General features: G+C 64.1%; 223 protein-coding genes and 2 tRNA genes (1 of these 225 running past the window's edge). 129 read left to right on the top strand and 96 right to left on the bottom strand.

From position 1 onward, the window contains the following. Positions 1–177 precede the first annotated feature (177 nt). Both AC2FLM_RS11160 and AC2FLM_RS11155 read left to right on the top strand, forming a co-directional pair. Complete coding sequence (locus AC2FLM_RS11160; RefSeq protein ID WP_496857913.1) at positions 178–1,353, top strand: type III PLP-dependent enzyme; 1,176 nt, start codon at positions 178–180, stop codon at positions 1,351–1,353. An 80-nt stretch (positions 1,354–1,433) separates the two neighbouring features. After that, positions 1,434–2,279: an urea carboxylase-associated family protein gene (locus AC2FLM_RS11155; protein ID WP_496857911.1), complete on the top strand. Its 846-nt coding sequence runs from the start codon at positions 1,434–1,436 to the stop codon at positions 2,277–2,279. 48 nt (positions 2,280–2,327) lie between these two features. On the opposite strand, the gene deoD is transcribed toward AC2FLM_RS11155, so the two are convergent. The 3 genes from deoD to AC2FLM_RS11140 form a co-directional block, all read right to left on the bottom strand. Then, positions 2,328–3,038 carry a purine-nucleoside phosphorylase gene (deoD, locus tag AC2FLM_RS11150; RefSeq protein WP_234137260.1) on the bottom strand — a complete coding sequence of 237 codons (711 nt, stop codon included), beginning with the start codon at positions 3,036–3,038 and terminating at the stop codon, positions 2,328–2,330. A gap of 15 nt (positions 3,039–3,053) precedes the next feature. Next, entirely contained in the window at positions 3,054–3,371 is a 318-nt protein-coding gene (locus AC2FLM_RS11145) for an H-NS histone family protein (RefSeq protein ID WP_234137261.1), read from the bottom strand. A 109-nt stretch (positions 3,372–3,480) separates the two neighbouring features. Then, positions 3,481–5,481 carry a protein meaA gene (locus AC2FLM_RS11140; RefSeq protein WP_234142577.1) on the bottom strand — a complete coding sequence of 667 codons (2,001 nt, stop codon included), beginning with the start codon at positions 5,479–5,481 and terminating at the stop codon, positions 3,481–3,483. 149 nt (positions 5,482–5,630) lie between these two features. Here AC2FLM_RS11140 and AC2FLM_RS11135 point away from each other — a divergent pair, with 149 nt between their 5' ends. From AC2FLM_RS11135 to AC2FLM_RS11105, 7 genes are all read left to right on the top strand, one after another. Continuing rightward, positions 5,631–7,031, top strand: coding sequence for a 1-acyl-sn-glycerol-3-phosphate acyltransferase (locus AC2FLM_RS11135; protein ID WP_234137263.1), 1,401 nt, complete (start codon positions 5,631–5,633; stop codon positions 7,029–7,031). 110 nt (positions 7,032–7,141) lie between these two features. Beyond that, positions 7,142–8,428, top strand: coding sequence for a crotonyl-CoA carboxylase/reductase (ccrA, locus tag AC2FLM_RS11130; RefSeq protein ID WP_234219678.1), 1,287 nt, complete (start codon positions 7,142–7,144; stop codon positions 8,426–8,428). A gap of 213 nt (positions 8,429–8,641) precedes the next feature. Beyond that, positions 8,642–8,860 carry a hypothetical protein gene (locus tag AC2FLM_RS11125; RefSeq protein ID WP_496857907.1) on the top strand — a complete coding sequence of 73 codons (219 nt, stop codon included), beginning with the start codon at positions 8,642–8,644 and terminating at the stop codon, positions 8,858–8,860. Beyond that, positions 8,799–9,518, top strand: a complete 720-nt coding sequence (locus tag AC2FLM_RS11120; RefSeq protein ID WP_234219676.1) for a helix-turn-helix transcriptional regulator — start codon at positions 8,799–8,801, stop codon at positions 9,516–9,518. The genes AC2FLM_RS11125 and AC2FLM_RS11120 overlap by 62 nt, the downstream gene beginning before the upstream one ends. 82 nt (positions 9,519–9,600) lie before the next feature. Continuing rightward, on the top strand, positions 9,601–10,239 hold the full coding sequence (locus tag AC2FLM_RS11115; RefSeq protein WP_496857905.1) for an acyl-homoserine-lactone synthase: 639 nt from the start codon (positions 9,601–9,603) through the stop codon (positions 10,237–10,239). 59 nt (positions 10,240–10,298) lie between these two features. Continuing rightward, positions 10,299–11,834, top strand: coding sequence for an ATP-dependent DNA helicase (locus tag AC2FLM_RS11110; RefSeq protein WP_496857903.1), 1,536 nt, complete (start codon positions 10,299–10,301; stop codon positions 11,832–11,834). After that, positions 11,831–12,559 carry an SDR family oxidoreductase gene (locus tag AC2FLM_RS11105; protein ID WP_496857901.1) on the top strand — a complete coding sequence of 243 codons (729 nt, stop codon included), beginning with the start codon at positions 11,831–11,833 and terminating at the stop codon, positions 12,557–12,559. Before AC2FLM_RS11110 ends, AC2FLM_RS11105 begins: the two co-directional genes overlap by 4 nt. 3 nt (positions 12,560–12,562) lie before the next feature. Here the strand turns inward: AC2FLM_RS11105 and AC2FLM_RS11100 are convergent, their stop codons facing one another. The 10 genes from AC2FLM_RS11100 to AC2FLM_RS11055 form a co-directional block, all read right to left on the bottom strand. Beyond that, on the bottom strand, positions 12,563–13,336 hold the full coding sequence (locus AC2FLM_RS11100; RefSeq protein ID WP_496857899.1) for a TIGR02186 family protein: 774 nt from the start codon (positions 13,334–13,336) through the stop codon (positions 12,563–12,565). A gap of 1 nt (position 13,337) precedes the next feature. After that, positions 13,338–14,258, bottom strand: a complete 921-nt coding sequence (locus AC2FLM_RS11095) for a sulfite exporter TauE/SafE family protein (RefSeq protein WP_234137270.1) — start codon at positions 14,256–14,258, stop codon at positions 13,338–13,340. A 91-nt stretch (positions 14,259–14,349) separates the two neighbouring features. Further along, the gene (locus tag AC2FLM_RS11090) at positions 14,350–15,315 is read right to left on the bottom strand and encodes an ABC transporter permease (RefSeq protein ID WP_234219673.1); all 966 of its coding nucleotides are present in this window, start codon (positions 15,313–15,315) and stop codon (positions 14,350–14,352) included. Further along, complete coding sequence (locus AC2FLM_RS11085) at positions 15,315–16,409, bottom strand: ABC transporter permease (RefSeq protein ID WP_234137272.1); 1,095 nt, start codon at positions 16,407–16,409, stop codon at positions 15,315–15,317. Before AC2FLM_RS11085 ends, AC2FLM_RS11090 begins: the two co-directional genes overlap by 1 nt. Next, positions 16,409–17,938 (bottom strand): ABC transporter ATP-binding protein, encoded by a 1,530-nt coding sequence (locus AC2FLM_RS11080; RefSeq protein ID WP_496857896.1) that lies wholly within the window; start codon positions 17,936–17,938, stop codon positions 16,409–16,411. Before AC2FLM_RS11080 ends, AC2FLM_RS11085 begins: the two co-directional genes overlap by 1 nt. A gap of 123 nt (positions 17,939–18,061) precedes the next feature. Beyond that, positions 18,062–19,060 (bottom strand): BMP family lipoprotein, encoded by a 999-nt coding sequence (locus AC2FLM_RS11075; RefSeq protein ID WP_234137274.1) that lies wholly within the window; start codon positions 19,058–19,060, stop codon positions 18,062–18,064. A gap of 159 nt (positions 19,061–19,219) precedes the next feature. Next, positions 19,220–19,633: a GNAT family N-acetyltransferase gene (locus AC2FLM_RS11070; RefSeq protein ID WP_496857893.1), complete on the bottom strand. Its 414-nt coding sequence runs from the start codon at positions 19,631–19,633 to the stop codon at positions 19,220–19,222. Next, the gene (gene tsaB / locus AC2FLM_RS11065; protein ID WP_496857891.1) at positions 19,630–20,220 is read right to left on the bottom strand and encodes a tRNA (adenosine(37)-N6)-threonylcarbamoyltransferase complex dimerization subunit type 1 TsaB; all 591 of its coding nucleotides are present in this window, start codon (positions 20,218–20,220) and stop codon (positions 19,630–19,632) included. Before tsaB ends, AC2FLM_RS11070 begins: the two co-directional genes overlap by 4 nt. Beyond that, a complete protein-coding gene (locus tag AC2FLM_RS11060) occupies positions 20,210–20,773 on the bottom strand; it encodes a NifU family protein (protein ID WP_234219669.1) in 564 nt (187 codons plus the stop codon). Before AC2FLM_RS11060 ends, tsaB begins: the two co-directional genes overlap by 11 nt. A gap of 121 nt (positions 20,774–20,894) precedes the next feature. Beyond that, positions 20,895–21,509, bottom strand: a complete 615-nt coding sequence (locus tag AC2FLM_RS11055; protein ID WP_496857889.1) for an FMN-dependent NADH-azoreductase — start codon at positions 21,507–21,509, stop codon at positions 20,895–20,897. Positions 21,510–21,637: 128 nt separating this feature from the next. On the opposite strand from AC2FLM_RS11055, the gene AC2FLM_RS11050 reads away from it, so the two are divergent. After that, a complete protein-coding gene (locus tag AC2FLM_RS11050; RefSeq protein WP_496857887.1) occupies positions 21,638–22,228 on the top strand; it encodes a CGNR zinc finger domain-containing protein in 591 nt (196 codons plus the stop codon). Positions 22,229–22,281: 53 nt separating this feature from the next. Here the strand turns inward: AC2FLM_RS11050 and AC2FLM_RS11045 are convergent, their stop codons facing one another. Genes AC2FLM_RS11045 through AC2FLM_RS11025 form a run of 5 tightly spaced genes read right to left on the bottom strand, consistent with a single transcriptional unit; the run spans position 22,282 to position 25,824 of the window. Next, the gene (locus AC2FLM_RS11045; protein ID WP_234216085.1) at positions 22,282–22,875 is read right to left on the bottom strand and encodes a 2-hydroxychromene-2-carboxylate isomerase; all 594 of its coding nucleotides are present in this window, start codon (positions 22,873–22,875) and stop codon (positions 22,282–22,284) included. A 7-nt stretch (positions 22,876–22,882) separates the two neighbouring features. Further along, complete coding sequence (locus tag AC2FLM_RS11040) at positions 22,883–23,338, bottom strand: universal stress protein (protein WP_234137281.1); 456 nt, start codon at positions 23,336–23,338, stop codon at positions 22,883–22,885. A gap of 39 nt (positions 23,339–23,377) precedes the next feature. After that, complete coding sequence (locus tag AC2FLM_RS11035) at positions 23,378–24,442, bottom strand: AbrB family transcriptional regulator (protein ID WP_496857884.1); 1,065 nt, start codon at positions 24,440–24,442, stop codon at positions 23,378–23,380. Beyond that, complete coding sequence (locus AC2FLM_RS11030; protein ID WP_496857882.1) at positions 24,439–25,302, bottom strand: branched-chain amino acid aminotransferase; 864 nt, start codon at positions 25,300–25,302, stop codon at positions 24,439–24,441. Before AC2FLM_RS11030 ends, AC2FLM_RS11035 begins: the two co-directional genes overlap by 4 nt. Before the next feature lie 60 nt (positions 25,303–25,362). Next, positions 25,363–25,824, bottom strand: coding sequence for an Lrp/AsnC family transcriptional regulator (locus AC2FLM_RS11025; protein ID WP_011046150.1), 462 nt, complete (start codon positions 25,822–25,824; stop codon positions 25,363–25,365). Positions 25,825–25,953: 129 nt separating this feature from the next. On the opposite strand from AC2FLM_RS11025, the gene AC2FLM_RS11020 reads away from it, so the two are divergent. Then, entirely contained in the window at positions 25,954–27,003 is a 1,050-nt protein-coding gene (locus AC2FLM_RS11020) for a Leu/Phe/Val dehydrogenase (RefSeq protein ID WP_496857880.1), read from the top strand. Between the two features lie 24 nt (positions 27,004–27,027). Here AC2FLM_RS11020 and AC2FLM_RS11015 read toward each other — a convergent pair whose 3' ends face one another. Next, entirely contained in the window at positions 27,028–27,513 is a 486-nt protein-coding gene (locus AC2FLM_RS11015) for a VOC family protein (protein WP_234137286.1), read from the bottom strand. A 105-nt stretch (positions 27,514–27,618) separates the two neighbouring features. Further along, a complete protein-coding gene (trpS, locus tag AC2FLM_RS11010) occupies positions 27,619–28,635 on the bottom strand; it encodes a tryptophan--tRNA ligase (protein WP_234142602.1) in 1,017 nt (338 codons plus the stop codon). Positions 28,636–28,720: 85 nt separating this feature from the next. Here trpS and AC2FLM_RS11005 point away from each other — a divergent pair, with 85 nt between their 5' ends. Further along, positions 28,721–29,407 (top strand): rhomboid family intramembrane serine protease, encoded by a 687-nt coding sequence (locus tag AC2FLM_RS11005; protein WP_496857877.1) that lies wholly within the window; start codon positions 28,721–28,723, stop codon positions 29,405–29,407. 20 nt (positions 29,408–29,427) lie between these two features. On the opposite strand, the gene AC2FLM_RS11000 is transcribed toward AC2FLM_RS11005, so the two are convergent. The 5 genes from AC2FLM_RS11000 to AC2FLM_RS10980 form a co-directional block, all read right to left on the bottom strand. Further along, entirely contained in the window at positions 29,428–29,619 is a 192-nt protein-coding gene (locus AC2FLM_RS11000) for a YgaP family membrane protein (RefSeq protein ID WP_234137289.1), read from the bottom strand. Positions 29,620–29,689: 70 nt separating this feature from the next. Further along, a complete protein-coding gene (locus AC2FLM_RS10995) occupies positions 29,690–30,274 on the bottom strand; it encodes a Crp/Fnr family transcriptional regulator (RefSeq protein WP_234165640.1) in 585 nt (194 codons plus the stop codon). Then, positions 30,271–31,812, bottom strand: a complete 1,542-nt coding sequence (murJ, locus tag AC2FLM_RS10990; protein ID WP_496857874.1) for a murein biosynthesis integral membrane protein MurJ — start codon at positions 31,810–31,812, stop codon at positions 30,271–30,273. The genes AC2FLM_RS10995 and murJ overlap by 4 nt, the downstream gene beginning before the upstream one ends. Beyond that, the gene (locus AC2FLM_RS10985) at positions 31,809–34,643 is read right to left on the bottom strand and encodes a [protein-PII] uridylyltransferase (RefSeq protein WP_496857872.1); all 2,835 of its coding nucleotides are present in this window, start codon (positions 34,641–34,643) and stop codon (positions 31,809–31,811) included. Before AC2FLM_RS10985 ends, murJ begins: the two co-directional genes overlap by 4 nt. Continuing rightward, entirely contained in the window at positions 34,603–35,778 is a 1,176-nt protein-coding gene (locus tag AC2FLM_RS10980; RefSeq protein ID WP_234219653.1) for a penicillin-binding protein activator, read from the bottom strand. Before AC2FLM_RS10980 ends, AC2FLM_RS10985 begins: the two co-directional genes overlap by 41 nt. A gap of 84 nt (positions 35,779–35,862) precedes the next feature. On the opposite strand from AC2FLM_RS10980, the gene rsmI reads away from it, so the two are divergent. The 3 genes from rsmI (at position 35,863) to gshB (ending at position 38,088) form a co-directional block, all read left to right on the top strand. Further along, a complete protein-coding gene (gene rsmI / locus AC2FLM_RS10975; protein WP_496857870.1) occupies positions 35,863–36,720 on the top strand; it encodes a 16S rRNA (cytidine(1402)-2'-O)-methyltransferase in 858 nt (285 codons plus the stop codon). Between the two features lies 1 nt (position 36,721). Beyond that, on the top strand, positions 36,722–37,093 hold the full coding sequence (locus tag AC2FLM_RS10970) for a YraN family protein (protein ID WP_496857868.1): 372 nt from the start codon (positions 36,722–36,724) through the stop codon (positions 37,091–37,093). Between the two features lie 62 nt (positions 37,094–37,155). Beyond that, a complete protein-coding gene (gene gshB / locus AC2FLM_RS10965; protein ID WP_496857866.1) occupies positions 37,156–38,088 on the top strand; it encodes a glutathione synthase in 933 nt (310 codons plus the stop codon). 67 nt (positions 38,089–38,155) lie between these two features. On the opposite strand, the gene AC2FLM_RS10960 is transcribed toward gshB, so the two are convergent. The 4 genes from AC2FLM_RS10960 to cobU are packed head-to-tail and all read right to left on the bottom strand — an operon-like array spanning position 38,156 to position 41,763. Further along, positions 38,156–39,670, bottom strand: coding sequence for a YifB family Mg chelatase-like AAA ATPase (locus AC2FLM_RS10960; protein ID WP_496857864.1), 1,515 nt, complete (start codon positions 39,668–39,670; stop codon positions 38,156–38,158). 58 nt (positions 39,671–39,728) lie between these two features. Beyond that, positions 39,729–40,604, bottom strand: a complete 876-nt coding sequence (locus AC2FLM_RS10955) for a glutathione S-transferase (protein ID WP_496857862.1) — start codon at positions 40,602–40,604, stop codon at positions 39,729–39,731. 59 nt (positions 40,605–40,663) lie between these two features. Continuing rightward, a complete protein-coding gene (locus AC2FLM_RS10950; protein WP_234142614.1) occupies positions 40,664–41,242 on the bottom strand; it encodes a histidine phosphatase family protein in 579 nt (192 codons plus the stop codon). Next, complete coding sequence (gene cobU / locus AC2FLM_RS10945; RefSeq protein WP_234172361.1) at positions 41,239–41,763, bottom strand: bifunctional adenosylcobinamide kinase/adenosylcobinamide-phosphate guanylyltransferase; 525 nt, start codon at positions 41,761–41,763, stop codon at positions 41,239–41,241. Before cobU ends, AC2FLM_RS10950 begins: the two co-directional genes overlap by 4 nt. A 98-nt stretch (positions 41,764–41,861) precedes the next feature. Between cobU and AC2FLM_RS10940 the strand changes: the two genes are divergently transcribed. The 6 genes from AC2FLM_RS10940 (at position 41,862) to AC2FLM_RS10915 (ending at position 47,298) form a co-directional block, all read left to right on the top strand. Continuing rightward, positions 41,862–42,740, top strand: coding sequence for an RNA polymerase factor sigma-32 (locus AC2FLM_RS10940; protein WP_234137300.1), 879 nt, complete (start codon positions 41,862–41,864; stop codon positions 42,738–42,740). Then, positions 42,737–43,561: a ChaN family lipoprotein gene (locus tag AC2FLM_RS10935; RefSeq protein WP_496857859.1), complete on the top strand. Its 825-nt coding sequence runs from the start codon at positions 42,737–42,739 to the stop codon at positions 43,559–43,561. The genes AC2FLM_RS10940 and AC2FLM_RS10935 overlap by 4 nt, the downstream gene beginning before the upstream one ends. Before the next feature lie 78 nt (positions 43,562–43,639). Beyond that, positions 43,640–44,836: a bifunctional phosphopantothenoylcysteine decarboxylase/phosphopantothenate--cysteine ligase CoaBC gene (gene coaBC, locus AC2FLM_RS10930; protein ID WP_496857857.1), complete on the top strand. Its 1,197-nt coding sequence runs from the start codon at positions 43,640–43,642 to the stop codon at positions 44,834–44,836. A gap of 64 nt (positions 44,837–44,900) precedes the next feature. Beyond that, a complete protein-coding gene (gene dut / locus AC2FLM_RS10925; RefSeq protein ID WP_496857855.1) occupies positions 44,901–45,356 on the top strand; it encodes a dUTP diphosphatase in 456 nt (151 codons plus the stop codon). Next, a complete protein-coding gene (locus tag AC2FLM_RS10920) occupies positions 45,356–46,396 on the top strand; it encodes a HesA/MoeB/ThiF family protein (RefSeq protein ID WP_496857853.1) in 1,041 nt (346 codons plus the stop codon). The genes dut and AC2FLM_RS10920 overlap by 1 nt, the downstream gene beginning before the upstream one ends. 26 nt (positions 46,397–46,422) lie before the next feature. Beyond that, positions 46,423–47,298, top strand: a complete 876-nt coding sequence (locus tag AC2FLM_RS10915) for a hypothetical protein (protein WP_496857851.1) — start codon at positions 46,423–46,425, stop codon at positions 47,296–47,298. A 116-nt stretch (positions 47,299–47,414) separates the two neighbouring features. Here AC2FLM_RS10915 and AC2FLM_RS10910 read toward each other — a convergent pair whose 3' ends face one another. Both AC2FLM_RS10910 and AC2FLM_RS10905 read right to left on the bottom strand, forming a co-directional pair. Further along, on the bottom strand, positions 47,415–47,864 hold the full coding sequence (locus tag AC2FLM_RS10910) for a phasin family protein (protein WP_234142626.1): 450 nt from the start codon (positions 47,862–47,864) through the stop codon (positions 47,415–47,417). Between the two features lie 109 nt (positions 47,865–47,973). Beyond that, a complete protein-coding gene (locus AC2FLM_RS10905) occupies positions 47,974–49,185 on the bottom strand; it encodes a trans-sulfuration enzyme family protein (protein ID WP_496857849.1) in 1,212 nt (403 codons plus the stop codon). 121 nt (positions 49,186–49,306) lie between these two features. On the opposite strand from AC2FLM_RS10905, the gene AC2FLM_RS10900 reads away from it, so the two are divergent. Further along, the gene (locus AC2FLM_RS10900) at positions 49,307–51,322 is read left to right on the top strand and encodes a M3 family metallopeptidase (RefSeq protein ID WP_496857847.1); all 2,016 of its coding nucleotides are present in this window, start codon (positions 49,307–49,309) and stop codon (positions 51,320–51,322) included. A gap of 64 nt (positions 51,323–51,386) precedes the next feature. On the opposite strand, the gene AC2FLM_RS10895 is transcribed toward AC2FLM_RS10900, so the two are convergent. The 6 genes from AC2FLM_RS10895 to AC2FLM_RS10870 form a co-directional block, all read right to left on the bottom strand. Continuing rightward, a complete protein-coding gene (locus AC2FLM_RS10895) occupies positions 51,387–52,319 on the bottom strand; it encodes a 2-hydroxyacid dehydrogenase (RefSeq protein WP_496857845.1) in 933 nt (310 codons plus the stop codon). A gap of 19 nt (positions 52,320–52,338) precedes the next feature. Then, positions 52,339–53,478 carry a rod shape-determining protein RodA gene (gene rodA / locus AC2FLM_RS10890; RefSeq protein WP_234142630.1) on the bottom strand — a complete coding sequence of 380 codons (1,140 nt, stop codon included), beginning with the start codon at positions 53,476–53,478 and terminating at the stop codon, positions 52,339–52,341. Further along, complete coding sequence (gene mrdA / locus AC2FLM_RS10885) at positions 53,475–55,400, bottom strand: penicillin-binding protein 2 (RefSeq protein ID WP_496857843.1); 1,926 nt, start codon at positions 55,398–55,400, stop codon at positions 53,475–53,477. The genes rodA and mrdA overlap by 4 nt, the downstream gene beginning before the upstream one ends. A 22-nt stretch (positions 55,401–55,422) precedes the next feature. Further along, on the bottom strand, positions 55,423–55,959 hold the full coding sequence (locus AC2FLM_RS10880) for a rod shape-determining protein MreD (protein WP_496857841.1): 537 nt from the start codon (positions 55,957–55,959) through the stop codon (positions 55,423–55,425). Continuing rightward, positions 55,952–56,869: a rod shape-determining protein MreC gene (mreC, locus tag AC2FLM_RS10875; RefSeq protein WP_234184448.1), complete on the bottom strand. Its 918-nt coding sequence runs from the start codon at positions 56,867–56,869 to the stop codon at positions 55,952–55,954. The genes AC2FLM_RS10880 and mreC overlap by 8 nt, the downstream gene beginning before the upstream one ends. A 79-nt stretch (positions 56,870–56,948) precedes the next feature. Further along, positions 56,949–57,995: a rod shape-determining protein gene (locus AC2FLM_RS10870; protein WP_234142635.1), complete on the bottom strand. Its 1,047-nt coding sequence runs from the start codon at positions 57,993–57,995 to the stop codon at positions 56,949–56,951. Between the two features lie 163 nt (positions 57,996–58,158). Between AC2FLM_RS10870 and AC2FLM_RS10865 the strand changes: the two genes are divergently transcribed. Next, positions 58,159–58,944 (top strand): 23S rRNA (adenine(2030)-N(6))-methyltransferase RlmJ, encoded by a 786-nt coding sequence (locus AC2FLM_RS10865; RefSeq protein WP_496857838.1) that lies wholly within the window; start codon positions 58,159–58,161, stop codon positions 58,942–58,944. 89 nt (positions 58,945–59,033) lie between these two features. Here AC2FLM_RS10865 and AC2FLM_RS10860 read toward each other — a convergent pair whose 3' ends face one another. Then, positions 59,034–60,608, bottom strand: a complete 1,575-nt coding sequence (locus AC2FLM_RS10860; RefSeq protein ID WP_234219624.1) for a 2-isopropylmalate synthase — start codon at positions 60,606–60,608, stop codon at positions 59,034–59,036. A gap of 271 nt (positions 60,609–60,879) precedes the next feature. On the opposite strand from AC2FLM_RS10860, the gene AC2FLM_RS10855 reads away from it, so the two are divergent. Together AC2FLM_RS10855 and AC2FLM_RS10850 are read left to right on the top strand one after the other, a co-directional pair. Then, positions 60,880–61,545 (top strand): SDR family NAD(P)-dependent oxidoreductase, encoded by a 666-nt coding sequence (locus tag AC2FLM_RS10855; RefSeq protein WP_234165657.1) that lies wholly within the window; start codon positions 60,880–60,882, stop codon positions 61,543–61,545. After that, complete coding sequence (locus AC2FLM_RS10850; protein ID WP_496857835.1) at positions 61,542–63,068, top strand: cryptochrome/photolyase family protein; 1,527 nt, start codon at positions 61,542–61,544, stop codon at positions 63,066–63,068. The genes AC2FLM_RS10855 and AC2FLM_RS10850 overlap by 4 nt, the downstream gene beginning before the upstream one ends. On the opposite strand, the gene AC2FLM_RS10845 is transcribed toward AC2FLM_RS10850, so the two are convergent. After that, complete coding sequence (locus AC2FLM_RS10845) at positions 63,065–64,486, bottom strand: MORN repeat-containing protein (protein ID WP_430539564.1); 1,422 nt, start codon at positions 64,484–64,486, stop codon at positions 63,065–63,067. The genes AC2FLM_RS10850 and AC2FLM_RS10845 overlap by 4 nt on opposite strands. 153 nt (positions 64,487–64,639) lie before the next feature. On the opposite strand from AC2FLM_RS10845, the gene AC2FLM_RS10840 reads away from it, so the two are divergent. The 3 genes from AC2FLM_RS10840 to AC2FLM_RS10830 all read left to right on the top strand — a co-directional run bounded on the left by AC2FLM_RS10840 (position 64,640) and on the right by AC2FLM_RS10830 (position 68,538). Further along, positions 64,640–66,298, top strand: coding sequence for an NAD+ synthase (locus tag AC2FLM_RS10840; protein WP_496857833.1), 1,659 nt, complete (start codon positions 64,640–64,642; stop codon positions 66,296–66,298). A gap of 196 nt (positions 66,299–66,494) precedes the next feature. Further along, on the top strand, positions 66,495–67,091 hold the full coding sequence (locus AC2FLM_RS10835) for a hypothetical protein (protein ID WP_496857831.1): 597 nt from the start codon (positions 66,495–66,497) through the stop codon (positions 67,089–67,091). 115 nt (positions 67,092–67,206) lie between these two features. After that, complete coding sequence (locus AC2FLM_RS10830; RefSeq protein WP_234219615.1) at positions 67,207–68,538, top strand: NAD(P)/FAD-dependent oxidoreductase; 1,332 nt, start codon at positions 67,207–67,209, stop codon at positions 68,536–68,538. Positions 68,539–68,548: 10 nt separating this feature from the next. Here the strand turns inward: AC2FLM_RS10830 and AC2FLM_RS10825 are convergent, their stop codons facing one another. Further along, positions 68,549–69,481 carry an MBL fold metallo-hydrolase gene (locus AC2FLM_RS10825; protein ID WP_496857828.1) on the bottom strand — a complete coding sequence of 311 codons (933 nt, stop codon included), beginning with the start codon at positions 69,479–69,481 and terminating at the stop codon, positions 68,549–68,551. A 229-nt stretch (positions 69,482–69,710) separates the two neighbouring features. Here AC2FLM_RS10825 and gltX point away from each other — a divergent pair, with 229 nt between their 5' ends. Further along, positions 69,711–71,036, top strand: coding sequence for a glutamate--tRNA ligase (gene gltX, locus AC2FLM_RS10820; protein WP_234142651.1), 1,326 nt, complete (start codon positions 69,711–69,713; stop codon positions 71,034–71,036). 79 nt (positions 71,037–71,115) lie between these two features. Here gltX and AC2FLM_RS10815 read toward each other — a convergent pair whose 3' ends face one another. Further along, positions 71,116–71,685, bottom strand: coding sequence for a gamma-glutamylcyclotransferase family protein (locus AC2FLM_RS10815; protein WP_496857826.1), 570 nt, complete (start codon positions 71,683–71,685; stop codon positions 71,116–71,118). Between the two features lie 105 nt (positions 71,686–71,790). Between AC2FLM_RS10815 and AC2FLM_RS10810 the strand changes: the two genes are divergently transcribed. After that, the gene (locus tag AC2FLM_RS10810) at positions 71,791–72,258 is read left to right on the top strand and encodes an RrF2 family transcriptional regulator (protein ID WP_234142653.1); all 468 of its coding nucleotides are present in this window, start codon (positions 71,791–71,793) and stop codon (positions 72,256–72,258) included. A 1-nt stretch (position 72,259) separates the two neighbouring features. On the opposite strand, the gene AC2FLM_RS10805 is transcribed toward AC2FLM_RS10810, so the two are convergent. Together AC2FLM_RS10805 and AC2FLM_RS10800 are read right to left on the bottom strand one after the other, a co-directional pair. Next, positions 72,260–74,776 (bottom strand): ABC transporter permease, encoded by a 2,517-nt coding sequence (locus AC2FLM_RS10805; RefSeq protein ID WP_496857823.1) that lies wholly within the window; start codon positions 74,774–74,776, stop codon positions 72,260–72,262. After that, a complete protein-coding gene (locus tag AC2FLM_RS10800) occupies positions 74,773–75,468 on the bottom strand; it encodes an ATP-binding cassette domain-containing protein (RefSeq protein ID WP_234142656.1) in 696 nt (231 codons plus the stop codon). Before AC2FLM_RS10800 ends, AC2FLM_RS10805 begins: the two co-directional genes overlap by 4 nt. A 48-nt stretch (positions 75,469–75,516) precedes the next feature. Between AC2FLM_RS10800 and AC2FLM_RS10795 the strand changes: the two genes are divergently transcribed. Beyond that, positions 75,517–76,152, top strand: a complete 636-nt coding sequence (locus AC2FLM_RS10795; RefSeq protein WP_496857821.1) for an arylesterase — start codon at positions 75,517–75,519, stop codon at positions 76,150–76,152. Between the two features lie 240 nt (positions 76,153–76,392). On the opposite strand, the gene AC2FLM_RS10790 is transcribed toward AC2FLM_RS10795, so the two are convergent. The 3 genes from AC2FLM_RS10790 to AC2FLM_RS10780 form a co-directional block, all read right to left on the bottom strand. Next, entirely contained in the window at positions 76,393–76,599 is a 207-nt protein-coding gene (locus AC2FLM_RS10790) for a cold-shock protein (RefSeq protein ID WP_011046198.1), read from the bottom strand. A 202-nt stretch (positions 76,600–76,801) separates the two neighbouring features. Then, on the bottom strand, positions 76,802–77,359 hold the full coding sequence (locus AC2FLM_RS10785) for a L,D-transpeptidase (RefSeq protein WP_234137330.1): 558 nt from the start codon (positions 77,357–77,359) through the stop codon (positions 76,802–76,804). Positions 77,360–77,419: 60 nt separating this feature from the next. Continuing rightward, positions 77,420–77,803: a hypothetical protein gene (locus tag AC2FLM_RS10780; RefSeq protein WP_234184439.1), complete on the bottom strand. Its 384-nt coding sequence runs from the start codon at positions 77,801–77,803 to the stop codon at positions 77,420–77,422. Between the two features lie 129 nt (positions 77,804–77,932). On the opposite strand from AC2FLM_RS10780, the gene AC2FLM_RS10775 reads away from it, so the two are divergent. The 4 genes from AC2FLM_RS10775 (at position 77,933) to AC2FLM_RS10760 (ending at position 79,590) form a co-directional block, all read left to right on the top strand. After that, positions 77,933–78,325, top strand: a complete 393-nt coding sequence (locus AC2FLM_RS10775) for an acyl-CoA thioesterase (protein ID WP_234137332.1) — start codon at positions 77,933–77,935, stop codon at positions 78,323–78,325. Between the two features lie 146 nt (positions 78,326–78,471). Further along, positions 78,472–78,801 carry a hypothetical protein gene (locus AC2FLM_RS10770; protein WP_234137333.1) on the top strand — a complete coding sequence of 110 codons (330 nt, stop codon included), beginning with the start codon at positions 78,472–78,474 and terminating at the stop codon, positions 78,799–78,801. Positions 78,802–78,872: 71 nt separating this feature from the next. Further along, positions 78,873–79,298, top strand: a complete 426-nt coding sequence (locus AC2FLM_RS10765) for a thioredoxin domain-containing protein (protein WP_234137334.1) — start codon at positions 78,873–78,875, stop codon at positions 79,296–79,298. A 91-nt stretch (positions 79,299–79,389) separates the two neighbouring features. Then, positions 79,390–79,590, top strand: a complete 201-nt coding sequence (locus AC2FLM_RS10760) for a YgaP family membrane protein (RefSeq protein WP_234165669.1) — start codon at positions 79,390–79,392, stop codon at positions 79,588–79,590. A 12-nt stretch (positions 79,591–79,602) separates the two neighbouring features. On the opposite strand, the gene AC2FLM_RS10755 is transcribed toward AC2FLM_RS10760, so the two are convergent. Together AC2FLM_RS10755 and ettA are read right to left on the bottom strand one after the other, a co-directional pair. Next, positions 79,603–79,818 carry a hypothetical protein gene (locus AC2FLM_RS10755; protein WP_234137336.1) on the bottom strand — a complete coding sequence of 72 codons (216 nt, stop codon included), beginning with the start codon at positions 79,816–79,818 and terminating at the stop codon, positions 79,603–79,605. A 456-nt stretch (positions 79,819–80,274) separates the two neighbouring features. After that, positions 80,275–81,930: an energy-dependent translational throttle protein EttA gene (gene ettA, locus AC2FLM_RS10750; RefSeq protein ID WP_496857817.1), complete on the bottom strand. Its 1,656-nt coding sequence runs from the start codon at positions 81,928–81,930 to the stop codon at positions 80,275–80,277. A 156-nt stretch (positions 81,931–82,086) separates the two neighbouring features. Between ettA and AC2FLM_RS10745 the strand changes: the two genes are divergently transcribed. Both AC2FLM_RS10745 and AC2FLM_RS10740 read left to right on the top strand, forming a co-directional pair. Then, positions 82,087–82,557, top strand: a complete 471-nt coding sequence (locus tag AC2FLM_RS10745; RefSeq protein ID WP_496857815.1) for an MOSC domain-containing protein — start codon at positions 82,087–82,089, stop codon at positions 82,555–82,557. A 33-nt stretch (positions 82,558–82,590) separates the two neighbouring features. Further along, complete coding sequence (locus AC2FLM_RS10740; protein WP_496857813.1) at positions 82,591–83,232, top strand: nicotinate-nucleotide adenylyltransferase; 642 nt, start codon at positions 82,591–82,593, stop codon at positions 83,230–83,232. On the opposite strand, the gene AC2FLM_RS10735 is transcribed toward AC2FLM_RS10740, so the two are convergent. Continuing rightward, a complete protein-coding gene (locus AC2FLM_RS10735; protein ID WP_496857811.1) occupies positions 83,185–84,012 on the bottom strand; it encodes a DMT family transporter in 828 nt (275 codons plus the stop codon). The genes AC2FLM_RS10740 and AC2FLM_RS10735 overlap by 48 nt on opposite strands. 84 nt (positions 84,013–84,096) lie before the next feature. Between AC2FLM_RS10735 and dacB the strand changes: the two genes are divergently transcribed. After that, on the top strand, positions 84,097–85,587 hold the full coding sequence (gene dacB / locus AC2FLM_RS10730; protein WP_496857809.1) for a D-alanyl-D-alanine carboxypeptidase/D-alanyl-D-alanine endopeptidase: 1,491 nt from the start codon (positions 84,097–84,099) through the stop codon (positions 85,585–85,587). 48 nt (positions 85,588–85,635) lie between these two features. Here dacB and AC2FLM_RS10725 read toward each other — a convergent pair whose 3' ends face one another. Together AC2FLM_RS10725 and AC2FLM_RS10720 are read right to left on the bottom strand one after the other, a co-directional pair. After that, positions 85,636–86,058 carry a tellurite resistance TerB family protein gene (locus AC2FLM_RS10725; protein ID WP_234137342.1) on the bottom strand — a complete coding sequence of 141 codons (423 nt, stop codon included), beginning with the start codon at positions 86,056–86,058 and terminating at the stop codon, positions 85,636–85,638. A gap of 92 nt (positions 86,059–86,150) precedes the next feature. Beyond that, the gene (locus tag AC2FLM_RS10720; RefSeq protein WP_234137343.1) at positions 86,151–86,609 is read right to left on the bottom strand and encodes a cupin domain-containing protein; all 459 of its coding nucleotides are present in this window, start codon (positions 86,607–86,609) and stop codon (positions 86,151–86,153) included. 93 nt (positions 86,610–86,702) lie between these two features. Here AC2FLM_RS10720 and AC2FLM_RS10715 point away from each other — a divergent pair, with 93 nt between their 5' ends. The 5 genes from AC2FLM_RS10715 (at position 86,703) to AC2FLM_RS10695 (ending at position 92,550) form a co-directional block, all read left to right on the top strand. Then, on the top strand, positions 86,703–87,584 hold the full coding sequence (locus tag AC2FLM_RS10715; protein WP_496857807.1) for a LysR family transcriptional regulator: 882 nt from the start codon (positions 86,703–86,705) through the stop codon (positions 87,582–87,584). Between the two features lie 101 nt (positions 87,585–87,685). After that, the gene (locus AC2FLM_RS10710; RefSeq protein WP_496857805.1) at positions 87,686–89,260 is read left to right on the top strand and encodes a lysine--tRNA ligase; all 1,575 of its coding nucleotides are present in this window, start codon (positions 87,686–87,688) and stop codon (positions 89,258–89,260) included. 101 nt (positions 89,261–89,361) lie between these two features. Then, complete coding sequence (locus AC2FLM_RS10705; protein WP_234184434.1) at positions 89,362–89,670, top strand: DUF4389 domain-containing protein; 309 nt, start codon at positions 89,362–89,364, stop codon at positions 89,668–89,670. Between the two features lie 52 nt (positions 89,671–89,722). Further along, a complete protein-coding gene (locus tag AC2FLM_RS10700) occupies positions 89,723–90,124 on the top strand; it encodes a DUF4864 domain-containing protein (RefSeq protein WP_234219589.1) in 402 nt (133 codons plus the stop codon). 140 nt (positions 90,125–90,264) lie between these two features. Continuing rightward, entirely contained in the window at positions 90,265–92,550 is a 2,286-nt protein-coding gene (locus AC2FLM_RS10695; RefSeq protein ID WP_496857802.1) for a glycosyl hydrolase family 28-related protein, read from the top strand. Positions 92,551–92,599: 49 nt separating this feature from the next. Here AC2FLM_RS10695 and AC2FLM_RS10690 read toward each other — a convergent pair whose 3' ends face one another. Beyond that, on the bottom strand, positions 92,600–93,265 hold the full coding sequence (locus AC2FLM_RS10690; RefSeq protein WP_496857800.1) for a hypothetical protein: 666 nt from the start codon (positions 93,263–93,265) through the stop codon (positions 92,600–92,602). A gap of 138 nt (positions 93,266–93,403) precedes the next feature. Here AC2FLM_RS10690 and parA point away from each other — a divergent pair, with 138 nt between their 5' ends. From parA to AC2FLM_RS10670, 4 genes are all read left to right on the top strand, one after another. After that, positions 93,404–94,033 (top strand): ParA family partition ATPase, encoded by a 630-nt coding sequence (gene parA / locus AC2FLM_RS10685; protein WP_496857798.1) that lies wholly within the window; start codon positions 93,404–93,406, stop codon positions 94,031–94,033. A 49-nt stretch (positions 94,034–94,082) separates the two neighbouring features. Then, positions 94,083–94,409 carry an antibiotic biosynthesis monooxygenase family protein gene (locus AC2FLM_RS10680; protein ID WP_234142683.1) on the top strand — a complete coding sequence of 109 codons (327 nt, stop codon included), beginning with the start codon at positions 94,083–94,085 and terminating at the stop codon, positions 94,407–94,409. A 79-nt stretch (positions 94,410–94,488) separates the two neighbouring features. Next, on the top strand, positions 94,489–94,896 hold the full coding sequence (locus AC2FLM_RS10675) for a universal stress protein (protein WP_234142685.1): 408 nt from the start codon (positions 94,489–94,491) through the stop codon (positions 94,894–94,896). Between the two features lie 64 nt (positions 94,897–94,960). Next, positions 94,961–95,539 carry an NYN domain-containing protein gene (locus AC2FLM_RS10670; RefSeq protein WP_496857796.1) on the top strand — a complete coding sequence of 193 codons (579 nt, stop codon included), beginning with the start codon at positions 94,961–94,963 and terminating at the stop codon, positions 95,537–95,539. Here the strand turns inward: AC2FLM_RS10670 and AC2FLM_RS10665 are convergent. Genes AC2FLM_RS10665 through phnF form a run of 3 tightly spaced genes read right to left on the bottom strand, consistent with a single transcriptional unit; the run spans position 95,536 to position 97,575 of the window. Continuing rightward, positions 95,536–96,018 (bottom strand): HugZ family pyridoxamine 5'-phosphate oxidase, encoded by a 483-nt coding sequence (locus AC2FLM_RS10665; RefSeq protein ID WP_496857794.1) that lies wholly within the window; start codon positions 96,016–96,018, stop codon positions 95,536–95,538. The genes AC2FLM_RS10670 and AC2FLM_RS10665 overlap by 4 nt on opposite strands. A gap of 9 nt (positions 96,019–96,027) precedes the next feature. Further along, positions 96,028–96,807 carry a formate/nitrite transporter family protein gene (locus AC2FLM_RS10660; protein WP_234142690.1) on the bottom strand — a complete coding sequence of 260 codons (780 nt, stop codon included), beginning with the start codon at positions 96,805–96,807 and terminating at the stop codon, positions 96,028–96,030. A gap of 57 nt (positions 96,808–96,864) precedes the next feature. After that, positions 96,865–97,575, bottom strand: coding sequence for a phosphonate metabolism transcriptional regulator PhnF (gene phnF, locus AC2FLM_RS10655; protein ID WP_234219580.1), 711 nt, complete (start codon positions 97,573–97,575; stop codon positions 96,865–96,867). A 103-nt stretch (positions 97,576–97,678) separates the two neighbouring features. Between phnF and phnG the strand changes: the two genes are divergently transcribed. The 7 genes from phnG (at position 97,679) to AC2FLM_RS10620 (ending at position 102,789) form a co-directional block, all read left to right on the top strand. Further along, positions 97,679–98,134, top strand: a complete 456-nt coding sequence (gene phnG, locus AC2FLM_RS10650; protein ID WP_496857791.1) for a phosphonate C-P lyase system protein PhnG — start codon at positions 97,679–97,681, stop codon at positions 98,132–98,134. Beyond that, positions 98,134–98,709: a phosphonate C-P lyase system protein PhnH gene (gene phnH / locus AC2FLM_RS10645; RefSeq protein WP_496857789.1), complete on the top strand. Its 576-nt coding sequence runs from the start codon at positions 98,134–98,136 to the stop codon at positions 98,707–98,709. The genes phnG and phnH overlap by 1 nt, the downstream gene beginning before the upstream one ends. A gap of 3 nt (positions 98,710–98,712) precedes the next feature. After that, positions 98,713–99,804: a carbon-phosphorus lyase complex subunit gene (locus tag AC2FLM_RS10640; protein WP_496857787.1), complete on the top strand. Its 1,092-nt coding sequence runs from the start codon at positions 98,713–98,715 to the stop codon at positions 99,802–99,804. Then, positions 99,801–100,637, top strand: a complete 837-nt coding sequence (locus AC2FLM_RS10635) for an alpha-D-ribose 1-methylphosphonate 5-phosphate C-P-lyase PhnJ (protein ID WP_496857785.1) — start codon at positions 99,801–99,803, stop codon at positions 100,635–100,637. Before AC2FLM_RS10640 ends, AC2FLM_RS10635 begins: the two co-directional genes overlap by 4 nt. A gap of 85 nt (positions 100,638–100,722) precedes the next feature. Beyond that, entirely contained in the window at positions 100,723–101,493 is a 771-nt protein-coding gene (gene phnK / locus AC2FLM_RS10630) for a phosphonate C-P lyase system protein PhnK (protein WP_496857783.1), read from the top strand. Positions 101,494–101,560: 67 nt separating this feature from the next. Then, positions 101,561–102,244 (top strand): phosphonate C-P lyase system protein PhnL, encoded by a 684-nt coding sequence (phnL, locus tag AC2FLM_RS10625; protein WP_496857781.1) that lies wholly within the window; start codon positions 101,561–101,563, stop codon positions 102,242–102,244. 56 nt (positions 102,245–102,300) lie between these two features. After that, positions 102,301–102,789, top strand: coding sequence for a ribose 1,5-bisphosphate phosphokinase PhnN (locus AC2FLM_RS10620; RefSeq protein WP_496857779.1), 489 nt, complete (start codon positions 102,301–102,303; stop codon positions 102,787–102,789). Here AC2FLM_RS10620 and AC2FLM_RS10615 read toward each other — a convergent pair. After that, positions 102,771–103,454, bottom strand: coding sequence for a DUF1045 domain-containing protein (locus tag AC2FLM_RS10615; protein WP_496857777.1), 684 nt, complete (start codon positions 103,452–103,454; stop codon positions 102,771–102,773). The two genes, AC2FLM_RS10620 and AC2FLM_RS10615, sit on opposite strands and share 19 nt — an antisense overlap. A 53-nt stretch (positions 103,455–103,507) precedes the next feature. Between AC2FLM_RS10615 and AC2FLM_RS10610 the strand changes: the two genes are divergently transcribed. Continuing rightward, positions 103,508–104,650 carry an alpha-D-ribose 1-methylphosphonate 5-triphosphate diphosphatase gene (locus tag AC2FLM_RS10610; protein ID WP_496857775.1) on the top strand — a complete coding sequence of 381 codons (1,143 nt, stop codon included), beginning with the start codon at positions 103,508–103,510 and terminating at the stop codon, positions 104,648–104,650. A 4-nt stretch (positions 104,651–104,654) separates the two neighbouring features. Here AC2FLM_RS10610 and AC2FLM_RS10605 read toward each other — a convergent pair whose 3' ends face one another. Beyond that, complete coding sequence (locus AC2FLM_RS10605; RefSeq protein ID WP_496857773.1) at positions 104,655–105,068, bottom strand: excalibur calcium-binding domain-containing protein; 414 nt, start codon at positions 105,066–105,068, stop codon at positions 104,655–104,657. A 175-nt stretch (positions 105,069–105,243) separates the two neighbouring features. Here AC2FLM_RS10605 and AC2FLM_RS10600 point away from each other — a divergent pair, with 175 nt between their 5' ends. After that, positions 105,244–105,495: a hypothetical protein gene (locus AC2FLM_RS10600; protein ID WP_234162759.1), complete on the top strand. Its 252-nt coding sequence runs from the start codon at positions 105,244–105,246 to the stop codon at positions 105,493–105,495. Positions 105,496–105,554: 59 nt separating this feature from the next. Here AC2FLM_RS10600 and AC2FLM_RS10595 read toward each other — a convergent pair. The 3 genes from AC2FLM_RS10595 to AC2FLM_RS10585 all read right to left on the bottom strand — a co-directional run bounded on the left by AC2FLM_RS10595 (position 105,555) and on the right by AC2FLM_RS10585 (position 106,462). Continuing rightward, positions 105,555–105,631: transfer RNA gene (locus AC2FLM_RS10595), tRNA-Arg, on the bottom strand. 35 nt (positions 105,632–105,666) lie between these two features. Next, entirely contained in the window at positions 105,667–106,143 is a 477-nt protein-coding gene (locus AC2FLM_RS10590) for a GNAT family N-acetyltransferase (protein ID WP_234219561.1), read from the bottom strand. A gap of 7 nt (positions 106,144–106,150) precedes the next feature. After that, positions 106,151–106,462, bottom strand: coding sequence for an ETC complex I subunit (locus tag AC2FLM_RS10585; RefSeq protein WP_234137369.1), 312 nt, complete (start codon positions 106,460–106,462; stop codon positions 106,151–106,153). A gap of 219 nt (positions 106,463–106,681) precedes the next feature. On the opposite strand from AC2FLM_RS10585, the gene AC2FLM_RS10580 reads away from it, so the two are divergent. After that, positions 106,682–108,448: an adenylate/guanylate cyclase domain-containing protein gene (locus tag AC2FLM_RS10580; RefSeq protein ID WP_496857770.1), complete on the top strand. Its 1,767-nt coding sequence runs from the start codon at positions 106,682–106,684 to the stop codon at positions 108,446–108,448. 100 nt (positions 108,449–108,548) lie between these two features. On the opposite strand, the gene AC2FLM_RS10575 is transcribed toward AC2FLM_RS10580, so the two are convergent. The 3 genes from AC2FLM_RS10575 to AC2FLM_RS10565 all read right to left on the bottom strand — a co-directional run bounded on the left by AC2FLM_RS10575 (position 108,549) and on the right by AC2FLM_RS10565 (position 111,387). Next, positions 108,549–108,755 (bottom strand): cold-shock protein, encoded by a 207-nt coding sequence (locus AC2FLM_RS10575; protein WP_234137371.1) that lies wholly within the window; start codon positions 108,753–108,755, stop codon positions 108,549–108,551. A gap of 226 nt (positions 108,756–108,981) precedes the next feature. Beyond that, on the bottom strand, positions 108,982–110,664 hold the full coding sequence (locus AC2FLM_RS10570) for an adenylate/guanylate cyclase domain-containing protein (RefSeq protein WP_496857767.1): 1,683 nt from the start codon (positions 110,662–110,664) through the stop codon (positions 108,982–108,984). A 27-nt stretch (positions 110,665–110,691) separates the two neighbouring features. Further along, complete coding sequence (locus AC2FLM_RS10565) at positions 110,692–111,387, bottom strand: glutathione S-transferase family protein (protein ID WP_496857765.1); 696 nt, start codon at positions 111,385–111,387, stop codon at positions 110,692–110,694. 85 nt (positions 111,388–111,472) lie between these two features. Between AC2FLM_RS10565 and AC2FLM_RS10560 the strand changes: the two genes are divergently transcribed. The 4 genes from AC2FLM_RS10560 to AC2FLM_RS10545 all read left to right on the top strand — a co-directional run bounded on the left by AC2FLM_RS10560 (position 111,473) and on the right by AC2FLM_RS10545 (position 116,264). Beyond that, positions 111,473–111,964 (top strand): MarR family winged helix-turn-helix transcriptional regulator, encoded by a 492-nt coding sequence (locus tag AC2FLM_RS10560; protein ID WP_496857763.1) that lies wholly within the window; start codon positions 111,473–111,475, stop codon positions 111,962–111,964. Between the two features lie 43 nt (positions 111,965–112,007). After that, positions 112,008–113,393 carry an alpha/beta fold hydrolase gene (locus AC2FLM_RS10555; protein WP_496857761.1) on the top strand — a complete coding sequence of 462 codons (1,386 nt, stop codon included), beginning with the start codon at positions 112,008–112,010 and terminating at the stop codon, positions 113,391–113,393. Positions 113,394–113,477: 84 nt separating this feature from the next. After that, positions 113,478–115,676 carry an excinuclease ABC subunit UvrB gene (gene uvrB / locus AC2FLM_RS10550; RefSeq protein WP_496857759.1) on the top strand — a complete coding sequence of 733 codons (2,199 nt, stop codon included), beginning with the start codon at positions 113,478–113,480 and terminating at the stop codon, positions 115,674–115,676. Between the two features lie 6 nt (positions 115,677–115,682). Next, a complete protein-coding gene (locus tag AC2FLM_RS10545; RefSeq protein WP_496857757.1) occupies positions 115,683–116,264 on the top strand; it encodes an AbiU2 domain-containing protein in 582 nt (193 codons plus the stop codon). Positions 116,265–116,493: 229 nt separating this feature from the next. On the opposite strand, the gene AC2FLM_RS10540 is transcribed toward AC2FLM_RS10545, so the two are convergent. Beyond that, complete coding sequence (locus AC2FLM_RS10540; RefSeq protein WP_234219548.1) at positions 116,494–117,141, bottom strand: phage tail protein; 648 nt, start codon at positions 117,139–117,141, stop codon at positions 116,494–116,496. Between the two features lie 436 nt (positions 117,142–117,577). On the opposite strand from AC2FLM_RS10540, the gene rplB reads away from it, so the two are divergent. Genes rplB through rplP form a run of 5 tightly spaced genes read left to right on the top strand, consistent with a single transcriptional unit; the run spans position 117,578 to position 120,219 of the window. Next, positions 117,578–118,420 (top strand): 50S ribosomal protein L2, encoded by an 843-nt coding sequence (gene rplB, locus AC2FLM_RS10535; protein ID WP_011046244.1) that lies wholly within the window; start codon positions 117,578–117,580, stop codon positions 118,418–118,420. A 3-nt stretch (positions 118,421–118,423) separates the two neighbouring features. Further along, positions 118,424–118,702, top strand: a complete 279-nt coding sequence (gene rpsS, locus AC2FLM_RS10530; protein WP_093029006.1) for a 30S ribosomal protein S19 — start codon at positions 118,424–118,426, stop codon at positions 118,700–118,702. 3 nt (positions 118,703–118,705) lie between these two features. Next, positions 118,706–119,086, top strand: coding sequence for a 50S ribosomal protein L22 (gene rplV / locus AC2FLM_RS10525; RefSeq protein WP_496857756.1), 381 nt, complete (start codon positions 118,706–118,708; stop codon positions 119,084–119,086). Continuing rightward, positions 119,086–119,793, top strand: coding sequence for a 30S ribosomal protein S3 (rpsC, locus tag AC2FLM_RS10520; protein WP_496857755.1), 708 nt, complete (start codon positions 119,086–119,088; stop codon positions 119,791–119,793). The genes rplV and rpsC overlap by 1 nt, the downstream gene beginning before the upstream one ends. Positions 119,794–119,805: 12 nt before the next feature. Next, positions 119,806–120,219, top strand: a complete 414-nt coding sequence (gene rplP / locus AC2FLM_RS10515; RefSeq protein WP_011046248.1) for a 50S ribosomal protein L16 — start codon at positions 119,806–119,808, stop codon at positions 120,217–120,219. 72 nt (positions 120,220–120,291) lie between these two features. On the opposite strand, the gene AC2FLM_RS10510 is transcribed toward rplP, so the two are convergent. Then, positions 120,292–120,540 carry a YjiS-like domain-containing protein gene (locus AC2FLM_RS10510; protein WP_496857753.1) on the bottom strand — a complete coding sequence of 83 codons (249 nt, stop codon included), beginning with the start codon at positions 120,538–120,540 and terminating at the stop codon, positions 120,292–120,294. Between the two features lie 169 nt (positions 120,541–120,709). Between AC2FLM_RS10510 and AC2FLM_RS10505 the strand changes: the two genes are divergently transcribed. The 34 genes from AC2FLM_RS10505 (at position 120,710) to AC2FLM_RS10340 (ending at position 145,207) form a co-directional block, all read left to right on the top strand. Further along, positions 120,710–121,411, top strand: coding sequence for a winged helix-turn-helix transcriptional regulator (locus AC2FLM_RS10505; RefSeq protein WP_496825491.1), 702 nt, complete (start codon positions 120,710–120,712; stop codon positions 121,409–121,411). Between the two features lie 66 nt (positions 121,412–121,477). After that, positions 121,478–122,098 carry a 2OG-Fe(II) oxygenase family protein gene (locus AC2FLM_RS10500; RefSeq protein ID WP_496857751.1) on the top strand — a complete coding sequence of 207 codons (621 nt, stop codon included), beginning with the start codon at positions 121,478–121,480 and terminating at the stop codon, positions 122,096–122,098. 126 nt (positions 122,099–122,224) lie between these two features. Continuing rightward, on the top strand, positions 122,225–122,722 hold the full coding sequence (locus AC2FLM_RS10495) for a hypothetical protein (protein ID WP_496857749.1): 498 nt from the start codon (positions 122,225–122,227) through the stop codon (positions 122,720–122,722). A gap of 92 nt (positions 122,723–122,814) precedes the next feature. Next, positions 122,815–123,513, top strand: a complete 699-nt coding sequence (locus AC2FLM_RS10490) for a Crp/Fnr family transcriptional regulator (protein ID WP_234219541.1) — start codon at positions 122,815–122,817, stop codon at positions 123,511–123,513. A 183-nt stretch (positions 123,514–123,696) separates the two neighbouring features. Then, on the top strand, positions 123,697–123,897 hold the full coding sequence (gene rpmC / locus AC2FLM_RS10485) for a 50S ribosomal protein L29 (protein WP_234140496.1): 201 nt from the start codon (positions 123,697–123,699) through the stop codon (positions 123,895–123,897). A 12-nt stretch (positions 123,898–123,909) separates the two neighbouring features. After that, positions 123,910–124,140, top strand: a complete 231-nt coding sequence (gene rpsQ, locus AC2FLM_RS10480; RefSeq protein WP_011046254.1) for a 30S ribosomal protein S17 — start codon at positions 123,910–123,912, stop codon at positions 124,138–124,140. A 101-nt stretch (positions 124,141–124,241) separates the two neighbouring features. Beyond that, on the top strand, positions 124,242–124,610 hold the full coding sequence (gene rplN, locus AC2FLM_RS10475) for a 50S ribosomal protein L14 (protein ID WP_005621870.1): 369 nt from the start codon (positions 124,242–124,244) through the stop codon (positions 124,608–124,610). Between the two features lie 2 nt (positions 124,611–124,612). Next, complete coding sequence (gene rplX / locus AC2FLM_RS10470; protein WP_496857747.1) at positions 124,613–124,924, top strand: 50S ribosomal protein L24; 312 nt, start codon at positions 124,613–124,615, stop codon at positions 124,922–124,924. Beyond that, positions 124,917–125,477: a 50S ribosomal protein L5 gene (gene rplE / locus AC2FLM_RS10465; RefSeq protein ID WP_234140498.1), complete on the top strand. Its 561-nt coding sequence runs from the start codon at positions 124,917–124,919 to the stop codon at positions 125,475–125,477. Before rplX ends, rplE begins: the two co-directional genes overlap by 8 nt. A 17-nt stretch (positions 125,478–125,494) precedes the next feature. Beyond that, complete coding sequence (gene rpsN / locus AC2FLM_RS10460) at positions 125,495–125,800, top strand: 30S ribosomal protein S14 (RefSeq protein ID WP_234140500.1); 306 nt, start codon at positions 125,495–125,497, stop codon at positions 125,798–125,800. Between the two features lie 12 nt (positions 125,801–125,812). After that, positions 125,813–126,205, top strand: a complete 393-nt coding sequence (gene rpsH, locus AC2FLM_RS10455; protein ID WP_234140501.1) for a 30S ribosomal protein S8 — start codon at positions 125,813–125,815, stop codon at positions 126,203–126,205. Between the two features lie 12 nt (positions 126,206–126,217). Then, positions 126,218–126,751, top strand: a complete 534-nt coding sequence (rplF, locus tag AC2FLM_RS10450; RefSeq protein WP_234142733.1) for a 50S ribosomal protein L6 — start codon at positions 126,218–126,220, stop codon at positions 126,749–126,751. 11 nt (positions 126,752–126,762) lie between these two features. Further along, positions 126,763–127,122, top strand: coding sequence for a 50S ribosomal protein L18 (gene rplR, locus AC2FLM_RS10445; protein ID WP_234140503.1), 360 nt, complete (start codon positions 126,763–126,765; stop codon positions 127,120–127,122). Positions 127,123–127,234: 112 nt separating this feature from the next. Further along, entirely contained in the window at positions 127,235–127,816 is a 582-nt protein-coding gene (gene rpsE / locus AC2FLM_RS10440; RefSeq protein ID WP_496857744.1) for a 30S ribosomal protein S5, read from the top strand. 12 nt (positions 127,817–127,828) lie between these two features. Beyond that, the gene (gene rpmD, locus AC2FLM_RS10435; protein WP_234140505.1) at positions 127,829–128,017 is read left to right on the top strand and encodes a 50S ribosomal protein L30; all 189 of its coding nucleotides are present in this window, start codon (positions 127,829–127,831) and stop codon (positions 128,015–128,017) included. Positions 128,018–128,113: 96 nt separating this feature from the next. Next, a complete protein-coding gene (locus AC2FLM_RS10430; protein WP_496857742.1) occupies positions 128,114–128,791 on the top strand; it encodes a 2-hydroxychromene-2-carboxylate isomerase in 678 nt (225 codons plus the stop codon). A 148-nt stretch (positions 128,792–128,939) separates the two neighbouring features. Then, positions 128,940–129,155 (top strand): DUF1127 domain-containing protein, encoded by a 216-nt coding sequence (locus tag AC2FLM_RS10425; RefSeq protein WP_234140513.1) that lies wholly within the window; start codon positions 128,940–128,942, stop codon positions 129,153–129,155. A gap of 192 nt (positions 129,156–129,347) precedes the next feature. After that, positions 129,348–129,821 (top strand): 50S ribosomal protein L15, encoded by a 474-nt coding sequence (gene rplO, locus AC2FLM_RS10420; RefSeq protein WP_496857740.1) that lies wholly within the window; start codon positions 129,348–129,350, stop codon positions 129,819–129,821. 112 nt (positions 129,822–129,933) lie between these two features. Beyond that, positions 129,934–131,301 (top strand): preprotein translocase subunit SecY, encoded by a 1,368-nt coding sequence (gene secY, locus AC2FLM_RS10415; protein ID WP_011046265.1) that lies wholly within the window; start codon positions 129,934–129,936, stop codon positions 131,299–131,301. After that, positions 131,298–131,939, top strand: a complete 642-nt coding sequence (locus tag AC2FLM_RS10410) for an adenylate kinase (RefSeq protein WP_496857738.1) — start codon at positions 131,298–131,300, stop codon at positions 131,937–131,939. Before secY ends, AC2FLM_RS10410 begins: the two co-directional genes overlap by 4 nt. Positions 131,940–132,141: 202 nt before the next feature. Next, a complete protein-coding gene (gene rpsM, locus AC2FLM_RS10405; RefSeq protein WP_234140526.1) occupies positions 132,142–132,510 on the top strand; it encodes a 30S ribosomal protein S13 in 369 nt (122 codons plus the stop codon). Positions 132,511–132,524: 14 nt separating this feature from the next. Further along, positions 132,525–132,917 (top strand): 30S ribosomal protein S11, encoded by a 393-nt coding sequence (gene rpsK / locus AC2FLM_RS10400; RefSeq protein ID WP_011046269.1) that lies wholly within the window; start codon positions 132,525–132,527, stop codon positions 132,915–132,917. A 116-nt stretch (positions 132,918–133,033) separates the two neighbouring features. After that, the gene (locus AC2FLM_RS10395) at positions 133,034–134,050 is read left to right on the top strand and encodes a DNA-directed RNA polymerase subunit alpha (RefSeq protein WP_234140529.1); all 1,017 of its coding nucleotides are present in this window, start codon (positions 133,034–133,036) and stop codon (positions 134,048–134,050) included. Positions 134,051–134,185: 135 nt separating this feature from the next. Further along, positions 134,186–134,608 carry a 50S ribosomal protein L17 gene (rplQ, locus tag AC2FLM_RS10390; RefSeq protein WP_496857736.1) on the top strand — a complete coding sequence of 141 codons (423 nt, stop codon included), beginning with the start codon at positions 134,186–134,188 and terminating at the stop codon, positions 134,606–134,608. Positions 134,609–134,713: 105 nt separating this feature from the next. Continuing rightward, on the top strand, positions 134,714–135,121 hold the full coding sequence (locus AC2FLM_RS10385) for a hypothetical protein (protein WP_496857734.1): 408 nt from the start codon (positions 134,714–134,716) through the stop codon (positions 135,119–135,121). A gap of 63 nt (positions 135,122–135,184) precedes the next feature. Next, a complete protein-coding gene (locus tag AC2FLM_RS10380) occupies positions 135,185–136,567 on the top strand; it encodes a trypsin-like peptidase domain-containing protein (protein ID WP_496857732.1) in 1,383 nt (460 codons plus the stop codon). Positions 136,568–136,570: 3 nt separating this feature from the next. After that, positions 136,571–137,887, top strand: a complete 1,317-nt coding sequence (locus AC2FLM_RS10375) for a replication-associated recombination protein A (RefSeq protein WP_496857730.1) — start codon at positions 136,571–136,573, stop codon at positions 137,885–137,887. A gap of 162 nt (positions 137,888–138,049) precedes the next feature. Beyond that, the gene (locus AC2FLM_RS10370) at positions 138,050–139,093 is read left to right on the top strand and encodes an RluA family pseudouridine synthase (protein ID WP_234171935.1); all 1,044 of its coding nucleotides are present in this window, start codon (positions 138,050–138,052) and stop codon (positions 139,091–139,093) included. After that, complete coding sequence (locus AC2FLM_RS10365) at positions 139,090–139,761, top strand: HAD-IA family hydrolase (RefSeq protein WP_496857728.1); 672 nt, start codon at positions 139,090–139,092, stop codon at positions 139,759–139,761. Before AC2FLM_RS10370 ends, AC2FLM_RS10365 begins: the two co-directional genes overlap by 4 nt. 5 nt (positions 139,762–139,766) lie before the next feature. Continuing rightward, positions 139,767–140,474, top strand: a complete 708-nt coding sequence (locus AC2FLM_RS10360) for an ATP12 family chaperone protein (protein ID WP_496857726.1) — start codon at positions 139,767–139,769, stop codon at positions 140,472–140,474. 195 nt (positions 140,475–140,669) lie between these two features. Then, positions 140,670–141,686, top strand: a complete 1,017-nt coding sequence (locus AC2FLM_RS10355; protein ID WP_234140545.1) for an amino acid ABC transporter substrate-binding protein — start codon at positions 140,670–140,672, stop codon at positions 141,684–141,686. A gap of 135 nt (positions 141,687–141,821) precedes the next feature. Then, entirely contained in the window at positions 141,822–143,090 is a 1,269-nt protein-coding gene (locus AC2FLM_RS10350; protein ID WP_234219528.1) for an amino acid ABC transporter permease, read from the top strand. Between the two features lies 1 nt (position 143,091). Further along, the gene (locus AC2FLM_RS10345; RefSeq protein WP_496825519.1) at positions 143,092–144,405 is read left to right on the top strand and encodes an amino acid ABC transporter permease; all 1,314 of its coding nucleotides are present in this window, start codon (positions 143,092–143,094) and stop codon (positions 144,403–144,405) included. A gap of 10 nt (positions 144,406–144,415) precedes the next feature. Continuing rightward, positions 144,416–145,207: an amino acid ABC transporter ATP-binding protein gene (locus tag AC2FLM_RS10340; protein WP_275671098.1), complete on the top strand. Its 792-nt coding sequence runs from the start codon at positions 144,416–144,418 to the stop codon at positions 145,205–145,207. A 48-nt stretch (positions 145,208–145,255) separates the two neighbouring features. Here the strand turns inward: AC2FLM_RS10340 and AC2FLM_RS10335 are convergent, their stop codons facing one another. From AC2FLM_RS10335 to argB, 4 genes are read right to left on the bottom strand one after another with little or no spacing between them, the layout of a single operon-like run. Then, positions 145,256–145,753, bottom strand: a complete 498-nt coding sequence (locus AC2FLM_RS10335) for a SixA phosphatase family protein (protein ID WP_496857724.1) — start codon at positions 145,751–145,753, stop codon at positions 145,256–145,258. Next, positions 145,750–146,415 carry a 4Fe-4S dicluster domain-containing protein gene (locus AC2FLM_RS10330; protein ID WP_234219523.1) on the bottom strand — a complete coding sequence of 222 codons (666 nt, stop codon included), beginning with the start codon at positions 146,413–146,415 and terminating at the stop codon, positions 145,750–145,752. Before AC2FLM_RS10330 ends, AC2FLM_RS10335 begins: the two co-directional genes overlap by 4 nt. Further along, the gene (locus tag AC2FLM_RS10325; RefSeq protein WP_234167379.1) at positions 146,382–147,176 is read right to left on the bottom strand and encodes a sterol desaturase family protein; all 795 of its coding nucleotides are present in this window, start codon (positions 147,174–147,176) and stop codon (positions 146,382–146,384) included. Before AC2FLM_RS10325 ends, AC2FLM_RS10330 begins: the two co-directional genes overlap by 34 nt. Before the next feature lie 57 nt (positions 147,177–147,233). Continuing rightward, positions 147,234–148,097, bottom strand: a complete 864-nt coding sequence (gene argB, locus AC2FLM_RS10320; RefSeq protein ID WP_496857721.1) for an acetylglutamate kinase — start codon at positions 148,095–148,097, stop codon at positions 147,234–147,236. Positions 148,098–148,212: 115 nt separating this feature from the next. Between argB and AC2FLM_RS10315 the strand changes: the two genes are divergently transcribed. Further along, positions 148,213–148,941: an SDR family NAD(P)-dependent oxidoreductase gene (locus AC2FLM_RS10315; RefSeq protein ID WP_234140558.1), complete on the top strand. Its 729-nt coding sequence runs from the start codon at positions 148,213–148,215 to the stop codon at positions 148,939–148,941. Between the two features lie 12 nt (positions 148,942–148,953). Here the strand turns inward: AC2FLM_RS10315 and yihA are convergent, their stop codons facing one another. The 9 genes from yihA to rpmH all read right to left on the bottom strand — a co-directional run bounded on the left by yihA (position 148,954) and on the right by rpmH (position 156,791). Further along, entirely contained in the window at positions 148,954–149,607 is a 654-nt protein-coding gene (gene yihA, locus AC2FLM_RS10310; RefSeq protein WP_234184396.1) for a ribosome biogenesis GTP-binding protein YihA/YsxC, read from the bottom strand. Continuing rightward, complete coding sequence (locus tag AC2FLM_RS10305) at positions 149,604–150,341, bottom strand: MOSC domain-containing protein (RefSeq protein WP_496857718.1); 738 nt, start codon at positions 150,339–150,341, stop codon at positions 149,604–149,606. The genes yihA and AC2FLM_RS10305 overlap by 4 nt, the downstream gene beginning before the upstream one ends. After that, positions 150,338–152,167 (bottom strand): membrane protein insertase YidC, encoded by a 1,830-nt coding sequence (gene yidC / locus AC2FLM_RS10300; RefSeq protein WP_496857716.1) that lies wholly within the window; start codon positions 152,165–152,167, stop codon positions 150,338–150,340. Before yidC ends, AC2FLM_RS10305 begins: the two co-directional genes overlap by 4 nt. Before the next feature lie 124 nt (positions 152,168–152,291). Then, the gene (locus AC2FLM_RS10295) at positions 152,292–153,833 is read right to left on the bottom strand and encodes a putative bifunctional diguanylate cyclase/phosphodiesterase (protein WP_496857714.1); all 1,542 of its coding nucleotides are present in this window, start codon (positions 153,831–153,833) and stop codon (positions 152,292–152,294) included. A 72-nt stretch (positions 153,834–153,905) separates the two neighbouring features. Next, positions 153,906–154,790, bottom strand: coding sequence for a tRNA 2-thiocytidine(32) synthetase TtcA (ttcA, locus tag AC2FLM_RS10290; RefSeq protein ID WP_234140569.1), 885 nt, complete (start codon positions 154,788–154,790; stop codon positions 153,906–153,908). Between the two features lie 44 nt (positions 154,791–154,834). Continuing rightward, positions 154,835–155,764 carry a calcium/sodium antiporter gene (locus AC2FLM_RS10285; RefSeq protein WP_496857712.1) on the bottom strand — a complete coding sequence of 310 codons (930 nt, stop codon included), beginning with the start codon at positions 155,762–155,764 and terminating at the stop codon, positions 154,835–154,837. Between the two features lie 118 nt (positions 155,765–155,882). Beyond that, the gene (gene yidD, locus AC2FLM_RS10280; RefSeq protein WP_234178061.1) at positions 155,883–156,146 is read right to left on the bottom strand and encodes a membrane protein insertion efficiency factor YidD; all 264 of its coding nucleotides are present in this window, start codon (positions 156,144–156,146) and stop codon (positions 155,883–155,885) included. Positions 156,147–156,206: 60 nt separating this feature from the next. After that, positions 156,207–156,632 carry a ribonuclease P protein component gene (gene rnpA, locus AC2FLM_RS10275; protein WP_496857709.1) on the bottom strand — a complete coding sequence of 142 codons (426 nt, stop codon included), beginning with the start codon at positions 156,630–156,632 and terminating at the stop codon, positions 156,207–156,209. Between the two features lie 24 nt (positions 156,633–156,656). After that, positions 156,657–156,791, bottom strand: coding sequence for a 50S ribosomal protein L34 (gene rpmH / locus AC2FLM_RS10270; RefSeq protein WP_008554144.1), 135 nt, complete (start codon positions 156,789–156,791; stop codon positions 156,657–156,659). A gap of 306 nt (positions 156,792–157,097) precedes the next feature. Between rpmH and AC2FLM_RS10265 the strand changes: the two genes are divergently transcribed. The 5 genes from AC2FLM_RS10265 (at position 157,098) to AC2FLM_RS10245 (ending at position 161,316) form a co-directional block, all read left to right on the top strand. Continuing rightward, on the top strand, positions 157,098–157,832 hold the full coding sequence (locus AC2FLM_RS10265) for a TVP38/TMEM64 family protein (protein WP_234219794.1): 735 nt from the start codon (positions 157,098–157,100) through the stop codon (positions 157,830–157,832). Next, positions 157,832–159,250 carry a dihydrolipoyl dehydrogenase family protein gene (locus AC2FLM_RS10260; protein WP_496857707.1) on the top strand — a complete coding sequence of 473 codons (1,419 nt, stop codon included), beginning with the start codon at positions 157,832–157,834 and terminating at the stop codon, positions 159,248–159,250. Before AC2FLM_RS10265 ends, AC2FLM_RS10260 begins: the two co-directional genes overlap by 1 nt. Before the next feature lie 14 nt (positions 159,251–159,264). Continuing rightward, entirely contained in the window at positions 159,265–160,650 is a 1,386-nt protein-coding gene (locus tag AC2FLM_RS10255) for a sensor histidine kinase (RefSeq protein ID WP_496857705.1), read from the top strand. A gap of 63 nt (positions 160,651–160,713) precedes the next feature. Next, positions 160,714–160,790, top strand: a tRNA-Arg gene (locus AC2FLM_RS10250). Positions 160,791–161,052: 262 nt separating this feature from the next. Further along, positions 161,053–161,316, top strand: a complete 264-nt coding sequence (locus tag AC2FLM_RS10245; protein WP_234221714.1) for a hypothetical protein — start codon at positions 161,053–161,055, stop codon at positions 161,314–161,316. A gap of 7 nt (positions 161,317–161,323) precedes the next feature. Here the strand turns inward: AC2FLM_RS10245 and AC2FLM_RS10240 are convergent, their stop codons facing one another. From AC2FLM_RS10240 to AC2FLM_RS10205, 8 genes are read right to left on the bottom strand one after another with little or no spacing between them, the layout of a single operon-like run. Continuing rightward, positions 161,324–161,800 (bottom strand): class I SAM-dependent methyltransferase, encoded by a 477-nt coding sequence (locus AC2FLM_RS10240; RefSeq protein ID WP_496857703.1) that lies wholly within the window; start codon positions 161,798–161,800, stop codon positions 161,324–161,326. After that, the gene (locus AC2FLM_RS10235; RefSeq protein ID WP_496857701.1) at positions 161,797–162,561 is read right to left on the bottom strand and encodes a polysaccharide deacetylase family protein; all 765 of its coding nucleotides are present in this window, start codon (positions 162,559–162,561) and stop codon (positions 161,797–161,799) included. The genes AC2FLM_RS10240 and AC2FLM_RS10235 overlap by 4 nt, the downstream gene beginning before the upstream one ends. Next, positions 162,558–163,697, bottom strand: coding sequence for a glycosyltransferase family protein (locus AC2FLM_RS10230; RefSeq protein ID WP_496857699.1), 1,140 nt, complete (start codon positions 163,695–163,697; stop codon positions 162,558–162,560). The genes AC2FLM_RS10235 and AC2FLM_RS10230 overlap by 4 nt, the downstream gene beginning before the upstream one ends. Beyond that, positions 163,694–164,278: a histidine phosphatase family protein gene (locus tag AC2FLM_RS10225; RefSeq protein ID WP_496857697.1), complete on the bottom strand. Its 585-nt coding sequence runs from the start codon at positions 164,276–164,278 to the stop codon at positions 163,694–163,696. The genes AC2FLM_RS10230 and AC2FLM_RS10225 overlap by 4 nt, the downstream gene beginning before the upstream one ends. Further along, positions 164,275–165,354: a glycosyltransferase family 4 protein gene (locus AC2FLM_RS10220; RefSeq protein ID WP_496857695.1), complete on the bottom strand. Its 1,080-nt coding sequence runs from the start codon at positions 165,352–165,354 to the stop codon at positions 164,275–164,277. Before AC2FLM_RS10220 ends, AC2FLM_RS10225 begins: the two co-directional genes overlap by 4 nt. A gap of 2 nt (positions 165,355–165,356) precedes the next feature. Then, positions 165,357–166,601 carry a glycosyltransferase family 4 protein gene (locus tag AC2FLM_RS10215; protein ID WP_496857693.1) on the bottom strand — a complete coding sequence of 415 codons (1,245 nt, stop codon included), beginning with the start codon at positions 166,599–166,601 and terminating at the stop codon, positions 165,357–165,359. After that, positions 166,598–167,812 (bottom strand): glycosyltransferase family protein, encoded by a 1,215-nt coding sequence (locus AC2FLM_RS10210; protein WP_496857691.1) that lies wholly within the window; start codon positions 167,810–167,812, stop codon positions 166,598–166,600. Before AC2FLM_RS10210 ends, AC2FLM_RS10215 begins: the two co-directional genes overlap by 4 nt. Before the next feature lie 9 nt (positions 167,813–167,821). Continuing rightward, the gene (locus tag AC2FLM_RS10205) at positions 167,822–169,102 is read right to left on the bottom strand and encodes a nucleotide sugar dehydrogenase (protein WP_234142790.1); all 1,281 of its coding nucleotides are present in this window, start codon (positions 169,100–169,102) and stop codon (positions 167,822–167,824) included. Between the two features lie 238 nt (positions 169,103–169,340). Here AC2FLM_RS10205 and AC2FLM_RS10200 point away from each other — a divergent pair, with 238 nt between their 5' ends. Beyond that, positions 169,341–171,683 carry a mechanosensitive ion channel domain-containing protein gene (locus AC2FLM_RS10200; RefSeq protein WP_496857688.1) on the top strand — a complete coding sequence of 781 codons (2,343 nt, stop codon included), beginning with the start codon at positions 169,341–169,343 and terminating at the stop codon, positions 171,681–171,683. 88 nt (positions 171,684–171,771) lie between these two features. Here the strand turns inward: AC2FLM_RS10200 and AC2FLM_RS10195 are convergent, their stop codons facing one another. From AC2FLM_RS10195 to AC2FLM_RS10180, 4 genes are read right to left on the bottom strand one after another with little or no spacing between them, the layout of a single operon-like run. Further along, positions 171,772–172,923, bottom strand: coding sequence for an ABC transporter permease (locus AC2FLM_RS10195; protein ID WP_496857686.1), 1,152 nt, complete (start codon positions 172,921–172,923; stop codon positions 171,772–171,774). Continuing rightward, on the bottom strand, positions 172,920–173,948 hold the full coding sequence (locus AC2FLM_RS10190; protein ID WP_234221694.1) for an ABC transporter permease: 1,029 nt from the start codon (positions 173,946–173,948) through the stop codon (positions 172,920–172,922). Before AC2FLM_RS10190 ends, AC2FLM_RS10195 begins: the two co-directional genes overlap by 4 nt. A 12-nt stretch (positions 173,949–173,960) precedes the next feature. Beyond that, positions 173,961–175,877 (bottom strand): ABC transporter substrate-binding protein, encoded by a 1,917-nt coding sequence (locus AC2FLM_RS10185; RefSeq protein ID WP_496857684.1) that lies wholly within the window; start codon positions 175,875–175,877, stop codon positions 173,961–173,963. Further along, positions 175,870–177,642 carry an ABC transporter ATP-binding protein gene (locus AC2FLM_RS10180; protein WP_496857682.1) on the bottom strand — a complete coding sequence of 591 codons (1,773 nt, stop codon included), beginning with the start codon at positions 177,640–177,642 and terminating at the stop codon, positions 175,870–175,872. Before AC2FLM_RS10180 ends, AC2FLM_RS10185 begins: the two co-directional genes overlap by 8 nt. Positions 177,643–177,883: 241 nt before the next feature. On the opposite strand from AC2FLM_RS10180, the gene AC2FLM_RS10175 reads away from it, so the two are divergent. From AC2FLM_RS10175 to AC2FLM_RS10150, 6 genes are all read left to right on the top strand, one after another. Further along, on the top strand, positions 177,884–178,387 hold the full coding sequence (locus AC2FLM_RS10175) for a class I SAM-dependent methyltransferase (RefSeq protein WP_496857680.1): 504 nt from the start codon (positions 177,884–177,886) through the stop codon (positions 178,385–178,387). A 99-nt stretch (positions 178,388–178,486) separates the two neighbouring features. Continuing rightward, a complete protein-coding gene (locus AC2FLM_RS10170; protein ID WP_234184381.1) occupies positions 178,487–179,116 on the top strand; it encodes a glutathione S-transferase in 630 nt (209 codons plus the stop codon). Positions 179,117–179,297: 181 nt separating this feature from the next. Continuing rightward, positions 179,298–181,700 carry a GcvT family protein gene (locus tag AC2FLM_RS10165; RefSeq protein ID WP_496857678.1) on the top strand — a complete coding sequence of 801 codons (2,403 nt, stop codon included), beginning with the start codon at positions 179,298–179,300 and terminating at the stop codon, positions 181,698–181,700. After that, positions 181,697–183,220, top strand: coding sequence for a trimethylamine methyltransferase family protein (locus tag AC2FLM_RS10160; RefSeq protein ID WP_496857676.1), 1,524 nt, complete (start codon positions 181,697–181,699; stop codon positions 183,218–183,220). The genes AC2FLM_RS10165 and AC2FLM_RS10160 overlap by 4 nt, the downstream gene beginning before the upstream one ends. An 11-nt stretch (positions 183,221–183,231) precedes the next feature. Continuing rightward, positions 183,232–183,906 (top strand): TetR/AcrR family transcriptional regulator, encoded by a 675-nt coding sequence (locus tag AC2FLM_RS10155; RefSeq protein ID WP_496857674.1) that lies wholly within the window; start codon positions 183,232–183,234, stop codon positions 183,904–183,906. Continuing rightward, positions 183,903–185,207, top strand: a complete 1,305-nt coding sequence (locus AC2FLM_RS10150; protein ID WP_496857672.1) for an NAD(P)/FAD-dependent oxidoreductase — start codon at positions 183,903–183,905, stop codon at positions 185,205–185,207. Before AC2FLM_RS10155 ends, AC2FLM_RS10150 begins: the two co-directional genes overlap by 4 nt. Positions 185,208–185,428: 221 nt before the next feature. Here AC2FLM_RS10150 and AC2FLM_RS10145 read toward each other — a convergent pair whose 3' ends face one another. Continuing rightward, on the bottom strand, positions 185,429–188,842 hold the full coding sequence (locus AC2FLM_RS10145) for an indolepyruvate ferredoxin oxidoreductase family protein (protein WP_496857670.1): 3,414 nt from the start codon (positions 188,840–188,842) through the stop codon (positions 185,429–185,431). Positions 188,843–188,991: 149 nt separating this feature from the next. Between AC2FLM_RS10145 and AC2FLM_RS10140 the strand changes: the two genes are divergently transcribed. From AC2FLM_RS10140 to AC2FLM_RS10125, 4 genes are all read left to right on the top strand, one after another. Then, entirely contained in the window at positions 188,992–189,450 is a 459-nt protein-coding gene (locus AC2FLM_RS10140; protein ID WP_234142802.1) for an Lrp/AsnC family transcriptional regulator, read from the top strand. Between the two features lie 238 nt (positions 189,451–189,688). Beyond that, complete coding sequence (locus AC2FLM_RS10135; protein ID WP_496857668.1) at positions 189,689–191,968, top strand: FecR domain-containing protein; 2,280 nt, start codon at positions 189,689–189,691, stop codon at positions 191,966–191,968. 48 nt (positions 191,969–192,016) lie between these two features. Beyond that, positions 192,017–196,873 carry a PKD domain-containing protein gene (locus tag AC2FLM_RS10130; RefSeq protein WP_496857666.1) on the top strand — a complete coding sequence of 1,619 codons (4,857 nt, stop codon included), beginning with the start codon at positions 192,017–192,019 and terminating at the stop codon, positions 196,871–196,873. An 83-nt stretch (positions 196,874–196,956) separates the two neighbouring features. Next, complete coding sequence (locus AC2FLM_RS10125; RefSeq protein WP_496857664.1) at positions 196,957–198,672, top strand: adenylate/guanylate cyclase domain-containing protein; 1,716 nt, start codon at positions 196,957–196,959, stop codon at positions 198,670–198,672. Between the two features lie 89 nt (positions 198,673–198,761). On the opposite strand, the gene AC2FLM_RS10120 is transcribed toward AC2FLM_RS10125, so the two are convergent. Beyond that, positions 198,762–199,151 (bottom strand): DUF3307 domain-containing protein, encoded by a 390-nt coding sequence (locus AC2FLM_RS10120; protein WP_496857662.1) that lies wholly within the window; start codon positions 199,149–199,151, stop codon positions 198,762–198,764. Between the two features lie 262 nt (positions 199,152–199,413). Here AC2FLM_RS10120 and AC2FLM_RS10115 point away from each other — a divergent pair, with 262 nt between their 5' ends. Beyond that, the gene (locus tag AC2FLM_RS10115) at positions 199,414–202,362 is read left to right on the top strand and encodes a cyclic nucleotide-binding domain-containing protein (RefSeq protein WP_496858058.1); all 2,949 of its coding nucleotides are present in this window, start codon (positions 199,414–199,416) and stop codon (positions 202,360–202,362) included. A 95-nt stretch (positions 202,363–202,457) separates the two neighbouring features. On the opposite strand, the gene AC2FLM_RS10110 is transcribed toward AC2FLM_RS10115, so the two are convergent. Both AC2FLM_RS10110 and AC2FLM_RS10105 read right to left on the bottom strand, forming a co-directional pair. Further along, complete coding sequence (locus AC2FLM_RS10110) at positions 202,458–203,615, bottom strand: acyl-CoA dehydrogenase family protein (protein ID WP_496857660.1); 1,158 nt, start codon at positions 203,613–203,615, stop codon at positions 202,458–202,460. Beyond that, positions 203,612–204,241 carry a TetR/AcrR family transcriptional regulator gene (locus AC2FLM_RS10105; protein ID WP_496857658.1) on the bottom strand — a complete coding sequence of 210 codons (630 nt, stop codon included), beginning with the start codon at positions 204,239–204,241 and terminating at the stop codon, positions 203,612–203,614. Before AC2FLM_RS10105 ends, AC2FLM_RS10110 begins: the two co-directional genes overlap by 4 nt. Positions 204,242–204,354: 113 nt before the next feature. Here AC2FLM_RS10105 and AC2FLM_RS10100 point away from each other — a divergent pair, with 113 nt between their 5' ends. The 6 genes from AC2FLM_RS10100 to AC2FLM_RS10075 all read left to right on the top strand — a co-directional run bounded on the left by AC2FLM_RS10100 (position 204,355) and on the right by AC2FLM_RS10075 (position 212,915). Beyond that, positions 204,355–206,118: an acyclic terpene utilization AtuA family protein gene (locus AC2FLM_RS10100; RefSeq protein WP_496857656.1), complete on the top strand. Its 1,764-nt coding sequence runs from the start codon at positions 204,355–204,357 to the stop codon at positions 206,116–206,118. Between the two features lie 12 nt (positions 206,119–206,130). Next, positions 206,131–207,750, top strand: coding sequence for an acyl-CoA carboxylase subunit beta (locus AC2FLM_RS10095; protein ID WP_496857654.1), 1,620 nt, complete (start codon positions 206,131–206,133; stop codon positions 207,748–207,750). Positions 207,751–207,752: 2 nt separating this feature from the next. Beyond that, entirely contained in the window at positions 207,753–209,732 is a 1,980-nt protein-coding gene (locus tag AC2FLM_RS10090; protein ID WP_496857652.1) for an acetyl/propionyl/methylcrotonyl-CoA carboxylase subunit alpha, read from the top strand. Continuing rightward, the gene (locus tag AC2FLM_RS10085) at positions 209,729–210,859 is read left to right on the top strand and encodes an NAD(P)H-dependent flavin oxidoreductase (RefSeq protein WP_496857650.1); all 1,131 of its coding nucleotides are present in this window, start codon (positions 209,729–209,731) and stop codon (positions 210,857–210,859) included. The genes AC2FLM_RS10090 and AC2FLM_RS10085 overlap by 4 nt, the downstream gene beginning before the upstream one ends. A gap of 2 nt (positions 210,860–210,861) precedes the next feature. Next, on the top strand, positions 210,862–211,653 hold the full coding sequence (locus tag AC2FLM_RS10080) for a TIGR03084 family metal-binding protein (RefSeq protein ID WP_496857648.1): 792 nt from the start codon (positions 210,862–210,864) through the stop codon (positions 211,651–211,653). A 104-nt stretch (positions 211,654–211,757) separates the two neighbouring features. Next, the gene (locus tag AC2FLM_RS10075; RefSeq protein ID WP_234137423.1) at positions 211,758–212,915 is read left to right on the top strand and encodes an acyl-CoA dehydrogenase family protein; all 1,158 of its coding nucleotides are present in this window, start codon (positions 211,758–211,760) and stop codon (positions 212,913–212,915) included. Positions 212,916–213,097: 182 nt separating this feature from the next. Here AC2FLM_RS10075 and AC2FLM_RS10070 read toward each other — a convergent pair whose 3' ends face one another. Further along, complete coding sequence (locus AC2FLM_RS10070; protein WP_496857646.1) at positions 213,098–213,979, bottom strand: LysR substrate-binding domain-containing protein; 882 nt, start codon at positions 213,977–213,979, stop codon at positions 213,098–213,100. Positions 213,980–214,075: 96 nt separating this feature from the next. Between AC2FLM_RS10070 and AC2FLM_RS10065 the strand changes: the two genes are divergently transcribed. Genes AC2FLM_RS10065 through AC2FLM_RS10050 form a run of 4 tightly spaced genes read left to right on the top strand, consistent with a single transcriptional unit; the run spans position 214,076 to position 219,826 of the window. Next, positions 214,076–215,239, top strand: coding sequence for a pyridoxal phosphate-dependent aminotransferase (locus AC2FLM_RS10065; protein WP_496857644.1), 1,164 nt, complete (start codon positions 214,076–214,078; stop codon positions 215,237–215,239). Positions 215,240–215,278: 39 nt separating this feature from the next. Continuing rightward, positions 215,279–217,471: a dehydrogenase E1 component subunit alpha/beta gene (locus AC2FLM_RS10060; protein WP_496857642.1), complete on the top strand. Its 2,193-nt coding sequence runs from the start codon at positions 215,279–215,281 to the stop codon at positions 217,469–217,471. Next, positions 217,468–218,505, top strand: coding sequence for an ACP S-malonyltransferase (locus AC2FLM_RS10055; protein ID WP_496857640.1), 1,038 nt, complete (start codon positions 217,468–217,470; stop codon positions 218,503–218,505). Before AC2FLM_RS10060 ends, AC2FLM_RS10055 begins: the two co-directional genes overlap by 4 nt. Before the next feature lie 43 nt (positions 218,506–218,548). Beyond that, the gene (locus tag AC2FLM_RS10050; RefSeq protein ID WP_496857638.1) at positions 218,549–219,826 is read left to right on the top strand and encodes an NAD(P)/FAD-dependent oxidoreductase; all 1,278 of its coding nucleotides are present in this window, start codon (positions 218,549–218,551) and stop codon (positions 219,824–219,826) included. On the opposite strand, the gene AC2FLM_RS10045 is transcribed toward AC2FLM_RS10050, so the two are convergent. Next, positions 219,820–220,731, bottom strand: a complete 912-nt coding sequence (locus AC2FLM_RS10045; RefSeq protein ID WP_496857636.1) for a LysR family transcriptional regulator — start codon at positions 220,729–220,731, stop codon at positions 219,820–219,822. The two genes, AC2FLM_RS10050 and AC2FLM_RS10045, sit on opposite strands and share 7 nt — an antisense overlap. A gap of 75 nt (positions 220,732–220,806) precedes the next feature. Here AC2FLM_RS10045 and AC2FLM_RS10040 point away from each other — a divergent pair, with 75 nt between their 5' ends. Further along, positions 220,807–223,354 carry the 5' portion of a reductive dehalogenase gene (locus AC2FLM_RS10040; protein ID WP_496857634.1) on the top strand. Its footprint extends 671 nt past the window's final position, so the window shows 2,548 of its 3,219 coding nt (coding positions 1–2,548); it begins with the start codon at positions 220,807–220,809; its stop codon lies off the right edge, out of view.

The raw sequence follows: 223,354 nt of genomic DNA, 5'->3' as shown, positions 1-223,354 counted from the left end.
GGCTAGAAAGAAATATCGGCGCTGCGAAATTTCTGCTTGAAACGACTCATCATTAGACCGATATCGCGATTCAAGACGCCAACGCACGCGCCTCTGTCGTAAGGGACGCACCCTATGGTTACGCAGCGACGGTAACGTCTCCACTTTTGCCGCACGGCTTTGCCGCGTCTGTTGGAGATGACCTTGAACGCAGTTGTAACCGGGCCCCTGGCCTGTGAAAGCGCGACTCTGTCCCGCGCCGAAACCTTTATCCTGTCCAACCGTTTCGATCGCCCGACGCTGGTGATCGACACCCAGGCCGTTGCCCGCCAGTTCGCCGCGCTGGCCCAAGGGCTTGGCCGCGCGCGTATCCATTACGCGGTCAAGGCGAACCCGCTGCCGGAAATCCTGTCGACGCTGGCCCGCCTGGGCAGCAATTTCGACGCCGCCTCGCGCGCCGAGATCGAGCTGTGCTTGGCCGCCGGGGCCTCGGCTGACCGCATTTCCTTTGGCAATACCGTCAAGAAACCGGCCGATATAGTCTGGGCGCATGCGGCGGGGATCACTCTGTTTGCCGCGGATGCGGAAGACGAGTTGAACAAGATCGCAACCCATGCACCGGGCGCGCAGGTCTATGTCCGCATGATCGTCGAGGCCTGTGAGGCCGACTGGCCGCTCAGCCGGAAATTCGGCTGTGCGCCGGACAAGGCCATCGCTGTCCTCGACTACGCGCGCTCTGTCGGCCTCGACCCGGTTGGCCTGTCCTTCCACGTCGGCTCGCAAACCCGGCGGGCCGAGATGTGGGTGCCGGTGCTGGATCAGGTGGCCGCTGTCTGGCATGCCGCCCGCGCCGCAGGGCATGAACTGAGCCTGCTCAATATCGGCGGAGGTTTCCCGGCCTTCTATGGTCAGGAGGTAGATGCGCCCGAACTCTACGCCGCCGAGGTGATCCGACTGATCAGCGAACGGTTCGGCGACGTTCCCCAGATCATGGCCGAGCCGGGCCGCGGCATGGTGGCCGAAGCCGGTGCGATTGCTGCCGAGGTGCTGCTGGTCTCGCGCAAATCCACCAATGACCTGCACCGCTGGGTTTACCTGGATATCGGCAAGTTCTCGGGTCTGGCCGAAACCATGGACGAGGCGATCCGCTATCAGTTCCTGACCGAACGCGAGCATGAGCCGACCGGTCCCTGCATTCTTGCCGGTCCCTCCTGCGACAGTGCAGATGTACTCTATGAAAAGAAGATGGTGCATCTGCCGCTGGGCCTGCGCGATGGCGACCGCATCGTGATCCGCAACTGCGGAGCCTATACCTCGACCTATGCCAGCGTCGGCTTCAACGGCTTTCCGCCGCTTGACGTTGTCGCGATCTGAGACACTGCTGTCGGAGACGGTCTTGCGCCGTCTCCGTTCCGACGGCTTTATGGGGTGGCAAACAGACAGGTGACCGCCCGATGACCGATGCCCCCGCCGATGCCGATGCTCGCCGCGCCGTAAAGCCGGTGATCTGTTATCCCAACGACAGTCTTCCTCACCCCGACCTGGATCTCTATCGCGCCGCGCGCGCGTCTGCCCGCAAGACGGACGAGGTGCTGGTCCCGCCGCGCGAGGGGCGGTGCTTCGAGGTCAAGGCGGGTCAGGTCTTTCGCATCAGCTCCGTCGAGGGGCCGCAGGTGGGGGACTTGAACCTGCACAACCTGCATGACCTGAGCGAGCGGTTCTTCTCGGGCAAGACACGCGCCCTGCATGGCACTCATGTCACCACGGGCGAGCGGTTGTGGTCGAATCTGCCCTACCTGCGACCGATGGCGACGATCATCGAAGATACCCTTGGCTGGTACGGGATCGACCAATATGGCGGTTCCGTCCATGATGTGATAGGCACCCGCTGCGACCCGTACACCGGCAATTTGCTGGCGGGCGACCACTACCATCATTGTTGCCATTCCAACCTGACGCGTGCGCTGTCTGATCACACCGGCCTGCCGCTGCACGAGGCCGAGATGCTGGTGCATGACGTGCTCAACGTCTTCATGTGCACCGGTTTCACCCGCGATACCGGACAATACTTCATGAAGGCCTCGCCGGTGCGTCCGGGCGACTATCTAGAGTTCTTTGCCGAGATTGACCTGTTGGGCAATCTCAGTGCCTGCCCTGGCGGTGATTGCTCGTCCGAGCATTCCTCGGATACCGCCGCTTGTCACCCGCTGTTGGTGGAGATTTTCGAGCCAAATGCCGACGCCTTGGGCTCGTGGTCCGGCCCGCCGGTCAATGGTTATGATCGGAGCCACGGGCGATGAGTGCGTAATAAAAACGCGGCCCCTGAGAGCCGCGTTTTTCTTTTGGGTTCAGGCGTCGGGAAAGGCCGCGTGCAACGCGATCTCGACCATGTCGCCAAAACTGGTCTCGCGCTCTGCGCTGGGCAGGGCGGCGCCGGTCAGCAGGTGGTCCGAAACCGTCAACACCGCCAGCGCCCGGCATTTATGCCGTGCGGCCAGAATGTACAGCTCTGCCGCCTCCATCTCGACCCCCAGCACGCCGTGGCGCACCATCTGTTCGTTCAGATCGGGCCGCTCGTCATAGAACACGTCCGACGAATAGATGCCGCCCACATGGGTCCGCACGCCTTTTGTTTCGGCGGCACGCGCCGCTGCGTGCAGCAGGGACCAATCGGCGCAGGGGGCAAAGTTCAACTCGCGAAAGATGCCGCGTGACGGCGTGCCAAGCGTCGAGGCTGTCATCGCCAGGATCACGTCCCGCACCTCGACACTGTCCTGCATCCCCCCGCAGGAGCCAATCCGGATCAGCGTTTTTGCCCCATAATCGCGGATCAGCTCGTTGGCATAGATCGACAGCGATGGCATGCCCATCCCGGACCCATGAATGGTTACCCGATTTCCGCGCCACATGCCGGTAAACCCCAACATGCCCCGAACCTCATTTATCAGAACCGGATTATCCAGGAACGTTTCGGCCGCCCATTTCGCGCGATAGGGATCGCCGGGTAAAAGAACGGTTTCCGCAATTTCGCCAGCCTTGGCGCCAATATGGATCGTCATTTCCCCAGAATCCGCTCAGATTTCCAGATCGGAGATATCTGCGCCGCTCTGAATGGCATCATGCACCCATTGCGGTTTGCGTCCGCGTCCCGACCAGGTCTGTTCCGGATTGGCGGGATTACGGTATTTGGGCTGGGCCTTGGTCCCCTTGGTCGATTTGCGTGTTTCACCGGACAATTCGGCCAATGAAAAGCCGAACTCGGCTGCCGCCTTTTCCGCCGCTTTCAGGGCTTCCTGACGTTCGCGTTGTTCGGCGGTTTTGATGGCTGCATCAACCTTGTCCCTTAGGTTGATCAGTTCCTTACGCGTCATGCCGCTAAGATCGTGTCCCATCCTGTGTTCCTTTTGAGTTCTATTGAGCGCAAAAAAAAGTGGCGCTAATCGCGCCACGTTAAGCACAGACAAAGACGCGTTTCAGCATCATTTTATTAGAGCGGCGAATTTATTCCGCTGCTATTTCGGTGTCTCTCACCAGCGTCACGATATCACCCATAATTCCGTTCAATTCGAAATCCTTGGGTGTATAGACCTTGGAGACCCCCATTGCGCGCAATTTTTGGGCGTCCTCGTCAGGGATAATGCCGCCAACGATTACCGGGATATGTGCCAGACCGGCGAGGCGCATGCGATCCATCACCTCTTCGACCAGTGGCAGATGGCTGCCCGACAGGATCGACAGGCCGACTACATGGGCCTGTTGCTCGAGCGCCGAGGTGACCAGTTCCTCGGGCGTAAGGCGGATACCGTCATAGCTGATATCCATGCCACAGTCGCGGGCGCGAAAGGCAATCTGCTCGGCGCCGTTGGAATGACCGTCCAGCCCCGGCTTGCCCACAAGGAATTTCAGGCGACGGCCCAACCGGTCGCTGACCGCGTCCACCGCCGCGCGCAGGTCTTCCAAGCCTTCGGTCTTGTTCGAGACCGATCCGGATACACCGGTGGGGCCGCGATAGGTGCCATAGGCCTTGCGCATTTCTTCGGCCCATTCGCCGGTGGTGACCCCGGCGCGCGCCGCCGCGATCGAGGGTTCCATCACGTTCGCTCCGGTCCGGGCCGCGGCGCGCAGCGCCTCCAGTGCCGCAGCAACCGCCGCATCGTCCCGTTCGGCGCGCCAGCTATCCAGCCGCGCGATCTGTTCCTGTTCGACCGCCGGATCGACGACCATGATACCGCCATCCTCGGTCTGCAGGGGCGAGGGTTCGCCTTCGGTCCAGCGGTTGACGCCGACCACTACGGTTTCGTTGCGCTCAATCCGGTTCAGGCGTTCGGCATTGGAATCGACCAGACGCGATTTCATGTATTCGATCGAGGCAACCGCACCGCCCATCGAGTCGAGATTGGCCAATTCGGCGCGCGCGCCCGCTTTCAATTCTTCGACCTTGGCATCCACGACCGGGTTGCCGTCAAAGAGGTCGCCATATTCCAGAAGGTCGGTTTCGTAGGCCAGAATTTGCTGCATCCGCATCGACCATTGCTGGTCCCAGGGGCGGGGCAGGCCCAGTGCCTCGTTCCAGGCGGGCAACTGCACCGCGCGCGCGCGGGCCTTCTTCGACAGGGTCACGGCCAGCATTTCGATCAGGATGCGGTAGACGTTGTTTTCCGGCTGCTGCTCGGTCAGGCCCAGCGAGTTCACCTGCACCCCATAGCGAAAACGGCGGAACTTCGGGTCGTTGACGCCATAGCGGCTTTCCAGAATCTCGTCCCACAGATCGACAAAGGCGCGCATCTTGCACATTTCGGTGACAAAGCGGATGCCTGCATTCACAAAGAATGAGATGCGGCCGCACAACGCCGGGAAGTCTTCGGCGGGGACACGCGGTTTCAACTCGTCGAGTACGGCGATGGCGGTGGCCAGCGCATAGGCCAGTTCCTGTTCCGGTGTCGCGCCCGCCTCTTGCAGGTGATAGGAACACACGTTCATCGGGTTCCATTTCGGCACGTTGGTGTAGCAATATTCGGCCACATCCGCGATCATCTTGAGCGACGGTTTCGGCGGGCACACATAGGTGCCGCGCGAGAGATACTCTTTGATCAGGTCGTTCTGAACCGTGCCTTGCAGTTTCGAGACATCCGCGCCCTGTTCTTCGGCCACCGCGATATAGAGCGCCAGCAGCCAAGGCGCCGTGGCGTTGATCGTCATCGAGGTATTCATCTGTTCCAATGGGATCTGGTCAAACAGCACCCGCATGTCGCCCAGGTGGCAGATCGGCACACCGACCTTGCCCACCTCGCCACGCGCCAACACGTGGTCGCTGTCATAGCCGGTCTGCGTCGGCAGGTCGAAGGCCACCGATAGGCCGGTCTGCCCCTTGGACAGGTTGTTGCGATAGAGCGTGTTCGAGGCCTTGGCGGTCGAATGGCCGGCATAGGTGCGGATCAGCCAGGGACGGTCCGCCTTGCGGTCGGAGTTTGCAGTCTGACGGTCTTTTTGCATCTGCGACATGGACGGCCTCTCGATTCTGCTTCGGTAACAAAGTTTCGCTAGAGGGTTCTAAATCGCAATTTTCGGGACATGTCAATTCGCTGCATTGCGGCGAAGCCATCTCGCATCATTCGATTGTTAGGGGCCGCGATTGGTGGCAGTGTGCCGGAATGACGCAGACCGTGGAACTCCCGCTTTGGCTATTCGTGCTGATCGTGCTGTTTGCCGCGGTCACCTTCGCCTCGCACTTTCTTTTCCCATCAGTCCGCTGGTTTTTCCGCCGCAGGCTGGAACGCGCGGTTGCCCGGTTGAACACGCGGTTGGCCCGACCGATCCAACCCTTCAAGCTGGCCCGCCGTCACGACATGATCCAGCGGCTGATCTACGATCCAGAGGTGGCGCGTGCCGTGCGTGACCAGGCTCGCGACGAAGGTATCCCCGAGGCGGTCGCCTTCGAGCAGGCGCGACGCTATGCGCGCGAGATCGTTCCGGGCTTTTCGGCCTTTACCTATTTCAGTTTTGCAATCCGGTTGGCACGCTTTCTCTCGAACGCGCTTTACCGCGTCCGGCTGGGCCATGTGGACGCCGAGGCGCTGCGCGGCATCGACCCCGAGGCGACTGTTGTTTTTGTGATGAATCATCGCAGCAACATGGATTACGTTCTGGTCACCTATCTTGCCGCCGAGCAATCCGCGCTCAGCTATGCGGTGGGCGAATGGGCGCGGGTCTGGCCGCTCAGCCGGCTGATCCGGGCGATGGGCGCCTATTTCATCCGCCGTAGATCGCGCAGCGACCTCTACCGCAAGGTGCTGGCCGCCTATGTCCGCCATGCGACCGAGGCGGGCGTGACACAGGCAATGTTTCCCGAAGGCGGGCTCAGCCTGTCGGGCGGGTTGGGGCGGCCCAAGCTGGGTCTGCTGAAATACATCGTAGACGGCGCCGACCCGGCTGGGCGCGATGTGGTCTTTGTTCCCGTGTCGATCAACTATGACCGCGTGCTCGAGGACACGATCCTGACAGCGGCCGCCAGCCGCGGAGAGCGCCGTTTTCGCGCGCGGATTGGCGTGATCACGATCTGGTTTCTCAAGCAGTTCTGGTGGCGGATCACCGGACGGTTTCACCGCTTTGGCTATGCGGCTGTCAGTTTCGGCAGGCCCCTGTCTTTGTCCGGGTTTCGAACCAAGGCCAAGGGAGACCCGACAGTACCGCTGGCACGCGAACTGATGGCGCGTATCGGGGCTGTTGTACCGGTGCTTCCGGTGCCGCTGGTGGCCTGGCTGATCCAGCAAAACGGGCCGATGACCCGCAGTGCTTTGGCCGCAGGGTTCGATCATGCCCTTGCTGCGTTGCCGCATGCACATATCCATATGCCGCGCGACGACCGCCACTATGCGATCGAAGTGGGGCTGCGGCAGTTGATCGAGCGGCGCATCCTGGTCGAGAGTGATGGCCGCTTCGGTCCGGGTACCGAGCGGCAGGACCTGTTGGCCTATTACGCGGCCTCGATTGCACATCTGATGGATGGCGGCGCTGCATATGCAGCAGAACTTTCTGCAATTGCGGGGTCATAAAATTTCAAAACATTGGTCAATAGCTATTGCAATGTTGCGCGACCGTTTGTAGGTCATGCTGAGGGCCGCGATTCTGCGTTGCGGCAAAAAGATCGAAAAAGGAGGCCACCATGGCTTTGGACACCGACAGCGGTATCGCGTCCTACGCGGCGCCCGAGAAAGACCTCTATGAGATGGGTGAAATCCCCCCGATGGGATTCGTGCCGAAGAAGATGTACGCATGGGCGATCCGCAAAGAGCGCCACGGTGATCCCGATACCGCGATGCAGGTCGAAGTGGTTGATGTGCCGACGCTCGACAGTCACGAGGTGCTGGTTCTGGTGATGGCCGCCGGCGTCAACTATAATGGAGTCTGGGCCTCCAAAGGTGTTCCGATTTCCCCCTTCGATGGCCATGGACAGCCCTACCACATCGCCGGTTCCGATGCTTCGGGAATCGTCTGGGCCGTCGGGGACAAAGTCAAGCGCTGGAAGGTCGGCGATGAGGTCGTGATCCACTGCAATCAGGATGATGGTGACGACGAGCATTGCAATGGCGGTGACCCGATGTATTCGCCAAGCCAGCGGATTTGGGGTTATGAGACGCCGGATGGCTCCTTTGCCCAGTTCACCAATGTACAAGCGCAGCAGCTTATGCCGCGGCCCAAGCACCTGACTTGGGAAGAAGCGGCATGTTACACGCTGACGCTGGCAACCGCTTACCGTATGCTGTTCGGCCATGAGCCGCATGATCTCAAGCCCGGCCAGAACGTTCTGGTCTGGGGGGCGTCCGGTGGACTGGGGTCCTATGCGATCCAGCTAATCAATACAGCGGGTGCGAACGCGATTGGCGTCATCTCGGATGAAAGCAAGCGCCAGTTTGTCATGGACCTTGGCGCAAAGGGTGTCATCAACCGCAAGGATTTCAACTGCTGGGGTCAACTGCCCACGGTGAACACCCCCGAGTATGCCGAGTGGTTCAAGGAAGCCCGCAAGTTCGGCAAGGCGATCTGGGACATTACCGGCAAGGGCGTGAACGTGGACATGGTCTTCGAGCACCCCGGCGAGAGCACGTTCCCGGTCTCGACCTTCGTGGTAAAGAAGGGCGGTATGGTTGTGATCTGCGCGGGCACCAGTGGCTACAACCTGACCTTTGACGTGCGCTATATGTGGATGCACCAGAAGCGCCTTCAGGGCAGCCACTTTGCCCATCTCAAGCAGGCAATGGCCGCGAACCAGCTGATGGTCGAGCGTCGTCTCGACCCGTGCATGTCCGAGGTGTTCACCTGGGTCGATCTGCCCGAGGCGCATATGAAGATGATGCGCAACGAGCACAAGCCGGGCAACATGTCGGTGCTGGTGCAATCGCCCCGCACCGGTCTGCGCACGCTTGAAGAGGTTCTGGACGCCCGCGGTTAACCCAACCGCCAGACCTGGCTGACATGATGGCCTGCGAATCACCACCATGGTTCGCGGGCCATTTTCATTTGTCGGGCACGCTCTCGGGGTTTCAGGAGGTTAGAAATTTCGACCTCGCTACTTTTGGGGAGTGGAAAGCAGTGAATTTTCGCCCGCAAGTCGCACATGCTATAGTTGTGTTAACCTTTCGTTAACCGTTTCGGAGAGACTCTGATGCCGCAAACTGAGTGGATACTGGACGTCCTGTCGGACCTCAAAACCTTCGCCAGCGCGAACGGGCTGAGTGCTCTGGCCGAGCAGCTCGACGACACCAAGATCGTTGCCGCGGCAGAAATCGCGTCCAAGAGAGAAGAGGCGCTGTCACCGACCCATGGGCAGAAAGGTCAACCTGAACCCGATTTTGGAGGACTTGGACGCCACCAGAGCGCTTGAAGACCTCGAAAGGGTTACCGTCAAACTGCGCGATACGCTCGAAATTGATCACATCGTCTATCACTGGGTTGACAGCGCTGGCGATCAATATGGATGTGCAACCTATCCTCAGGCCTGGCAGGAACGGTATCTGGAAAAGAACTATCACCGGATAGATCCGGTGATTCTGGGGTGTTTTCAAAGGTTTCACCCGGTAGACTGGAAGCGGCTCGACTGGTCAGGCAAGGTCGCCAAAGCGTTCTTGCAGGATGCGCTGGAACACGGGGTCGGAAATCAGGGTTATTCTATTCCGATCCGTGGCCCCAATGGTCAGTTCGCCCTCTTTACCGTGAACCATGTCTGCGATGACGCGGTCTGGTCCGAGTTTACCGAAACCTATGGGCGCGATCTAATTCTGATCGCACATTACTTCAACCGAAAGGCGCTGGAGTTCGAGAGCTCACGCCAACCAGAGCAGCCGCGCAATCTGTCGCCGCGCGAAGTGGATGCGATGACCTTGCTTGCGCTTGGCTATAGCCGCGCACAAGTGGCGCATTCGCTCTCGATCTCGGAGCACACCCTGCGGGTCTATATCGAAAGTGCCCGTTTCAAGCTGGGCGCGCTCAACACAACTCACGCGATAGCGACTGCCATGAGCCGTGGGCTTATCGTGGTTTAAGCAGCGTTCGCCTTGCTGACCAGATGTTAACCATTCGTATGTACCCCTTTTGTTCCATAACGGACGGCAAGGGAACGAGCGAATGCTGCGCTATTTGTATGCGGATGAATTGCACCAGTATCCGAAACTCGCAAAATCCATGTTTGTGGACCGAGCGGACCAGTTCAAGACACGTCTTGGATGGGATGTGCACGTCAACGAGCACGGAGAAGAGCGCGATCAATATGAAGATCTGAACCCGCTTTATGTCATCTGGGAAGAGCCCGATGGCAGCCATGGCGGCTCGATGCGCTTTCTGCCCACGACCGGGCCGGTCATGATCAACGATGTGTTTGGTCACCTGACCGGCGGCAGCCCGATTTGCAGCCCGCTGATCTGGGAGGTGACGCGGTTCTGCCTCTCGCGGCGGGCAAGTTCGCGGGTGGCTGGGGCGATCATGCTCAGCGGCGGCGAAGTTATGGAGGGTTTTGGCCTGACCCATATCGCCGGGGTCTTTGACGAGCGGATGATCCGGATCTATCGGCTCATCGGTTCCTCGCCCGAGGTCTTGGGTAGCGAGGGTAAAGGCCGCGACAAGATCTATGTTGGACTCTGGCCCTTCTCACCCGCCGACTGCACCCGCGTCGCGGAACGGGCGGGTATCCCGCGAGAGCTGTCACGGCTCTGGTTCAACCGCGCCTTTGGCAGGACGGGCCGCCATCGGATCGTGCGTACGGGATAATTTCCGAACCGGTTCGGTCCTCTCTGGCACGGCGCGGCCCCCGACTGTAGGGTCGCGCCATGACCACAAATGCTGTTACCTACTCCGATGATCAGGCCAATGCCTTTGACGCCATAGCCGAGCTGCTGCGCGCGGCTGGGGTCGATCTGGGCGATGATGCGCTGCTGCGCCCGCCCGGCGGGGGCAAGACCGGGGTGATGGCGGTGATCGGCAAGGCGGGTTCGGGCAAGACCTTGTTGCTGGCCGAACTCTGCAAGGCGCTGACCGAAGCCGGGGTACAGGTCGTTTCGGGCGACTACGAGGGACGCAAAAGCAAGGACCGGCGCACGCTCGCGATACTGGCCCCTACCAACAAGGCCGCCAGTGTTCTACGCCTGCGCGGGGTGCCTGCGACCACGATCCATCGTATTCTCTATACTCCGGTTTATGATCCCGACTACGAGCGTATCGCCGAATGGCTGGCTGGCAATGGCGACCGGCCCGAGATCGAGGGGTTGAGCGACGCAGCGCTGGACCGGGCGGCGGCGTTTTACGCACGCAACACATCGATTCCCGGCGCGTTAGCAGCGGCGGGGCTGCGCGGGTCTGATTTCATCACCGGCTGGAAGCGCCGCGAAGAGCCGCTGGATATCGGTTTCATCGACGAGGCGTCGATGCTGGACGACCGCCAGTTCGAGGATCTGAAAGAGATCTTTCCCACCCTGATCCTGTTCGGTGACCCGGCACAGCTGGCACCGGTCAACCAGTCCGGCTCGATGGTGTTCGATGCATTGCCCGAACCGCGCAAGCTGACGCTCAGCCGTATTCACCGGCAAGAGGCCGACAGCCCGATCCTGGATCTGGCCCATGCCCTGGCGGACCCAACGCTCGATTTCGAAGCGTTCGAGCGCATGGTCGAAGACAAGGCCCGTCAGGACGACCGCGTCGTCTGGGGCGGCAGGGTCGAGGTCGACCTGATGGCCCGCAGTCCGGTCCTGGTCTGGCGCAACGCCACCCGGATTCGCCTGATCAACGCCTTTCGCTCGGTCCACGGGGCGCCCGAGACCGAACTTCTGGAGGGTGAACCGCTGATCTGCGACGGGATCGAGTTGCCGCTCAAACACCGCAAGAAACGGCTCGACCTCGAAGCGCGCGGCCTGATCAAGGGCGCGCAGGTGATATACCTCGGACCCGGCCGCAAACCGGGATTCTCGCGCCTGCATGTGATGGGCGCCGAGGATCCGCAAGTCAGCGCCGCCTCGATCGTCAAGATCGAGAAGCCTGATGAAGAGGAGCCGTTCATCCCTTTCGCGGCCCGCATGGGCGCGACGTTCCTGCACGGGGCGGCGGTGACCATTCACAAGGCGCAGGGGTCGCAATGGGAGACGGTGCAGGTCTTTGCCCCTGACATCTATGCTGCCGCCCGCGCCGGACGCGTCGAGGCGGGGCAACCCCTTTGGAAACGACTGGCCTATGTGGCAATCACCCGTGCGCAGGAACGGCTGATCTGGGTGGTGCGCAATCGCCTGTCGAGACCGACCTATCCGCTGCGGGTCGATGATCTGCGGCAGGCCGCCGCGCCAGTGCTGACGCTGGAAGAGGAGGAAGAGGCATGAGAACCATCCTGATCACCGGTGCCAGTTCCGGCATCGGGCGCGCCACCGCCGAGCTGTTCCTTGGCGAAGGGTGGACCGTGGGATTGCTGGCTCGGCGTGGCGAGATGCTGGAGGAAATCGCGGCGGGTAACGACCGCGCGGTTCCACTGGTGGCAGATGTGACCGATCCGCAGTTGGTCGAGCGGGCCTTTGACCGGTTTCAGGGCAGGGTCGGGCGGCTCGACGTGCTGTTCAACAATGCGGGCATTTTTGCGCCGGGCGGCACCATTGACGAAATCGCTCTCGATGACTGGTTCACAACCGTCAATGTGAACCTGAACGGCATGTTCCTTTGCGCCCGAGCCGCTTTTGCCTGGATGCGAGGGCAGGCGCCACAGGGTGGTCGGATCATCAATAACGGGTCGATTGCCGCCCATGCACCCCGGCCGAACTCGATCCACTACACCACGACAAAGCATGCGATCACCGGTCTGACCCGCAGCTTGTCACTGGATGGCCGCGCCTTTGGCATTGCGGCGGGACAGATCGACATCGGCAATGCCCAGACCGATATGGTGCGGGGCCTGAACGAAAGGGCGCTGGCCGAAGGCCGCACGCCTGATCCGTCGATGGCGGTTGAGGACGCGGCCCGATCGGTTCTGCACATGGCGACCCTGCCGCCCGAGGCGAATGTCCTGTTCATGACGGTGATGGCGACCACGATGCCCTATGTCGGGCGCGGCTGAGTTCTAGTTTCCGCGCAGCGCCCGGAATGCGGCAGAGGCGCCCCAACCGGCGGCGATCGCAATGGCCAGCGACATCAGCCCGTACACAACCGGTTGCTGATGCGCCAGATTGAACAGGAACCGTTCCAGCCCCACCTTTCGCACGTCGATCGTGGTTTGGAAGTTCGAGACCACCTTGCCGCCGCGAGTCAGGAAGATACGCGCGACATATTCGCCCTCGGTCAGGTTGGCGGGCATGTCGATCTCGGTCCGGAACAGTGTCTGTTCATCCACGGCAACGGTGTTCTCGCGGATGGAATACAGCCCTTCGTTCTGGCGAATACGAACAACGGCTCGGGTAAACTCTTGCGCGTCGGCGATGTTCATGTCGGCGCCGACCGAGCGGATTGCCCGCTTGATGGACACCTTGTGGCGCAGATCCTCGGTATCGCTCAGGGCCTGGCTGAACGGCGCACTGGTCGCGGCGGCATAGAAACTGGGGGCTGAATCCACCAGAACGCTGTCGGTGTTGACCCAGATGCCCAGCTTCTTTTCCTTGCGGCGAACCAGCACCGGGGTCGAAGGACCCGACACCGCCACGATCACCTGAAGCGGATCGCCCTGCGGGATCGGTGTTTCGCGCTTGACCGCGCCAAAGATCAGGATGTCTGAACCGTCAAAGTCGGCGGTGATCGCAACGCGATCACGGCTCAGGCCAAGTACCACTTGTTCTTCGGTGGCCGTGGCCATCAGCGGCATCACCAGCGCCAGCAGAGTGGCAAGAACGATGCGGCGCATCTCAGTGCCCCCCCGAGGCGCCAAGCGAGAAAAGCTCGCTGGGCATCAGCAACAGGTCAAGGGCCAGTTTCGCACAGACCGCCAGAACCAGCCCAGCCAGCAGGATGCGCAGCTGTTCGGCCTTCATCCGGGCGCCGATCACCGTTCCGATCTGAGCTCCGATCACGCCCCCGATCAGCAGCAGCACCGCCAGCACCACGTCAACCGTGTAGTTGGTGGTGGCATGCAGCATGGTGGTGAATGCGGTGACAAAGATGATCTGGAACAGCGAGGTGCCCACCACCACCTTGGTCGGCATGCCCAGCAGATAGATCATCGCGGGCACCATGATAAAGCCGCCGCCAACCCCCATGATTGCAGACAGCACGCCCACCAGCAGACCGACCACCACAGGCGGGATAACCGAGATATAGAGGCCCGAGGTGCGGAACCGCATCTTGAACGGCATGGCGTGGATCCAGCCGCGCTGGCGCCGTTTCGGCACTGTGCCACCTGACTTGCGGGATTTGCGGATGGCATTCAGGCTTTCGATGAACATCAGCCCGCCGATGATGCCCAGAAAGACGACATAACAGAGCTTCACCAGCAGATCGACTTGGCCCAGACTCTTGAGATAGTTGAACAGGACCACGCCCAGGGCCGCGCCAGTCAGACCGCCGATCAGCAGGATCGTTCCCATCCTGAAATCGACCGTACGCCTTCGGAAATGCGCCAGAACCCCCGAAAAGGACGAGGCGACGATCTGGTTCGCTTCGGTTGCCACCGCCACCGCGGGCGGGATGCCGATGAAGAACAGCAAGGGCGTCATCAAAAAGCCGCCACCAACCCCGAACATGCCCGACAGGATGCCGACCATGCCGCCGAGACCCAGCAGCAGGAACGCGTTGACCGAAACCTCGGCAATGGGAAGGTATATCTGCATGTTTTTTGTTAAACCGGCATGCCCCGTCAAATCAACGGGGAATGCCGCTTTGCAGCGAACAGGACCGAAATTCCCCGGGGAACTGGCCCTATCACCGTTCTTTCACATAGGGCTCACCGCCCGCGCGCGGGGGAATCGCCTTGCCGACGAATCCTGCCAGGATCACCACCGTCAGGATATAGGGCAGGGCGTCCATCACCTGCACCGGAATCACCACGCCGCCCAGGTCGATGTTCTGGAACCTGAGCGCAATGGCTTGCAACAGCCCGAACAGCAGGCAGGCCCACATCGCATGCAGCGGGCGCCATTTGGCAAAGATCAGCGCCGCCAGCGCGATAAAGCCGCGCCCGGCGGTCATGTCCTTGACGAACCCGGCCTGAAGCGCAGTGGCCAGGTAGGCGCCGGCAATGCCGCACAGCACGCCGCAGATCATCACCGCCGCATAGCGCAGCCCCACGACCGAAACACCGGCGGTATCGACTGCGGCCGGGTTCTCGCCCACCGCGCGCAGGCGCAGGCCGAAACGGGTGCGATAAAGCAGCCACCAGGTGCCCGGCACCGCCAGAAAGGCCAGATAGACCAGAACCGAATGGCCCGACAGCAACTCGGCATAGATCGGCCCCAGAATAGGGATGCCGCTCAGCGTCTCGGCCAGTGGCCAGTCGATCGGTTCGAACCGGGCGCCACCGAACAGCGACGGCGTGCGACCGCCCTGCTTGAACCAGTCCTGCGCCACCAGAACGGTCATGCCTGCGGCAAGGAAGTTGATCGCAACCCCGGAAATCAGTTGGTTGCCGCGAAAGGTGATCGAGGCCAGCCCATGCAACCCCGCCAGCACCAGAGACGAGGCGATCCCGGCAAGAAGGCCCAGCCAGACCGAACCGCTGACCGCGGCGACGGCGGCGGAAAAGAAAGCGGCCATCAGCATCTTGCCCTCAAGCCCGATGTCGAAAATGCCCGCCCGCTCGGAATAGAGCCCGGCCAGACAGGCGAGCAACAGCGGCGTCGACAGGCGGATCGTCGAGTCGAGCACCTGGATGATCGTCAGGAAATCCATCACGCTTTGCCTTTCCGCAGGGCCAGGAAGATCTTCTCCAGCGGCATCCGCACCATGTTGTCCAGCGCCCCGGTGAACAGGATCACCAGCGCCTGGATCACCACGATCAACTCGCGCGGGATATTGGTCCACAGAGCCAGTTCAGCGCCGCCCTGATAGAGAAAGCCGAACAGGATCGCGGCAAGGAACACCCCGAACGGATGGCTGCGCCCCATCAGCGCCACGGCGATCCCGATGAAACCGGCGCCCTCGGTCGAGTTCAGGACCAGCCGCTCGGCCTCGCCCATCACGTTGTTGGTGGCCATCAGCCCGGCCAGCGCGCCCGAGATCAGCATGGCGACCATGGTGATCTTGAAGGGCGAGATCCCGGCATAAAGCGCGCCGCTCTCGGAATGGCCATAGGCGCGGATTTCATATCCCAGCCGGGTGCGCCAGATCAGCGCCCAGACCACAACACAGGCCAGCACCGCCACCAGCAGCGACACATTCGCCGGTGCCGCCTTGGAAAAGCTGATGCCGATCGGGGCCAGCAGCTCATGCAGTGTGGGCAGATGCACGGCGGCCGGAAAGCGTTCGCTGGCCGGGTCCATCGACCCATCGGGCCGCATCACGTTGACCAGCATATAGTTCAGCAAGGCCGCGGCGATGAAGTTGAACATGATCGTGGTGATCACGATATGGCTGCCCCGGCGCGCTTGCAGATAGGCCGGGATCGCGGCCCAGACGGCCCCGAACAGCATCGAGGCCGCGCAGGCGGCCAACAGCGCCATGGTCCAATGCGGCCAGGGGATGTAGAGGCAGATCATCGCCACGCCAAGCCCGCCCAGCATCGCCTGCCCTTCGCCGCCGATATTGAACAGGCGCGCATGAAAGGCGACGGCCACGGCCAGGCCGGTGAACATGAAGTTGGTGGCGTAATAGAGCGTGTAGCCCCAGCCATAGGTCGACCCCAGCGCCCCCGATACCATCATGTTGACGGCGGCCACCGGATCTTCGCCGATGCCAAGGATCACCAGCGCCGACAGGATCGCGGCCAGGATCAGGCTGATCAGCGGAATCAGCACCACATCGGCCCATTTGGGCATCTTGTCCATCAGGCGGCCTCCCCGTTGACACCGGCCATGAGCAGGCCGAGTTCCTTTTCATCCGTCTCGTCGGGCAGGCGTTCACCCATGATATGGCCGTCGAACATCACCGCGATGCGATCGGCGAGGCCAAAGATTTCCTCCAGCTCGACCGAGACGAGCAGCACTGCCTTGCCCTGATCGCGCAGGGCGACGATTTGCTTGTGAATGAACTCGATGGCGCCGATATCGACGCCACGCGTCGGTTGGCCGACCAGCAACAGGTCGGGATTGCGCTCGATCTCACGCGCCACGACGATCTTTTGCTGGTTGCCGCCCGAGAAATTCTTGGCCGCCAGCCAGCCGTCGGCGGGGCGGACATCGAATTTCTCGATCTTGCGCTCGGTATCGGCGCGCAGGGCGGCGTTGTTCATGAAGATGCCGGATTGATAGGCCGGATCGTGGTGATAGCCAAAGGCCACGTTTTCCCAGGCATGGAATTCCATGATCAGCCCTTCGCGCTGGCGGTCCTCGGGCACATGGGCCACATGCGCGGCGCGGCGTGCGCGGGCGTCGGATCCCGGGCCGCTCAGCGGCAGCGGGGCGCCGTTCAGCCGGATCGCGCCGCTGCCCGGGCGCATGCCGCCCAGCACCTCGAGCAGTTCGGACTGGCCATTCCCCGCGACGCCGGCGATGCCCAGGATCTCGCCCGCGCGCACGGTCAGGTCGATGCCCTTGACCCGTTCGACGCCCTTTTCGTCGGTTACGCGCAGGTTTTCGATTTCCAGGATCGGCTTGCCGGGTTTGGCGGGCACCTTGTCGACGCGCAGCAGCACCTTGCGGCCCACCATCAACTCGGCCAGATGTTCGGGGCTGGTTTCCGCCGTCTTGACGGTGGCGGTCATCTCGCCCCGCCGCATCACGCTGACGGTATCGGTCGCCTCCATGATCTCGCGCAGCTTGTGGGTGATCAGGATGATCGTCTTGCCCTCATCCTTGAGCCGGTGAAGGATGCGGAACAGCTGATCGGCTTCGGCCGGGGTCAGCACGCCGGTCGGCTCGTCCAGAATCAGGATTTCGGCCTGACGATACAGCGCCTTGAGGATCTCGACCCGCTGCTGCATACCGACGCCGATCTCTTCGATCACCGCATCGGGGTCGACGTTCAGCTCGTATTCAGCGGCCAGCTCGGCCAGGGTGCGGCGGGCCTTGGCCAGCGAGGGTTTCAGCAACCCGCCATCCTCGGCGCCCAGAATGATGTTTTCCAGCACGGTAAAATTCTCGACCAGCTTGAAATGCTGGAACACCATGCCGATCCCGGCGGCAATGGCCGCCTGGCTGTCAGGGATCTCGGTCTTCTTGCCGTTGATCCATATCTCGCCCTTGTCGGCCTTGTAGAAGCCGTAAAGGATGCTCATCAGGGTGGACTTGCCCGCACCGTTTTCGCCGATGATACCGTGAATGGTGCCGGGGGCGACGCTGATCGAGATGTCCTTGTTTGCTTGCACAGGCCCAAAGGATTTGGAAATCCCTTTGAGCTCGATGGCGGGGACGGTCATGTCTTGTCCTCGATGGCCGAAAGGGCGCTCATCCGCCCGGGCGGGCGTTTTCGCAAGGATGGCCCGAAGGGCCGGAGGAGCGCCGTGTGAATGCGGGCCGGAAGGTCCGGCCCGCCATCTGGATCAGAACTTCAGCGCGGGGCAGCTGTCGTTCTCGTAATAGCTCACCACGCTCAGCTTGCCGTCGATGATGTCCTGGCGGGCCTGATCAACTGCGGCCTTCATCTCGTCCGAGATCAGCGCGGCGTTGTTGTCATCCAGCGCATAGCCCACGCCCTCTTCGGCCAGACCCATGTTGAAGACGCCGGTTTCGAGGTTTTCGCCCGCCTTCATCGCGTCATAGACGGCCACGTCGACGCGTTTCAGCATCGAGGTCAGCACCTTGCCGGGATGCAGGTGGTTCTGGTTGCTGTCGACGCCGATCGACAGGATGCCCTCGTCGGCTGCGGTTTGCAGCACGCCGACACCGGTGCCGCCAGCAGCGGCATAGACCACATCAGCGCCCTGGCTGATTTGCGCCTTGGTCAGTTCCGAGCCCTTCACCGGGTCGTTCCATGCGGCCGGGGTAGTGCCGGTCATGTTGGCCACGATCTTGACATCGGGGTTCACCGCCTTGGCGCCCTGGGCATAGCCGCAGCCAAAGTGGCGGATCAGCGGAATGTCCATGCCGCCGACAAAGCCCACGGTGCCGGATTTCGAGGCCATCGCCGCCATCATGCCGACCAGATACGAGCCTTCGTGTTCGGCAAAGCCGATCTGGCGGATGTTCGGCGCGTCAAGCCAGGTCACGTCGACCGCGACGAACTTGGTGTCGGGATAGTCCGCAGCAACGGCGCTCAGCGGGTCGGCCATGGCAAAGCCCATGGTGATGACCGGGTTGGCGCCTGCCTCGGCAAAGCGGCGCAGCGCCTGCTCGCGCTGGGCCTCCGATTGCAGTTCGATCTCGCGGAAGCTGCCGCCGGTTTCCTCGGCCCAGCGTTGGGCGCCGTTGAATGCGGCCTCGTTGAACGACTTGTCGAACTTGCCGCCCAGATCAAAGATCAGGGCCGGTTCGGCCAGGGCGGCGCCCGCGGTCAGCGCCATCGCTGCGGCGGCTCCCATCAGGGATTTCATCAGGGTCATTTTATACTCCCGTTGGTTTTTTGTTCCCGGGGTGGTGGGCGGACCAGTCACCCCGCTCAGAGCGAGCAGAACTGCTGTGATGCTGGTAATTAAGGACGGTTGCAACCCTGCCGGTCAACCGCTTTTTGACCGCTTGGTCCGAGAATGCGGCGCTTGCCGTCAGGGCAAGCGGCGCTCCATCACGATGGCATCGGCTGTCTCTCCACTCGGACGCCGGTAATAGGCCCGGCGCAGACCGCAGGGCGCATAGCCGCAGGCGGTGTAGAGTGCAATGGCCGGGTCGTTATCGGCCGCGACGTCAAGCAGGGCGCGTGTTGCGCCGGCATGCGCCGCCTGTATCTGCCACTCATTCATGCAGGCGCGGGCCAGCCCCTGACGGCGGTAGGCAGGGTCAGTGGCAATGGTCAGCAGCTCGGCCTCACCCGCGATGAGCTGAAACAGGGCGAAGCAGCGGTTATCGCCGACCAGATGGTTGTACGGGTTGCCAAGCAGCGTCGCGAATTCCGCCTCGCTCCAGGGGCGCGACTGGATGAAGGCGCGGCCATGCAGCCGGGCCAGGTCCGCCGGTGTCATGGGTCGAGCAACACCGGAGGCCGGTCGCGCGAGGGCGCCGCATCCGCCGGGCGGACATATAGCGGGGCGGGTGGAGTCGTGGTATCGCGCCAGCGGGTGGCGGTGGTCCGGGCGATGGCCTCTGCCAGCTGCTTGGGAGCGTATTCGGTCTGAAGCAGCCCAAACGCCTCGGCCTCTTGCCGGGGCATGAGTTGTGCCGTGCCACCTTCGGGCATCAAATAGACCTGATCGCGCGGCGCCGGAATCGCGGGCAAGACCCCCGACAGCGTCAGCGGCGCACGGGCTTCGAACCCGTCGACCCCGACTGCGGGAATGCCGAGCCCCAGTGCCAGGCCACGCGCGGCGGAAACGGAAATGCGGATACCGGTGAAGTTGCCCGGCCCGATGCCGACGCCGATGGCGTCAACGTCGCGCCAGCCCAATCCCGCTTCTCCCAGCATCTCTTCGAGCAGGGGCATTAGCCGCTCTGCCTGACCGCGCGTCATCTCTTCGACGGTAGCGGCGACGATCCGATCGCCCACCAGCAAAGCGGCCGCGCAATGCGCGGCCGATGTGTCGAATGCCAGAATGACCGGGTCAAACGGCAACGGGGCGCACCTCGGTCACTTCGGGGATGTAGTGGCGCAGCAGGTTCTCGATCCCCATTTTCAGGGTCAGCGTCGAAGAGGGGCAACCCGCACAGGCGCCCTGCATGTGCAGATAGACCACGCCCCGGTCAAAGCCGTGGAACGTGATATCGCCTCCATCCTGAGCCACCGCCGGGCGCACCCGGCTGTCCAGAAGCGCCTTGATCTGGGTCACCACCTCGGCATCCTCGCCGCTATGCTCGGCATGCCCCGAGGCGGCCTGTGCATCGGCGCCCATCACCGGCTGGCCGGACTGGTAATGCTCCATCACCGCGCCCAGGATCGCGGGTTTGATATGGTCCCACTCGATCCCTTCGGCCTTGGTCACGGTCACGAAATCATTGCCGAAGAAAACACCGGTCACCCCGGAGACAGCAAAGATGCGCGCGGCCAATGGAGATTTCTCGGCGGCGTCGGCCGAGGGAAAATCGGCGGTGCCTGCCTCCAGAACGGTCTGTCCGGGCAGGAATTTCAGCGTTGCCGGGTTCGGGGTCGATTCGGTCTGGATGAACATGGTCGGAATTCCTTATCGCTCCCCTCAGATATGAGGCGGCACCCGCCCCTTGTCAACTTTTGAACCATTCTAAATCTCGGGTTGGCCATGATCTGGCCAACCCGTTGACGGGCACCGGTGATCACATCGTGGTCAGGGTGGCTTGGGCGTGGTCATACCCCGCCTGCGGATCCTTCGTCAGCAGCGAAGGCTGGTATCTGACGATGGTCACATCCGTGATCCCGATCGTCTCGAACCACCACTTCAGATAGGTCGAGTGAAAATCGCTGCCATATTTTGCGTCCGCCCCCTCGGACCAGACGCCGCTGGTGGTCACCACCGTTGCCTTCTTGTTCCGCAGAAGGCCCGAATACCCCGCTTCAGGGTCGAAGCCGAACAGCATTCCGGGCTGGGTAATGATGTCGATATAGTGCTTCAGCCGATAGGGGATGCCGCCGTTCCACATCGGGACACCGATCACGATGTGATCGGCCGCCATGAAGCGGTCCGTGATCCGTGCAACCTCGGACCAGGCTTGTTCCTTGGCGGGGTCCATCTCGCCCACTCCGAAAAAGGTCATCTTGGCAGCGGCTGGATCGCCGTCAAAGGCGGGCAGGTCCTCGTCCCAAAGGTCAAGGCGATCCACCTGGAGAGTGGGGTCCTTGGCGCGTTGTGCGGTGACGAAGGTCTCGGCAAGCGCGTTCGATTTCGATGCACTGCCGCGGGGCGAGGCGACGATATGAAGAAGGGTTGGCATAGGTGGGTTCCTTGGTAACCAATAAAAGTAATATGATCGGTTACATGAGGGTGGAAACTTGTAAAGGGTGTTTTAGCCGGTTACATAATGGGTCACGCCAACGTGACCTGACTCGGGGCATTCGATCCATGCGCACCACGCTTCCACCGCCTTATCTGATTGCCGACAACACAGGGGTCGAGTTGCTGAACTCGATGGGGGCGCCCTATGGCGAGGAGCTGGACTGGTTACGGGATGGGACCGAGATGCTGGCCTGGATGCAGTCCGTCGGATTGCTCACCACCCAAGAGGCTGAGGCGGTACGCAACACACTCGACGCAGGGGAACTTGAAGCCGCCGCTTCTGACCTGCGGGACCTGCGGGCCGCGTTTCGCGACAATGTCCCCGTGGCCTCGGCCGAATTCGTTGAGCGTCTGAATGCCTGTCTTGCCGAAACCAGTCGGCATGACCGTATCGTCGTGACGCAGGAGGGCGTACCGGAATTGCAGCAGGTGCCAAGACTTCGAAATGGCCGCGATCTGGTCGGCCTGTGCGCCGCCGCCATCGCCGAGTTGTTGTGTCAGGGAGAACCCGGCCGGACCCGTCAATGCGACGGGCCCACCTGCACCTACTGGTTCCGCGATACCAGCAAGAACAATCGGCGCCGATGGTGCAGCATGGCCGTCTGCGGAAACCGGGCCAAGGTGGCGTCACATCGCGCCCGCGCAAGATCGGATTGACCTCGGCTGCGCGTGCGAACGGGCTTGAAAGCGAAGCCTAGGACGTGGGGCAATCAGGATTGGGCAGCCAGCGCCAATGCCTGGTCCAGCCGATCATCACCCCAGAACAGCTCCTCCCCCACCACGAAACTGGGGGCGCCGAACAGGTCGAGCGCGGCGGCGCGCTCGCCCTGGGCAAACAGCGCGGCCTTGATCTCGGGCGCCTTGGCCCGCTCCATTGCCTCGGGCGGCAATCCTGCTTCGGCCCAGCACGAGGCCAGCACGTGCGGATCCGAAATCACCAGCCCACGCCCGAATTGCGCGCCATAGACGGCGCGGACAAAGGGCGCGATGTGGCCCATCTCGCGGGCCACCAGTGCCAGTCGTGCCGCGGGAAGCCCGTTTTGAGGGAACGGGTCGGGTCGCGTCAGCGGCAGGCCCTGCCGGGCACAAAGCCGCTCCATGTCGCGCCACATGTACCGCCCCTTGGCCGGATAGAGGTTGAAGGGCGAACTGGTCCAGCCCTGCGCGGCAAAGATCGGCCCCAGCAGGAATGGCTCCCAGTCGACCGAGACCCCCAACGCCTCGGCGGCCCGTTCGATCCGCATCGCCGAAAGATAGGAATAGGTCGAGGCAAATTCGAACCAGAATGAAATGCGCTTGCCCATGCCCGCCTCAGGTGATCGCTTCGAGCTTTTCCTTGCTCAGGTCGCCCGGCACGATGGTTATGGGAATGGGCAGGCTGCCCGACGAACGGCTCATCTGCGACACCAGCGGGCCGGGTCCCTTCTTGTCGGTGCCAGCACCCAGAACAAGAACCCCGATTTCGGGGTCTTCCTGAATCTGTGCGATGATCTCGGGTACGGCCTCGCCCTCGCGGATCACCAGTTCGGGCTCGACCCCCTGCTTGTCACGCATCCATTTGGCAAAGACCTCGAAATGCGCGTGGATACGCTCGCGTGCCTCTTCGCGCATCACTTCGCCGACGCCGATCCAGTGGTTGAATTCGTCCGGCGGTATGATCGACAGGATCGCTACACCGCCACCTGTGTGCGCGGCGCGCATGGCGGCAAACCGCATCGCGTTCAGGCACTCGCGGCTGTCATCCAGTACAACAAGGAACTTGCGCATCTCGGTCCTCCACAATCCCGGTCAATCTGCCTGAGGGGCCTAACGCTGTCCATCGCTTTTCCCTGCCGCCCGCCGCGCCACGTTGGTGGCATAGAGGGTCAGGACGACGGCCAGTACCGACAGGCGGAACAGATGCGCCGCCGCGACAAAGCTGGGATCGGCGCCCAGGGCGGCGCTGAGAATGATCATGGTTTCAAGACCGCCGGGCGAAAAACCCATTAGCACGTCCAGCAGCGGCAGACCGGAAAGGTAAGAGGCCGGGAGCGCCACCAGCGCCGCCAGACCCGTGGTCAGGGCGACAATGGCCAGACCGGCTGTCAGGCTTTGACGCAACTCGCGCCACCCCATGCCGCCAAATCGGGTTCCGATCAGCGTACCCATCAGGACCAATGCCGCCTGCGCGGCCCAGCCCGGCAGGCCACCTGCCGTCCAGCCCGCAAGATGCGTCGTGGCGGCCACCAGGATGCCGGCAATCAGCACATGGGCCGGCAGCCTGGCCGCTTTCAGCAAGGGGGCAAGCAGCAGGGCCGCGACGAGTTGGCCAAGAATCCAGGCCCATGGGGTCACGACCGAGGCCTGCGGCAGGCCCGGACCAATCTCGATCCCCGCCATGGTTGCGGCCAATGGCACCAGCAGTGTCAGCGCCATAAGGCGGATCGAGGCCAGCACAACCGGCCGGGTCAGCGACAGGTGCAGACTGTCGGCCAGAGCGATGACAAGGCTCAGGTGACCGGGGGCTGCGGCGAGAAATGCTTCGTCCCGGTCGATTGGCAAGAGACGTGGAATCAGCCAGCGTCCGGCCCAGGGCGTGACCAGCGTCAGCCCGGCCAGCAGGCCGAAAGCCACCGGCCAGCGCATCATCGCCTCGATGCTTTCAGGGCTCACCATAGAGCCGATGCTGAGGCCGACGATGAGAAAGCCCGCGTCGCGTAAACGTGGCGAGATATGTAGCGACAGCCCCGAAAGTCCCGCCAGCGATACCAGAACGGCGGGCCCGGCCAATAGGGCCATGGGAAAGTGAAGCAGCGCCGCAACCAACGCGCCACATGTGCCAACCGCTAGCGTCAGCAGGTCCCGACGCAGCTCTGCAAAGCGCAGGATCACGCGTTGGTTTTCGCCCAGTCCCAATAGAGAGCGCGCGCGCGACGGGCGATCGGGCCGATCTGGTACTGGGTGTCGTCCAACGCGGTCACCGGGGTCACCTTGCTCATGTTGCCGGACATGAACACCTCGTCGGCTGCGTGGAAATCGGCAAAGCTCAGCACCGTTTCATGCACGGCGATACCATCGGCGCGCAGGTTCTTGATGTGGCGCGCGCGGGTGATACCAGCCAGGAAGGTGCCGTTTGCGATGGGTGTGAACACCTCGCCATCCTTGACCATGAAGATATTGGCGGTGGCGGTTTCGGCCACATTGCCCAGCGCATCGGCCACCAGCGCGTTGGTGAATCCCTTGGATCGCGCCTCGCGCAGCATCCGGGCGTTGTTGGGGTAAAGGCATCCGGCCTTGGCGTTGACCACCGCGTCCTCGAGCACTGGGCGGCGGAACCGGGTGGTGGTCAGCGTCGCCGAGGCCGTGGCGGGCGCCATCGGGATTTCTTCCAGGCAGACGGCGAAGCCGGTGCTGTCGGCCATCGGGATGATCGCGGTCGGATCGCCGTCTATCCCCCAATACATCGGCCGGATATAGACCGCCTGGTCCGGGCGATAGGCCTTGAGCCCCTCGCGCACGATCTCGATCATGTCTTCGGTCGACACCGTGGGGGTCAGCATCAGCGCCTCGGCCGAGCGGTTGACCCGCGCGCAATGCGCCTCAAGATCGGGGGCCATTCCGTCAAAGTAGCGGGCACCGTCAAAGACGCCCGAGCCCAGCCAGGCGCCGTGATCGGCGGCGCGGATGATCGGGGCGTCGCCCTCGTGCCAACTGCCTTGGAAATAGGTGCGGATATTGCTGCCGGTTGCCATGATCGCCTCCCTCGGGTTGGTATCAGGGTAGGCTTGACTGGGTCAGAGGTCCAGACCTTTCTAGCGGCGGATCGCGGGCAGGCTGTCGCGCTGGACCATGGTGCGCAGGGCGAAGTTGGACCGCAAATTTCGAATCCCGGGGATCTGCATCAGCCGGTTTTCCAGAAACGCATCGAAGGCCGCCAGATCGGCCACCAGAACCCGCAGCAGGATATCGCGCGAGCCGGTCATCAGATAGCATTCCATCACCTCGTCACAGGTACGGATTGCCCGTTCGAATGCATCGACTGCGGCGCGCTCCTGTCGCTCCAGCTCGACCGATACAAAGACCGACACGCCCAGCCCCAGCTTTGCCGGATCGACCCGGGCGCTGTAGCCGGTGATCACGCCGTCACGCTGCAACCGCTCCAGCCGCCGGGCGCAGGGGGTGGGCGACAGCCCGACCTTGTCGGCCAGATCCGAGATGGTCATGCGCCCGTCGCGTTGCAGGGCGCGGACAATGCGGTGGTCGATCTGATCCATTGGTGAATATCTCCAATGTTGGCGAGAATCTTGGTGAATAGCTCTAATGATTTTGGGCGCCGCGCGCAATCTTGGTGAAAAACAGCGCCGCAGTTGTGGCAGATAGAGGGCCATTCAGCGGAGGATTCCATGCAGATTACACCCGTCGCAGCGCCCGAACACGAACAGGTGGTCCGAATAGCGGACCCTGAGAGCGGGCTTCTGGGCTTTATCGCCATCCACTCCACCCGGCGCGGTCCCGCTGCGGGCGGCGTGCGGATGCGCCCCTATGTGCAAGAGGCAGACGCGCTCGACGACGCGCTGCGCCTGTCGCGCGGCATGACTTACAAGAACGCCGCCGCGGGCCTTGATCTGGGCGGTGGCAAGGCGGTGATCATGGCCGATCCCGCAACCCAGAAGACGCCGGACCTGCTTGCCGCATTTGGGGCTGCGGTCGAGGCACTTGCGGGCCGTTACTGGACCGCCGAGGATATGGGCATGACCCCCGCCGACATGGCGCGGATCGGCACCCGCACCGCCTGTGTTGCGGGTCTCGCCGATGGCGATTTCGCCAGTGGCGACCCCTCGCCGATCACCGCGCGCGGCATCTTCAACGCGATCCGCACCGCTGCGCGGCACCGCTTCGGCTCGGACGATCTGCGCGGGCGCACCGTCTCGGTGCAGGGGCTGGGCCATGTGGGTCACTACCTGTGTGGCTACTTGCATCAGGCCGGCGCCAAACTGATCGTCACCGATATCGACGCGGGCCAGGTTGCCCGCGTGGCCGAGGAGTTCGGCGCCACCGCCGTCGCGCCCGATGCGATCTACGGGGTCGAGGCCGATATCTTTGCCCCCTGCGCCATCGGTGCCATCCTGAATGCCGAGACCATCCCGCAGTTGAAGGTCGGGGTGGTCGCGGGCGGCGCCAACAACCAGTTGGCCACGCCCGAGGATGCCGCCCGTCTGCACGATCTGGGTATTCTTTATGCGCCCGATTACGTGGCCAATGGCGGCGGCATCATCAATGTGGCAACCGAGATCCTCAAGATCTCGGGGCGCGAGGCCTGGGTTGCCGGCCGCCTTGCGGCGCTTGACGACACCATGGACCGTATCCTGATCCGCGCCCGCACCCTGTCGGTCAGCCCGGCCGAGGTGGCAGATGCGACCGTGGACGAGATCCTGCAGGCCAAGGCTGCCTGAAAGTAGCGTGACCGGGGCCGGAACTTAACCGGCCTCGGCCAGCAGCGCGGGGATATCGAGCGGCGCGTTGACCATGGCCAGATTACCCTCGGCATCGCGCGGCCAGTCCTCGGGCGCGCGGTCGCGATACAGCTCGACCCCGTTGCCGTCAGGATCGCGCAGATAGACCGCCTCGCTGACCCCGTGATCGGCGGCACCGTCGATGGCAATCCCGGCCTCGACCACCTGACGCAGCACTGCCCCCAGCGCCTTGCGGTCGGGGTAGAGGAAGGCCGAATGATACAGCCCGGTTGCCCGAGCGGGCGGTTGCGGACCGCCCCGGCTGTGCCAGGTGTTCAGCCCGATATGGTGGTGATAGCCACCGGCGCCCAGAAAGGCGGCGGCGTCGCCGTATCTCTGTTGCAGTTCGAACCCCAGAACATCGCGATAGAACACGATAGCCCGGTCCAGATCGGACACTTTCAGATGGACATGGCCGACACAGGTGCCGGCGGGGGCGGAATAGGTCATGATGCGTCTCCTTTGCCCGATTATCGGATGGATCCGCGTTCCCGCAAAGGGTCGATCCCGCGCAGATCTCCTGCGCGGACGCACATTATTCTTGATACTTGGGTGTCAGGACACCATGCCGACGATTTCATAGGTCCGTTTCAGGATCGGCGCGGTGATCGCGCGGGCGCGTTCGGCGCCACGTGCCAGGATGCGGTCGATCTCGGCCTGATCGTCCATCAGCCGCGCCATCTCGGCCGAGATTGGCGACAGCTTCGCGACCGCGAGTTCCGCCAGCATCGGCTTGAACTCTCCGAACTGTTTGCCGCCCACCTCGGCCAGCACCTGATCGACGCTCTGATCCGCCAGTGCGGCATAGATATTGATCAGGTTGCGCGCCTCGGGGCGCCCCTCCAGCCCCTCGGCCTCGGATGGCAGGGCGTCGGGATCGGTCTTGGCCTTGCGGATCTTTTGCGCGATGGCATCGGCATCGTCGGTCATGTTGATCCGGCTCATGTCCGAGGGGTCGGATTTCGACATCTTCTTGGACCCGTCGCGCAGGCTCATCACCCGCGTTGCGGCGCCCTCGATCACCGGTTCGGTGACGGGAAAGAAATCGACGCCGTAATCGTGGTTGAACTTGATCGCGATGTCGCGCGTCAGTTCCAGATGCTGTTTCTGGTCCTCGCCCACCGGCACATGGGTGGCGTGATAAATCAGGATGTCGGCGGCCATCAGCGACGGATAGGCAAACAGGCCCAGCGAGGCGTTCTGCTGGTTCTTGCCGGCCTTGTCCTTCCACTGGGTCATCCGCTGCATCCAGCCCATGCGGGCGACGCAGTTGAAGATCCAGGCCAGCTGCGCATGTTCGGGCACCTGGGATTGGTTGATCAGGATCGACTGTTCCGGGTCGATCCCGGCCGCGATAAAGCCTGCACACAGTTCCCGCGTGGAATGCGCGAGTTCCTTGGGGTCCTGCCAGACGGTAATCGCGTGGAGATCGACCATGCAATACACGGTCTCCATCTCGGGTCCCTGCATATCCACAAATCGCTTGAGCGCACCGAGGTAGTTACCAAGATGCAGGTTTCCCGAAGGCTGAATGCCGGAAAACACACGCGGCGTGAACTGGGTTTCGGTCATGATGGGGAACTCCCGTCTGGAAAATTCGGCCCTCGTCGCTTACCCATGGGGCAAAGGGACGTCAACAGCCGCGAAAGGCCCGCCCATGAGCAGTGATAACGATACATCGCCGGTCAATCCGCTGCCGCCCGTCGTGGTGGCGCTGGTTCTCTTCATCATGGGGATCGAGATCGCCTTTTCGCTGGGCGCCCGCGGCATCGTCGGCGGGCCGCAGGCGGTGGGCTGGCGGCTGGCGGCGATGCAGTCCTATGCCTTCTCACCCGACATACTGACCTGGATGTGGGAGACGGGGCGCTGGCCTGTCGAACATGCGATCCGGTTTGTCAGCTATCCGTTTGTGAACGCCTCGTTCACCCAGTCGCTGTTCGTCTGTGTCTTCGTGCTGGCGATGGGCAAGATGGTGGCCGAGAGTTTTGGCAGCCTGGCGATGCTGGTGGTCTTCGTGGTCTCGGGCATCGGGGGGGCGCTGGGATATGCGCTGATGACCGGGTCGCCGGTGGCGCTGATCGGGGGGTTTCCACCCGTCTACGGGTTGATCGGCGCCTTTACCTGGCTCTTGTGGCGCAAGCTGTCGCTGGTGGGGCAGCATCAGGCGCGGGCGTTCAGTCTGATCGCCTTTCTGATGGGGGCGCAGTTGCTGTTCGGCCTGCTGTTTGGCGGCGGGTTGGACTGGGTTGCCGATCTGGCGGGCTTTGCCACCGGATTTGCGCTGTCCTTCTTCCTGTCGCCGGGCGGCTGGGCGCGGATGCGCGGCCGGATCCGCCACGATTAGGGCGGTCCGGCCGGGCGGTCTTATTTCTTCAGCGGGCAGGTGTTCAGGCCCAGGATGGTGTAAAGCGGGCAAGACCCCACCAGCCCGGTCAACAGCGGGATCAGGCCGACCAGGCCCCACATGGTCTTGGGGCCGATCACGGTCAGCGACAACAGGACGAGGCCCAGAATGATACGGGCGGCGCGGTCGAGGGTTCCTGCGTTACGGGTCATTTGCGAATCCTTTCAGGTCAGAGGTCTGAGCCTGTTGTGACCGATCCTGCGCCCGCTGTCGGTGACAGTGTCACCGTTCCTCTGCGGCAATCCGTTCCAGCCCGGACCGGTCGCACAGCGTGACCCGTCCGCGCGCCAGCTCCACCAGACCCTGACGCGCGAATTCGGCCAGCCGGCGGCTGACAAAGGCCCGGCCCGAGGCGGTCTCGGCGGCCAGCGCCTCATGCGTTGCGGATACTGTGTCGCCTTTTGCCAGCCGCAACAGCACCCGTGCCAGCCGCGTGTCGAACCCGGTCAGGGCCACGTCCTCGACCAGATGTTCGAAATCGGCAAACCGGCGTGCCACCGCCTGCATGACCTCGGTGCGGAACGCCTCGTTCTGGGCCAGCGCGGTGCGGAACTCGGCATGGCTCATCAGATGGCCGCGCACCCGGGTTTCGGCCACCCCTTCGGCGCTGTAGCTGCGCCCCTCGGTGAGGCAGGCAAAGGTTTGCAGGCAGACATCGCCCGGCCCGACCCGGTAAAGCACCACCTCGCGCCCGTTGGCGGCGGTCAGGGTGACACGGATCGAGCCTTCGTCCAGGCGCAGGAAACCGGGGCAATCCTGCCCTGCGCGGAACAGGACGGTGCCGGCGGGACAGTCAAGCGCGCTCATGACCGCCTCAACGCGCGGCGGAATTCCGACAGGCGAAAGGCGCCGATCAGATGGCCGACCCCGAAATAGACCACAGCAGCAAAGAGGATCAGCGCCAACAGGCCCAGATAGCGCCAGCTGGGCAGGTCCAGGACCCAGCCCAGCGGGATCAGCACCGCATAAAGCGCCGCCCCCATGATCAGCGAGGCCATCAGGATACGCCAGGCGCGACGGTGAAAGCGAGCGTCGAACCGGGCCACGTCCCCCATGCGTCGAGCGCCCAAGGCCAGTTGCGCCACCATGGTCCAGCCGGCGACGGTGGTGGCGATCGCGGGCGCGATCCAGCCCAACAGGGGATAAAGTGCAAAGGCCAGCACAGCGTTGATCACCATGGCCACAACTGCATAGCGGAACGGGCTTTTGGTGTCTTCGCGGGCAAAGAACAGCGGCTGGAACACCTTTTGCAGCATGAAGGCGGGCAGGCCCAGCCCGTAAACCGCCACGGCCAGAGCGGTAGCGGCGCTGTCCTCGGGCGTAAAGGCGCCGCGCTGGAACAGTACCGCGACCAACGGCAGCGGGATCGCCACCAGCGCCATGGCCGAGGGCAGGGTCAGGATCAACGAGAACTCGCCCGCGCGCGAATAGGCATCGCGCGCTCCGGTATCGTCACCGGCCCGCAGGCGGCGCGACAGATCGGGCAAAAGAACGATCCCCACCGCGATGCCCACCACGCCCAGCGGCAGTTGATAAAGTCGGTCCGCCGCAAAGAGCCAGCTGACCGCGCTTTCGGTGCGCGAGGCGACAAGCTGTCCCACCACCAGGTTGATCTGCGTCACCCCCATCGCAAGCGCGGCGGGAAAGGCCACCCGCACCAGCCGCCGCATGTCTGGGCTGAGCCGGGGAAGGCCGGGGCGCAGTCGGATGCCCGCACGCTCGGCCGCGACCCAGACCAGCGCCAGCTGCGCCACACCCGCGACCGGGATCACCCAGATCAGCCAGTCGATCACTTCGCCACCCAGTGCCGAGCCGGCCAGCATCGCGGCGCAGGCGAACACGTTCAGCAGAACCGGCGCGGCGGCTGCGGCGGCAAACCGCCCGGTGGCGTTCAGCACGCCGGAAAACAATGCCGCCAGCGACATGAACAGGATATAGGGAAAGGCGATCTTGCCATAGCCCACCGCAAGGTCGAACCGCTCGTCCCCGGCAAAGCCGCTGGCGGTGGCCCAGATCAGCGCGGGCATGAAGATCATGGCCAGCGCCACCAGCATCAGCACCGCCGTACCCAACAGATTGAAGGCCTGCTGGGCAAAGCCCTCGGCATCCTCGCCGCCTTCGAGGCGTTTCGAGAACATCGGCACGAAAGCTGCGTTGAACGCGCCCTCGGCAAAGAAGCGGCGGAACAGGTTGGGCAGGCGAAAGGCCGCGACAAAGGCATCCATCACCGGGCCTGGGCCGATATAGGCGGCCAACAGGATCTCGCGCACGAAACCCAGAATGCGGCTGGTCAGTGTCCAGAAACCGACCGTGAAAAAACCGGCCATCATGCGAACGGGCTTCATGATGCGGCAGCCCGTTCTGCACCTTCGGTTATGGCCTTGCGCAGCTTTGTCTCAAGCGTGCGCTGCTTGGCCTCGGAATGGTATTTCAGTCCGAACATGTCCTTGACATAGAAACTGTCGACCACCTGTTCGCCATAGGTCGCGATCACCGCATTGGCGATATAGACATTTGCCGCCGCCATTGCCCGGGCCAGATCATAAAGCAGGCCGGGCCGGTCGCGGGTATCGACCTCGATGATCGTGTAGATGTCCGAACCTTCGTTGTCGAAGGTGATATGGGTCGGCACGTTGAATGCCTTTTCCCGCTTCTTGATCTTGTCGCGGGATTTCAGCGCGTCGCGGGCCACCACCTCGCCCTTGAGGGTTTTCAGGATCATCTGGCTGAGCCGGGGCAGGCGCGCGGCCTCGTAAGGGTGGCCTTCGGCGTCCTGGATCCAGAAGGCATCGGTCACGTAGCCGTCCTTGGTCGTATAGCTGCGGGCATCGACCACGTTGGCCCCGACCAGCGCCAGCGCGCCGGCCATCCGTGAAAAGATACCGGGATGATCGGCCATGGCGAAACAGGCGCGGGTGGCATCGCGGTCCTCGTCCGGGTCGAGCCGGATTTCGATGCCGCCGGGATCACCGCTTTGTTCCAACTGGCGCAGCATCTCGGCAAAGGTGACATGGGTCTCGACATTGAAGCCCTGCCAATAGGGCGGATAGTGGCGGGCGATCTCAGTCTTGATCTCGCCTGCGGGCCAGTCGGACAGGGCCGTGCGCAGCGCCTTCTTGGCCTCGTTTCCGCGCCCTTCGCGGTTCAGTGCCTCCATCCCCATTTCAAGCGCCCGCTTGGTTTCCGCATGCAGGGCGCGCAACAGCGTTGCCTTCCAGTTGTTCCAGGTGTTGGGGCCGACGCCGCGAATATCGCAGACGGTCAGCACCGTCAGCAGGTCCAGCCGCTTGACCGTCTGCACCGCCTTGGCAAAATCGCGCACGGTCCGGGGATCGGAGATATCGCGTTTCTGCGCCATGTCCGACATCAACAGGTGATAGCGCACCAGCCATTCCACCGTTTCGCAATCGGCCTTGGACAGGCCCAGACGTGGCGCCACACGGCGGGCGATACGGGCCCCGAGGATCGAGTGATCCTCGGGCCGGCCCTTGCCGATATCGTGTAGCAGCAGCGCCACATAAAGAACCTTGCGGTTGACCCCGGCCTTGAGGATGGACGAGGCCAGCGGCAGCGACTCGACCAGTTCTTCCTTTTCGATCTGGGCGAGGTTGATAATGGTCTGGATCGTATGTTCGTCCACCGTATAGCTGTGATACATGTTGAACTGCATCATCGCCACGATGGGTTCGAATTCGGGCACGAAGGCCGACAGCACCCCCAACTCGTTCATCCGCCTGAGCGCCCGTTCGGGGTTGCCGTGTTTCAGCAGCAGGTCCAGAAAGATGCGCCGCGCCTCCTTGTTGTTGCGCATGTCGTCATCGATCAGGTCCAGATTGGCGGTCACCAGCCGCATTGCATCCGGATGGATCAGCATGCCGGTGCGCAACCCCTCCTCGAAGATGCGCAGCAGGTTCAGCTTGTCGTCCAGAAAGGTCTCGGGATCGAGCACGTCGATCCGGCCATGTACCACCTTGTACCCCTGCTTGACCCTGCGGCGACGGCGAAAGATGCGCTCCAGCAGCGGCGCGCCCTTCATATGCGACGCTTCGAGCTTGGTCAGGAAAATCCGCGTCAGCTCGCCCACGCGCGTGGCCTCGCGAAAGTATTTCTGCATGAACACTTCGACCGCGCGGCGCCCGGCGCGGTCCTGATAGCCCATGCGCTCGGCCACTTCGACCTGGAGATCAAAGGTCAGCTGTTCAGTGGCCCGCCCGGTCACCAGATGCAAATGCGCGCGCACCGCCCACAGGAACTCTTCGGCCTGTACAAAGGTGCGGTATTCCGATGCGGTGAACAGTCCAAGCGGCACCAGTTCGGCGGTTTCCTTCACCTCGTAGATGTATTTGGCGATCCAGTAGAGCGATTGCAGGTCGCGCAGCCCGCCCTTGCCCTCCTTCACATTCGGTTCGACCATGTACCGCTCGCCCTGTTTGCGGTGGCGGGCGTCGCGCTCCTCCAGCTTGGCCTCGATGAATTCGCGCTGGGTATCCTTGTAAAGCTCGCTTTTCAGGCGCTGATCCAGCGACCGCGCCAGGGGCGCATGCCCGGCCAGAAACCGGTGTTCAAGCATCGCCGTGCGGATGGTGAAGTCCTCGCGCCCAAGCCGCACGCAATCCTTTACCGTGCGCGAGGAATGCCCGACCTTCAGTCGCAGATCCCAAAGGATGTAGAGCATCGATTCGATGACGCTCTCGGCCCAGGCGGTGATCTTGTAGGGGGTCAGAAACAGCAGATCGACATCGGAGAACGGCGCCATCTCTCCGCGCCCGAATCCGCCCACCGCCAATACCGCGATCCGCTCGCCCTGGGTGGGCGTGGCCAGCGGGTGCAGGATTTCCGAGGCGACATACATTGCCGTCTTGACCAACCCGTCGGTCAGATAGGTATAGGCGCGCGTCAATGGTCGTGCGGCAAAAGGGTCGCCCGCAAAACCGGCGGCGATCGCGGCCCGGCCCGATTTCTGAACATCGCGCAAAATGGCAACGACCGCCCCGCGCAGCGCGGCGTTGTCGGCGGCCTCGTTTGCCGCCTCGTTGATCCGCGCGAACACGGCCGGGGTGTCGAACACCTCGGCCGGGTCGCAGATCAGATCGCCGGTCAGCCAGGGCTGGATCGGCAGGGACGTATCGGTCGGATCAGAATCCGGCGCCGGAGAAGCTTTGTGGGGCAGGGTCAATCACAACCACCTGTTTGTTCTGGATCGTGGCCACGGCCAGCCCCCGTTCATTAGTCCCGTCGGGGCGCAGACGGAAGATGCCACCGACACCCTGGAACCCCGCACTTTGGGTCAGGGCGGCGCCAGTCAACGCATCCGACTTGCCCGCGCCCACCAGCGCGCCGATGGCGGCAATGCCGTCATAGGCCAGCCCGCCGATCGGGTGCGGTGCGCCGCCATAGGTGCTTTGGTAGCGGGCGCGGAACGCCTGTGCCTTGGACGGGTCGGGCAGCGCGAACCAGCCGCCCTGCACGCCGGGCAGTTCCAGCGTCTGCGCCGGAATGTCCCAGCGGGTCAGGCCGATATACTGGGTCTCGGCCGGCGATACGCCCGCCTCGGGCAAAAGTTGGGTGTAGAGCGGCAATGCCCCGGCCGTGGTCGAGGTGAAAAAGAGCGAATCCGCGCCGGTCCCGTCTACCGTTGCCTTGACCTGCGGGATCGAGTTGATCACGCCCTGCTGCGACCGTTCATAGGCGACCGTTCCGGCCAGCTTGGCGCCGCTGCCAGAAATCGCGTTGGTGATCGCTGCCCGTCCCTGCTGTCCGGCCTCGTCGGTGCTGTGCACCACGACGATATTGCCCTTGCCTTGACGTGCGGCAAAACTCACCAGCCGCTCGGCGCTGTTGTTGAAGGTCGGCCCCAGGACAAAGACATTGCCCCCGGCGATATTGACGTTGTTGGAGAAGGACAGGACGTTGATGTTCTGGTTCAGAACCGCCAGTCCGGCAGCATTGGCGGCCTGCGCATAGACCGGACCAAGGATGATCTTGGCACCTTCGCCGACGGCCTGTTGGGCAACGGCGGCGGCAGTCCCGGCATCGCCTGCGGTGTCATAGACACGCAGGTCGATCTGAACGTTCTGCAGGTCTGCAATTGCCAACCGGGCTGCGTTCTCAAGGCTCTGGGCCAGGACCGCATCACCCGATTGGGCCGAGCCGCGCGGAACCAGCAGCGCGACGGGAACCGGTTTGGATGTATTGATGCTGGGACCGCCACCACCGATGGCAACCGGTTCACAGGCCGATAACAGCGCAGCCGCCGCCAAGGCCATCGCGGAAAGGGCAATCTTGCGGGCGGGGTTGAAAACGGCAAACATCTAATCAATAGCTCCTTGATCCGGCGGCGGCCCGCCGCAGTGGTCGAGCCGCGATAATAAACGTCACGAAACACGGGTCCAGCGTTGAATTACCAAAAGCTCAGATTGCCTGCGGGCCTGTATTTCGTCGGCACCCCGATCGGGTCGGCGCGTGACATCACGCTCAGGGCGCTGGATGTGCTCGCCTCGGCCGAGGTGATCGCCGCCGAGGATACACGCTCGCTGCGGCATCTGCTCGACATTCACGGGGTGCCGCTCGACGGACGGCGGGTCCTTGCCTATCACGATCATTCCGGTGCCGGGGCGCAGGCACGGTTGCTGCAAGCATTGGCCGAGGGCAAGTCGGTGGCTTACGCCTCGGAGGCGGGCATGCCGCTGATCGCCGACCCGGGCTTTGAGCTGAGCCGTGCCGCCGCCGAGGCAGGGCATATGGTGACCTGCGCACCAGGGCCGTCGGCGGTGCTGACAGCATTGACGCTCGCGGGTCTGCCGACGGATGCGTTTTTCTTTGCGGGGTTTCTGCCGAATGCTGCAGCGGCGCGCAAAACCCGGCTCGAAACCCTGCGGGGAGTGCCCGGCACGCTGGTCTTCTACGAATCGCCCAAGCGGCTGGTGGCCAGCCTGCGGGACATGGCAGCGGTGCTTGGCGGTGACAGGCCGGCGGCGATGTGTCGGGAACTGACCAAGAAATTCGAGGAAGTCCGGCGTGATACGCTCTCCGATCTTGCCGAAGCATTGGCCGAGGCACCGGTCAAGGGCGAGGTTGTGCTGCTGGTGGATCGCGCCCGTTCAGGTCCGGTTAAGGAATCAGAGCTAGAACAGGATCTGCTGGCGGCACTCGAGACACATTCGGTGCGGGACGCGGCCGATCTGGTGGCGCGCATGCATGATGTACCCCGGCGACCAGTTTACCAGTTGGCGCTGAAGCTTGGAAAGGGTTGACATGAGAGCACGAAGACTTCGCGGTTCGCGCAATCACCTGGCGGGTGTGGCTGCCGAACATTCGGTCGCTAGCGACTATGAGCGTCGTGGATACCGGCTGGCCCGCCGCCGCTGGCGCGGCACCGGTGGTGAGATCGACCTGATTGCCCGCTCGGGCGACGAGGTAATCTTTGTCGAGGTCAAACATAGCCGCGATTTTGCCCGCGCCGCCGAAAGTCTCTGCGGACGCCAGATGGCACGTCTGCATGCGGCGGCTGCCGAGTTTCTGGCGGATGAACCCGCCGGGCAGTTGACGCCCATGCGCTTTGACGTGGCTCTGGTCGATGGTACCGGTCGGTGCGAAATTATCGAGAATGCGTTTGGTCATGGCTGAACGCCATTGAACCCTCTGCCCCTCTGCGCCATGTATCTGGACAATCGACAGAGGGACTTGCCATGAAGATCGCCTTTCAGATGGACCCGATCGGGGCCGTGAACATCAATGCCGACAGCTCTTTCCGGCTGGCAGAAGAGGCGCAGGCGCGCGGGCATGAGCTGTTCTTCTACGGCCCCGACCATCTTGCCTATCAGGAGGGCCGGATCACCGCGCGCGGTCATGATATGACCGTTCAGCGAGTGGTGGGAAACCCGGCTGTTCTGGGACCAATGCGCGAGGTCGATCTGGCGGACTTCGATGTGGTTTGGCTGCGTCAGGATCCCCCCTTCGACATGCATTACATCACTTCGACCCATCTGCTGGACCGGCTGAAGGGGCAGACTCTTGTGGTCAACGACCCGTTCTGGGTGCGCAACTATCCCGAGAAGCTTCTGGTTTTGAATTTTCCCGAGTTGACCCCGCCCACCGCCATTGCGCGCGATCTGGAGACCATCCGCGCATTCAAGGCGCGGCACGGCGACATCATCCTGAAGCCGCTCTACGGCAATGGCGGCGCCGGGGTGTTCCGCTTGGACGAGAACGATCGCAACCTGTCCTCGCTGCATGAGCTGTTCGTGGGTTTTTCGCGCGAGCCGCTGATCGTGCAGAAATACCTGCCCGATGTACGCAACGGCGACAAGCGCGTCATTCTGGTCGATGGCGAGGCGGTGGGTGCCATCAACCGGATCCCAGCCGAGGGAGAGGTGCGTTCGAACATGCATGTAGGCGGGCGGCCCGAAAAGATCGGGCTGACCGAGCGTGACCGCGAGATTTGCGCCACAATCGGCCCGCTCTTGCGAGAGAAAGGACAGGTTTTTGTCGGAATCGACGTCATCGGTGACTATCTGACCGAGATCAACGTGACCTCGCCGACCGGTATTCAGGAACTGGAACGGTTTGACGGGGTGAATATCGCCGGTCGGATCTGGGAGGCCATCGAGGCCAAGCTCTGAGCGTGTGGCAGGCGGCCGTTTTCCGTTGCGGAAAACGGCCCGGAAAACGTTTCGTTTTCCGGTACCCTCAATTCAGAGCTTTCGCCGAAACCCGAAAGCTGAGCGCTTCGGCGATATGCGGGCGACGCACATCGCGGTCTCCGTCAAGATCCGCGATCGTGCGCGCCACCCGAAGGATGCGGTGATAAGCGCGTGCGGAGAGGCCGAACCTGTCGGCGGCGGTGAGCAATAGATCGCGTCCCTCGGCGTCGGGCGTGGCGATCTCTTCCAGCGCTTTACCCTCCGCATCGGCATTCTGCCGTAAGCTCGGGTGGCTTCCGAATCTCAATGTCTGGACCGCCCGCGCTGCCGCAACGCGCGCCGCCACCTCGGCTGAACCTTCGGCGCTGGGCGGCAGGTCGAGATCGGTAAAGGCCACTGGCGGCACCTCGATTCTGAGATCGAACCGATCCATCAAGGGCCCTGAAATGCGGCCCAGGTAATCTTCGCCACAGGCGGGCACCCGGGCACAGGCGCGTGCCGGATCGCTGAGATAGCCGCAACGGCAAGGATTGGCCGCCGCCACCAGCATGAACCGGCAGGGATACTTTACATGGGCGTTGGCGCGGGCGACCATCACCTCGCCGGTCTCGATCGGCTGGCGCAGGGTTTCCAGCACAGTGCGCGGAAATTCTGGGAATTCGTCCATGAACAGGACCCCGTTATGGGCCAGGCTGATCTCTCCCGGTTTGGCTCCTTTGCCTCCTCCCACGATCGCCGCCATCGACGCCGTGTGATGCGGTTCGCGAAACGGCCGGGTGCGGCTGATCCCGCCCTGGTCCAGCAGGCCGCACAGCGAATGGATCATCGAGGTTTCCAACGCCTCGACCGGGGTCAGCGGTGGCAGGATGCCGGGGATGCGCGCGGCCAGCATGGATTTTCCCGACCCGGGCGTGCCGATCATGATCATGTGATGACGTCCCGCCGCCGCGATCTCCAGCGCCCGTTTGGCTCGTTCCTGTCCCTTGACCTCGCGCAGGTCGCGCTCGAACGCGGTGGCGCTGACCTCGCCTGGCCGGGCCGCATCGATCGGAGCCTGTCCGGTAAAGTGGCGTACCACCGCCGCCAGGGATGGAGCGCCGATCACCTTGGCCGCGTCGACCCAGGCGGCCTCGGCGCTCGACGCTTCGGGGCAGAGTAGCAGCCAGTCCTCTGATGCCGCGGTCATCGCGGCGGGCAGCGCGCCGACCACCGGCACCAGCGACCCGTCAAGCGACAGTTCCCCCAGTGCCAGCGTCGCTTCGGCCGCATCGGCGGGCACGATCTCCAGCGCGGCCAGCAGCGCCAGCGCGATAGGCAGATCGAAGTGGCTGCCTTCCTTGGGCAGGTCGGCGGGGGACAGGTTGATGGTGATCCGTTTCGAAGGCAGCGCGATGGCCATGCCGCTCAGCGCGCTGCGCACCCGATCACGCGCCTCGGACACCGCCTTGTCCGGCAGGCCAACGATGGAGAAGGCGGGCAGGCCCGGTGTGACGGCGCATTGCACCTCGACCGGGCGGGCCTCGACCCCCTGAAATGCAACGGTATGGGCGCGGGCGACCATGTGGAACCTGCCTCGTGGTTAACACTTTGTTGCTATCCCGAGGCAGGTTTAAGAATGGTTAACCCTTGGCCACCATCGTGGTGAATTTCGGCCAGGCGCCGGGGTCGGCCACGGTCTTGTCCCGGCAAAAGGCGTTGCAGAATCCCCAGACGCGCCCATCGAGTTCCAGGAAATCGGTCACCGGATTCCCGGAATAGGGGCAGGAGGCGTTCACCGATGGGCCGGCTTCGACCGCGCGCGCGGCGCTGGGCGTGCCTACAGGCCAGTCAAGCGTCGGCAGGTCCAGCGCATAGGGCATCGGATCGTAGTGCACCGTCAGCCCCATCGCCCGCCATTGCCGGACGGCGGTATCCCCGAGAAGGAACAGGCAATAGTCGCGCGCCGCCGCGCTGACCGGCAGGCCATAGCCGATGATGCGCGCGGCGACCGGCACATAGAACACATCCGCCAGCGAATAGGTACCAAAGAGCGGCCCCGTCGCAACGCCCGACACCGCCCTGGCATGCGACCAGAGCGTTTCGATCCGCGCCAGATCGGCCAGCGTCCCTTCACTGGGTTGGAATCCGTCAAAACAATAGAGAAGCTGCATCGGGCATTCGCCGCGCAGGGCGGAGAAGCTCGACACCATTTCGGCGCACAGCCAGCGGGCGGCGGCGCGGGCGGCAGGATCGGCGGGCCACAGCCCAACCTCGGGGTGCCGCTCGGCCAGGGTCTCGGCCATGGCGAGACTCTGACCCACCACGATACCTTCGGGTGTCCGCAGCGCCGGCACCTGCCGTGCCGGGGCCAGGGGCGCCAGATCCGCGGCCATGGTGCCGGAATAAAGCCCCACCAGATGCGAGCGATACGGGATGCCGAATTTCTCGAGCATCAGCCAACCGCGCAGCGACCAGCTGGAGAAACTGCGGTCGCCGATAAAAAGATCATATGTCATGCGCAGACGTTACGCGTCAGGCAAAGCGCCGGTAAATCGACGTTTCGTGCGGCGGCGCATCACACCAGATGATTGATCCGCCCGACCTCCCACCCCTGCGGCAGGCGGGTGATCTCGGTCACGGACAGGTTGTCGATCCGATGGGCAAAGGCCTGATCGGCGTCCAGCCGAAGGGCGCGCTGTACCTGGGTCAGGATCATGCCGAAATGGCCGACCACGATCAGGTCACCGCCGGGATGCGCGGCGATCAGTGCATCGATCTCGGCATCGACACGGGCGCAGACCTCGTTCCAGCTCTCGCCGCCGGGTGGACGCACATCGCCGGGGGTCTCCCAATAGGCGCGGATATGCTCAGGGTCCTCGGCTTCGATCTCGGCAAAGCGGCGCAGCTCCCAGGCGCCGAAATTGATCTCGCGCAGCCCGGCCCGATGCGGCAGGCGGGTGCGGGCGCCCTGGATGGCGCTGGCGGTATCGGCGGCGCGGCGCAGGTCGGACGAGACGACCAGCGCCTGTTGCGGCAGGTGCGCGGCAAGGCGGGTCAGGAAACCGGTATCGCTCAGATCGGCGGGCAGGTCGGACCAGCCGACCATGGATTTGGCATGAGTGGGACCATGACGGACCAGATGCAGGCGGGTCATGGCAATTGCCCCTTCAGGACGAGTGGCAGCCCGGCCACCACCATAACGACCAGATCGGCCTCGGCCGCCAGCGCGATGTTGAGCCGCCCCTGCGCCTCGCGGAACTGGCGCGCCAGGGCGTTGTCCGGCACGATCCCGTGCCCCACCTCGTTCGAGACCATGACCAGCGGCGCCGGACAATGGCGGATGGCCGCCATCAGCCGTTCCTGCGCGGCGTCCAGATCGTTCTCGGCCAGCAGGTGATTGCTCAGCCACATGGTGGCGCAGTCAAACAGGCAGATATCGCCGGCGCTCAGCGCAGCGAGGGCCGGTCCGGGCTCCAGCGGTTCCTCGATCGTGGTCCAATCCGGCCCGCGCTGGGCCAGATGGCGGTCGATCTTGGTCTGCATCTCGGCATCAAAAACTTGTGAACTGGCGAAATAAACACGGGATTTTCCAGTGGAAACAACCATCTGTTCGGCAAAAGCCGATTTGCCCGATGCCGCACCGCCCAGAACCAAGGTGAATTTGGGATACAGCATTCCTACCTTTCTGGTGATCCATCCGTGCAATCCGTGCGTAATGGGTAGGACGGCTCAGGGAAAGTCAAGCTGAGCGCCGGACATTTGGGGAGAGATGTATGGCACTGGACGACCCGCAGGACAAACGCATGTCCCGACAGGCGATGAAGGCCGAACTGCTCGATGCCGAGACAGAGCTGGCATTGGCCTATGCCTGGCGCGACCACCGCGACGAGGCGGCGCTGCACCGCCTGATCACCGCTTACATGCGGCTGGCAATCTCGATGGCGGCCAAGTTCAAACGCTATGGCGCCCCTATGAACGACTTGATCCAAGAGGCCGGTCTGGGCCTCATGAAAGCCGCCGACAAGTTCGACCCCGATCGTGGCGTGCGGTTTTCGACCTATGCGGTCTGGTGGATCAAGGCCAGCATTCAGGACTATGTGATGCGCAACTGGTCGATGGTGCGCACCGGGTCAACCTCGAGCCAGAAATCGCTGTTCTTCAACATGCGCCGCGTGCAGGCCCGGCTGGAGCGTGAGGCCGCCACCGATGGGCTGGCGCTGGACCGGCATCAGTTGCACCAGATGATCGCCTCGGAAATCGGGGTGCCGCTGCGCGATGTCGAGATGATGGAGGGCCGGCTCTCGGGTTCCGATTTCTCGTTGAATGCGACCCAGGCCTCGGACGAGGAGGGGCGCGAATGGATCGAAGCGCTGGAGGATGAGAGCGAGCAGGCCGCCGAACTGGTGGCGCACCGTCATGATACCGAACAGCTGCGCGACTGGCTGATCGAGGCGATGCAGGCGCTGAACGAGCGCGAACGCTTTATCGTGCGCGAACGCAAGCTGCGCGAGGATCCCCGCACGCTGGAAAGTCTGGGCGATGAGTTGGGGCTGAGCAAGGAGCGGGTGCGGCAGTTGGAAGCGGCGGCCTTTGCCAAGATGCGCAAGAGCCTTGAAGCGCGCTCGCGCGAGGTGCAACACTTCCTGGTATGAAACTTTTCTTTGCCGCGGGCCTGGCGCTGGCCCTGTGTCTGGTCGCCCCGCTTCGGGCGGCGTCTGCCGGTGAGCTGATCCCGGAGGACATCCTTGCCGCCATGCGGCAGGCCGATGTGGTGATCCTGGGTGAGACTCACGACAACCCTCGACATCACCTGGTTCAAGCCGAGGCGGTCGCCGCCATCGGCCCCGGCGCGGTGGTCTGGGAGATGCTGACGGAGGAGGGCGCCCAGCGCCTGACCCGCAAGGCCGTGAACGATCCCGCCGAACTGGAGCGCATCCTGCAATGGGCGGAACTGGGCTGGCCCCCGCTGGCGATGTACCTGCCGGTGTTCGCGGCGGCGGATGCGCCCGTTTATGGCGCGCTGGTGACGCGGACCGCAGCGCGCGCCGCGATGGAGACGGGGGCCGCCGCGGCGATGGGCGCGGATGCCGCACGCTTTGGGCTGACGGTACCGTTGACCGAGGCCGAGCAGGCCGCGCGCGAGGCCGATCAGCAGGCCGCCCATTGCAACGCCATGCCGCCCGAGATGCTGCCGAAACTGGTGGCGATCCAGCGCCTGCGCGACGCGGTGCTGGCGCGTGCCATTCTGCGCGCGCAGGACGAAACCGGCGGTCCTGTTGCGGTGATCACCGGAAATGGCCATGCGCGGGCCGACCGGGGCGTCCCGGTCTATCTCTCCCGGATTTCGCCGGGCCTGCGCGTCTATGTGCTGGGCCAGTCCGAGGATGGCATGATCGAGGGCCGTTTCGATGCGGTGCTCGACAGCCCCGCCGCCCCGCGCGAAGACCCTTGCGCCGCTTTCGACAAGAGCTGAGGCCGGGGTTTTGTGCTGGCACTTGGCCGGCGGCGGGCCTAAGTTCAGGGCCGACCCGGGTTTTCGGAGACGCGCGCCATGCTGGCATCCAGACGCATTCTGCTGATCATCGGCGGCGGCATCGCCGCCTACAAGTCGTTGGACTTGATCCGGCGCCTGCGCGAACGCGGCGCGGCGGTGACGCCGGTCCTGACCCGGGCCGCCGAGGAATTTGTGACGCCGCTCTCGGTCTCGGCCCTTGCGGGCGAGAAGGTTTATCGCGAGCTTTTTGATCTGACCGACGAGGCCGAGATGGGCCATATCCAGCTGTCGCGCTCGGCCGATCTGGTGGTGGTTGCCCCGGCTACCGCCGATCTGATGGGCAAGATGGCGGCCGGTTTGGCCAATGACCTCGCCTCGACCCTGTTGATGGCGACAGATACCCCGGTGCTGATCGCGCCGGCGATGAATGTGCGGATGTGGCAGCATCCGGCGACTCGGCGCAACCGGGCACAGCTGGCGGCGGATGGCACCCGTTTCGTGGGGCCGAACGAAGGCGACATGGCCTGCGGCGAATTTGGGCCGGGGCGGATGTCGGAACCGCTGGAAATCGTGGCCGCCATCGAGGCGGCGCTGGGCGACGGGCCGCTCAAGGGCAAGCGGGTATTGGTGACCTCGGGTCCGACGCATGAACCGATCGACCCGGTGCGCTATATCGCCAACCGGTCCTCGGGCGCGCAGGGCGCGGCGGTGGCGCGTGCCCTGGCGGCGCTGGGTGCCGAGGTCGTGTTTGTCACCGGTCCGGCCGACGTGCCCCCGCCCGAAGGGGTCGAGGTGGTGCGGGTGCAGAGTGCGCGAGAGATGGACGCCGCCGTTGATGCGGCTCTGCCTGTCGATGCCGGGGTGTTCGCGGCGGCGGTGGCCGATTGGCGCGTGGCCAGCGCCTCGGACCGCAAGCTGAAGAAATCCAGGGACGGTCTGCCGGTGCTGGAATTCGCCGAGAACCCGGACATTCTGAAACGGGTAAGCCAGATGGAACAGGGCCGCCCGGCGCTGGTCGTGGGATTTGCCGCCGAGACCAATGACGTTCTCGAGAATGCCACCGCCAAGCGGCTGCGCAAGGGCTGTGACTGGATCGTCGCCAATGATGTCAGCCCGGCCACCGGCATCATGGGCGGGCGCGAGAATGCGGTGACCCTGATCACCGGCGAAGGTGCCGAGGAATGGCCGCGCATGGGCAAGGAGGCGGTCGCCGACCGTCTGGCCCTGCGCATCGCCGAGGCCTTGGCGGGGTAGAGATTTTTCGTCGAAAAATCTCGCGTGCCGCGCGGGAGGCGCAGAGAAACGGGAGAGGTTGGAAATGATTGCCATTCGGGTGATCCGGGATGCAGGGGCGGATCCGGACGTGCCGCTGCCATCCTATGAGACGGCGGGCGCAGCGGGGGCCGATATCCGGGCCAATCTGCCTGATCGCGGGTCGCTGACACTGGCCCCGGGCGGACGGGCATTGATCCCGACCGGGCTGCGCGTCGAGATCCCCGCAGGCTTCGAGATTCAGATCCGCCCACGCTCGGGTCTGGCGCTGAAACACGGGATCACCCTTCCCAATACCCCCGGCACCATTGACAGCGACTATCGCGGGCCGCTTGGGGTAATCCTGCTGAATGCGGGCGCCGAACCGTTCGAGGTGGTCCATGGCGAACGGATTGCCCAGCTGGTGGTGGCGCCGGTGGTGCAGGCCCGGTTCGGCCTTGTCGACAGCTTGGACGAGACTGCGCGCGGGGCGGGCGGTTTCGGCTCGACGGGGCGCGGCTGATGCTGCTGGTGTTGGCACTTGCGGCGGGTCTCTGGGCCATGGGGCATATGATGGGCGTGTCACGGCGGGCCCGGCTGGTGATGCTGACCGCTCTCTTTGCCGTTGTTCTGCTACTGCAAGTCGCCTTGCCTGCGTCCCATCCCCTGCGCATGGCGACCGGCGGGTCGCCTGCGCTCTGGTTGCTCATCGGCGGCTTTGGCATTCTGGCCTTTGGCTATGGCAGCGGGGTTGCCTGGCTCAAGGCGCGCGCGCAGGGGCAGCCTGCCGAGGCTACGGCAAAACCCGGCAGTTTCACCGAGACCGAGTTGGACCGTTACGCCCGCCATATCGTCCTGCGCGAGTTGGGCGGACCGGGGCAGAAGCGGCTGAAACAGGCGCGGGTGCTGGTGATCGGCGCAGGGGGGCTGGGCGCGCCCGCGTTGCAATATCTTGCGGCGGCGGGGGTCGGCACCATCGGTGTTATCGACGATGACGTGGTCGAGAACGCCAATCTGCAACGGCAGGTGATCCATCGCGATGCCGATATTGGCAAGCCCAAGGTGTTTTCTGCCGAGGCCGCCATGGTGGCGCAGAACCCCGCCGTGACCGTGCGCCCCTATCACCGGCGCCTGACCGAGGAGATCGCGGCCGATCTGTTTGCCGATTACGATCTGATCCTGGACGGAACCGATAATTTCACCACCCGCTATCTGGCCAATCAAGTGGCGGTGGCGCAGGGCAAGCCGCTGATCTCGGGGGCGTTGTCGCAGTGGGAGGGGCAGCTTAGTGTCTTTCACCCGGCAGGCGATACGCCTTGTTACCAGTGCATCTTTCCCGAGGCGCCCGCGCCGGGGCTGGCGCCATCCTGTGCCGAGGCCGGGGTGATCGGCCCCCTGCCCGGTGTGGTGGGCGCGATGATGGCGGTTGAGGCGATCAAGCTGATCACTGGCGCCGGGGCTCCGCTCAAGGGTGAAATGCTGATCTATGACGCGCTCTATGGTGAAAGCCGCAAGATCCGGCTGAGCCGACGGGCCGATTGCCCGGTTTGCGGTTCGGGGTGACCCAACCCCGAGAGGGTCAGCAGGAGATGAGCACAGACCTGTTTCACGCCGAACTGGCCAACTATCTCGGGGTAGGAGACCTGCGCAGCGACGATCCCGATGGCAGCTGGTTGTGGAACCGCCACAGTTTGACAATGGGCCGCTACCGGGTGGAGTTGACGCAGGACCGCCAGATCGTCGCGCAGCGCCCGCGTGGTGGCGGGCTGATCCCGTCCACCCAACTTGTCATTACCGGTGTGCGCAGCTTTGCCGAGGGAGAGCGGGTGACCGACGATCTCTGCCGCCTGTTGTCATTGGCCGCACAGTCGCAGGTGGTGCCGCTCAGCTATCGGTTCGGCGGCCGCGGACGCCAGCCTCTGCATCCAATGGGGCAGGCACTCTATTTTCGCCCTCTCCTGCCCATTCGTGACGGTGCCGCGATGCGGACCTATCTGGAAACGGTCTGGCCGCGCTATCGGTTGCTCAAGCGGCGGCGCAAGCTGGCCGAAGTGATCGACATGCTGCTGATCGCCGAATTGCCGGTGCAGCCGCTCGAGGTGAAGCTGGCCCAACTTTTCATCGTCATGGAAAACCTCAAATCGACCCATGCCAAGGCGTGCGGCTATCCGTTCCGGCGTGGGCGCTATCGTGACCCGGCTCAGCCCTCGCGTGTCCTGGGGTTCGAAGCGCTGCTGCGCGACATGTTTGCCGAGATGGGGATGCGCCCCGGTCTGCGCCGCCTTGTCACCCTGCGCAACGAGATCGTGCATTTCGGCCTGTCCCGGCGCCCATACGAGTCGCTCCGCGACCACCACGATCGCGGCAAGGATATCCTGCACGAATACCTGCTGCGCCTGCTGGGATTTCGCGGCCGGATGCTGCTGTACCGCCATGCAGCGCGGGTGGGCAAGGATATCGGTTGAACGCGCGACCGCGCCGGGGACCCATCGGGCGCCCGGCGCCGGGCCCAACGCCGCCAGCGGGCATCCTTGATGCCTGCGCGGGGGCGGGAGCCTCCCCGGCCTGGATCAGACTTGGATCAGACCGGCTCGGATTTCGCCGATTTGGTCGCCTTGCGGGCGATATCGCGCGCCTCTCCCAGCGTTTCCTCGACCGCTTCGGCCTCGGTCTTGGTCACGTAATCGGCGCAGCGCGAGACCGTGTCGAACCATTCGCGCGCATCCTCGACCATGCGTTCGACCGAATGGCGCTGCCAGTCCATCACCGTTTCCATAGCCTCGGCCGGATTGGACGGATCAGCGGCGGTGGCGCTGCGGGCGGCGTCCAGCGCGGTGCGGATCGCTTCGTGCCGACGCTCGAACCAGTGCCGGGTGAAGCGTTCGGATTCGGCCAGCAGCTTTTCCTGCGCGTCCCAGAATTGTTCCAGCTGCGGCTGAACCAGCGATGTCATCGACACCGGCCCCTGCATGGATTTCAACACCTCGGTGAACGAGGCGGGTGTGATCTTCGTCGTGTCTGTCTTGGCCATGTTTTTTCTCCCGGTCACGGTTGCCCAACCGAGTCTGGCAGACCCGTTGTGGGTCTGCCTTAACCCAGATCAATTTGGCCGGTTTTCGCCTTTGACCGGGGACTTGGGTCTAGGCCAGCGCCCGATCCAGATCGGCGATCAGGTCCTCGGGGTCCTCGAGCCCGACCGACAGACGGAAAATCCCGTCGCCCGCATAGGCGCGATAGGCCTCCTGCTGGGCGCCCTCCAGCCGGAACGAGGTCTCCATCAGCCCCTCGGTCCCCATCCAGAAGATCAGGCTGCGGTGATGGCCCAGCGACACGGCATAATGGATCACCTCTAGCCGCTCGATCATCTGCCGGGCCAGACGTTCACCCGTGGCGGCATCGCCCACCTGGAACGAGATCATCGCCGACATGTTCGACATCTGCCGCGCGGCCAGCTCTGCCTGCGGATGCGAAGCGAGACCCGGATAGATCACCCGACCGACGCGCGGATCGGCCTCCAGCCATTCGGCCACCGCCTGGGCGCCCGCCGCATGCGCCTTCATCCGCAAGGGCAGCGTGGCGGCCCCGCGTGCGATCAGCCAGGCGTTGAAGGGCGACAACACCCCGCCGTGATGGATCGCCGCCTCGACCCGCATTTGCGAGACCAGATCGGCCCGGCCACAGACCGCACCTGCCACCGCGTCACCATGGCCGCAGATATACTTGGTCACCGAATGCATGGTCAGATCGACACCCAGCGCGACCGTGTCCATTCCCAGTGGCGAGGCAAAGGTGGCGTCACAGCTCAGCAGCGCGCCTGCCTGCCGTGCCAGGGCCGAGATCGCAGCCAGATCGGTCAGCCGCCCGATCGGGTTCACCGGGGTCTCGGTATGGATAAGCCTGGTCTCGGGCCGGATCGCCGCCGACACTGCGGCAAGGTCGGACATGTCCACGGTGCTGACCGCGATTCCCATCCGGGGCAGCGTGTCGCGCGCCAGTTCGGCCACGCCCGCGTAAGAGACATCCGACACGATCACATGATCGCCCGCCGACAGGAAGGTGAAGAAGATCGCCGCCGCCGCCGCCATGCCGGATGCGGTACACAGGCAGGCCTCTGTCCCCTGCATCGCGGCGATCTTGGCCTCGAGCATCGCGACGGTGGGATTGGCCCAGCGTGAATAGGCATAGGGGCTTTCCGGTGTCAGGTCATGGGCGGAAAAGCCCAACACATCCTCGGACACATAGGTTGAGGACATGTGGATCGGCGGCGCCGAGGCCAGCGTTGCCGGGTCCGGGGACTCTCCGGCGTGAATGGCGGTGGTCATCGGGCCTGCGGGGCGGTTGGTCTTTTTCATCGTGTCTCCTCCTTGCGCCCGACCCTGAGGGGGAGGGCGCGCAGATGCAACCCGGTTTCGGTCCGGCACCTCTGGACCATTCCCGCCCGCCCTCCTAGCTTGTCGGTCAAAGGAGAGCCGCATGACCAACCCCATCCTTGCCGATTGGCAGACCCCGTTCGACATCGCCCCGTTCGACCGGATCGCGGACAGCGATTTCGCCCCGGCGCTGGAGGCGGCGCTTGCCGAACACAGGGCCGAGATCGCTGCCATCGCCGACAGCCCCGAGGCGCCGACCTTTGCGAATGTGATCGAGGCGCTCGAAGCGGCGGGCGGTGCGCTGGACCGGGTGTTGGGCGTGTTCTTTACCGTGGCGGGGGCGGACAGCAACCCGGCGCGCGAAGAATTGCAGCGCGCATTCTCACCCCAGTTGGCGGCGCATTTCTCCGAGATTTCGGCCAACAAGGCGCTGTTCGCCCGCGTCGCCGCCGTGTGGGAGGCGCGCGAGGATCTGGAACTGACCGACGAACAGCAGCGGGTACTGATGCTGACCCATCGTGGCTTTGTTCGTTCGGGCGCGGCGCTGAGCGGTGAGGCCGAGGCGCGGATGAAGGAGATCAAGGCGCGGTTGGCAGTGCTGGGTACCGAATTCACCCAGAACCTGCTGGCTGACGAGCGCGACTGGTTCATGGACCTGTCCGAGCAGGATCTGGAGGGGCTGCCCGGTTTCGTCACCGCCGCAGCCCGCGCGGCGGGGCAAGAGAAACAGGCCGCAGGCCCGGTGATGACCCTGTCGCGCTCGCTGATCGTGCCCTTCCTGCAATTCTCGCCGCGCCGCGATCTGCGCGAGCGGGCCTATCGCGCCTGGGTGGCGCGTGGGGCCAATGGGGGCAAGACCGACAACCGCGCCATCGCGACCGAGATCCTGGCGCTGCGCGAGGAGCGCGCCGCGCTCCTGGGTTATGACAGTTTTGCCGCCTACAAGTTGGAGACCGAGATGGCCCGCAGCCCCGACAGGGTGCGCGACCTGCTGATGCAGGTCTGGGCGCCCGCCCGCGCGCGGGCCGAGGCGGATGCCGAGGTGCTGACGGCGATGATGCAGCAAGACGGGATCAACGGGCCGCTGGAGCCCTGGGACTGGCACTATTACGCGGCGCTGCGGCGCAAGGCCGAGCATGACCTGGACGAGGCGGCGCTGAAACCCTACCTGCAACTGGACCGCATGATCGAGGCGACCTTTGCCTGCGCCAACCGGCTGTTCGGGCTGGAGTTCCGCCCGCTCGAGATCGCGCTCTATCACCCCGATTGCCGGGCCTGGGAGGTGACGCGGGATGGTCGGCATGTGGCCGTCTTTATCGGTGACTATTTCGCGCGCGGTTCGAAACGCTCGGGCGCCTGGTGTTCGGCGATGCGGGCGCAGGCGAAGTTCCCGCGACCCCAGGCGCCGGTGGTGATCAATGTCTGCAACTTCGCAAAGGGCGATCCGGCGCTGCTGAGCTATGATGATGCGCGCACGCTGTTTCATGAATTCGGTCACGCCCTGCACCAGATGCTGTCGGATGTGACCTATGAAAGCGTGTCGGGTACATCGGTCGCGCGCGATTTCGTGGAACTGCCCAGCCAGCTTTACGAGCACTGGCTGGAGGTGCCCGAGGTGCTGGCCGAGTTTGCCACCCATGCTGAGACCGGTGCACCGATGCCTGCCGAGATGCTGGAAAAGGTGTTGGGCGCGGCTAATTTCGATCAGGGGTTCCAGACAGTGGAATATGTGGCCTCGGCCCTGGTGGACCTGGCATTTCACGATGGGGCGGCGCCGTCTGATCCGATGGCGAAACAGGCCGAGGTGCTGGAGGAACTCGGCATGCCCCATGCCATCGGCATGCGGCACGCTACCCCGCATTTCGCCCATGTCTTTGCCGGCGACGGCTATAGCTCGGGCTATTACAGCTACATGTGGTCCGAAGTGATGGATGCCGACGCCTTTGCCGCGTTCGAGGAGGCGGGCGGGGCGTTTGATCCTGAGCGGGCCGAGGCGCTGGAGCGGCATATCCTGTCTACCGGCGGGTCACGCGAGGCCGAGGACCTTTATCTGGCCTTCCGGGGCCGTCTGCCGGGGGTCGAGGCCCTGCTCAAAGGCCGCGGATTGATCGCGGCCTGAGATTTTTCGACGAAAAATCTCGCCTCCGGCGGGAGTATTTTCGGCGAAATGAAGGGGCGCAGTGTCAGTAGCCGAGAGTGCGGTCGACCAGGTGCAGGAACGGTTCGCCACATTCGCCCCGGCGGATGTTCTCGCAGATCACCTGCGCCGCCGTTTCGGGGCGGGTTTCCGAGGCGATATGTGGGGTGACGGTGACGTTGGGATTTGCCCAATAGGGATGATCCCGGGGCAGTGGTTCGATGCGGAATACATCGAGCGTTGCATGGCCCACCTGCCCGCTGTCAAGCGCGGCAAGCAGAGCGTCGTCGTCGATCAGCGGCCCGCGCCCGGGATTGATGATGCGGGCGCCCCGGGGCAGGCGGGACAGCGTTTGGGCATTGAGCGTGTTTTCGGTTGCGGCGGTGCTGGGCAGCAGCAGCACCAGGATTTCGGCGCCCGACAGCGCTTGGTCCAGCCCCTCCGGCCCATGCAGGCAGGTGATGCCGGGCAGGTCCTTGGGCGATCTGCTCCACCCCGTGACTTGGAAGCCCAGCGCAGTCAGAGCGCGGGCGGCGGCCTCTCCCAGCGCGCCGAGGCCTAGGATGGTCACCTGCCGCTGGCTGGCCAGTGGCGGCACGTCCTGACGCCAGTCGCCGTTCAGCCCGTGGATATGGGCATCCATCCCGAGGTGATAGCGCAGCACGTGTCCCACCACCCATTCGGTCATGCCCTGGGTCAGTCCGTGATCGACCATCCGGGCCAAGGGTGCCGTCAGTGTCGGATTGTCGGCGATGCTCTCTACTCCGGCCCAGAGGCTCAGCAGTGCCTTGAGCCGGGTGAACGGGGTGAAATCGTGCAGACCGCCATTGGGCGCGTAGACGACATAGTCTACCTCCTCCGGCGCGAATGCGTTGCGCAGGTCAAAGGTGACTCCCATGTCTGAGAGGTATCCTTCGATCAACGGTCGATAGATCGGCCAAAGCTCGGGGCGCGCGGAAAAGAGCACATTGACGGGCATGGTGGATCCTTTCAGGGGGTCAGCGGGGGCGGTGGATATGGGCGCTGTGCACAAGGCCAAAGGCCACCATCAGCACCAGCATGGCCGAGCCACCATAGCTGACCATCGGCAGCGGCACGCCAACAACCGGGGCCAAGCCCATGACCATCGACATGTTGACAGCAAAAAACAGAAAGAAGTTCACCGCGATCCCCATCGTGACCAGTGACGAGAACCGGTCGCGGGTGGCGAGCGCGGTGACCACGCAAAACGCGATGATCAGCGCATAGAGCGACAACAGAGAGATGCCGCCGATAAAGCCGAATTCCTCGGCCAGCGTGGTAAAGATGAAGTCGGTGTGCTTTTCGGGCAGGAAGTTCAGCCGCGACTGGGTGCCCTGCATGAAACCGCGTCCCGACCAGCCGCCCGAACCCAGCGCGATCTTGGACTGGGTGATGTGATAACCGGCGCCCAGCGGATCCGAGGACGGGTCCAGAAAGGTGTCGATGCGGCGGAACTGATAATCCTTGAGCAACTGCCAATCGGTTCCACGGCTTTTGAACACCGCTGTGATCAGTCCCACGCCCGCCGCGATGACGGCGGCGAAATAGGCCCAATGCACCCCGGCCAGGAACATCAGCGCCCCGCCCGCCGAGAGCAGCAGGATGGCGGTGCCCAGGTCGGGCTGTTTCAACACCAGCGCGGTGGGAACCAGGATGATCAGCACCGGCACCAGCACCCAGAGCGGGCGCGAGGTCTTCTTGCCCGGCAGCCAGTCGTAATAGGCCGCCAGCACCATCACCAGGGTGATCTTGGTCAGTTCCGAGGGTTGCAGCCGCATGAAACCCAGGTCGATCCAGCGCTGGGCGCCCATGCCGACGGCGCCGAACAGCTCGACCATGATCAGCAACACCAGCGATCCGCCATAGGCAACGGCGGCCATGTTGCGCCAGAACCAGATCGGTACCATGGCCACCGCTGTCATCACCAGAAGCCCGGCCAGGAACCGCTTGATCTGGGGTTCGGCCCAGGGGCTGAACGAGCCGCCGGCGACGGAATAGAGCATCAGGAACCCGGCCGAGGCCACCGAGATCAACAGCAGCGTTAGGGGCCAGTTCATGTAGAGGATCTTGCGCAGGCCGCTGGGCGTCGATTTGACTGTATACTCAAGATAGCTCATGCGCGGTCCTTGTCCTCGGGCCGCGTCACCGGGCGCAACTCGCGGCGCAACCGCTCTTGCTGTGCCTCGATCCGGCTGCGGTCCTTTGCCGGATAGGCCTCGAGCGGTGGAAAACCGTCATAAAGTGCCTGAAGCAGGATGTCGCGCGCGATCGGCGCCGCGGCGGTGGACCCACCGCCACCGTGCTCGACCACCACCGACACCGCGAAACGCGGGTTGTCGAACGGGGCGAAACAGACAAACAGCGCATGGTCGCGCCGTTCCCAGGGCAGGTCTTCGTTGCGGATCACTCCGGCAGCACGCTCGGCGGCGGTGATGTTGCGCACCTGGCTGGTGCCGGTCTTGCCCGCCATCCGGTTGGCATCGGCCAGGATGCGGCTGCGATAGGCGGTGCCACGGCGGTTGTTGCTGACGGCGTACATGCCCTTGCGCAGGCGGCGCAGATTGGCCTGGTTCACCGTCATCGGCTCTCCCGCGCCCGAAGGCTGCTCGATCCCGTCGATGGATTTCACCAGCCGGGGCTCTACCTTGCGTCCGGTTGCGATACGGGCGGTCATCACCGCCAGTTGCAAAGGTGAGGCCAGCATGAAACCCTGACCGATCGAGGCGTTGGCGGTATCGCCGACCAGCCAGTCCTGCCCATGCACCCGTGCCTTCCAGTCGCGATTGGGGGCCAGCCCGCGCGCCACTGCAGACATCGGAATGTCATGCCTTACGCCTATGCCGAATTCCTCGGCCATGGCCGAGATCTTGTCGATGCCGACCTTGAGTGCCACGTCGTAATAATAGACGTCGCAGCTTTGCTCCAGCGACTCTTCCAGGTTCATATGACCGTGGCCACCGCGTTTCCAGCAATGGAAGCGGCGGTTGCTGACCTCAAGGAAGCCGGGGCAATAGACCGTCTCCTCTGGGCTGGTGATCCCTGCCTCAAGCGCCGCCATGGCGGTGATCATCTTGAAGGTCGAGCCGGGCGGATAAGCCCCCTGAACCGACTTGTTCGCCAGCGGGCGATAGGGGTCTTCGGTCAGGCCGCGGTAGTCGGCCACCGAGATACCGCGCACGAACAGGTTGGGATCGAAACTAGGGGCCGAGGCGATGGCGCGCAGATCGCCGGTTTCGCAGTCGATGACCACTGCTGCCGCGCTTTCCTGTCCCAGCCGGGCCTGCACATAAGATTGCAGCGCCGAGTCGACGGTCAGCTGCAGGTCGGCGCCGGGTTTGCCCTCGCGCCGGTCCAACTCGCGCATGACGCGCCCGTTGGCGTTGACCTCGACCCGTTTGGCGCCGGCCTTGCCACGCAGGAGGTCTTCCTGTTTGGCCTCCAGCCCGACCTTGCCGATCTGGAAACGCGGAATGCGCAGCACCGGTTCGGGATCCCGGATCTGGCTCAGGTCGTAATCGCTGACCGGGCCGACATAGCCCACCACATGGGCAAAATCACCGGCCTGCGGATAGACACGGGTCAGGCCGACCTCAGGCGTGATGCCGGGCAGGGCCGGGGCGTTCACCGCCACTTTCGAGATATGCTCCCAGCTGATCTGATCGGCCAGCGTGACCGGCAGGAACGGCGGCGAGCGGCGCATCTCGGCCAGGGCGCGGTCCAGTTCCTCGGGGTCCAGCGGGATCACCCGCTTCAGGTTTTCGATCACCTCATCCACATCGCCCGCATCCTCGCGCACCATGACGATCCGGTACGAGGGGGTGTTCTGGGCGATGATGGCGCCGTTGCGGTCGAACAGTTCACCCCGTGTTGGCGGGATCAGGCGGATGTTGATCCGGTTCTCCTCGGCCAGCAGGCGGAACTGGTCGGCCTGATCGACCTGCATGTAACGCATGCGCATCGCCAGCCCGCCGACAAAGGCCGCCTGCGCTCCGCCAAGCAGCAGGGCGCGGCGGGTCAGGACCCGCTGTACCTTGTCCATGTCGCGCGCCGATCGTCTCAATTCAACGGGCTCCCAGTGCTTCGGCATCGGCGGGCGTCAGGCGGCGCACACCGAACACCGCCTGGCTGGACCCGGCCACCAGCGGATAGATCAGGATTGTCAGCAACAGTTGCGAGGCCATCAGGAACAGCGGCGCCTGATCGACCGAAGTGATCGCCAGAACGATCCGGTAGAGCAGGGCGATTGTGATCAACACCACCGCCACCGCCAGCCATTCCGCGACAAACCCGGTTTCACCATGCCCGCCGAAGCGGCTGTGCAGAAAGGCAGCACCCGCCACCGTCAACGCCGCCAGCAGACCGGGAGGGCGTTGAAGCAGCAAATCGGCAAGCAGGATGACGATCGCAATCAGCACCGGTGGTACGAAATCGGGCCGACGCAGCGCCCAGGCCAGCGTCAACGCCAGCAGCAGGTCGGGCGCCGCCCAGCCCCTTGGCAGGGTATCGAGCGGCAGCAGGTGAAAGAACAGGATCACCATCGCCAAACCGGCATAGCACAGGCGCATCACCCAGATGCGCGAGGGCGCGAGGCTATCCATCGGCGGCCTCAGCAGGTTGCGCCAGCGCCGAGGTGTCGGGCGCGGCTGGTGCCGTCGGCCCGACCACGCCGCCATGATCGTCGATCTGCTCGGTGCCGTGATGGCGCAGTACACGCAGGAACTCGAGCCGCTCATAGTCGGCCGAAAGGCGCACGCGCAGGCGCCCGGTCCGGTCTTCGGCCACCTGGCCGATCAAGAGACCTGCGGGAAATACACCGCCATCGCCCGAGGTGACGACCCGGTCGCCGGGTCGGACCAATTCGCGGTTTTCCAGGAAATCCACCACCGGGGCCGCCGTGTTGTCGCCGGTGATCAGCGCCGTCTGGCCCGAGGGCTGTATGGTGGCGGGGATCGAACTTGCCGCGTCGGTAAGCAGGATGACCCGAGCCGAGGATTGGCCCACGCCCGAGATCCTGCCAACCAGTCCGATCCCGTCCATCGCGGCCCAGCCGTCGACGATCCCGTCGCGGGCGCCAACGTTCAACAGAACAGACTGCCGGAAGGGTGAGCCGCTGTCTGCCATCACAACGCCGGTGATATAGGTCAGGCGCGGATCCAGCCGGACGTTGTTGAGATCGAGCAGCCGGGCATTCTCCTGCTCCAGTTGCAACGCCGCTTCTTTCCACGCCCGCATCTGGCGCAGTTCGCTGCGCAACTCTCGGTTCTGTTCGCTCAACCGCTGATAGCTCTGGAAGTCGCGGATCAGGTTGATGGTGCCGGTAACCGGGACCATAGCCCAGTCCATAGAGGGAATGACGGTATCGACGACCTGGGCGCGGAAGCGCTCGACGCGCGGACTGTCGATGCGCCAGACCAGGAAGATACCCAGCAGGCACAACAGCACGACCCCAAGCAACAGGCGGCGCAGGGGGCCGGCATAGTCCTCGCGCTGTGAGCGGTCGCGTGCCAAAAAGGTCCTTTCCGCCAAAAGTCGGGGCTGCCGGATGGCAGCCGCCTAAACCGCCAAATACCCCCGGATCCTGCGCGGCTTAGCTGTCGTAGTCAATCGCGTGGCGCAGTTGCTTTTCATACTCCAGCGCCTTGCCGGTGCCGAGTGCGACGCAATTCAGGCTTTCATCAGCAATCGAAACTGCCAGCCCGGTCTGTTCGCGCAGGGCCAGATCCAGGTCGCCCAGCAGAGCGCCGCCACCGGTCAGCATGACGCCCCGGTCGACGATATCGGCGGCCAGATCGGGCGGCGTGGTTTCCAGCGCGGTCATCACTGCCTCGCAAATCTGCTGCACCGGTTCGGCCAGCGCCTCGGCCACCTGGGCCTGGCTGATCTCGATTTCCTTGGGCACGCCATTGAGCAGGTCGCGGCCCCGGATCAGCATCGACTGGCCGCGTCCGTCATCGGGCATGCGCGCGGTGCCGATCGAGGTCTTGATGCGTTCGGCGGTGCTTTCGCCCACCAGCAGGTTCTGCTGACGGCGCAGGTAGCTGATGATCGCCTCGTCCATCCGGTCGCCACCGACACGAACCGAGCGGGCATAGACGATGTCACCCAGCGACAGCACCGCGACCTCGGTGGTGCCGCCGCCGATGTCCACGACCATGTTGCCGGTCGGGTCGGTGATCGGCATGCCGGCGCCGATGGCAGCGGCGATGGGTTCGGCGATCAGCCCGGCCCGGCGGGCACCGGCGCTCAGCACCGATTGACGGATGGCGCGCTTCTCCACCGGGGTGGCGCCATGGGGGACGCAGACGATGATCTTGGGTTTCGAAAAGGTCGAGCGTTTGTGCACCTTGCGGATGAAATGCTTGATCATCTCTTCGGCAGTGTCGAAATCAGCGATCACACCTTCGCGCATCGGGCGGATTGCCTCGATGCTGCCCGGGGTGCGACCCAGCATCAGCTTGGCGTCCTCACCAACGGCCAGGACCTTCTTGACCCCGTCCTTGACGTGATAGGCCACCACCGAGGGTTCGGACAGAATGACACCGCGACCCTTGACATAGACCAGCGTGTTAGCCGTGCCCAGGTCGATCGCCATGTCCGCTGCGAACAGGCTGCCCAGACTATCGAAGATCCCCATGTGAGTGGTCCTGCCTACCAGAATTCTTGCTGTGCCCACGACTCGACGGGCCCGCGACGAATGACTTATAGGGCGCGGAAGCACTGTGGAAAAGGGCCGATTCCGCGCGGATCAGCACCAATCCGCCGCGCAAGGGTGGGTGACGCTGGGACAGGACGGACAAATGCTATCTTATCAGCACATTTATCACGCCGGAAACCTGGCCGATGTTCAGAAACACGCGATTCTGGCGGTGGCGATCGACTATCTGACCCGCAAGGACAAGCCGCTGAGCTACCTTGAAACGCATGCGGGGCGCGGGCTCTACCATCTGGATTCGGTCGAAGCGGTGCGCACGGGCGAGGCCAAGGCGGGCATCGGCCGGGTCGAGGGAGCGGATTGGTTCGAGGCGACGCATCCGTTGATGCGGGTGCTTGCGGCGCTGCGGGCGGATCACGGCGGCGCGGCCTATCCCGGCTCGCCGCTGGTGGCGGCGTATCTGCTCAGGCCCGGCGACATGATGCATCTGGCGGAACTGCACCCGCAGGAACATGCGGCGCTGGAACAGGCAGTGGCGGGATTCTCGGCGCGGGTTTATCAGCGGGACGGGTTCGAGATGGCGCAGTCGCTGCTGCCGCCCGAGCCGCGTCGGGGCATGATGCTGATCGATCCCAGTTACGAGGTGAAATCCGACTACGACCGGATACCGGCGGTGATCGCGCAGTTGCATCGCAAGTGGAATGTGGGCGTGATCGCGCTTTGGTACCCGATCCTGGCGGACGCGCGGCACAAGCCGATGCTGGCGGCGCTGGAGCGGCAAGGCCTGCCCAAGGTCCTGCGGCATGAGGTCCGCTTTGCGCCCGCCCGCGAGGGCCACCGGATGGTTGGGTCGGGTATGTTCGTGATCAATGCGCCCTTCGGTCTTGCCGACGAGGCGGCGCGCCTGTCGGACCTGTTCGCTCAGCTCTGACCGGGGAGCCGTTTTCCGAGCCGGAAAACGGCCCGGAAAACTAAGTTTTCCGTTTCGGAATTCTTGCAGAATTCCGATCTACCAAGGCGTCAGGTCAGGTCCTTGTAGCTGATCTCGCGGGTATCGGCTCCGGGTCCTGCCTTCTCGCGCCGCACGATCAGGCGGTTGAGCGCGTTGACATAGGCCTTGGCGCTGGCCACCACCGTGTCGGTATTGGCGGACTCGCCGGTGGCAATCATCCCGTCCTCTTCCAGCCGAACGCTGACCGTGGCCTGGGCATCGGTGCCCTCGGTCACCGCATGCACCTGGTAGAGTTGCAGATGCGCCTTGTTCGGATGCAGCTCGCGGATTGCCTTGAAGCTGGCATCCACCGGCCCGTCGCCATGCGCGGTGGCGCTGACATCCTTGCCGTCGATCTCCATCTCGACCGTGGCCTCGGCCGGGCCGCCGGTGCCGCAGATCACTTTCATCGACACCAGCTGCAAATGGTCCTGTTCGGCATTCTCGCCCGAGCGCATCAGCGCGATCACGTCGTCGTCGAACACTTCTTTCTTGCGGTCGGCCAGTTCCTTGAACCGCACGAAGATGTCCTTGAGCTGGTTGTCGCCCACCTCATAGCCGAGGTGTTCGAGCTTGTCGCGCAGCGCCGCGCGCCCCGAATGCTTGCCCAGCGGCAGCGAGGTGCCCGAGAGGCCGATATCCTCAGGCCGCATGATCTCGAAATTCTCGCGGTTCTTCAGCATCCCGTCCTGGTGGATGCCGCTTTCATGGGCGAATGCGTTCTTGCCCACGATGGCCTTGTTGAACTGCACGTTGAACCCGGACACGGTCGCCACCCGGCGCGAGATCGCCATGATCTTGGTGGTGTCGATCCCGGTGTGCCAGGGCATGATGTCGTGGCGGGTCTTCATTGCCATCACCACCTCTTCCAGGGCGGTGTTGCCGGCGCGTTCGCCCAACCCGTTGATGGTGCATTCGATCTGGCGCGCGCCACCTGCCACGGCGGCAAGGCTGTTGGCCGTCGCCATGCCGAGGTCGTTGTGGCAATGGGTGGCAAAGATCACATCGTCGGCACCCGGCACCGTTTCGATCAGCCGCCGGATCAGATCGGCGCTTTCGGCGGGGGCGGTATAGCCCACGGTATCGGGGATATTGATGGTGGTGGCACCGGCCTTGATCGCGATTTCAATCACACGGCACAGGTAGTCCCATTCGGTCCGGGTCGCATCCATCGGCGACCATTGCACGTTTTCGCACAGGTTGCGGGCGTGGCTGACCGTTTCATGGATCTTCTCGGCCATTTCGTCCTGGGTCAGGTTGGGAATGGCGCGGTGCAGCGGTGACGTCCCGATAAACGTGTGAATGCGGTTCTGTTCGGCGTGTTTCACCGCCTCCCAGCAGCGGTCGATATCGGCGAAATTCGCGCGTGCCAGCCCGCAGATGCGGCTGTTTTTCGAACGCTTGGCGATTTCGCTCACCGCCTTGAAATCGCCTTCCGAGGCGATGGGGAAGCCAGCCTCGATGATGTCCACCCCCATCTCGTCGAGCATCTCGGCGATCTCGAGCTTTTCGGTATGGGTCATGGTGGCGCCGGGGCTCTGCTCGCCGTCGCGCAGGGTGGTGTCGAAGATCAAGACGCGGTCTTGGTCGGTCGCATGGGTCATGTCGGTAACTTTCGTATCTGTCCTAAGCCAAATGGCGCGCAAGCCTCCTCCTCTGAGCGGGCGCGCCGAAAGGGCACGCTCAGAGGCGGATTAGGATCAGTAGGCCACGCAGAACGGCGCCAGAAATGGCGGTGCCGGTCGATGCTATGTCTGCGCGGTTGATCATGCGGCAAGGTTATACCGGCCCGCGCGGGAATGGAAAGGGAGAAAATGCTGTCTCGGACGTGGCGCTGATATTGAAGTCGTTGCCAGTCCAGCTAGCTGCGGAAGCATGAAAAAGGCTCTTGTCATTGGTGCTTCGGGGGGGATCGGTGCGGCCATTGCGGCGCAGCTTGAAGCGCGCGGCATGTCCGTGACCGGCCTGTCGCGCTCTGCCGATGGGCTGGACCTGACCGATGATCAGAGGAGTGCGCGGATCTTACAAGGGCTCGATACCCCGTATGATCTGGTTTTGGTGGCGACCGGCGCGCTGGAAATCAACGGTGCCGGGCCAGAGAAATCGTTGCGCGCCCTGTCGGCGCAGGCCATGGCCGACCAATTCGCCCTGAATGCCATCGGCCCGGCCCTTGTCCTGCGCGAGGCGGGCCGACTTTTGCCGAGAGAATCCCGTAGCGTATGCGCGGTGCTTTCCGCGCGGGTCGGGTCGATCGGTGACAACCGGTTGGGCGGATGGGTCAGCTATCGCGCCTCCAAGGCGGCGTTGAACCAGATCGTCCGAACCGCAGCCATCGAGCTTGCGCGCAGCCACAAGCAGGCCGTCTGTGTCGCCTTGCATCCCGGTACAGTCGCCACCGCCTTTACCGAGAAATATCTTGGCCGCCATCCGGCGGTCTTGCCGAACGAAGCGGCGTCGAACCTGTTGCGCGTGATCGAGGGGCTTACACCCGAGCAGAGTGGTGGGTTCTATGATTGGGCCGGGAAAGAGGTTCCCTGGTGACCCGTCTCATCCTTGTTCTGGGTGATCAATTGAGCGCCGGCCTCTCCGCGCTGGCCGAGGCGGACCCAAACACCGATTGCGTTGTCATGGCCGAGGTCGCCGCCGAGGCCGAATATGTTCCGCATCACCCCAAAAAAATAGCGCTGGTGCTGGCGGCGATGCGCAAGTTTGCCGAACAGCTGCGCCGGGCAGGGTGGCGGGTCGCGTATTCTCGGCTCGACGATCCGGATACGAGCGGTTCCGTTGGCGACGAATTGCTGCGCCGGGCCGGTGAAACCGGCGCGACCGAGGTTCTGGTCACCACGCCCGGCGAGTGGCGGTTGATCGGGCAGCTTCGAGAGCTGCCGCTCAAGGTGACGCTACTTCCCGATAGGCGGTTCATCGCGTCCCGGCGCAATTTCGAGGACTGGGCAAAGGGGCGCAGCCAGTTGCGCATGGAATGGTTCTATCGCGACATGCGCCGCAAGACCGGGTTGTTGATGGAGGGTAATCAGCCTGCTGGCGGCAGTTGGAACTATGATGCCGAAAACCGCAAGCGCCCCCCGAGCGGCCACCAGTTTCCGGCCCCGATGCAATTCGCAACTGATAGCGTCACTGCCGAGGTTCTGGATCTTGTCGCTTCCCGTTTTGATGCCAGTTTCGGTACTCTGCGCCCGTTCTGGTTCGCCACCGACCGGGTACAGGCGTTGCAGGCGCTTGACCATTTCATCACCGAGGCGCTGCCTCTTTTTGGTGACTACCAGGATGCGATGCTGACGGGGGAACGGTTTCTGTATCATTCCGTCCTGTCGGTCTATCTCAATCTCGGTCTGTTGGAGCCGCTGGAGGTCTGCCGTGCTGCCGAACAGGCCTGGCGCCATGGCCATGCGCCCTTGAACGCCGTCGAAGGTTTCATTCGGCAGATCATCGGTTGGCGCGAATTCGTAAGGGGCATCTATTTCCTCGAGGGGGCGGGATACACGGCATCCAATGCGCTGGGACACCAGCGTGATCTGCCGGCCTTCTACTGGGGCGGCGAGACGCGGATGACCTGTATTCGCGAGGCGGTGTCGCAGACGCGGGACGAGGCCTATGCCCATCATATCCAGCGCTTGATGATCACCGGTAACTTCGCCCTTCTGGCGGGTGTTGATCCGCAACAGGTCCACGAATGGTATCTGGCCGTTTACGCCGATGCTTTCGAGTGGGTCGAGGCCCCGAACACCATTGGCATGAGCCAGTTCGCCGATGGCGGGATCGTGGCGTCCAAGCCCTATGTGTCGAGCGGCGCCTACATCAATCGGATGTCGGACCACTGCAAGACATGCGCCTATGACGTCAAGGCCAAGACCGGAGACCGGGCATGCCCCTTCAACCTGCTATACTGGAGCTTTCTGGACCGCCATCGCGACCGGTTTGCGAGCAATCCTCGCATGGGTAACATGTACCGGACGTGGGAGCGGATGGACCCGGATCAGCGCCGGACCATCCTGTCGGATGCCGACACCCTGCTGGCCCGGCTTGACGGCGGAGATATCGTCTAGCCGTCAGAAGCGGCGGGGGCCGGATCACCTTTGGTCAGCGCACCATTGTCCCAGTTGCCCTTTTCTTCCTGGCCGCTGGCATATTTCATGGTGCCTTCGCCCTGACGCTTGCCATTACGGAAATGGCCTTCGTAGACATCGCCATTGGCATAGGTGGCGACACCGATGCCGCTGATCTTGCCCGCCTGCCACTGGCCTTTGTAGCGGAACCCGTCGGCCATCACGATCTCGCCGTCGCCCTCGCGCTGGCCGTTGACATATTGCCCGGTATAGACCGATCCGTCGGGATAGGTGGCCTTGCCCTGTCCGTGGCGGACCCCGTCCTGCCATTCGCCCTCGTAGCGATAGCCGTCGGCATAGGTCATGATGCCCTGGCCGTGGTTCTTGGCATTCTTGAAGGTGCCCTTGTAGACGATGCCATTGGCATAGATCGCGGTACCGGTGCCCTCGATCACGCCGGCGACCCAATCGCCCTCATAGCTTGACCCGTCGGGATAGGTGATCTTGCCCTGGCCATCGGCCAGATCGGCGCGGAAATTGCCCTCGTAGACAGAGCCATCGGGATAGGTGACGCGGCCCTGGCCCTCGATCTGACCCGCGACCCAGGACCCGGCATAGCTGTAGCCGTCGGTGCCGGTGAAGATGCCCTGACCCTCGCGCCGGTCATCTGTGAAATCACCCTGATAGACATCGCCGTTTGCATAGGTGACCTTGCCCTTGCCCTCGCGACGGCCAGCGATCAGGTCGCCTTCGTAGACATCGCCATTGGCCTGGGTCAGCGTGCCCTTGCCGTTGATCTGCCCATCGGCCCAGAAGCCCACATAGACCAGCCCGTCGGGCAGGGTCAGCGTGCCCTCGCCATGACGCTGCCCCGCGACGATGCCGCCCTCGTAGACGGCGCCGTCGGGATAGGTGATCTTGCCCAACCCCTCTTTCTGACCGTCGACCCAGTCGCCATCATAGACATATCCACCGGGGCTTTGCATCACACCCTTGCCATGATGTTTGGCATCACGGAACCCGCCTTCGTACCGGACACCGTTGGCATAGATCGCGACACCCTGGCCGTTGATCACACCGTCCGACCATTCTCCCTCGTAGGTGCCCCCATCGGAAAAGGTGATCTTGCCCATGCCTTCGGGCTTGCCCTGGGCAAAGCTGCCCTCGTAGACCGACCCGTTGGGAAAGCGCGCGACGCCGCGGCCGCGGATCTCGCCATCGACCCATTCGCCGCTGTATTCATAGCCGTTGGGCAGCCGATAGGTGCCGGTGCCATGTTGCAGGCCGCCCCGGAACGTGCCCTCGTAGACGCCGCCGATCTCGTCCTGCGTGGTCAGGACCTGGTCCTGCTGGGCATAGGCCGCAGGGGCCATGGCCAGGATGGCGGCAAATGCGATGCGTCTGCGGTTTCTGGTCATTGGTGCCTCTGTCTGCCCTGTCGACCGTCTGAATGCGGCACCGCGAAATTAAGGCAGGTCCGGGCAAGGGGCAACGCCTTTTGCCGCATTTGGCTTTTCCTCGCGCGTCGATCTGATAAATCGGCAGATCAGGAGCAAGGGCAAGGGGGCATCATGGCCGACCGTTTCCGTATCACTCTGGCGCAGCTCAACCCCACCGTGGGTGACCTGGCTGGCAATGCCGCCAAGGCCCGCATGGCCTGGGAGCGGGGACGCGCGGCGGGGGCCGACCTGGTGGCGCTGCCCGAGATGTTCGTGACCGGGTACAACACGCAAGATCTGGTGATGAAGCCGGTGTTTCATGATGCCGCCATAGCCATGGTCGAGGCGTTGGCCGAGGAGTGCGCCGATGGCCCGGCGCTGGCCATAGGTGGCCCCTGGGTCGAGGGCGGCAAGCTCTATAACGCCTACCTGATCCTGCGGGGCGGCAAGATCGTCAGTCGCTCGCTCAAGACCCACCTGCCCAACGAGACCGTGTTCGACGAGGTGCGCATTTTCGATGCCGGGCCGCTGGGGGGGCCGTATTCGGTGGGCAATACCCGCATCGGCAGCCCGATCTGCGAGGATGCCTGGCACGAGGACGTGGCCGAGACACTGGCCGAAACCGGGGCCGAGTTCTTGCTGGTGCCCAATGGCTCGCCCTATTACCGCGACAAGTACGATACTCGGATCAACCAGATGGTGGCGCGGGTGGTCGAAACCGGCCTGCCGCTGATCTATCTCAACATGGTGGGTGGGCAGGACGATCAGGTGTTCGATGGCGGCACATTCGGCCTGAATCCAGGCGGCGCGCTGGTCTTTCGCATGCCGGTCTTTGACGAGGCAATCACGCATGTCGATCTGGAGCGCGGACCCGAGGGCTGGCGGATCGCCAAGGGAGAAGTGGCGCTGCTGCCCGACGCCTGGGAGCAGGATTACCGCGTGATGGTCGAAAGCCTGCGCGATTACATGCGCAAGGCCGGCTTTGCCAAGGCGCTGCTGGGCCTCTCTGGTGGTGTGGATTCGGCGCTGGTGGCGGCAATCGCGGCCGACGCCTTGGGCCCCGAGAACGTGCGCTGCGTCATGCTGCCTTCGGAATATACCAGTACCGAGTCGCTGGAGGATGCCGAGGCGGTGGCGCAGGCGCTGGGCGTTCGATACGACTATGTCCCGATCTCTGAAAGCCGGGCGGCGGTGACCAATACGCTGGCACCGCTCTTTGCCGGGACCGAACCGGGCCTGACCGAAGAGAACATCCAGTCCCGCCTGCGCGGCCTGTTACTGATGGCGCTTTCCAACAAGTTTGGCGAAATGCTGCTGACCACCGGCAACAAGTCCGAGGTGGCGGTGGGTTATGCCACCATCTATGGCGACATGGCGGGCGGCTATAACCCGATCAAGGATCTCTACAAGACGCGGGTGTTCGAAACCTGTCGCTGGCGCAACGCCAACCACCGGCCCTGGATGATGGGACCGGCGGGCGAGGTGATCCGGCCTTCGGTCATCGACAAGCCTCCCAGCGCCGAGTTGCGCGCGGATCAAAAGGACAGCGATAGCCTGCCGGATTATCCCGAACTGGACGCTATCCTGGAAATTCTGGTCGATCAGGACGGCTCCATCGCCGATTGCGTGGCCGCCGGGTTCGACCGCGATGTCGCCCGCCGGGTCGAGCATCTGATCTATATCAGCGAGTACAAGCGATATCAGGCCGCCCCCGGTGCCCGGCTGACCCCGCGCGCCTTCTGGCTGGACCGGCGATATCCCATCGTGAATCGCTGGCGCGACCCGAGTTGATGCGGCATCGGCAACAATCGTTGATGGCTGTAGAGACTGTCTCGGGGTCAAATCCGATTTGAGGCGAATTTGACCTAAATATGACATTTTGAGGGCGCGGACCCGGTGAAGATGGCAAAATCGCCATTGTCACCGCCTTTGCCCTCTGACCGGGCGCAAAACGGGGCGATGGATATTCGTATCTGGGATGTGTGCCATGTTGAATCCTCTGAACGCCCCCCCGCAAGGGGTGGAAATGCTGAAATCGCCACCGCGTGAGATCGACGAAGCCGTCATCGACAAGGTCGTCGAGGCGGTGATGCGCGAAGAGGCGGCTGCGCCAAGGCCCAAGCCGCGCAAGACCCTGCCCGAGATCGCACCTGCCGTGCCGACGAACCCTCCAGAGGTCGAAGGCAAAACGCGCTATCAGCCGAAATGGCGCCATTCGGCCGCCATCCTGGCGCTTGCGATCTTGATCGGCTGGCCGGGATTGCTTCCGCTGTTGCTGGGCCTCGCCATTGTCTTGCCGATCATTGCCTATCTGACTGTGGGCCACGACCGCATGTCTGAAATGGTCGCGGCGACGTTTGACCGGTTCCGGCGGTTTGATCCGGTCCGGGCCGAGATCCTGCGCGATTGGGCGATGCGGCGCGTCGCCGGGATCGAACGGTTGTTGTCCTGGCTGCCCGAGCGCTGGACCTCCGGGCTGTACCTGCCCGACTTCCGGGATGCACCTGTGGTGCATGACAAGATGCGGTTGGATCCGTTCTCGCGGTTCCAGGCCGACCAGCCGGAAAAACCTGACGCAAGGTAATGGCAGTTCTGCCACAGACTGCAAGGATGTGATCCGGCGCGTCGATTTAGCCCCTTTCGTCCGGGCAGGGCGGGCTACATCACTGACACTGATTGTGTCCTGTGAATGAGCCCGAATGCCCGGACCCCGCCCGACCGATTTCTATTCCGACCTTGCCCTGCCAAAGCAGGTCGAGGTCGTTGTGGTTGGTGGTGGCATCATCGGGGTCTCGGCGGCGCTGGAATTGGCGGAACGAGGCGTCTCGGTCCTGTTGTGCGAAAAGGGTCAGATCGGCGCTGAGCAGAGTTCACGCAACTGGGGTTGGGTGCGGCTGGGCATGCGCGACCCGCGCGAGATCCCGCTCATGCAGGCTGCGCTGGAGATCTGGGACGGGTTGGATGCGCGTCTGGGACGCAACACCGGCTTCGTGCGCTCGGGCATCCTGTTTGCCGCTTCGGGGCGGCGCAGCACCGGGAATCTGGAGCGCTGGGCGCGCCATGTGGATGGGCTGGACACGCGGGCCCGGATGATCGAAGGCGCCGAACTTGCCGCCCATCTGCCCGGTCATCGCAAGCCGCCGGGCGCGGCGCTGTTCATGCCGCAGGACGGCCGGGCCGAGCCGCAATGGGCCGCCCCCGCGATTGCCGAGGGCGCCCGTGACCGGGGTGCACAAATCCTGACGGCCTGTGCGGTGCGTTCGGTCGATGTCGAGGCGGGCCGGGTGACAGGGGTCTATACAGAACGGGGCCGGGTGGGCTGTTCCAGAGTGATTTTGGCGGGAGGGGCATGGTCGCGCCTCTTTGCTGGCAATGCAGGCGTCTCACTGCCGCAACTCAAGGTGCTCAACACCGTGTTGCGCAGTTCGCCGATGCCCGATGGTCCGAATGCCGCCTACTGGTCAGACGCGTTTGCCATGCGCCGTCGCGCCGATGGAGGGTTCACCATAGCTGCCGGCACCCAGAACACGGTCGAGCTGGTACCTGACAGCTTGCGCTTGGCCTATAGCTTCCTGCCCGCCTACCGGCAGGAATGGCGTTCGCTGCGCTTTCGGCTGTCGCGCCGCTGGCTGGAAGAGGCGCAGATGGCGCGCCAGTGGCAGCCAGGCGATGTGACCCCGTTCGAGCTGACCCGGATACTCGACCCGGAGCCGTCGCAGAAACACCTGCGCCGCGCGTGGTCTGCCGCCCGCCGCGCCTTTCCGATGCTCGACGGGGCCGAGATCATGCAAAGCTGGGCCGGGATGATCGACGTGACCCCGGATGCGATCCCGGTAATCTCGGGTGTCCCGGATCTGCCGGGCCTGTTCATTGCGACCGGCTTTTCCGGTCACGGGTTCGGGATTGGACCGGGCGCCGGGCGGCTGATCGCCGATCTGGCGACAAGCGAACCCCCGGTGGTGGACCCGTGGGAGTTTCGCCTGTCGCGGTTCAGCGATGGCAGCCGGGTGGCGCCCGATCCGGGGTACTGAGCCCGGAGCCTTAGCCCATCAACTGATAGCTGACGGGCACGAAGCGGAAACCGTCACCGCGCGCTTCCACGTAACCTGCTGCGGGGAACGGCATGTGATAGCCGATCATCGGCACCCGGTCCGCGGCCAGCATGCCCAGGATCTGACGGCGCGAGGCGGTTGCCTTGGCCTTGTCCATGTCGAACCGTACCTCCCATTCAGGATGCGCGAAGGACCAGACATAATGGTTCGCCAGATCGGCGGTCAGCATCAACTGTTGCCCGTCGCTCTCCAGCATGTAACCCATATGGCCCGGCGTGTGCCCCGAGGCATCGACCGCCGTTACCCCGGCGGCGACCGAGGCGCCCGGCTCGACAAAGGTCATTTTCTCCGCCAGCGGCGTTACATGCGACTTTACCAGGTCACCGACACGGTTGCCGGCCTCGGCCTTGGACCAGAAATCGTATTCGGCGGCGCCGGTGACATAACGGGCATTGGCAAAGGTGGGGGCGCCATCGGTCATCATGCCGCCGATATGGTCGGGATGCATATGGGTGACTACCACCACATCGATGGCTTCGGGCGCAGCGCCAGCTGCTTCTAGCGCGCGGGTGATGCCGCCCTGGCCCAGACCGGTGTCGAACAGCACCAGTTCGGCCCCGGTATCGACCAGCGTAGGGGTAAAGAAGAATTGTGCCGTGTCGGCAGGGATGAAGTTCTCGGCCGAGACACGCGCGAAATCTTCGTCCGATGCGCCACCGCCAAAGATGTCCTTGGCCCCGTCACGCGGCAGGCTGCCGTCAAGAAGGGTGGTCACCCCCAGGCTGCCCAGCTTGAACGAGCGGGCGATGGGGGCCGCCGCCTTGCCGCCATGGGCACCGGCCAGGACGGGCGCCGCGGCGGCGGCAAGCGGCAGGGATGCGGCACCGGTCAAGGCGGCGCGGCGCGAAAGCTTCAGGGTCATGTCAGACCTCCCCAGTTATGTGTGAAACACCCAAAAGGATAGGGCAGCGCGCGCCCCCGGCAACCTCGGCATTCGTGCATAAATCTGTGCGGATTTGAGGTGGTGCCGGATGATCGGCCGGATCGGCGACAAGCGAAACAGTGATGTTGTCTGTGTGATGCGGGTAACAGGGGCCGAACTGGACAATTGTCGGCCCTTGTGACAAGGGGATCGGCAACAGGAGATGTCCATGACCACCACCCGTTTCGCCCCTTCGCCCACCGGTTACATTCATGTGGGCAACCTGCGCACCGCGCTGATGAACTATCTGATCGCCCGCAAGGCGGGCGGTACCTTCATCCTGAGGATCGACGACACCGACCCCGAGCGGTCGAAAGAGGAATATGTCGACGCAATCAAGCAGGATCTCGACTGGCTGGGCCTGCATTGGGACCGGGTGGAGCGTCAGTCCGAGCGGCTGGACCGCTATGCCGAGGCCGCCGACAAGCTGCGCGACATGGGCCGGTTCTACGAGGCGTTCGAGACCCCGACCGAACTGGATCTGAAGCGCAAGAAGCAGCTCAACATGGGCAAGCCACCGGTCTATGACCGGGCGGCGCTGTCGCTGTCTGAGGGTGAGAAAGACGCCCTGCGTGCCGAGCGCGGTAACGGGGTGTGGCGTTTCAAGCTGGATCAGGAGCGGATCGAGTGGACTGACGGCATCCTCGGGGATATCTCGATCGACGCGGCCAGTGTCAGCGACCCGGTCCTGATCCGGGGCGACGGTCAGGTTCTCTATACGCTGGCGTCGGTGGTGGATGATACCGATATGGGCGTCACCGATGTGGTGCGCGGCTCGGACCATGTGACCAACACCGCGACCCAGATCCAGATCATGGCGGCGCTCGGGTTCGAACACCCCCGCTTTGCGCATCATTCGCTGCTGACCGGCCCGCAGGGCGAGGCGTTGTCGAAGCGCCTGGGCACGCTGGCCCTGCGCGACCTGCGCGAACAGGGAGTGCAGCCGATGGCGCTGCTCAGCCTGATGGCGCGGCTCGGCTCGTCCGATCCGGTCGAGTTGCGCAGCGACATGGCCGAGCTGATCGAGGGGTTCGACGTGACCCGGTTTGGCGCGGCACCGACCAAGTTCGATGTGCAGGATCTGTTTCCGCTGACGGGGCGCTACCTGCAGGCGCTGCCGCTGGAGGCAGTCGCGGCAGACGTGGCAGCGGCGGGTGTGCCCGAGGATATGGCCGCGCCTTTCTGGTTGATGGCGCGCGAGAACATCACCACGCTGAACGATCTGGCAGGGTGGTGGGCGCTGTGCAGGGACGGAGCCGAGCCGCTGATCGCCGACGAAGATCGCGCCTTTGTGGCCGAGGCCATGGCGCTCTTGCCCGAAGGGCCGCTTGACGGTGACAGCTGGGGTGCCTGGACCCAGGCAGTGAAAGAGGCCACCGGCCGCAAGGGCAAGGGGCTGTTCATGCCGCTGCGCAAGGCGGTAACCGGTATGGAGCGCGGCCCGGAAATGGCTACCCTGCTGCCGTTGATGCAGGTGATCCGCGCGCGCGGCTGAGCGGGAGCGCAAGATTTTTCGACGAAAAATCTTGTCGCCTCCGGCGGGAGTATTTGCGGCGAAATGAAGGGCTGCGCGTTCAGCTCACCGCGACGATGCGCGCGCCGATTTCGATGAGGGACCGGTCCACCAGATCGGTCTCTTCTGCCTTGAGTTGCTGGTGGCGCGGGTAGCGCGGCCGGGAGCGGTCGTCGAGAATGGGTGCTTCCCAGCCGCTGGTGGTGTTAAAGAAATCACGCACGCCCTCGCGGCCGAAGGCATGCAGATAGCCCTGCACCACCACGTCGATATAGCTGAGCAGGATGGGGTGCCGGGTGCTCGGCACGCTCTGTTTTTCCGGTGCCACCGCATAGACCGCGATCTCGGCGCGCTGCTTCAGGTCGTGGCGCACGTGGTCGGTGACCGCGACGCGGTCATAGGCCCATTCGCGCGCATCGAGTGCTTGCCAGTCGTCATTGGGCACATGGGCGATCATGCCGTCGATGCTGCAATCCGCATCCGGAAGTGCCGTCAGAAAGGCCACTTGTCTGAGGTCTGTATGACGCCAGATGCGCCGCCAGCCATGCAGGCGGGCCGGGCGCGGATCGGGGAAGTCGTGGGTTGCCAGGTTCACCAGGCTGCCGTAGCCGAAGAAATAGGGGTCTGCCATAGGTGCCTCGCCGCCGATCCGGTGCAATTGATGTATGTCAAACAGGTTTTTCCCGGGTTGTGCAATAAGGCTTGCAGATGAAATCCCACGGGGGAGGACCCGATCATGCGCATTACCAAGCGCACCAATATTGCGGTTCGGCTGCTGATGTACTGCGCCGCGCATCCGGACCGGCTGGTGACCAAGTCCGAGATTGCCGAAGTCTGCAACATTTCCGAGAACCATCTGGCCCAGGTAATCAACCAGCTCAGCCAGTTGGGGTTCCTGACCACGCAGCGCGGCCGCAATGGCGGCATGTGTCTGGGCATGGCCGCGGATGCGATCCGCATCGGGGAGGTGTTCAGACATGTCGAGGGCAACCTGCCGATGGTCGAGTGTTTCGCCGATGCCGACAACAGTTGTCCGCTGACCGATGCCTGCCGCCTTCGGCTGGCGCTGAGGGATGCGGCGCAGGCGTTCTATGCTTCGCTGGACGAGATCACGCTGGATGCGCTGGTCTGTGACAACACCGACCTGCTCAAGATCCTCAATCCGGTGGTCTGCGCGCGGCAGAGCGTGTCCCAGGCGGGCTGATTCATTCTCGGGCACGCAGGACGCGCGCCGGGCGGGTGGCGAGCGGGGACAGAGAGAACACAAGGCTTGCACCAAGTACCGCTGATACGCCCCCCAGAACGATGGTCAGTGCCGAAGGCCAGATCACCGAGAATGATGTCTCGAAGACAAAGCGGCTGACCGCCCAGCCGCCCAGGATGCCTGCGGCCAGCGCGATGGTTCCGGCAGCGGCGCCCAAAAGGGCGCTGCGCAGTGTAAGGCTCAGCAGGATACGGCGGCGCGACGCGCCCAGGGTGCGCAGTACCGCCGCCTCGTAGATGCGTGCGCCCTGACCTGCGGCGGCGGCGCCGATCAGGACCAGAAACCCGGTCAGCAAAGAGACGCCTGCGCCATAGGATGTGGCGCTGGCCAACCCGGCCAGCAGGCCCGAGGCGCGGTCGATGGCGTCGCGCACCCGGATTGCGGTGATATTGGGATAGCTGCTGGCCAGATCGCGCAGAATGGCGGCCTCGGCGGCTTCGTCGGCATAGACCGTGGCGATATGGCTATGGGGGGCGCCGGACAGGGCAGCAGGGTTCATCGCCATGATGAACCCCATGCCCGCGGTCGAGAAATCGACCTCGCGAAATGACGAGATACGGGCGGTGATATCGCGGCCCAGGATATTGACGGTCAGGGTATCGCCCAGTTGCAGGCCCATCTCGGCCGCCTCTTCGGCGGCAAAGCTGATCAGGGGCGGGCCTGCGTAATCTTCGGGCCACCATGCGCCCTCGGTCAGCCGGGTGGTGTCGGGCAGTTCGGCGGAATAGGTCACCCCCCGATCGCCGCGCAGGACCCAATGGTTTCCGGCGACCTCGCGCGCGGGCAGATCGTTGATACGCGTGATGATGCCGCGCAGCATCGGCGCGCTTTCGATACGGCTGACGCCGGGGTCGTTTCGCAGCCGGGCGGTAAAGCCGGGCATCTGGTCACGCTGGATATCGACAAAGAAATACGAGGGCGCCACATCGGGCAGGTTGCCGGAAATCGCGTTGCGCAGCGTGCCGTCGATCTGGCCCACGGCGGCCAGCACCGACAGGCCAAGGCCCAGCGACAGCATCACTGGCGCCGCCCCCTGCCGTGGCGAGGATATCGAGGCCAGCGCCCAGCGAAGTGCCGGGCGGCCACGCGCCAGCGGGGTGGCGGCACGACTGAGCGCCCGCACCGCACCGGCGGCGAAGGCGAGCAAGAGGAGCGCCCCGGCGATGCCGCCCAGGGTCCAGAGTGTCAGGGTGACGGCCCCGCTGAACCATGCGGCCAGCCCGCACAGCAGGACCAGCCCGGCGCCCGTGGCCAGCACATAGCGAAATCGCGGCAGCAGCGGGGCGCGGGACAGCGCATCGCGCAGCAGGGTCGCGGCGCGCACCTCCTCGGTCCGGGCCAGAGGCCAGAGGGTAAAGACCAGCGCCGTCAGCAGGCCATAGATCGCGGCTTCGGCCAGCGGCTCTGGGTAGATCGCAAAGACAGCAGGCACCGGCAGTTGCGCCTCGATCAGCGGCGCCAGCAGCAGGGGCGCGAACCCGCCAAGCGCGAGCCCCAGCAGGATGCCAAGGCCCGACAACGCGCCGATTTGCAGGAAATAGGTCTGGAACACGGTGCGCCGGTCGGCGCCCAGCGTGCGCAGCGTGGCAATGGTGGCGGTCTTGTCAGCCAGATAGGCGCGAACCGCCGCCGAGACTCCGATGCCGCCCACAGCCAGGCCAGAGAGTCCGACAAGGATCAGGAACGCGCCCAATCGCCGGGTGAAATCGGCGATGCCAGGGGCGCCATTGCGCGCATCGGTCCAGCGCAGGCCACTGTCGGCGAAGCGCGCGCGGGCCTCTTGCGAGATGCTGGCCAGATCGCTCTCGGGGGGCAGGTCGAGCCGGTATTTGGTGTCAAAGAGGGTGCCCGGCGCCAACAGGCCGGATTGCGTCAGGTCCTCGGTTCGCACAAGCGTGCGTGGCCCGAGGGCAAAGCCGTCTGCGACACCGTCCGGCACCTGCATCAGCCGTGCCATCAGGACAAAATCCTGCGTGCCGAGCCGAAAGCGATCACCGGGTTGCAGCCCCAGCCGGCCGGACAGAACCGGTTCCATCACTCCACCGGGCAGGCCATTGGTGCCCGCCAGCGCCTGATCAAGCGGCAGGTCCGGGTCCAGCGTGACACTGCCAAGCAGGGGATAGGCATCGTCCACCGCCTTGACCTGGGTCAGGGCGCGCTCGTCGCCCACGACGGCCATCGAGCGGAAATCCACCAGTTCCGAAACCCGGTTGGCGCGGGTCTGCATCCACACCCGCTCCTCGGGGGTGGCAAAGCGATAGGTGAAACTCATCTGCGCATCACCGCCGAGAAGGGCAGCACCCTCGCGGGTCAGCCCGGCCTCGATTGCGCTGCGGACCGAGCCGACGGCGGCAATGGCGGCGACGCCCAGCGCCAGACAGGCCAGAAAGATGCGGAACCCCCGCAGCCCGCCGCGCAACTCGCGCCTGGCGAGGCGGGCGGCCAGTCGCAGGCTCATTGCGCGGCCTCGCGGCTTTCGTTGTCCTCGATACGGCCATCGCGCAGGCGGACTACCCGGTCGCAGCGGCTGGCCAAGCGGGCGCTGTGGGTGACCAATACCAGCGTTGCGCCATACTGGTCGCGCAGGCCGAACAAAAGGTCCATGATCGCGGCGCCATTGGCCTCGTCCAGATTGCCGGTCGGCTCGTCGGCCAGCAGGATTGCAGGGCGCGGGGCCGCGGCACGGGCCAGTGCGACGCGCTGTTGCTCGCCGCCCGAGAGTTGCGCCGGATAATGCCCGGCGCGGTGGGACAGACCCACCGCCGCAAGCTCGGCCGCCGCGCGGTCGAATGCGTCTCGGTGGCCAGCCAGTTCCAGCGGCGTCGCCACGTTTTCCAGCGCGGTCATGGTGGGGATCAGGTGAAAGCTTTGGAACACCACGCCCATCCGGTCGCGTCTGAAGCGGGCCAATGCGTCTTCGTCCATCGCGCCCAGATTGTGGCCCAGCACCTGCACCCGGCCACCGGTGGCGCGTTCGAGCCCGCCCATCAACATCAACAGCGAGGATTTGCCCGATCCCGATGGCCCGACCAGCCCCAGCGTCTGCCCCGCCGATACACTCAGCGAGATACCGCGCAGGATATCGACCCGCCCGGCATTGCCTTCGAGCGACAAACGGGCATCTTCTAGGAGAATGGCAGGGTCGGTCATGATGGGCCTTTGCTTGGGTATTCTAGGGCATATGGAGCGTCGAGGGATATGCGCAAGGCTTTGATCGGGCTTCTGTTGACGGGGTGGGGCGCGGCTGCAACGGCCGAACCGGTGGTGATCGCCGCGCTGGGCGACAGCCTGACCCAGGGCTATGGCCTCGTGCAGGATCAGGGCTTCGTACCCCAGTTGCAACGCTGGCTGGTGGCCGAGGGGGCCGAGGTCACGCTGATCAATGCAGGCGTCTCGGGCGATACCACGGCGGGCGGCGCGGCGCGTGTGGCCTGGACCCTGACGCCCGAGGTGGATGCGATGATCGTGGCGCTGGGGGGCAATGACCTGCTGCGTGGCATCGCGCCCGAGGTGGCGCGCAGCAATCTGGCAACGATCCTGACCGAGGCGCAACAGGCCGGGGTCGAGGTGCTGCTGATCGGCATGCAGGCACCAGGCAATTACGGCGCCGAGTACAAGGCGGCGTTCGATGCCATATATCCCGAGCTGGCTGCCGAATACGGTGCGCTGTTTGCGCCGAGCTTCTTTGCCGGGCTCGCGGCTGAGGGCGACCCCTCGGCGGTGTCAGGCTTTATGCAGGGCGACGGTATCCACCCCAATGCCGAAGGTGTGGCGCGAATCGTCGCGGCGCTGGGTCCGCATGTGCTGGACCTTATCCGGTCGGCGGAGGAATGAGATGCCGGGACGCTTCTTTCTGACCCGGCAGCTGGCGTAACGCGCCGAATCCTCACCGGATGGGAGTGCTATTGACACTTGCGGATGTGCCGATCTGGCTGATTGGCGATGAAACGCAGGTTCAAGCGCTGATGCGGCTCTGGCCCAAGGGCCGGTTGCGGATCAAGAAGGCGACGGATGTGGATTGGTCCGCCCTTAGAAAGGGCCGGGTCCGGCAAGGCGGACCCGACGCGCAAAAGCTCAGAGCAGCTTCAGGTCGACCGCGGATTCGCGGCCGTCGCGTCCGGGCTTCAACTCGTAGCTGACTTTCTGGTTGTCGGCGAGGCCGGTCAGCCCCGAACGTTCAACGGCGGAAATGTGCACGAACACATCCTTGCCGCCTTCTTCGGGGGCGATAAAGCCGAAGCCTTTGGTGGTGTTGAACCATTTGACGGTGCCGGTGGCCATCGTCATATCTCCTGTCTGTTCTTTCAATTCCCTGCCCGCGATATGCGGCAGATCGGCTCGGTCAATGCGAAATCGAGGACTGAGCCGGAAAAGGAGCAGTATGGTCGATAGCGTAACGTTGCGCCCCCAGAAATGGGTCGCGCTTACGCGTTTGGCAAGAAGAATCTCGCATTACCGCCGGTCTGGCGCTGAAATCCGAGCGTCAGAGCACCGTCACGAGCGTGCCGAGAGGCACCCGGTTGTACAGGTCGATCACGTGCTCGTTGAGCATGCGGATACAGCCGTTCGATGCAGCCTGTCCAATGGTTTCGGGCTGAGTGGTGCCATGAATGCGGAAATAGGTGTCGACACCGTTCTGGAACAGGTAGAGCGCCCTTGCCCCCAGCGGGTTCCCCGGGCCGCCGGGCTGAACATAGGAGTTGTCCACGAATTTGGCATAGGTTCGCGGGTCGCGCTCGATCATCTCTTGCGTCGGGCGCCACGTGGGCCATTCCTTTTTGACGTCGATGGTGGCGTTGCCGGTAAACTCCAGCCCGGCCTTGCCGACGCCACATCCGTAACGGATCGCCTGACGTTCCTCGGTCACGTAGTAGAGGTAGAAAGAACGCGGGAGGATCAGCAAATGTCCGGGTTCGAACGCTTTCTTGATCCGCACGAATTGTGGTGTTGGGTCGAACTCTGCACTGGCGTTGGCCTGCACCGCCCATGGCAGCGTACCGGCCGCAACCGAAGCGGCGATGAATGTCCGGCGCGTGATCATGTCTGGCCTCGCATCTTGAAACGGTAATATCAGGTATTTTCCGGTGCCTGTTCCGCTTGGTCAATGCGTTTGGCGGCTATAGCGGAAAAGTGATGCCAGAGTTGCGGCGGCAAAGGCACAAGTGGCGATCCAACCGAAATACCAAGCCTGGCCGGCAAGTGCATCTTCGGCAAAGGAGGCGGCAAAGCGGGACTTTCCCAAATGAGCGGTCAGAAAGGCCGCGAGAGTCAGCAGGGCGAATCCGCCCTGCCTTGGCAGGCGCGGGATCCCGAGCGCCCCGGCAAGGATCGCCAGACCGATACCCAGCGGCAGACCGATCCAGATCACCTTTTGCGCCCACCATGGATGTGCCCCCAGTCTGAGCGTCACCCCGGTGATCTGCGCAATCAGCGCGAATACAAGCAAGACCGCGCCCGGCAAGAGGGCTGTGTTGAGACGTCGCATAGAGCCAACATTCCCATTTATGTGATGGCATGAAAGGCGGTGCACCGGAACGTGATGATGATTGCGGAGTCGCCCGCGAATTGCTTTACGCTGTCTCCAGCCGCAGTGCAGCAAAGAGGATATCGCGCCATGACCGACCCGCAACCCAATGGTGAACTCACCCTGCGCACACTTGCGATGCCGCGCGATGTGAACGTGAACGGCGACATCTTTGGTGGCTGGGTGCTGAGCCAGATGGACATCGCCGCTGGCCTGACCGCTGGCGCCCGCGCAGGGGGGCGGGTGACCACGGTTGCGGTGGATGCGATGAAGTTCATCCGGCCCGTGGGCGTCGGTGACGTGTTGTGCATTTACTGCCAGGTGGTGCGTGTCGGACGCAGTTCGATGGCGATCGAGATCGAGGCCTGGGCGTTGCGCGACCGGCAGGGACTGCGCGAGAAGGTGACCGAAGCGGTGTTCACTTTCGTTGCGATCGACGAGCAGGGCAGACCCCGCCCGGTGGACGGCACCGCCGCAGGCTGATTGCCGCCGAACGGCGGAACAGGGCGGACGAAGCCCTCTTTTCAGTTTGCCAAAGCTGCATATCATATCGCTTCGGGCGCCCGACTCAGAGTGACGGGCCAGCGTGGACCCGACGGGCATCCGGCGCCCGGATCGTGGAGATCATCATGCAGATTCTGGTGGGTATTGCCGGGCTTTCGCTGGCAGTGCTGATCTATGCCTGGGCTTATGGTCGGGCGCATGACCCGGCCGCACCGGCCTGGGCACGGGGACAGTTGTTCGCCTCGGCAGCGTCGTTATTCGCGACGTCATTGGCGCCGATAGGCGCCGGCTATCTGACGGCTGGCATCTTGTGGCCCGATGGTTTGAGCCTTGTCTGGGGGCTGCCGGTCGCGATCGGTGCGGTACCGTTGGTCTGGATCGTGGCCCGCCGCCTGCTGCGCCGCGGGCGCGACAAGGCGCATTCCCCGCTGACTTTTACACGTGGCATGGCATGAGGGCGACCCTTGCAGGGTGATCTGCTGAAACCTATGTCACTTTCCGAATGTGATGCTTTCGGAGAGCCGAGATGGGTGACAAGACACTGACATGTCTGGCTTGTGGCCAGCTCAACCGCGTACCCGAGGCCCGGCTGACCGCTGGCGCCAAATGCGGGAAATGCGGCGAGGGGCTGGTCACGGGGCAGGCGCGGGATGTTGATCCCGCGATACTCGAAAAGGCGAAGAAGAACGACGACCTGCCGCTGGTGGTCGATTTCTGGGCGCCATGGTGTGGCCCTTGCCGAATGATGGGCCCGGAATACGCCAAGGCGGCCGGGGCACTGGCGGGGCAGGCGCGGCTGGTCAAGCTCGACACTCAGAAACACCAGTCCACCGGAGGCCGATACGGCATTCGCGGCATTCCGACCATGGTCGCCTTTGAACGTGGCAAGGAAAAGAAACGCCAGTCAGGCGCGATGCAGTCCGGGCAGATCGTCGGTTGGGTGCGCGGCTAGAAACATTCTTATACTTGAATGTGATTTCTGGCGAGGTTATATGTACCTCAAGGCCGGGCGCGTCGCCCGGCGATTGACAGGAGTTGGATGAATGACCCTCGATCGTGCCGTGATGATGTTTGCTGGCTTCATGGTGTTGCTCAGCGTCTTGCTGACCGCGCTGGTCTCGCCCTTGTGGATGTGGTTCACCGTGTTCATCGGCGTGAACCTGATCCAGTCCTCGGTCACCGGTTTCTGTCCGGCGGCCATGGTTCTGAAGAAGCTGGGGTTCAAGGCCGGGACCGCGTTCTGAGCAAGGCCTCGTCTAACCGTTGACGGTTCTGCCGCTGGCCATCGGTTCTGCGGCAGGACTCTGCGCTTCGCGCAACAAGAAGAACACGACTACGGAAACCGCGATGGCGGATCCGGTTACCGGATAGAGTAGCAGGGCGGCCCAGAGTGGCAGGTTCCAAAACAGAACGCCCAGGATACTGCATGCAAGACCGGCAAAGGTCCCCAGGAATACTCCGATCCAAGCCATTCGTTTTCTCTCCCACACATCCTTAGGCAGCGCATTTCACGCGCCTTGATGCTGAGACAGTCTAGGGAAGAATGTGTTCAAAATATGTTAATCCCGGGGTGACTGCGTCGCGGCATGTCGCTCGATCTCTGGCCCGGAATGCCCGGCGCCAGGAAGCCCGGTTTGTAGCGCACTCGACCACGGCAAGCCGGGCGTCAGCGGGTCATGCCCACAAGCTTCGAGGCGCGGGTCGGCCGACACGGCTTCAGCGCAGTTTTCTGTCTTTGAAATGATGGTGGCGGCCTAATTTCCATGCAACTTAGGACAGGAACATGGGGCGTTTCAACAGCCGGGATGTATAGCGGCGCAACGTATCGGATCGTAGCGACGCCCTTGTGTTTCTAGCTCTTTCAACCCGTTGCGAGTGCGCCCGCCAGACGGGCGCAGGCTCGCGCTGGGTTGATAAATGCGGCGTATCTACCGCACGAACTTCTTGTGCTTCAACCGTTTGGGTTCCAGCGCATCCGGGCCCAGGCGGCGCTTCTTGTCCTCTTCGTAATCCTCGAAGTTGCCTTCGAACCACTCGACATGTGCGTCGCCCTCGAAGGCGAGGATATGGGTGCAGATGCGGTCGAGGAAGAAGCGGTCGTGGCTGATGACAACGGCGCAGCCGGCGAAATCGACCAGCGCGTCTTCGAGCGCGCGCAGGGTTTCGACATCGAGGTCGTTGGTCGGTTCGTCGAGCAGGATGACGTTGCCGCCCTCTTTCAGCAGACGCGCCATGTGGACCCGGTTGCGCTCGCCGCCCGAGAGCAGCGAGACCTTCTTCTGCTGGTCGCCGCCCTTGAAGTTGAAGGACGAGCAGTAGGCGCGGCTGTTCACCTGGGCATCGCCCAGCTGGATGATCTCGGCGCCGCCGGTGATTGCCTCCCAGACGGTATCACCGTCCTTGAGGTCATCGCGCGACTGGTCGACATAGGAGAGCTTGACCGTATCGCCGATCTCGATGGTGCCGGCGTCGGGTTTTTCCTGCCCGGTGATCATCTTGAACAGCGTCGATTTACCGGCACCGTTGGGGCCGATGACGCCGACGATGCCGCCGGGGGGCAGCGAGAAGTCGAGCCCTTCGATCAGTTGCTTGTCACCCATGTGCTTCGACAGGCCGTTGACCTCGATCACCTTCGATCCCAGGCGCGGGCCGTTGGGGATGACGATCTGGGCGCGGCCGACCTTTTCCCGCTCGGATTGGCTGGCCATCTCGTTATAGGCCTGGATACGGGCCTTGGATTTGGCCTGACGCGCCTTTTGCCCCTGCCGCATCCATTCCAGTTCGCGTTCCAGCGTCTTTTGCTTGGCCTTGTCCTCGCGCGCTTCCTGTTCCAGGCGCTTGGCCTTCTGCTCCAGCCAGGCGGAATAGTTGCCCTCGTAGGGGATGCCCCGGCCGCGGTCGAGTTCCAAGATCCAGCCGGTGATGTCATCCAGGAAGTAGCGGTCGTGGGTGACGATCAGGATGGTGCCCTTGTAGTCGATCAGGTGCTGTTGCAGCCAGGCGATGGTTTCGGCGTCCAGGTGGTTGGTCGGTTCGTCCAGCAGCAGCATGTCGGGCGCTTCGAGCAGGAGCTTGCAGAGCGCGACGCGGCGTTTTTCGCCGCCCGAGAGGTTGGCGATATCGGCGTCGTCGGGGGGGCAGCGCAGTGCCTCCATCGAGACGTCGATCTGGCTGTCGAGATCCCAGAGGTTCTCGGCGTCGATCTGGTCTTGCAATTGCGCCATCTCGTCGGCCGTCTCGTCCGAGTAGTTCATCGCCAACTCGTTGTAGCGGTCGAGGATGTCCTTCTTGGCCTTGACGCCCAGCATGACGTTCTCGCGCACGGTCAGGTTCGGGTCGAGCTGCGGCTCCTGCGGAAGATAGCCGACCTTGGCGCCCTCGGCGGCCCAGGCCTCGCCGGTGAAATCCTTGTCGAGGCCGGCCATGATCTTCATCAGGGTCGATTTACCGGCACCGTTGACACCGACGACGCCGATCTTGACCCCGGGGAGGAAGCTCAGGTGGATGTTCTCGAAGCATTTCTTGCCACCGGGGTAGGTCTTGGAAACACCCTGCATGTGGTAGACATATTGATAGGCGGCCATGTCGTGTCCTCTGGGTCGGGGAAAGTCGGGTTGGCCGGTGTGATAGCGAATGGCGAGGATGGGGGCAATCGCTGGCGTGACCGAAGATGACGCAGCTGTGCATTGTATCCGGCCTGGCCCCCGTGCAGCATGAAGCGCGCGGTTTCGGGGATAGCGATGAGCGGTTTGACAGAGCTTATAGGCGGCTGGGCGCAGCCGGGGCGGGTCGGCTGGATCGGGCTGCGGCCCGAGCGGCGCGCGGCGCTGGTCGCGGTTGACGAGGTTCCTGTCGGACTTGGCGGTCTGACGGGCGATCACGGCCGGCCCGGCAAGCGGGCGGTGACGCTGGTGCAGGGCGAGCATCTGAGCGCCATCGGGTCGTATCTGGGGCGCGGGGCGGTCTCTCCGTTCGATCTGCGGCGCAATATCGTGGTCGAGGGGATCAACCTGGCGGCGCTCAAGGATCGGCCTTTGCGGCTGGGCGGGGCGGTTCTGCGCTTGACGGTGATCTGCGCGCCCTGTTCCCGGATGGAAGAGACATTTGGCTCCGGCGGCTATTCGGCGGTGCGCGGGCATGGCGGCTGGTGCGCCGAGGTACTGGAGCCGGGCCTGATCAGGCTGGGCGATGCGGTGCGGCCTGCCGATTGACAAGGCGGGACGCAAGCGCCAAGCAAGCAGTTCATGAGACAGGGTTTTCCATATGCGCGGCCCGGGCAGGTGATCGGGCTGTTTGGCGGGTCGTTTGATCCGCCGCATGCGGGGCATGTGCATGTGACGCGCGAAGCGCTGAAGATGTTCGGGCTGGACCGGATCTGGTGGTTGGTGACGCCCGGCAACCCGCTCAAGACACGAGGTCCGGCGCCGCTGGATCGGCGTATGGAAGCGGCCCGCGCGATGATGCGGCATCCCCGCGTGGATGTCACCGATATCGAGACCCATCTGGGCACGCGGGCAACGGCAGATACGATTGCGGCGCTCAGGCGGATTTATCCGCGGGTGCGGTTTGTCTGGTTGATGGGCGCCGATAACCTGGCGCAGCTACACCGTTGGCAGGACTGGCGTCAGATCATGGAAACGGTGCCGGTCGGTGTGCTGGCGCGGCCGGGGGATCGGATCTCGGCCCGGATGTCACCGGCGGCGCGGGCCTATGCACCCTATCGGATCGACGGTCACGCGCGGCACCTGTTGGGGCGCTCTGACGCTCCGGCCTGGTGTTTCGTCAATGTGCCGATGGTCGATGTCAGCTCGACCCGGATCCGGGCGGCGGGCGGCTGGTCAGCGGCGCAGCAGGGCCGAGGCGAGACCGGCGCCCAGGACCAGTGACAATCCCGCCCATGTCCACAGATCGGGCAGATCGCCGAACACTGCCCAGCCCAACCCGGTTGCGGCGAGAAGTTGGAAATAGACCAGCGGCGCAAGCCGGGTTGCCGGGGCATGGGCATAGGCCACCAGCAAGAGCAGGTTGCCCAGCATCGAGCCCAGTGCGCTGGCCAGTGTTAACCCCGCCACCTGCGGTGTTAAGGGGGGCAGGGCGGCGAGGCCAAAGGGCATCAGCACCAGTCCGGCAATGGCCAGCTGCGTGAGGCTGAGCGCCAGTGGTGAGCCCAGCGGGCTGAGCCAGCGCGACGCGGTCAGGAACCCGCCATAGAAACAGCCCGCCAGCAGGGCCAGCATCAGACCGGGTGAACCGCCGAACCCCGGGCGGACCACCAGCAATACGCCACAGAAGCCGAGTAGCATCAGGAGCGTTCGCAGCGCAGTCACGGGCTCTCGTAGCAGAAGCGCCGAGAGGGCATAGCTGAGGATCGGTCCGACAAAGAAGGCAGCAAAGACATTGGCCAGAGGCTCGGTCCTCAGGGCGGATTGTATCGACAGGATGCCACCGGCAAGCAGCAGCGCCCGAAACCAGATCCGCCAATTGGCGAGCAGACGCCATGCGGAGGTCGGCACGAAAGGCACCAGCAGCAACAACCCCAGCGTAAAGCGGGACCAGGCCACATAGATGGGCGCCGCCCCATAAGTCCCGGTCAGCAACTTGCCAGCCAGGTCCCCCGCGGGGATCAGCGACATGGCGATGAACATGATTCCGATGGCGCGGCCCATGCCCGCGCCGTAACATGATGAAAGCGGGGGCGAAATGCGAAACCACCGCTTGTGCGGCGCGGGTCACTGGGTTTTTATTGCGGCATGGTTGAAGTGATTTCCAGACGTGTTTTCCTGGCGGGGCTTGGCGCGGCGCTGAGCCATTCCGCGGCCTATGCCGAAGCCCCCGCATTGTCGCTGCGCCCACCGCTCAGACCCAAGGACGCGCAGGCGCTTGCCGGTCCCGAAGCGGTGCTGTCGGGATCGGGCCTGTCGGGACGGGTTGCCTTTGCCGTCGCCGATGCCGAGACCGGGCTGGAGCTGGAAACGGTCGAGCCGGGGCTGGCCCTGCCGCCGGCAAGTGTCGCCAAGGCGCTGACCGCGCTCTATGCCCTGGAGACACTCGGACCCTCGCATCGGTTCCGGACGCGGGTTCTGGCTGATGGGTCGGTCGAGAACGGGGTGCTCAAGGGGGATCTGATCCTGGCGGGTGGTGGTGACCCGACCCTTGATACCGATGCGCTGGCCGCCTTGGCGCGGGCACTGAAGGAGAGTGGATTGCGCGAGGTGCGCGGTGCTTTCAAGGTTTATGACGGTGCCTTGCCTGAGGTTTACAGCATTGACCCCGAACAGCCCGAGCATGTGGGTTATAGCCCCTCGGTGTCAGGCATCGCGCTGAATTTCAACCGCGTGCATTTCGAGTGGAAGCGGGCTGGCAAGGGCTGGAACGTCAGCATGGACGCCCGCAGCAGCAAGATCAGACCTGTGGTTGCGATAGCCGAGATGAAGGTGGTGAACCGGGCGCTGCCGATCTATACCTATGAGCAGCGCCAGCGGATCGACAGCTGGACGGTGGCGAGCCAGGCGCTGGGCCAGGACGGCGCGCGGTGGCTGCCGGTGCGCAAGCCGGCGCTCTATGCCGGGGACGTGTTCCAGACGCTGGCGCGGTCGAACGGTATGGTCCTGGGGCGGGTCGAGGTCGTCAGGTCATTGCCCGCGAGCGCACAAATGCTGGTTCATCACGACAGTGCGCCGCTGGAAGACATTCTGCGAGACATGCTGAAATACTCTACCAATCTCACCGCCGAGATGGTTGGGTTGGCGGCAACCGTTGCACGGCGCAAGCGCCCGGCCACGTTGCGTGCCTCGGCTGAAGAGATGACGGTCTGGGCGGCGGAGCGATATGGCCTGAGCGGCTCGCGGTTGGTCGATCACTCGGGGCTGGGCGATGCGTCGCGGATGACGGCGCGGGATCTGGTGGCGGTTCTGGTGCAGGCGGGCAAGACCGGGCGGTTGCCGCACCTGCTGAAGGATATCCCGATGCGCGATCCAAAGGGTCGCGTGTTGAAGGGGCATCCGATCAAGGTGGCGGCTAAAACCGGGACGCTGAACTTTGTCTCGGGGCTGGGTGGCTTCATGACCGGAGCGGATGGTACGGTGCTGGCCTTTGCGATCCTGACCGCGGATACCGACCGGCGCGCGGCGATCCCGCCCGAAGACCGCGAGCGCCCGGAAGGCGCGCGCGGCTGGAATGCGCGGTCGAAGAAGCTTCAGCAAGCGCTGATCGAGCGATGGGGCGCGATATACGGCAGTTGAGGCACGGGCCGCGCGTCAAGCGCCCGGTGCTAACCTTGCAAAGTGCTTTCAGACCACGTGACGGGCACGGGCGCCACGCTCGATGGCTGCGGCATGTAGCCGGTCGATATTGAGCTCGTAGCGGATTTCCTCGAGCAGCCGAAGTTCGGTTTCAGCGAGGGTGCCGTCGGCGGCAGCGACGTCGCAGGCCAGGGCATAGGCGGTTTCGAACAGGCGTTCGGGCAGGTTGTCACGGACCAGGCCAAAAAGAGCGTCCAGCCCGTCCTCTTGTTCGAACAGGTCGAACACCACCTGGCTGACCTGTTTCATTCGGTCAATGTCGTAGTCGGCAAAAACCGGCAGCATGTTCACCGCCGACTGGATTTTGACCAGTTCGGCGGTGCGGATGTTTTCGTCCGAGGCGGAGATCGCCATCATGATCGCGACCAGGCAATCCTGCGGGGTCATCGGGTGGGTCGGTTGCTCGGTCATGATCGGTCCTGCCAATGGGGTTGCGTCGCAGGGCAGGATAGGGTTGGCGCGCGGGGGGTTCAACTCCTTGCGCGCCAGACGGTTTGCGGCAATCAGGCGCTGGCGGTAAAGCGATACTCGATCGCCTCGAAGCTGGCCGAGGCAAAGCCATAGGCAAAGCGCAGACCTTCGGGGCCGGCAACGGTGCCATGTTCCGCATCGCCGGGAATATAGAGCGCGACGCCCGGGCGGATCTCGTGCGGCACGCCGTCGATGGTGACGGTGCCCGAGCCTTCGAGGCCAAGGTAAAACTCTGGTGGCGTGTGGCGATGCGGGCGCAACTGGTGGCCCGGGCCGAATTCGGCAATGCCCAGCACCATGTCGCGCGGTGCGGTGGGCGTGCCATTGATCAGGGTCCGCCAGCGCACTTCGCCAAAGGTGGGGTCGGTCCCGCCCGACAGCGGGACATGATCGGCATGAATGGCATGCGGCGGATGCGGCAGGTTGCCGGGCTGGTGCAGCGGAGTGGCTGCGGTCAGATCGGCGGCGAAACTGTCGAGCATGTCGGTCATGATGGGCTCCTTCCCTTTGCGCCCTGATAGTCGTGCTTGCCGGTCACGCGCAATCGCGTAAAACTGCATCATATTATACGCTGAGGTTATGATATGGATCGCTTGCCAAGCTTCTCGGGACTGACGGCTTTTTACGCGGCTGCACGACGCGGAACACTAACCGCCGCGGCGGCGGAATTGAACGTCTCACAGCCCGCCGTTTCGCGCCGGATTGCCATGTTGGAGGCCGACCTGGGCTGTCCGCTGTTTGATCGCAGCCACAAACCGGTTCGAATGACCCAGTCGGGCAGGGATTTGTTGCGGGCGCTGCAAGGCGGGTTTGGCCAGATCGAGGCCGCGGTGGCACAAATCAGACAGTCGGCACAGGGCAAGGTGGTGACGGTAACCGCGCCGTCAGGCTTTGTCGCGTTCTGGTTGATCCCGCAACTGGGAGATCTGGAGGCCGCCTTTGAGGATGTGACGATCAGGATTATAAGCCAGGAGTATGGCGAGGCCACCCGGCCAGGCGACATCGCAATCCGGTTCGGGCTGGCCGAAGGCGGCGGAGAGACGCGGCTGCTGGGCGAGGGTGTGTTTCCGGCCGCCAGTCCACTCTATCTGGATCGGCGCGAGATGAATGGCGACAGCTACGATTTCGCCCGCATGACCCTGTTGACGATGGAAACGGCGCGCAGTCAGTGGCATGACTGGCCAAGCTGGTTTCGCGCGGTCGGTGTGCCGATGCCGCACAAGGCCCGGGTTCTGGACTTCAGCTCTTATGCGATGTTGGTCAATGCGGCGTTGGCGGGGCAGGGGGTTTGCCTGTGCTGGGACGGGGTGCTGGATCGGTTTCTGGAGGCCGGCGCGCTGGTCCGGCTGGAGGGTCCCGAGGCGGTATCCACGCGCGGCTATTTCATCGCTGCGAGAGAGGGCTTGGCCGCTCCGCCGCATGTGCTCGGTATCCTCGACTGGATCGTCGAAAAAAGTCACAAATAGCGCGGTTTGGCGCCAGCATTTATTGACTCATGCTGCACTGGCACAATAGGACAGCCGGGCCGGGCGCATGGGGCGCCCTTCCTTCCCCGATGGAGATTGACATGTCCGACTCGCGTGAACTCGCACTTGCGTCCAAGGCCTGGCCCTTTGAAGAAGCGCGTCGGGTGCTCAAACGCTATGAGAAGGCGCCGCCGGAGAAGGGATATGTTCTGTTCGAGACCGGCTATGGCCCCTCGGGCCTGCCGCATATCGGCACGTTCGGAGAGGTGGCGCGCACCACGATGATCCGCCGTGCCTTTCAGGAGATCAGCGATATTCCGACCCGGCTGATCTGTTTCTCGGACGATCTGGACGGGATGCGCAAGGTGCCGGGCAACGTGCCCAACCAGGACATGCTGCGCGAGCATCTGCAAAAGCCGCTGACCTCGGTCCCCGATCCGTTTGGCGAATACGAAAGCTTTGGCCATCACAACAACGCCATGCTGCGGCGGTTCCTCGATACCTTCGGGTTCGAGTACGAGTTCTATTCGGCGACCGAGTTCTACAAGTCGGGTCAGTTCGACGAGATCCTGCTGCGCGCCGCGGAACGCTATGACGACATCATGAAGATCATGCTGAAGTCGCTGCGCGAGGAACGGCAGCAGACCTATTCGATTTTCCTGCCGATCCACCCCGAGACGGGGCGGGTTCTGTATGTGCCGATGAAAGAGGTGAACGCCAAGGATGGCACCATCACCTTTGACGACGAGGACGGGCGCGAATGGACGCTGCCGGTGACAGGCGGCAACGTGAAGCTGCAATGGAAGCCCGATTTTGGCGCGCGCTGGGCGGCGCTGGGCGTCGATTTCGAGATGTACGGCAAGGATCACTCGACCAACACGCCGATCTATGATGGCATCTGCCGGGTGCTGGGCGTGCCCGCGCCTGAGCATTTCACCTATGAGCTGTTCCTGGACGAGAACGGGCAGAAGATTTCCAAGTCGAGTGGCAACGGGGTGAGCATCGACGAATGGCTGACCTATGCCAGCTCGGAAAGCCTAGCCTATTTCATGTACCAGAAGCCGAAGACCGCCAAGCGGATGTATTTCGACGTGATCCCCAAGGCGGTGGACGAGTATCACCAGCAGTTGCGCGCCTATCCGACCCAGGATCTGGCGGCGCAGCTGAACAACCCGGTCTGGCACATCCACGGCGGCGATGTGCCTGCCTCGACCCTGATTGTGCCATTTGGAATGCTGCTGAACCTGGCCAGCGTGTCGGGGGCCGAGGACAAGGAGGCGCTGTGGGGCTTCATCCGCCGCTATGCGCCCGAGGCCAGCGCCGAGAGCCATCCGGATCTGGATCAGGCGGCCGGGTTTGCGGTGCGCTACTTCAACGATTTCGTCAAGCCGACGCGGGTCTACCGGGCGCCGACCGAGGCCGAGCGCGAGGCGCTGGTTGAGTTGCGCGCGCAATTGGCCGCCTATGACGGGCCGGTCGAGGACGAGGCGCTGCAATCCATCGTCTATGCGGTGGGCCGTGACCGGTTCGACCCGCTGCGCGCCTGGTTCGGGGCGCTCTATGAGGTGTTGTTGGGCGCGTCGCAGGGCCCGCGTTTTGGCGGGTTCATCGCGCTTTACGGCATCCCCGAGACCATCGCGCTGATCGACAAGGCGCTGGCGGGCGAGCTGGCCTAAAGATCGCTCCTCGCAGAGTTCTTGCCGGGTTGGCGGCGCCGCCTGCTGGCGGGCGCTGCCAACTATGGTAATCTGTGCAGGCCAGAGGCATGGAGGATGGTATGGCGATACCGGATGAAGACCAGTTTCAGGGTCGGATGCATGGAGAGCGGCCCGAGCCGAAAGAGCCGGACAGCCTGTGGTGGCGATTGCTGCACATGATCCTGATTGCGATCATGATCAACCTGGCGCAGACCATTCTGGCGGTTGTGACGGTGGTGCAATTCATCATCATGGCCGTCAGCAAAAGCCAGCCTAACGAGCGGTTGGCGGATTTTGGTACCGATCTGGGCATTTGGATCGCCAAGGCGGCGCGGTTCCAGACTGCGGCGAGCAACGTGAAACCCTGGCCCTGGACCGATCTGGACTGATCCGGGGGGCTTTGCGCTGCGTATAACTCCTCAGGGAACGAGGAGACACATCATGCGTCAATTTCTGTTCGTGCTTGCCTGTTGTGCCGGTCTGGCGGGACCGGTTCAGGCCCAGAGCAACGAGATCGAGACCGTGATCGGCAACCAGTTCGAGGCCTTTCTGGCGGACGATCTTGTCACTGCATTTACCTATGCCAGCCCGACGATTCGCGACATCTTCAGAACGCCCGAGAATTTCGGTGCTATGGTCCGCAACGGCTATCCAATGGTCTGGCGACCGGCCAAAATTCGTTATCTGGAGTTGCAGCAACGTGAAGGCGCGCTTTGGAAACTGGTGCAGGTGACCGATGCACAGGGGCGGGCGCACTTGCTTGCCTACCAGATGGTTAATCTGGAAAGTGGCTGGAAGATCAACGCGGTGCAGCTTCTGGAGATGCCGCGCCCGTCGGTCTGAGGCAACATCACCGTCACGATGCCATGAGCCGGAATTAATCCCTTTGACCTACCCATTTGGCGCGTTCGGGTGCGGCCCGGACCCGTCACATGAAAGCGCCTGAGCAGCTTGCCTGCGGCGCGATTGGGAAAGGGATTTGGATGAACAAGGCAATCACCGACGGCATCAACTTTATGCCGCGCGCCTTTCAACAGGGATTGAACGTGTGGTCGAGTGGCGACGGCACACCGGGATCGGATACCTACGACGGTGCGCCGAATGCCGCCTTTGTTCCGGCGGATGCCGATTTCGGCGGCTGCCTGGAACTGCAAAAGACAGCTTCGGTCCAGAAACTGCGATATATGGGGCAAACACCGTTGCAGCCCGGTTGCTACCTTCAGATCAAGGTGCGGATCAAGGCGATCAGCGGCAATCTGCCCAGCGTCCGGGTGGCCGGATGGGCCGGCGGCGCGGGCGGCGCTCATATCGGCGGGGTGACGGAGCAGGGGCCGTCGACGACGCTGACGACCTATGGCGACGTGGTCGAGGTGACGGGGATCGTCGGCTCGGGCAATCGTGGCGGCGTTGACATGGTCTGGGGCGCCTCGGCGCTGTATGGCCATTTCGGCCTTGACCTTGAAGGGTCGAATGGCGGCATTGTCCGGATCGACGATATCGAGATCACGGACATCACCGGCGCATTTCTGCGCGATATGCTGAGCCAGGTCGACGTGCGCGACTATGGTGCGGTGGGCGATGGCGTCACAGACGATTCGGCGGCGTTCGAGGCCGCCGATTCTGCGGCAGGAGGGCGCCGGGTGTTCGTGCCCGCTGGTACGTATTTCCTTGGCCAGACGGTCAGCCTGGCGTCGGAGATCGAATTCGAGGGCACGGTCACCATGCCTGTCGACAAGATGCTGCTGCTGACCAAGAGTTTCGACCTTCCCACCTATATCGAGGCCTTTGGGGACGAGGAAACCGCGTTTCGAAAGGCGTTTCAGGCGCTGCTGAACGGATCGGATCACGAATCGCTGGACATGGGCGGGCGCAACGTGTCGGTCACCGCGCCGATCGACATGCAGGCGGCGGTTCCGAACCGGACCAGTTTTTCCACCCGCCGGGTCATCCGCAATGGTCAGCTGGTCGCTGTCTCTGGTCCCGCGTGGGATACGGATACCTATACGTCGCAGGCAACCTATGATCCCAATGATGCGCGCAAGCTGAGCAATGTCACGAATATCGCAAACATCCCGGTGGGGTCTCTGGTAACCGGCGCGGGTGTCGGGCGCGAAATCTATGTGCGCTCGAAGAACGTGGGCGCGGGCGAGATCACGTTGAACGCCCCTCTCTACGATGCGGCGGGCACCCAGGTGTTCACCTTTCACAGCTTCAAGTATATGCTGGATTTCAGCGGCTTCAGCTCGCTGTCGAAGTTCAACATGCAGAACATCGAGTTCCAGTGCAACACGCATTGCAGCGCTATTCGGTTGGCGCCGTTTGGCTCGACCTTTGCGCTGTATGATTGCTTTGTCAGCCGACCCAAGGATCGCGGCATCACCTCAATCGGCGGCGGCTGCCAGGGCATGCTGATCGACGGGTGCCAGTTCCTGTCGGCGGAGGAGGCGCTCAATGTGCCAGACCGCAGCAGCATCGGGTTCAACACCAATGCCAACGACGTCAAGCTGCGCCATTGCCGGGCAACTCGGTTCCGGCACTTTGCCGTCATGGCGGGACAGAACCACATGATCCTGGGCAATCACTTCTTTCAGGGCGATGCCGTTGCCAACGGTCCGCGCGCGGCGGGGATCGTGCTGATCGGGACCTATTCCAGCGCCACCTTTGCCGAGAACTATGTCGACAATTGCAGCCTGGAATGGACCAACGAACAGGATCCAAACCCGGATTTCACCGGCGGGTTCTCGTTCAGTGCGATGAGCATCACCGACAACATCTTTCTGTCGGGCGAGGTGGCGCCCTGGTTCAGCTATATCGTGATCAAGCCGCACGGGGTGGGGCATTTCATCAACGGTATGACGGTGACCGGAAACAAGTTCCGGTCGATCAACGGCTATATCGATCGGGCGGAGCGGGTCGATACCAGCTTCTCGGGGCTCAATTTCGACCGCACGCGGGACCTGATCTATCAGGGGAACACCTATCACGGTGTCAGCACGCGCAGCGCCAACCCGTTGCGGCTCGAGGTGGATCAGACCAGCGCATCGGACAACTGGCTGATCAACACCGATGCGACTTTGCCTTTCGGCGCCGAAACGCGCGGTGTCGATGCGGTGGTACCGCAGGGGCCGCTGCGGGACTCGGGCGGGGCGGTGGCCTATCTGGCCCCTTATGCCCAGGTGCAGCAGGGAACCAATCAGGATCAGCTTCGCCTGCGCTGGAGCGAGCCTGTCACGGGAACCGTTTTCGTCACGGTCCGTGCCGACAAATAGTCCGGTCGGGTGGGGAGCGTTGGGGCCGCGGTTGCGGCCCCTTTTCCAGTCAGAACTCGCGCCAGAGGCTGAACTTGATGTTGAAGCTTCCGGGCAGGTCGGATTTGCGTTCAAGGCCCAGGACCCACGTCTTTCCCTTGCCGCCCTCGATCAAGAGCGAGGGCGTCACGGTCCAGAACAGCGGATGGCCCGGCACATAGGCGGTTTCAACCTGCAACATCGGGTCAATACGCCTCGCAGTAGACAGGCCTGCGGTCAGGTCGAGCTTGTAGATGTCGGTTTCGGTGCCGTTCCGTCTCTCCCATGCGGTGTCGACTGCCAGCCAGCCATTGCCCCAGCGTGTCTCGAGCCCCTTGCCATAGGAAAGCGTGAGCTTGCTCATCGGCGCCCAGTCGCCCAGCCAGTGATGCGCCCCAAGGCCCAGTTCGGCAGCGAGCCGGCCCCTGGTGCCCATGTCCCGGATCGGATAGCGCGCAAAGATCAGGGCATGTCCGGTCACGCCCGGCAGTTCATTGATGTCGATGCCCATGGTGAGGCGCCTGGCCAAGCCCCATTCGGCATAGACCGCGGTCTTGTAGTCGGTGAGGCCCTGAAACCGGAACAGCGTTGCCGAGACCGACGTGAATCCGTGTCCCTTTTCGCGCAGCCATGCGCCCGCCGCCGCCGGGCTGGCGACAGTCATGCAAATCCACAAGACAATCAGCAGGCGGCCCATTCCGCACCCTCCAACGCCAGCCTTGCCGGGATTGGTTAACGATTGGTTAGTGCGGTTGTGCCGCAGGAGCGTCAGGCTTTTGCCGTTGTGTACACAGGGTGCGATGTTATGCTGCGATGCAGCATAAGGAGTCGCCGCATGGGACATGTCATCACGGTCGCACAGCAAAAAGGTGGGTCTGGCAAGACCACGCTGGCGGTGAACCTGGCCGTTGCATTTGCCCGTGCGGGCAAGAGGGTGGCGCTGATGGATACCGATCCGCAGGGTTCCGCCGGACGGTGGTTCATGGCGCGGCTTGAGGCTGGCGGCGATCCGGGGTTGGAGTTTTCAACCGCTTCGGCCTGGGGGGTCAGCTATGAGGTGCGCAAGCTGGCCAAGGACAATGACATCGTCATCATCGACACCCCGCCCAAGGCCGACAGCGACCTTCGCCCTGCGTTGCGCGAGGCCGATCTGGTGCTGATCCCGGTCGCGACCTCTCATCTGGACCTGTGGGCGGTGGAAATGGTGCTCTACCTGGCCGAGCGCGAGGACAAGCCGGCGCTGATGGTGATGACCCGCAATCGCCCCGGAACGCGACTGGCGCAGGATGTGGCGACCAAGGCGCAAGAGCTGAAGGCCGAACTGGCGAAATCGGCACTGGCAAACCGTGTTACCTATGCCGAAACACTGGGGCATGGTCGCGCCGCGCTGGAGGCGCCCAAGGGTCCGGCTCATGGCGAAGTAACTGGTTTGATGCGGGAAATCGAGGCTGCTCTGGGGTTATGAGAACCCAAGACCTGTGCTAGGCTGGCCCTGCATTCGCAGGAGAAACCCCATGCCCAAGATCGCCAAAGCTGCCCCGGTTCAGACTGTCATCACGACCTTTGAAATGACGCCCGGCACCTGTCAGGACCTGCTAGAGGCGCTGACCGAGGCCTATGCCGATTTCATCTCGAAACAGCCCGGTTTCGTCGCGGCCGGCCTGCATGTGAACGATGCCCAGACCCGTATCGCCAACTATTCGCAATGGCAGCGGCGCGAGGATTTTCTGGCCATGCTGCGCACGCCCGAAATGCGCGAGCGTAATCGTCGCATCAACGAGATGTGCAAAAGCTTCGAGCCGGTTATGTACGAGGTGGCCGAGACCTTCGACAGCGACTGAAAGCTGTCCTGATCTGGATCAAGGTTCGTTCGGGCTAGCCGGGGCATTCTGTCGCTATTCCCAAACGGAGGCGCGACACATGTATCACAACATCCTTGTACCGATCTCGTTCGATGCCGAACGCGACGTATCCGGTCCGCTGAAACTGGCCAAACTTCTGGCTACCCCTGAAGCGCGGGTCACCCTGCTGCATGTGGTCGAACATATTCCGGCCTATGCGATCTCGTACATGCCGACCGATTACCTGGCCGAGGCGCGCAAGGCGCTGAAAAAGGAACTCGATGCGCTGGCCGCCCAGCTTCCCAACGCCACCGGCGTTCTGGTCGAGGGGCATTCGGGGCGCTCGATCCTGGATTGGGCCGAGGCGAACAATCCCGATCTGATCATCATCTCTTCGCACCGCCCCGGCATGCAGGATCTGCTGTTGGGGTCCACCGCGACCCAGGTTGTGCGCCACGCGCAATGCGCGGTACATGTGGTGCGTTGATCAGGCGGTCGACGCGTCGAATTTCTCTTGTTATGCGAGAGTGACTGGGTGATACATTCACCCAATGATTGTCTCTCTCGCAGTTCTCGCCGGTTCGCTGCTTTTGCTGGGCTGGTCCTTGCTGACCTTTGGTCCGATCCTGACGCCGCTCATGTTGGCGGCGGCGCTGGGCGTTGTCGTCGGCGTGGTTCTGGTGCTGCGTCAGAGACTGCGCAGAGCGCCGGTCTGGATCGTGATCGACGGCTCCAACGTGCTCTATTGGCGGGATGAGACACCCAACCTGCAGACGGTGCGCCAATGTGTCGAAGGGTTGGTACGCAATGGCTGGACCCCGCTATTGTGGTTCGATGCAAATGTGGGGTACCTCGTGGGATCAAAATATATGGGGCCGCACGAATTGTCGCGGGCGCTGCGCTATCCGGTGTCCCATATCAATGTGGCACCCAAGGGGACGCCTGCGGACCCGCTGCTGATCGAACAGGCCGAAGAACTGGGTGCACGGATCGTGACCAATGACCGCTTCCGCGATTGGGTCGAAACCTATCCGCAGGTCGCCGCCCCTGACCTGTTCCTGCGTGGCAGCGCCTCGGGAGAGGGTGTGTCGCTGCGTTTCGCCGAGGAGCCTGCGCGCAAGCGGGCCTAGGCCGCGAGATCTTTGGCGCTCAGCCGCACCGCTCTGCCGAAACCCGCGTTCAGCAGGCCATCGGTGACGATGAAACGGACAAAGCGGAAATCACCGAAATCGGCATAAAGCCCCGCTTTGGGTCTCAGGGCCAGATAGCGGGCCCGCAAGGTATCGTGCTCGGATGTGCCGCGTAAGACCTGTCGCGCGGTGCAATGCAGGGTCAGGCGTGGATGGGCCAGCGGGTCGCCCTTGCCGCCCGGCTCTCCGATCAGCAGGGCACAGGCCGGGGTTGTCTCCAAAGCGGTGGTATGGGCGGAAAGGGATGAGATCAGCGAGACAGGCATGCCCTGCGCATCGGTGGCCAGCGCAATGCGGCTGACCGACGGGGTCAGGCCACCCGGTTGCAGCACCGCCAGCGCCCCATACCGCGCGGTGTTGATCAGTGCGCGGGCCTGGGCACGGGTTTCGGCATCTGCTGTCTGATAGGGGTCGGTCATGACCGGGGGCTATCGCAGATAGGCAAAGCGATAGGCCAGCGCCACGCCGCCCGCCCCGCCGAGGATATTGCCCAGTGTGACCCAGAGCAGGTTCGACAGCGCCGCGCCGAATGTCACCTCAGCCCCGGCCAGCATGCCCTGCGGGATCAGGTACATATTGGCCACCGAGTGTTCCAGCCCCAGCAGCACGAACCCCGAGATCGGCCAGAGGATGGCCAGGATCTTGCCTGCCGCCGTGCGCGCGGCAAAGGTCAGCCAGACCGCGAGGCAGACCAGCGCATTGCACAGCACCCCGCGCATGAAGGCCGCGCCGGGTTCCAGTGCCGCCTTGCCGCGCGCGATGGTCTGGGCGGTCTCGCCCATCGGCCCGTCCAGCAGGCCGGAAAGGCCAAAGGCCAGCGCCAGCCCGACCGCGCCCAGCAGATTACCCAGATAGACCAGCCCCCAGTTGCGCAACAGCGCGGCCAGCGTGATCCGCCGGTCCACCGCCGCCATTACCATCAGCGCGTTGCCGGTGAACAGCTCGGCGCCGCCGACGATGACAAGGATCAGCCCCAGCGAGAACACCACCCCGCCCAGAAAACGCGCCGGGCCAAAGCCCGCATCCGCTCCGGTCATCACCATCGTATAGGCGGCGCCGCCAAAGCCGATGAAGGCCCCCGCCAGCACAGCCAGCGTCAGGGTCTGCGCGGCGCTGAGCCCGGCCTTGGCCACGCCTGCGGTTTCCACCAGGTGGGCAATTTCGGCGGGTTTATAGGCATCTAGCCCGGTGGGGTTTGTATCGCTCATATACGTAGCCTAGCCATGGTCCCGCTGTCTGTACCTTGATGCCGATCAAGGCGCGGTTCAGTCAGCGCCCAAGGTCAATGTCACCCGGTCGCCGGCAAACCAGGTGCGACCGTATTCCACAGGCTGCCCGTCGGGATCGACATTGATCCCTGTCGAGAACATCAGCGGCGCCCCCTCGTTCAAACGCAGGTGCAGCGCCTGGGTGGCGTTGGCGGGCCTGGCGGTCAGGCGGGTCGAGATCCGGGTGAAATCCGCGACCCCCAGCCGTTGCAGAGCGGCGGTGACGGATCGGGTCTCGGCCAGCACCTCGGGAAGCCCGGGGAAACGTGCGGCAGGAAACACGCTCTGGAACACGGCGATGGGCTGGCCATCGGCCAGTGACAGCCCGTCATAGACATGTACGCGCGCGCCGTCGGGCAGGTTCAGCGCCTCGGCCTCGGCCGCATCGGCGGCACGGGTCAGCAGGGTCAGGATGCGTTTGCCCGGAATGCGGCCCCCGGCGGCGATGTTCTTGTGAAACCGCACCCGCTTGCCGATGGCGTAGTCGGTGGGCCGGGCGGCGACAAAGACACCCGCGCCGCGGCGCGCATGCACCAGCCCCTGATCGGCCAGATCCGCCAGCGCCCGGCGCACCGTGTGCCGGTTGACGCCGTGCGTCGCGGCCAGCTGCGCCTCGGTCGGCAGTTGGTCGCCTTCGCCATAACGCCCCTCGGCGATGTCTTCGGTCAGGCTCAGCGCGATGGTCTTCCAGACGGGGCTGCGGCTCATGTCATCAAAACTTCATCGTTGGGTGGATTGCGGGATGGGGGGCAACCCGCTAATATTTGTCTAGTTGTATAGCTAATGTAGACAACCGGGCCAAGGGGTTTTCATGGCGGATCAAGAAAAGGACACAGCGGCGCGGCAGGGCTGGATGGGCCTTCTGGCTCGCGCGCCCGAGGCAGCGCTGATGGCGCTGTGGGACCGGATCGAGGAGCGCCCCGCCTATGACTGGTTGCGCGCGCCCGAGACCGGCGGCGTGATGGTGCGGGGTCGCACCGGTGGTACCGGCGCCCCCTTCAACCTGGGCGAGATGACGGTGACTCGCTGCGCGCTGGTGCTGGGCGATGGCACCGTGGGTCATGCCTATGTACAGGGTCGCTCGCGGGTCAAGGCCGAGGCAGCGGCAATGATTGACGCCTTGATGCAGACCGAGGCCGCCGACCGGATCCGCGCACGCGTGCTGAACCCATTGGCCGCGCAGATGGCCGAGCGCGCCGAAACCCGCGCCGCCCGGGCCGCCGCCACCAAGGTTGAATTCTTCACGCTGGTCAGGGGGGAGGATTGATGGACGGATCGAGCCTTTATGCCGGTGGCTTTCGCGACGCGCCTGTCGATGCGGCGCATGCCTTTCGCGCCGCGATGACCGTCATGGCGCGGCCGGGGGACATCCGCAGGATCGCAGGCGCCGCGCCGCCCGCGCCCCTTTCGGTTGCGGCGGGCACATTGTTGCTGACGCTCTGCGACCCGGAAACGCGGGTGCATCTGGCCGGGGCGGCGGACACCGACGCTGTGCGCCAATGGCTGAGCTTTCACACAGGTGCGCCATTGGTCGATGCGGCAGAGGCCGATTTCGCGCTGGGCAGATGGACCGACCTGATGCCGTTGTCGCGCTACCGGATCGGCACACCGGAATATCCCGACCGCTCGGCCACGCTGATCGTCGAATGCGACGCATTGGAAAACGCAGGCGCGGTGCTGACCGGTCCGGGCATCCGCGACACCGCGCGCCTGTCGCTGCCGGACGCGGGCGCGTTGCAGGGCAACGCGATCCTTTACCCGCTGGGCTGCGATTTCTTCTTTACCTGCGGCGACCGGGTTGCGGCCCTGCCGCGCAGTACCACCATTCGCGTGGAGGGCTAGGCCATGTATGTTGCCGTCAAAGGGGGCGAGCGCGCCATCGAGAACGCCCATGCCTGGCTGGCCGAGGAGCGGCGGGGCGATACGTCGGTCGACGAACTCTCCCTTGCCCAGATCCGCGAACAATTGAGCCTGGCGGTCAACCGGGTGATGGCCGAGGGCTCGCTTTACGATCCCGACCTGGCCGCGCTGGCGATCAAGCAGGCGCGCGGCGACCTGATCGAGGCGATCTTTCTGATCCGCGCTTATCGCACTACCCTGCCGCGCTTTGGCGCAAGCCGCGCGGTCGATACCGGCGCAATGGCCTGCGACCGCCGTATCTCGGCCACGTTCAAGGATGCGCCGGGCGGGCAGGTGCTGGGGCCGACCTTCGACTACACCCATCGCCTCTTGGATTTCAAACTGGCCGCCGAGGGCGCGGTGCCGCCCGCACCAAGCGCGCCGCCGCGTCGCGAGCCAACGCCGCATATCACCGAGTTTCTGGGGCAAGAGGGGCTGATCCAGTCCGAACCCGAGAGCGAGGCCGCGCCGCGCGATCTGACCCGCGAACCGCTGGAGTTTCCCGCTGATCGCGCCCTGCGCCTGCAATCTCTGGCGCGCGGGGATGAGGGGTTTGTGCTCGGCATGGCCTATTCCACCCAGCGCGGCTATGCCCGCAACCATGCCTTTGTTGGCGAGCTGCGCATCGGGCGGGTCATGGTCGAGATGGAGGTTCCCGAACTGGGTTTCGCCATCGAGATCGGCGAGGTCGAGCTGACCGAATGCGAAACGGTGAACCAGTTCAAGGGGTCAAAGACCGAGCCGCCGCAGTTCACGCGCGGCTATGGGCTGGTGTTCGGTCAGTCCGAGCGCAAGGCGATTTCCATGGCGCTGGTAGACCGCGCCCTGCGCTGGCAGGAACTGGGCGAGGACAATCTTGGCGCCCCGGCGCAGGACGAGGAATTTGTGCTGAGCCATTGCGACAACATCCAGGCCACCGGGTTTCTGGAGCATATCAAGCTGCCCCATTACGTCGATTTCCAATCGGAACTGGAACTGGTCCGCAAGCTGCGCCGCGAGGCCGAAGAGCGCATTGCGCCAAGGGAGGCCGCGGAATGACTGATCAAGCTTACAACTTCGCCTATCTCGACGAGCAGACCAAGCGGATGATCCGTCGGGCCATACTCAAGGGGCTGGCGGTACCAGGATACCAGGTGCCCTTTGCCAGCCGCGAGATGCCGATGCCCTATGGCTGGGGCACCGGCGGGGTGCAGGTCTCGGCCGCGACGCTGACGCCTGAGGACCGGCTGAAGGTGATTGACCAGGGCGCCGACGACACCACCAACGCGGTGTCGATCCGTAAGTTCTTTGAACGCACGGCCGGGGTGGCCACGACCGAGGCGACGCGGGAGGCAACGGTGATCCAGACCCGGCACCGCATCCCCGAGGCGGAGCTGACCGAGGATCAGATCCTGGTCTATCAGGTGCCGATCCCCGAACCGCTGCGCTTTCTGGAGCCGCGCGAGACCGAGACCCGCAAGATGCACAGCCTTCAGGAATACGGGCTGATGCATGTGAAGCTTTACGAGGATATCAGCCAGCATGGCGCGATCTCGACCGCCTATGCCTATCCGGTGCGGGTGGCCGAGCGTTATGTGATGGACCCAAGCCCGATCCCCAAGTTCGACAACCCCAAGATGGAGATGGCGGCGATCCAGCTCTTTGGCGCCGGGCGCGAACAGCGCATCTATGCGGTGCCGCCTTATACTCGCGTCGTCAGCCTCGATTTCGAGGATTACCCGTTCGAGGCGACAAAGGCCGAGCACGCTTGCGACTTGTGCGGTGCCCAAGACAGCTATCTGGATGAGGTGATCATGGACGATGCGGGCGGGCGGATATTCGTGTGTTCGGACACCGATTACTGCCGCACACGCCGCGAGGCGGCGGCATGAGCGGTGCGGTCGGAGCGGGGGCAAAAATTTCGACGAAATTTTTTGAACAGGATTTCGGAGAAATCCTGGGCGCGGGAGGTGAGGGATGAGTCCTTTGTTGCGGGTCGCGGGAATCGAGAAGCGCTATGGCGCGCGGATCGGCTGCACGGATGTAAGTTTCGATCTCTATCCCGGCGAGGTGATGGGGATCGTGGGCGAAAGCGGATCCGGCAAGTCGACATTGCTTAACTGTTTGGCGGGCCACCTGGTGCCCGATGCGGGGCAGGTGATCTTTGACACCCGGCACATGGGGCCGGTGGATACGGTCACCATGTCCGAGCCCGAACGGCGGATGCTGAGCCGTACCGACTGGGCCTTTGTTCACCAGCATGCCCGCGACGGGCTGCGCATGTCGGTGTCCGCGGGCGGCAATATCGGTGAACGGCTGATGGCCGTCGGGGATCGGCATTATGCCCGCATCCGCGCGGCCGCGCTCGATTGGCTGGACCGGGTCGAGATCGACGGCGCCCGGATCGACGACCGGCCTTCGGCGTTCTCCGGCGGCATGCAGCAGCGCTTGCAGATCGCGCGCAACCTGGTGACAGGTCCCCGGCTGGTGTTCATGGACGAGCCAACGGGTGGGCTCGACGTGAGCGTGCAGGCGCGTCTTCTCGACCTTTTGCGCGGGCTGGTGCAGCGGATGGGTTTGAGCGCCATCATCGTCACCCATGATCTGGCGGTGGTGCGGCTGTTGGCCGACCGGCTGATGGTGATGAAGGACGGGCGCGTGGTCGAGAGCGGTCTGACCGATCAGGTACTGGACGATCCGCAGCATGGCTATACCCAGCTGCTGGTGTCGAGCGTGTTGCAGGTGTGAGGGGGCGCTGCCCCCGCGCCTTTGGCGCTCCCCCGGAGTATTTGGGGCGAAATGAAAGGGATTTGGGATGATCGACATCCGTGAGGTGAGCAAGAGTTTCACCCTGCACAATCAGGGAAGCGCGGTGATCCGGGTGATGGAGGGGGCCTCGTTGCATGTGGAGCCTCGCGAATGCGTGGCGCTGACCGGTGCGTCGGGGGCGGGCAAGTCCACGCTGATGCGGGTGATCTATGGCAACTATCTGGCTGCCTCCGGCTCTGTCCTTGTGGGCGGACTGGATGTGGTTCGGGCCGAGCCGCGCGAGATCCTGCGGCTGAGGCGTGAGGTGTTGGGCTATGTCAGCCAGTTTCTGCGGGTGGTGCCACGGGTGCCGACGGTCGAGGTGGTGGCCGAGCCGCTCTTGGCGCTGGGGATCGATCCCGACACCGCGCGGGCGCGGGCCGAGGCCTTGCTGGACCGCCTCAACATTCCCGAGCGGCTCTGGTCGCTGAGCCCCACCACCTTTTCGGGGGGCGAGCAGCAGCGAGTGAACATTGCGCGCGGCTTTGCCCATGCCTATCCGGCATTGTTGCTGGACGAGCCGACAGCGAGTCTGGACGCGGAAAACCGGGCGGTGGTTCTGGAGCTGATCGAGGAGGCCAAGGCGCGCGGCGCGGCCATCGTCGGTATCTTTCACGATATCGAAGCGCGGGCGTGGGTGTGCGACCGGGTGGTCGATGTCTCGGGTTTTACGCCAGAGGCAGTGGCATGAGGCAGGTGCCGGTCATCGCTGTGGTGGGCCCTTCGGGTGTAGGCAAGGACAGCGTCATGGCGGCGCTTTCTGCGCGCGATCCGGGGTTTCGTCTGATCCGGCGGGTGATCACCCGGCCGGACCAGGCGGGCGGTGAGGTGTTCACCGGCGTTTCGCAGCAAGATTTCGACGCGAAGCGTGCGGGTGGTGTCTTTGCCCTCAGTTGGCAGGCACATGGGTTGAGTTATGGTGTCCCGATGCCCTCGGATGAAGAGCGTGCGGGCGCAAGGGCGCTGCTGGTTAACCTGTCGCGCGCAGTGCTTCTGCAAGCGCAGGACGTGTTCCACCCCTTTGCCGTGTTGTCCCTGACGGCCCGGCCCGAGGTGCTGGCGGCGCGGCTGGCGGCGCGCGGGCGCGAGGATGCGACAGATCAGGCGAAGCGGCTGGGGCGCGCCGACATGACCCTGCCCGAAGGGTTGCGCCGGGTGATCACGATCGACAATTCAGGCCCGCTCGAGCGCACGGTCGAGGCGGTTCTGACCCATCTTCAGCGGGAAAGCGCGTAGCGATGGATCAGGTGAAACCGGCCATCCCCAGCCTCGCCCACCAGCGCCAGATCGGCGAGCGTGAACGGCACCGGCAGCAAGGGGGCGAGCCGGTTCTGCAACAGGGCTTGCGCCTGCAACCGTGTGTCCTCGTTCAGCCGGCCGGTCAGGGTGATGTGAAAACGGAACTGGTCGAGCACGTAAGGATAACCCCAGCGGGTCAGATGCGCGTCGTGCGCCGGGGTCAGCCGGGCGGCGCGGCGGCGCTCCAGCTCCTTAAGCGTGGCGGGGGCGCGAAACGGGTCCAGTTCGGTGACGCAGGCCGCCGCCAGCGCGTTCAATTCGGTCAGGTCCCCCACTGGGCGCAGGGCAAGGAACCGGCCCAACCGGGCGATTTCCAGCCCCGCCAGCGTAACCGCCGGGCGACAGGCGGCCAGCGCCGCGCAGGCCCGGTGCAGCGCATCGGCATCCTGCCCCGCGGCCAGGCGAAACGGCGGTTTCATCGTCGCATGCAACCCATATTTGCGCGGCGTCGCGGTCAGGGCGGCCACATCCAGACCGGTACCCTCGGGATGTGCCAGTTCCTGCCCGGTCTCGACGTCCCAACCCAGCCAGGCGGCACCGAACCCTGTCCAGGCCTCGGACGCAGGTGGCAGGAAATAGATCGCGTATCGCAGGAATGTCACATTGGCCTCCTATGTCGTGGCCTTCACCCATGCCCCAACCAGATGAAGTTCAGATGACAGATGAAATGATCCTTGCCAATGCCACGCTGGTTCTGCCCGGCGAGACCGTGACCGGCAGTCTGCGGGTGGTGGATGGAACCATCGCCGAGATCGACCAGGGCGCGCGCGTGCCCGCCGGGGCCGTCGATTGCAGCGGCGATATGCTGGCGCCCGGGCTGGTGGAGCTGCATACCGACAATCTGGAGCGCCATATCCAGCCACGCCCCAAGGTCGACTGGCCACATGCCGCCGCCATCTTGGCGCATGACGCGGAACTTGCAGGTACCGGCATCACCACGGTGTTTGACGCGATGCGGGTGGGCTCGATCCCTTCGGGTGCCGGGCGTTACCTGAAATACGCCCGCAGCCTGTCGCGTGAGCTGTGGCAACTGCGCGAGGCCGACGCGCTGAAGATCAGCCATTTCCTGCATCTGCGGGCCGAGGTCTGTTCGGAAACGCTGGTCGAGGAGCTGGACGAGTTCACGCCCGAAGACCGGGTCGGTCTGGTCTCGCTGATGGATCACACGCCGGGGCAGCGGCAGTTCCGCGACATGGCCAAGCTCGAAGCCTATATGAAGGGTAAGAACGCGATGGACGATGACACGTTCCTGCAACATGTCAGCCATCTGAAGATGCTGCGCGACCGCAACGGCGATCGGCACGAGGCCGAGACGGTCAAGGCCGCCGCGCGGCTGGGGTCGGTGCTGGCCAGCCATGACGACACCACGCCCGAACAGGTGGCGGTATCAGCTGGTCACGGCATCCGGCTGGCCGAGTTTCCCACCACGATCGAGGCGGCCGAGGCCTGCCATGCACATGGGATAAAGGTGATCATGGGGGCGCCTAACCTGATCCGGGGCGGGTCGCATTCTGGCAATGTGGCGGCGTCGGAATTGGCCGAACGCGGCCTGCTCGACATTCTCAGCTCGGATTACGTGCCATCGGCCCTGTTGTTGTCTGCGCTGCGTCTGGGAGAGTGCTGGGGCGACATGGCGCGTGGCCTGGCCACGGTGACACGGGCACCGGCGCGTGCGGTCGGCTTGGATGATAGGGGCGAGATCGCGCCGGGGCTACGCGCCGATCTGATCCGGTTCCGCATGCGCGAAGGGGTGCCAGCGTTGCAATCGGTCTGGTCGCAGGGGCGACGGGTGGCCTGAGCGCTCAGGGCCGGACAAATTTCGCCTGTCCGGGCGCGTGCTGCACAGGGACCTGAGCCTCCATGCTGGCCGAGGCCAGCTTGGTGCCGCAGGCGACACCGTCCAGATCCGCGTCGTTACGCAGGTGATAGCCAGGTTCGCCGCGCCGCGCCTCTGGCAGGCCCGCGAGAGCCGCGACTTCGCACCCGGCCAGCGCAGCGATATGGCGCAAGGCCAGTTCGGGCGGATAGGGGCTGGTGCGAATGTAGACACCAAAGGCCGTCGATCCCGCGATCACCGGCAGGCTGGCCAACAACAACAGGATGCGCAGGGGCGACAACGCCTTTGCACGGGTCCGCTCTGCCCGGCGCTGGCGCCGGGTCTGCTTTTTCGAGACCTCGGGATAGAGCGCCTCTCGGATGGCTTGCAACTCGGTCATGGGTGGATCGTGACACCTGAATATGGCGGCGGCATGGCGCGCAAAGGTCGGGATCGGAAATTATTTTAAGTACTTGAAATAGTTATAACAATAAACAATGGCTCCGTACTTGTGCCCTGCCTTGCGTCACCACATCTATCACCTGGTTTCAACCCATGCTCAAAGGAGCACCCCCATGCGCAGCCTTATCCTTGCTGCAACCCTGCTATCCGCCGCGATCCCTGTTCTGGCTGACGAGGTGACCGGTACTATCCTCGCCTTCGACCGGGTCGATAGCCTGATCGTTCTTGAGGACAAGACCATCTGGTCGCTGGAATTCGTTGACGAGATTCCAGAGGATCTGGCGGCCGGGGACGAAGTCCATATCGTTTTCGAAAGCGCGGGCGAGGACGGAATCACCAAGATCAACGCCATTCACCGCAAGTGAGAAACCTGTCCCGAAGCGGTCTTGCTCGCTTCGGGATACACATCCGCGCCAAGGAATGATGGCGATCCCACGAGGACTCGAACCCCGAACCTGCTGATTAGAAGTCAGCTGCTCTATCCAGTTGAGCTATGGGACCACTTGGCGCCTGTTATGCCACGCAAACATGGGGGGTCAAGCGGCCCCGCGCAGATCGAGGGTCATGAAGGTGGACCAGGGATCCTCGGCATACCCTTCGAAGGGGCCGCATTCGGCGAAACCATAGGTTTCATAAAGCCGCCGGGCCGGCAGGAAATCATCGGTCGATCCGGTTTCCAGATAGACGCCGGAGGCGCCTTGCTTGCGGGCATGGTCGAGCAGGAATTCGAGCATTGCGCGTCCCGCGCCCGTGCCGCGCGCCTCGACCAGGGTATGCATGGATTTCAGCTCCAGCGCGCCGCCCGACAGGGTTTTGAGCGCGCCCATTCCAATTGCGGGGCCCGCCTGACGCAGCAGGAAAAACGCCACGTCGGGGCTGTCCAGTCCACTGCCATCCAGCACATGACAGCTTTCCTCGGGTGATTGAGACGCCATCAACGCGACGTGCCGCGCGATCAGCGCCGCCGCCTCGGGTGCGGATGGGCTGGCCCGCTCTATGGTGAATTCGGACAAAGCGCCCTCAGTGGGTCCAGGGGCCGCGCCGGTCGGTAGCGAAATTCTCGCCATAGCCGCGTGCGCGCAGGTTGGGCTTGCGCTTGTGCGGCTCGGTAACAGTAACCTCGATCCCGTGCGACTTTGCGTAATCCAGCGCCTCTTCCTTGGTGTCGAACCGAAGCCGGACCTGGGACTGCGTGTCGCTGGACGAGGTCCAACCCATCAGCGGATCGACCTCACGTGCCGAACCGGGGGCGTATTCCAGAACCCATTTGCGGGTCTTGGCCATGCCCGAGGTCATGGCATTCCGGGCGGGCTGGTAGATCCGTGCGCGCATCATGTACTCCGTCGTCTTCGGCTGGTTCCTATATGCGCGCATCGACGGGCTCGGGCAAGGCCGATTTCCGCGACCGCTCGTCGCCTGATGCGAGGCGCCAACGCCTTGCGCCGCGCCGAGAATGGCAGGTCGGACCCGACCCTCCTTCGGATAGATTTGCGCGAACCGTTTTTGCACAGCCAGCTAGACCGGCCCGATGATCTGCCTTACCAATCAAGCATGGACAATGAACGGGTATCCCGACGCCTTTCTGCCATTCTGGCCGCTGATATCGTCGGATATTCGCGGCTGATGGCCGAGGACGAATCCGCTACCCTGAACGCGCTGAACCGGCACCGGCGCGAGGTGTTCGACCCCTGCGTGTCCCGCCACAACGGCCGCATCGTCAAGTTGATGGGCGACGGTGCGCTTGTTGAATTCCTGAGCGTGTCCAATGCCGTGCAATGCGCCACCGAGATCCAGCGAACCATGGCCGACATGGACGGCGCCGGGGGAATCTCCCTCAGGATCGGCGTCAACCTGGGCGACGTCATCCTTCAGGATGACGATATTTTTGGCGATGGCGTCAACGTCGCCAGTCGGCTGGAGCAGTTGGCGCAGCCGGGCGGCGTTTGCGTCTCTTCGGTGGTGCAGGAAAGCGTTGGCGGTCGTCTCGGGATCACCTTTCAGGACGGCGGGCAGGTATCGGTCAAGAACATCGACCGCGCCTTGCGCGTCTATCACTGGCATCCGCAGGATGCCCCGCCGCCGCCAAGGGGAAATGCAAAACCTGAAAAACCGCGCGATCCCGGCTATGCCATCGCGGTTCTACCGCTGGACAACATGTCGGGCGATCCCGAGCAGGAGTATTTTTCGGACGGGATCAGCGAGGATATAATCACTGACCTGTCCAAGGTTTCGGGCCTGACCGTCATCGCCCGCAACTCCAGCTTTGCCTACAAGGGCAGGTCCATCGACCTGCGGGTGGTCGGGCGCGAGCTGGGTGTCACCCATGTTCTCGAAGGCAGCGTCCGGCGTGCGGGCCAGCGCGTGCGCATCACCGCCCAGCTGATCGACACCAAAGACGGCAGCCATGTCTGGGCCGACCGCTACGACCGGGACCTGACCGACATCTTCGCGGTGCAAGACGAGGTGACGCTGGAAATAGTGAAGGCGCTCAAGGTCTCGCTGTCGTCCCGCGAACGGGCGAATATCGCCGACGTCGGTACGTCGAACATCGACGCGCATGAAGATTACATGCGCATGCGCGGCTTCCTGTTCTTTCCCGGCATGGATGCCGAGGGTTGGCGCAAGGCCGTGGCATATGGAGAGCGCGCCATCGCGCGTGACCCCGGCTATGCGGACGCTTATGGCATGCTGGCCCTCATGCATCTGCTGGACTATCACAACCGCTGGTCCGGTGCGCCTTCGGAAGAGGCCATGCAAAAGGCGGATACCCTGGTCCGGCGCAGCCTGGAACTTGGCCCGGAAAACATCTGGTCCAACAACGCCTATGCGGCCATTGCCCGGTGGCAGGGCAAACTGGACGAAGCGGTGCAGGCGCTTGACAGGGCGATGAGCAAAAGCTCGGACTATGCGATGGGCTGGTTCACACGGGGCGAGATCGAGATCGCCCAGGGCAAGCTCGACGATGCGATCGAACATCTCGAACGCGCAATCCGGCTGGATCCGTCGTTCCGGCACCAGTTCATGCAATTCCTCGCCATGGCCCATTTCCTCAAGGGCAGCTTCGAGACCGCGGCACTGTTTCTGAAGGAACGGGTCTTCCTGGTGAAGGACACCGATATCGGGCGCGCCTGGCTGGCCTCGGCGCTGGGACATCTGGGCGAGGTGGAGGAGGCGCGTCAGGTCTGGCAGGAGATGCTGGAGATCAATCCGGCATTCGACATCCGGACGCGGCTGGCCCGGCTGACCCTGACCGACCCCGCCCACGAGCGGTTGATTTTGCAGGGACTGGAAAAGGCCGGTCTGCTTGCGGACAGCTGAAGGCGCCGGGATCGGCCCGGCAAAGAAAAAGCCCCCGCTTGGGGGCTTCCTCATAAACTCGCGAAAACCACCGGCGCATGTGTCCGGTGGTTCAACCGGCTCAGGCCAGTTGCAGGTTGGTCGCGCTCTCGCGACCATCACGGCCCGATTCCAGGTCGAAGGTCACTTTCTGACCGTCGTCCAGCGAACGGATGCCGGCGCGTTCCAGTGCGGTGATGTGCACGAACACGTCCTTGGAACCGCCCTCGGGCGCGATGAAGCCGAAGCCTTTAGTTGCGTTGAACCATTTCACAGTGCCATTGGCCATTGTGATGTCTCCATTATGTTTCGTTGCCCGCAGAATGCGGCAACCCGGCCTGTCAGTTCGAAATCGAGGACTGTGGCCATATTGGAGAACAGTAGGTCGAGATAGAAATACGTAGCATGCTCGACATGGTCCCTTGTGGCGCACAAATCAAGGGAATTCGCGTGAAAGAGCAAAAGAATCTCGGTGCGTCGCTGGTGGCCGGCGTTTTGCGTGGTGGTAATCGGTTTCAGAACTCCAGCCCGTCCAGTTGCCCTTGTGGGCTTCGGACCGCGCTCGCCAGCGCCTCGGCCAGATGTTGGTGTGACGCCGGTAGGACGGGGCAGCGCGAGCAGATATTGGGCTGTGGCGCAAGCCCCGCCGCGCGCTGGAAAACGCTTTGGGCGGCCTCGGTCTTGCCGTCGGCCTGCAAGGCGAGCCCGCGCAAGACATACATCGCCCGTTCCTTGGGTCGGGTATCCGCCGCAAGACGTGCATCCTCGGCGGCCAGATCATAGCGGCCGCCACAATAATAGGCCGCCGCGCGCAAGAAGCGTCGATACGGGATCATCGGATTGTGAACCTGCCGTTGCAGCAACAGTCCAAACTTCTCGGCGGCCTGATCGAACTCTTCCTCTACCATCAGGATATGCGCTTCGAGTTCGTGACTTTCGGCATAGGCCGGGTTCAGGTCGCGACTTCGGATCAGATCGGCACGCGCGCCCGCCACATCCGACAGGCAGTTGATCCGATATAGACCGCGTGTCCAGAACACATAGTCGCTGCCGGGGTTCTGTTCGATCGCGGTATCAAGGTCGTCTGCCAGTTCCGTCAGCAGGTCCTGGGACAGGCGCCTGTAGCGCGCGGAATGCGTCATGATCTCGGCCTCGGTGCGCATCGCCAGCGACACGCCGTCGCGCGGGTTCATCCGGATCGCGCGTTTCATCAGTCGCAGACCGTCGATCCAGTCTTCGTAGGTCAGCCGGTAATAGGCATTGGCCGCCCGCGCCCTCAGTTCCGAGACGCTCAATTCCTCTTCCGGGATATGGGCCAGGCGGTCGCCGTCAAAGGCGTTGGTCTGGATGCGCAGATCGGCCTCGGCGCGTTCCAGCACCACGTCGCAGAAATCGAAAATGTCGGCCGTTTCGCGGTCATAACTTTCGGACCAGACCGGCCGGCCTTCGGAACGCAGGACCAGTGACAGGCTCAACCGCCCGCGCCCGCCGGCGACGCGCAGCCTGCTGCGCAGGTCATAGGTGGCGTTCTCGACAGGTCGGTTCGCGGCGTCCAGCACGACGACACCCTGCCGCCGGGACAGGCGGATCACCAGCTGATCGTGCAGGTCGCCCGCCAGTGCGGCGGTTTCGGCATCCAGCGGGGCGTATTCGATGGCGGCTATCGCGATCGAAGTGATCTGGTCCGGGTCGATCTTGCGCTTGTGCTTGGGCCGCCACTGATACAGCCGCACCGGCTGGGCGATGTTTTTCAGCCGGAACGTACCGGCATCCTTGAGGTCACTTGCCAGCGGGCCGGACAACTGCCGGAACAGGTCTTCGGATACCATCAGCCCGCCAGGGGGGGCCTCGGCCTCGATCCGCTGCGCGATATTCAGTCCCGAGCCATAGAAATCCTCGCCATCCGAGACGATCTCTCCGATATGGGCGCCGATTCGCAGTTTCAGCGGGGTCCCGGCCTGGAGCTTTCTCTGTATATTCATCGCGCAGTCGACGCAGGCGGCGACGCTGCTGAAAGAGATAATCCAGCCGTCGCCAAGGCGTTTCAGAACGCGGCCCGAATGGGCTGCGACAACAGGCTCCAGCATGTCCACTCGCAGGCCTCGGACCGCGTCGATCGTCTGCTGCTGATCGGCCTCCATCATAGCGGAATAGCCGACGATATCAGCGAACATCAGGACGGCAAGCTGGCTGTGCATCGGCTCTCCCTGTCGTGTCGTGCAAGTCTATGGGATCGTGGCCTCCTGTAAAGTGTTCGGCTCAGCGGACCGCGCCAGCTCTCCCAGATGCGAGGATCGTGCCCGCAGGAACGCCAGCAGCCGCGCTGGATAACCCTCGGGCGGGGCGTTGCGGACCGAGGGGCGTGCCGCCACCGCCGCGCGCCAGCGCGCCATGCCCTCGTCCTTGGGCATCAGGTCGAACGTGCCCAGCGTCTCGAACGTGTCGAGATAGCGGAACACCGTGCCCCAGACGCCGTCGATCATATGAAACCGCTCGCCCGCGAAAAACGGACCTTGCACTTCGGGCGCCACCCGCGCCAGCCGGTCGCGCAGGGCCTGCCTGCGGCTCTCGAAGGTCGCGGCATCGGGGGCGTTATAGAACCCCGCGATCTCGGCCAGCGTGGCCGAGGCATATTCGATCCACGCCCGGTGCCGCGCCTTTTCCAGCGGGTCGTCAGGGTGCAGCGAGCCGGGGGTGATCTCGTCCAAGTATTCCGCGATCACCTGGCTTTCGAACAGCACCGCGCCGCCGGTTTCCAGCACCGGCACCCGGCCCAGCGGTGACAGGGCGCGGAACCAGTCGGGCTTGTCCGAAAGGTCGATATAGCTGCGTTTGTGGGCAATGTCCTTTTCGCTCAGCACGATCACCGCGCGCTGCACATAGGGGCACAGGTGATGGCTGATCAGATGCGGGTCGGTCATGGGAACCTCATGTGGATGCAGTTGCATGTAGATGATCTGGATATTCTTGATTGAAAGTCAATGCACATGCATTTACTTTCTCCACATGAGCAAACCCACCCCCGATCCCTTTGCCGTCTGGCTGCCTTTGGCCCGTGCGCACAAGGCCATACTGACCCATGTCGAGGCGGCTCTGAAATCGGCGGGCCTGCCGGGGCTCGACCGTTACGACATCCTGTGGGAGCTGGAACAGGCAGGGTCCGATGGCCTGCGCCCCTTCGAATTGCAGGGCCGGCTGCTGCTGCCGCAATACGGCGTGTCGCGGCTGGTCGACCGGCTGGCCCGCGCCGGGCACCTGGCCCGCAGCGCTTGCGACGAGGACGGGCGCGGGCAGGTTCTGGTGCTGACGCCCGAGGGCGCGCGGGTGCGCGCCGCCATGTGGGCGGTTTACTCAGAGGCCATGCAACAGGCCATCGGCGATCACCTCGCCAAAGGCGAGGCGCGCCGCCTGGCGGATCTGCTGAGCAAGCTCACCCGTCCCGGCGACGCGTCCACCGCGCACCAAGACACTGGACAGGCAGGCCCTTCCACGTCCTAATCCGAGTTGGTGCAAGGGTGCGCCGGATCGGGGACCCGTCCACATGGCAAGACAGATCGCGGCCATACTCTCGCTTGACGTGGTGGGGTTCACTGCCCGTATGGCCGCGAACCCCGACACCACGATGGCCGAACTCAACCAGATCTTCGAGCAGGTCATTCGCCCCTGCGTGAAGATCGGCAACGGCCGCATCTTCAAGCTGATGGGTGATGGCGCGCTGGTGCGCTTCAGCACCGCGACCGAGGCGATTGCCACCGCGCACGCAATTCAGAAGGCGATGCTGGGCAAGCCGGTGCAACTGCGCGCCGGGGTGCATGTGGGCGACGTCACCATCAATGGCGAGGATGTGTTCGGCGACGCGGTCAACATCGCCGCGCGGCTTCAGGCCGCCGCCCCGCCCGGTGGCTGCCTCATCAGCCGCGTGACCCGACAGATCGCGGGCGGCACCGTCGGCATTCCCCTGAAATCCGAAGGCACAATGACCCTGAAAGGGCTCTCTGCCCCGCTCGAGGTCCTGTCGCTCGACCTGTCGGGCGCGGATGACCAAGCTGAACGCGCGCGGCAATCCGCGCGGCAGGTGATCCGCTTTGCCACCTCGCAGGACGGCACCCGCATCGCCTGGACCGAAACCGGCAAGGGCCGGACATTGGTCAAGGCGCCCAACTGGGTGCAGCATCTGGAATACGACTGGACGCAGAACCCGATGGATGGGTGGCTGCCTCATCTGAGCAACCACTATCGGTTGATCCGCTGCGACGGGCGCAACAACGGCTTGTCGGACCGGGGCGTTCAGGATGTGTCGTTCGACCGCTTTGTCGACGATCTGAAAGCGATGTTCGACGCAGCGGGCCTGGAACGGGCACCTGTGTTCGGCGTATCGCTGGGGGCGGCGGTCGCCGCGGCCTTTGCGGCACGCCACCCCGACCGGGTATCCAGCTTGATCCTGATGAGCGGTTTCGTCAAGGGATTGGGCAAACGAAACCGGCCGCAGGACCTGGCGCTGGGGCACGCGATGATGGATCTGTCGCGGGACAGCTGGGACGACGGGTATCCCTCGGGCCGGCACCTGTTTGCCCAGGCCTTCTTCCCCGAATCCAGCCCGCAGGATCAGGACAGATACGCCCGCTTCATCAAGATGGCGATGACCCATGCGGATTACCTGCGCGTTGGTGATTCCGTCGACGTGGTCGATATCGAACCGCTGCTGCCCGACATTTGCTGCCCCGCGCTGGTGCTGCATTCCGACCGCGAGCGGCTGCATTTCCGGGACCAGGGTCAGCGCCTGGCCGCCGGTATCCGCAACGCGCGCTTCGTCAGCCTCGACACCGCCAACAACACCATGCCCGATTACGACCCCGAATGGCCCAGGGCGCTGCGCGAGATCGAGGATTTTCTCTCCACCATTCCCAACGAGACCGCGCCCGGCTGATGCCAGTTTCCGGCATCAGCGCGCCACACCCCCTTGAACCGGAACAAAAACGGACCAAGATCGGGGGCGAAAGGAATCCCCCCGATGCCCTATGCCCATTCCGACAAGTCCGAGGCGCTGATGCATGCCCCCGCGCCGGACGTGAAGGCGCGCCCCAAGCTCGAAGGCGGCCGCCGATTCGTCATGCAGACCGAGTTCCAGCCGGCGGGCGACCAGCCCACCGCCATCGCGGAACTCTCGCAGGGTGTCAACGAGGGCGAGCGCAACCAGGTCCTCTTGGGCGCGACCGGTACGGGCAAGACCTTTACCATGGCCAAGGTGATCGAAGAGACCCAGCGCCCTGCCATCATCCTGGCCCCCAACAAGACGCTGGCGGCGCAATTGTATGGCGAATTCAAAGGCTTCTTCCCCGATAACGCGGTCGAATACTTCGTCAGCTATTACGATTATTACCAGCCCGAAGCCTATGTGGCGCGTTCTGACACCTACATAGAAAAGGAATCCCAGATCAACGAACAGATCGACCGCATGCGCCACTCGGCCACGCGGGCTCTGCTCGAACGCGACGATGTGATCATCATCGCCTCGGTCTCCTGCATCTACGGTATCGGCTCGGTCGAGACCTATGGCGCCATGACCCAGGACCTCAAGGTCGGCGGCGATTACGACCAACGCCAGATCATCGCCGATCTGGTAAGCCAGCAATACCGCCGCAACGATCAGGCGTTCCAGCGCGGCAGCTTCCGGGTGCGCGGCGACAGTCTGGAGATCTGGCCCGCCCACCTCGAGGATCGCGCCTGGAAACTCTCCTTTTTCGGCGAGGAACTGGAGGCGATCACCGAGTTCGACCCCCTCACCGGCCAGAAAACCGACACGTTCGACCAGATCCGCGTCTATGCCAACTCGCACTACGTGACACCCAAGCCGACGATGCAGCAGGCCATCATCGGCATCAAGAAAGAGCTGCGCCAGCGGCTCGACCAGCTGGTGGGCGAGGGCAAGCTCTTGGAGGCGCAACGCCTCGAACAGCGCACCAGTTTCGATCTGGAAATGCTCGAGGCGACCGGCGTCTGCAACGGGATCGAGAACTATTCCCGCTATCTGACGGGGCGCGCGCCGGGCGAACCGCCGCCGACGCTGTTCGAGTTTATCCCCGATCATGCCATCGTCTTCGCCGACGAATCCCATGTCTCGGTGCCGCAGATCGGCGGCATGTACCGGGGCGACTATCGGCGCAAGTTCACGCTGGCCGAACACGGCTTCCGCCTGCCCAGTTGCATGGACAACCGCCCCCTCAAGTTCGAGGAATGGGACGCCATGCGCCCGCAATCGGTCTTTGTCTCGGCCACGCCCGCGTCCTGGGAGATGGAGCAATCGGGCGGCGTCTTTACCGAACAGGTGATCCGCCCCACCGGCCTCTTGGATCCGCAGGTCGAAATCCGCCCCGTCAGCATGCAGGTCGACGACCTGCTGGACGAGGTGCGCAAGGTGGCCGCCCAGGGCTATCGCACCCTTGTCACCACGCTGACCAAACGCATGGCCGAGGATCTGACCGAATACCTGCACGAACAGGGCATCCGCGTCCGCTACATGCATTCCGACATCGACACGATCGAACGGATCGAGATTCTGCGCGACCTGCGCCTGGGCGCCTTTGACGTGCTGGTGGGCATCAACCTGCTGCGCGAGGGGCTGGATATCCCCGAATGCGGGCTGGTGGCGATCCTCGATGCGGACAAGGAAGGCTTCCTGCGCTCGGAAACCTCGCTGATCCAGACCATCGGCCGCGCCGCCCGCAACGCCGATGGCCGCGTCATCATGTATGCCGACCGCATCACCGGCAGCATGGAGCGCGCGCTGGCCGAAACCGACCGCCGCCGCGCCAAGCAGATCGCCTATAACGAGGAACACGGGATCACCCCCGCGACGGTGAAAAAGAATGTCGAGGACGTGCTGGCCGGCCTCTACAAGGGCGACACCGACATGTCCCGCGTGACGGCCAAGATCGACAAACCGCTGCATGGCGGGAACCTAGAGGCCGTGCTGGACGGGCTGCGCGCCGACATGCGCAAGGCCGCCGAGAACCTCGAATTCGAAGAAGCCGCGCGCCTGCGCGACGAGATCAAGCGTCTCGAAGCGGTGGACCTCGCCATCGCCGACGACCCCATGGCCCGGCAATGGGCGGTCGAGAAAGCCTCGGAAGAGGCGGTCCGGTCAAAGGGGCGGTCTACGGCGGGCAGGCCCGGGCAGCGGGGCGGGAATGTGAAGCGGCGGGGGCGGTAGAAAACAATGAGTGAGGAAGAGCTCTTTCGAAGTCGTTTATCTTTCTTGACCCAATTCGTTTCTGATGTCGAACGTCAGCTTGGTGTGCTTGAAGCATTCGAGAAAGTTGCAGATGAAACATGCGATGAAGCTTTGAAGGCCATTCTTCTTACTGTAACTCCTGCTATCAAAGATCGGCTGATTTTGTGTGCTGCTCAGTTGCTTGACGAGAAATCGGGCACGAATCTTCGTAAGCTCCTCTCGCATTACAGGGCGCATAAAGAGAGCATTCGTCACTTGGGTGACCCGATCGCCGATGCGCGGTTAGATCATCTAATCGGCGCTGATTCACTGGCACATCAAAAGATTCGCGTTTTGCGGGACAAGGCTCTCGCCCATCTGGACCGAAAGTTCACTGAAGATCCTGAGGCATTTCTCCTTTCGGTCGGGCTTTCTTTTGAAAGCGAAATTTTTGATGTCGTGAACCACGCGCAAGCGGTGTTGGCCGAGCTATCATTGGCTGTGGATAAAACTGCGAGGGTCTCGGTCGGGAAACTGTTTTGGGCTTCGACCGTTGAACAATTCAGGCGGGCCGGCAAACTCCGTTAGCCAGCAGAACAAGCGTCGGGAGGGTAGCCCTGCCTACCATCCCTTTGCCCACTTCGAACCAAATCTCCGCGCAGGTGGGTAAACTGCCCACCCTACGTTACTCGCCGAACCCGCCTTGGGTCGGGGGCCAACCCATTGCGCATTGGCATAATCGGGTTTTGTTGTGCTCGGTGCGAGCGGGCCGGGGCAGGGCGGTCTGTCCTGCCCCGGACAATCATTTATCGCCGGATCAGCTCCGCGATGGGTAGAGGCCGACCACGGCGATGCAGTATTTCAGGCCCAGCGACGGCTGGTGGTTTTCCTGCGGCAGGCCCTGACCGGTGCTCAGAACCGTTGTGGTGACGCCGGTGGTCGCGGCTCCGTTTGCCATCACTTCGTCGGGCTGCGTCGTGGTATAGTTCGGGGTGGACGTCGTGCCCAGGAACGCGTTGCCGGGATCCTGTATGGTGGCATCGTCACTGCTCACATGGATCGAGGTCGATGCATTGCTGGTGGCCATGTGGGTGTGCGGGGCCATCGTCGCGATGGTCTGGGTGGTGGTGGGTTGGCCAAGTCTTTCACCCTGTGTGATGGGCTGCAAGCCGGGTCCGGTACCGGCACCGATGGCGACGCGCCCGCGCAGATCGGGCAGCGCGAATGTGGTGCGTCCGTCACCGCCATACATGGTGCCCAGCAACGAGAACAGCGCAGTGTTGGACGAGATGGGCAGCAGCGCCCCGTTTGCCTCGGCCCAGCCGCGCGGGCAGAAATTGAAACCGGCAAGCATCAGCTCGCCGAGAAACGGATCGGCCCCGGCGCGCGCCTGCGATGCGGGAGCGATCAGGCCCAAAGAAAGGGCCGCAGCGGCCGCGAAGGTGGTAAAAGCAGTCTTCGACATCTCAATCCTCCAGAAATTTTGGCGCGCTCATAGGGGCACGCACCACCACTTTGGCGGAAAATTTGTCAACATGATGCAACCTAGATCACATAGAACGCATTTATTTTCTCAAAATGTACGAAGCTGGGCATCAAGATGACATTAAGTGCAGACAAAAAGGATTGCCGGTTCACGACATGCAGGGCCCGATGTCGTGAGAAACCGGCGATCGGGGTGACCGCGCAGCGCCCGCCACCCCGGTGCGGCTTTGTCCTGTTCGGCTATGGACAACGGGGATCGTCCTTGCTAAGTGCCACCAATCTTGCGCCCTGGGATTCGTCCCGGGGCTCGTGATTTTTGCAGCCGGGGACCTTAGGGGCCCTATACCACGGGCACCTACGGGGGCCTCAATACATAGGCGGGGCAACCCGCCGTTGCTAAACGGAAGACAGAAAGCATGGCACTCAAGTCGTATAAGCCGACGACGCCGGGCCAGCGCGGGCTGGTGCTGATCGACCGTTCGGAGCTTTGGAAAGGACGTCCTGTCAAATCCCTCACCGAGGGTTTGACCAAGTCGGGCGGCCGGAACAACACCGGACGGATCACCTCGCGTCGCCGCGGTGGTGGGGCAAAACGCCTCTACCGGATCGTTGACTTCAAACGGAACAAATTCGATGTGGCGGCCACCGTCGAGCGGATCGAGTACGACCCGAACCGGACCGCGTTCATCGCGCTGATCAAATACGAAGACGGCGAGCAGGCCTATATCCTGGCCCCGCAGCGTCTGGCGGTCGGTGACAAGGTCGTGGCATCCGCCAAGGCCGACATCAAGCCGGGTAACGCGATGCCCTTCTCGGGCATGCCGATCGGTACCATCGTGCACAACATCGAGATGAAGCCCGGCAAGGGCGGTCAGATCGCACGTGCCGCCGGCACCTACGCCCAGTTCGTGGGTCGTGATGGCGGCTACGCTCAGATCCGTCTGAGCTCGGGCGAACTGCGCATGGTGCGTCAGGAATGCATGGCCACCGTCGGTGCCGTGTCGAACCCCGACAACAGCAACCAGAACTACGGCAAGGCCGGCCGCATGCGCCACAAGGGCATTCGTCCGTCGGTCCGCGGTGTTGCAATGAACCCGATCGACCACCCCCATGGTGGTGGTGAGGGCCGCACCTCGGGTGGCCGTACGCCGGTGACCCCGTGGGGCAAGGACACCAAGGGTACCCGTACCCGCAACAAGAACAAAGCGTCGCAAAAGCTGATCATTCGCTCGCGTCACGCCAAGAAGAAAGGGCGTTAAGCAATGTCTCGCTCTGTTTGGAAAGGTCCTTTCGTCGATGCTTATGTCCTGAAAAAGGCAGCAGCAGCGCGCGAGTCGGGCCGCAACGAAGTCATCAAGATCTGGTCGCGCCGGTCCACCATCCTGCCCCAGTTCGTGGGTCTGACCTTTGGCGTGTACAACGGCCAGAAACACATCCCCGTCAACGTCTCCGAAGACATGATCGGTCAGAAGTTCGGTGAATACTCGCCGACCCGGACCTATTACGGTCACGCGGCTGACAAAAAAGCGAAGCGGAAGTAAGTCATGGGCAAGGAAAAGAACCCCCGCCGCGTGGCAGACAACGAAGCAATGGCAAAACTGCGCATGCTCCGTACTTCCCCGCAGAAACTGAACCTGGTTGCAGCGATGATCCGCGGCAAGAAAGTCGGACAGGCCCTGACCGATCTGACTTTCTCGAACAAGCGGATCGCGCAGGACGTGAAGAAATGCCTTCAGTCCGCCATCGCCAATGCCGAAAACAACCACAACCTGGACGTGGACGAGCTGATCGTTGCCGAAGCATGGGTTGGCAAGAACCTGGTCATGAAACGCGGCCGTCCGCGGGCCCGTGGCCGGTTCGGCAAGATCATGAAGCCGTTCTCGGAGCTCACCATCACGGTGCGTCAAGTTGAGGAGCAAGCCTAATGGGACATAAAGTCAATCCGATCGGCATGCGTCTTCAGGTCAACCGCACCTGGGACAGCCGCTGGTACGCAGATACCAAGGAATATGGCAATCTGCTGCTCGAAGACCTCGCGATCCGCGAGTTCATCAAGGAAGAGTGCAAGCAGGCTGGTGTCGCCCGTGTGATCATCGAGCGTCCGCACAAGAAGTGCCGCGTGACGATCCACACCGCGCGTCCTGGCGTGATCATCGGCAAGAAAGGCGCCGATATCGAGACCCTGCGCAAGAAGCTGGCGAACATGACCGACAGCGAGCTGCACCTGAACATCGTCGAAGTGCGCAAGCCCGAGATGGATGCTCAGCTGGTCGCCGAGTCGATCGCCCAGCAGCTGGAACGCCGCGTGTCCTTCCGCCGTGCGATGAAGCGCGCGGTACAAAACTCGATGCGGATGGGTGCCCTGGGTATCCGTGTGAACGTCGCCGGCCGTCTGGGCGGTGCCGAGATCGCACGGACCGAGTGGTATCGCGAGGGCCGCGTGCCCCTGCACACACTGCGCGCCGACATCGATTATGCTCTGGCCGAGGCCTCGACCCCTTACGGGATCATCGGGATCAAGGTCTGGATCTTCAAAGGCGAGATCCTCGAGCATGATCCGCAGGCGCGTGACCGCAAGGCACAGGAACTCCAGGATGGTCCGGCCCCGCGTGGCGCCGGTGGCCGCCGCTAAGGAGGATTAGAGATGCTGCAACCAAAGCGCACTAAATTCCGCAAGATGTTCAAGGGCCGTATCCACGGTCTGGCAAAAGGCGGAAGCGACCTGAACTTCGGCACCTATGGTCTGAAGGCTCTGGAGCCCGAGCGGGTTACCGCCCGCCAGATCGAAGCCGCACGTCGTGCCATGACGCGTCACATGAAACGTCAGGGCCGCGTCTGGATCCGGATCTTCCCGGATACGCCGGTGACGTCGAAGCCGACCGAAGTCCGTATGGGTAAAGGTAAGGGTTCGGTGGATTACTGGGCCTGCAAGGTCAAGCCCGGTCGCGTGATGTTCGAGATCGATGGCGTCAATGACGAAATCGCCCGCGAGGCCCTGCGCCTGGCCGCGATGAAGCTGCCGATCAAGACCCGCGTCGTGGTCCGCGAAGACTGGTAATTTCAGTTCTTTGCTAGAACGAGAACCCCCGCCGGGCGACCGGCGGGGGTTTTCTGTTCTACGCTGCGCGCCTTACCAGTTGCCGGACTGGCGAAGCCGCGTCTGCTCAGTCTGGTCAATTCCGCTGGTATCTCGTGCAATCGACATGACATCGTCGCGTGTCAGCCCGATGTCGCGCAATCCGCGGTCCGATAGCAGGGACAAAGTGGCCATCGCATGCCAGCGGAGCAATAGCCCTTGGGCGATCAAACGGAACCGATTTATGGAAAGGGCATTATGAAGGCGGGTCTGCTCGGTTGCGGCATGTGCGAGGGAGATCATCTGTCGTAGTCCTTGTTCGGGGCTCATCTGACGACAGTGTGCCACCTCGATCATGGCGCGGGGCAGTGTAGGAAGTGAACCAGAACCGGTACAGCTTCTGTACTGGAGCGATACCCCGGGCCCGGATAGACTGTCACATACCCGACAGACCAGAAGATGGAGGTACGAGATGACGACCAAACCGTTTGGTCTCTTTTGCCCGACTTCCAAGGCTTGCGAAGTCCTCAATCCCCGTTGGACCATTCAGATCCTCGGAGAGCTCTCCACCGGTTCGACCCGTTTCAATGATATCAAGCGCGGCCTACCGGGAATCTCGCCGACTCTGCTGGCCAAACGCCTGAAAGAGATGCAGTTGAATGGCCTTGTCGAACGGATCGATGACCCAGCCAGCGGGGTCATAGACTATATCCGTACCGAGAAGGCCGTCGAACTGGACCCGATCCTCGAAGGTCTCGCGCGGTGGGCGCAGCGCAATGTAACTGTCGATGTGGCGCTCGAAGACCGTGATGCGGATGTCCTGATGTGGACCCTTCGAAACCGGATCGTGGTCGATGCCCTGCCGCCGGGCCGGACAGTTGTCCGTTTCAACTTTTCGGACGCGACCTCGCCTGCGTCGACCTATTGGCTGGTCGTTCGTCCGGGTGTTCCGGTGGAACTGTGTGCTGCGGATCCCGGCTTTGACGTGGATTTGTTCATCGAGACGGGTGTGTCCGTGATGACCGGCATCTATCTTGGCCGGATGTCTTACGGTCGCGAGATCGACAGCGGGAGGTTTTTCATGTCAGGAGACAAACGACTGGAAAAGACGATCGGGCGATGGCTCAGACTAAGCATGTACGCCGGGGTCGAGGGTCTGGCTCGGGCCGTTTGACATCGAATATTGCTGTCGCGACGACTGGCTCTCGCGCGTGTTCCCGGGTTGGTCTATGACTCCGCCATGTCCCAGATCGAATCCCTCTTTGTCACCCGCCTCTACCGTGCCCGCCTGTCCGAACATGGCCCCGCCATCGACTCGGGAGAGATGGAGGCGTCCTGCTATTCCATCGCCGAAGATGACGAGGCCGGGCAGGAATGGTGCGAGGAAAACGGCTATCCCGGCTATACCTCCTATGCCTCCCTCACCGATCTGCCCTGGCGCTTTCCGATCTTTGCCGATCTGGTCACGTCGCTCGACGCCCATGTCGCGGCTTTCGCAGCCGATCTGGAGTTCGATCTGGACGGGCGCAAACTGGTGCTCGAGGATCTCTGGATCAACATCCTGCCGCAGGGCGGCATGCATTCCAGCCACCTGCATCCGCATTCGGTGATTTCCGGCACCACCTATGTCGCCATGCCCGACGGTGCCAGCGCGCTGAAACTGGAAGACCCACGTTCGGGCCGGATGATGGCGGCGCCGATGCGCACCAAGACCGCCCGGCGCGAATTGCAGCCCTTTATCTATATGAAACCCGATGTGGGCGATGTGCTGCTCTGGGAAAGCTGGCTGCGCCACGAGGTTCCGATGAACATGGCTGAAGAGGAACGCATCTCGGTCAGCTTCAACTATCGGTGGGAGTGATCCCGGCGCCGGCAGCACCGGATTTGACCGAAGTCATGGGGATCATTAGAGCGTTGCTCTAAATTGGGCGCGCTGCTCCGGCGTGACGCGCCAGCGGCAGCGCTTGTCCTTGGTCGCGAATGTGCCATGCCGCGTATCTCTCTGCCCCTTTTGACTGCCCTTCTTGCCCTGTTTCTGGCTGCGCCCGCGCTGACCCAATCGGCTGATCCGCATCGTCTGTACGAAGAACGCTGCGCCGGGTGCCATCTGCCGCATGCAGGCGATTTCGTCTGGCAGGATCTGGCGCTGACGCAAGAGGGGTTGATGGGGCAACGGTCGGGACGCTCCGTCGCCGCGATGCTGGAGGCGGGCCATGGCCGCCTGACCCCGCAGGAGGCTGCGATCCTGCTTGCCCATTTCGACATGATCCGTGCCTCGGGGCAGCTGTTCCGGCAGAAATGCCGGGCCTGTCATGTCTCGGCCCGCGATCTGGCGCGCCACAGTCTGATTATACGCGAGGATGATCTGACCGGCCGCTATACGGATCGGGATATCGAGGCGTTCCTGGTGGGGCATGGCCGGCTGACCCCGGAACAGGTCGCCCAGATGCTTGAGGTGTTGAAACGCGCGACCGCCAACCGTTAGGCCCCCGCGCCGTGCTTGAATGCAACCGAGGGGACCGCTATCGCTGAAAGGAGGCCGGAGAAACACCGGCGGGACTAGCGGACATCGCGCGCATGGATCTGGGGTTCATCATCGAAGGCTGGGCGGGGCATTTGTCCTATCTGCTGCTCGTGCTGTCGATGCTGATGCGCCACATGCTGTGGCTGCGGCTGTTCGTGATCGCCTCGGCGTTGGCGGGCATCGCGTTCGATCATTTCTGGCTGCAAAACCCGGTGGGCGTGTTCTGGCAGAGCCTGTTGGTTGTGGTGAACGTTGCCGAGCTTGCCCTGCTGTGGCGCAACGACCGGCGCGCGCGGTTCACCCCAGAGGAGGACCGGTTTCGCGAAACCCTGCTGAGCGGCCTCTCGCCGGGGCGTACCCGCCGGTTGCTGGATATGGGGCGCTGGGAAACGCTGCCATCCGAGACGGTGCTGACACATGAAGGGCAGCGACCCGAGTTCCTGACCTATGTGGCGTCCGGCGTGGTTCGGATCGAACGACAAGGTCGGCTGCTGCGGCTGGTGGGCGAGGGCCATTTCATCGGCGAGATGTCCCTGATGGGGGATGGACTGGCGGTGGCCACGGCGGTGATGCAGAACGAAGGATGGGTCTGGCGGATCGAGCGGCCCAAGCTCGACCGCCTGCGCGAGAGCAACCCGGCGGCCATGGCGGCCGTCGAGGCGGGTGTTGCCCGCGACATGCGCGCCAAGCTGGCCTATCAGAACGCCGGTGCCGAAACCGCCGTTCGACCGGTTGGCGGGACGGCCGACTGACAGCAGGTCGCCGGTCATGTGTACGGGTGAACTTTCCCTTGCCCTCCCATGGCAACTCTCCTATAGAGCGGCATCTTGCGTTCCCCCGCGCCAGCGGGGGATTCGCTTGTTTGTCATTCATCCACCAGGTCAAGGGTGACCCGGCCACGGGGCCCTCTGGTGTTTTGAGCAAAGGAAAAGGCGATGAACGCCCAGGAACTGCGTAACAAGACCCCGGATCAGCTCCGGGAAGATCTGGTCAACCTGAAGAAGGAGGCGTTCAACCTGCGCTTCCAGCAGGCCACCGGTCAGCTCGAAAGCACGGCCCGCATCCGCACCGTCCGCCGCGACGTTGCCCGTGTGCAGACCGTGTTGAACGAAAAAGCCGCTGAAGCTGCGAACTGAGGAGCCTGAGAGATGCCCAAACGTATTCTGCAAGGCACCGTGACCAGCGACGCCAACGCACAGACCGTGACCGTCCTGGTGGAGCGCCGCTTCACCCATCCGGTTCTGAAGAAAACCATCCGTAAGTCCAAGAAATACCGGGCTCACGATGAAAAGAACGCTTTCAAGGTCGGCGATACCGTCCGCATCATCGAATGCGCGCCGAAATCGAAAACGAAACGCTGGGAAGTTCTGGAAGCCTAAGAGCCTGATCCTTCAGGCTCCTGGCGACTAGGCCTCTTGGCACAGTCGAAACCCTGGGGATACCGCCACGCATCGGCGCCCCAAAGGTCGGGAGAAACCACATGATCCAGATGCAAACCAATCTGGATGTTGCTGACAACTCCGGCGCTCGCCGGGTTCAGTGCATCAAGGTTCTGGGTGGTTCCAAGCGTAAATACGCCTCCGTCGGCGACATCATTGTCGTCTCGGTGAAGGAAGCCATCCCGCGCGGCCGCGTGAAGAAAGGTGACGTCCGCAAGGCCGTCGTCGTGCGCACCGCCAAAGAAGTCCGTCGCGAAGACGGCACCGCGATCCGTTTCGATCGCAACGCCGCCGTCATCCTGAACAACAACAACGAGCCGGTCGGTACCCGTATCTTTGGCCCGGTTGTTCGTGAACTGCGCGCGAAGAACTTCATGAAAATCATCTCGCTGGCTCCGGAGGTGCTGTAATCATGGCCGCAAAACTCCGCAAAGGCGACAAGGTCGTCGTGCTGGCCGGCAAGGACAAGGGCAAAGAGGGGACCATCTCCTCGGTTGACCCGAAAGCCGGCAAAGCTGTTGTCGATGGCGTTAACATCGCCATCCGTCACACCCGCCAGACCCAGACCTCGCAAGGTGGCCGCCTGCCCAAGGCACTGCCGATCGACCTCAGCAACCTGGCGCTGCTGGACAAGAACGGCAAGCCAACCCGCGTCGGCTTCCGCATGGAAGGTGACAAGAAGGTCCGTTTTGCCAAGACCACGGGGGACGTGATCGATGCTTGATGCTGCAAACTATACCCCGCGTCTGAAAGCACAGTACGCAGAAACCATCCGGGCCGCTCTGAAAGAAGAGTTCGGCTACAAGAACGACATGATGATCCCCAAGCTGGACAAGATCGTTCTGAACATCGGCTGCGGCGCCGAGGCGGTGAAAGACAGCAAGAAGGCCAAATCGGCTCAGGAAGATCTGAGCAAGATTGCCGGCCAGAAAGCCATCACCACCACGGCCAAGAAGTCGATCGCCGGTTTCCGCGTTCGCGAAGACATGCCGATGGGTGCCAAGGTTACGCTGCGCGGCGAGCGCATGTATGAATTCCTTGATCGTCTGATCACCATCGCGATGCCCCGCATCCGCGACTTCCGTGGTGTGAAGCCGTCGTTCGATGGCCGTGGCAACTTTGCCATGGGGATCAAGGAGCACATCGTGTTCCCGGAAATCGACTTCGACAAGGTCGACGAAGTCTGGGGCATGGACATCATCATCGCCACCACTGCGAAAACCGACGCCGAAGCCAAGAGCCTGTTGAAGCATTTCAACATGCCCTTCAACGCCTAAGCGCGCGAGGATTAGACATGGCTAAGAAAAGCATGATCGAACGCGAGAAGAAGCGCGAGCGCCTGGTGGCACAATATGCCGCAAAGCGCGCCGAGCTGAAAGAAATCGCAAACGACGAGAGCCGCCCGATGGAAGAGCGCTTCAAGGCGCGTCTGCAACTGGCGAAACTGCCGCGCAACAGCTCGGCAACCCGTCTTCACAACCGCTGCCAGCTTACCGGCCGTCCGCACGCTTACTATCGTAAGCTCAAGGTCAGCCGGATCATGCTGCGCGAGCTGGGGTCTGCTGGTCAGATCCCCGGCATGGTGAAATCGAGCTGGTAAGGAGAGAGTGATATGAACGATCCTATCGGCGATATGCTCACCCGTATCCGCAACGCTCAGCTGCGCGGCAAGACCACGGTCAGCACCCCCGGCTCGAAACTGCGCGCCTGGGTTCTGGATGTACTGGCGGACGAAGGCTATATCCGCGGCTATGAGAAGTCGACGGATGCCAATGGCCACCCGACGCTGAACATCGAGCTGAAATACTACGAAGGCGAACCCGTCATTCGCGAACTGAAGCGGGTGTCGAAACCCGGTCGTCGCGTTTACATGGGCGTCAAGGACATCCCCTCGGTCCGTCAGGGTCTGGGCGTGTCGATTGTCAGCACTCCGAAAGGTGTGATGTCGGACGCAAACGCTCGCTCCAACAATGTTGGCGGCGAAGTGCTCTGCACCGTCTTCTAAGGAGGTCTGCAAATGTCTCGTATTGGTAAGAAACCGGTCGAGCTGCCCAGTGGCGTTTCCGCCTCTGTGTCGGGCCAGACCATCGAAGTGAAGGGCCCCAAGGGCGCCCGCAGCTTCACCGCCACCGACGACGTGACCATCACCGTCGACGGCAATGTGGTGAGCGTCACCCCCCGTGGCATGTCCAAGCGGGCACGCCAGCAGTGGGGCATGTCGCGCACCATGGTGGCCAACCTCGTCGCCGGCGTGACCGAAGGCTTCAAGAAAGAGCTGGAGATCACCGGTGTGGGTTACCGCGCCAACGCCCAGGGCAACACGCTCAAGCTGAACCTCGGCTACAGCCACGATGTCGACTTCGCCGTTCCGGCGGGCGTCACCGTGAGCACCCCGAAGCAGACCGAGATCGTTGTCGAAGGCATCGACCAGCAACAGGTTGGTGAAGTGGCTGCGAAAATCCGCGAGTGGCGTTCGCCCGAGCCGTACAAAGGCAAGGGTATCCGCTACAAGGGCGAGTTCATCTTCCGCAAAGACGGCAAGAAGAAGTAAGGACGCGAACAATGGCAAACAGCAAACGTACCCTGTTTCTGAAACGCCGCCTGCGCGTTCGGAACAAGCTTCGCAAGGTCAACGCCGGGCGCCTGCGCCTCAGCGTGCACCGCTCGAACAAGAACATCAGCGCCCAGCTGATCGACGACGTTCGCGGCGTGACCCTGGCGGCAGCCTCGACCATGGAAAAAGACCTTGGCGTTGTTGGCAAGAACAACGTCGAAGCGGCCAAGAAGGTGGGTGCGGCAATCGCCGAGCGTGCCAAGAAGGCTGGCATCGAAGAGGCCTATTTCGATCGTGGCGGCTTCCTGTTCCACGGCAAGGTGAAGGCTCTGGCCGACGCCGCGCGTGAAGGCGGTCTGAAGATCTAAGACCTGAGGGGGGCGCCTGCCGCCCCCCCGATGATCCGGGGTCGCGTCCGCGTGGCCACCAGGGATCGGAGACAACGGCGCCCAGGCGCCAACAGAGAAAGAGGAATGCCGCATGGCAGAACGTGAAAACCGCCGGGGCAACCGTCGCGACCGCGAGGAAGCAGCCCCCGAATTCGCCGACCGTCTGGTCGCGATCAACCGCGTGTCGAAAACCGTCAAGGGCGGTAAGCGCTTCGGCTTCGCCGCTCTGGTGGTCGTGGGCGATCAGAAAGGCCGCGTCGGCTTTGGCAAGGGCAAGGCGAAAGAAGTGCCCGAGGCCATCCGCAAGGCAACCGAGCAGGCCAAGCGCCAGATGATCCGCGTGCAGCTGCGCGAAGGCCGCACCCTGCATCACGACATCGAAGGCCGTCACGGCGCCGGTAAGGTCGTCATGCGCGCCGCGCCCGAAGGTACCGGTATCATCGCCGGTGGTCCGATGCGTGCCGTGTTCGAAATGCTGGGCGTCAAGGACGTCGTGTCCAAGTCGCTGGGCAGCGCGAACCCCTACAACATGATCCGCGCCACCATCGACGGCCTGAAAAAAGAGCAGAGCCCGCGTTCGGTCGCACAGCGCCGCGGCAAGAAGGTCGCCGACATCCTGCCCAAGCGGGACGAAGCACCGGCTGCTGAAGCCGCTGAAGCCGCTGAAGCCTAAGGAGACGCACCCATGGCAAAAACCATCGTCGTCAAGCAGATCGGCTCGCCGATCCGCCGCCCCGCCGACCAGCGCGCAACCCTGGTTGGTCTGGGCCTGAACAAGATGCACAAGACCCGCGAGCTGGAGGATACCCCCTCGGTCCGCGGCATGATTCGCAAGATCCCGCATCTGGTCGAGATCGTCGAAGAGCGCGGCTAAGCCCCTCTCGATGGAAGTTTAAACGCCCCCGGTTCGCCGGGGGCGTTTTCGTTTGCGCCGCGCGGATCAATTTCGCGTGTGCGGACATGGCGCGGGATGCGCCGCCGCTCTTTGCCGCATACCCTGCACCTCATGGTACGCATCGACTATTTCTACTCCGCCCATTCCGCCTATGCCTATCTCGGCGCGCAGGAGCTGTATCGCATCTGCGCCGCTCATCCCGGTACAGAGCTGGTGCATCGCCCCATCCTGCTCAGCCCGGTGGTCGAGGCGGCGGGCGGCCTGTCCTTCGCCGCGCGCAGCCAGGCGCATGTCGACTATTTCTTTGGCCGTGAAATCGAACGCTGGGCCGAATGGCGTGGGCTGCCGGTGATCGACCACCGCCCGACCTATCATGACAACCCGCTCGATCTGCCCAACGGTTTGATCATCGCCGCGCAGCGGGACGGATTGGATGTGAACGCACTGTCCTTTGCGATACTCCAGGCGCATTGGCGCGATGATGCGGATATCGCCGATCCACGATTGTTGAGCGACCTGCTGGCGCGGCTGGGACTGCCGGTCGAGTCGCTGTTGGCGGCCGCCCGATCCGCCCCGGCAATCGACGAACAGGCCGTCAATACGCAAGAGGCGATCGACCGCGCGCTGTTCGGATCACCCACCTATGTGGTCGAGGGAGATCCGTTCTATGGCCAGGACCGGCTGGAACTGGTGGCCCGCGCCCTGACGCGGCCGTTTCGGCCCGGCAATTGGCACAATCCGCCGGTTGGCTGAGCCAAGCCATGCCGCCGCTGCATGGCGGCTAGACCAAAGCACCTCTTGCTGATGCTGCGGCGCAGCACTATCTGCCAGCCATGTTCGGAATGCCCGAAAAACAGGCAGTGGGGAAGGGCCCTGCTGCATCCGTATGAGGTAAGAGAAAATGGCATATGCAACCGTGACCGCCGACCGCGCCCCCTCTGTGGTGACCCGCGTCCTGTCCGCCCTGAAATCGACCCGCGCCACCTGGGCCCGGAACGCCGCCTACAAGCGTACGTTCAACGAGCTGGACCGCCTGTCGAACCGGGAATTGGCAGATATCGGCATCCGCCGTTGCGATATCGAGGATATCGCCCGCTTTCACGTCTATGGTGCCTGATCGGCCCATCTGACGGACTGCTGCACCGCCCTCGGAAATCCGGGGGCGTTTTGCATTTCGGGGCGCTTGCATGACAGGCTTTCAGCGTCTATACGCCCCCGGTGGCCGCAAGGCCGCGAGAATCAACAAGCAAGAAATGCCGAGGTTGGCCCGTCACGCTTCGTGGGTCACATCCGGCGAAGGAGAAGCGATATGAAACTGCATGAACTCAGCGACAATCCGGGCGCAGCCAAGAAACGGATGCGCATCGGCCGTGGCCCCGGCTCGGGCAAAGGCAAGATGGGTGGCCGTGGTATCAAGGGTCAGAAATCCCGTTCGGGTGTGGCCATCAATGGCTATGAAGGCGGCCAGATGCCGCTCTATCAGCGTCTGCCCAAGCGTGGCTTCAACAAGCCCAACCGCAAGGCGTTCGCCGTGGTCAACCTGGGCCTGATCCAGAAATTCGTCGAAGCCGGCAAGCTGGACGGCGCCGCCGCCATCACCGAGGACGCGCTGGTCGCATCCGGCCTGGTGCGCCGCAAGCTGGACGGCATTCGCGTGCTGGCCAAGGGCGATTTCAACGCCAAGCTGAACATCGAAGTCACCGGCGCGTCGCAATCGGCTGTCGAGGCTGTCGAAAAGGCGGGCGGCTCGCTGAAGGTCACAAACGCTGCTGCGGCAGAGTAACGGCTTGTGAGCGGGCGCCGACCCGCTTACATAGACACCCAAGTTTTCCAAAACGCCGCCCGAGCCGGAAAACGGTTCCGGGCGGCGTTTGCATCAGAGAGACCGATACAACATGGTATCAGCAGCAGAACAAATGGCGGCCAACACCAGCTGGTCCGCCCTGGGCAAGGCCACGGACCTGCGCAATCGGATCCTGTTCACGCTGGGGCTTCTCATCGTCTATCGTCTGGGCACGTTCATTCCCGTGCCGGGCATCGACGGTGTGGCGCTGCGCGAGTTCATGGAACAGGCGGGGCAGGGCATCGGCGGCATGGTGTCGATGTTCACCGGTGGCGCGCTTGGGCGGATGGGCATCTTTGCCCTGGGCATCATGCCCTATATCTCGGCCTCGATCATCGTTCAGCTGCTGACGGCCATGGTCCCCTCGCTTGAGCAACTCAAGAAGGAGGGCGAACAGGGCCGCAAGAAGATCAACCAGTATACCCGTCTCGGCACCGTGGCCCTGGCCACCGTGCAGGCCTATGGCCTTGCGGTCTCGCTGGAATCGGGCGACCTGGCCACCGAACCGGGCATGTATTTCCGCTTTGCCACCATGATCACCCTTGTGGGTGGCACCATGTTCCTGATGTGGCTGGGCGAACAGATCACCGCGCGCGGCATCGGCAACGGCGTCTCGCTGATCATCTTTGTCGGCATCATTGCCGAGGTTCCCGCCGCGCTGGCACAGTTCTTTGCCAGCGGCCGTTCGGGCGCGATCAGCCCCGCCGTGATCATCGCCATCATCCTGATGGTGATCGCGGTCATCACATTCGTCGTGTTCATGGAACGCGCCCTGCGCAAGATCCACATCCAGTATCCCCGCCGTCAGGTGGGCATGAAGGTCTATGACGGCGGCTCCAGCCACCTGCCGGTCAAGGTCAACCCCGCAGGCGTGATCCCGGCGATCTTCGCAAGCTCACTGCTGCTTTTGCCGGTGACCATCTCGACCTTCTCCTCGGGCGCGGCCAACGGGCCGGTGATGTCCTGGCTCTTGGCGAATTTCGGCCCCGGACAGCCGCTCTATCTGCTGTTCTTCGTGTCGATGATCGTGTTCTTTGCCTATTTCTACACCTTCAACGTCTCGTTCAAACCCGATGACGTGGCGCAGAACCTCAAGAACCAGAACGGCTTTGTTCCCGGTATCCGTCCGGGCAAGAAGACCGCCGAATATCTGGAATACGTGGTCAACCGCGTGCTGGTGCTGGGCTCGGCCTATCTGGCCGCCGTCTGCCTGCTGCCCGAGATCATGCGCGGCCAGTTCAACGTGCCGTTCTATTTCGGCGGCACCTCGGTGCTGATCATTGTTTCGGTGACCATGGACACGATTCAACAGGTCCAGAGCCATCTGCTGGCACACCAGTACGAAGGTCTGATCGAAAAATCGCAGCTTCGCGGCAAGAATCGCAAGCGTACGAACAGGAAGGGACCGGCGCGTCGATGAACATCATTCTGTTGGGACCCCCGGGTGCGGGCAAAGGCACCCAGGCACGGCATCTGGTCGAAACACGTGGCATGATCCAGCTGTCGACCGGTGACATGCTGCGCGAGGCGCGCACGTCTGGCACCGAAATGGGCCAGAAGGTCGCTGCCATCATGGATGCGGGCAAGCTGGTCACCGACGAGATCGTCATCGGCCTGATCGAGGAACAGCTGACCACCAAGAAAGGGGCCGGTTTCATCTTCGACGGGTTCCCCCGCACCCTGGCCCAGGCCGACGCGCTGGCCGCGTTGCTGGCCAAGCACGGCCAGTCGCTGCATACCGTGATCGAGATGCGCGTCGATGACGAGGCGCTGGTCAGCCGCATCACCGCCCGCTCGACCTGCGGCGGCTGTGGCGAGGTCTATAACGACATCACCAAACCGATCCCGGCCGATGGCAAGTGCAGCAATTGCGGCAGCACCGAGTTCAACCGCCGCGCCGACGACAACGAGGACAGCCTGCGTACCCGGCTGATGGAATATTACAAGAAAACGTCACCTTTGATCGGCTATTACTATGCCACGGGCGACCTGCGCCCGGTCAACGGGCTCGCCGATATCAAGGAAGTCACCGCCTCGATCGAAGCCATTCTGGGCTGACATTGGGTAGGGGCTTGACGGCCCCTTCAAAAGCCCATATCGACCACCATCCCCTCGGGGAATCAACCGCGCGGACGGGATTCGTTCCATTTGCGCAAGACCACCTCAAATAATGCTGGATCTACTGGCGACACTGCCATGGTCAAGCGTTGTGAAAAAAGGTTCTGGCGCTACGGAACCGCAACGAAAAGGAAAGTGACACGTGGCACGTATTGCCGGCGTAAACATCCCGACTGCCAAACGGGTACCCATCGCCCTCACCTATATCACCGGTATCGGCAACACCACGGCGAAAGCCATCTGCGAAGCCGTGGGCATCGACGCGACCCGTCGCGTGAACGAGCTGAGCGATGCCGAGGTTCTGGCCATCCGCGAGCATATCGACGCCAACTACAGCGTCGAAGGCGACCTGCGCCGTGAAGTTCAGATGAACATCAAGCGCCTGATGGACCTGGGCTGCTATCGCGGTCTGCGTCACCGCCGCAACCTGCCGGTTCGCGGTCAGCGGACCCATACCAACGCTCGTACCCGCAAAGGCCCCGCAAAGGCCATTGCCGGCAAGAAGAAATAAGGGGGCGTTGAGATATGGCACGCGATAAGACCCGCACCACGAAGAAAAAAGAACGCAAGAATATCGCATCGGGCGTGGCCCATGTGAACTCGACGTTCAACAACACCAAGATCCTGATCTCGGATGTGCAAGGCAACGCCATCTCGTGGTCGTCGGCTGGCACGATGGGCTTCAAGGGATCGCGGAAATCGACCCCCTACGCCGCTCAGCTGGCTGCCGAAGATGCCGGCCGCAAGGCGCAGGATCATGGCGTCAAGACGCTGGAAGTCGAAGTTCAGGGCCCCGGTTCGGGCCGTGAATCGGCTCTGCGCGCTCTGGCTGCCGTGGGCTTCAACATCACGTCGATCCGCGACGTGACCCCGATCGCCCACAACGGCTGCCGCCCGCCGAAGCGCCGCCGCGTCTAAGCGACCCAGGAATTACGCTGGGGCCGTGTCTGGTACACGGCCCCAGCACGCCGTTTGAAACCTCGGGCGTTTGCATCTTGCTGGACATGGGGTGCGAACAGGAATGGAGGGATTACATGATCCACAAGAACTGGGCAGAACTGATCAAGCCGACCCAGCTTGAGGTCAAGCCGGGCAATGATCCGGCACGCCAGGCGACCGTGATCGCCGAACCGCTGGAGCGCGGTTTTGGTCTGACGCTGGGCAACGCGCTGCGCCGCATCCTGATGAGCTCGCTGCAAGGCGCGGCCATCACCAGCGTGCAGATCGACAACGTCCTGCACGAGTTTTCGAGCGTCGCCGGTGTGCGCGAAGACGTCACCGACATCATCCTCAACCTCAAGCAGGTCTCGCTGCGCATGGATGTCGAAGGGCCCAAGCGCCTGTCGATCAATGCCAAGGGCCCGGCTGTCGTCACCGCCGGTGACATCAGCGAAAGCGCCGGTATCGAGATCCTGAACCGCGACCACGTGATCTGTCACCTGGACGATGGTGCCGACCTGTTCATGGAACTGACCGTGAATACCGGCAAGGGCTATGTCTCGGCCGACAAGAACCGCCCCGAAGACGCGCCCATCGGCCTGATTCCGATCGACGCGATCTATTCGCCGGTCAAGAAGGTCGCCTATGACGTGCAGCCCACCCGCGAGGGCCAGGTGCTGGATTATGACAAGCTGACCATGAAGATCGAAACCGACGGTTCGATCTCGCCGGACGATGCCGTGGCCTATGCCGCGCGTATCCTTCAGGACCAGCTGTCGATCTTCGTCAACTTCGACGAGCCGGAATCGGCTGGCCGCCAGGACGACGATGACGGTCTGGAGTTCAACCCGCTTCTGCTCAAGAAAGTGGATGAGCTGGAACTGTCGGTGCGTTCGGCCAACTGCCTCAAGAACGACAACATCGTCTATATCGGCGACCTGATCCAGAAGACCGAAGCCGAGATGCTGCGCACCCCGAACTTCGGTCGCAAGTCGCTGAACGAGATCAAGGAAGTGCTGTCGGGCATGGGCCTGCACCTGGGCATGGATGTCGAGGACTGGCCGCCGGACAACATCGAGGATCTGGCCAAGAAGTTCGAAGACGCGTTCTGAGAACAAGGGGCGGGCGAACAGCCCGCCCTGCCAATGCCCGGAGCTGCCGGGGAATATCAGGGCCAATGCCCCAAGGAGAGCCGGTGACACGCATCGCCGGTCGGACAAAGCAAAACGCAAGTTAGGAGATAGAAAATGCGTCACGCACGTGGTTACCGCCGCCTCAACCGCACCCACGAACACCGCAAGGCCCTGTTTGCCAACATGGCGGGCTCGCTGATCGAGCACGAACAGATCAAGACCACCCTGCCCAAGGCCAAGGAACTGCGCCCGATCGTCGAAAAGCTGATCACGCTGGGCAAGCGCGGTGACCTGCACGCGCGCCGTCAGGCCGCAGCACAGCTGAAAGAGGACAAGGACGTCGCCAAGCTGTTCGACGTTCTGGCAGAGCGTTACAAGGATCGTCAGGGCGGTTATGTCCGCATCCTGAAGGCCGGCTTCCGTTATGGCGACATGGCGCCGATGGCGATCATCGAATTCGTCAATCGCGACGTCGATGCCAAAGGTGCCGCAGACAAGGCCCGTCTGGCCGAAGAAGAGGCAGTCGCCGAAGAATAAGCATTCCGGGACATGTCCCGATTGCGCCCCGCCCGGACAACCGGGCGGGGTTTTTCGTTTCCGGCGTGTGTTGCCCCGGCTTGACTGCGCTTCTACCGTGAAAGCATGACCAACTCTGTTGCTGCGGGTTATTCGGGTCGACCGCTGGTGGCCAAACTGGGGTTCAAGCCCGGCTGGATCGTCCGCGCCGTCAACGCGCCACCCCACTACGCCGACCTGATGGCCGAGGCGGTGGATATCGTCTTTGACCCCGGCGCCCGCGATGCCGATGCGGCGCATCTTTTCCTGCACGGTCCGGAACCGGTGGCCGAGGCCGTCGCGACCGAGATCGCCCATTTGCGGCTAGGCGGCATTTTGTGGCTGTCCTGGGCCAAGACGTCCTCGCCCCGACATGCGGGCATCACCGAGGATCTGTTGCGTGCCGAGGTGCTGCCGCTGGGTTGGGTCGATGTGAAGGTCTGCGCCATTGATGCGGACTGGTCCGGGCTGAAATTCCTGCGCCGCCGGGGCTGAGCGCGCGGCTTGCATTTGCCGCCCATGCCCCGCATATCGCAGGGGACTGCAAATGGAGGTCCCATGATCCGCGCCATCCTGCTTTGTCTGCCGCTTGTCCTGGCCGCGCCGGTTCAGGCGGAAACCCGGGTGCCGACCTCGCAGGCCGAGATCGGGTTGGGCTTTGCCCCGGTGGTCAAGAAAGCAGCCCCCGCCGTGGTCAACATCTATGCCCGCATCATCACCGCCGGGCGGCAAAGCCCGATCTTTGACGATCCCTTCTTTCGCGATTTCTTTCGCGGCTTCGGGACGCCGCAGCCGCGGGTTCAGAACTCGCTCGGCTCGGGCGTGATCCTGTCGGATGACGGCTATGTCGTGTCCAATTACCACGTGGTCGGCATGGCCTCGGAGATCCGGGTGGTCACCACCGACCGGCGCGAGTTCACCGCGCAGGTGGTGCTGGGCGACGAGGAGAGCGATATCGCCATCCTGCGCCTGGACGAGGCGCGCGATCTGCCGTCCCTGGCGCTGCGCGACAGCGATCATGTCGAGGTGGGCGAACTGGCGCTGGCCATTGGCAACCCGTTTGGCGTGGGCCAGACCGTCAGCAGCGGCATCGTCTCCGGCCTTGCACGGTCGGGCGCGGCCACCGGCAACGGGCGCGGCTATTTCATCCAGACCGATGCGCCGATCAATCCGGGCAATTCGGGCGGGGCGCTGATCGACGTGAATGGCGATCTGATCGGCATCAATACCTCGATCCTCAGCCGGTCGGGCGGCTCGAACGGGATCGGCTTTGCCATCCCCGCCAATCTGGTGGCCGAATTCCTGCGTCAGGCCCGGCAGGGCAACAGCAGTTTTGCCCAGCCCTGGGCCGGGATCGCGGGTCAGCCGATGACCGCCGACATTGCCGACTCGCTGGGGCTGGGCCTGCCCGAGGGGGTGGTGATCTCGGACCTGCATCCCGACAGCCCGCTGGCGCGGGCGGGCTTTGCCGTGGGCGATGTGGTGACCGAGGTCGATGGACAGGCGGTCAACTCTCCGGCCGAGATGAAGTTCCGCATGTCGGTGGCCGGGATCGGTGGCGAGGCGCGGATGACCCGGCTGCGGCAGGGACAGCGCGAGACCCTGACAGTGGCCCTGATCGAGGCGCCCGATACGCCCCCCGCGCAGGAAACCACGCTGACGGATCGTACCGCACTGCCCGGCCTGACCGTGGCCCGGCTGAACCCGGCCGTGATCGCGCGCCTTGGCCTGCCGTTGTCGGCGCGAGGGGTCGTGGTGCTTGACCCCGGCCCCTATGGCGCGCGGGCGGGGTTGCGACCGGGTGACGTGCTGGGCGCGATCAATGGCGACGCGGTTGAAACCCCGCGCGATGTGGAGCGGGCGCTGAGTGAGACCGGGCGCCGGGTGCAGATCGACCTGCAACGGCGGGGCCAATGGGTCTCGCTGCGGTTCCGGCTCTGAGCGATGGCGGACCTGTTCGATACCGGCGCCAAACCGACGCCTGAGCGTGAGCCGCCCCGGCCCCTGGCCGACCGGTTGCGGCCGCAGAGCCTGTCCGAGGTGATCGGGCAGCAGCAGGTTCTGGGGCCAGAGGCGCCGCTGGGTGTCATGCTGGCCTCGGGTTCGTTGTCGAGCCTCGTGTTCTGGGGGCCGCCGGGGGTGGGCAAGACCACCATCGCCCGCCTGCTAGCGCAAGAGACCGACCTGCATTTCGTGCAGATCAGCGCGATCTTCACCGGGGTGCCCGATCTGAAGAAAGTGTTCGAGGCCGCGCGCATCCGGCGGGGCAACGGGCAGGGCACGCTGTTGTTCGTCGACGAGATCCACCGCTTCAACAAGGCGCAGCAGGATGGGTTCCTGCCCCATATGGAGGATGGCACCATCCTGCTGGTGGGGGCCACGACCGAAAACCCGTCGTTCGAGCTGAACGCCGCGCTCTTGAGCCGCGCTCAGGTGTTGGTGCTGGAACGGCTGAGTGCCGAGGATCTGGAGCTTCTGACGGCTCGGGCCGAGCGCGAGTTGGACCGCGAATTGCCGCTGACCCCCGAGGCGCGGTTGGCGCTGCAGGAAATGGCCGATGGCGACGGGCGCGCGCTGCTCAACCTGATCGAGCAGGTGGCGGCGTGGAAAGTGGCGGCGCCGCTCGACCGCGAGGCGCTGGCGGCACGGCTGATGCGGCGGGCCACCAAATACGACAAGAGCGGGGATGAGCATTACAACCTGATCTCGGCGCTGCACAAATCGGTGCGCGGCTCGGACCCGGACGCGGCGCTGTACTGGCTGGCGCGGATGCTGACGGGGGGTGAGGACCCGCGTTACCTGGCACGTCGGATCACCCGGATGGCGGTCGAGGATATCGGGCTGGCCGACCCACAGGCGCAGTCGATCTGCCTGCATGCCTGGGAGGTATACGAGCGACTGGGCAGCCCCGAGGGCGAGCTGGCACTGGCGCAGGCGATTGTCTATCTGGCGCTGGCCCCGAAATCGAACGGGGCCTATGTGGGCTACAAGGCGGCGATGCGGCTGGCCAAGCAATCGGGTTCGGCGCCGCCACCCAAACATATCCTCAACGCGCCCACCGGGTTGATGAAGGATCAGGGCTATGGGGCGGGCTATGCCTATGACCATGACGCCGAGGACGGGTTTTCCGGCCAGAACTACTTTCCCGACGGGATGGAGCGGCCGGCGCTCTATCAGCCGGTTGAGCGCGGCTTTGAGCGCGAGTTGAAAAAGCGGCTCGATTATTTCGCCCGTCTGCGGGCGCAGCGCGAACAGGGATAGGGCGGGCAGTCCGCGGCCGCCCCACCCACCCGCCCGCGCCCGCGGACTGCCCTTGGTCCCTTGACTCTCGGGCGCGTGCGGGTGAGAGACGGCGATGTTTTCTTACGATCTTCAACGAGGGGTGCAGCGGGCCGGAAACCGCCCCGCGCACGGGTTGCTGGCATGAGCGGCGTACAGATGATCACCGTGGGTGAGGGGGACGGCGACCAGCGGCTTGACCGCTGGTTTCGCCGGATGTTCCCGCATGTGGGGCAGGGGCGCATCGAGAAGATGTGCCGCAAGGGCGAGTTGCGCGTCGACGGCGCGCGGGCCAAGCCCGCGACCCGGCTCGAGGTTGGTCAGCAGGTCCGTATCCCGCCGCTGCCCGCACCCGGCGAACGCCCTGAGCCGGTGAAATCGCGCGTCTCGGATGCCGATGCAAAGATGATCCGCGCCTGTGTGCTGCATCGCGACGATGATATCATTGTGCTGAACAAGCCCGCCGGGCTGGCGGTGCAGGGGGGTAGCGGCCAGACCCGCCATGTGGATGGCCTGTCCGAGGCGCTGCGCTTTGGCAATGACGAGAACCCGCGCCTGGTGCACCGGCTGGACAAGGACACCTCGGGTGTTCTGGTGCTAGCCCGCACGCGCGAGGCGGCGGCGCGTCTGACCGCCGCCTTTCGCCACCGCAACACGCGCAAGATCTATTGGGCGCTGGTGGCCGGGGTGCCGACGCCCTATCTGGGCGAGATCAAGACCGGTCTGGTCAAAGCCGGTGGGCATGGCGCCCGGGGCGAGGGCGAGAAGATGAACGTGGTGCATCTGAGCGAGATCGACGACACGCCCGGCGCCAAGCGGGCCCATACCTATTACGCCACGCTCTATCGGGTGGCGGGGCGGGCGTCCTGGGTGGCGATGGAGCCGGTCACCGGCCGCACCCACCAGCTGCGCGCGCATATGGCCGGGATCGGGCATCCGATCATCGGCGACGGCAAATATGGCGGCTCGGGGCAAGAGAACCTGGGCGATGGATGGGGCGCGCAACTGGGCGGTATCATCAGCAAGAAACTGCATCTTCATGCACGGCGGCTGAGCTTCGAGCACCCCTCGACCCGCAAGCAGGTCAGCTTTACCGCGCCCTTGCCAGATCACATGCGCGAGAGCTGGGACACGTTCGGTTGGACCGAGGATCTGGCGGCGGAGGATCCGTTCGAGGAGCTGATGTGAGCCAGCCGCTGCACCTGATCCTCTTCGATGTGGACGGGACGCTGGTCGACAGTCAGGCGGCCATCGTCGGGTCGATGACAGCCGCATTCGACGCATTGTCGCTGCCGGTTCCCGTGCGTGCCGATATCCTGTCGATTGTCGGGCTGTCCCTGCCGCAGGCGATGGCGCGGCTGGCACCGGGGCAGAGCGAGACCAATCAGGCGCGGTTGGTCGAGGCCTACAAGCAATCCTATCACGCGAACCGGCTGGCGCTGGGTGAGGCGCATTCGCCGCTCTATCCCGGTGCGCGCGAGATGCTGGAACAGTTGCATGCCGTGCCACATTACCTGCTGGGCGTGGCGACGGGCAAATCCAAGCGCGGGCTTGATGCCTTGATCGAGGTGCATGGGCTGGAATGCATCTTTGTCACCCGGCAGGTGGCCGATCATCACCCGTCGAAACCGCATCCGTCGATGATCGAGACCGCATTGGCCGAAACCGGGACGGCGCCGGGGCGCGCTGTGATGATCGGCGATACCTCGTATGACATGGAGATGGCGGCCGCGGCCGGGGTCGCGGGGATCGGGGTCAGCTGGGGCTATCACCCGCCCCATGCGCTGGACCGGGCCAGCTGTATCATCGACGACTTTACGCAGTTGCCCCCGGCACTGACACAGATCTGGATGTGAAAGATATGAGCGACTGGAAACCGAAACGCTTCTGGAAACAGGCGGCCGTGGCAGAAATGGCCGAGGGCTATACGGTGGAACTGGATGGTCGCCAGGTGCGCACCCCGGCCAAGGAGCCGCTGCTGCTGCCGACACTGGCTTTGGCCGAGGCGATTGCCGCGGAATGGGACGCTCAGGAGAAAGAGGTCGATCCGACCAGCATGCCCTATACCCGCACTGCCAACGCGGCCATCGACAAGGTGCGCATTCAGCATGGTGAAGTGGCCTACATGCTGGCGGCCTATGGCGATTCGGATCTGTTGTGTTATCGGGCGGATAGCCCTGCCGAATTGACGGAACGACAGGCGCTTTCCTGGGATCCGGTGCTGGATTGGGCCGCGGAAACCCTGGGCGCGCGTTTGCTGCCGATTCAGGGAGTCATGCACCAGCCACAACCCTCGGGTGCGCTCGATACACTGACACGACGGGTGCATGCACTGAACCCGTTTCAGCTGGCGGCCTTTCACGATCTGGTCAGCTTGTCCGGTTCGCTGGTGCTTGGCTTTGCTGCGGCGCTGAATTGGCGCGAAGCTGACGAAATCTGGCAGATTTCACGCCTCGACGAGACCTGGCAAGAGGAACAATGGGGTCCCGATGAAGAAGCGCGCGCGCTGGCCGCGCTGAAACGCGTGGCCTTTCTGCATGCCAAGGCGGTCTACGATATCTCGACATGAGACCGAATCCGTCAGACTGACGAAAACCTCAACGGATATGGGGCGGAAAGCGACATAGAAGCCTTGACCTTTGTCGGATATTGCGCCCAAACTCCTGCCCATCGAAGGGTTAACCCCTTCGCGATCCGCTCCGGCGCCAACGTGTGCCGGTCGAACCGCCCCGGGACAGGGGTGGAAAATCAGGAAGAGGTAAAAATGAAGAAATCCGTATTTTTGGGCGCTCTCACGGTCGCCGGGATGGCCGCTGGCGTTGCTGCGGCGGGCACCATGGACGACGTCAAGGCGCGCGGCAAGCTGAACTGCGGTGTGACCACCGGTCTTGTTGGCTTTGCAGCACCGGATTCGAATGGGGAGTGGAAAGGTTTTGACGTGGCCCTGTGCCGTGCCGTTGCTGCGGCCGTGCTGGGCGACGGCAACGCGGTTGAATTCGTGCCGACCACCGGCAAGACCCGTTTCACCGCGCTGGCATCGGGCGAAGTCGACATGCTTGCCCGCAACACCACCTGGACCTTCTCGCGCGATGTGGACCTGAAGTTCGAATTCGTCGGCGTGAACTACTATGACGGTCAGGGCTTCATGGTTCCGAAATCGCTGGGCGTCAGCTCGGCAAAGGAACTCGATGGCGCCACCGTCTGCATCCAGACCGGCACCACCACCGAGCTGAACCTCGCGGATTTCTTCCGCGCCAACAACATCAGCTACGAGCCGGTTCCGATCGAAACCAACGCCGAAGCGCAGCAGCAGTATCTGGCCGGCGCCTGTGACGTGTACACCACCGACGCATCGGGTCTGGCTGCAACTCGCGCCACCTTCGAGAACCCTGGCGACCACGTTCTGCTGCCCGAAATCATCTCGAAAGAGCCGCTCGGCCCGCTGGTTCGCCATGGCGACCACGAGTGGGGCGATGTGGTCCGCTGGACCCTGAACGCGCTGGTCTCGGCTGAAGAGATGGGCATCACCTCGGCCAATATCGACGAAATGTCGGCCGGCACCAACAACCCGGAAATCAACCGTATCCTGGGCACCGAAGGTACCCTGGGCGAGATGCTGGGTCTGGACGCCGAGTGGGCCAAGCGCGCCATCAAGGTGGGCGGCAACTATGGTGAAGTGTTTGCCCAGAACATCGGTGAAAGCACCCCGATCGGTCTGGCACGCGGCCTGAACGCACAGTGGACCGACGGCGGCCTGCTGTACTCGCCGCCGTTCCGTTAACAAAACAGCGAAGGGGCGCAGGGCAACCTGCGCCCTTTTTGCATCCATGAATACAAAGTGCCTGGCTGGTGGGAGCGGGGGAGAAACCTCGCCGGAGAGAGACAAGCCAGGACCTCACGGGGATATACATAGGTCATGACGACTCTCACTGACCCGCCGAAGGAGCAGTTCCGGCTGTCCATGCTCCTTTATGACACGCGGTACCGGTCGGCCACCATCCAGGTCATTGCGATGATATGCTTCATGCTGATGGCAGCTTGGCTCATAAGCAATACCGCGCAAAACCTGGCCGCCTTGGGCAAGCCCATTGATTTCGGATTTTTCAGCGAACCGGCCAGCTATGACATCAACCAGCGGCTGTTGGATTATTCCTCGCGCGACACGCACCTGCGGGCGGCCTTCATCGGTCTGCTTAACACGCTGGTCGTGGCGGTATTGGGCTGTATCACCGCCACCGTTCTGGGTGTGATCATCGGTGTGCTGCGCCTATCCAACAACTGGATCGTCGCGCGGCTGATGACGATTTATGTCGAAGGGTTCCGCAACGTTCCGGTCCTGCTGTGGATCGTGTTCATCATGGCGATCCTGATCGAGACCCTGCCGGCGCCACGGGCGTTCCGGGGCGACAATGCCACTGCCAGCATGATGCTTGGCGACAGCGTGGCCGTGACCAATCGCGGCGTCTATATCCCCGAAGCGCTGTTTTCCAACAGTCTGGGCAATATCCACCTGTTCGGCGAAAGCAGCCTGCGGTTTGACATCAGCCTCGACCTGATGCTGATCCTGATCGTGCTCGGCGGTGGCCTGTGGGTGGCGAACTTCCTGCGCAAGCGGGCGGACCGCATCCAGGAACAGACGGGCGACCGTCCGGTGACCTGGTGGCAGCGTCTGGCCGTGGTGGTGATCCCGACCGGGCTGGTGCTGGTGCTGCTGGGCTTCCATTTTGGCTATCCCGAGCTCAAGGGCTTCAACTTCCAGGGCGGTACCCATTTGCGGAACTCGCTGATCGCGCTCTGGCTGGCACTGTCACTTTATACCGCCGCCTTCATCGCCGAGATCGTGCGCGCCGGTATCCTGGCCATCTCGAAGGGTCAGACCGAGGCCGCCTCGGCCCTGGGCCTGCGCTCGAACAAGATCATGTCGCTGGTGATCCTGCCGCAGGCGTTGCGGGTGATCATTCCGCCGCTGATCTCGAACTATCTCAACCTCACCAAGAACTCGTCGCTGGCGATCGCCGTGGGTTACATGGATATCACCGGCACGCTGGGCGGTATCACCATGAACCAGACCGGGCGCGAGCTGGAGACGATCCTGCTCTTGATGCTGGTGTACCTGACCATCTCGCTGTCCATTTCGGCGGTGATGAACTGGTACAATGAATCCGTCAAACTGAAGGAGCGTTGAGATGTCTGACATCGGATTTGTCCGCACCGAAATGCTCCCAGAGCGCGAACCGCCGGCCTCGACCGTCGGCGCGCTGGGCTGGGCACGCGCCAACCTGTTCTCGAACTGGTTCAACAGCATTCTGACACTGGCGTCACTCTACGCGATTTATGCGATCCTTGCGGCGATCTTGCCTTGGGTATTCTCGCCCACTTGGAACGGGACCTCGCTCAACAACTGCCGCGAGATCCTGACCGCCGCCGGTTCGGTTGGGGATCACGGCACCTCGGGTGCCTGCTGGGGCGTCATTCGCGAGCGCTGGATCCAGCTCTTGTTCGGGTTCTACCCGTCCGAGCTGTATTGGCGCCCGATCCTCGCCTTTGTCCTGCTGGCCGTGGCCCTGGCCCCGGTCCTGTTCGCGGACAAGGTGCCGTCCAAGATGCTGATCTTCTCGGGTCTCTATCCGTTCATCTTCCCCTGGCTTCTGTGGGGCGGCACCATCTGGGGGCCGGTCGCGGCGCTGGGTGGCTTTGTCATTGGCTGGGTGGTCTATTCGGCGCTCAGCAAGACGATGAGCAGCCTGATGGGCATTCTTCTCGGCGCTGCGGCGGCGTTGGTCTGGTGGCTTGTTCTGTCCGGCTATTTTGTCGGCGCGCTGGATTCCATCCTGCCGATCGGCATCGAGGCGGTCGAAAGCCGCAAGTTCGGTGGCTTCATGCTGTCGATCACCATCGGCGTCGTCGCCATTGCCTGTTCGTTGCCGCTGGGCATCGTTCTGGCGCTGGGCCGTCAGTCGGACCTGATGATCGTCAAATACATCTGCGTGGGCTTTATCGAGTTCATTCGGGGTGTGCCGCTGATCACGCTGCTGTTCGTGGCCTCGACCCTGCTGAACATCTTCATGCCGCCCGGCACGAATTTCGACATCATCCTGCGGGTGCTGATCATGGTGACGCTGTTCGCCGCGGCCTATATGGCCGAGGTGATCCGCGGCGGTCTGGCCGCGCTGCCCAAGGGCCAGTATGAGGGGGCGGATTCGCTTGGCCTCAACTACTGGCAGGCGCAGCGCTTGATCATCATGCCACAGGCGCTCAAGATCTCGATCCCGGGTATCGTGTCGACCTTCATCGGGGTGTTCAAGGACACCACGCTGGTCTCGATCATCGGGCTTCTCGATCCGCTGGGTCTGTCGAACGCCATTCGTGCGGACGCCAACTGGAACGGCGTCGTCTGGGAACTCTACGGCTTCATCGCCCTGCTGTTCTTTGTCTTCTGCTTCGGCATGTCCCGCTACTCCATGTATCTGGAGCGCAAGCTCCACACTGGCCATCGTTAAGGAGGGCCCAATGTCTGAACTCGCAATCGATCGTGAAATCGACCGTTCGAAAATGCAGGTGAGCGACGAGGTCGCCATCGAAATCACCAACATGAACAAGTGGTACGGGGCCTTCCACGTGCTGCGCGACATCAACCTGACCGTCAATCAGGGGGAACGGATCGTCATTGCCGGGCCTTCGGGCTCGGGCAAGTCGACCCTGATCCGCTGCCTGAACGCGCTGGAGGAACACCAGCAGGGCAAGATCGTGGTGGATGGGACCGAGCTGTCGAACGACCTCAAGAACATCGACAAGATCCGGTCCGAGGTCGGGATGGTGTTCCAGCACTTCAACCTGTTCCCGCATCTGACCATTCTGGAGAACTGCACGCTGGCCCCGATCTGGGTGCGCAAGACGCCCCGGAAAGAGGCCGAGGAAACCGCGATGCATTTCCTGGAAAAGGTCAAGATCCCCGAACAGGCCCTGAAGTATCCGGGTCAGCTTTCGGGCGGCCAGCAGCAGCGCGTGGCGATCGCGCGTTCGCTGTGCATGCGGCCGCGCATCATGCTGTTCGACGAACCGACCTCGGCGCTGGACCCCGAGATGATCAAGGAAGTGCTCGACACCATGATCGAGCTGGCCGAGGAAGGCATGACCATGCTCTGCGTGACGCACGAGATGGGCTTTGCCCGTCAGGTCGCCAACCGCGTCATCTTCATGGATGCGGGCCAGATCGTGGAACAGAACGAGCCGGAAGAGTTCTTCAACAACCCGCAGAGCGAGCGGACCAAGCTGTTCCTGAGCCAGATCCTGGGCCACTGAACAGGGCCTGGAACGACACGGAAAGGGCGGGGATTTCCCCGCCCTTTTTCAATCCGTCAGCTCTCGTGGAACGATGAAATCCAGCACCTCGCCCTGATGCCAGCCGATCTGCGCCCAATCGTCGGTGGCAAATTCTATCACGGTGGTGGCGCCGGTCGGATAGTCGAAGAAGCGGGCATGGGCGGGTGCCTCATCGACGATCTGGCCTGCGAACTCGGCGATACCGGGGTTGTGCCCCAGCAACAGCACCACCCGTCCGCTGGCCTGTCTGAGGCTGGAAAGGAGTTGCTCTGGCGCGGCGAGATAGAGCGCGCGGGTGAATTCGGGTTCACAGCCGCCCAGCCCCATCTCGGTCCAGGTCTCGCGGGTGCGGACGGCGTCCGAACTGATCACCTGATCCGGCAGATAGCCATGCTGGCGCAGCCAGGCCCCGATCGCCTGCGCCGACCGCCTGCCACGCTTGTTGAGAGTGCGGTCGTGGTCGCCAAGTCTGATATCGTCCCAGGCGGATTTGGCGTGGCGGGTCAGGATCAGAATGCGGGTCATCTGCGCAAAAAAGCCTTCATGTGCAATGCGGACTGCGCCGGATCACGCGCCGCGCCCACGCTGAGCGGGCAGGCGAGTCGGGCGGCACAGCCTGACCCCATACAAGCAGACCCAGCGGCGGTGTCCAGATATCCGCGGCAGGCATCGACATCATAGGCGTGATCTGCCGTAAGCGCACCAACCGGGCAGGCCCGGGTACAGGGCGCGGCACAGCTGTCGCAGGGTGATGGGGCGTTGCCCACAGGCAGGTCGATCCGCTCTGGCAGCAGCAGCGCACCGCGCAGCGAGATCATCAGACCGACCTGGTCATGCACCATCATGCCAACCGGGCTGGTATGAAACCGGCCCGAGGCCAATGCCCAGGCGATGAAGGGCGGATAGGGCGGCCCGTCCGAGGGGTAGGCGGTCTGGGCACCCAGATCGACGGCCATCACCCCGATCACCCGTTTTGACCAGCGGTCGACCGGGTCACGCTGGCCATCGGCATATTCAGGCGCCGCGCTGAAGACGGACCAGAAGCCGGGACCGGTGCCAAGCAGAACGACAGTGCCTGCCTGATCGGCCGGATTGAGCGCCCCCATGACAATCAGGGCCGAGGCGGCGGCCTCTGCCGTAATCCGCTCCAGCGTCATCGGCGGCGAAACGGCAGCAGCAGGCTCCATCCCAGCCGCGCGGGCCGGTCGTCCTGCCATGCCAGCCCGATGGTCATCTGGTCATGGCCCTTGGCGGGTTGTGCAACATAGGTTCCCATCATCCGGTCCCAGATCGACAAGGCAAAGCCGTAATTGCTGTCATGTTCCTCGCGCAGCACCGAATGGTGCACCCGGTGCATGTCGGGGGTCACCAGAACCTTGCGCAACACCGCGTCGAGCGCAAGCGGCAAGCGAAGGTTCGAGTGATTGAACAGCGCGGTGCCGTTCAACAGGATCTCGAACAGGACCACCGCCAGCGCCGAAGGACCCAGCAGATAGACAAGGCCGATCTTGAGCAGCATCGACAGCGCGATTTCTACCGGATGAAAGCGGATCGCGGTGCTGACGTCGATATCGGTATCCGCATGATGCACCCGGTGTAGCCGCCAGAGCAGCGGTATCTTGTGAGTGACCAGGTGCTGGCCCCAGATGGCAAAATCGAGGATCAGCACGGCCAGCAGCGCCTCGACCCAACCGGGCCAAGCCAGATGGTTGAACAGGCCCCAGCCCTGTGCGGTGGCGTCCAGCGCCGCGCCCACCGCCAGCAGCGGCAAGCCTACCGCAAGGGCCCGCAGGGTCACGGTATTCAGCACCGATATCGTCAGGTTGGTCAGCCAGCGTCGCGGGCGCCGCGGATGAATCCTCCGGCGCGGGGCCAGCCGCTCGGCAAGTGCGAACAGGACAAAAAGGCCGACAAACACCGTCAGCCGGATCAGGCTTTCGTTTTCCATTCATTCACAATTCGGCATGTAAATGAAATAGGCAAGCCTGTCAGACTGACGATTGCGTCAGTCGCGGCGGATCAGCGAACCCGCGCCATGCTCGGTATAAAGCTCCAGCAGCACCGCGTTGGGTGCGCGGCCGTCCAGGATGACAACAGCGCGCACACCCTTTTCAAGCGCATCCAGCGCGGTTTCCGTCTTAGGGATCATTCCGCCCGCGATAGTGCCATCGGCCACCATCTCGCGGATTTGCGCTGCTTTCAGCTCCGTCAACACTTCGCCCGCGCCGTTCTTGACACCGGATACATCGGTCAGCAGCAAGAGCCGATCAGCCTTGAGGGCGCCAGCAATCGCACCGGCGGCGGTATCGCCGTTGATGTTGAACGTCTCGCCATTCCGGCCCGCGCCCAGGGGCGCAATCACCGGGATGATGTCATGGGCAAACAGGTTGCGCAGCAGGTCGGGATTCATCTCGGCCGGGGTGCCGACAAAGCCCAGATCGGGATCGGTCTGATCGCAGACCATCAGGTTGGCGTCCTTTCCGGACAGGCCCACCGCCTTGCCGCCCTGGCGGTTGATCGCCTGCACGATCCGCTTGTTGACCACGCCGGACAGCACCATTTCGACCACTTCGACCGTGGCGGCATCGGTGACCCGCTTGCCGTTCAAAAAGTCGGACTGGATGCCCAGCTTGTCCAGCATGGCGTTGATCATCGGCCCGCCGCCATGCACCACGACCGGGTTCACACCCACCTGCCGCAACAACACGACATCTCGCGCAAAGCTCTCCATGCCTTCGTCGCTGCCCATGGCGTGGCCGCCCAGCTTGATGACAACGATCGCATCATCATAGCGTTGAAGATACGGCAAGGCCGCGTTCAGCGTGGCAGCTGTGGCAATCCAGTCGCGATTCATGTCTCGTGTCTTCATGGCAAGGGTTCCTTTGGGGCCTTGTGTTAGGGGTTTTGCGCCCCTCTGCCAAGGGGCGTTGCCAAGATGCCGCGCTGTGATAGGCTCCGCCCGAAATCAGACGCGAGGCCGGATCATGACGCGCAAGACCCTTGTCCTGACAGGTGCCAGCCGGGGAATAGGCCACGCAACCGTGCGCCGATTCGTGGCCGAAGGCTGGCGGGTCATCACCTGTTCGCGCGAGCCGGTACCGCCAGGCTGCCCGTGGAGCAGCGGCGAGAATAACCATGTCCAGATCGACCTGAGCGACCCGCAGGCCACCATCGCCGGGGCCGAGACCATCCGGGCCAAGCTGGACGGGCGGCTGGATGCGTTGGTGAACAATGCCGGCATCTCGCCCAAGGGCCCCAATGGCGAACGACTGAGCACGCTCAGCACCGATCTGTCCGATTGGGGTCATGTGTTCCACGTCAACTTCTTTGCCCCCGTGGTGCTGGCCCGCTCGCTCAAAGACGAGCTGGCCGCAGCCAAGGGGTCGGTGGTCAACGTGACCTCGATCGCCGGTTCACGGGTGCATCCGTTCGCCGGGGCGGCCTATGCCACCTCCAAGGCGGCGCTGGCGGCGTTGACGCGCGAGATGGCGCATGATTTCGGGCCTTTGGGCGTTCGGGTGAACGCGATTGCTCCGGGTGAGGTCGAAACCTCGATCCTCAGCCCCGGCACCGACAAGATCGTCGAAAAGCTGCCGTTGCAACGGCTGGGTCAGCCCAGCGAGGTGGCCGCCGCGATCTATTTCCTCTGCTCGCAGGAAAGCTCTTACATCTCGGGGACCGAGATCGAGGTGAACGGCGCGCAGCACGTTTGACCTCGCCCCCACCTACTCGAGATGGGCGATGATGGACCTGAGTGTCGCGATACCGTCACCTTTTTCCGACGAGGTGAGGACGATTTCAGGATAGGCGGCCGGGTGCTTGGCCAGCGCCGCGCGCACCTGCGCAAGCACCTTGTCGCGCTCGGCGGCCTTGACCTTGTCGGCCTTGGTCAGCACGCATTGAAAGGTCACGGCACTGGTGTCGAGCAGCTTCATGATCTCGTCATCGACGGCCTTGACCCCATGGCGGGCGTCGATCAGCACAAAGGCGCGGCGCAGGGTCTGGCGACCGCTGAGATACTGTTTCAGCAGTTTTTGCCATTTCTCGACCACTTTCAGCGGCGCATTGGCATAGCCATAGCCCGGCAGGTCGACCAGATAGAGCTCGGGTCCCTGGGTGAAGAAGTTGATTTCCTGAGTGCGGCCCGGCGTGTTCGAGGCGCGTGCCAGCCCCTTGGTGCCGGTCAGCGCGTTGATCAGGCTGGATTTGCCCACGTTCGAGCGGCCGGCGAAGCAGACCTCGACCCGGTCGGCGGGGGGCAGGCCGGACATCGCCACCACGCCCTTGACGAATTCGGACGGGCCGGCGAACAGCTTGCGCCCCGTTTCAGTTGCGAACGCGTCGGGCTCTTCGGCAATGGGAAAGGGCAGGGCGGTCATAGCGGGCGCACCTCGTCTCCAAGGCGGATGGTGCCGCCGCGGATCACTTCGGCCCGGACGCTGAAATCACGATGACCCCAGTGATCGAGAGCGCCCAGCGTGTCGGCATCGCGAATCCCGGTTTCGGGATTGGTGGTGGTCGCGGCGCAGCGGTCGGTGCGTTCGCGCACGGCGAACACCACCTCGCCGATCTGCACCTCGCGGTCGAGCCAGTCGAACTCCTCCCACAAGGGCAAGCCGTCGAACCAGATATTGCCGCGCCAGCGTAGTGGCGACAGAGGATGCCCGATCCGCTGTTCCACTGCCCGGTGCGAAGCCATGTTGCACAGCGTCACCGAGGGGAAATCGCTATCGGTCATGCCGCGTCCGGGTACCCGGATGATTCGGGCCGATTGGGTCCGATCCTGTGGCATCAAGGGTTTCACCCATTCAAGGAAGCGGTCGGCCTCGGTCTCGGGGGCGAACTCCAGTTCGGGGCGTTTGGGATGGCGCAGGGTGACACGCTCGCCGTTGAGCGTGGCAGTGATCGCCATCAGCTCGGGCACCTTGGACACCCGGCTGAAATGACCGCAATGCACCCATTCGGACCCGTCCGCCTGGGACATCTCATGCGCCACCGCCCAAACACGATCCCCGGGCATGGTCTGCCCGGGGTTGAGGGTGACGCTGTCCAGCGCCTCGCGGCCATGGCTCTTGATCGGATGCCGCCAGAGCCCGGTGACCGTACCGGTCATTTCTTGTCTGCCTTGGGCTTGCGGGCAAAGCCGGACTTGATGTTGCCGAACACGTCCGGTTTGTACCCGTGGCTGCGCATGATGATGTACTGCTGGGTAAAGGTGATCGTGTTGTTCGCGATCCAGTAAACCACCAGGCCGCTGGCAAAGCTGCCCAGCATGAACATGAACACCCAGGGCATCCAGGCAAAGATCATCGCCTGGGTCGGGTCGGTGGGCGCCGGATTAAGCTTCTGTTGCAGCCACATCGAGATGCCCAATAGCAGCGGCAGGATGCCGATGAGGATGGTTGCCGCCAGCGAGCCCGGCTCGGGCCCGGCCCAGGGCAGCCAGCCGAAGAAGTTCATGATCGAGGTCGGGTCCGGCATGCTGAGATCGCGGAACGGGCCGAACCACGGCGCCTGGCGCAATTCGATGGTGACAAAGATCACCTTGTAGAGCGAGAAGAAGATCGGGATTTGCAGCAGGATCGGCAGACAGCCCGCGGCCGGGTTCACCTTTTCCTTCTTGTAAAGCTCCATCATGCCCTGCTGCATCTTCTGGCGGTCGTCGCCGGCCGCCTCTTTCAGGGCCTCCATCTGCGGCTGAAGCTCTTTCATCTTGGCCATCGAGACATAGGATTTAAGAGCCAGCGGGAAAACGATCGCCTTGATGATCAGGGTCAGGCCGATGATCGACCAGCCCATGTTGCCGATCAGCCCGTTGAGCTGGTGCAGCAGCCAGAAGATCGGCTTGGTCAGGAAGAAGAACCAGCCCCAGTCGATACTGTCGAGGAACTTCTGCACACCGTCCTTCTGATAGGCGCGAATGCTTTCCCATTCCTTTGCGCCTGCGAACAGGCGGGTGGTTACCTCGGCGCTTTCGCCCGGTGCGACGGTCATGGTCGGCAGGACGGTTTCGGCCTGATAAATTTTGCGCCGGGCGTCATATTTGGCAGCCGATTTGAAGGCGCCGCCCGATCCGGGGATCAGGGTCGCCATCCAATAGTGATCGGTGAACCCGATCCAGCCGTCGGATTTGTTCTGGAATACTTCGGCCTGTGCGCCCTCGTTCGGGTCGATGTCGAACTTGCGCACATCCTTGTAGTCGATTTCCGACAGGGTGCCGTCATTCATGGCGACGACACCCTCATGCAGGATGAAGAAGTTCTTAAGCCCCGGCAGGTCGGCATCCTCGCCAACACCGTGACGGGCCAGGATGCCATAGGGCGCGGCGCCGATCGGAGCCGCAGAGCTGTTCTCGACCGACTGGGTGACGGTGAACATGTAATCCTCGTCCACCGCCAGGGTGCGGCGGAAGGTGACGCCGCTGCCATTGGACCAGCGCAGCGTCACCGGGCTGCCCACGCTCAGGGTTTCTCCGGATTCAAGCGACCATTCGGTCAGCGGGCCAGGCACGTCGGCGGCGTTCAGGCCGGTGCCGGGCGCCCAGCCATAAAGCGCGTAATAGGCCGAGGTCGACCCGGCTGGGGTCAGCATCTCGACGATCTCGGCATCCTCATCGAGTGAGACGCGATAATCCTTCAGCGAAAGCTCGTCGATCCGACCACCGAGCAGGGACACGCTGCCCTTCAGGCGCGGGGTGTCGATCTGAACCCGCGGCGCTTCGGCGTCGGTCGGCGCATTGCTGTCGAGCAGGGGAACCTCGCCCGAGCCGGTTTGGGTCGTGGCGGCAGTGGGGGCCTGCACGGCGGTGCCGTCGGTGGTTGCGATCTCGGTCGCGGGCGCCTCGGTCTGTTCCGGTGGCGGGAACAGGATGAACCAGACCAGGATCACCAGAAAGCTGAGCGCTGTTGCGAGGATGAGATTCTTGTTCTGATCGTCCATCGGGGACAGCCACCTTGTGCAGTGAAAGACCACGCAGGGTTCAACAGAGTGATGGCACAAAGGTCAAGCGGAATCGGCCCTAGGGCGGAGCGGAAACGCTCCGGTGTCGGTGGTTCGCGTGGGTTCAGCCGGTTTCGCGCCCGATCCTCGGGGCATCCTGCAGTTTCGCGTCGTGATGCGCGATCCAATCGAGGGTCTGGTCGAAAGGCATCGGTTTGCCGATCCCGAAGCCCTGAACATGGTCGCAACCCAACTGCGCCAGCAGCGCATGTTCGCCGACGGTTTCCACCCCTTCGGCCAGGGTTTCCAGTTCCAGCCGCTCGGCCATGGTCAGGATTGCCGCGATCATGCGCTGTTGCTCGGGGTCGCGGTCCGCCTTCATCACAAAGGACCGGTCGATCTTGATGCGCGAGATGTCGAAGCGGCGGATCGACGCGATCGAGGCATGGCCCGTACCGAAATCGTCAAGGTCGATGCGGCAGCCAAGCTTGCCCAGCCCTGCGATGTTACGGGTGATCACGTCATCGGGTGTGTTCGAGAACACTGTCTCCAGGATTTCCACCGACAGCCGGTCCGGGGTCAGGTCAAACCGGTCAAGCTCCCACTGCACCCGTTCGACAAGACCCGGATTTCGCAACTCGTCCGAGGCGAAGTTGACACCGACCCGCGGAACATCGACCCCCGCGCTGTCCCAGGCCTTGATCGCTGTCAGGGCGTGATACAGCATCACTTGCCCCAGACGCTCCATCAGCCCGGCCTCTTCGATCACTGGCAGAAAAACGTTTGGCGTCATAAGGCCGCGCGCGGGGTGGTTCCAGCGCGCCAGCGCCTCGAACCCGGTGACCTTGCCGGTGTCGGTCGAGATCTGCGGCTGGTACCAGGGCTGAATCTGCCCGTTTTCCAGCGCTGCCTGTACCTCATCGCGCAACTCGGATGCACCGCCCGGCTTGCGCTCCATGTCCGGGGCATAGGCGCGGATGGAGGAGGGGCCGGCGCCCTGCGCCGCAGCCAGGGCCACATTCGCGGCATCGAGCCAGTCGCTGGCGCTGTGTCCGGGGGCCCGGCGGTTCTGACAGAAGCCGATCGAGCAGGACACATAGACGGCCACCCCATTGAGAGAGATCGGGTCCTCTACCGCGCTCTGCATCCGGCCCGCGAGTTGGATACACAGCTCCAGGTCCAGTTGCGGCACCGGCGCCAGGCAGACGGCAAACCGTTTGTCACCCAAGCGCGCCACCACATCGTTGTTGCGTAGCGAAGCCAGAATTCGTTCGCCGCTGCGTTGGGCGACAAGGTCGCCTGCTGTCTGTCCGTGATGGTCCACCAGTTCGGCGTAATCGTCGAGTTCAATGAGAAAACAGGCCGATTTCCGGTCGGTCTCGGCCGCCATCGCGTGAATATGGGTCGCGGCGCTTTCGAATCCGTCCCGAAGCATCAGACCGGTCACGCTGTCACGCGGCACCTGATAGGTTGCGGGCCATTTGCCGAAGGCCCCGGCAAAGGCGAACATCAAAGGCAGGCCCAGAGACGCCAGCAACAGGGCAATTTCGCCCCCCAGCCAGAACGCCCCGAGAGTGATTGCCGGCAAGAAAGCCAGAATCGGCGGGCCTGTAAGCACCGGCACGATTGCATGTCGAATTCGGGTCAGGGACGGTTTTATCCGCATCGGGTCTACTGGCCTTTCGCAAGGCGCAACGCGCGCCTTGTTGGACCGTAGGAAACCAGTCTGAGTCAGACGTTAACGCAGCAGCGGAATTTCCCCAAAATTTTCGCCTTTTTCACGGGAACCCAACTCAAGTCCCTGAAAATCGAAGAGTTTCGGGTCCAGCAAATGCGACGGACGCGCATTCATCAGCGCCCGGAACATCACCTGGCGCCGGCCGGGACGATTCTTCTCCCAGCCATCGAGGATCTGTTTGACCTGCTGACGTTGCAACCCGTCCTGGCTGCCGCACAGGTCGCAGGGGATGATCGGATAATTCATCGCGCGCGCGAATTTCTCGCAATCGGCCTCGGCCACATGGGCGAGCGGGCGGAAGACGAACAGATCACCCTCTTCGTTGACCAGCTTGGGCGGCATCGTCGCCAGACGCCCGCCGTGAAACAGGTTCATGAAGAAGGTTTCAAGGATATCGTCGCGGTGATGACCCAGAACCACCGCCGAACAGCCCTCTTCGCGCGCGATCCGATAGAGATTGCCGCGCCTGAGCCGCGAGCAGAGCGCGCAATAGGTGCGCCCCTCGGGCACCTTGTCGACAACAACCGAATAGGTGTCCTGATACTCGATCCGGTTGGGCACACCCATGCGGTCGAGGAACTCGGGCAACACGGTCGAGGGGAAGCCGGGCTGGCCCTGATCCAGGTTGCAGGCCAGCAGGTCAACCGGCAGCAGGCCACGCCATTTCAGTTCATAGAGAACCGCCAGAAGCGTATAGCTGTCCTTGCCCCCTGACAGGCAGACCAGCCATTTCGGCGTGCTGCCATCGGCACGGCGCTCGACCATGCCATATTGCTCGATCGCCTCGCGCGTGTAGCGCACGATGCGTTTGCGCAGCTTCTTGAACTCGGTCGTCGCGGGGGCGCCGGCAAAAAGCGGGTGGATGTCTTCGTTCTCGTCCAGCATGGGCGGGCCTTACAGTGTTTGCATCAGCCGGGCAAGCGCCGCGCTCAGCCCTGCGCGGCCGAGACATAGGCGACATAGGCCAGCAGTAACAGGATGCCCGCGCGGCGATTGACGCCCGCGCGCCACAAGAGCAGCACGCTGAAGGCGACTGACGCAGCCAGTGCGACCGGCAGGTCGAACAGGGCAAAGCGTGCCGCTATGGGGATGGGTGCGATGACGGCGGTGGCGCCCAGGATGCCGAGAATGTTGAAGATGTTCGAACCGACGATATTGCCCACCGCGATTTCGGACTGGCGCCGGAAGGCGGCAATGACCGAGGTCGCGAGCTCGGGCAGCGAGGTGCCGACGGCAACGATGGTCAGGCCGATGAAGGCATCCGACACGCCCAGCCCCTGTGCGACCGAGACCGCGCCATCGACCAGCAACCGCGCGCCGATCATCAGGCCCAGCAGGCCCGCGCCGATCAGCAGCGGAGCGACCACGGGGCGTGAGGGCAGTTCCGGCAGGTCGGTTTCGGTATTGTCGGCGCAAGAGCCGCCGGATTGGCGGTAGGACCAGATCAGGTAGGCAACGAGAGACAGCAGCAGGAACAGGCCCACGACCCGGGTCATCTGGCCGCTCAGCAGAAGCGGCCCCAATGCGACAGTTGCCACCAGCATCGCCGTCAGATCGCGCCACAGACCCGCAGATTTACCATTGATCGGCCAGACCAGGCTGGTGATGCCTCCGATCAACAGGATGTTTGCGATATTCGATCCCAGAATGTTACCCAAAGCGATATCGGGTACGCCACGCAACGCGGCGTCGACCGAGACCAGCAACTCCGGGGTCGAGGTGCCAAATCCCACGACAGTCAGACCGATCAAAAGTGGCGACAGACCAAGGCGGCGGGCCAGACCGACGCTTCCACGCACCAATGCCTCGCCACCCAGAAACAAACCGATCAGCCCGGCGGCGATGTAGAGGTAATCCAATTTCAGATATCCCGGCTAGGTGGTGTCCGACTGCGACTGATACCTGTGCGCAGCATTGCTGCGCTGCAAGATGGGGCAGGAAATATACTGCCCCATGTCGGCGGAGCGGCGCGCAGCGTCAATCAGCTGGCGGATGGCTCGGTTTGCCGTTGTCGACCTTGGGGTCGGGGACCGGATCATAGCCGTCGCTGCCCAGCGGGTGACAGCGCCCGATCCGTCGCGCGGCCAGCCAGCCGCCGCGAATGGCCCCGTGTTTTTCCAGTGCCTCCAGCGCATAGGCCGAGCAGGTGGGCTGATAGCGGCAGTTGAATCCGACCCAGGGTGAAAAGATCAGCCGATAGGCGCGCACGGGCAGTGCCAGAATATGGGCAAGCGGGGTCATGGCGCCAATCTAGGGTGCAGGCCTGTCACTGCCAAGCACGTTGCGACGAAATGCAGTGGGTCAGGGTTTGGGCGCGTGCAGCTTGCGCAGCGCCCGGCGCAGATCGTCCAGCAGCGCGTCGAAGGGGCGCGCGGCGGTGTCTGCGGGGCGCCCGATCAGCACATAGTCCCAGCCGGGGCGACCCATTTCCGGCAGTACCAGCCGCGCGGCCTCGCGCAGGCGGCGTTTGGCGCGATTGCGGGCCACGGCGTTGCCGACCTTCTTGGAACAGGTGAACCCGACACGGATGCCCGGTGCCTCACCCTCGGCGCGCTTGCGGGCCTGGACCATCATCGAGCCCGCGCCCTGACGACGCGCACGCGCGGCCTTCAGGAAATCGCTGCGCTTGCGCAGGACGACTATCCCGTTTGACGTGCAAACGGACACCGCCGGAGGCGTTTCCCCGTGGTTGGCGGTGCCATCCCTGGGGGCCTCCGGCGGTGTCATATCCGTCAGAACGGGTCGCAGCGCTTAGGCGCTGAGTTCCTTGCGGCCACGCGCGCGGCGTGCGTTCAGGATCTTGCGGCCGGCCTTGGTGGCCATGCGCGCGCGGAAGCCATGGCGGCGTTTGCGAACCAGGTTCGAAGGCTGATAGGTGCGTTTCATCGCTCCGTACTCCAATTTCTTGCGGTCGGGCGCGGCGCGGATTCGCCACCCGTGTGTCTGTCGAAGCCCGTCCTCTAATGCCAGAGGCCGGGCAAGTCAAACCCTCTGAGAGGGGTTTTGCGGGCTTTTGCAACAATTTCCCCCCGACCGCCAGCAGAAAGGTTTCAGTTTCCCGGCGCAGGCGGTGTTTTTCTCACGTTTTTATCCCTTTGCGTTCAACCGGGCGTGAATACCCTGTTGTTTGACGGCGCGGGTCTGCATCTTGGGGACAAGATGAAGCCCGACCCCGAAACAAATCCGGATCCGATGCGCCAAACCGCCCAACCCGCGCCGCGCCGCCTGCTGCGCCATTTGCCGTTGATCGCAATCGTTCTGGTCGCGGTGGTCGGGGCCGTCACCCTGCGCGACTATCTCAGTTTCGATACGCTGGCCGCGAATCGGCAGGCGTTGCTGGCCTATCGAGAGGCGCATTATGCCGCGATGGCGGCAATCTTCGTCTGCATCTATGTGCTGATCGTGGCCTTTTCCCTGCCCGGTGCGGCGGTGGCCTCGATGACAGGCGGATTTCTGTTCGGCCTCGCCGTCGGCACCGTGCTGAATGTGCTCGCGGCCACCATCGGGGCGGTTGTGATCTTTCTGGCCGCCCGCGCCGGGCTGGGGGCGATGTTGACCGCGCGGCTCGAGGCCTCTGAGGGCGCGGTAAAACGGCTCAAGGACGGGCTGCGGCGCAACGAGGTCGAGGTGCTGTTCCTGCTGCGGCTGGTACCTGCGGTGCCGTTCTTCGCGGCCAATCTGATCCCGGCGCTGGTGGGGGTAAAGCTGCGCAACTATGTGCTGACCACGGCGCTGGGCATCGTACCCGGCGCGATCGTTTTCACCTGGATCGGGGTGGGGTTGGGTGGCGTGTTCGATCGCGGCGAAACCCCTGACCTTTCGCTGTTCCGGGAACCTTTCGTGATCGGGCCTATCCTGGGCCTTTGCCTGTTGGCGGCGCTGCCCATCGTCATCAAGGCCCTGCGCGGAAAGCCGGAGGAAATGTGATGGAGCGGATCAAGACCGACCTGCTGGTGATCGGCGCGGGGTCCGGCGGTTTGTCGGTGGCGGCGGGTGCCAGCCAGATGGGCGCACGGGTGGTGCTGCTCGAAGGGCATGAAATGGGGGGCGACTGCCTGAACTATGGCTGCGTTCCCTCGAAGGCGCTGATCGCCAGTGCCAAGGCTGCCCATGCCTGTATGAGGGGCGCCGGTCTTGGCGTGGCCAGGCAGGAACCGCAGGTGGATTTTGCGGCGGTCAAGGATCACGTCGCCGCGGTGATCGCACAGATCGCACCGGTCGACAGTCAGGACCGGTTCGAGGGGCTGGGCGTGCGGGTGATCCGCGAATACGGACATTTCGTTTCCAGGACCGAGGTGCAGGCAGGGGCGCACCTGATCGTGGCCCGGCGCATCGTCATCGCCACCGGCTCGACCCCCTTGATCCCGCCGATCCCTGGGTTGGACAGCGTACCCTATCTGACCAACGAAACCCTGTTTGCCCTGCGCGAGCGCCCCGATCATCTGCTGATCATCGGCGGCGGACCGATCGGGCTGGAAATGGCGCAGGCGCATATGCGGCTGGGTTGCAAGGTCACCGTGATCGAGGCCGACCGCGCCCTGGGCCGCGAGGATCCCGAGGCCGCCGCGCTGGTGCTTGATCAGCTGCGCGCCGAAGGCGTCGAGATCGCCGAGGAGACCGCCGCCGCCCAGATCCGCGGCCAGGCCGGTGCCATCGAGGTAGTGAGCGCCGAGGGCCGTATCTTTGCGGGCACCCATCTGCTGGTGGCGGTCGGGCGTAAGGCCAGCACCGACCGGCTGAACCTTGAAGTCGCGGGGGTCGAGACCACGCGCACCGGCATTCGCGTCGATGCGTCGCTGCGTACCAGCAACCGCCGCGTCTATGCCATTGGCGATGTGGCGGGGGGGCTGCAATTCACCCATGTGGCGGGATATCAGGCCGGGGTGATCCTGCGCTCGGCCCTGTTTGGCTTGCCCTCGAAGGCGCGGACCGATCACATTCCGCGCGCAACCTATACCGACCCGGAACTGGCCCAGATCGGCCTGACCGAGGCAGAGGCCCGCAAGGAACATGGTGACAGGGTCGAGGTCGCCCGGTTCGACTATCTTCATAACGACCGCGCCATCGCAGAACGTCGCACCGAGGGGTTCATCAAGGTGATGGTGGTCCGGGGGCGTCCGGTTGGTGTCACCATCGTCGGTCATCAGGCCGGGGAACACGTGAACTTGTGGTCGCTGGTTCTGGCCAATAATCTGAAGATGAGTCAGGTTGCGGCGATGGTGTCTCCGTACCCAACGATTGGCGAGATCAACAAGCGCGCGGCGGGGGCCTATTTCTCGCCGCGCCTGTTCGAAAATCAGACAGTGAAACGGGTGGTCGGGCTGGTGCAGCGCTGGCTTCCCTGACGGGAAAGGACATCATGCTGAACTCGCTTTCGGGCCGGTTTCTGATCCTGACGGTCGCCTTCGTGATGTTGGCCGAAGTGCTGATCTTTGTCCCCTCGATCGCACGGTTCCGTCAGGATTTTCTGCAAAACCGGCTGGAACGGGCGCAGATTGCCTCGCTGGCGCTGCTGGCAGATGATATGCTGGCCACCGATCTTGAGGCCGAGCTGCTGGAAAACGCCGGAGTCTATAACGTGGTGCTGCGTCGCGACGAGGTGCGGCAGCTGATGCTCAGCTCTCCGATCCCCGGCCAGATCGCGCAGAGCTATGACCTGCGGCAGGCCTCGCCCTGGATCCTGATGCGCGATGCGCTGCTGCGCTTCTTCATGTCCGAGAACGAGGTGATCCGGGTGATCGGCGAACCGGTCAAGGAGGCCGGATTGCTGATCGAGGTCACCATGGACAGCCAACCGCTCAGAACGGCGATGATCGACTATGGCGCGCGCATCCTGCTGTTGTCGCTGGTGATCTCGATCATCACCGCCTTTTTCCTGTTCCTTGCGGTTCGTGCCATCCTGGTGCGCCCGATCAGAAGCGTTGTCGACTACATGCAACGCTATGCCCGCGCGCCCGAGGATGTACGCGGCATCATCACCCCTAATTCCGGTGTGACCGAACTGCGCGAGGCCGAGGAAGCCTTGCAGATGCTGCAACGCCAGCTGACCCAGGCACTGCGCCAGCGTGAGCGGCTGGCGCAACTGGGCGGTGCAGTGGCCAAGGTCAGTCACGATCTGCGCAACATCCTGACCTCGGCGCAGCTGTTCACCGATCGGATCGAGACCAGCGAGGACCCGCTGGTGCGCCGGATGGCGCCGAAGCTGGTCAACTCGATCACCCGCGCGGTGTCGCTGTGCGAAAGTACGTTGGCCTTTGGCCGGGCCGAGGAACCCTCGCCGATGCTCACGATGGTCCGCCTGCATGCGGTCGCCGAGGACGTGGTCGCCAGCGAGCGGCTTGCGCTGGGCGAAAGCGCGGTCGAGATCGTCAACGAAATGCCCGAGACGCTGAGCGCGCGGGCCGATCCTGAACAGCTGTTCCGTGTGGTGATGAACCTGGTGCGCAATGCACGTCAGGCGCTGGAAGTCACCGGACAGCCCGGTCTGGTCGCTGTCTCGGGCCACGAGACCGAGGCGGATTGGGTGATCGAGGTGCGCGATACCGGCCCGGGATTGCCTCCAAAGGCGCGTGAGAATCTGTTCACCCCGTTCCAGGGCGGCGTGCGCAAGGGGGGCTCGGGCCTGGGCCTTGCGATTTCCGCCGAACTGGTGCGCGGCCATGGCGGCGCATTGGTTCTGAAAGACAGCGGACCGGGCGGAACCGTCTTTGAAATAAGGCTCCCGAAGGGGGGCGAAACTTTTTGATCGATTTTCGCAGAATCGGGTTGCGCCCCCCCGGACTAGGGTCTAGATAGCCCCTCACCACGCGGACCGATAGCTCAGTTGGATAGAGTACTTGACTACGAATCAAGGGGTCGGGGGTTCGAATCCTCCTCGGTCCGCCATGGTAATCCCTAGTAAATCAAATACTTAAGTGACACTCCTCCTTGGGGCAGGGTTACGCGCCTTCACATTGTGGACAATGGCCGACTAGGTATTCTGCTTATCGTTCAGGTTTGCGTGCCCCGCCTGATTTATGCCAACAGACTGGAATCAATAGGTCTGGAACATCGGTTTCTGGACGTTGTCGCCTTCGTTCCATTGGCCCGGAGCCTTTACCATTCCGACTTGTTCGACAAGTCCGTCGAACCGGCCTAACATCGATGTATGCGCCGTGCCGTGTTTGCCATCTGCCTTGCCTATGCCCTGCTCTATGGCGGGGCTTGGATATCAACCGTCAATGCCTCGCTGGATGCGGCGGGGCGCGGGATGGCGTTGGGGTTTCTGACCGTTGGCATCGGAACCACGGCAATATTCGCGATTCCGGCGCTGATCCTGGCGATTTCGAACCGGGCGCTCAACTGGGCGCTGGGATTGTCACTGGTACCGGCGGTCCTGTTGCTGGTGGTCATGGCGATGGGGGTGGTTTGAGGTCGGTTCAGGCGCGGTAGAACAGGTAGCGTTCGGGCGGGATGCTGTCGGGTGCGGCGATGGCTGTGAACCCGACCAGCGGCTGCCCCGAGATGATCAGGCCGCCCGGTACCATCACACGAGCGATCAGCGGGCTGAGACGGGCAGCTTCGGCCACGTCATCGGCCTTGATCCCCATGCCGAAATCGTAATGGGCCAGAACGATCGGGGCGCCCTCGGCGGTCAGACGCTCCAGCATCGGTTCCGCTTCCCCCATCAGGAAATCGGCCTCGGGCGGGGTGCACGAGGGGTGGCATTGCAGCACCCGGTCCATCACCCGGATGCGCCGGTCGGGCAGGATCTCTCGCAGGTGGTCAAAGGTGCGCCCGTTGCCCAGACCCATGTCAAGCACCTCACCGGGCATGTCGGCAATCTGCTGGGCGGCCCAGTTCAGCCCGTCTCGCTGAGCGGTCAGGCGGCGCAGCATCGAATCCAGTCGGCTCATTGTTGGATCTCCTCGGTGGGCATGGTCCAGGGCTGTGACGGTCCGGCCAAGAGCCGCGTCAGCAGCGCCCGGGTGAATTGCCAGATTTCATCGTCATGCACCAGATGGTGGGTCAGGACGCCGAAGGGTTCGGCTGCGTCGGCGCGTCCTTCGCGCCGGTCGATCAGCAGCGCTGTGGTCTGGGCGATCAGGGATTGCGGCGGCAGAAGACCTCGGCTGTCGCGCCAGTCGATCGGGTCGAGATGGGTGTTGATCTGCGCCAGCCCCGGCGCGGCCATCGGGTTGCGGCGCGGGGTTGCGGTGGACAGCGCGCGAAAGCCCTGTGCGGGCAGGCCGGAGGCGACCTCGGGTGCGATTCGGTTCCAGGGTGGCACGAACATCGGGCGCAGCGCGGCGCCGAACAGCGCCTGCAACCGCACCTTGCCTTGCCGGGCTTCGTCCAGGATCTCGGGCAGCGGGCGGTGGGCGCGAAACTCGGCCTTCTTCTCGGTCGCGGGGGCATGGTTCTGATGCGCCCAGCCGTGCACGACCGGGACCAGATGCGGATGCGCCGCGACATGGCCAGCCAGCGCGGTTTCGGCCCCGGCGGGGATCACCGCCAGATGCACCGGCAGATCCAAATCCTCGGCCAGCGCGGTCAACTGATCCAGCTGTGGTGTCGAGGTCACCGCGTCATCGTCGCGCCACCAGAGCGGCAGGGTCACCCCTTCCGCTGCCCATCGCGCCAGTTCGGCATCGAGTGGGGTCCAGTCCGGGGTCATCGTGCCGCCTCCATCTTCTCGACGATTCGTACCGCCTCGGCCGCGCCATCAAAGTGCAAGGCGGACGTTTCGCGGCGCGGATCGGTCATCACCTGACGCAAGGCCCGGACCAGGGTTTCGGGGGTCAGCTCAGCGCTGGTCACCGTGGCAAAGCCGGGCAGGGCGGTCAGGGCTTGGGCGCGCAGGCCCTGTTCGACCTCCTTGCCCGCGTCAAAGGGGATCAGCACGGCCGGGGTGCCAGCTTGCAGCAGGTCCAGCGCGGTATTGTAGCCGCACATGCTGACCGAGGCCGCGGCATGGCTCAGCATGGCGCGGAAATCGGGGCGCGCGGGTTCTACCGTGATCGGGGCATCGCCAGCTTGCGCTTGCAATGCGGCCACCTCGGCGCCAGCCTGCGTACCCCCCACCAGCAGCCGCCAGCGTTGGTCGGGCATCCGGCGCTCGGCCTCCAGCGCGACCCGGAACAGCGGCCCGCCCACGGCACCACCACCGGCGCTGACCAGTATCTCTCCCGCCCCGGTGCGCTCCGGGTGCGGTGCGGCGGGGGGCGGCGCCACATAGCCGGTGTAACGCAGTTTGCCCGCCAGTGCGGCGCTGACCGGCCAACTGGCCTCCAACCGCGTGACACGAGGGTCGGAATGCACCAGCACCGCGTCATAGGCCTCGGCGATCACCCGATCGGTTGCTTCGGCCTTGGCCGGTTTCGAGGGCGGTGCGAGGATGTCGCGGATCGAACTCAGCACCCGCGGCGGATGCGGCAGCGCCCGCGCGGCAGCCAGCAGCGCGCGGAACTCCTCCTGCAAGCTGCGGCGGCCAAAGGGATAAAGCTCGGTGATCAGCACATCGGGGGCAAAGGCGGTGAGTGCCTCCAGCAGCGCCGCCTGCCGCGTGTGGTGAAAACCTACGTCAGCCTCGGCCCCGGTTTCGGTCAGAAGGCGGGCGAAATCCACCCCGTCGGAGCGGAGTGCGGGCAGTTGCACGAGATCCAGCGCCGCCGGGTCGAGCTGTGGGGCGGGCATACCGCCCGAGACCAGCCGCACCTGATGGCCGGTGGTGGCAAAGGCGCGGCCCAGTGTCAGCGCCCGGCTCAGATGACCGGTGCCCAGCAGATGGGTGACGACGATCATCACCTTCATGCCAGCGCCTCGCGCGGGATCAGGCGCACCGGTTCCCCCAACGGCGCCAGCGGGTCGAGCGAGACGACAAAGAGCCGGTTGCGTTTGACCTTGAAGGGCGGGATGCCGTCGAAATCCCAGCCATGGGCGCGGGCCAGAATGACCCGCATGATGCCGATATGGCAGACCGCGACATTGTCGCCGGTCAACCCGGCCAGCCAGGGTTCGATCCGGGTCCACAGCTCTGCCGGGCTTTCGCCTGCGGGCGGGCGGAAATCCCAGCCCCAGTCCTCGATATGCCGATAGCCGCTGCCGGGCGTGTCCAGCAGGTCTTGCCCGCGCTGCCCCTCCCAGTCGCCCCAATTCATCTCGGTCAGCGCAGGCGCGGTGCGGGGTGCGTGACCGGCCACCAGCTCGGCGGTTTCCACCGCCCGCGCCAGCGGGCTGGACCAGAGCGTCGCGCGATCCCAGGGCGCGGGCAGGGTCAGCGCGCCCAGATCGTGCCGCGCGGCGTCATCCAGCGGGATGTCGCTGCGGCCCTGGATGCGACCGGCGCGGTTCCAGTCGGTGTGACCATGGCGCAAAAGGGCGAGGCGTCTCATCGGGCGGTCTCCATCAGCGGTGTCACCGCGTTCCAGAACACCCGCGCTGCCGCGGCGGGCAGATGCCGGGTGGCAATACGGTCGCGGGCCTGCGCACCGATCCGCTGGCGGAGGGCGGGATCGGCGCGCAGGTGGTCGATCATCCTGGCCATTGCCTCGGGGCCAGCCTCGGGCGCAGGATAGGCGGGGCCGGGCAGCAGCACGTCGCGCACGCCGGGCCTGTCCTGCGCCACCACCGGAAGGCCGGCGGCCTGCGCCTCGAGATAGACCATGCCAAAGGCCTCGTTCACGCCGGGCCAGAAGAACAGCGAGGAGCGGCCATAGGCGGCCTGCAATCCGGCCCGGTCAAGCTGGCCCAGAAACCGCACCCGCGCGCCAAAGGGCGCCATCAGCGCCGCGACCTCGGCCCGGGCGGGGCCATCGCCCGCGATATCGAGCTGCCAGTCGCCGCCCAAGTGCGCCAGCGTTTCGGCGATCACCCGGTACGAGGCAAGCTTGTCGCCGGGCCGCATCATACCCGCGCTCAGCATCGGGCCGGTGCACGCCGCGCGTGGCGGCAGGGTGTCATCGGGCAGAAAGGGTGGCAGTTCGACCAGCGCCTGAGTGCCGAAGCGTTCCCGCTCCAGCGTGATCAGGTCATTGGCGGTAAGGTAGAAGATCACCCGCGCCGCATCGCAGGCATCATGCGCCGCCTGCGCAAACCCGGCCCAGGGGCCGGTCAGGCGGCTGGTGGCGCGGGTGCTTTCGATCTGCACATAGGGGATGGCGCGAGCGGCACAGACCGCCGGGCCGATCAGGTCCGGCGCCTTGTAATAGTTGTGATAGGTCACCCACAGGGCGCAATCGTCGGGCAGGTCGCGGATCAGCCGCTGAACCTCTGCCGTCGCACCCGCGCGCAATCGGGTCTGCGCCCCGGCATCGCCCTGCTTGTCGAGGCTCTTGAACTCCGAGACCAGATCGACCGGCAGGCCGCGCCCGGCGATCATCGCCCGCAGACTGCGCGCCAGTTCGCGATCGCCCGAGGGCACCGGGCTGTCGGGCGATTTCATCGGCGCGTAAAAGGCGATGCGGGCCATTTTCAGCCCCCGGCGCAGAGGGCAGTCAGCCGGTCGGACAGATGGGCGATGCCCGGGGCCATGGTGAAGTCGGACAGCAGGCGCAGGCGCGCGGCTGCGGCCATGCGGGCGGCGCGGTCAGGGTCGGCGGCCAGTATGGTTATGGCGCGGGCCAGCGCCTCGGGCGCGTCGTCCGACAGGGTGCCATGGGTGCCGTCGGTGATGAATTCGGGGATTGCAGAGACCGGGGTAGACAGGATCGGCAGCAATTGCGAGGCCGCCTCCATCAGTACATTGGGCAGGCCGTCGCGGTCGCCATCGGCGGCGATCCGGCTGGGCAGCACAAACAGGTCGGCGGCGCGCATGGCGGCGATTACCTCGGGCTGGTCGCAGGCGCCGCGCCAGGTGATGTGCTGGGCGATCCCCAGCGCCTCGGCCTGAGCCGCCAGGGCGTCACGGTCGCCGCCGCCGCCGATATGGGTCCAGTGCCAGTCCAGATCGGGCGGCAACAGGCGAAAGGCGGCGATCAGGCGGTCAAAGCCCTTCTTTTCCACCAGCCGCCCGACCGACAACATGGCCAGCGGCGCACGCGCCGCGCGCGGGCTGCGCGCGGGCGGATCGGGAAAGCGGGACAGATCAAGCCCGTGATAGACCAGATCGATCCGCCCCGGATCATCGGCCAGCCCGCGCAGATGCGCGGCACCGACGCCCGTGCAGGTGGCGCCAAAGGCAGCGCCATGGCTGGCGGCGTCCAACTTTTCGGCCTTTTCCCAGTCGGGCGAGGTCCAGATATCCTTGGCATGGGCCGAAAAGCTCCACGGCAGGCCGCGCATGATCGCGGCATAACGCGCGACCGAGGCGGGCGTATGCAGGAAATGCGCATAAAGCCCTTGGGTCGAGGCGGGCAGTTCGGCCGCCATCACGCAGGCCTGTCCGAAGCGGCGGATGCGGTTCTTTGTGCGGTCCCGGGCCAGATCGGCGCGCCAGACCCGATAGGCCTCGGCGTAGCCGGGCAGGGCCTGCGCCACAGCGCGCGCGTGCCAGACCCGTTCCGGTTCCTGCCACAGGTATTCCGGCAGATAGTGCACCCGCGCGCGCAGCCGTTCGTGCAGCGGGTGGCGTTTCACATCCGTCGGATGGCGCAGCGACCAGATGTCGAAATCGTGGCCCGCCTCTTCCAGCGCCACCAGTTCCTGCGCGATGAAGGTTTCGGACAGGCGCGGCCAGCCCTTGACCACCACGGCCAGTTTCGGTGTGTCTGAGGTCATTCCGCCGCCTGGTGGCTGGTCTTGCTCAGCAATGCGCGGACCCGGCGGGTGACATGATCAAGCCCGTCCAGCAACCCCTCGCCGATGGCCTGGCTGGGCAGCGGTTGGTTGGGCAGGTTGCGGATGGCGTTGATCATCGTTTCGGGGGTCAGGCCGTCGCGGCTTTCCTCGAGCATCCGCACCAAGCCCAGTTCCTCGGCCCGGCTTGCGCGGATCCACTGTTCCAGACGCGGTACGGTACGCGGCACGATCACCGCGCGCTGGTCAAACGACAGTACCTCGCAGAACGTGTTGTAGCCGCCCATGCAGACCACACCGGCGGCGCCGGCAAAGAGTGTCTCGATCTCGCTTTCGAAACCGACCGCCGTCACCCGCCCGTTCAGCGCGGCCACACGCCGCTCGAATTCCGCTCGGGTGTCGCCCGACAGGAAGGGGCCATAGACCAGAACCGCGCGGGGCGACAGGGTGGGGTCCTGTTCATAGGCTGACAGGACCAGGCTGACCATCGCCTCGCCATCGCCGCCGCCGCCGGGGGTGATCAGCACATAGGGTTGGTGCGGCGGGGTGCCCACCGGCCCCAGATCGCGGCGCAGATAGCCGGTCCAGTGCATGCGCGCCTGGGCCTCGGGGCTGAGGGGCAGGCCCGCGGTCGGGTCATAGACCGAGCGCAGCCCGTAAACCCAGATCTCGTCATAGAACCGTTCCGTTGCCGCCACCGCGCCCTTGCGGGCCCATTCGGCGGCCAGCACCTCAGGCTCGTCCAGCACGTCGCGCAACCCCAGCACCAGCCGGGCGCGCCCGCGCCGTTGCAGGCAGTCGAGCGTCGGCAGCAGTTCGCCGCGAAAACCGGTCGGTTCCTTGTCGACAATCAGGATATCGGGGTCATAGCGCTCGGCCGCACCACGGATCAGGCCGCTGCGCAGGTCAGTCACCTCGTCGATGCCCATCCCCATGGTCTGCGAGGCATAGGAGCCATCGGCGCGCTTGGTGACGCCGGGCAGGCGCACATGGTCTACCCGGCGCGGAAAGGTGAAACGCCCTGCCACCGGAGACCCGGTCAGGATCAGCGCCGAGGCTGATGGGTCAGCCTGAGTGATTGCCGCTGCCAGCGCGCGGCTGCGCCGAAGATGTCCCAGCCCGAACGTATCGTGGCTGTACAGCATTACCCGCGCTGCGCGGCTGGTTTCGACTGTCCTGCTCTCGCCCTGCATCGCTGCCGTCTATAGCCTTAGATCCGCGTCGGATTTGGAGAAAATGCCCTTGATATCATAGAGGACTGCACCCGGCAGGCCAAAGGTCCGAATGGACGCAGCCCCCAACTCGACAAACTGCCGATGCGCCACCGCAACAACAATCGCGTCATAGACACCCGTCGGCGGTTCCGAAACCGGAGTGACACCATATTCACGGGTCATCGCCTCGGGGTCAACCCAGGGATCGTAGATCTCGGTCGCAACAGAAAACTCAGCCAGTTCCGACAGGATGTCGGCCACCCGCGTGTTGCGGATGTCGGCGCAGTTCTCCTTGAAGGTAAAGCCCATCACCAGCACCCGCGCCCGGCCCGGGTCGATGCGGCGGGCGATCAGTGCCTTGATCAGCTGCTGCGCCACATGGCGGCCCATGTTGTCGTTGATACGTCGTCCCGCCAGGATCACCTCGGGGTGATAGCCGCTCTGCTCGGCCCGATAGGTCAGGTAATAGGGGTCGACCCCGATACAGTGACCGCCCACCAGACCGGGCTTGAAAGGCAGGAAGTTCCATTTGGTCCCGGCGGCCTCCAGCACTTCGAGCGTGTCGAGGCCCAACCGCGAGAAGATCAGCGAGAATTCGTTGACCAGGGCGATGTTCAGGTCGCGCTGGGTATTCTCGATCACCTTGGCCGCCTCGGCGGTGCGGATCGAGCTGGCTCGGTGCACACCGGCCTTTACCACCGGGGTATAGATGGCGGCGACGCGGTCCAGCGTCTCGGCATCCTGGGCCGAAACGATCTTGACCACATTCTCCATCGAGTGTTCGGCATCGCCGGGGTTCACCCGCTCGGGCGAATAGGCCAGCTTGATCTGGGAATAGAGTTCCAGCCCGCTGCCCTCGGCCAGAGCCGGGCCACAGATCTCTTCGGTCACGCCGGGATAGACCGTGCTTTCCACGATCACCATGTCACCCGGTGCCAGATGCGGCGCAATCATCCGGCAGGCGCCCTTGAGCGGTTCCAGATCGGGGGTCTTGGCGTCGTTGATCGGGGTGGGCACACCGATGATGTAGACGGTGCAGGCTGCCAGATCGGCCGGATCGCAGGAAAACCGCGCCCGCGTCTCGCGCAACGAGCGTTCCGAAACCTCGCCGTTGCGGTCATGGCCACGGCCCAGCGCGCTGATATGCCCGGCATCGGTATCAAAGCCCAGCGTCTGGAAACCGGCCCGCGCCAGACCCAGCGTCAGCGGCAGGCCGACATAGCCCAGCCCAAGCACGGCGATCCGGTCCTGATCCGTTTGGCGCGACATGGCTTGCGTTCCCGATCTTGCGTGTTTCGTCGTGCGACCGGGCAGAACAACCCTTTGCCGCCATCCGGTATCCTGGCCCGCAGGCAGCACCGTACTAGTCAAATCCCGCCGCCTTGGAAACACGATTCTGCGGTGCCGCCGGGGCAGTCGCCTCGCGTCGGACCACACTTGCCATTTGAATGCACTTCGTTGCTTCGATACGCTGCCCCGAAGCGCAACACCCCCACAGGTTCTATTGATGATCGCAGTCTTTCGCCTCTTCCTCGCCTGTTTTGGCCTGATCCTCTGCCTGTCGTTCCCATTGGCGGCGCAGGTGTCGCTTTATCCCGGGATTGGCGGTAGCTCGGAAGAGGCCGCGGGCGGGGACCTTGCCGAGGCCATTCGCGCCGCGTCCGAGGCGGGCGCTTCGGTCATCGTGATCGACAGCGCCGGCCGGGTCGCCGCAACCGGCACAGACCCGGCGGCGGAGGGAACCGCGCCCGTCGATCCGATGGGCGAGGCGTCGCAACTGATGAAGGCGCAGGAAAAGGTCGCCGATTTCGTCGGTGCGCTGCGCTCGCGGCTCGAGGCGCTGCCCTATTCCATCTTCGAGGTGCAGTACATCCTGCGCCAGACCAGTCCCGACGGGCGGATTGCGACCTATGCCGAGGTGCTGGCGATCAACCTCGTGCTGCTGCTGATCGGGCGCTGGATGTCGATCGAGATCTACGGCAAGCGCATCGCGCGCAAACACGTGGTGTCGCGGATCCGCGAGGCACCGCGCGGCTATCGCGAGAAGATGCCGTTCCTGGTGTTCCGCTTCGTGATGGGGGTAGGGGCGACGCTGTTCGCCATGGTCTTTGCCTTTATCATCGGCTTTCTGGTCTTTGGCAGGATGCAGGATCTGTCGATCCAGTTCACCGTCACCGCCATCTTTACCGCCTTCTTCCTTGCCCGGACCGCCTCGGACCTGTGGCGGATGGTTTTGTCGCCCTATCTCAGCCAGTACCGGCTGCCGCCCTTTTCGGATCGCGACGCCAAGCGGCTGTATCTCTGGGCCTCTGTGCTGGCGACCTACGATATCTCCAGCGAGCTGTTTTCGACCTGGGTCGCGGATTTCGGCCTGAACTACAATGTCTACGCGATGGTCTATGGCGTGCTGACCGGGATCGGCGCACTGGGCAACGTGCTGATGGTGCTGTTCAACGGGCGCGCGATCTCGAACGCCATTCGTGGCGGGCGGACCAAGGAGGACGTCTCCTGGTTGCTCCGGCTGGTTTCGGTCGCCTGGGCGCCTGTGGTCGTGTTCTACATGGCTTTCGGCTGGCTCCAACTGGCCTTTGACCTGGTCTTGGAGAGGCCGCTTCATATCCCGCTCATGGCCGGTACCTATGGCATCTTCATGTCGGTCGTGGTGGCCTATGGCGCGATGAATTACCTGCTTGAACGCTACTTCGATCGCACCCGGCAGGTAAAGGAACTGAACGCGGCCCTGGCCGAGGCCGAAGCGGCGGAAAATCACCCGATGGCAGGAGCGGGCGCGCAGCGGCTCCACATCGCGACCTACGAGGACCTGGCCCGCCGTGTCGCTGGCATTCTGGCCTTTGTGGTGGGTACCTATGCGCTGGTCCTGATCTGGAATCCGGGGATGGACTGGACCGGCGAGCTGCCGCTCGACCGGGCGCTGGACGTGATGGTGATCATCTTCCTTGGTTACATCGTCTTTCACTTTTTCCGGATCTGGATCGACAGCAAGATTGCCGAAGAGACGGTGGATGTGCCCGAGGGAGAGCTGGGCGACGAGGGCGGCGGCACCAGCGCCAGCCGCCTGGCAACGCTGCTGCCGCTGTTTCGGGGTGCGATCCTGGCCGTTGTGGTCGTCTCGATCGTTCTGATCGCGCTGATGGAGGTTGGGATAAATGTCAGCCCGCTCTTTGCCGGTGCTGGCGTGGTTGGCCTGGCGGTGGGCTTCGGTTCGCAAACGCTGGTGCGCGACATCTTTTCGGGGGCGTTCTTCCTGCTCGATGACGCGTTTCGCAAGGGAGAGTATATCGACATCGGAGATGTGAAAGGGACGGTAGAGAAGATCTCGGTACGCTCGTTCCAGCTGCGCCACCACCTAGGCGCGCTGCACACGATCCCCTTTGGCGAGATCAAGGTTCTGACCAACTTCTCGCGCGATTGGGTGATCATGAAGCTGCCCTTGCGGGTGACCTATGACACCGATGTGGAAAAGGTGCGCAAATTGATCAAGAAACTGGGGCAGGAACTGCTCAGCGATCCGGTGATCGGGGATAATTTCATCCAGCCGCTGAAAAGCCAGGGCGTGATCGAAATGCAGGATTCGGCGATGATCATCCGGGTCAAGTTCATGACCAAGCCGGGCGATCAATGGCTGGTGCGCAAGCGGGTTTATCAGGATATCCGCGAGCTTTTTGCCCGCGAAGGCATCAAGTTCGCCCATCGCGAAGTCACCGTGCGCCTGGCCGACGGCCAGGAGGCCGCCAACATGACACCGCAGCAACGCGAAGCGGTTACGGGCGCGGTTCAGGCCGCCATCGACGAGGATGTGCTGGACGACATGATGGATGACGACCGGTAAGGGGGAGACCAAGATTTTCGAGGAAAATCTTGGTCCGCGGGTATGGAGATTTTTCGACGAAAAATCTCGGGTCCCGCCTGCCTGTTGCTCAGCTATAGGGGTCGAGGCTGTCGCGCAGGCCATCGCCCAGGAAGTTGAAGGCCAGCACCACCACCACGATGGGCAGCATCGGGATCGCGGTCCAGGGATAAAGCTCGATGCTGGCCAGGTTCTGTGCGTCGTTCAGCATCACCCCCCAGCTGACCGCGGGCGCCCGCAGGCCAAGCCCCAGAAAGCTGAGCGCGGTTTCGCCCAGGATCATCGCCGGGATCGACAGCGTGGCGCTGGCGATCAGGTGCGACATGAAATTGGGCAGCAGGTGTTTTCGGATCACCCGCCCCTTGCCCGCCCCCATCATCTCGGCGGCGCGCACGTATTCCTCCTCGCGCAGCGACAGGAACTTGGCCCGCACCGAACGCGCCAGCCCGGGCCAGTCGAGGATTCCAAGGATCACCGAGATGATGAAGAACACCGCCACCGGCGACCAGTTCGACGGTACCGCCGCCGACAGCGCCAGCCAAAGCGGCAGTTCCGGCAGTGAACGCAGGATCTCGATCACCCGGTTGATCACCCAGTCCGTCTTGCCACCCAGATAGCCCGCCAGCGAGCCAAAGAAGATACCCAGCACGAAGGACACCGAGATGCCGATCAGGCCCACGGTGAGTGACAGCTGTGCGCCATATAGGATGCGGCTGAACACGTCGCGGCCCAACCGGTCCGAGCCCCACAGGAACAGCGTCGCGCCCTCGGGCGCGCAGAAAAGATGTGTGTTGCTCTCGATCAGCCCGGCCAGTTTGTAACTGTCCCCTTCGCAAAAGAACCGGATCCGCTGGGGGTTCTCGGTATCGGGGACAAAGGTCCACTGAAAGGTCTCCAGATCCGCCTCGGCGGTGATCGGATAGATGAACGGGCCGAGAAACTCGCCCTCATGCACCCAGCGCACCGCCTGTGGCGGGGCATAGAGGTGATCGGCATTGCGGAAATTCGGCGAGTAGGGCGCGATGAACCCCATGAAGGGCAGCAGCAGGTAGCTCAACAGCAGGAAGATGCCCGAGATCAGGCCCAGCTTGTGGGTACGGAACTTGCGCCAGACCAACAGCCAGTTGGGCGCGTCCAGATCGCGCCGCTCCAGCTGTTGGATCGACTGTTGCGGATCATAGGGGGCGTCGTCGACATAGCGTCCGTCGGGAAGTTGGGTCATGCGTCGCGCCCCTCGTATCGAATGCGCGGGTCGAGCATGACCAGCAGGATATCGGAAATCATTGTCCCGATCAGCGTCAGCAGCGCCACGAACATCAGTACGAAGCCCGACAGGAACATGTCCTGGCTCTTGAGCGCGGTCAGCAGGGTCGGACCGATGGTTTGCAGCCCCATCACCACCGAGACCAGAACCGAGCCCGACACCATCGAGGGCAGCAGGTTGCCGATATCGGCCACAAACGGGTTGAACGCCACGCGCAGCGGGTATTTGGCCAGCATCCGGCTGGGCGCCATGCCCTTGGCGATGGCGGTTTCCACATAGGGTTTGCCTAGCTCGTCCAGCATGTTGGCACGCAGGCGCTGCATCATCGCCGAGGCGCCGGCGGTGCCGATCACGATGGTCGGCACGATCAGATGCACCAGCACCGACTGGATCTTGGCCCAACTCATCGGCTGCCCCTCAAAGGCCGGGTCCATCAGGCCGCCGATGGGGATATCCAGGTACTTGCGCCCGTAATAATACAGGATCAGCGCCAGCAGAAAGTTCGGCGTCGCCAGTCCCAGATAGCCGACAAAGGCCGAGGTATAATCCGCCCAGGTCCGCGCCTTGGCCGCCGCGATCACTCCCAGCGGCAGGGCGGTGGCATAGACGAACACAATGGCCGCCATGTTCACCAGCACTGTCAGCCACAGGCTGTCACCGACGATCTCGGAAACGGGGCGGTCGAATTCAAACGACCAGCCGAAATTGCCCTGGATCAGGCCGGAGAACCCGTGCGGACCGGGCATGAAGCCCATCCAGATCATGTATTGTTCCCAGACAGGCCGGTCGAGCGCGTATTCCTTGCGCAGGAACTCGGCCTTGGCCACGCCAGCGGACTGGCCCGAGGCCTTGAGTTCGGCAATCTGGTTGGACAGGTAATCGCCCGGCGGCAGGTTGATGATGGCAAAGACCAGCACCGAGACCACAAGCAGGGTCATCAGCATGGTTCCGAACCGGTAAAATGCGTAGCGCAGGATTGCCATTCCGCCGATCCGTCAGTCTTGAATAAAGAATTCGTCCATCCGGTGCACACCGAAATGCGCCCCCGGATCCCACGCCCACATGCCCTTTTTCGGCACGTTGCGCATCCGGGCCGAGACCACGATGGGCTGCGGCGCCTCGGCCAGAAGGCCGATGCCATAGATCTGGTCGGCATGGATGGCCAGCATCTCGCTCCAGGCGGCGGCGCGTTCCTGATCGTTGGCGGCGCTTTCCCAATCGTGCAGCAGCTCCATCAGCCGCTGCGCCTCGGGCAGGTCGGGCGCCTCACCTACCTGACCGGCGGTCTGATAATACTGCCCCCATTTCGGCCAGGCCAGGAACACCTGATCGGTGGGTGCCAGATAGGCTGGCGAGGTATAGGCCTGGGGCAGGCCATTGTCCCAGCCGAACCAGACCGAGGCCATGGTGGTGCCGGCAAAGACGCGGTTGCGCAGGATGTCACGGTCCAGCGGGCGCATGACCAGCTTGACCCCGATCTCGCGCCAGGTGTCGGTGACGATCTGAAGCGCGTTTTCGACCTCCTGCCGCTCGCCCGCCGTTTCGATCACCAGTTCCATCGGGCGGCCATCGGGCAGCAGGCGGATGCCCGAGCCGTCGCGCTTGTCCAGCCCGATCTCGTCCAGCAGCGCGTTGGCCTGCGCCACGTCATAGGCCGCCCAGGCGTCGCGGTGCTCCTGCTTGAAGAAGGGCGAGGCCGGCAGCACCGCCATGGCACCGGGCTTGGCCAGCTTGAAATAAAGCGCCCTGTTGATCGCGTCGCGGTCGATCGCCAGCGACAGCGCCCTGCGCAACCGGGCATCGCGCAACACCGCCCGCCAGCCGTCATCATTATGGTTGAGGTTGGGATAGATCGCGATCTGCGAGGCAACGCCGGTTTGCCAAAGATAGGTCTTGTAGCCGCCATCGGCCTCGCCCTTCTTCAGGATCGAGGCATCACGAAAGTCGAGCCCGCGCCCCTGAAGATCGACTTCGCCAGCGTTCGATTTGGCCGCGACAAGGCCGGGCGCCACGATCTCCATCTCGACGATGTCGATATAGGGCAATTGCACCCCTCGGGTGTCGATCCGGTGATAGAAAGGATTGCGCACGAAGTTGTGGCGGATCTTCTTGCCTTCGCTCGCATTGATCCACGGTTGCAGGGTCGGCAGCTGGGCATTGTCGAACTGGTACATGTTGTCCAGCTTGTTATGCAGCGCCGCCCAGCTCTTGACCCGGTTTTCCTCGACCGCGGCGGCCAGTGACGCAGCATCGGCATAATCCTGATGGAACTGTTTCAGGAAATGCGCAGGGCGATAGATGAAGGGCGGACGCGCCTGCGCCAGCGATTGAAGGAAATTGGGGTTGGGCTTGTCCCAGTCAAACACCACGGTCGTGGCATCGGGAAAGCTGACCCGGGGCGGCTGGCCTTCGATCAGCAGGAAATCGGGAGGACCGGCGGGGCTGAGCAGCGGGTTGTTGGCCACATCCGTCCACCAGTATTCAAAATCGGCCGAGGTAAAGGGCGCGCCGTCCGACCATTTGTGCCCCTTGCGCAGGTGCAGGGTAAAGCGGCGATCCTCTTCGACCTCATAGGATTTCAGCAGATCGGGCACCAGATTGTAGTTTTCGTCATATCCGACCAGCCGGGCATAGCCATAGACGACCATCTGGCGGATATCCTTGGAGCGGGTGATCATGGTGCGCATCACCCCGCCCGGTGTGCCGAATTCACGCCCCTTGGCCCCGAGATCGACAATCAACGGTTCTTCTGGAATGCGTTGGTCGATGGGTGGCAGGTCGCCGGATTTCACCTCGGCCCCCCAAAAGATCGATTCCTGTAATGTCGGCACGGTTTCAGCGCGCAACGGTAATGCCCCGGCCAGAACCATGGTCAGGGCAAGCGCGACGGCGCGGCGGGGCAGTTCAAGCATGGCAACGTACCTTGTGTCCTGGCTCCATCTCTACCAGCGAGGGTATCACGGAGTCGGTGAAACGAAAGGCCTCGGCCCAGGTATCGGGCGCACCGGCGCCCAGGGCCACAAGCTTCAGATTGATCGGCCGGTCGATATCGGGTTCCGGCTGGGCGGCGATCAGCGCCTTGGTATAGGGATGTTGGGGATTGTGGAACAATGTCTCGGGCGGGGCCTGTTCGACCACCAGCCCCTGACGCATCACCGCCACCTCATCGGCGATACGCGCCACCACGGCCAGATCGTGGCTGATGAAGAGGTAGGAGAGTTTCAGCCCCTCCTGCAACTCTTCGAGCAGGGTCAGGATCTGGTCCTGTACCGACACGTCCAGCGCCGAGGTCGGCTCGTCGCAGACGATCATCGCCGGGTCGAGCATCAGCGCGCGCGCCACCGACAGGCGCTGGCGCTGGCCGCCGGAAAAGGCATGCGGATAGCGTTTGAGCATGTCGGCGTTCAGCCCCACCCGTTCCAACGCCTCGGCGGCCTTGTCGCGTTGCTCGGCACGGGTGCCGATCCGGTGGATCTCCAGCGGTTCGGTCATCGCGTCCTGGATGCGCATGCGCGGGCTGAGCGAGCTGTAGGGATCCTGAAACACCATCTGCGCCTGACGCTGGAACGCGGTGCGCTGGGCGCGGGTCATGTCATGCACGGTCAGCGGCACGGCGTCGGGGCTGGCGCGGAACAGCACTTCGCCGCCGGGATCGGGCGGCTCGGCACCCAGCGCGATGCGCGCCGCGGTGGTCTTGCCCGAGCCGCTTTCGCCCACGATCGCCAGCGTCTTGCCGCGGGCCAGGCGGAAATCGACGCCCCGGCAGGCATGGATCAGCTTGTCAGCCTGCCAGCCCCGGCCAGAGCGCATGGTATAGGTCTTGGACACATCCTTCATCTCGAGGATCAGATCGTCCTGCGGCATCGGCAGGCCGACCGCCTCGACATCCGGGATTTCGGGTGCGGCGTCGAACAGTTGCCGTGTATAGGGATGCGCCGGGTCCTTGAGCATGGCAGCAGCAGAGCCGCTTTCCATCACCCGGCCCTTGTGCATGACAACCACCTGTTCGGCCATGTTGGCCACCACGCCCAGATCATGGGTCACCAGGATCAGCGCCATGCCGGTCTCGCGCTGCAATTCCTTGATCAGCCCCAGAACCTGGGCCTGGGTGGTCACATCCAGCGCCGTTGTCGGCTCGTCCGCGATCAGCAGGTCGGGTTTGGCCACCATCGCCATGGCGATCATCGCCCGCTGCCGCATGCCCCCCGACAATTCGAACGGATAGGAGTTGTAGGCGCGTTCGGGATCGGGAAACCCCACCCTTTCGAACTGTTCCAGTACCGCCTTGCGCGCCTGCCGCTCGCTGGCGCCCCGATGCAGCCAGAGCACCTCGCTCACCTGATTGCCGATCCGGTGCAGCGGCGAGAGAGAGCGCATCGGCTCCTGGAAGATCATCGAAATGCGGTTGCCGCGGATCGACCGCATCTGCCGCTCGCCGAGCTGGTTCAGGGCGAGCGGCCCATCCTCGCCGTTCAGGGTGATCCGGCCGGAGCGGATTTGTGCCGCCTTGGGCAGGATGCGCAGAGCGGCCCGGCAGGTGATTGTCTTGCCCGAGCCGGATTCACCTACCAGCGCCAAAGTCTGCCCGGGCATCACCTCGAAACTGACGTCCCGCACCACGGGTTCGTCGCGACCAAAGCCGATGCTGAGGTTTTCGACAGACAATAAAGGGGTCATTCAGGTGTCCCACCCGACTGGCCAGAAAACGACATGACGCTATCAATACCCCCAACGGTCTTTATTGTTTTGCCTGCACTTTCGCGCGCCGGGCGCCGGTTCGTCAAACCTCAATTTCGCAAAGATGGCCGGGAAATCGCGATATTGCCGGTCTGATGGCTGTCAAAGCGGGGCGGAATTTGGCATGAGGAGCAAAAGCGGCACCCGGAACGGCGCCGCGCGGACAAGGGAATATCAGATCATGAGCCAACCAGAGCAGAGCCGCCTCGACCTGTTCATCGACCGGATGGTGTCGCAACGGGCCTGTCTCGACCATGCCATCGCATTGACCGCCGAATTGCCCGGTCCGGTCTACGAACTTGGTCTGGGCAACGGGCGCACCTATCACCACCTGCGCCAACATGTGCGGGGGCGCGATATCTACGTGTTCGAACGCGCGGTGGCCTCGCACCCCGATTCGACACCGCCCGAGGCCGCGCTGGTCCTGGGCGATATCCGCGAGACCCTGCCCGCCATGCTGGAGCGGTTCGGCGCCACGGCCAGCCTGATCCATGCCGATCTGGGCGGTCACAACCGGGAAAAGAACGATCGTTTCGCCCGCACGATCTCGCCTCTGATCGAACCGCATCTGGCGCAAGGCGGGCTGATGGTGTCGAGCGACCGGATGTATTTCGACGGTCTCGTGGAGCTGCCCCTGCCCCCAGGAGCGGTTGAGGGGCGGTGTTTCATCTATCAGCGCGGATGACGTCCGGGTGATGTGCCGCAGGGTCACGCCCGCGAACGGCTAGGCGCGCGGCGCGGTTGATGCCTAAGCTTGGTGCATGCTGCACCAGAGGATCCCGTCATGCTGTTTTACGACTGTTCCACCGCGCCCAATCCGCGCCGCGCCCGCATGTTCATCGCCGAGAAGGGGCTGGAGATCGAAAGCCGCGATATCTCGATCGCGGCGGGCGAACAGTTGCAACCGGCTTTTCGGGCGGTGAACCCGCGCGCGACGATCCCGGTGCTGGTGACCGACGAGGGCACGGTTTTGACCGAGAATCTGGGTATCGCCGCCTATCTTGAGGCGCGCTTTCCGGAACCGCCGCTGATGGGGCGCACGCCCGATGAAAAGGGTCTGGTGATGATGTGGAACGCCATCGCCGAACAGCAGGGCGGCGCGCCTGTCGCCGAGGCGCTGCGCAACGGGCATCCGGCGTTCAAGGACCGTGCCATCCCGGGCCCCGCCAACCATGCCCAGATCCCCGAACTGGCGCAGCGCGGGGTCGCGCGGGTAGCGCAGTTCTTTGATGTACTTGAAGATCGATTGAGCGAAAGCCCGTTCGTGGCCTGTGATCATTTCACGCTGGCCGACATCTCGACATTCGTGTTCGTGGACTTTGCCCGGGTGATCAAGATGCGCGTGCCCGAGGGCAACAGCGCAACCCAGGCCTGGTACGAAGCAATCAAGGCCCGCCCCAGCGCCCAGATCTGAGAACGCCCGTTTGGCAGGAGCCGGAAAACACATGTTTTCCGGGCCGTTTTCCGCCGCGGAAAACGGCGTCCGCCGAACGGTCCGGTGGACATCCGACCCCGTGCATCGAGTACTGTACAGAAATGTCTAGACAGGGGGTCGAGGCCGCACTAGCCTGTGTCAGGAAGCAAGGGAGGGTGGCATGAATTCCCATTACCGTGTTGTCGTCATCGGGGGCGGTGTTGTCGGGGCCTCGGTTCTCTATCATCTGGCAAAGCTTGGCTGGACCGATGTCTGCCTGATCGAGCGCAGCGTCCTGACCGCCGGATCAAGCTGGCATGCCGCGGGCGGCATCCATGCCCTGAATGCGGATCCCAACATGGCTGCGCTTCAGGCCTATACGATCGACCTGCTCAGCCAGATCGAGGCCGAAAGCGGCCAGAATATCGGCCTGCACATGACCGGTGGCCTGACCATGGCGGGGACACCCGACCGCTGGGAATGGCTGCAATCGGCCTATCGCGTGTTCCAGTCGATCGGGATCGAGGATTGCCGCCTTGTCACCCCCGAGGAAGCCTGTGCGCTGAACCCGATCATGTCGCCCGACGGATTGCTGGGCGGCATGTGGGCCGATCGCGAAGGTTATGTCGACACCACCGGCACGGTTCATGCCTATGCGGTCGCCGCCCGCAAGCGGGGGGCGCAGTATTTCGAACATACCAGGGTCGAGGCGCTCAACCAGACCGCCGAGGGCTGGGAGGTGGTCACCGACAAGGGCACCATCCGCTGCGAACATGTGGTCAATGCCGCCGGTCTTTGGGCCAAACAGGTGGGCCGCATGGCCGGGGTCGAACTGCCGGTTAGCCCGCTCAAGCATCATTATCTGATTTCAGACACCATTCCGGCGCTGGAAAAGCTGGATTTCGAGGTGCCGATGACCGTCGACCTCGAAGGGTTCACCTATCTGCGGCAGGATCAGAAGGGCGTGCTGCTGGGGATATACGAGATCGACCACGAACACTGGGCGATGGATGGGGCTCCATGGGATTACGGGATGGAGCTGTTTCAGGAACAGACCGACCGGATCGAGCACGAACTGGTCTGCGGGTTCGAGCGCTATCCCGCCTTGCAGGAGGTCGGCGTCAAGACCTGGGTCAACGGGGCCTTCACGTTCTCGCCCGATGGCAACCCGCTGGTGGGGCCAGTACCGGGCAAGCGCGGATACTGGACCGCTTGTGCGGTTATGGCGGGCTTTCTCCAGGGCGGCGGCGTCGGCAAGACACTGGCCGAATGGATGATCCATGGCGAGCCCGAGGCCGATGCCTGGTGCATGGACGTGGCGCGCTATGGCGATTTTGCCCGGAACAAGCGCTACATCCGCGAAACGACGGGCCAGTTCTATTCACGCCGTTTCGTGATGACCTATCCGAACGAGCAACTGCCCGCCGGACGTCCGTTGAAAATGGCACCCGCCCATGATGCGATGACACAAGCGGGCTGCAAATGGGGTGTCAGCTGGGACCTCGAGGTGCCGCTATACTTTGCGCCCCGGGGGTTCGAGGAAACCCCGACACTCAAACGCTCGAACGCGCATGAGATCGTGGCCGAAGAATGCCGTGCGATCCGAGAAGGTGTCGGCCTGCTCGATATCACCGGTTTCTCTCGTTACGAGGTCTCGGGCCCGAATGCGCAGGTCTGGCTTGATCGGCTGATGGCCTCGAAACTGCCTGCGCCGGGGCGGGCCCGGCTGGCGCCGATGCTGGGTGAGACCGGGCGGTTGAAGGGCGATCTGACAGTGCTGAACTGGGGCGACGGCACCTGGTGGATCATGGGCAGCTACTATCTGCGGCAATGGCATATGCGCTGGTTCGACGATCACATGATCGACGGGGTCACGGTTCGCGATCTGGGTGAAGAGGTTTGCGGCTTTGGCCTGGCCGGGCCGAAATCGCAGGCGGTGATCGAGAAACTGGCCGAACAGGATATCTCGGGCCTGGGCTTCATGGGCTGTGGCGATTTCGATATCGGTTTGGTGCGCGCCCGTGTTGCGCGCATGTCGGTGACCGGTGAAAAGGGGTATGAGATCAACTGCCGGATGGGTGATCACGTGACGCTTCGCCGGATGTTGCTCGAGGCGGGTGCCAGCGAAGGTATCCGCGAGGTCGGGTTCAATGCGCTCCTGTCGACCCGTCTGGAAAAGAGCTTTGGCATCTGGTCGCGCGAATTCACCCAAGGGTATACCCCCGGCATGACCGGGATGGACCGCTGGATCGAATGGTCCAAGGACTTCGTCGGAAAGGAGGCGGCGCTGGCCGAACGCGATGGCAACGGCCCGGCCCAGGTGCAGGTCACGCTCGAAATCGACGCTACCGATGCCGATGCCAGCGGGTACGAGCCGGTCTGGTCGGCGGGCGACAAGGTCGGTTTCGTGACCTCGGGCGGCTATGGCCATTATATCGGCAAATCGCTGGCCATGGCGCTGGTCAATCGCGACAAGGCGACGCCTGGCACAGAGCTGACGGTGCATGTGGTGGGGGCGGAACGTCCGGCGCGGGTGATCGCACCCTCGCCCTATGATCCCGACGGCAAGGCGATGCGCGGATGAGCGGCGGGCGGCGGGGCAGGCGGGCACGGACCGACGCCCCGGCGCCGGCCCGCCAGGTCGATTATCGCAACCTGCGCAACCCGTTCCCGCCGATGGCGGCCTTTTCCGACGACCGGATCGAGGCGCTGCACGAGGCGGCGCTGAGCGTGCTTGAAGATCTGGGGATCATGGTGCTGCATCCCGGCGCACGAGATCTCTACCGGCAGGGTGGTGCCCGCATCGACGGCGAGATGGTTTACATGGGCCGCGACATGGTCGAGGCGGCGCTGGTCAGCGCGCCGAAGTCCATCCGAATGCGCGGCGCCGTGCCCGACCGAGACGTGGTGCTGGAACTGGGCCGAATGGCGTTTCAGCCCGGTGCCGGTTGCCCGCATGCCACCGACCTCGCGCGCGGTCGCCGTCCCGGCAGCCTGGCCGATTTCCGCGAACTGGTGCAGATCACCCAGAGTTTCGACGTGCTGCACATGGTGCCGCCGCTGGTCGAGGCGCAGGACGTGCCGATGCACTTGCGGCACATGGCGATGACCGAGGTCGAACTGACCCAGTCCGACAAGGTGCCCTTCCTCTATTCGCGCGGCACGCCGCAGGTGATGGACGGGTTCGAGATGATCCGAGATTTCCGGGGCCTGTCGGATGCCGAGTTCCGCTCCGAGCCGTGGAGTTACACGATCATCAACACCAATTCTCCACGCACGCTGGACCTGCCGATGGCGCAGGGGCTGATCGACTTTGCCCGCCATGGCCAGATGGCGATCGTCACCCCCTTTACCCTGATGGGCGCGATGGCGCCGGTGACGGTGGCGGGCGCCATGACGCTCAGCCATGCCGAGGCGCTGGCGGCCATCACGCTCAGCCAGTTGGCGCAGCCCGGCGCGCCGGTCTGCTATGGCACCTTCACCAGCAACGTGGACATGAAATCGGGCGCTCCGGCCTTTGGCACGCCCGAGCATTTCACCGCTTCTCTGGTGGCCGGGCAATTGGCGCGGCGCATCGGCCTGCCCTGGCGTTGCGCCGGGGGGAGTGCCGCCAATATCAACGACGCCCAGGCCGCGAACGAGACACAGTTCGGCCTCTGGGGCTGCCTGCTGGCCGGGGCCACGGTGACAATCCATTCGGCGGGCTGGCTCGAAGGGGGGCTTACCGTCTCATACGAAAAGATCATCACCGATCTGGAAGTGCTGCAAATGGTGGCCGAGCTCTGCGCGGGTACGCCCGCCACCGACGCGGATATCGCGCTGGATGCGCTACGCGAAGTGCAGCCGATGGGCCATTTCTTTGGCGCTGCACACACGATGGCGCGCTATCAGACCCAGTTCTATGATCCGCTGGTGGGCGATTGGTCGAACTTCGGCCAGTGGACCGAGCGCGGGGAAGTCGATGCCAATCATCGCGCCACTGGTATCTGGCGCGGGATCGTGGATAATTTCGAACCACCGCCCATGGACCCGGACCGGGTCGCGGCGCTGCAAGACTTCATCGCGCGCCGAACCGCCGAAGGGGGCGCCCCGCCCGAAAGCTGAGGAGACCCGCCATGGGCAGCAAACCGATCCTGCATCGCGACGATCCCAGCGCCGAGCCACTGGTGGGCAACATCAAGGTGACGCGTGAAGACTGGCTGAACGTGGCGATGGATGTGCTGGTCTCGGACGGGGTCGAGCAGGTCAAGGTCCTGAACCTGGCCGAGCGGATGGCGGTCTCGCGCTCGTCGTTCTACTGGTATTTCAAGTCGCGCCAGGACCTGCTGGACGCGCTGCTGGCGAAATGGCAGGCCACCAATACCGCGGGCCTGATTGCGCAGACCGAGCTGCCTGCCGAGACCATAACCGCCGCGGTCTGCAACCTGTTTCACTGTGTTGTCGATCCGGCGCTGTTCGACACCGCGCTGGATTTTGCGGTGCGCGACTGGGCGCGTCGGTCGGGCAAGGTGCGGCGCTTGCTGGATCTGTCCGACAGCCGACGGCTTGAGGCTCTGACCGCGATGTTCCTGCGCTATGGTTACAGCCAGATCGAGGCCGAGACCCGCGCCCGCGTGCTCTATTACATGCAGATCGGATATGACCTGGCGCAGATGAACGAGCCGGTCGAGCAGCGGCTGTCCTTTGTGCGGCACTATCTGTTCGTCTTCACCGGCGTGCAGGCCCGTGACGAAGAGGTCGCCGCCTTCAGCGCGTTTGCCCGAGGTTTCTGGGAGGGACGACGATCATGAACAATCCCGACGCGATCATCATCGGCACCGGCGTGATCGGTGCGGCGATCGCCTTTGAAATGGCCAAGGCAGGCTGGAAGACGCTGTCGCTGGATCGCAATGCACAGGTGGGCCACGGCTCGACCGCTGGCTCCTGCGCCATCATCCGGATGCATTATTCCACCTTCGAAGGCACGGCCCTTGCCTGGGAGGGCTATCACTATTGGCGCGACTGGGCCGAGTATCTGAGCCTGCCCGAGGGGGCAGAGCTGGCGCGGTTTCGGCAGACCGGTTGCCTGGTGATGAAGACCGAGGCCAATGATCAGATGGTCAAGCATATCCGCTGTTCGGCCGAACTGGGCATCCCGTTCGAGGAATGGAGCGCCGAAGAGGTTCAGGCTCGCCTGCCGATTTATGCAATGGACAGCTATGCGCCTGCCCGGCGGTTGGATGATCCGGAGTTCGGCAAACCCAATGGCGGTCGGATGGGGGTCGCGGTTTTCTGGCCCAATGGCGGCTATGTCACCGATCCGGCGCTGAGTGCGCAGAACCTGATGGCTGCGGCGCGTCTATACGGGGCGTCGGTGCGCAACCGTGCCGAGGTGGTGGAGATCCTGCAATCGGGCGGACGGGTGGCCGGGGTAAAGCTGGCCAGCGGCGAGGAAGTCCACGCCCCCGTGGTGATCAACGTGGCGGGACCGGGCTCGGCCATCGTCAATCGCATGGCGGGCGTCACCGGAGACATGACCATCCAGACCCGCCCGCTGCGGCAGGAAGTGGTGCATCTGCCCGCACCCGAAGGGTTCGATTTCGAAGCGCAGGGTACCATCGTCTCGGACAGCGATATCGCCTGCTATTGCCGGCCGGAGCAAGGCAATCACATCCTGATAGGGTCAGAGGACCCCGCCTGCGACCCGCATCAGTGGTGCGAGGATGATCTGGATTATGATCGCAACTTCACCGATCAGTGGACAACCCAGGCCATGCGCTATGCCCAGCGGGTGCCGAGCCTGGGTATCCCGTCGCGGATGCGCGGCGTGGTGGATCTCTACGATGCCTCGACCGACTGGATCCCGATCTATGACAAGTCTTCGCTGCCAGGGTTCTACATGGCCTGCGGCACCAGCGGCAACCAGTACAAGAACGCCCCCATCGCGGGCAAGATGATGGCCGCGCTGGTGAGTTATTGCGAGGAAGGCGGCGATCACGACGCCGCGCCGCTCCAGTTCGAACTGCCCTATATCGGGCGCCATATCGACGTGGGTTTCTACTCACGCAAGCGGCCGGTCAATCAGGAGAGCAGCTTCTCGGTCCTGGGATAGCGCTGTCAAACGGCGCGCCTGCGGCGCAAGACAATGTCTCGTCGTCGTTCCTCCTCCTCGGCGCGTGGGGGGAGGTGTTGATCCTGCGCGGGTACGGTGGGGATGAGAGGTCAGATGCCTCCGGCGGGAGTATTTGTGACCAGAAAGAAGCGGGAAAGATGCTGCTTCTTTCTGGTCACAAATACTCAATCCGCCGTCGCGGCAAATGCAGGTGCAGGGGATCAGGCCTGCTTGAGGCGGCTGGCTATGTCAGTTTGTACGCGTCTGACCGCGTCAACCCGAACCGGGCCATAACCGCGAATCTCGCCTGCCAGGGTCAGGATGGCCTGCCAGTTGGCCTCGTTATCTTTCGTGCATTCTCGCTGCATCCGGTCGAGCAGGGAGAGATACCAGGCAAGCGTTTCACGGTGCAGACGCGCCTCGGAATGGTAGCCGAACGGGTTGAGAGCCGTGCCGCGCAGCGGTTTGGCACGGGCGAGCAGGCTGAGAACCGGGCGCAACCAGGGGCCGAAGCCGCGTTTCAACGGCCTGCCGCGCGCGTCCTTTCCATGTGCCAGCAGGGGCGGGGCGAGGTGGTAGGTGAGTTTGAAGTCACCCTCGAATTGCTCTTGCAGCTCCTTTTGAAAGTGGTCTGCGCTCATCAGCCGGGCGACTTCGTATTCGTCCTTGCTGGCCATGAAGCGGAAGAGGTTGCGCGCGGCCTCGGCAATCAGCGCCTCTGAGGCATCTGGCAGGGCCTGACGCAGCGCTGCGATGCGGTTGGTGAACCGCTTGGCATAGGCGGCATTCTGGTAGTCGGTCAGAAAGGCGGCCCTGCGGGCAAGCATCTGGTCGAGGGTTTCCTCTGCCTCCGGGGTGGCGCTTTCGACATCGAGCCGCGCGGGATCGGCGGCAAGCGCCCGGCCCGCGGCAAAGGCGAGGCGGTTCTTTTCCACTGCCACGCCATTGAGAAGGATCGCCTGTGCCAGCGCGCTGCGGCTGACCGGCACCAGCCCCTGCTGCCAAGCATAGCCCAGCATCATCACATTGGCGAAGACCGCGTCGCCCAGAAGCTTTTCGGCGGTCTGGTTGGCGTCGAAGCCGCTGACATTTTCGGCCCCGACCACGGCGCGGATCTCCGCCTCGCGCGTGTTGATTTTCAACTGCGCGTCGCGATGCAGCACCAGATCGCCGGTGGGCATCTCGGCCCGGTTCAGCACCACCTTTGTGCCGTTGCGGTAGTGAGCCGAGGCCTTGGGCGCGGAACTGACCACCATGTCACAACCGATCACCGCATCAGCGCCACCGGTGTCGATACGCACCTGATTGAGCGCGTCCGGGCAGGCGCCGAGGCGTATGTAGCTGAGAACAGTGCCGAATTTTTGTGCAAACCCGGTGAAATCCAGAACCGAGGCCCCCAGCCCCTCGAGATGGGCGGCCATGGTGATCAGCGCGCCCACGGTGACGACGCCGGTGCCGCCGACCCCGGTGACCAGCAGGTCAAAAGGGTCGGACAGCGCGGGCAGGGTGGGCATGGGCAGGCCGCTTTCCAGCTGTTCCAGATCCAGTTTGACCGCGCGCTTGCGCCGGGTGGCGCCCTCGACGGTGACGAAGCTGGGGCAGAACCCGTTCAGGCAGGAGAAGTCCTTGTTGCAGGAGCTGAGGTTGATCTTGCGCTTGCGGCCCAGCGGGGTTTCGCGCGGCTCGACGCTCAGGCAGTTGGAAGCGACCGAACAGTCGCCGCAGCCCTCGCAGACCAGATCGTTGATCCAGACGAACCGGGCCGGGTCCTCGATTTTACCGCGCTTGCGGCGGCGGCGCTTCTCGGTGGCACAGGTCTGTTCATAGATCAGAACGGTAACGCCCTTGATCTCGCGCAACTCCTTTTGCACCACCATCAGCTCGGCCCGGTCGTGGAACGTGGTGCCGGCAGGGAAATCGGCGCGCGAGAATTTTTCGATGTCGTCCGAGACAAGGGCGATGCGTTCGACCCCTTCGGCTCGGCAGGTCTGGGCGATGCCCGAGACGCTGACCGGCCCGTCGACCGGCTGGCCGCCGGTCATCGCCACCGCGTCGTTATAGAGGATCTTGTAGGTGATATTGGTGCCTGCCGCGACCGCCTGCCGGATCGCGAGAGACCCGGAGTGATACCAGGTGCCTTCGCCCAGGTTCTGGAAGATATGCTTGCCGCCGTTGAACTTGGACGCAACCACATGCGGCACGCCCTCACCGCCCATCTGGGCATATCCGTCGGTGTCGCGGTTCATCCAGCTGGCCATGACATGGCAGCCGATGCCGCTGTTGGCGCGCGAGCCTTCGGGCACTTTGGTCGAGGTGTTGTGTGGGCAGCCCGAGCAGAAATAGGGGGTTCGGGTGGCGCCGGGCACCGCGATCACGGGCGGCGGCGTTTCGGTCAGCGCGCGGGCGCGGGCGGGCAGGTTTTCCTCGGGAAAGAACGCATCCAGACGCGCCGCCACCACGGGGGCCAGCATCAGCGGGCTCAACTCTCCGGTCCAGGGGATCAGCGGCTCACCCTGTTCGTCGTATTTGCCGACCATCCGGTGCGGTTTGTCACCGGGCCAGTCATAGAAATACTCCTTGAACTGACTCTCGATGATGCCGCGTTTTTCCTCGACAACCAGCACCTCTTGCTTGCCGCGCACAAAGCGCAGGGCGTTGCGGCGGGCCAGCGGCCAGACCATGCCGACCTTGTAGATGTCGATGCCAAGCGCGCGGCACTTATCCTCGTCCAGACCCAAGAGGCGCAGCGCCTCCATCAGGTCGAGATGCCCCTTGCCGGTGGTGACAAAGCCGAAGCGCGCGTTGGGCAGATCATAAATGCGCCGGTCGATCGGGTTTTCCTCGGCAAAGGCGCGCACGGCGCGCAGCTTGGCCTGAATGCGGGTCTCGATCTCGGGGCTGGGCAGGTCGGCGCGGCGCACATGCAGGCCACCGGCAGGCAGATCGATCTGTGGCAGGATGAACTGCCGGTCCGGGCGCAGTTCCACCGAGCGGCCGCTTTCCACCGTTTCGCTGATCGCCTTGAACCCGACCCACGTGCCCGAGAAGCGTGACAGCGCCAGGCCGTATTCGCCGAACTCCAGGTATTCTTCGACCGAGGCGGGGTTCAGCGTCGGCATGAACCAGGCCATGAAGGCCACGTCGGACTGGTGCGGCATCGAGCTGGAGACGCAGCCATGATCGTCGCCCGCCACCACCAGCACGCCGCCCTTGGGCGCGCTGCCATAGGCGTTGCCGTGTTTCAGCGCATCGCCCGAGCGGTCCACTCCCGGCCCCTTGCCGTACCACATGGAAAAGATGCCCTCGTGCTGGCAATCGGGGTCCAGCACCGCCTGTTGCGCGCCCAGAACGGCGGTGGCGCCCAGATCCTCGTTCACGGCAGGCATGAAGGTGATGCGGTCCTCTTCCAGCCGTGTCTTGGCGCGCCACATCTCCAGATCAAGCCCGCCCAGCGGCGAGCCGCGATAGCCCGAGACGAAGCCAGCCGTGTTCAGCCCGGCGGCGCGGTCGCGGCGGGCCTGATCCATCATGATCCGCACCAGCGCCTGGGTGCCGGTCAGGAACACGCGGCCGGTGATCTGGTCGTAACGATCCTCCAGCGCATAGCTGCGCAGGGCGGGGGCGGGATGGGTCATCTGGGCTTCCTGTTCGCGGTGGCAGAGGGTTCGCGCGGAAGGATAATCCGGGCAGAGTGGAAATCCGTGCCAGAAACTCCGGTATTGCCAGATGTCAGTGGACTGTTTATCCAGAAAGCTGCAATAATTTGACAGGATTAACCGTTTCCATGCAGCTGGACGATCGCGACCGCCGAATCCTCATGCTGTTGCAGCAGGACAGCCGCATCTCGAACGCCGACCTGGCCGAGGCGGTTGGCATGTCGGCCTCGGCGCTGTGGCGGCGGGTGCGCGCGCTTGAGGAAGGGGGGGTGATCACCCGCTATGGCGCGGTGGTTGATCCGGGCGCCATGGGCCTCGATTTCGAGGCCATCGTGCATGTGCATCTGACCCGGCACGATCCGGACGGGATCGTCGCCTTTATCCGCGCCATCGAGACTGCGCCGGAGGTACAGGAATGTTATGCCACCACCGGGCAGGCGGATTATCACCTGCGCGTGCTTTGTCCTGATCTGGCGGCCTACAATGTCTTTCTGGAACGTTTCCTGTTCCGGTTGCCGGCGGTGGCCAGCGCCCAGACCAATGTCGTCCTGCGCACCATCAAACGCAACCGGCCCGTCACGATCTGACCGCGCGGTGTTTCCGGAACGAGAACAGATTTGGGAAATATTCAAAATTGGAGTATGATTAACCTGTTTTAGAACCCGAACCCGGCCAGATCATTGATTTTTCTTGAGGGGTACCTGGCCTGGGCGCGACTATAGTTAATTATGTCGTGCAAACGACACCCGTTGGGGGGCGGAGGCTGTCATGGTGAAGGCCCGATTATTTTTGTGTGTCCGCTCGGCATGTGCCGGTGCGCTGCTCATGACCACATATTTGTCCGGTCCGGCGCTGGCAGAGACCGATCCGCTGGACGCGCCGATGCAGGAGATTACCCTGGGTCCGGACGACACGATCCGCGGCGTCGTCGGTCAATACCTGCGTGATCCCGATCTCTGGCCCGCGATCCTTGCTCTGAACAACATTTCCTCACCCGCGGCCCTCCGGCCCGGAACCGTTCTGCGCCTGCCGGTGCAACAGGTCTTTGCCGCCGATGCCGCGCTGGTTTCATCGCTGACGGCGATCCAGAAAGCGAACGCCGAAGGCGCCCGCATCTTTGCGCCGGTGCAGATCGGTGAGGCAATTCGCAACCGCGACGAGGCGGTGCAGAAGCGCGAAATCGGCGAATGGCGTCAAGTTGTAGGGTTCGCCGGGGTTGCCACCGACATCGCGCACGAGGCGCTCGACATCTCGCTGACCCAACGCGACCGCTCGGCCGAGGCCGTGGTCTCGGATGTGCAGGGCAATGTCGAGGGGCGCGCTCCGGTCGAACCCAGTTGGTCGGACCGGCAGTTGAACGATATCCTTGTCGAATTCGAACGGGTGCGAACCCTGACGGCCAGCACCACCCAAATCACCTTTCGCGATCTCAGCCGTCTTCGGCTGAACCCCAATTCCAACGCCACCATCCAGCGGATGCGTTCGGACCCGCTGACAGGGGGCGAGGTGACCAAGGTCAGCCTTGCCGAAGGCGATTTCTATGCGTTGCTCAATCAGTTGTCGGAAAAGACCACGTTCGAAATCGAGGTGCCCGGGATCGAGACGACCACCAATTCGGCCGATTTCTGGATCAAGAACGATCCCACCGGCGCGCGGTTCGTGAATTATGACCAGCCCGGATTGGAGATCGAGGAAAACGGCCGCAAGATCGAAGTGGGGCAGGGTGAGGGCGTGGTGATCACCGGTGCGGGCGCGCAGCGGGCCACCGTGCTCAACAGTCCGCGGCTCAGCGCACCGGCACTGGGCGAGATCCTCTATACCCGCACCGCCGATCTGGCCTGGGACACGTTCGAGGGCGCCGAGGCCTATTGGCTTGAAGTTGCCGCCGATCCCGGCTTCAACCAGATGCAGGTGTCAGAATGGGGCATCCGCGACACCGGGTTGCAGGTCGAACTGCCCCCTGCGCGCTATCACTGGCGGGTGGCCGCGCTTGACCGCTTGGGCCTGCCCGGCGCCTGGAGCACGGCGCAGGAGTTCACCATCCGACTGGATGACACGCCGCCCTTCCTGACGCTGCTGTCACCCGCGCCCGACAGTATCGTGACCACATCCGAGATCGAGGTTCTGGGCGCCACTGAACTGGACGCGGCGCTGATCCTGAACGGGGCGGCGCTGGAACAGGGTGAGGATGGTAGTTTTGTCACCCGGGTGGCGCTGGTTCCGGGGCGCAACACGATCAGCGTGCTGGCCACCGATCCCGCCGGAAACATCAGCCGCCGGGACCAGAACGTGATCTATCGCCCGGCGGCGGCGATCGAGATTTCCCTGTCCCAGGGCATGCCGCGCGTGGACGAGGCGCTGGCGACGCGCTCGGAGCAGCTTTCCGTCACCGCCAACAGTACCGCCGAACCGGGCGCGCCCGTCGTGGTGCGCGACGAGACCGGGGCCGCGGTTTTGCGGACCGAGGTTGCGCCGGGTGGCGCGATCAGCTTCACCGTGCCGGTGGATGCGGCGCCGCGCCGTTTCCGGGTTGAGGTGCTGGCACCCGACGGGTCGGTCGAGGGCGCGCTGGACTTTGACGCGTTGCGTGACGAGGTGGCGCCCGACCTGACACTGGATCTGCCACCGCCGCGTGCCACCGCAGAGGCGTCGCTGATCCTCTCGGGGCTGGCCGGGGATGCGGTAAGGCTGGAGTTGAATGGCTCGGGCCTGCCGTTGGTCGAAGGCCGGTTCGACCTTTCGGTCACCCTGTCGCCGGGGGTCAACACCTTTGACCTGGTGGCGACCGACGCGGTCGGCAACGTCACCGCCAAGCGGCTGGAAACCCTGCTGGATATCGACCCGCCCGAAATCACCTCGGTGTTGCTGGACCGGCCGCAGGGAGACGCCGGGCCGATCGTGTTCGAGGCCCTGGCAAGCGACGCGTCGGGCCTGCGTCAGGCGGCGCCATTCCTGATCAGGATCGGCGCGGAAGAGGTCGAAGGCTTTCTGCGTTGCGACAGTGTCAATGGCATCTGCCGGGTCTCGCTGCCGCCACAGGCGGGGGAGCTCGAACTGGTGGAACTGATGATCGAGGATTACGCGGGCAACGCTGCGTTTGAATGAGTGAACAGCCGGTTTGGGGGCGCCGGATCGGCTATGGAGGGACGGAATATGGGTTTGGCACGGAACTGGACAGCGGCAACGCTGGCTGTGGCCTTGTTGGCAATCGGCTCCGGAACCGGCGCGCAGACCGTCGCGGACGAGGGTCTGCTGGTGGTCTATGGTCCGCAGGCGCCCAGCCGCGAGGGTGATACCGACCGGCGCGAACAGGTATTCTTTTCCGTGCCTGCCGATCTTTCGGACCGGATCTATGTGCGTGTCTTCGACCCCGAAACCGGCGGTGATGGTGATTTCACCTATGGCGGGCCGGCCGATTCCGAAACCACGTTTCGACTGTTCGGCGGCGATGGCGCCTATAGCGAGGCCGACCGGCCCGAGCCGGTGGCGGACGGCGCCCGCGAGCCGCGCCTGGTGCCCTATGACCCGGTCACGCAGCCCGGCAAGCTGATCCGCGAGCAGGTCTGGGGCAGCGACCGGTCGACAGACGGGCGCTGGGTTTCGCTGGCCGCCGTGCGGGCCCGTCAGGGCGAGATCGTCGGCGACCGTGCCTATTTCCGCATCGACGTGCAGGGCAGCCGGGGCAATGACGGTAACGGCTATTCGCTGGGTGTCAGCTTGGCGCGCGACCGCGACCGGGTCCCCGAGGGGCTGGAGATGTTTTCCTATCGGCCCACCGTGCGCTGGTCGGCGGGCAAGCCTGCGACCCGTGTGGGTTTCACCAAGACCGCGCCCGGCCCGCTCACGGTGCAGAGCTTTGACGGCGCCAATGGCCAGCTGGCACTGATCACCGATTATCGCGATCTGGGCCTGCGCATCTCGGGACAGGATTTCTGGACCTCGGATGAGGTCACGACCGACGAGACCAATCTGGCGATCAGCCTGCTGGGCGGGTTCGAGACCCCCAATGACGTGACATTGGCGGTCTTCGATGCCGAGGGCAATCCGCTGCCCCTGACCATGCCGCCTTATCGTGCCGTCGTACCGCCGCGCCCGGTTGCACGGGGCGCCGGTCAGCCGCTGGCCGATTGCCGCTCGGTCGCCTTTGACGCCAGTGGTTCGACCGGGCGCACCCCGCTCTCCTACCTGTGGGAGTTCGGCGACGGCAACCGGTCCACCGATCCGGTGGTGGCGCATCGCTATTCCGAGCCGGGACGCTATACCGCCCGGCTCAGCCTGCTGGAACCGGGCAGCCGCCCGGGCCGAGGCGACCGGATCGAGGTTCCGGTCCATGTACGGAATGCCCCTGCCGCGGTGCCGGGCAGCGACATCGTGGTGGCGCCGGGCCAGGTGGTGGAATTCGACGGCTCCGCCTCGCAACCCTCGGACAGTCCGATCACCGGCTATCGCTGGACCTTTGGCGATGGTGGCGCGGCACAGGGCCCGCGCGCCCAGCATGTCTATGACCAGCCGGGCCAGTATCGCGCCGTGCTGCGGGTGCAGGACGACGCGGTGCATCCCTGCAACTTCGGCACTGCCGTGCGCCGGGTCGTGGTGAACTTTGCCCCCGTGGCCGAGGCGGGCACCGACCAGAGCGCCATTGTCGGCCAGGCGGTGACCCTGTCGGGCGCGGCCAGCTATGATGTGGATGGCGCCATTCTCGATTACCGCTGGAGCATGGGCGACGGCACCGTGCTGAGCGGCGAGACAGTGACCCATCGCTATGAACAGTCGGGCAGCTATCAGGTGCTGCTGACCGTTACCGATGACAGCGGCGTGGTGAACAAGATCGCCACCGATGGCGCCCGGATCGAGGTGAACGCCCCGCCCGAGCCGCGGTTCACCATTCCCGAACGGCCTGTCTCGGTGTCCGAGGTGGCGGTGCTCGACGCCTCGGCCTCGACCGATGCGGATGGGCAGATCCTCAGCTATATCTGGGATTTCGGCGATGGCGCCATGGGCGAGGGGCCGGTGGCCAGCTATGCCTGGACCCGCGCCGGAGAGTTCTCGGTCACCCTGACGGTCGAGGATGACAGCGGCACCGCCTCGGCGCTGCAATCCATCACCCGGATCGTGCGGGTCGATGCCGCGCCGGTGGCGGATGCGGGACCCGACCAATACGTGACCGCGACCGAAGTGCGCTTTGACGGCGGCGGTTCGGTCGATCCCGACGGTCGGGTCACCGACTGGCAGTGGGATTTCGGCGATGGCGCGACCGCCAGCGGTCAGAGCGTCAGCCATGCCTATCTGCGCCCCGGTCGTTACGAGGTGGCGTTGACGGTGCGCGATGACAGCGGCGCGCCGCTCAACACCGATCGCGACACCATGTGGCTGACGATCAACACCGCGCCCATCGCCGATGCCGGCCCGCCGCAAGTGGTGGCCCCGGGCGAGGAGTTCCTGCTTTCGGGTGGTGCATCGGTCGATCCCGATGGCGCGATATCCGACTATCTGTGGACCTTCCCGGACGGGCAGGTGAAACAGGGCCAGCGTGTCAGCCATGTGCTGGACGAGCCGGGCCTGCACCGCATCCGCCTGACCGTGGCCGATAATTTCGCCGGCGGCGCCGCCGAGGACGAGGCCGAGGTGCTGATCACCGTCAATGCGGCCCCGGTGGCGGTGGCCGGGCGCGACCTGCTGATCGCGCCGGGTGATACGGTTGTGTTCGACGCAGGGCAGAGCTTTGATCCGGACGGGCGGCTCACCTCCTATCGCTGGGAGTTCGAGGATCTGGGCGCCCCGCTCGAGGCGCTGCGGGTCGAGCGTGCCTTTGACGCGCCCGGGGTCTGGAGCGCGCAATTGGTCGTCGCCGATGACAGCGGCGTACTGAACGCCACCGCCGCCGATGATGTGACGATCCGTGTCAACCATCCGCCGGTGGCCGAGGCGGGCGCGCCGGTGATCACCGATCAGTTGCATGTGACCTTTGACGGCTCCGGCTCGAAGGATGGCGATGGCGACCCGTTGATCCACCGCTGGGATTTCGGCGACGGCTCGCCCCCGGTCTATGGCGAGACGGTCACCCATGTATTCCCGCGCGCTGGCATCTTCCCGGTCACACTCAGGGTGGATGATGGCACCGGCCTGTCCAACGCTCGCGCCATCGACGCCACTGCCGTCACGATCCAGGCGCGGCCGGTGGCCGATGCCGGTGGCAATCGCGATGTCTGTTCGGGCGAGCCGATCCTGTTCGACGCCTCCGCCAGCGCCGATCCCGATGGCGGATTGTTGGCCTATGAATGGGATTTCGGCGACGGATCGGGTTCGGACCTGATCAACCCGACCAAGACCTATGAGATGCCCGGCGTCTATCCGGTCACGCTCAAGGTACGCAACGGCACCGGCACCGAACACGGCACGGCCGTCGATCGGATCGCGGCGCTGGTGCGCGAAGGGCCGATCGCCGACGCGGGCCCTGACATGACGGTCTGTTCCAACGCGCAGGTGCGGTTCGATGGCTCGGGCTCGACGGATGCGGATGGCGCGGTCAACGCCTTTGCCTGGACCTTTGGCGATGGCGGCAGCGGCAGCGGGGCGACGCCGCAGCATATCTTCCGCACGCCGGGCACTTATTCGGTGACCCTGACCATCACCGGTGACGCGCGCGGCGCGTGCAGCCCGCTCGACACCGATGTGAGCGAGGTGACGGTGATTGCCGCGCCCGAGTTGAAGGTGTTGGGTCAGGGCCGCGCCGCCGCCGGGATGCCGGCCAGTTTCTCGGCCGGGCTGGACAAGCTGGGCGGGGCTACACCCGAGGGCTTCAACTGGTCGATCTCGGACGGCAGCACCTATGAGGGTCGTGACATCGAACATGTCTTTGCCGAGCCGGGCGATTACCTGGTGACGCTGCGCAGCCGTCTGAGCGGCGGCACCGAGGCCTGTAGCGAGTTGGAGGTGCAGCGCCGGATCATCGTCAACGCCGCGCCCGAACCGGTGATCGACGCGCCCCTGCGGGTTTCGGTCGGTCAGTCGGTGCGCTTTGACGCGGGTGGATCCTCGGACAGCGATGGGGCAATTGCCCGCTTCGCCTGGGCGTTCGGCGATGGCGGCGGGGCCGAAGGGGTCCAGGCGGTGCACCGCTACGAGACGCCGGGCAGCTACGAGGTGAGCCTGACCGTCACAGACGATGCGGGCGTTGCCAACAGCCAGATTACCCGTAGCCAGCAGATCGAGGTGGCACCCTCGCCCGTGGCGGGCCTGACCGCGCGCGGCGCGGTCTGTCCCGGCGTGAACCTGCCCTGGGCGGTGACACCGGGCGGTGAGACCGCTGTTGGCTGGGAATTCGGCGACGGGACCGTGGCTGCGGGGGCAGAAACCGAGCACGGCTTTGACCGCCCCGGCCTGATGCCGGTGCGGGTGATGCTGGACGATGGCCGCGACCTGCCCGGCAGCCGCCGTACGGAAGAGATCTATGTCCGCGTAAATGCCCAACCCACCGCGCTGGCCGGGCCTGACCGGGTGGTATGTCCGGGCGAGGTGGTGGTGTTCGACGCCGGTGGCTCGGGCGATGTGGACGGTGACCTGACAAGTTGGCGCTGGACCTTCTCGGACGGGGTCACGCTGGAGGGCGCGCGCGTCGAGCGGGTGTTTGACGCTGCCGCCGATCTGACGGTGCAACTGAGCGTGCAGGATGACAGCGGCGCCGAGGGGTGCGATGTCGGCACCGACAGCGCCCGCATCCTCGTCAACGGCACGCCGCAGGTCGATGCCGGACCTGACCTGACCGTACCCGTGGGCGGCGCCCATGACGTGGTGCGGTTCGATGCCGGTGCGGCCAGCGATCCCGATGGCCATGGGCTGCGGCTGAGCTGGTCGTTTGGTGATGGGACCGAAGCGACAGGCGCGGTGACGCGTCACCGCTTCGCCAATCCCGGCAGCTATACCGTGACCGTTCGGGCGCAGGACAGCACCGGGCTGGTCTGCGGCATCGGGCGCGATACCGCAACCGTGACTGCCGTCGCACGCGAATAAGGCACTCCCCGCCCGAGGCCATGGCCTTGGGCGGGGTGCGGATTTCCCGCGACGGTTAACAGGTTTTGTATTACGTTCTGGCCATGAGATTCCCCCTTCGCCTCAAATTCTTCGTCTTTGCCGTCCTGCTTGCCGTCGGTCCGCTGGCGCTGGTTGGTCAGAACCTGACCCAACTCAGCCGAGATGAGTTGAAGAGTGCCGCCAACGAGGATTTGACCACGGTCGCCGCCGAGCTGCGCTCGACCTTCGACAACACCTTTCAGGGCCGTTGGCTGACTCCGCTGACGGTGATCCGCAACGGGGTCGACAGTGGCGATCTGGGCGTGCCGCAGAAGATCTCGCTGCTGACGCTGGGCTTGCAGGAACTCAGCCAGGTGGTGGCCTTGCAACTGTCGATCGAAGGCTCGGACCTGCCGATCATCGTCACCAACGAGGGGTTTGCCACCCGGTTGAGCCAGGCCGGGCTGAACCCGGTCGAGGTGCTGGCAACCTCGCCCGAATTGATCAAGGCGATCGCAGCTACCGGGCAATATGGTCGCCCGGTGATCACTCGGCTGGAACAGACCGGCGACTGGCTGGCAACGCTGGCGCTGCCGCTGGAAACCCGGATCGCCGGGCGGCAGGTAACCATGGCGGCCCGGATCGACCTGGGATTGCTGGGCGAGACGGTGCGACGGCATCCCTTTGCGCAGCGGGGTGAAATCACCGTGGTCGATCAGGCCGGCCGCCGGGTGCTGACCGGAACACCCGAGCTGCTAGACCAGCGGCGTATCGTCGCCTCGACCCTGCCGTTGATCGTTGCGGGGGCGCGGGCGGACGCGCTGGAACCCTATGTGCGCCCCGACGGCACCGCGATGCTGGGGGCCTATGCCTTTCCCGACTGGTTTCCCTGGGCGGTGATCACCGAGCTGAGCGAGGACAATGCCTATGCGGTGGTCAATGCGATCACCCGGCAAATCCTGACCGTGGGTCTGGTGGGTTTTGCGGTTGCCGCTGCGGCGGCGCTGCTGTTCGCGCGGCAGCTGACCCGGCCCATCCTGAGAATCGGACAGGTGGCGCAACAGGTCGGCGAGGGCGATTTCTCGGCCCGGGTCGAGGATGTTCGTTCACGTGACGAGATTGGTGATCTGGCGGGGCGGTTCAATCGGATGATCGCGCATCTGGGTGAGCGGGTGGAACTGATGAAGTTCGTGTCGCACAGCACCATGTCCGCGATCCAGAGCGCCGAGCGCACCGGCATGGCGCGCGGTGGGCAGCGACGCCGGGTGTCGGTGATCTTCACCGATATCCGCGGCTATACCGAGTTTTCGGAGCGGGTGCCGCCGGAAACGGTGATCGAGGTACTCAACAGCTATTTCGACGCGCAGACGGATATTGTCGAGCACTACAAGGGTGACGTGGACAAGTTCGTCGGTGATGCTCTGGTGGCGGTGTTCGAGGGCGAAGGGATGGAGGCGCGGGCGGTGGCCTGTGCGGTCGGCATCACCGAGGCGATGGCGCGGCTGCTGGAGGAGAACCCCGAGCATGGGTTGCATGTGGGTATCGGTGTCGCCTCGGGCGAGGTTGTGATGGGGGCGATGGGCGCGCGCGACCGGATGGATTTCACCGTGCTGGGATCGACCGTGAATCTCTCGGCGCGTTTGTGTTCCAAGGCGGCGGCCGATCAGGTGCTGATCGACCGCGAGACGCGTGATGCGGCGGTTCTGGAGGATATCGTCTATGAACCGCTCGAGCCCATCGTGCTCAAGGGCTATGCGGCGCCGGTGCCCGCTTTTGCCGCGCTCCGCAAGGCAGGCTAGGCGCTGATCCGTCGGAAATCAGGGATTTCCGACCCGGAAAATCACAGATTTTCCGTACCGTTTTCCGTGTCGGAAAACGACTCTTCGCTTCAATGGGCGAATTCGACCCAGGCCCATACCATGGCCAGATAGGTCATTTGGTGCAGGAACTGGTCGAACCCCATCGCATGCCAGTATTTGGCCTGATTGGGCTGCAACGCCTTCCGGTCCGAATAGCTGGCCTTGCCGTAGTCGATGTTGAAATGCACCACCCATTCCAGCGCGGCAATCGCCAGGGCAAACACCACCGGTGCGCCAACAACAAGAAAAAGCAGAACCGAACCTATCGCATGGACCCCGGCATGCTGCGCCCGGCCCATATGCCAATACTCGCACCGCCCGGACAACATCCGGGGCGTTTGCAGAAAGAAGTCCGCAAACATGTGCTTGACCTGAAAGAGGCCAAGCACCAACAGCAGCGAGCCGATCGTCACAGGCAAGAACACTCCTCCATCCGCGTTCCCGATATTACCTTAGCGTAGGAAGGGCGGGCTGCAAAATGAACTCGTTCACACAGAAAGCCGATTGACCGGACGTAAATGCGATTGCCAGCCCATATCGGGCCGCGATAGCCTTGGTTCGGGTCGCGGGCTTCGGGTGGCGACCGATTTGTTGAAGGCCGATTTGGGGGTCGGAGCCATCGAACGCACCTTGTTCCGTTTCATCTGGAAGTATTCCAGACGCGATCAACTGATCCTGCTGATGGTGACGGCAACGCTGTTTCCGCTGCTCTACCTCACGTTGGAGCTTCCCAAACGCATCATCAACGACGCCATCGGCGCCGCCAGTTCCACCATCGAGGTCTGGGGCTTCTCCTTCGATCAGGTAACCTATCTGGGTATCCTGTGCACCGCCTTCCTTGTTGCCGTGCTCGCGCATGGGCTGATGAAGATGCGGATCAACACGATGAAAGGCGTGATGTCCGAGCGGATGCTGCGCCGGTTCCGCTATCTGCTGATCACTCGGGCGCTGCGGTTTCCACAGCCCTATTTCGAGCGTGTCAGCCAGGGCGAGTTGGTGTCGATGATCACCGCCGAAAGCGAGCCGATGGGCGGGTTGATGGGCGATGCGATCAGCCAGCCGGTCTTGCAGGCCGGGCAGATGATCACGATCCTGTCCTTTCTTTTCCTGCAAAGCCCGTGGTTCGGGCTGGCTGCCGTTGCGCTGATCCCGCTTCAGGCCTGGCTGATCCCGCGCATGCAGCGCCAGATCAACCTGCTCAACAAGAAGCGTATCCAGGAGGTGCGCGTTCTCGCCGCGCAGATCGGCGAAAACGCGGCCGGCGCGGCGACGCTGCGATCCAATGCCGGCTGGCCCTGGCGGATGTCGATGATCAGCTATCAGCTGGGGCGGCTGTTCAGCATCCGCTTCGATATCTACCAGAAAAAGTTCTTCATGAAGTTCGTGAACAACTTCATCGGGCAGCTGACTCCCTTCCTGTTCTATTCGATCGGCGGCTATCTGGTGTTGCAGGGTAGCGTGTCACTGGGGGCGCTGGTGGCGGCGCTGGCAGCGTACAAGGATTTGTCGAGCCCCTGGAAAGAGTTGCTGACCTATTACAATCAGACTCAGGACATGTCGTTGCGCTGGGAGGTGATCCTGGACCGCTTCGCGCCGCCGGGTATGATCGACGAAGACAAGTTCAGCGGTTTCCCCGAAGAGCGCCCGCGCCTGACCGGCGATATCGTGCTCGACAAGGTTTCGGTCCGTGATGCCGATGGCAATCTGGTGCTGGACGATCTCGACCTGACCCTGCCGGGCGGCAAGGTGATCGGTATCGCCGCCAGCAGCGAAGAGGATCGCCGCGCCCTGTCGGAACTGCTCACGCGTGAGGTATTGCCGGCCAGTGGACAGGTACGGATCGGCGAGGTCGGACTGTCGGATCTGCACCAGATGGTGGTGGCCTCAAGGATCGGCCATGCAACCTCGCGCCCGGTGCTGTTCCAGGGCACCTTCGGGGAAAACGTGACGATGCCGGTCCGGGTGCGCCCTCAGGGTGACAGCGGCGAGCCGGGCTTTCACGCCGAAACCCTGCGCGCGGGCAACAGCGCCGATCCCTATCATAGCGACTGGCTGGAGCCGGGCCTCGCTGGCTTCGATGATGCCCGTGCGCTGCGCGACTGGTGGCTGAAGCTGGTCGAGGGGCTGGGTTCGGGTGCGGCACTTTATCGTCGCGGCGCCGAGCAGGTCTTTGCCGAGGCCGATCACCCCGAACTGGCGGCGCGGCTGGTGGCGTTACGGCCGGTCATTCAGGAGGCGGCAGAGCGCGCGGGACTTGCCGGGCAGGCGCATTTCTTTGACCCCGGCCAGTACAACCCGGCGCTGCCGGTGGCCGAGAACCTGCTTTTTGCCACCCCACGCGCGGCCTTCACGCCCGAGGTTCTGGCCGGTCAGACCGATTTTCTGGCCCAGATCCGTCAGATCGGGCTGGACGAGCCCTTGGTGCGCCTGACCCAGGACGTGATCGACATGCTGCGCCAGATCTTCGGGCTGGACGGAACCGACCACCCGCTGTTCCGCAAGCTGAATCTGGATGTGCGCACCTACGAGACCGCATTGGAACTGGTGGAAAAGACCCGCGACGACGGCGCTCGGGCGCTGGAGGATGCGCAACTGGCCAGCCTGCTTGCGGTGCCGTTCCGGATCTCGGCAGACCAGATCGGCCCGGCCTTCTCCGACGAGATCAAGGCGCGCATTCTGGAACTGCGCAAGAGCCACTCGGCCGAGCTGATGCGCAGTCTGGACGATGTTTTTGCCCCGCTCGACCCCGACGCCTTTGCGCCCGGTCTGAACGTGCTGGAAAACGCTTTGTTCGGCAAGGTGAGCGAGGTGGGCGGTGCCCGTTCGGACGAGTTGCGAAAGCTGATCACCGAGGTGCTGGATGAACACGGTGTGCGGCCGCAGGTGATCCAGCTTATCTACGATCTGCCTGTCACGCTGGGTGGGCAGAACGTACCGGCGATCTTTGCGGAGCCGCTTGCCTTTACCCGCGCAACGATCAAGAAGCCCGATATCCTGCTGCTCGACCGTGCATTGGCCAGCTATGACATGCAGACACAGATCGCGGTTTACAGGAACCTGCGCGCGCTGCTGCCCGAGACAACGCTGATCTACCTCAATGATGGTTTCGAGAACCCTGATGTCTTCGACCTCTATGTCGAGATCCAGCAAGGCCGCATCGTGACCGAGGAAGTCCCGAAACAGCAGGAGGAAGAGGACAGCGTCGCCTCGGCCGATCTCAGCCGCAAAGTCCGCACGCTGGAGCAGACGCCGCTGTTTTCCGGTCTCGACCGGCGGCAGCTGCGGCTGCTTGCCTTTGGTGCGCGCTGGTACTCGGCCAAGGCGGGCGAGGTGGTGTTCCTGAAGGACGATCAACCCACCGATGGTGCCTATATGATGATCGAGGGCGAGGCCGGGCTTTACCTGCCGCGCGAGGGGCAGGAGGATCAGTTGATCGTGACTGTCGGGCCGGGCCGGCTGGTGGGGGAACTGGGCCTGATCCGCAAGGAACCGCGCGCTCTGAGCATGGTGGCGGCCACCGACATCACCTGTCTGCGCATCGGCGAGGAAGAGTTCCTGGCAGTGGTCGAGAACGATGCCGCGACCGCGTTCAAACTGTTGCAGGTGGTGGCGGGCTACGTTTCGAACTAACGCGGTGCGCGCGCGACAGGGGACCTTTTCCGGCTCGGAAAACGGCTTGGAAAACGTCGTTTTCCAGCACGGAATTTTTGCAAAATTCCGTGCCCCTACTGACCGGCAAGGCCCATTTGACGGACCGCAAGATCGCGCAGGATTTCTTCGGAGCCACCGCCGATCGCCATCACCTTGACCTCGCGCCAGACCCGTTCAACCGGGTTTCCGGTCAAATACCCGGCGCCGCCGAAGATCTGCATGCCTTCCGAGGCCACGAATTCCAGCGCCTTGGTCGCCTGCACCTTGGCCTTGGCGATTTCGCCCGCAGGCATCAGCCCCTGGTTCATCGCCCAGCAAATGCGTTCCAGATAGGCCTCGATCATGTCGATCCGCGCTGACATTTCGGCGAATTTATGGGCGATGACCTGATGTTCGATCAACCGCTGGCCAAAGGTCCGACGCTCACGCGCCCAGTCAAGCGCGGAACGATAGCAGACCCGCATCATGCCGAGGCAGCCCGCCACCATCGCCAGCCGCTCGTGGTTGAAGTTGTTCATGATCGCCAGGAAGCCCTTGTTTTCGGGGCCGATCAGCGCCGTCTCGGGTACGTGGCAATCGTCGAAATGCAGCATGGCCTGGGTCGAACAATGCCAGCCCATCTTGCCCCCCAGCGGGGTGCGCGAAAAGCCGGGCGTATCAGCCTCGATCAGGAACAGCGAGATGCCCGCCAGACCCGGCCCGCCGGTGCGGGCGCCGACCACGAACCACTGCGCGTCCATCCCCCCGGTGATATAGGCCTTGGCACCGTTCAGCACCCAGCCACCCGCCACGCGCGCGGCCTGCGTGCTCAGATTGGCCACGTCCGAGCCGCCCCCGGGTTCGGTGATCGCCAGAGCCGAGTTCATCTCGCCCCGCACGATGCGGGGCAGGATGTCTTGTCGGAATGGCTCGGGTGCAAACCGCACCATCGGACCCAGCGAGATCATCCGCCCGCCGACCGCCGCAGCCACCCCCGACGCGCCGCAGCCAAAGGCCAGTTCGGCGTAGTCGCAGCGCATGAACGCGTCGTCAAAGCCCAGTCCGCCATATTCCTCGGGGACGCCAAAGCCGAACACCCCCAGCGCACCCAGTTTCTGGTGCAGCTCCCAGGGCACGGCCTCTGCGGCCTCCCACTCCTCCACATGTGGGGTGACCTCGGTGGCGAAAAACGAGGCAAGCGTGTCGCGAAAGGCCTGACGCTCGGGCGTCATGAAGGGAGAGGGGCAGGTCATGGCGCATCCTTTGCGGGCAGGGGGGTCAGCTGGCTTTCCATCATCCCGGCGAACCGGTCCACCATCCGCGCCAGATAGGCAGGGTCGGTGACGAAACGTTCGTGCAGGACCAGACCGCGCAGAAAGTTCCGGGTCATGCTCCACAACAGTTCGGCGTCGTCCGGTGCCGGGTCCGCCCCGACATAGGCGCGCGCGACCGAGGCGCGGCTTTGCCGGTCCCAGTCGTGCAGGCGGGTTTCCAGCAGGCGATAAAGCTCGGCATCGGTGCGGCAGGCCACCAGAATCTCGACCATTGCCCGCCCGCCGGCAGCGTTCACCACCTGACCCCAGGCCCGGGTGATCAGATCACGCACCGGTTCGGGGCTGGCGGCCTGCGCGGCGCGGCGTTCGACCGGGTCGAGCGCGCGTGCCAGCAATTCCATCGCGGTGGCCGCGACCAGCGCCTGACGGGTGGGAAAGTGATGGGTGATCGCGCCGCGCGACACGCCCGCCCGCTCCTGAATGCGGGCAAAGGTGGTCTCGGCATAGCCCAGCCGATCCAGACAGGCGATGGTGGCCCGGATCACCTTGGCCTGGGTCGATCGGGATCGCCGGTCTTGCGGGGTCGATTTCAGGGTCTCGGGCATCTGCCGTCACGTCACACTTATTTCGATTGACCGCGAAGGTCTCGGGAGGCAGCTTAAAAACAGAACGGGCGGTCTGTAAAGTGGCTGCCGAAAGCCAGGGGAGAGAACGTCGCGTGACAGCAACGTTGAGGATCGGCGGGGCCTGCGGTTTCTGGGGTGAGGCGCCGCATGCGACGGCACAGCTTCTCGCGGCCGGGGTCGACGTGCTGGTCTATGACTACCTGGCCGAGATCACCATGTCGATCATGGCGCGCGCGCGGCTGAAGGATCCGGATCAGGGCTATGCCACCGATTTCGTGACCGAGGCGATGGGACCGAACCTGAAGACCATTGCCAGGCAAGGGGTGCGGGTGCTGTCGAATGCCGGCGGGGTGAACCCCGAGGCCTGCGCAGAGGCGCTGAGAGAGCGGATCGCGGCGGCGGGGTTGTCCCTGCGGGTGGCGGTGGTGACCGGCGACGATCTGCTGGCGCGCGCCTCGGAGTTTGCCGCATGCACCGAGATGTTCACCGGCGCTGCCATGCCTCCGCCCGAGCGGATCGCTTCGATGAACGCCTATCTGGGCGCGGCGCCGGTGGTGGTGGCGTTGCGGGCGGGGGCGGATATCGTGCTGACCGGGCGCTGTGCCGACAGCGCCCTGACACTGGCGGCCTGTGTGCACCGCTTTGGCTGGGACCTGGCCGATCATGACCGGCTGGCGGCAGGGTCGCTGGCCGGGCATCTGCTGGAATGTGGTCCGCAGGCGACCGGGGGCAATTTCACCGATTGGGAAGCGGCGGGCGATCTGGCGCGGATCGGCTATCCCATCGCCGAGGTCGCCGCCGATGGCGGTTTTGTCCTGACCAAGCCCGAGGGCAGCAGCGGGCTGGTGACCCCGGCTACGGTGGGCGAACAGATGCTGTACGAGATCGGCGATCCGCGCGCCTATCTGCTGCCCGATGTGGTCTGCGATTTCTCGGGCGTGACGTTGGAGCAGGCGGGGCCGGACCGGGTGCAGGTCAGCGGTGCGCGCGGGCGGGCGCCGACCGGGCGGCTCAAGGTCTCGGTCACCTGGGCCGATGGCTATCGCGGCGGCATGGTGTTCCAGATGACCGGGCGCGACGCGCGGGCCAAGGCGCAGGCCTTTGTCCAGGCCGGGCTTGACCGGGCGCGGGCGCGGCTGGCGGCGCTGGGCGCGCCAGACTATCGCGAGGTCTCGTTCGAGGCATTTGGCGGGCGCCCGACCCCGGATGCGCCCGAAGAAATCGCGTTCAAGGCGGCGGTGCGCCATGACGATGCACGCGCGGTGGGTCTGTTTCTCAAGGAACTTGTGGGCGCGGCGCTGGCGACACCGCCGGGCCTGCATTTCTTCACCGGCGCCGGGCGACCCCGGCCCTCGCCGGTGGTGGCGCTGTTCTCCTGCCTGATCCCGGCTGAGGCGGTGCGATGCCGCGTCGTGCTGGACGGGGGAGAACTGTCCTTCGATCCACCCGAACAGCCGTTGCACGAGGTTGAGGCGAGACCAGCCCCCTGTCCGCCGCCGCCGGATATGGAATTTGAGCTGGAGGCGCGGCCACTTGAAGCGCTGGCCTGGGCCCGCTCCGGCGACAAGGGCGACAGCGCCAATATCGGCGTGCTGGCCCGCCGTCCCGAATACATGCCCTATATCTGGGCGGCCCTGTCGCCCGAGGCGGTGATGAGATTTTTCGACGAAAAATCTCCCGCCCAAATCCAGCGTTTCTATCTGCCGGGCTGTCATGCCATGAATATCGTGCTGACAGGGGCGCTGGGCGGTGGCGGAGTGGCCAGCCTCAGAAACGATGCCCAGGGCAAGGCTTTTGCCCAAGAGCTTCTGTCCCTGCCGGTACCTGTTCCGGTCGGGTTGATCGTAAAGAACTAAGGCAGAGGGACCATGCGTTTTATCAGCCAGCTCGACAAGGACAGCGACAGCTATCGCCGCAACCGCGCCGATATGCTGGCGCTGGTGGATCGGCTCCGCGCGCTCGAGGCGCGGCCCATGGCGCTCAGCGAGGAGCGGCGCGCCCGGATGGAGGCGCGCGGCCAGATCACCCCGCGCGACCGTCTGGCGCGGCTGCTGGACCCGGGTCTGCCTTTTGTGCAACTGCACAGCCTGGCCGGTTACATGGTCGACAGCGCCGATCCGGAAACATCGGTTCCCGGTGCCTCGGTCATCATCGGCATCGGTTTTGTCTCGGGCGTGCGCTGCATGGTGGTGGTCGATGACAGCGGCATCAAGGCCGGTGCCATGACCGAGATGACGGCCGCCGCTTTTCTCAGCGCGCAGGAGGTGGCGCTGAAACAGCGTCTTCCCTTCCTGCACCTTGTCGAAAGCGCGGGCGCCAACCTGATGGAATACCGGGTCGAGCTGTGGGCCCATGGCGGCAAGCTGTTCCGTAACCTCGCCCGGCTTTCGGCGGCGGGCATTCCCAATATCGCGGTGCTGCATGGCCCCTCGACCGCCGGGGGCGCCTATATGCCCGGTCTGGCCGACTACGTGGTGGGCGTGCGCAAGAACGGCATGGCGGCGCTGGCGGGCGCAGCGCTGGTGCATGCAGCCACCGGCGAGCGCGCCAATGACCGCGATCTGGGCGGGTCCGAGATGCATGCCCAGACCAGCGGGTTGGTGGAATACCTGGCCGAGGATGACGCCCACGGGATCGAGATCGCCCGTCAGGTGGTTGCCGCGCTCGACTGGAACAAGTCGCTGCCCGCACGGCCCGTCCCCGCCGAGATCGGGCCGCCGCTCGACCCCGAGGACCTGGCCGGGCTGGTGCCGGTCGACTACCGGGTGCCCTATGACATGCGCGAACTGGCGGCGCGGGTGGTGGATGGCGGGATCTTTCAGGACTTCAAGCCGCGCTATGGTGTGTCGACCGTCTGCCTGCAGGCGGCGATCCACGGGATCGCGGTGGGCATCATCGGCAATAACGGCCCGATCGACCCCGATGGCGCAACCAAGGCGGCGCAGTTCATCCAGCTTTGCGGGCAATCCGACACGCCGTTGATCTTTCTCAACAACACGACCGGTTACATGGTCGGCACGGCCTATGAACAGGCGGGAATGATCAAGCATGGCGCCAAGATGATCCAGGCGGTCACCTCGGTCGATGTGCCGCGCATCACGCTTTATGTCGGCGCCAGCTTTGGGGCGGGCAATTACGGCATGTCCGGTTATGCCTACGAGCCCGATTTCCTGTTTGCCTGGCCCAACGCCACCACAGGCGTCATGGGGGGCGAGCAGGCTGCGGGCACCATGGCCATGGTCGCCCGCGCCGGTGCCGCCCGCAAGGGGCAAGAGATCGACGAGGCGCGGCTGGCCAAGCAATCGGCGATGATCGCGGCGCATTTCGACCGCCAGTCGGATGCGTTCTATACCTCGGGGCGCTGTCTGGATCACGGGGTGATCGACCCGCGCGACACCCGGCGGGTGCTGGCGTTCTGCCTGCACACCTGCCGCGAGGCGCGGGCGCGCCGGGTCAAGCCCGGTTCTTACGGGGTGGCGAGGTTTTGACGATGCGATTTGATACTCTGCTGATTGCCAACCGGGGCGAAATCGCGGCGCGGATCATCCGCAGCGCCCGCGAGATGGGGCTGCGCACGGTGGCCGTCTACACCACCGCCGATGCCGGGGCGCCGCATGTGGCGCTGGCCGATCACGCCGTCTGGATCGGCGAGGGGCCGGTGGGCGACAGCTACCTGAATGCCGACCGTATCCTTGATGCCGCCCGGCAAAGCGGCGCCGGGGCCATCCATCCCGGCTATGGTTTCCTGTCCGAAAATGCCGAATTTGCCCGCGCGGTGGCAGCGGCGGGGCTGGTCTTTGTCGGGCCGGAGGCCTCGGCGATCGAGGCGATGGGCAACAAGGCCGAGGCCAAGCGGCTGATGCTGGCCGCCGGGGTTCCTTGCGTGCCGGGCTATCAGGGGGCCGATCAATCCGATGCCGCGCTGGCGCGCGAGGCCGAACAGATCGGCTATCCGCTGATGGTCAAGGCCGCGGCTGGCGGCGGCGGGCGCGGCATGCGGCTGGTAGAGGGGCCGGAAGCCCTGAGCGAGGCGCTGGCCCGCGCCCGGGCCGAGGCGCTGGGCGCCTTCGGCTCGGACGAGCTGATCCTGGAACGCGCCATCGTCGAGCCGCGTCATGTGGAGTTTCAGGTCTTTGGCGATGCCCATGGCGCGGTGCTCCACTTGGGCGAGCGGGACTGCTCGGTCCAGCGTCGCCACCAGAAGGTGATCGAAGAGGCGCCCTGTCCGGTGATGACACCCCAACTGCGCGAGGCGATGGGCACCGCTGCCGTGGCCGCCGCGCGTGCGGTGGATTATCGCGGCGCCGGCACGGTCGAATTTCTGCTGGACGCGTCGGGCGGCTTCTATTTCCTCGAAATGAACACCCGGCTTCAGGTCGAACATCCGGTGACCGAGATGGTCACCGGCCTCGATCTGGTGGCGCTGCAATTGCAGGTGGCGCAGGGCGACCCGCTGCCGCTGACGCAGGACGATCTGCGCATCGACGGCCACGCGATCGAGGTCCGGCTTTATGCCGAGGATCCGGCGGCGGGCTTCCTGCCCGCCATCGGCCCGGTGCTGCGCTGGCGCCCGGCCGCCGGGGTGGGCCTGCGCGTCGATGCAGGCATTGCACAGGGGCAGCAGATCTCGCCCCATTACGACCCGATGCTGGCCAAGATCATCGCTCATGGTCCCAGCCGGGCGGTGGCGCTGGCCCGCCTTGCGCGCGCGGTGGCCGATACGGTGCTGCTCGGCACTGCGACCAACAGCACCTTTATTGCAGATCTGCTGGCGCTGCCCGAATTTGCCGAGGGCCGCGCCACCACGGGCCTGTTGGCGCGCAGCTATCCCGAGGGTTATGGCGCGGGCACAGCTGAGCCCCGCGCCGTGGCGTTGATGGTGGCGGTGCTGATGCAGCATGACCGCGACACGGCGCTGGCGGTTGCCGGTCCGATCCCGCTTGATCTTCTGGGCTGGACCAGCGCCCCGGTCCTGCCGCGCAGCCTGCGGGTCGAGACCGGCGGGCAGGGCTTTGACTGCACCGCGGGCGCCGGTCCAGGCGGCTGGCGGATCGGCGTTGCGGACGCGCAGTTCGAAATCGAGCTGGACCAGCGGGGCGACGGTCTGCGGGCGCGGCTGGGTGGCGAGACCCATGACCTGCTGGCGCATGTGGCGGGCGATACGGTGCACATGGCGTTTGGCGCACAGCGCCTGACCCTGCGCCGCCAGCGTCCCGGCGCCCCCGATGCCGAGTCGCTGGGCGGTGGCCGCGTCACCGCGCCGATGCCCGGTCTGGTGCAGTCGGTGTCGGTGGCCGAGGGGGGCGAGGTTGCCAAGGGCCAGACGCTTGCGGTGCTTGAGGCGATGAAGATGCAGCACCAGATCACCGCCCCGGTCGCGGGCCGGGTGACCCGGCAACATGTGGCACCCGGCGCGCAACTGGCGGCGGGCGATGTGATGTTCGAGATCGAAGAGGAAGAGAGCGCATGAATTCCGACCTGTGCCGCAAACTGGGGATCGAGTTTCCGCTCTTTGCCTTCAGCCATTGCCGTGACGTGGTGGCCGCCGTCAGCCGGGCGGGCGGCATGGGCGTGTTCGGCGCCGTGCTCTATACGCCCGAACAGCTCAGGACCGAGCTGGAATGGATCGACGCCCATTGCGGCGGCAAACCCTATGGCGTGGACCTGATCGTACCGACCTCGATCCAGCGGCAGGGGGGCAGCGGGCCGGAAGACGATCAGTTGCTGGCCGGGCTGCCCGCCGAGCACCTGGCCTTTGCCGAACAGGTGCTGGAGCGGGCAGGCGTGGGCGCCGGCGATCTGGACGAGCGCCGCCGCGCGCTGCTGCATATCTCGCGCAACCTCGATAGTGCGGGGGCTGAGGCGATGCTGGACGTGGCCTTTTCCTTTCCGATCCGGCTGATTGCCAACGCGCTGGGCACACCGCCGCAGATCATGCTGGACCGCGCCCGAGCGGCGGGGGTGCCGGTGGCGGCGCTGGTGGGGTCGAAACAGCACGCCCAGCGGCAGGTCGCCGCCGGGGTCGACATTCTGGTCGCTGCCGGGGGCGAGGCGGGCGGCCATTGCGGCGAGGTCTCGACCATGGTGCTGGTGCCCGAGGTGGTCTCGGTCGCGGGCGAAACCCCGGTTCTGGCGGCGGGTGGCATCGTGACCGGCCGACAGATGGCGGCGGCGATGGCCATGGGCGCGGCAGGGGCCTGGTGCGGCTCGGTCTGGCTGACCACCGCCGAGGGCGAGCCAAGCCAGGTGGTCAAGGACAAGATGCTGGCGGCCTCGTCCTCGGATACGGTGCGCTCGCGCTCGCGCACGGGCAAGACCTCGCGCCAGCTGAAATCGGCCTGGACCGCTGCGTGGGAGGCCGAAGGCCCCGCGCCGTTGCCGATGCCGCTGCAATCGCTGGTGGCCGAACCGGCGCTGGCCCGGATCGAGGCGCTGGCCCAGCGCGGCCATGCGGGCGCCGCCGAGCTGGCCACCTATTGGGTCGGGCAGGGGGTCGGGCTGATGACCCAGACCACATCCGCCGCCGAAGTGGTGCAGGAATTCAAACGCGACTACCTCGCCGCGACCGAGCGGCTGATGGCGACACTGGAGGGATAAGGATGGAACAGGCAGGCGATTTCTTGGCCGAATGCCAGGCGCTGGACGCGGTGCTGGACGGGGTGCGCGGCGCCGATTGGGACCGCCCCACCCAGTTCAAGGGCTGGACCCTGAACGACGTGCTGGTGCACCTGCATTTCTGGAACCGGATGGCGGATCTGTCGCTGACCGACCCGGTCGCCTTTCAGGCCCGCGCCTCCGAGACCCTGGCGGGCATCGGGCGCGATGGCTTTCGCGCCACAGAAAACGCGATGGTCACCGAACGCGGCGCCGATCTGCGCGCCACCTGGGCCGCGCAATATACGGATATGGCGGAACGCTGGTCGGCGCTTGACCCCAAGCAGCGGCTGCAATGGGTCGGTCCCGAAATGTCGGCGCGCTCGTCCATCACCGCGCGGCAGATGGAAACCTGGGCCCATGGGCAGGAAGTGTTCGACTGTCTTGGCGCCACCCGGACCGAGACCGACAGGATCAGGAATATCGTGGTACTGGGGGTGAACACCTTTGGCTGGTCATTCAAGGTACATGGCCGCCCGCAGCCCGAGATGATGCCCCGGCTGGAGCTGACCGCCCCCTCGGGCGCGCTGTGGGACTTCGGCGAACCGGGCGCGAACCGGATCGCCGGCCCTGCGGTCGAGTTTGCCCAGGTGGTGGCCCAGACCCGCAACATCGCCGACACCTCGCTGGTGGTCGAAGGCCCGGTTGCCACCGAGTGGATGGCCATCGCGCAATGTTTCGCGGGCGGGCCGGAAACCCCGCCCGCCAAGGGCGCGCGCCACCGCGTCGCGGGCTGAGTGGAAAAGGACGTAGCGTAGCGCCGCCGAAACGCCGCGTCACCCGGATTGGCGGGAATCGGGTGCGCGCGTAGCTTGGGCACAAACGCAAATTGGAGAATGTCATGTCCCTTTTCAGCAGCACCGCCGCCTGGGTCACCGACGAACATCGCATGTTCGCCGAAGCGGCGGGCCGGTTCCTTGATGACGAACTGGTTCCCAACATCGAAACCTGGGTCGACAATGGTGTGGTCGACCGCGATTTCTGGCGCAAGGCGGGTGAGACCGGGCTGATGGCGGGCGCCATCCCAGAGGAGTTCGGCGGCGTCGGTGGCGGCATGGGGTTCGACGCGGTCACCATCTATGAACAGACCTCGCGCGGGGATGCGGGCTGGGGCTATGGCATCCAGTCGATCGTCACGCACTACATCACCGCCTATGGCAGCGAGGAACAAAAGGCCAAATGGTTGCCGAAACTCGCCTCGGGCGAGATGGTGGGCGCCATCGCGATGACCGAACCGGGCACCGGCTCGGACCTGCAGGCGGTGCGCACCACCGCCGAGAAGGACGGCAATTCCTATCGGATCAACGGCTCCAAGATCTTCATTACCAACGGCCAGACCGCCGATCTGATCATCGTGGTGGCCAAGACCGACAAGACGTTGGGGTCCAAGGGCGTGTCGCTGATCGCGCTCGAAACCGAAGGCGCCGAAGGCTTTCGCCGGGGCCGCAACCTCAAGAAACTGGGGATGAAGGCCAACGACACCGCCGAACTGTTCTTTGAAGACGTCAAGGTGCCGATGACCAACCTGATCGGACCGGAAGAAGGGCATGGGTTCTACCAGCTGATGAAACAGCTGCCCTGGGAACGTCTGACCATCGGCATCATGGCGCTTGGCGCCATCGATTTTGCCCTCTCCGAAACGGTGAAATATGTTCAGGAGCGCAAGGCATTCGGCCAGCGGGTGATGGATTTCCAGAATACCCGGTTCAAGCTGGCCGAATGCAAGACCAAGGCCGAGGTGCTGCGCAGCTTTGTCAACGACTGCATCGCGCGGCTGGAGGCCGGGCAGCTCGACGCCACCACGGCCTCGATGGTGAAATACTACGGGTCCGAGGTGCAGAACGAGATCATGCATGAATGCCTGCAACTTTTCGGCGGCTATGGCTTCATGATGGAATACCCGATCGCGCGGCTCTATGCCGATGCGCGGGTGCAGATGATCTATGGCGGCACCAACGAGGTGATGAAGGAACTGATCGCCCGCTCCATGGACGTCTGACCCGTTCGCAATCAAATCGTGCGCCTGCGGCGCGCTCGATCCTTTGTTGAGGGACGCTGTCCCTCAAACTCCCTGGAGTATTTGCAACCAGAAAGAAGCCAGAGCCGGATTTGCGCTTCTTTCTGGTCGGAAATACTCCGGGGTGAATTGCCCGCAGGGCAAGAGGGGCAGCGCCCCTGTTCTTATGTAAATGCCTCTTTCAGCCATGCCCGGAACGAGGCGAGCGGCGGCGCGATCATGCGTTCCTTTGGCCAGACCAGGTAATAGCTCCCCAGGCTTATGGCGGGCCCGTCATGGGCAGTGACCAACCGGCCCCGGGCCAGATCATCTTCAACCAGATAGCTTGGCAAGAGCGCCACGCCCAGCCCGTTGGCCACTGCCGGGATCATGGTCGAGAACTGGTCGAACAGCATGCCGCGCAGCCCCGGCGCCGCAAGGCCATGGGCCGCGAACCAGCGGTCCCAGGCATCCGGGCGGGTGTCGAGATGCAAAAGCGGAGCCGTGCGCAGCCAGCCGGGATCGTTGGTGGATTGCCGCAAGTCAGGCGCGCAGACCGGCAAAACCTCCTCGCGCATGATCTTGAGATAATCTACTCCGCTCCAGTCGCGTCGTCCGAAATGAATGGCGGCATCAAAGGGTTCGCTGGCAAAGTCGAAGGGTTTCAGCCGGGTGCTGAGATTGACCGACACCTCTGGGTGGCGTCGTGCGAAATCCTGTAGTCGGGGTGCCAGCCAGTGCATGCCGAAGGCGGGCAGGATCGACAGGCTGAGCGTGCCGCCGGTCGGGTTGGCCTTGAGCTTGAGCGAGGCCTGCGCCAGCTGGGTCAGCGCGGCGCGGGCGGTCAGCACATATTCCTGTGCCGCAGGCGTCAGGTGCAGCCGCACCCGGTCGCGTTGGACCAGTTCGACTCCCAGCTGCTCCTCCATCGTCTTCAGCTGCCGGCTGATCGCGCTTTGGGTCAGGGCCAGTTCCTCGGCAGCAGCCGAGGCGCTGCCCAGCCGATCGACCGCCTCCAGAGCCAGCAGCGAGGAAATCGAGGGGAGGAAGCGGCGGGGGGCAATCACTTGAGTTTTCCTCATAGCTTTTGACCGGAATATCACTGGTTTTCGCAGCGATCCAGCGCGATCTAATGCGGGAAACTCCTGATGGTGGGGAAGGCGATGAACAGTTACGGCGAAACTGGATTTCGGCGCGCAGGGCGTCTTGACGGAATCGAGCTGTCCGAGATCGTGCAGATCTCGGAACGGGCGGCGCAGTTGCGGGCCGGGGGCGCCGATATTGTCGCGCTCAGTACCGGCGAGCCGGATTTCCCGACGCCAGCCCATGTAATCGAGGCCGCGCATCTGGCGGCGCTGGCTGGGCAAACCCGTTATTCGGCCACTGCGGGTACCCCGGCACTACGCGCGGCGATTGCCGCCGAGGCCGGGGTGGAACCTGCCAATGTGATCGTTTCGACTGGGGCCAAGCAGGTGCTGGCGGGCGCGTTTCTGGCCACGCTCGACCCCGGTGACGAAGTGATCACCACGGCGCCCTTCTGGACCAGCTATGCCGATATGGTGCGGCTGGCGGGTGGCGTGCCGGTGGTGCTGGACTGTCCCGGCGAGCACGGGTTCAAGCTGACGCCCGCGCAGCTGGAGGCCGCGATCACCCCCCGCACGCGCTGGCTGTTGCTCAACACGCCATCGAACCCTACTGGCGCCATCTATTCTCAGGCGGAGTTGCAGGCGCTGGGTGCGGTGCTGGAGCGTCACCCGCATGTCTGGGTGATCTCGGACGAGATTTACCAGCATCTGGCCTATGTGCCCTTTACCCCCTTTGTGCAGGCGGTGCCGGCGCTGGCGGATCGCACTCTGATCGTGAACGGGGTGTCCAAGGCCTATTCGATGACCGGCTGGCGGATCGGTTGGGGGATTGGCCCGGCGCCGCTGATCAAGGCGATGGTGGCGGTGCAGGGGCAGATCACCTCGGGCGCCTGTTCCATCGCGCAGGCGGCGGCGCTGGCCGCACTGACCGGGCCGCAGGATCTGCTGGCCGAACGGCGGGCCGAGATGTTGGCACGGCGCGATCTGGTGGTTGCTGGGCTGAACGCGGCTGGGCTTGAGTGTGCGTCGCCCGATGGCGCGTTCTATGTGTTCCCCAAGACCCCCGCGCAGATGCCGGTCGATCATGAATTCTGCCACTTTCTGCTGGACAGCGCCGGTGTGGCGTTGGTGCCGGGGCGGGCCTTTGGCATGCCGGGGCATTTGCGACTGTCCTTCGCTTATGCGAGGCAGAGTCTGGAAGAGGGGCTTGCCCGTATCGCCCGCGTCGTCGCCGCGTTGTAACAAGGGGCATTGACCCCAAGCATTAGAGAAGGCCGAGCCATGGACCGCGCCCAGATCGTACATGAAAACTTCCTGAGCCGGGTTGCCGCGGGCGACCTGCCCACAGGCGCGCCGCCGCGCCCGGGCCTGTCGCGCGCGCAGGCGGTGTCACTGTTCCGCTCGCAGGTGCTCAGCCGTGCGCTGGATCGGACCAGCCGGGCGATGCAGAAGGCGGGGCAGGGGTTTTATACCATCGGGTCCTCGGGGCATGAGGGGATGGCGGCGGTGGCGCAGGCCCTGCGCCCGACCGACATCGCCTTTTTGCATTACCGCGATGCGGCGTTCCAGATCGCGCGGGCGGAGCAGGTGCCGGGCCAGCAGATCGCCTGGGACATGCTGCTCAGCTTTGCCTGTTCGAAGGAAGATCCCACCTCGGGTGGGCGGCACAAGGTGCTGGGATCAAGGGCGCTGATGATCCCGCCGCAGACCTCGACCATCGCCAGCCACTTGCCCAAGGCGGTGGGCGCGGCCTATAGCCTGGGCGCGGCGCGGCGGCATCCGCCGGAACACCGCATGCTGCCCGAGGACGGAATTGCCATGTGTTCCTTCGGGGATGCATCGGCCAACCATTCCACGGCGCAGGGCGCGATCAACACGGCGGGCTGGACCAGCGTGCAGTCGATCCCGCTGCCGCTCCTCTTTGTCTGCGAGGATAACGGGATCGGGATCTCGACCAAGACGCCCAGAGGCTGGATCCAGGCCTCGATGCAGCATCGGCCCGGCATCCGCTATTTTCAGGCCAACGGGCTGGACATCTACGAGACCTATGCCGTGGCGCAGGAGGCGGCCGACTATGTCCGCACCCGCCGCAAGCCTGCGTTCCTGCATCTGAAAACCGTGCGCCTTTATGGCCATGCGGGGGCGGATGTGCCGACCACCTATCTTTCGCGGGCCGAGGTCGAGGCGGAGGAAGCCATGGATCCGCTGCTGCACAGCGTGCGCCTGCTGGATCAGGCCGGGGCGCTGACGCCGCAACAGGCGCTGGCGATCTATGAACAGACCTGCGCCCGCACCGACCGCATCGCGGCCGAGGCCGCGACCCGCCCGCATCTGGCCAGTGCCGCCGAGGTGGCGGCCAGCCTTATCCCGCCGAAACGGAGCTGCAAGCCCACCAACGGCCCCGGGGCCGAGGCCCGCGCCATGTGTTTTGGCGGTGATCTCAAGGCGATGGAAGAGCCGCAGATCATGTCTCGACTGATCAACTGGGCGCTGACCGACCTTATGCTGGAACATGGTGAGATCGTCTGCATGGGCGAGGATGTGGGCCGCAAGGGGGGCGTCTATGGCGTGACCCAGAAACTGCAACAGCGGTTCGGCCCCGACCGGATGATCGACACGCTTCTGGACGAGCAGTCCATCCTGGGGTTGGCCATCGGCATGGGGCACAACGGCTTCGTTCCGATCCCCGAGATCCAGTTCCTGGCCTATCTGCATAATGCCGAGGACCAGATCCGGGGCGAGGCCGCGACGCTGCCGTTCTTTTCGAACGGACAGTTTTCGAACCCGATGGTGCTGCGTATCGCGGGCCTGGGATATCAAAAGGGGTTCGGCGGGCATTTCCACAACGACAACTCGCTGGCCGTGCTGCGCGACATTCCGGGCGTGATCATCGCTTGCCCCTCGACCGGGGCGGATGCGGCCCAGATGCTGCGCGAATGCGTTCGGCTGGCGCGCGAGGAGCAGCGGGTGGTCGTGTTTCTTGAGCCCATCGCGCTTTACCCGATGCGCGACCTGCATGGGGCGCAGGATGGTGGTTGGATGACCACCTATCCCTCGCCCGACCGGCGCATCGCGCTGGGCGAGGTCGGGGTGCATGGCGATGGCACCGATCTGGCCATCGTCACCTATGGCAACGGGCACTACCTGTCCAAACAGGCGCTCCCCGAGATCGAGGCGGCAGGGATCAAGGCGCGGATCATCGACCTGCGCTGGCTGGCGCCGCTGCCCATCGAGGCGCTGCGCGCGGCCACGCAAGGGTGCAAACACGTGCTGATCGTCGACGAATGCCGCCGCACCGGCAGCCAGTCCGAGGCGCTGATGACTTTCTTCTGCGAAGAAAGTCGCGCCCCCGCGACCGCCCGCGTGGTGGCCGAGGATTGCTTCATTGCCACCGGCCCGGCCTATGCCGCCCCGCTGCCGTCCAAGGACGGCATCGTGGCCGCCGCACTGTCCCTGACCGGAGTTGCGAAATGACCCGTACCGCTGTCGTGATCTGCCCCGGCCGAGGCACCTATAACAAACCGGAACTGGGCTATCTGCACCGCCACCACGGCGCCCGGATGGACATGTTCCGCGCCTTTGACACCATCCGCGCAGAGGCCGGGCAGGAGGCAGTCACCGCGTTGGACGGGGCGGAGCGGTATACGGTCGGCAAATACTCGCGCGGGGATGTGGCCTCGCCGCTGATCTATGCCGCCGCGCTGGGTGATGCGCAGGCGTTGGCCGAGGATATCGAGGTGGTCGCCGTCACCGGCAACTCGATGGGCTGGTATATCGCGCTGGCCGCCGCAGGGGCGCTGAGCCCGGAAAACGGGTTCCGGGTGGTCAACACCATGGGCACGCTGATGCAGGAACGGCTGATCGGCGGGCAGCTGGTCTATCCTTTCACCGGCGAGGATTGGGCCGACGATCCCGCGCGCAAGGCGGCGCTGCTGGCGGATGTGGCCCGGATCGACGCCATGCCGGGACATGACCTGGCCCTGTCCATCGACCTGGGGGGAATGCTGGTTCTGGCCGGAAACGAGGCCGGTCTGTCGGCCTTCGAGGCGGCGCAGCCGGTGGCGCAGGAACGGTTCCCGATGCGGCTGGCCAATCACGCCGCCTTTCACACCCGCTTGCAGGCGCCGGTTGCCGCCGAGGGGCGGCAACGGCTGGGTGCTGACCTGTTCACCCAGCCCAGCCGCCCGATGATAGACGGGCGCGGCAAGATCTGGTGGCCGGGCGCCACCGACACTGCGGCGCTGTGGGACTATACGTTGAGCCATCAGGTGACCGAGCCCTATGATTTCACCCGCGCCGTGCAGACCGCCGCGCGTGAATTTGCGCCCGACCTGTTCATCGTCACCGGCCCCGGCGCCACGCTTGGCGGGGCGGTGGCGCAGTCGCTGGTCCTGGCAAATTGGCGTGGCATGAGCGACAAGGCGGCGTTTCAGGCGCGCCAAGCCGAGGCGCCCTTGCTGGTGGCGATGGGGCGCGACGATCAACGCGGACTTGTCACCGCCGCCTGAGTGCCTAAGACATAGATATCCCTCTTGCAGACGAGACCCGGCCATGTCGGACAATACCCGCAACCTCTGGCATCTGACCTCGGCCGAGCAGGTCACCGCGCCGCCGCTGGCGGGGGATGTCACCGCCGATCTGGTGGTGATCGGTGGCGGCTATACGGGCCTGTCGGCGGCGCTTCATGCCGCGGAGCAGGGCGCCGATGTGCGCCTGGTCGAGGCCGAGATGCCGGGCCATGGCGGCTCGGGCCGCAATGTCGGACTGGCCAATGCGGGCCTGTGGCTGCCGCCCGACGATATCCGCGCCCATTTGGGCAAAACGGCGGGCGACCGGTTGATCGCGCTGCTGGCCGGGGCGCCGGGGATGGTGTTCGATCTGATCGACCGGCACGGCATCGCCTGCGAGCCGGTGCGGGGCGGTACGCTGCATTGCGCGCATTCCCCCTCGGGCCTTGCCGACCTGAAGCAGCGTCACGCGCAACTGACCGCCAGCGGCGCGCCTGTCGAACTGCTCTCGGCCGCAGAGACCGCGCGCCGTACCGGTTCGGGGGCCTTTCACGGTGCGCTTTTTGATCCGCGCGCGGGCACCATCCAGCCGCTGGCCTATGCCTGCGGGTTGGCCCGTGCCGCGCAGGCGGCCGGCGCACAGATGCACGGGCAAAGCCCGGCTCTGGAGGTGGAACACAAAGACGGGGTCTGGCAGGTGCGCACGCCCGGCGGCAGCATCCGCGCACGCCAGCTGATCCAGGCCACCAACGCCTATCACCGGGGATTGGCCCGACGAAAGCCCGCCCATGTTCCGGTGCACTATTTCCAATATGCTACCGATCCGCTGCCGGAGAAGATCCGTGCCGCGATACTGCCGGGGGGGGAGGGGTGCTGGGATACCGGGTTGATCATGACCTCGTTCCGGCTGGACCGGGCGGGGCGGATGATCATCGGCGGCATGGGGGCGCTGGACCATCCGGCCAGCGGCATCCACCGGGCCTGGGTGCGGCGCAAGCTGGCGCAGCTTTATCCCGCCTTGTCAGGGCAGCCGCTGGTCACCGGCTGGCATGGGCGCATCGCGATGACCGGCGATCACATCCCCAAGATCACCCGCCCCGGCCCCGGCGCGCTGGCGGCGCATGGCTATTCCGGGCGCGGCATCGGGCCGGGCACCCTGTTCGGCAAGGCCATGGCCGAGGCGCTGCTGAGCGGGGACGAGACCGGTTTGCCGATCCCCGCCATCGACAACCATGCCGAGCGCTGGACCACCCTGCAACAGGCCTATGTGGAAACCGGCGCCACGCTGATGCACCTGATCCGGGCGCGCGTGGGCTACTGAGTGCCGCGTTGCAGCCGGGCGGCGATTGCCTCGACCCGGGCGCGCAGCCAGCGATGTGCCGGATCGGCGGTCGAGCGTTCGTGCCAGACCATGTAGATCGACACCGGATCGCAGGCAAAGGGCAGCGGCGCGCAATCCAGCGCCGCCAGCGGCCCCAGTTTCATCAGCGTGGTATCGGTCGAGATCAGGTCACTGCCTTTGACAAAGGCGGGGATGGCGCCGAAATGTGGCAAAATCACCGTGGGTGGGCGTATCTGGCTTTGATCCACGCCGCGCATCACCACATTGGCGCTGCGTCCGTCGCTGAATCGCACCTCGACATGTTCGGCGGCACAATAGCTCTGCCAGCTGTCGGGCGGGCTGCGATGACTGGCGTCATAGTAGATTTGCAACGGGCTGGTGAACAGGTGCCGCTGATAGATATCGGGTCCATCCGGCGGCAGCGGCGTCAACACCAGCTGGCAGCGGTCGCTGCGCAACAGGGCCGGATCGGGCACGCCCGAGGGGACGAAGCCAAGGCTCAGCCGTACTCCTTCGGAGCGGGCGCGGTGCAACAGTTCGGGAAAGATCAGCTCGCGTTGCAGGTCGTTGGCGGCGATGTCGAAATGCATCTCTTCGCCCAGCGGGTCGAAGGGGCGCGCATCGGTCAGCGACTTGATCCCGTCGAGCACCCGCTGCACCGGTTCGCGCAGGGAAAGTGCCCGTTCGGTGGGCGTCAGCCCCTGGCCCGAGCGCACGAACAGCGGATCACCCAACACGACACGCAGCTTGGCCAGCGTATGGCTGACCGCCGATTGGGTGACGCCCAGCCGGTCGGCCGCGCGCGAGACCGAGCTTTCTTCGAGGATGACCAGAAAGCAGCGCAGCACCTTGCCATCGAGATCGGTGAAATCGAATTTTTTCATGAGATTTATGACTAAACATGAATGGTTTCGCTGTCCATTCCACGTTACGCCGGACGGGCATTCAGGAGGCGCCGGATGGGTATTCGCTTTTTCTCGGACCGCGATAGGCCCGTTCATATGGGTCCCTATCCGCTGGAGCGGCTCGCCCGGCGCGATGGCGTAGCGGATCTGGCTGGCGTTCCGCAAATGCCTGTGCTCAGCTTTCACCGGCCCGAGCAGCCCGAGAGCATCGTCAACGCGATGGGCGAGTTTCAGGCGATGCTGGATGCGATCCGCGACGGGCTGGTCAACCCGGCCCGCGCCGAGATCCCTTCCGATCCACAGGAGCGCGCCAACCATCTGAAAGCGTTTGGGTATTTCAACGACGCCTCGATGATGGGTTGCGGACCCTTGCCGGCCGAGGCGCTGTTGCCGGCACCCCGACGCAACCCCGATATCGACCGGCTGGCCGAGGCGCTGCGGACCCGGCAGACCAAGACGCTGGCCTCGGGTATCGACGTGATCATGGCCGACCTCAAGGAGAGCATGGAGGCGCCGCCACGCCCGATCGAGGGGCACCGGCACGCGCTTGTCTTTCTCTACGAACATCACCGCGACCCCGAGGCGGACGAACCGGGAACAGAGTGGATAAGGGACGCGCAGGACCATCGTGCCTGTCTGCTTGCCAGCGAAAACGCGGTGGTGATCGCCAATTACATCCGCCTTCTGGGCTATGACGCGCGGGCGCATACCGCCATGTCAAGCGATGTCGATCTGGGGCGGCTGGCGCTGGCGGCGGGGCTGGTGACGCTTGAAGGCGGGCAACTGGCCGCGCCCTGGCTGGGGCGCCGCTTTGGTCTGGCTGCCGTCACCACCGAAATGGAACTGGCCCATGACCGCCCCTTGGCGCCACTGGCCGCGCAGTCCTGGGCCGCCACCCGAGGCCCGATCTGGTGGCTGGGCAAGGGGTTCGCCAAAAGCGCGTTGAACCGCGACCCCTATGCCCGGCGGCGCTATGTGGACGGGGCACACCCGTTCGAGCGGCTGCACCGGGTCGAGACGCCCACCACCTATATCGACGAGGCCAATGTGGCCCGTGTGCCCAAACGCGCCGACATGTTCGCCCGCGCTCAGTTCGGCGATATGGGCAAGGCCCTGCAAGAGGGGGCCAAGGGCGGTCACTATGTGCGCAAGGCGGCGCCCAGCTTTGCCCAGCGGCGGGCGCTGGGGGCGTTTGTACTGCTTCAGGATGGTGACAGCGCCGATGTGCCCCGCCCGGTCGATCCGCGCCGCAATGCCGCCAACCTCAAGGCGGCGAGCTATTTCCTGGGCATCGACGCGGTCGGGCTCAGCCGCTGTCCCGCCTGGGCCTGGTACAGCCATGACGCCACCGGCGAGGCAATTACCCCGCCGCATGATCAGGCGATCAGCATGATCGTCGATCAGGGCTATGAGACGATGGAAGGGTCGAGCGGCGACGACTGGATCGCGGTGGCGCAATCCATGCGCGCCTACTTGCGCTTTTCGCTGTTGGGGGGCGTGATCGCGCAGCAGATCCGCAATCTGGGCTACAAGGCCAAGGCCCATACGGTGATGGATGGCGAGGTATTGCAACCGCCGCTCCTGCTGCTGTCGGGTTTGGGCGAGGTCAGCCGCATCGGCGAAGTGATCCTGAACCCGTTCCTGGGCCCGCGCCTGAAATCGGGGGCGGTGACCACCGACATGCCGATGAGCCATGACAAGCCCATCGACTTTGGCCTGCAACAGTTCTGCGAGGCCTGCAACAAATGCGCCCGTGAATGCCCTTCGGGGGCGATCACCGCCGGGCCCAAGCGGATGTTCAACGGCTACGAGATCTGGAAATCCGACAGTCAGAAATGCGCCACCTATCGCATCACCACCCAGGGCGGTGCCATGTGCGGGCGCTGCATGAAGACCTGCCCGTGGAACCTCGAAGGGTTGTTTGCCGAACGCCCCTTTCGCTGGGCGGCGATGACGATCCCGGCGGCGGCCCCGGCGCTGGCGCGGCTCGACGATGCGCTGGGCCATGGCGGGCTGAACGAGGTCAAGAGATGGTGGTGGGATATCGAGTTGCAGTCCGATGGCGCCTATCGCCCGACCGCCGGGCCAGTGAACCGGCGTGACCTGCAACGGGATCTGGACCTGAAATACGAGGATCAGACGCTGGCTGTCTATCCCGCGCCGCTGGCGCCGCATCCCTGGCCCTATCCGTTTCCGATGGACCGTGAGGCGGGGATCGCCGCCTATCAGGAGATGATCAGCGCCGACGAATACCGGGCGCGGCTGGCGTCTGGCGACCGGTCGATGGTGCATCGTTATACCGTACCCGATGCGGACAATGCGCCAGTGATCCGGGTCGAGGTGACGCGGGCCGAGAAGATGACGGCTGAGATCACCAAATACGAGTTTGCCGCCCAAGACGGCGCGCCGCTGCCCGAATGGACGGCGGGCGCGCATCTGGATGTGCTGGTCGCGCCCGAGTTCCTGCGGCAGTATTCGATGTCGGGCGACCCGGGTGACCGCGCCACCTATCAGATCGGCGTGCTGCGCGAAGATGCGGGGCGGGGCGGCTCAAGGCTGATGCATCGCATCTTTACGCCGGGCCGGCGGGTATTCATCTCGA

The organism is Ruegeria sp. SAZD011 (assembly GCF_059612545.1).
Note: the sequence above shows the minus strand (reverse complement) of the source record. Positions and strands in the feature narration are given on the sequence as shown.

Coding starts and splice junctions, on each gene's coding strand:
- rpmC (WP_234140496.1), top strand. CDS start 123,697: ATGAACGCCCAGGAACTGCGTAACAAGACCCCGGATCAGCTCCGGGAA.
- phnG (WP_496857791.1), top strand. CDS start 97,679: ATGGCGGATCAAGAAAAGGACACAGCGGCGCGGCAGGGCTGGATGGGC.
- AC2FLM_RS11115 (WP_496857905.1), top strand. CDS start 9,601: ATGCTGCGCTATTTGTATGCGGATGAATTGCACCAGTATCCGAAACTC.
- AC2FLM_RS11030 (WP_496857882.1), bottom strand. CDS start 25,302: ATGGCAACCGGCAGCAATATCCGCACCTATTTCCAAGGCAGTTGGCAC.
- AC2FLM_RS10505 (WP_496825491.1), top strand. CDS start 120,710: ATGACGACCAAACCGTTTGGTCTCTTTTGCCCGACTTCCAAGGCTTGC.
- AC2FLM_RS10830 (WP_234219615.1), top strand. CDS start 67,207: ATGCCCGGACCCCGCCCGACCGATTTCTATTCCGACCTTGCCCTGCCA.
- AC2FLM_RS10610 (WP_496857775.1), top strand. CDS start 103,508: ATGACAGATGAAATGATCCTTGCCAATGCCACGCTGGTTCTGCCCGGC.
- AC2FLM_RS11095 (WP_234137270.1), bottom strand. CDS start 14,258: ATGCAGATATACCTTCCCATTGCCGAGGTTTCGGTCAACGCGTTCCTG.
- AC2FLM_RS10255 (WP_496857705.1), top strand. CDS start 159,265: ATGCTGAACTCGCTTTCGGGCCGGTTTCTGATCCTGACGGTCGCCTTC.
- AC2FLM_RS10370 (WP_234171935.1), top strand. CDS start 138,050: ATGAGCGGCGTACAGATGATCACCGTGGGTGAGGGGGACGGCGACCAG.
- AC2FLM_RS10075 (WP_234137423.1), top strand. CDS start 211,758: ATGTCCCTTTTCAGCAGCACCGCCGCCTGGGTCACCGACGAACATCGC.
- AC2FLM_RS10495 (WP_496857749.1), top strand. CDS start 122,225: ATGCCGCGTATCTCTCTGCCCCTTTTGACTGCCCTTCTTGCCCTGTTT.
- AC2FLM_RS10950 (WP_234142614.1), bottom strand. CDS start 41,242: ATGACCCGCCTGCATCTGGTCCGTCATGGTCCCACTCATGCCAAATCC.
- AC2FLM_RS10835 (WP_496857831.1), top strand. CDS start 66,495: ATGTTGAATCCTCTGAACGCCCCCCCGCAAGGGGTGGAAATGCTGAAA.
- AC2FLM_RS10350 (WP_234219528.1), top strand. CDS start 141,822: ATGACGACTCTCACTGACCCGCCGAAGGAGCAGTTCCGGCTGTCCATG.
- dut (WP_496857855.1), top strand. CDS start 44,901: ATGATTGCCATTCGGGTGATCCGGGATGCAGGGGCGGATCCGGACGTG.
- AC2FLM_RS10860 (WP_234219624.1), bottom strand. CDS start 60,608: ATGACCCATGCGACCGACCAAGACCGCGTCTTGATCTTCGACACCACC.
- AC2FLM_RS10110 (WP_496857660.1), bottom strand. CDS start 203,615: ATGACCTGCCCCTCTCCCTTCATGACGCCCGAGCGTCAGGCCTTTCGC.
- AC2FLM_RS10570 (WP_496857767.1), bottom strand. CDS start 110,664: ATGCACAGCCAGCTTGCCGTCCTGATGTTCGCTGATATCGTCGGCTAT.
- rodA (WP_234142630.1), bottom strand. CDS start 53,478: ATGAGCTATCTTGAGTATACAGTCAAATCGACGCCCAGCGGCCTGCGC.
- AC2FLM_RS10135 (WP_496857668.1), top strand. CDS start 189,689: ATGACCACATATTTGTCCGGTCCGGCGCTGGCAGAGACCGATCCGCTG.
- AC2FLM_RS10180 (WP_496857682.1), bottom strand. CDS start 177,642: ATGACCCCTTTATTGTCTGTCGAAAACCTCAGCATCGGCTTTGGTCGC.
- AC2FLM_RS10340 (WP_275671098.1), top strand. CDS start 144,416: ATGTCTGAACTCGCAATCGATCGTGAAATCGACCGTTCGAAAATGCAG.
- AC2FLM_RS10315 (WP_234140558.1), top strand. CDS start 148,213: ATGACGCGCAAGACCCTTGTCCTGACAGGTGCCAGCCGGGGAATAGGC.
- AC2FLM_RS10870 (WP_234142635.1), bottom strand. CDS start 57,995: ATGGGGATCTTCGATAGTCTGGGCAGCCTGTTCGCAGCGGACATGGCG.
- AC2FLM_RS10115 (WP_496858058.1), top strand. CDS start 199,414: ATGGTGACGGCAACGCTGTTTCCGCTGCTCTACCTCACGTTGGAGCTT.
- mrdA (WP_496857843.1), bottom strand. CDS start 55,400: ATGGACAAGGTACAGCGGGTCCTGACCCGCCGCGCCCTGCTGCTTGGC.
- AC2FLM_RS10970 (WP_496857868.1), top strand. CDS start 36,722: ATGAGAGCACGAAGACTTCGCGGTTCGCGCAATCACCTGGCGGGTGTG.
- AC2FLM_RS10490 (WP_234219541.1), top strand. CDS start 122,815: ATGGATCTGGGGTTCATCATCGAAGGCTGGGCGGGGCATTTGTCCTAT.
- AC2FLM_RS10960 (WP_496857864.1), bottom strand. CDS start 39,670: ATGGTCGCCCGCGCCCATACCGTTGCATTTCAGGGGGTCGAGGCCCGC.
- AC2FLM_RS10065 (WP_496857644.1), top strand. CDS start 214,076: ATGAACAGTTACGGCGAAACTGGATTTCGGCGCGCAGGGCGTCTTGAC.
- parA (WP_496857798.1), top strand. CDS start 93,404: ATGGGACATGTCATCACGGTCGCACAGCAAAAAGGTGGGTCTGGCAAG.
- AC2FLM_RS10060 (WP_496857642.1), top strand. CDS start 215,279: ATGGACCGCGCCCAGATCGTACATGAAAACTTCCTGAGCCGGGTTGCC.
- AC2FLM_RS10720 (WP_234137343.1), bottom strand. CDS start 86,609: ATGACCGACATGCTCGACAGTTTCGCCGCCGATCTGACCGCAGCCACT.
- AC2FLM_RS10825 (WP_496857828.1), bottom strand. CDS start 69,481: ATGACCCTGAAGCTTTCGCGCCGCGCCGCCTTGACCGGTGCCGCATCC.
- AC2FLM_RS10175 (WP_496857680.1), top strand. CDS start 177,884: ATGAGCCAACCAGAGCAGAGCCGCCTCGACCTGTTCATCGACCGGATG.
- AC2FLM_RS11110 (WP_496857903.1), top strand. CDS start 10,299: ATGACCACAAATGCTGTTACCTACTCCGATGATCAGGCCAATGCCTTT.
- AC2FLM_RS11125 (WP_496857907.1), top strand. CDS start 8,642: ATGCCGCAAACTGAGTGGATACTGGACGTCCTGTCGGACCTCAAAACC.
- AC2FLM_RS10910 (WP_234142626.1), bottom strand. CDS start 47,864: ATGGCCAAGACAGACACGACGAAGATCACACCCGCCTCGTTCACCGAG.
- AC2FLM_RS10675 (WP_234142685.1), top strand. CDS start 94,489: ATGTATCACAACATCCTTGTACCGATCTCGTTCGATGCCGAACGCGAC.
- rpsH (WP_234140501.1), top strand. CDS start 125,813: ATGAACGATCCTATCGGCGATATGCTCACCCGTATCCGCAACGCTCAG.
- AC2FLM_RS11100 (WP_496857899.1), bottom strand. CDS start 13,336: ATGCGCCGCATCGTTCTTGCCACTCTGCTGGCGCTGGTGATGCCGCTG.
- AC2FLM_RS10680 (WP_234142683.1), top strand. CDS start 94,083: ATGCCCAAGATCGCCAAAGCTGCCCCGGTTCAGACTGTCATCACGACC.
- AC2FLM_RS10085 (WP_496857650.1), top strand. CDS start 209,729: ATGAATTCCGACCTGTGCCGCAAACTGGGGATCGAGTTTCCGCTCTTT.
- rpsC (WP_496857755.1), top strand. CDS start 119,086: ATGGGACATAAAGTCAATCCGATCGGCATGCGTCTTCAGGTCAACCGC.
- AC2FLM_RS10560 (WP_496857763.1), top strand. CDS start 111,473: ATGAGCAAACCCACCCCCGATCCCTTTGCCGTCTGGCTGCCTTTGGCC.
- AC2FLM_RS10710 (WP_496857805.1), top strand. CDS start 87,686: ATGTCCGACTCGCGTGAACTCGCACTTGCGTCCAAGGCCTGGCCCTTT.
- AC2FLM_RS11090 (WP_234219673.1), bottom strand. CDS start 15,315: ATGGATTTCCTGACGATCATCCAGGTGCTCGACTCGACGATCCGCCTG.
- AC2FLM_RS10580 (WP_496857770.1), top strand. CDS start 106,682: ATGGACAATGAACGGGTATCCCGACGCCTTTCTGCCATTCTGGCCGCT.
- AC2FLM_RS10740 (WP_496857813.1), top strand. CDS start 82,591: ATGAGACAGGGTTTTCCATATGCGCGGCCCGGGCAGGTGATCGGGCTG.
- AC2FLM_RS10210 (WP_496857691.1), bottom strand. CDS start 167,812: ATGCAGGGCGAGAGCAGGACAGTCGAAACCAGCCGCGCAGCGCGGGTA.
- AC2FLM_RS10725 (WP_234137342.1), bottom strand. CDS start 86,058: ATGACCGAGCAACCGACCCACCCGATGACCCCGCAGGATTGCCTGGTC.
- AC2FLM_RS10905 (WP_496857849.1), bottom strand. CDS start 49,185: ATGAAAAAGACCAACCGCCCCGCAGGCCCGATGACCACCGCCATTCAC.
- AC2FLM_RS10980 (WP_234219653.1), bottom strand. CDS start 35,778: ATGTTTGCCGTTTTCAACCCCGCCCGCAAGATTGCCCTTTCCGCGATG.
- argB (WP_496857721.1), bottom strand. CDS start 148,097: ATGAAGACACGAGACATGAATCGCGACTGGATTGCCACAGCTGCCACG.
- AC2FLM_RS10705 (WP_234184434.1), top strand. CDS start 89,362: ATGGCGATACCGGATGAAGACCAGTTTCAGGGTCGGATGCATGGAGAG.
- AC2FLM_RS10200 (WP_496857688.1), top strand. CDS start 169,341: ATGATCGCAGTCTTTCGCCTCTTCCTCGCCTGTTTTGGCCTGATCCTC.
- AC2FLM_RS11075 (WP_234137274.1), bottom strand. CDS start 19,060: ATGACCCTGATGAAATCCCTGATGGGAGCCGCCGCAGCGATGGCGCTG.
- AC2FLM_RS10545 (WP_496857757.1), top strand. CDS start 115,683: ATGAGTGAGGAAGAGCTCTTTCGAAGTCGTTTATCTTTCTTGACCCAA.
- AC2FLM_RS10395 (WP_234140529.1), top strand. CDS start 133,034: ATGATCCACAAGAACTGGGCAGAACTGATCAAGCCGACCCAGCTTGAG.
- rplN (WP_005621870.1), top strand. CDS start 124,242: ATGATCCAGATGCAAACCAATCTGGATGTTGCTGACAACTCCGGCGCT.
- AC2FLM_RS10225 (WP_496857697.1), bottom strand. CDS start 164,278: ATGAGACGCCTCGCCCTTTTGCGCCATGGTCACACCGACTGGAACCGC.
- AC2FLM_RS10500 (WP_496857751.1), top strand. CDS start 121,478: ATGTCCCAGATCGAATCCCTCTTTGTCACCCGCCTCTACCGTGCCCGC.
- AC2FLM_RS10245 (WP_234221714.1), top strand. CDS start 161,053: ATGCGCCGTGCCGTGTTTGCCATCTGCCTTGCCTATGCCCTGCTCTAT.
- AC2FLM_RS10700 (WP_234219589.1), top strand. CDS start 89,723: ATGCGTCAATTTCTGTTCGTGCTTGCCTGTTGTGCCGGTCTGGCGGGA.
- rpmD (WP_234140505.1), top strand. CDS start 127,829: ATGGCAAAAACCATCGTCGTCAAGCAGATCGGCTCGCCGATCCGCCGC.
- deoD (WP_234137260.1), bottom strand. CDS start 3,038: ATGACGATCCATATTGGCGCCAAGGCTGGCGAAATTGCGGAAACCGTT.
- AC2FLM_RS10205 (WP_234142790.1), bottom strand. CDS start 169,102: ATGTCGCGCCAAACGGATCAGGACCGGATCGCCGTGCTTGGGCTGGGC.
- AC2FLM_RS11045 (WP_234216085.1), bottom strand. CDS start 22,875: ATGGGCAAGCGCATTTCATTCTGGTTCGAATTTGCCTCGACCTATTCC.
- AC2FLM_RS10150 (WP_496857672.1), top strand. CDS start 183,903: ATGAACAATCCCGACGCGATCATCATCGGCACCGGCGTGATCGGTGCG.
- phnH (WP_496857789.1), top strand. CDS start 98,134: ATGGACGGATCGAGCCTTTATGCCGGTGGCTTTCGCGACGCGCCTGTC.
- AC2FLM_RS10295 (WP_496857714.1), bottom strand. CDS start 153,833: ATGCGGATAAAACCGTCCCTGACCCGAATTCGACATGCAATCGTGCCG.
- AC2FLM_RS10125 (WP_496857664.1), top strand. CDS start 196,957: ATGAGATTCCCCCTTCGCCTCAAATTCTTCGTCTTTGCCGTCCTGCTT.
- AC2FLM_RS10185 (WP_496857684.1), bottom strand. CDS start 175,877: ATGCTTGAACTGCCCCGCCGCGCCGTCGCGCTTGCCCTGACCATGGTT.
- rpsK (WP_011046269.1), top strand. CDS start 132,525: ATGGCACGCGATAAGACCCGCACCACGAAGAAAAAAGAACGCAAGAAT.
- dacB (WP_496857809.1), top strand. CDS start 84,097: ATGGTTGAAGTGATTTCCAGACGTGTTTTCCTGGCGGGGCTTGGCGCG.
- AC2FLM_RS10670 (WP_496857796.1), top strand. CDS start 94,961: ATGATTGTCTCTCTCGCAGTTCTCGCCGGTTCGCTGCTTTTGCTGGGC.
- AC2FLM_RS11085 (WP_234137272.1), bottom strand. CDS start 16,409: ATGGACAAGATGCCCAAATGGGCCGATGTGGTGCTGATTCCGCTGATC.
- rplQ (WP_496857736.1), top strand. CDS start 134,186: ATGCGTCACGCACGTGGTTACCGCCGCCTCAACCGCACCCACGAACAC.
- AC2FLM_RS10170 (WP_234184381.1), top strand. CDS start 178,487: ATGCTGTTTTACGACTGTTCCACCGCGCCCAATCCGCGCCGCGCCCGC.
- gshB (WP_496857866.1), top strand. CDS start 37,156: ATGAAGATCGCCTTTCAGATGGACCCGATCGGGGCCGTGAACATCAAT.
- AC2FLM_RS10585 (WP_234137369.1), bottom strand. CDS start 106,462: ATGCGCGCACGGATCTACCAGCCCGCCCGGAATGCCATGACCTCGGGC.
- AC2FLM_RS10375 (WP_496857730.1), top strand. CDS start 136,571: ATGGCGGACCTGTTCGATACCGGCGCCAAACCGACGCCTGAGCGTGAG.
- AC2FLM_RS10800 (WP_234142656.1), bottom strand. CDS start 75,468: ATGACCGACCCTGCCATTCTCCTAGAAGATGCCCGTTTGTCGCTCGAA.
- AC2FLM_RS10920 (WP_496857853.1), top strand. CDS start 45,356: ATGCTGCTGGTGTTGGCACTTGCGGCGGGTCTCTGGGCCATGGGGCAT.
- AC2FLM_RS10605 (WP_496857773.1), bottom strand. CDS start 105,068: ATGACCGAGTTGCAAGCCATCCGAGAGGCGCTCTATCCCGAGGTCTCG.
- AC2FLM_RS10330 (WP_234219523.1), bottom strand. CDS start 146,415: ATGGAGCCTGCTGCTGCCGTTTCGCCGCCGATGACGCTGGAGCGGATT.
- AC2FLM_RS10410 (WP_496857738.1), top strand. CDS start 131,298: ATGAACATCATTCTGTTGGGACCCCCGGGTGCGGGCAAAGGCACCCAG.
- AC2FLM_RS10955 (WP_496857862.1), bottom strand. CDS start 40,604: ATGACATATGATCTTTTTATCGGCGACCGCAGTTTCTCCAGCTGGTCG.
- AC2FLM_RS10235 (WP_496857701.1), bottom strand. CDS start 162,561: ATGACCCCGGACTGGACCCCACTCGATGCCGAACTGGCGCGATGGGCA.
- AC2FLM_RS10155 (WP_496857674.1), top strand. CDS start 183,232: ATGGGCAGCAAACCGATCCTGCATCGCGACGATCCCAGCGCCGAGCCA.
- AC2FLM_RS10915 (WP_496857851.1), top strand. CDS start 46,423: ATGAGCACAGACCTGTTTCACGCCGAACTGGCCAACTATCTCGGGGTA.
- AC2FLM_RS11015 (WP_234137286.1), bottom strand. CDS start 27,513: ATGACCTATTCCGCCCCCGCCGGCACCTGTGTCGGCCATGTCCATCTG.
- AC2FLM_RS11005 (WP_496857877.1), top strand. CDS start 28,721: ATGAGCAGTGATAACGATACATCGCCGGTCAATCCGCTGCCGCCCGTC.
- AC2FLM_RS10760 (WP_234165669.1), top strand. CDS start 79,390: ATGACCCTCGATCGTGCCGTGATGATGTTTGCTGGCTTCATGGTGTTG.
- AC2FLM_RS10640 (WP_496857787.1), top strand. CDS start 98,713: ATGTATGTTGCCGTCAAAGGGGGCGAGCGCGCCATCGAGAACGCCCAT.
- yihA (WP_234184396.1), bottom strand. CDS start 149,607: ATGACCGCCCTGCCCTTTCCCATTGCCGAAGAGCCCGACGCGTTCGCA.
- AC2FLM_RS10695 (WP_496857802.1), top strand. CDS start 90,265: ATGAACAAGGCAATCACCGACGGCATCAACTTTATGCCGCGCGCCTTT.
- AC2FLM_RS11055 (WP_496857889.1), bottom strand. CDS start 21,509: ATGCCAACCCTTCTTCATATCGTCGCCTCGCCCCGCGGCAGTGCATCG.
- AC2FLM_RS10815 (WP_496857826.1), bottom strand. CDS start 71,685: ATGGCAGACCCCTATTTCTTCGGCTACGGCAGCCTGGTGAACCTGGCA.
- AC2FLM_RS10195 (WP_496857686.1), bottom strand. CDS start 172,923: ATGACCCAACTTCCCGACGGACGCTATGTCGACGACGCCCCCTATGAT.
- rpmH (WP_008554144.1), bottom strand. CDS start 156,791: ATGAAACGCACCTATCAGCCTTCGAACCTGGTTCGCAAACGCCGCCAT.
- AC2FLM_RS10260 (WP_496857707.1), top strand. CDS start 157,832: ATGGAGCGGATCAAGACCGACCTGCTGGTGATCGGCGCGGGGTCCGGC.
- AC2FLM_RS10190 (WP_234221694.1), bottom strand. CDS start 173,948: ATGGCAATCCTGCGCTACGCATTTTACCGGTTCGGAACCATGCTGATG.
- AC2FLM_RS10690 (WP_496857800.1), bottom strand. CDS start 93,265: ATGGGCCGCCTGCTGATTGTCTTGTGGATTTGCATGACTGTCGCCAGC.
- AC2FLM_RS10220 (WP_496857695.1), bottom strand. CDS start 165,354: ATGGCCCGCATCGCCTTTTACGCGCCGATGAAATCGCCCGACAGCCCG.
- ttcA (WP_234140569.1), bottom strand. CDS start 154,790: ATGCTGGACGAGAACGAAGACATCCACCCGCTTTTTGCCGGCGCCCCC.
- AC2FLM_RS10600 (WP_234162759.1), top strand. CDS start 105,244: ATGCGCAGCCTTATCCTTGCTGCAACCCTGCTATCCGCCGCGATCCCT.
- phnF (WP_234219580.1), bottom strand. CDS start 97,575: ATGAGCCGCAGCCCCGTCTGGAAGACCATCGCGCTGAGCCTGACCGAA.
- AC2FLM_RS10845 (WP_430539564.1), bottom strand. CDS start 64,486: ATGACCAGAAACCGCAGACGCATCGCATTTGCCGCCATCCTGGCCATG.
- AC2FLM_RS10735 (WP_496857811.1), bottom strand. CDS start 84,012: ATGGGCCGCGCCATCGGAATCATGTTCATCGCCATGTCGCTGATCCCC.
- rpsN (WP_234140500.1), top strand. CDS start 125,495: ATGGCTAAGAAAAGCATGATCGAACGCGAGAAGAAGCGCGAGCGCCTG.
- AC2FLM_RS10660 (WP_234142690.1), bottom strand. CDS start 96,807: ATGAGCGATACAAACCCCACCGGGCTAGATGCCTATAAACCCGCCGAA.
- AC2FLM_RS11025 (WP_011046150.1), bottom strand. CDS start 25,824: ATGGATCAGATCGACCACCGCATTGTCCGCGCCCTGCAACGCGACGGG.
- AC2FLM_RS10770 (WP_234137333.1), top strand. CDS start 78,472: ATGCAGATTCTGGTGGGTATTGCCGGGCTTTCGCTGGCAGTGCTGATC.
- yidD (WP_234178061.1), bottom strand. CDS start 156,146: ATGACCCCGCTTGCCCATATTCTGGCACTGCCCGTGCGCGCCTATCGG.
- AC2FLM_RS10565 (WP_496857765.1), bottom strand. CDS start 111,387: ATGACCGACCCGCATCTGATCAGCCATCACCTGTGCCCCTATGTGCAG.
- AC2FLM_RS10895 (WP_496857845.1), bottom strand. CDS start 52,319: ATGCCCGTCAATGTGCTCTTTTCCGCGCGCCCCGAGCTTTGGCCGATC.
- secY (WP_011046265.1), top strand. CDS start 129,934: ATGGTATCAGCAGCAGAACAAATGGCGGCCAACACCAGCTGGTCCGCC.
- AC2FLM_RS10840 (WP_496857833.1), top strand. CDS start 64,640: ATGGCCGACCGTTTCCGTATCACTCTGGCGCAGCTCAACCCCACCGTG.
- AC2FLM_RS10050 (WP_496857638.1), top strand. CDS start 218,549: ATGTCGGACAATACCCGCAACCTCTGGCATCTGACCTCGGCCGAGCAG.
- AC2FLM_RS10305 (WP_496857718.1), bottom strand. CDS start 150,341: ATGACCGGTACGGTCACCGGGCTCTGGCGGCATCCGATCAAGAGCCAT.
- AC2FLM_RS10055 (WP_496857640.1), top strand. CDS start 217,468: ATGACCCGTACCGCTGTCGTGATCTGCCCCGGCCGAGGCACCTATAAC.
- ccrA (WP_234219678.1), top strand. CDS start 7,142: ATGGCTTTGGACACCGACAGCGGTATCGCGTCCTACGCGGCGCCCGAG.
- coaBC (WP_496857857.1), top strand. CDS start 43,640: ATGCTGGCATCCAGACGCATTCTGCTGATCATCGGCGGCGGCATCGCC.
- AC2FLM_RS10795 (WP_496857821.1), top strand. CDS start 75,517: ATGCGCAAGGCTTTGATCGGGCTTCTGTTGACGGGGTGGGGCGCGGCT.
- gltX (WP_234142651.1), top strand. CDS start 69,711: ATGACCACCACCCGTTTCGCCCCTTCGCCCACCGGTTACATTCATGTG.
- AC2FLM_RS10765 (WP_234137334.1), top strand. CDS start 78,873: ATGGGTGACAAGACACTGACATGTCTGGCTTGTGGCCAGCTCAACCGC.
- AC2FLM_RS10355 (WP_234140545.1), top strand. CDS start 140,670: ATGAAGAAATCCGTATTTTTGGGCGCTCTCACGGTCGCCGGGATGGCC.
- AC2FLM_RS10995 (WP_234165640.1), bottom strand. CDS start 30,274: ATGAGCGCGCTTGACTGTCCCGCCGGCACCGTCCTGTTCCGCGCAGGG.
- AC2FLM_RS10715 (WP_496857807.1), top strand. CDS start 86,703: ATGGATCGCTTGCCAAGCTTCTCGGGACTGACGGCTTTTTACGCGGCT.
- AC2FLM_RS11060 (WP_234219669.1), bottom strand. CDS start 20,773: ATGTTCATCCAGACCGAATCGACCCCGAACCCGGCAACGCTGAAATTC.
- AC2FLM_RS10555 (WP_496857761.1), top strand. CDS start 112,008: ATGGCAAGACAGATCGCGGCCATACTCTCGCTTGACGTGGTGGGGTTC.
- AC2FLM_RS10425 (WP_234140513.1), top strand. CDS start 128,940: ATGGCATATGCAACCGTGACCGCCGACCGCGCCCCCTCTGTGGTGACC.
- AC2FLM_RS10540 (WP_234219548.1), bottom strand. CDS start 117,141: ATGTCGAAGACTGCTTTTACCACCTTCGCGGCCGCTGCGGCCCTTTCT.
- cobU (WP_234172361.1), bottom strand. CDS start 41,763: ATGCTGTATCCCAAATTCACCTTGGTTCTGGGCGGTGCGGCATCGGGC.
- AC2FLM_RS10790 (WP_011046198.1), bottom strand. CDS start 76,599: ATGGCCACCGGCACCGTCAAATGGTTCAACACCACCAAAGGCTTCGGC.
- rplF (WP_234142733.1), top strand. CDS start 126,218: ATGTCTCGTATTGGTAAGAAACCGGTCGAGCTGCCCAGTGGCGTTTCC.
- AC2FLM_RS10575 (WP_234137371.1), bottom strand. CDS start 108,755: ATGGCCAATGGCACTGTGAAATGGTTCAACGCAACTAAAGGCTTCGGC.
- AC2FLM_RS10805 (WP_496857823.1), bottom strand. CDS start 74,776: ATGAGCCTGCGACTGGCCGCCCGCCTCGCCAGGCGCGAGTTGCGCGGC.
- AC2FLM_RS10345 (WP_496825519.1), top strand. CDS start 143,092: ATGTCTGACATCGGATTTGTCCGCACCGAAATGCTCCCAGAGCGCGAA.
- AC2FLM_RS10900 (WP_496857847.1), top strand. CDS start 49,307: ATGACCAACCCCATCCTTGCCGATTGGCAGACCCCGTTCGACATCGCC.
- AC2FLM_RS10745 (WP_496857815.1), top strand. CDS start 82,087: ATGAGCGGTTTGACAGAGCTTATAGGCGGCTGGGCGCAGCCGGGGCGG.
- AC2FLM_RS10940 (WP_234137300.1), top strand. CDS start 41,862: ATGGCACTGGACGACCCGCAGGACAAACGCATGTCCCGACAGGCGATG.
- AC2FLM_RS10325 (WP_234167379.1), bottom strand. CDS start 147,176: ATGGAAAACGAAAGCCTGATCCGGCTGACGGTGTTTGTCGGCCTTTTT.
- AC2FLM_RS10510 (WP_496857753.1), bottom strand. CDS start 120,540: ATGATCTCCCTCGCACATGCCGCAACCGAGCAGACCCGCCTTCATAAT.
- rpsQ (WP_011046254.1), top strand. CDS start 123,910: ATGCCCAAACGTATTCTGCAAGGCACCGTGACCAGCGACGCCAACGCA.
- rplP (WP_011046248.1), top strand. CDS start 119,806: ATGCTGCAACCAAAGCGCACTAAATTCCGCAAGATGTTCAAGGGCCGT.
- rplV (WP_496857756.1), top strand. CDS start 118,706: ATGGGCAAGGAAAAGAACCCCCGCCGCGTGGCAGACAACGAAGCAATG.
- uvrB (WP_496857759.1), top strand. CDS start 113,478: ATGCCCTATGCCCATTCCGACAAGTCCGAGGCGCTGATGCATGCCCCC.
- rplR (WP_234140503.1), top strand. CDS start 126,763: ATGGCAAACAGCAAACGTACCCTGTTTCTGAAACGCCGCCTGCGCGTT.
- AC2FLM_RS10430 (WP_496857742.1), top strand. CDS start 128,114: ATGCGCCGCCGCTCTTTGCCGCATACCCTGCACCTCATGGTACGCATC.
- AC2FLM_RS11135 (WP_234137263.1), top strand. CDS start 5,631: ATGACGCAGACCGTGGAACTCCCGCTTTGGCTATTCGTGCTGATCGTG.
- AC2FLM_RS10145 (WP_496857670.1), bottom strand. CDS start 188,842: ATGACCCATCCCGCCCCCGCCCTGCGCAGCTATGCGCTGGAGGATCGT.
- rplX (WP_496857747.1), top strand. CDS start 124,613: ATGGCCGCAAAACTCCGCAAAGGCGACAAGGTCGTCGTGCTGGCCGGC.
- AC2FLM_RS11160 (WP_496857913.1), top strand. CDS start 178: ATGACCTTGAACGCAGTTGTAACCGGGCCCCTGGCCTGTGAAAGCGCG.
- AC2FLM_RS10810 (WP_234142653.1), top strand. CDS start 71,791: ATGCGCATTACCAAGCGCACCAATATTGCGGTTCGGCTGCTGATGTAC.
- ettA (WP_496857817.1), bottom strand. CDS start 81,930: ATGGCCGCCTATCAATATGTCTACCACATGCAGGGTGTTTCCAAGACC.
- AC2FLM_RS10780 (WP_234184439.1), bottom strand. CDS start 77,803: ATGCGACGTCTCAACACAGCCCTCTTGCCGGGCGCGGTCTTGCTTGTA.
- AC2FLM_RS11000 (WP_234137289.1), bottom strand. CDS start 29,619: ATGACCCGTAACGCAGGAACCCTCGACCGCGCCGCCCGTATCATTCTG.
- AC2FLM_RS10095 (WP_496857654.1), top strand. CDS start 206,131: ATGCGTTTTATCAGCCAGCTCGACAAGGACAGCGACAGCTATCGCCGC.
- AC2FLM_RS10385 (WP_496857734.1), top strand. CDS start 134,714: ATGACCAACTCTGTTGCTGCGGGTTATTCGGGTCGACCGCTGGTGGCC.
- AC2FLM_RS11145 (WP_234137261.1), bottom strand. CDS start 3,371: ATGGGACACGATCTTAGCGGCATGACGCGTAAGGAACTGATCAACCTA.
- AC2FLM_RS11120 (WP_234219676.1), top strand. CDS start 8,799: ATGGGCAGAAAGGTCAACCTGAACCCGATTTTGGAGGACTTGGACGCC.
- AC2FLM_RS11155 (WP_496857911.1), top strand. CDS start 1,434: ATGACCGATGCCCCCGCCGATGCCGATGCTCGCCGCGCCGTAAAGCCG.
- phnL (WP_496857781.1), top strand. CDS start 101,561: ATGATCGACATCCGTGAGGTGAGCAAGAGTTTCACCCTGCACAATCAG.
- AC2FLM_RS11140 (WP_234142577.1), bottom strand. CDS start 5,481: ATGTCGCAGATGCAAAAAGACCGTCAGACTGCAAACTCCGACCGCAAG.
- AC2FLM_RS10360 (WP_496857726.1), top strand. CDS start 139,767: ATGAGCGACTGGAAACCGAAACGCTTCTGGAAACAGGCGGCCGTGGCA.
- AC2FLM_RS10140 (WP_234142802.1), top strand. CDS start 188,992: ATGCAGCTGGACGATCGCGACCGCCGAATCCTCATGCTGTTGCAGCAG.
- AC2FLM_RS10105 (WP_496857658.1), bottom strand. CDS start 204,241: ATGCCCGAGACCCTGAAATCGACCCCGCAAGACCGGCGATCCCGATCG.
- rpsE (WP_496857744.1), top strand. CDS start 127,235: ATGGCAGAACGTGAAAACCGCCGGGGCAACCGTCGCGACCGCGAGGAA.
- AC2FLM_RS10335 (WP_496857724.1), bottom strand. CDS start 145,753: ATGACCCGCATTCTGATCCTGACCCGCCACGCCAAATCCGCCTGGGAC.
- phnK (WP_496857783.1), top strand. CDS start 100,723: ATGAGTCCTTTGTTGCGGGTCGCGGGAATCGAGAAGCGCTATGGCGCG.
- AC2FLM_RS10865 (WP_496857838.1), top strand. CDS start 58,159: ATGCTATCTTATCAGCACATTTATCACGCCGGAAACCTGGCCGATGTT.
- AC2FLM_RS10620 (WP_496857779.1), top strand. CDS start 102,301: ATGGCGGCGCTTTCTGCGCGCGATCCGGGGTTTCGTCTGATCCGGCGG.
- AC2FLM_RS11040 (WP_234137281.1), bottom strand. CDS start 23,338: ATGCGCAAGTTCCTTGTTGTACTGGATGACAGCCGCGAGTGCCTGAAC.
- AC2FLM_RS10855 (WP_234165657.1), top strand. CDS start 60,880: ATGAAAAAGGCTCTTGTCATTGGTGCTTCGGGGGGGATCGGTGCGGCC.
- AC2FLM_RS10090 (WP_496857652.1), top strand. CDS start 207,753: ATGCGATTTGATACTCTGCTGATTGCCAACCGGGGCGAAATCGCGGCG.
- AC2FLM_RS10215 (WP_496857693.1), bottom strand. CDS start 166,601: ATGACCTCAGACACACCGAAACTGGCCGTGGTGGTCAAGGGCTGGCCG.
- AC2FLM_RS10635 (WP_496857785.1), top strand. CDS start 99,801: ATGACTGATCAAGCTTACAACTTCGCCTATCTCGACGAGCAGACCAAG.
- rplB (WP_011046244.1), top strand. CDS start 117,578: ATGGCACTCAAGTCGTATAAGCCGACGACGCCGGGCCAGCGCGGGCTG.
- AC2FLM_RS10130 (WP_496857666.1), top strand. CDS start 192,017: ATGGGTTTGGCACGGAACTGGACAGCGGCAACGCTGGCTGTGGCCTTG.
- AC2FLM_RS11070 (WP_496857893.1), bottom strand. CDS start 19,633: ATGACACCGGCGGACCTGGCCCGGCTGCATGGCCGCGCCTTCATCCAG.
- AC2FLM_RS11105 (WP_496857901.1), top strand. CDS start 11,831: ATGAGAACCATCCTGATCACCGGTGCCAGTTCCGGCATCGGGCGCGCC.
- yidC (WP_496857716.1), bottom strand. CDS start 152,167: ATGGACGATCAGAACAAGAATCTCATCCTCGCAACAGCGCTCAGCTTT.
- AC2FLM_RS11050 (WP_496857887.1), top strand. CDS start 21,638: ATGCGCACCACGCTTCCACCGCCTTATCTGATTGCCGACAACACAGGG.
- AC2FLM_RS11020 (WP_496857880.1), top strand. CDS start 25,954: ATGCAGATTACACCCGTCGCAGCGCCCGAACACGAACAGGTGGTCCGA.
- rpsS (WP_093029006.1), top strand. CDS start 118,424: ATGTCTCGCTCTGTTTGGAAAGGTCCTTTCGTCGATGCTTATGTCCTG.
- AC2FLM_RS10935 (WP_496857859.1), top strand. CDS start 42,737: ATGAAACTTTTCTTTGCCGCGGGCCTGGCGCTGGCCCTGTGTCTGGTC.
- AC2FLM_RS10785 (WP_234137330.1), bottom strand. CDS start 77,359: ATGATCACGCGCCGGACATTCATCGCCGCTTCGGTTGCGGCCGGTACG.
- AC2FLM_RS10380 (WP_496857732.1), top strand. CDS start 135,185: ATGATCCGCGCCATCCTGCTTTGTCTGCCGCTTGTCCTGGCCGCGCCG.
- AC2FLM_RS10240 (WP_496857703.1), bottom strand. CDS start 161,800: ATGAGCCGACTGGATTCGATGCTGCGCCGCCTGACCGCTCAGCGAGAC.
- AC2FLM_RS10265 (WP_234219794.1), top strand. CDS start 157,098: ATGCGCCAAACCGCCCAACCCGCGCCGCGCCGCCTGCTGCGCCATTTG.
- trpS (WP_234142602.1), bottom strand. CDS start 28,635: ATGACCGAAACCCAGTTCACGCCGCGTGTGTTTTCCGGCATTCAGCCT.
- AC2FLM_RS10775 (WP_234137332.1), top strand. CDS start 77,933: ATGACCGACCCGCAACCCAATGGTGAACTCACCCTGCGCACACTTGCG.
- AC2FLM_RS10165 (WP_496857678.1), top strand. CDS start 179,298: ATGAATTCCCATTACCGTGTTGTCGTCATCGGGGGCGGTGTTGTCGGG.
- AC2FLM_RS10080 (WP_496857648.1), top strand. CDS start 210,862: ATGGAACAGGCAGGCGATTTCTTGGCCGAATGCCAGGCGCTGGACGCG.
- AC2FLM_RS10755 (WP_234137336.1), bottom strand. CDS start 79,818: ATGGCTTGGATCGGAGTATTCCTGGGGACCTTTGCCGGTCTTGCATGC.
- rnpA (WP_496857709.1), bottom strand. CDS start 156,632: ATGACACCGCCGGAGGCCCCCAGGGATGGCACCGCCAACCACGGGGAA.
- AC2FLM_RS10665 (WP_496857794.1), bottom strand. CDS start 96,018: ATGACCGACCCCTATCAGACAGCAGATGCCGAAACCCGTGCCCAGGCC.
- rplO (WP_496857740.1), top strand. CDS start 129,348: ATGAAACTGCATGAACTCAGCGACAATCCGGGCGCAGCCAAGAAACGG.
- AC2FLM_RS10880 (WP_496857841.1), bottom strand. CDS start 55,959: ATGGATAGCCTCGCGCCCTCGCGCATCTGGGTGATGCGCCTGTGCTAT.
- rplE (WP_234140498.1), top strand. CDS start 124,917: ATGCTTGATGCTGCAAACTATACCCCGCGTCTGAAAGCACAGTACGCA.
- AC2FLM_RS10045 (WP_496857636.1), bottom strand. CDS start 220,731: ATGAAAAAATTCGATTTCACCGATCTCGATGGCAAGGTGCTGCGCTGC.
- AC2FLM_RS11080 (WP_496857896.1), bottom strand. CDS start 17,938: ATGACCGTCCCCGCCATCGAGCTCAAAGGGATTTCCAAATCCTTTGGG.
- murJ (WP_496857874.1), bottom strand. CDS start 31,812: ATGAAGCCCGTTCGCATGATGGCCGGTTTTTTCACGGTCGGTTTCTGG.
- AC2FLM_RS10160 (WP_496857676.1), top strand. CDS start 181,697: ATGAGCGGCGGGCGGCGGGGCAGGCGGGCACGGACCGACGCCCCGGCG.
- AC2FLM_RS10230 (WP_496857699.1), bottom strand. CDS start 163,697: ATGAAGGTGATGATCGTCGTCACCCATCTGCTGGGCACCGGTCATCTG.